This is a genomic window from Rubellimicrobium arenae, assembly GCF_017916275.1.
GTDB classification, from domain to species: Bacteria; Pseudomonadota; Alphaproteobacteria; order Rhodobacterales; family Rhodobacteraceae; genus Rubellimicrobium; species Rubellimicrobium arenae.
On record NZ_JAFMST010000001.1, the window covers coordinates 331,906 to 560,192 of the forward strand.

Below are 228,287 nucleotides of genomic sequence, written 5' to 3' on the forward strand. Positions count from 1 at the left end.
GGGGCCGACCGGATGGAGGGTGGCACGGGCAGCGACACCTACTTCGTCGACGCGGCGGGGGATACGGTCCATGAAAGCGCGGGCGCCGGGACCCGAGACACCATCTCCAGTTCGGTCGACATCGCGCTGCCGGAGAACGTGGAGAACCTTTACCTCGACCTTTCGGCCGGAGCCATCGACGGGCGTGGCAACCGGCTTGGAAACCTCGTCGTCGGGAACAACGCGGGGAATGTGCTCATGGGGGCGGGGGGTGCCGACGCCCTCTACGGCGAGAAGGGGAACGACCGCCTGATCGGGGGTGAGGGGCGCGACAGCCTGGTCGGCGGGCTGGGGGACGATGTCTTCGAGTTCCGACAGCGATCCGAAGCAGGCGACATCGTCCTCGATTTCTTCAACTCCTCCAGCGAGGACGACCGCTTCCGCATCAGCGCGGCGGGGTTCGGGGGCGGGCTGGACCCCGGGGGCGTGCTCGCCGCGTCGCAGTTCCGGGTCAGGTCCGACAACCAGGCGCAGGACAGCAACGACCGGTTCATCTTCCGTACGACGGACCGCACGCTCTGGTTCGACGGCAACGGGAGCGCGAAGGGCGGGCTGTTTCTGGTGGCCGACCTGCAGGACGCGGCCGTCGTCGGGCACCAGGACATCTTCCTGTTCTGACCGACCCCGCCAACCCGTGCGATCCTTGTGGCGGCGCCTCGGTCTCGAATGCCCTTGGCCAGCGAGGGGTAGTCAAATCGCGCGGCCGGGGGCGATATTCCGCTATGCCGAAACAGCGGCTTTCAGTATGATACGGCAATTGCAGTGAACGGCGACCAGTCGATGCCCTGACGTCGGATCGTGATATCCGGCGATCCGGAGTGTGATCGTAAGTCCTGACCGCATTCCCGGCATTTTCCTGACGCCGATTTTGGTTTCGTCATTCCGTTGTGGGAGGGAAATGCGATGCATGGGGGCTGGTTCAGGATAGGCGGCGCGATGGGGGCCCTGATCTGGCTCGGCGCCTGCGATCCGGCAGATTTCGATGTGCCCGGCCAGGACACCGCCCCCGCAGCGGCACCGGTCGAGCCGGCGGCGGTGGTGACTGATCAGGCGGCCGCAGAGCCCGCCGGAGTCGGACGAGCGGGTCCCTCCCGATCGGGCGGCGCGTCCGGAACCGGCGGCACAGGTTCGCCGTCGTCCAATCCGCCCGATTCAGGAACCGACAGCCCCTCGTCCCCCGGAACGGACAGCCCGGGCTCGGATGGCGGGGACAGGCCCTCGCGACCTGACGCGCCGGACGGGCCGTCGTCGGGCGGTGGATCGGATGGGCCGGGGGACGGGCCTTCGGACGACGGCGGCGACGATGGCGGATCGGACAGGCCTTCGCCCGGCGGTGGCGGCGGTCGTCCAAGCTCCTGGACACCCGGCTGATCAGGTTCGGAGGAGGTGCGGGCATGACAGCCACGGTTCCCGGCCTTCTCGCAGTCGCCCTCGGGGCGGCGTTGTGCCCCGGGGCGGTCCTGGCCCAGGCTACCCCCTTCGTCAGCGCACTGGTCCAGAAATCGGCCGAGATCAGGCCGCTGCGCATGGTCGACCCGTCGACGGCCGCCGCACGGCGTTATGCCATCGTCATCGGCAATTCCGACTACGAGGCCATCCCGGACCTGCCCAACACGCTGGCCGATGCCTCCGCCGTCGCCCATCTGCTCGAGCAGGAGGGTTACCTCGTCTACCATTTCGAGAATGTGACCAAGCGGGGCTTCGAAGACATCCTTCGCCGGGTTCTCTTCGACGTGGACCCGGACACCCAGGTCGTGGTGTTCTTCGCCGGGCATGGCTTCCAGGTCGGGCCCGAGAATTATCTGGTGCCGGTCGACGCCGATCTGGACAGCGTTTACGACCTGCCCTTCGAGGCGGTTTCCCTGGGGAGCCTCGTCAACATCGTCGGAACCCGGGCAAGGCTCCAGATCGTCATCCTCGACAGTTGCCGCGACAATCCCTTTGCCGGACGGGCGGCGATGGCGCAGATGGGCAATGATCTTCGGGAGATCCGCACCGGCTTCTCGTCGCAGGCGGCTCCCCTCAACTCCATGCTGATCTTCTCCACCGCCCCGGGGTCGGTGGCCTATGACGGCGGGGGCACGAACAGCCCCTTCACCGAGTCCTTCGTGCAGGTCGTGAGCGAGCGGCCGGGCGCACTGGTCAACGAAGTCGTGGAGGGCGTGCGCCGCCTCGTCTACGACCGGACGGGCGGGCGGCAGGTGCCCTGGGACAGCTCGACCCTGGTCGAGCCGGCAACTTTCGGACCGGTCGGCGCCGGGGGCGAGGCGCAACCGCCGCAGCCATCCTCGGAAGAGGCGGGCGGGCCGACCCGGGGCATGGCCCTGGTGACGACAGGCGACGGGACGAAGCCCTCCGACGCAGCCGCCCGGTCCGCCGTGTCGATCTCGGCGGACTTCGTCCCCGAGGTGGCCATCGGGCCTGCGATCCGGGACGCGCTGGCCCTTTCGCCGGGCACGGAGGTCACGATCCTGCGCGCCCCCCGGATCGGCCATGTCGTGCTGGAAGAGGAGGGCGGCGCCCGCCGGGACGCTGAAGGCGCGACACTCTCGGGTGACGAGATCGGGCGGATCCTCCTCGTGAACAGGTCCGTGCAGATCCCGGCGGCGTCCTTGCCGGACGGGGTCATCCACGACGCCCTGACGGTCGCCGTGGGCGGGCAGGAGACCGATGTCGCCATCGACCTCAGGCCCGATCCCTGCGACTTCGAGGCGGGGGATCATCTCGACCCGAACGGCATGGGCATCACCCGTTATCCCAACGAGATCCGGCCGGAGATCGCGCGGGCCGCCTGCCAGGCCTCGGTGGAGCGCGCGCCCGAGGTCGGCCGCTTCCATTTCCAGCTCGGCCGCGCCCTGGTCGCCTTGCGCCGCTACGATGAGGCCAACACCGAATTCGCCCGGGCTCGCGATCTTGGCCATGTCCGCGCCTGGAACGCGCTGGGCAGCGCGCTGCTCAACGAGGAGCGTCGGACCGGCGGGCTGGCGTCGCCGGTCGGGTCCGATGAGGTGCTGGCCCTGTTCGCGCGCGGGGTCCAGGAGGGCGATCCTTACGCCTACTACTCGCTGGGCTATCAGCTCCTCAACTTCGGCGAGACCGAGGACGTCCAGATCGAAGGCTACGACCTGATGATGCGGGCGCTCGAGCTCGGGCATACCTTCGCGATGAACGCCATGTCCGAGTTCTACCTCGACGAGGGTAGCGCCCATTACAACGCCGAGCGTGGATTGCGCTACCTGCGCGAGAGCGCCGACCGTGGCGACATCTACGGCTACAACAATCTTGGCCTGGCCTATCTTCAGGGGCGAGGGGGCCTGGCGGTCGACAAGGCCGCCGCCTTCGACCTGTTCATGAAGGCCGCCGAGGGCGGACATCCGACCGCGCCCTTCAACCTCGCCGGGATGTACCGCGACGGCGACGTGGGGGGGCGGCCCGATCTGCGCCAGGCGGTGGACTGGTTCGCGCGGGGGTTGGAGCGCGGCGACGCGCTGGCGGGGGCGCACGCCGCCTACCTCATCATGACCGAGGACGTTCCAGGCTACGACCGCTTCGACGCCGCCGTCCTTGCCGCCAAGGGCGCGGCGCTGGGCAACCTGTCGGACGCCGAGGAGGCGCGGGCCCAGCTCGTCGCCATGCCGGGGAACGTGCTCGACGGCGGTGCGCAGAAGCTGCTGCGGGAACTGGGCGGCGACATCGAGCCGGACGGAGACTTCGGACCGGCCAGCGAGGAGATCATGGCCCGCCTTCTTGACCAGTATGGGGCGGGACCCGCCCAAAGCGATCCGGTGGAGCGGATCGTGCAACTGGCCGGGCTCGTCTGGATCAGGTCGCCCTTCCGGGTCGATCTCTACTGACTCCCGCTTCGCGGGACCTGTCAGGCGAGCCGGCTCAGGCGGGTCTCGGCGTCGATCATCAGGGCCAGGACCCCGGCGAGGAGCAGGAGGGCCGCGAACAGCGCGACCGCTCCGGTGAAGCTCTGGGCCACGATCAGGGCAAGCGCCGAAGGGGCCAGAAGGCCGCCGAACCGGGCGGTGGCGCTGGCCGCCCCCATGCCGGTGGCGCGCGATTGCGTGGGGTAAAGCTCGGGCGTGAAGGCGTACAACGCGCCCCAGGTGCCCAGCAGCGCAAAGCTCATGACCAGGATCGACGCTCCGACGAGATAGGGGTCCCGGGCCAGCACGAACAGCGTGCAGGCCATCGCGCTCAGGAACAGGAACGTCACCAGCGTCGGACGACGACCCCAGGCCTCCACGCCATAGGCCGCGAGGGCGTAGCCCGGCACCTGGGCCAGGGCGACCACCACAAGGAAGCCATAACCCCGGACGAAGCCGAACCCCTCCGCAGCTAGGCGCGCCGGCATCCAGGTGAAGACTCCGTAGTAGGAGACGGAGACGAGGAACCACACGAGCAGGACCAGAAGGCTCCGCTGCCGGAGCTCTGGCGAAAAGAGGCCGCCGCCGCCGCTCGCCGGGACGGTGACGCGGGCGCCGGGGTCCAGCGGGGGCTTGCCATTGGTTCGCAGCACGCGGTCGAGCACGTCCTTGGCCTCGTCCGCCCGACCCGATCTCAGCAGGAACATCGGGGATTCTGGGACCCAGAGCCGGAGCCATATCCCGATCAGCGCTGGCAGGGCCGTGATCGCGAAGATCCAGCGCCAGGCCTCGGCGATCCCGGCCGTGCTGGCCGCCCAAGCCGCGAGGGCGATGACGATCGTCCCGACCGCCCAGAAGCCTTCGAGCATGACGAGCCAACGCCCGCGGTTCCGGGACGGAAGGAACTCGGCCATCATCGCGTAATCGACGGGCAGCGTGCCCCCGACCGCGACTCCGGTCAGGAACCGAAGCAGGAGAAGGACCCCGAAGGATGGGGCCAGCACCGACAGGAGGCCAAAGACGGCGTCGCAGGCCACCGTGATCAGCAGCACCCGACGGCGGCCGAACCGGTCGGCGGCCCGACCGAACCCGCTGGCGCCAATCAGCATCCCCAGGAAGAAGAGCGTCCCGGTCTGGAGCGCCTCCGGGACGGTCAGGCCGAAGCTGGCCGCGATGGACGGGGCGGTGAAGCCGACCGCCAGCACCTGCATGGCATCCGCGGCCCAGACGAAGCCGAAGATGGCCAGCAGCCGCCGTTGGAACGGCCCGGCGCGCGCGCGGGTGAGAACATCGTCGATCTCGGTCTGCATGATCTCCGACATAGCTTCCGCCGCGCAAATGTCTTGGCCGCGCCCAAGCTCGTGGCGGGAAGGACCAGCTTTCGCGTGCCGCCGGGCCGGTTGCCCGATCCCGCCGCATCGGAGCCCATCTCTTGGGCTGACGCGCCGGTCCGGCTGCCCAAGAGATGGGCAATCGGCGCAATCGCACCCGAACTTCAGGCATGGGGTTGACCGACGTGCCCCGGAGGTTCCAGAATTTTACCTATACTAAAACTCGGGGCCGCATGACCGAATCCGCGCACATGATCCCATCAGCCCCGGCCATCGGCGAAAGGCTGCGCCACCGACGCGTGGAGCTCGGCCTCACGCTCAAGGATGTCGCGCGGGGCGCGGGCCTGTCGACGGGGTTCATCTCCCAGGTGGAGCGGGATCTCGTGGCGCCGTCGCTTAGCTCTCTGGCCGCGATGGCGAGGATCCTGGACGTTCCGCTGGCGCAGCTGCTGCCGGATGTGCGCGGGTCGGCCCGCACGACCAGCATGCAGCGCCCGATCCACAAGGTCGGGACCGAGCCCCATCTCGGCTACGAGCGGCTGACCACGAGCTTTGCGGGAAGCGTGCTCAACGGCGTCATCATCCACGAGGAGCCGGGGCACTGGTCCGAACCCATCCGGCACGAGGGCGAGGAGATGTTCTTCGTCCTCGAGGGGGCGATCACCGTCGAGGTCGAAGGTGACCGTACGGTCCTGAACGCGGGCGACTCGCTGCACTTCTCGTCGCGCCGCCGGCACTCGACCTGGAACCACGGCACGACCGCGGCGACGATCCTGCACGTCTGCACCATGGACGTCTTCGGCGACCGCATCCCGGCCGAGACTTCGCCCGGCCATCAGGTCGGGCACCAAGATCAAGAGGAGGACACGGAATGACAACCGTGGAGGAAGCCCGCGCGGCGCTGGCGCGCGCCATTCAGGAGCCGGGCCAGCCCGAGCCGGCCTTTGCCGCCCTGGCGGCGCTGGTCGCAGCCGAGATCGGGGCCAGGCTTTTCACCGTCATGACCTATGACGACGAAAGCGGGCTCGCCCGTCGCCGCTGGTCCAACATGCCGGACGCCTATCCGCCCGGGGGCACCAAGCCCATGCTGCGCGACAAGTGGTCCGAGCAGGTCTTCGACCGGCAGGAACCCTTCGTCGCCAACGACATCGGCGCCATCGCCGAGGTGTTCCCGGATCATCCGCTGATCCAGTCGCTGGGCTGCGAAAGCTGCCTCAACCTGCCTGTCATCGTGGGCGGCGAGGTGATCGGCACGCTGAACTGCCTGGACGTGGCGGGCCACTATACGCCGGAGCGCGTGACGCGGGCGCAGGAGATGCTGGCGCTTCCCGCCGCGGCCTGCCTGCTGATCGACCGCTCGGCTGGCGACCGCATGGGAGAACGGGCATGACCGGCACGACGATCCGGGTCGCCACCGACGTGGGCGGCACCTTCACCGACCTCGTGTGCTTCGAGACCGATGAGGCGACGGGCGAAAGCCGCGTGACCACGGCCAAGTCGGACACCACGCCCCCGAACTTCGAGCAGGGCGTCTTGGACGTCCTGCGCAAGGGCGGCGTCGATCCGTCCACCATCGGTTTCATGGCGCACGGCACCACGGTCGTCATCAACGCCCTGACCGAACGCAAGGGCGTCAAGGTCGGCCTGATCACCACCGAAGGCTTCCGCGACACGCTGGAGATCGCGCGGGGCAACCGGCCCGACTTCTTCAACCTCCATTACGAGAAGCCGCAGCCCTTCGTGCCGCGCTATCTGCGTCGTGAGGTGCCGGGCCGCATGAACTACCTGGGCCAGGAGACCCGCCCGCTCGACCTGTCGCCGCTGGACGGCATCGTCGCAGACTTCAAGGCGGATGGCGTGCAGGCCGTGGCGGTCGCGCTCCTGCACTCCTACGCCAACCCGGCCCACGAGGCTGCGGTGCTGGACCGCCTGCGCGAGCTCTGGCCCGAGGTCGCGGCCGTGGGCTCGCACCAGATCAGCCGCGAGTGGCGGGAATACGAGCGGACCAACACGGCCGTCCTGTCGGCCTACGTCCAGCCGGTGGCCGAGCGGTACCTGACCCGGCTTCAGGACGGGCTCCGGCAGGAGTCCTTCGACGGAACGCTCTACGTCATGCAGTCGAACTGCGGAGTGGACAGCCTGGGGGCGGTCAGCCGCGTTCCGATCACGATGGTGGAAAGCGGCCCCGCCTCGGGCTTCTGGGGCGCGGCGGAGCTCGGCAAGCTGATCGGAGAGCCCAACGTGCTGGCGCTCGACATCGGGGGCACCACGGCCAAGTGCTCGCTGATCGAGGACGGGCAGGTCCGCATCATGACGGACTATTGGATCGAGCGGGACCGCACCTCGGCGGGCTATCCCATCATGGTGCCGGTCGTGGATCTCGTGGAGATCGGCAACGGCGGCGGGTCGATCGCCTGGGTCGACGACTTCGCCAAGCTCCATGTCGGACCCAAGTCGGCCGGCGCCGTGCCGGGCCCGGCGGCCTACGGGCGCGGCGGGACCGAGGCGACGACGACGGACGCGAACCTCTGGCTGGGCCGGATCAACCGGAACTACTTCTGCGGCGGCACCGTCATCGCCGACATGGCGGCCACCGCCGCGGCGCTGGACAAGGTCGCCGGGCGACTTGGGATCGACCGGGACGAGGCGGCGCGGGGCATCGTCCGCATCGCCAACAACAACATGGTGAACGCGCTCAAGCTGGTGTCGTTGAACCGGGGCCACGACCCGCGGGACTTCGTGCTCGTGGCGTTCGGGGGCGGCGGGGCCATGCACGCCGTCGCGCTTGCCCAGGAGCTGGGCGTGAAGAAGGTCGTGATCCCGGCCGGCGCCTCGGTCTTCTCGGCCTGGGGCATGATGATGTCCGACCTGCGCCGCGACTACTTCCTGACGGCGCTCGCGGACATGGCGCCGGGCGCTGCGACGGGGATCGAGGCCCGCTTCACGGACCTCGAGGACAAGGCCCGCGCCCAGTTCGAGGCCGAGCGCATCCCCGCCGGCAAGGTCCGCTTCCTGCGCTATGGCAAGTTCCGCTACCAGAACCAGGAGCATACGGTCGAGGTGCCCATCGAGGGGCCGGTGACGGACGACCGGCTGGCCGCCATCGCCGCCGACTTCCACGCCGCCTACGAGCGGGAATACACCTACCGCCTTCCGGCGCCGGTGGAGATGGTGGGCCTGCATCTCGTCGCCTCGGCGGAAGTGGGCAAGCTGACGCTTAAGGCGCAGCCCCTGACGGAGGAGGCGGCTTCCAGCGCCTCCAAGGGGCGGCGCAACGTCGACTACGCGCTCGACGGCATCCACGAGGCCGAGATCTACGACGGGGAGCGTCTGAAGCCCGGAATGCGCTTCGATGGGCCCGCCATCGTCGAGGACCCGGGCACCACCGTCGTCATCCATCCCGGCAACCACGTCGAGGTGGATGCCTGGGGCAACCTCCACATCCAGTTCCCGCAGACGGAAGCCGCATCATGACGCTCGATCCGATCACGGCCGAGATCATCCAGAACTCGCTCCAGGCCACCGCCGACGAGATGTTCGCGGCGATGAAGAAGACGGCCATGAGCTCGATCATCTACGAGGTGCTCGATATGGGCACCGGGATCACCGACGCCGACGGGGAGCTGGCCTCGTCGGGCGCGGGGATCCCGGCCTTCGTGGGCGTGCTCGACAAGGCGGTGAAGGTGATCCTGTCGCGGCACCGGAAGGAGGACCTCCGGCCCGGCGACGTCTTCGCCACCAACGATCCCTATTACGGCGGCGTCACGCACCTTAACGACATCATCGTGGCCATGCCCGTCTTTGCCGACGGGCAGCTCATCGCCTGGACGGCCAACATCGCCCACAACTCGGACGTGGGTGGCATGGCGCCGGGGTCGCTGACCGGGGACGCAACCGAGATCTTCCAGGAAGGCCTGCGCCTGCCGGCCATCCGGATCATCGCCGGAGGCGAGGCGATCCAGCCGGTCTTCGACATCATCAAGGTCAATTCCCGGATGCCCGACGTGCTCGAGGGGGACGTCTGGGCGGCGATCTCCTCGGTCCGGATCGGGGCGCGGCGGCTGGAGGAGCTGGCGGCCAAGTACGGGGCCGAGACCTTCCGCGCCGCCGTGGCCAAGTTCATGGACTTCGGCGAGGCGGTCACCCGCAAGTCGCTGGCCACGCTGCCCAAGGGCACCTACGAGCTGAACGAGGAGCAGGACGACGGGCGCATCTTCAACGTCAAGATCACCATCGCCGAGGACAGGTTCATCGTGGACCTGCGGGACAACCCGGACCAGTCCCCGGGCCCGGTGAACGCCTGCCGCGACGGGGTGATGATCGCGGCGCAGATGCTGCTCAAGTCGCTGACCGACCCCCGGGGCCCGGCCAACGGCGGCTCGTTCCGGCCCATCGAGCTGCTGACCCGCAAGGGGTCGGTCTTCGACGCCAAGGAGCCCGCGGCGATCGGCTTCTACTACGAGGTCGAGCTCCGCGCCTACGACCTGATGTGGCGCTGCCTTGCGCCCGTCGTGCCGGACCTGCTGGGCGCGGGGCACTTCGCCTCGGTCTGCGGGACGTTCATCGGCGGCATCCATCCCGACACCGGCCGGCAGTACACCATCATCGAGCCGCAGGTCGGCGGCTGGGGGGGCAGCGCGGGGCGCGACGGCAACAGCGCGATCTTCTCGTCCTTCCACGGCGAGACGTACAACTGCCCCGCCGAAATCAACGAGGCCCGCAACGGCGTCCTGATCGACCGGATGGAGCTGAACACCGCCCCCGGCGGCGAAGGGGAGTTCACCGGTGGGCGCGGCGTCATCATCGATTACCGCCCGCGTGCGGACAACGGCTACCTGACCGTGGGCTACACCCGTTCCCGCTTCCCGGCCTGGGGTTTGGCGGGCGGGCGCGACGGGTCGCCCAACTTCGTCCGCTTCATCCCGCAGCAGGGCGAACCGCAGGATTATGCCTTCGTGTCGGGCCTCAAGACCCGCGCGGGCGATCTGATCCGCGTCATCACCGGCAACGGCGGCGGCCTGGGCGACCCCCGGACGCGCGACCCGGACCTGGTGCGCCGCGACATCCGCGACGGCCTCATCACCCCTGAACGCGCCAAGGAGGTCTATGGTGTCGAGGCCTGATCTTTCCCGGTCCCAAGGAGGCACATCATGACCGCACGACTGACCCGCCTGCGCGACCGCATGGCCGAGACCGGGACCGATCTCCTGGCGCTGGGACCCGGAGCGCACATGCAGTGGCTCCTGGGGTTCCATCCCCATGCGGACGAGAGGCCCTGTCTCCTGCTGGTGGGGCCGAAGGGCGCCGCCTTCCTGATGCCCAAGCTCAACGCCGACTCCGCGGCCGAGTTCACCTCGCTGCCGATGCACCGCTGGTCCGACGACGAAGGCCCGAGCGCGGCGCTCGCCGCGTCGCTGGCGGCCGTCGGCGGAGAAGGCGCGCGGTCCGTCGCCCTGGACGAGACGATGCGGCTCGACTTCGGTCTCCTGCTGCTCGACCAGTTGCCGGGCGCGGCGCGGACCTTCTGCGACGACACGGTAGGCCGGCTGCGGATGTCCAAGGACGCCGAGGAATGGGCGACGCTGAAGGCCGAGGCGGCCATCGCCGACGCCGCCCTGAAGACCGCCTGGGCCGAGATGCGGCCCGGCATGACGGAGTCGCAGGTCGCCGACATCATCAAGGCGAGCTTCGCGGCCTCGGGGGCGAAGGCGCTCTTCACCATCATCGGAGCCGGGCGCAATGGCGCCTTCCCGCACCACGCGACCGGGGAGACCGTCCTGCGCGAAGGCGACGCCGTGGTCATGGACGTGGGCGGCACCAAGAGCGGGATGTCCTCGGACATCACCCGCATGGCCGTCGTGGGGCAGGCGCCCGAAGGCTACGCGGAGGTCCATGCGGTGGTCGAGGCCGCCGTGCAGGCGGCCATGGCGGCGGCGCGGCCCGGCGTGAAGGCGCATGTGGTGGACGATGCCGCCCGTGGGGTCATCACGGCGGCGGGCTACGGCGACTACTTCCTGCACCGCACCGGGCACGGTCTGGGCGTGGAGATCCACGAGCCGCCTTACCTCACTTCCGTCTCCGAAACGGTGCTGGAGGAAGGGGCCGTCTTCTCCATCGAGCCAGGCATCTACCTGCCCGACCGCTTTGGCATCCGGCTGGAGGAGATCGTCTACCTGACCAAGGATGGGCCGCAGATCCTGTCGTCGCTGCCCCGTGACGTCAGGGTGGTGGGACGCTGATGGCGGGCCGTCGCGCACCCGCCGTGTTCCGGCCCGAGCCCGCCTCTGCGGCCGGACCGGGATTGCCGGCGCGGCGCGGCACCGACGCGACGTCTCGGGGTGGGGTCCAGAGTGGTCGGCTCCGGGCCTGGCACGGCCGGGGCTCGCGTCATCCCGGCGTGGGGCGGTGCCCCGACAGCCGGGGCGAGGGCTTCTTCCCTGTCGTTGACCTGCGGCCGTCAGGGGACGGCGTGGGCAGGTTGGCGACGCAGGAAGAAGAAGGAAGGGGCGGGACCAAGGCCCCGGCAAACAACACAAGACTGAAACAGGGAACATGACGATGAGAAAGACGCTCCTCGCGACGCTTCTCGCCACGACGGCCGCCTTTGCGGCGCCGGCCATGGCCGAACGCGTGCTCCGGCTCGATGAAAGCCCGGTGGGCGAGATCGACCCCGCCAAGGGGGTCGACTACGCCGACACGGTGCTGGCCGTGAACCTCTACGAGACCCTGGTCTACCCGACCCAGGGCGGGCCCGGCGTGCAGCCGATGCTGGCGACCGAATGGACCATCGACGGGTCCACCTACACCTTCAAGCTCCGGGACGATGCCGTCTTTTCGTCGGGCAATCCCGTCACCGCGGCCGACGTGGTCTATTCCTTCGATCGCCTGATGGCGATGGGGCAGGGCTCGGCCAGCCTGTTCGTGGGGCGGGTCGCCGGGGTCGAGGCCGTCGACGACCACACCGTCAGGTTCCAGCTCTCCGAGCCCTTCGCGCCGTTCCTTGCGGCGCTGAGCCGCCTTTCGATCGTCGACAGCAAGACTCTCGCCGAACACTATGGCGAGGGCAGCTACGGCGAATTCCGCGATTATGCGGACGCCTGGCTGTCGCAGAACAGCGCCGGAAGCGGGGCCTACATGGTCCAGTCGCACGATCCGCAGACCGAGACGGTCATGGTGCGCAATCCTAACTACAAGGGGGTTGTCGATCCCGCCGCGCCCGAGACGGTGCGTTACCGCTACGGACTGGAGGCCTCGACGGTGCGCGCCCTGATGTCGCGCGGCGAGCATGACATCTCCTCCCTGTGGCTTCCCCCCGAGGTGCTCAAGGCCATGGCCGATGAAGGCACGGTGCACCTTGCGCCCGAGCCGGGCGGCACGGGCGAGTATATCAAGCTCAACACGCAGCGCGCGCCGCTCGATGACGTGCACTGCCGTCGCGCCCTGATGTACGCCTACGACTATGCCACCACGGTCCAGCTCCTGCAGGTCACGCCAGACCTCGCCCAGGGGATCCCGATGAACGGCGCCTTGCCCATGGGCCTGACGGGCCACGATCCCGCCGCGCCCGGGTTCACGCAGGACTTGGCCCGCGCCCAGTCCGAGCTGGCGGAATGCCAGTACGACCCGGCACAGTATCCCCTCGACATCGCCTGGATCGCCGAGGTGCCAGCGCGTGAACGCCTCGCCCTTCTCATGCAGGCGACCTTCAGCCAGCTCGGCTTCACGGTGAACGTCGTCCGGACCCCCTGGGCGCTCCTGACCGAGCAAGTGACCGAGCCGGCCACCGCGCCCCACGCCGTGGAAATCGCGGTGACGGCGCTGACGCCCGACCCGGACTCGCTGCTGTACAACATGTACAGCTCCAAGGTCCCGCCGACCTGGATGTCCGCCGAGCACCTGCAGGATGAGGAGGTCGACCGCCTGCTCGAGGCCGGGCGCACCGAGACCGACGAAGGCAAGCGGGCGGAGATCTACAAGCAGCTCAACGCGCGCCTGACCGAACTGGCGCCCGACATCTTCGCCTACGAGTTCACCGGCGCCTACGCGATCCGCAACGGCGTCGAGGTGCCCGCGCTCGAGGATGATTCGAAGCGGTATCCGCTCCAGAGCTTCAACATGCTGTTCAAGGACATGCGGGTCACCGAGTGATCCGCTGACCTGTTCCGCCGCGCGGGGTTCCGGCCCTGCGCGGATCATCCATCGGGGATTTCCCATGCGCATCCTCTGGGTCAATCCGGTCGGCACGCCCGACCACGACGCCGGCATCGCCGCGCTCCTGCGACAGACCAAATCGGCGGAAACCCTGGCCGAGGTCGTGTCGCTCGTGCCCGGCGTCGTGCCCGAGCACCTGGAATACGACAGCTTCGAGGCCATGGCCGTGCCGGAGGTCGTGCGCCTGTCCCGGCAGGCTTCGGCCGAGGGCTGGGACGCCATGATCATCGGCTGCTTCTATGACACGGCCGTGACGGCCGCGCGCGAGGTGTCGGGCCGCATGATCGTGCTGGGACCCTGCCTGGCCGGGTTGCAGACGGCGGCTCATCTCGCGGCGCGCTGCTCGATCATTGCCACCCGGCCGAAGGCGGCGGGGCACATTGCCCGGGTGGTGCGGGGCCATGGGGCCGATCACATGGTGGCCTCGATCCGCACGCTCGACATCCTGACCTCGGACCTTGTCCGGGACCCGGGCCTGACCGCCCGGCGCATCGAGGAGGAGGCCCGCGCCGCCGTCGAGAACGATGGAGCCGAGGCGATCCTCCTGGGTTGCACGCTGGAGCATGGGGCGCAGGACGAGATCCAGGACCGGATCGGGGTCCCCGTGATCGATGCGGTGCGCGCGCCGTTCCGCATGGCCGAGCACCTTTGCGGCCTGGCCGCTCTGGGCTGGAGCCCCGGCCGCATCGGGGCAGGGCTCGCCCCCGATGACGACGAACTCGGGATGACCGGCTGCTTTGGTGCGGCGGCCATCGGTAACCGGATCGAGGTGCGCTGATGCCGATCCTACGACTTCTCCTGCGCCGGCTCGGGGTCTCGGTCCTCGTGCTGTTCGGCGTGTCGCTTCTGATCTTCTGCGTCGCCCGCGTGGTGCCGGGCGATCCGGCGCGCATCGCCCTTGGCCCCAACGCCACCCAGGAGCAGGTGGATGCCCTTCGCGCGGAACGCCACTTGGATGAGCCGATCGCGGTCCAGTATCTCTACTTCCTGCGCGACCTCGCGCACGGCGACCTTGGGACCTCGCTCTACACCAAGAGGCCGGTGACCACCGACATCGCCTCGTATCTGCCCGCCACCCTGGAGCTCGTGCTGGTGGCCGGGTTGATGATGATCGTCCTGGGGATCCCGCTCGGCATCCTGTCGGCCCGGTTCAAGGGACGTTGGATGGACCACCTCGCCCGGCTTCTCGCGGTGACGACCGTCTGCACGCCCGCCTTTGTCTGGGCGGTCATCCTCCAGCTGCTGCTGGCCTATCTTTGGCCCGTCTTCCCGCTGGAAGGCCGCTTGCCCACCGACGTCGCGCCACCCCCTGGGATAACGGGCTTCTACCTGATCGACTCCCTTCTGGCCGGTGAGCCACGGACCTTCGCCGTGACGGCCTATCACCTCGTCCTGCCCTCGCTCGCGCTTGCGCTGTCGGGCATCGGCCAGACAGCACGGCTCACCCGGTCCTCCATGATCGAGACCTACCGCCGGCCCTACATCGAGATGTCGCGCGCCTACGGCTTCGCCGAGCGGCGGATCGCGCGCCGCTACGCCTTCCGGCCCGCGTTGATCCCGACCCTGACGATCCTGGGGCTCGACTTCGCCGCCATGCTGGCCAACGCCTTCCTGGTGGAACGGGTCTTCGGCTGGTCCGGGCTGTCGCGCTACGGCGTCGAGGTGATCCTGCGCAAGGATCTGGATGCGATCGTCGGCACCGTCATGGTGATCGCCGGGATGTTCCTTCTCACCAACCTGATCGTGGACGTGCTCGTGTCCGTCATCAATCCGCGCATTCGACTGGGCGAGGGGAGGGCCAAGGCATGAGCACGCGTCCGTCCTCCGTCGCCTGGACCGAATTCCGATCCAACCCCATCTCCCTCCTGGGTCTCGGGCTGGTCATCCTCTGCGTCGGGGCGGCCCTCCTGGCCGACTGGATCACGCCCTATCCGACGCATGTCGGACCGATCGGAGACTTCACCGCCATCAACCAGGGGCCGTCCGCCGCGCACTGGTTCGGCACCGACACCATCGGCCGGGACGTCCTGACCCGGATCGTCTTCGGCTTCCGGCTGTCGCTGGTGATGGCGGCGCTGGTGCTGGCGATCTCCATGCCCGTCGGCGTCATCCTCGGGCTCCTGGCCGGCTACATCGGCGGCTGGGTCGAGTTCCTGATCATGCGGCTGACCGACATCTTCCTGGCGATCCCGCCGCTCGTGCTGGCCATGGCGATCATGGGCTTCCTGCCCGCAACGCTGACCAACGCGATGCTGGCCGTCACCGTGATGTGGTGGCCCTGGTACACGCGGCTGGTCTACAACCTCGTGCGGAGCGAGGCGCGCGAGGGCTATGTCCTCGCCGCCGAGGTGATCGGCGCCTCGGCCCCGCACGTGATGTTCCGCGAGATCCTGCCCAACTGCGCCCCCGCGGTCCTGACCAAGCTGACGCTGGACGTGGGCTTCGTGGTGCTGATGGTGTCATCGCTGTCCTTCCTGGGCCTGGGCGTGCAGCCGCCCACGCCCGACCTCGGGTCCATGGTCGCGGACGGGGCCAAGTACATGCCGGACGCCTGGTGGCTGTCCGTCTTTCCGGCGCTCGCCATCCTCGTCCTCGTGCTCGGGTTCAACCTGCTGGGCGACGGGCTGCGCGAAGCCTTCGACGCGGAGGTCTGACGGATGCCGGACGATATCGTGCTCAGGATCGCGGACCTCCGGCTTGGGTTCCGCCGCGGTCGCCACATCGCGGAGGTGCTGCACGGCATCTCGCTCCATGTCCGCCGCGGCGAGAAGGTCGCCCTGGTGGGCGAGAGCGGGTCGGGCAAGTCGGTGACCGCGCGGCTCGCGCTCGGGCGGCTCCAGCAGGAGAAGGGAACGATCGTCTCCGGCGCCGTCGAGGTCGCCGGGATCGAGGCCACGCGCGAACCCGCCCGCATCGCGGCCGCGCGGGGCCGGCTCGTGTCGATGATCTTCCAGGACCCCACCTCAGCGCTCAATCCCGTCTTCCGGATCGGCGAGGTGTTCGAGGAGGTCCTGCGTGCCGGAGGGCAGAGGCTCACGCGGCAGGCCGCGCGGGAGCGCGCGGCGAAAGCGCTGGCCGAGGTTCACATCCCCGACCCGGAACGCTGCCTGGACAGCTATCCCTTCCAGTTGTCGGGCGGCATGAACCAGCGGGTGATGATCGCCATGGCGCTGGCGAACGAGCCGGCGCTGCTGCTGGCGGACGAGCCGGGAACCGCTCTCGACGTGACGGTCCAGGCGCAGACGCTGCGGCTCATGGACGAGATGACCGAGCGGCACGGGACCGCGGTGCTCTTCATCTCGCACAACCTGTCGGTCGTCCGCGAGTTCGCGGACCGCGTTTACGTCATCTACCGCGGCCACATCGTGGAGCATGGGCGGACTGCCCAGATCTTTGCCGAGCCCCGGCATCCCTACACGCGCGCGCTGATGCAGGCCGCGCCCAAGCTCGTGGCGGCGGGCCTTCCCGACCTGCCCGAAACCAGCCCGGCCTTTCGCGACCCTCTGGTGGTCCACGAAGGTTGCGGCGAACCCGGCGAGGTGACGGCATGAGCGAGATCCTTCTGCGAACCAGGGGACTTGGAAAGACCTTCACGGTCGGCCATCGAACCGTGGCGGCGCTCCGGGACGTGAGCATCGAGGTCGCGCGGGGCGAATGCCATGCGGTCGTCGGCGAGAGCGGCTCGGGCAAGTCCACGCTCGCGAACATCGTGCTCGGGATCCACCAGGCCACCTCGGGCGAGGTGATCTTCGACGGCAAGCCGCTTGAATATGCGGCGGACCGCACGCTCCGCCGCCGGATCCAGCTCGTCCAGCAGAACCCGCTCTCGGCGCTGAATGGGCGCCGTCGCGTCGGGGCGTCGATCCGTCTGCCGCTTGACGTCCACCGGATCGGCAGCCGGGCCGAGCGGGACGCCCGCGTCGCCTCTCTCCTGCAGGAGGTCGGGCTCGAGCCGGAGATGGCTCGCCGCACGCCGGCATCCCTTTCGGGCGGGCAGCGGCAGCGCGTGGCCATCGCGCGGGCGCTCGCCGCCGATCCGGACCTCATCGTCCTCGACGAGCCGACCTCGGCGCTCGACGTGCTGGTGCAGGCGCGGGTGCTGGCGCTGCTTGATCGGCTGCGGCGCGAGCGGGGGCTCACCTACATCTTCATCACCCACGACCTTGCCGTGGTGCGGGCGCTGGCCGACCGGATCAGCGTCTTCGCCGAAGGGCGCATGGTCGAGACCGGCCCGGCGGACCGCATCTTCCGTGAGCCGCAGGCCGACTTCACCCGTAACCTGATCGGCGCCGTTCCCGTCGCGACCGAGGAGGAGGAGCGGCTGCGCGACGCAGTGCGTCGCATGGGCCATGCGCCCGGCGCGGCCGCCTGACCGCATCCATCACGACCCATCAGAAAGGACCACCGTGGCCACACGCATTGGCGTCGACATCGGCGGCACCTTCACCGATCTCGTCTATTATGACGACGAGACCGGGGAGACCGTCGAGGCTAAAGTCCCCACAGTCCCCCATGCGCCCGAAGAGGGTGTCGTCCATGCCGTGCGCGACCATGTTCCGCGCCACGTCGTGGAGCGGGCCGCGTTCTTCCTGCACGGCACGACGGTGGGGCTGAACGCCCTCCTCGAGCGGCGGGGCGCGACCGTCGGCCTCCTGGCCACCGAGGGCTTCCGCGACGTGCTCGAGATCCGGCGCGGCGACCGGGCCGAGATGTACAACCTGTTCTGGCGCCAGCCCGAGCCGCTGGTGCCCCGCTTCCGCCGCCTGGGCGTGCCCGAACGCGTCATGGCCACCGGGGAGGTGCACCGTCCGCTGGACGAGGCCGCGGCGCGCGCCGCGATCGCCCAGCTCCTTGCGACCGAGGTGGATTCGGTCGCGGTCTGCCTGATGAACGCCTACGCCAACCCGGTTCACGAGCTTCGGCTCGAGGCTTTGCTCCGCGAGGCGGGATTCGAGGGCGGCATTTCGCTGTCGCACCGCATCTCGGGCGAGTTCCGGGAATACGAGCGCACCTCGACCACGGTGATCGATGCCTTCGTGCGCGGCCGCATGTCCAACTATCTCCAGCGGCTCGACGCCCGCCTGCGCGAGCTGGGCTTCGGCGGCACGACGCTCATCACCCGCTCGGGCTCGGGGTCCATGACCTTCGCCGAAGCCGAGGACCGCCCGTTCGAGACCATCATGTCCGGGCCCGTCGGCGGCGCGCATGGCGCGTCCGAGTTCGCCAAGGTCCTGGGCATCGACGCGCTGATCACAGCCGACGTGGGCGGCACGAGCTTCGACACGGCGCTCGTGCTCAACGGCGAGCCGCAGGTGCTCTACGAAGGCTCCATCGACGGGATGCCGGTCCAGACGCCCTGGGTGGATGTCCGGTCCATCGGGGCAGGGGGCGGATCGCTCGCCCACGTGGATCGGGGCGGCCTGATGCGCGTGGGACCGCAGAGCGCCGGAGCGGTTCCTGGCCCCGCCGCCTACGGCAAGGGGGGGACCGAGCCCGCGCTGACCGACGCCGCCGCCCATCTCGGCATGCTGGGACCGGGCGAGCTCGCGTCGGGCATCACGCTGGACCTGGCCGCAGCCGAAGGCGCGCTGGGACGCGTGGCCCAGCGGCTTGGTCAGGATGTGGAAACCGTGGCGACCGGCGTCCTTCGCATCGCCACTGCCGCCATGGCCGGGGCCATGCGGGAGGTCACGGTGGAGCAGGGGCTCGACCCGAGGTCCATGGTGCTCCTGCCCTTCGGTGGCGCCGGCCCCCTGATGGCCGTGCTCCTGGCCGAGGAGCTGGGAATGCGGCGGATCATCGTGCCGCCTTACGCTGGCAACTTCTCAGCCTGGGGTCTTCTGGGCGCGGACATGGTGCAGTCGGCGGCCCGGACCCTGGTCACTGTCCTGGACGAGGCAGGGCTCGCGTCCGCGAACGGGCTGCTGGGCGAGCTCTTCGGGACGCTGGGCCAGCGCAGCGCCCGGCCCGACGCGACGGTGGCCAGCGCGCGCCTGGATCTGCGCTACCGCGGGCAGGAGCATTCGCTCACGCTGGACGTGCCGCTGGACGGGCTGCGGATCGAGGCGGCGCCAGAGACTCTCCGCGCGTCCTTTGCCGAAGAGTACCGCAAGACCTTCGGCGGCGTCCTCGATGCGGCGGTCGAGATCGTGGCCGTGCGCGCGACCTACACGGTCCACCTCCCCCCGCGCGAGATGAAGGTTTCCGCATCTAAGGCCAGCGATGCCGCGGCCCGCTCCGTCGAGGCGCACTCCTTTGCCCATGGGCGGCGGATGCCGTTCCTCGTTCTGCCCCGGACGTCGATCGCGCGACCCGTGGATGGTCCCGCCATCGTCACGGAGGCCACGTCCACGCTTTATGTCGATGCGGGCTGGCGGGTTGCCCCTGGCGCGCATGGCGAACTCCTCCTCGAAAAGGTGAAAGGCTAGGCCATGACCATGCAGGACACCGTGCTCCACCGCGCGGGCATCTCGCGCACCAAGGCCACGGACGCCGTGGACCCGATCACCACCGAGGTCGTCCGCCATGCCCTGAACTCGGCGGCGAACCAGATGAAGCGGGCGCTGGTCCGCACGGCCTTTTCTCCGGTCATCTACGAGGTGCTGGACTTCGCGGTGGCGCTCTATGACCGGGATGTTCGGCTGCTCGCGCAGGCGCCGTCGCTGCCGATGTTCATGGGGACGCTGAACTTCTGCGTGATCGAGGCCGTAAAGGGCATCGGAGGGGAGGCCAGGCTCAACGAGGGCGACATCATCATCTACAACTGGCCCTACGGGACCGGGTCGCACCCGCAGGACCTCGCCGTGGTGATGCCGGCGTTCCACGACGGCCAGCTGGTCGGCTATGCGGCGATCAAGGGGCACTGGCTCGATATCGCCGGCAAGGACCCCTACTGCACCGATACCATCGACGTATTCCAGGAAGGCACGATCTACCCTGGCGTCAAGATCGTGAGCCGGGGCGAGCTGAACGACGAGATCTACCGCATCATCCTCGCCAACTCGCGTGTGCCCAAGATGATCGCCGGCGACCTCAACGCCGAGATCGTGGGCGTTCGGACCGGCGTCCGCGCCCTGCTGGAGGTGGTCGAGAGGTTCGGACCCGAGGTGTTCGGCCGGGCGGTGGAGGAAATGTTCGACCACGGTGAGAGGGTCGTGCGGGACTACTTCCGCCGCATCCCCGACGGCCGCTACATCGGACATGGCGTCATGGACGGCAACGGGGTCGAGCCCGGCGAGGTGCCCTTCCAGGTGGCCGTCGAGGTGCGGGGCGATGGCGTGCGCCTCGACTTCTCGGGCGTGCCGGGACAGCAGGCCGGCCCGATCAACTGCCCCGTGCCTTCGACCATCTCCACGAGCCGGGTGGCCATCTCCATGCTGGCCGGCATGGGCGAGGCCCCGAACGAAGGGCACTTCCGCGCCGTCGAGGTCGTGACGCGACCCGGGACCATGTTCCATCCCCTGCCGCCGGCGCCTTGCTTCCTTTACGGCTGGCCCGCGCTCCAGGCCATCGAGGTCATCTACCAGGCGATCAGCACGGCGGCGCCGGACCTCGTGCCCGCGATGTCGGGCGGCTGCATCTGCTCGCTGGTCCACTGGGGCACCCGCGAGGCGACGGGCGAGCCCTGGGCCGACGGCGCGCCGCACCCGACCGGGCAGGGCGCCTGGCGCGGGGGCGACGGGGGCACCATGCTCCATATCTCGGAAAGCGCGACGCGCTTCTCGCCTGTCGAGGTCTGGGAAAGCCGCAATCCCTGGCTCGTCGAGCGGATGGAGCTGGCGCAGGACAGCTGCGGGCCGGGCGAATGGCGCGGCGGCCTGGGCATCGACTTCGACTTCCGGATGCTGGAGGACACCTATGTCACCACCTCCGTGGAGCGGACCAAGAACCCGCCCTGGGGCCTGGAGGGCGGGCAAAGCGCCCGGGCCAACGACGCGCTGATCCTGCGGCAGGACGGGACCGTCGAGTCCCGGCCCAAGCACACCCGGATCGCCGTGCGGAAGGGCGACGTCCTGCGGCTCTCGACCGGCGGGGGTGGCGGCTTTGGCGATCCTGGGGGACGTTCCCCCGAGGCGGTCCGCAGGGACCTGGCCAACGGCTACATCTCGGAAGAGTTCGCACGTCGCCACCATCCGCAGGCCTTCGACTAGAGCCGGGCCGCCGATCGCATCTTCGTCGCGTCGCAGGGCGGGCGGATCGCGGGGCCGGGGGGCAGGTCGCCACCCCCGGCCCGGCGCGGTCAGCCCTCGATCATCGCGCTGATCTTGGTCGCGAGGTCCGTCATCGCGAAGGGCTTGGTGATGACCTCCATCCCGGGCTCCAGGTGGCCATTGCCGATCGCCGCGTTCTCGGCGAACCCTGTGACGAACAGGACCTTGAGCCCGGACCGGATCGTGCGGGCCGCATCGGCCACCTGCCGTCCGTTCATGCCCCCGGGCAGGCCCACATCCGTGATGAGGAGGTCGATGGGCAGGTCCGACTGAAGAATCCGAAGGCCGGACGGACCGTCCTCGGCTTCGATCGCGGAGTACCCGCACTCTTCCAGAACCTCGCGGATCAGCATCCGGACCGTCGGCTCGTCATCGATGACGAGGACGGTCTCGCCTTCACCCAGACGTTCGATGCGCAGATCGGCGACGGCATCTTCGGAGGTGAGCTCGCCGAAATGCCGTGGCAGGTAGAGGCACATGGTGGTGCCCTCTCCCGGCTCGGAGTAGACCCGGACCTGCCCGCCCGACTGCCTCACGAACCCGTGGACCATGGACAGCCCTAGGCCCGTGCCCTGTCCGATTGGCTTGGTCGTGAAGAAGGGGTCGAAGATGCGCTCGACCACGTCCTTCGGCATCCCGGTTCCCGTGTCGCTCACGCAGATGGACACATACTGTCCGGCCGGCAACTCCCGGTCATGGGCCGCGCGCTCGTCGAGCCATTTGTTCGCGGTCTCGATGGTGATGCGACCGCCCTCGGGCATGGCGTCCCGGGCGTTGATGGCCAGGTTCAGGAGCGCGCTTTCCAGCTGAGCGGCATCCACCCGCGTGAGCCATAGCCCGCCCGCGCCGACGACCTCGACCGCGATGTTCGGCCCGACCGTCCGCCGGATCAGATCCTCCATGCCGAACACGAGGCGGTTGACGTCGGTCGGCTTGGGGTCGAGCGTCTGGCGCCGGGCAAAGGCGAGCAGCCGCTGCGTCAAAGCGGCGGCCCGTTGCGCAGAGTTTTGCGCCGCGCCGATGAACCGGCCGATGTCGGCGGTGCGCCCCTGGGAGATCCGCCTTTCGATCGCCTCGAGGCTGCCGCTGATCCCGGCAAGCAGGTTGTTGAAATCGTGTGCGATGCCGCCGGTCAGCTGGCCGACCGCTTCCATCTTCTGGGCTTGGCGAAGCGCCTCATGGGCCTGCGTGAGCTCGGCCGTGCGCTCGGCCACGCGCTGCTCCAGCGTTTCGTTGGAGGTCTGGACCGCCTGGAACAGGCGCGCGTTGTCGATGGCGATGGCCGCTTGGGCGGCAAGGCCCAGCACCAGGCGTTCGTGACGCTCGGTGAACCGATCGGGCTCGGGGTGACCGAACAGCAGGCCGCCCAGCACATCGCCCGAGCGCGACACGACGGACACGGCCAGATAGCTGCGCACCGGGAGATGTCCCTCGGGCATCCCTCCATGCGGCTCGAACCGGCCGTATCGCGGATCCTGCTGGATATCGTTCGACCGGATGACGCCTTCGTTGCGGAATGTCGGCGCGAACACCTCGGTCGCCCTTGGACGGCCAAGCCGCGCGAACTGCTCCCGCTCTGCGCCCGACAGGGTGAAGAGGTGCAGCCGCTCGCCGGTCTCGTCCAGCTCGTTGTGGAAGTAGGACCCGTACTTGGCCCCGGTCAGTTCCACCCCAGCATCGGTGATGAGCTGCACCAGCGGTTCGAGATCAAGCTCTCCGGCCACGGCCGCGCCCGTCCGGTTCAGCGTCTCGAGCGTGCGGGTTTCCTCGAGCAGGGCCGCTTCGGCCGCCTTCCGATCCGTGATGTCGAGGACGAACTCGAAACCGGTGCCATCGGGCAGCAGCTTGGCCGCGAACAGGGCCCACCACCGGGTTCCATCCTTGCGGAGGTACTCCTTCTCGTAGGGCGTCGTCTCCCCGTCCGCGAGGAGCTGGGCGAAGGCCCGCCGGGAATCCTCCTGCCATTCATCGGGCGTGAGCTTCTGCCACGTCAGCTCCCGGCTCTCGAGCTCGTCGCGACTGTAGCCGCTCATCCGGAGGAAAGCGTCGTTGGCGTCGAGCAGGCGGCCGTCCAGATCGAAGTAGATCGCCCCGACCGTTTCGATCTCGAGCGCGGTTCGGAATCGTTCCTCGCTGCGGCGCAGCGAATCCTGGACCTGATGCTGTTCGGTGACGTCCGAACCTTCGCACAGCACCCCGATGATGCGGCCCTTGGCATCCCGCATGGGTTCGAACACGAGGGTGAGGTACCGCGTGTCCTCGCCGCCGTGGGTCTGTTCGAAACGGACCGGCGTCGCGTCGGCCACGAAGCGTTCGCCCGTGGCGAAGACCTCGTCGAGGTGCTCGAAAAGCCGTTCCGTTTCCACCCCCCGGAACGCCGTCCGGAGCGGCCTGCCCACCCAGTCGCCGCTTCCGAACAGCCGCCTGTGGGCGGCGTTCACGAACTCGACCACATGTGTGGGGCCGCGCATCGAGATGATGAAACCGGGCGCCTGCTCGAACAACTGCAGGAGCCGTTCCCGCTCGGCCTCGAGCCGCCGATCGGCCTGCACCCGTTCCGTGGTTTCCACGACGATGGCGATGACGCCCACCGGCCGGCCCTCCTCGTCGAGCACCGGCGAATAGTCGAGGTTCATCCAAACCTGCTCGGGGCGGCCATGGCGGTAGAGCGTGAGCTCCATGTCCTTGTAGGCCAGTGTTCCCCCCGCCAGGACCACCCGCATGACGTTGTCGTTGAAGTCGGCGACCTCCGCCCATCCCTCGCGGACCTTGGAGCCAAGCAGTTGCGGATGCCGCCCCCCGGCGAAGCCGGAATAGGCGTCATTGTAGAGCATGATCCCGTCCGGCCCCCAGAGCATCACGATGGGGACCGGCGACCTGAGGACGATCCCCAGGGCGGTTCTCAGGCTCTGGGGCCAGGTGTCGATGGTGCCCAGCGGCGTGGCCGACCAGTCGCGTCCCGCGATAAGGCGCCCGGTTTCACCACTGGCTGCGAGCCAGCCGCAATCGATCGCTTCGGTCACAAATGTCGTCAATTTACGAGGCTTGCCATCCAGACCCGGCCGAAGCTGCGGGCGGGCGGTGCATTATCGCCGGATATCATCGTCGTCCACTCGTGCCGAACTCAGTGACGCAAGGTCCCGGACCGGCGCCTGGTTCCTGCTCAGACGAGATCCACCCCGATACGAAGGGGCAGGCTTCGACCGGCCCGCCTCGGTGCCGTCTGGGGGGGAGTGTTCGGCCTGTGCCACGACCGTTCAAACCTCAAGGCAGATCTTGCCGAAATGCTGCCCCGACATCTCGTAGCGGAAGGCGTCGGCGGTCCGGTCCAGGGAGAAGGTCCGGTCGATGACCGGCCGCAGGAGGAGACCATCGAGCGCACGGACGAACTCCTGCTGATGGCGTCGGCTGCCCACGATTAGGCCCTGGAGCCGTTGGTGGCGTCGCATCAGGGTCGCGGTCGGCACATCGCCACCGATGCCGGTCAGGACGCCGATCAGCGCGATATGCCCACCGATGCGGCAGGCCTCGATCGACTGGGGCAGGGTGCCGGGACCGCCGACCTCGATGACATGATCGGCCCCCTGGCCGCCGGTCAGTTCCAGCACCCGATCGGCCCATCGCTCCGTGGTGCGGTAATTGATCACGTGGTCCGCCCCCAGAGACCTGGCGCGGTCCAGCTTCTCGTCCGAAGAGGACGTGACGATGACCTGTGCGCCCATCGCCTTGCCGATCTGGAGCGCGAAGATCGACACGCCGCCCGTGCCCAAGGCAAGAACGACGTCCCCCGCCTTGAGACCGCCATCGACCACCAGTGCCCTCCAGGCGGTCAGGCCGGCGGTGGTCAGCGTCGCGGCCTCGGCGTGGGAATAGCCCAAGGGCGCCCGCGTGAACCACGTCGCGGGCGTGACCACGGTCTCGCGCGCATAGCCGTCGAGCCCGTCCCCCGGGGTCCGAGCGAAGTTGTCCGTCCTCGGAGGCCCGTCCTGCCAGTCCGGGAAGAAGCAGGACACGACCGCATCCCCGACCGCGAACTCGGTGACGCCCGGGCCGACGGCCTCGATGATGCCAGCGCCGTCCGACATCGGAATCCGCCCGATCTCGACCGGCATGCGCCCCGACACGACGCCAAGGTCGTGAAAGTTCAGGGAACTGGCACGGATGCGGACGCGGATCTCGCCCAGGCCAGGATCTCCGGGGTCATCCATGTCGACGACGGTGAGGTCATCGAGCCCGCCCGGTCCCAGGAGCCTGAGCGCCTTCATGGGTCATCCTTTCCGCTGGCCGCATCGCCGAGGAGACATGGAGCAGCGCGGGGCGATGGAAATAGCGCCATCCATCAGGTTGAAGCGGCGACCGGATCGGAAGCGCCGGGCGTGATCCCCCTGCAACAGGGCGCGAGGCTGGTCCGCCACGGTCCACCACCGTCGGGGCAGAGCCGGGGTCTGGGCTGAACGGAAGCCGGAAGACCTCCCGGTCTGCAGACATGACAGGAGCCGCCCCGGCGGGACGGCTCCGGACGGCCGGTTATGGGCGAAGGATCAGGCGGCGGCGCGGCGGCGGCGCAGCGCGGCCAGGCCGCCGACCGCCGTGAGCAGGAGGAGACCCGTCGCGGGCACGGGGATCACGGCGGCTTCGATCGCAAAGTCGATGTCGGTCTTGCCGCCGGGCCGGACGCCGGTGTCGATCACCTGCCCGAAGGTCAGGGTCAGGTCCACGGTTTCCCCCGCGCCGACGAGCAGGGTGTTCTCGAAGCCCGAGGTCTCGTCTTCGGCAAAGGTGAACGGGCCGGCCGAGCCGAAGGTGATCGAAACGCCGCCCTGGAAGGCTGCGGAAAGCTGCTGGACCGTGCCGCCCAGAAGGGCCACCGCGGCCAGTCGGTCGGACGTGTTCTCGAAGGAGAAGACATAGGTGTCGCCGGCGTCGCCCAGGTCGAAGGCCTGCTCGAAGAAGAAGTCGTCGGACAGGAGGTCATACGACCCGCCCGGAGTCACGACGGTCGTCGCCGATGCCATGACCGGGACAGCCAGCAGCGCGGCTGCGAGCCCGAGGGTCTTGAGTTGTTGCAGCATAGTGAGCTCCTCGCCAAAACTACTGTTTCCTCCACTAAACGTGGTAGTCACAATCCTACCACAATCAGGGGGGGAGCCAACGCAAAGATGCCATAGTGCTGCCGCTTTTTCGGGTCGCTTGCTCGTTTGGCTTGCCTCTCCGCGGATGATCGTCGAAGCGCCATTCTGGTTCAGTTTCCGGAGCTTCCGCGCGGCGCCTGGTGGGTCGCGATCACGAACCCTCCCCCCGGCGTCGTGCAGAGCCGCGATCACTGTCACCAAGAAAGCACATGTTCCAAGCTGCCGCAGCGTTCGCGGCCGATGCGGTAGGCGCGCGCTCCGAGTGCTCCGGAAAGGCTGGACGGTGGATGCTCGCACCGCATCTCCAGGTGCGTCCGTCTCAACTCGACGGAAGGTCGCGGCGAGGTGCCGGCGGGGCGTGGAAAGGGGGCAGGTCGGGATGTCAGGGGATCATGATCTTGAGGCAGCACGCGCCCTGTCCACGGAGACGCGGCCAGATCCGCTTGTCTCTGGGGACCGCTTCGCCCTGGCGCTTGAGGACTGTGCGACGGGCCGGGTGCCGCCCAACATCGCCCTTCTCCGCCTGTGCATGGCCGCATGCGGACGCGACGAGGTCGAGGCTGCGCTGAAGGCCGCCCAAGCCTCAGTTCGCGACAATTCACCGGCGAAGGCGCAACGGCTTGCGGACGCGCTGGCCCTCTGGTCGGAGAACCCCCAAGCCTTCGCGACGGTCAAGGCGGTGCTCGACGGCGTCGAACACGGTGGCTCTGCCCCGTCGCCGGATCAGGGGGTTGCCCATTGGGCCGACGCCTTCGATCGCCTGGCCGAGGCATCCCCCGAAGGCGGGATCGCGCTCTATGCCTTGGGCAACCCCGATCTGCTGAGGGCTGCGACAGACGACGTCGTGCAGCGGCTGGCCGAGTGGGGCCTGCTGGCCTCGGACCGGCATGTCCTTGAGATCGGGTGTGGCATCGGTCGGTTCGTGGCGACCCTCGCCCCCCAGGTTGCGGAGGTCATCGGGCTCGACATCTCCAGCGGCATGATCCGTCACGCGGAACGGCGTTGCATTGGGCTGTCGAACGCCGTGCTTCGCGTCTCGTCAGGCCGTGACCTTGCCGGCGTGCCGGACGAGAGCATCGACCTTGTGCTGGCTGCGGACGTGTTTCCGTATCTCGTCCAGGCGGGCTCGGGCACGGCGGAACGCCATGTCGCCGAGGCGGCTCGGGTCCTGCGCACGGGGGGGCATCTGGCGATCCTGAACTTCTCGTATCGTGGGGATCCCGGTCAGGACGTTGCAGAGGTGGCGGCACTGGCCCGCCAGTTCGGCTTCGCAGTCGGACGCTCGGGCACGCAGGATTTCACGCTATGGGACGCCGCCACGTTCCTGCTGCAGAAGATCTGATATGAAAGCAGCCATCCGGAGTCTTGCGCGATCCGGTTGGGCAGGGTCAGGCGGGCCCCCGCAAGACGCGTCGGCGCATGGGGGAGGGGATGGCTCCCCAGACGCTCTTGTAGCTTTCGTGGCCGCGCAGGAAGTCGAAACGGGATAGGCCTTCCCTTGCGGCCTGCGCCATCGCCACGCCGACCAGGATGGCTGATGGGCTCAGCTTTGCATGGGCGGGATCGAAGCCTCCGTTGTAGCCGTGGTGGGCCCAAGGCCCGGCCATGACCATCAGGACCGCGATGCGCTCCCCCCCCAGTCGGACCTGATAAGGCCGCAGCAGACCCGCACGCGACAGGGCAGGCCCGGCATCGCGCAGCAGCGAGCGCAGCAAAGGGTCGGCCAGCACGCCGGCCTCGCCCCAGCGGAGGCCATTGAGCCGAAGCAGGTCCTCGACGAGGGCGTCGACCTCCTCGGGCTGGGCAAGTCCCACGGTTCCCCCAAGCCGATCCAAGTGACGAAGCGCATGACGCCAGTGGGACCGCTGGCGACCCGATGCCGCTCCCAGCCCCTGCTCTCCGTGCAGAGGGGCCACGAGGCAGGCGTCGCCATCCTCGTCCTCCTCGCTCCAGCTGGCAGGCGCCGGAGCTTTGGCGAATGGTCCGTCCGGAGCGAGTTGCTGGAGGTCGATGCGGTCGAACGGCTCCGGCGCGGCGTCGGGCAGGGCTGCCAGGATCCGACCTGCCTCGGACCGGAAGCCGGGCGCGATCAGGAGATCGCCCCGATCGCTCGGCCCGGTGCCAGCGAGGAGCAGCGCCCCTTGCCAGCAGAACACCGGGACGACGCCGACAAGCTGGTCGCCGGACCGCAGCGCGACTGCCCCGCAACGTGACGGGGCGTAGTGCCGCGCCCAAGGCAGCAGCCAGGCGGGGGACTGGAACGGCGTGGCATCGGGGCAACTGCGCCAAAGCCGGTCCCATTCGGGTTCAAGCGCCCCGAGGTCGGCTGGCCGAACAATCTCGATACGGGCCTGCCCGGAGGAGTGGGTCGGCATGGTGAAACTGATCTGCGACGTCATCGAGCCGTCGCGCCAACGCCGTGGCCCTCACGATTGCGACGGTAAGTCCGAAGGTAGTCCCCATCCTGGAGGTTCGAGGCCAGCCGGAACAGGGTCATGCAGTCTCCTTCGGCCGCTGCGTCCATTGTTCGTTAACCCTACAAACGAACGGGATCTGGGCCTGTTCCCTCGGATCAAACTGACCGCCATTGCCCTCGAGACGACGCCGTCGCAAGTGGACGTAGGGACAGGCGTGACTTGGGCGCATCCAGACCTATCCTGTGCGCAATCCGTCGGGCGGCGCGATGAGGACTTGCCCGCGAAGGAGCCGTTCATGTCTGACCGTCAGTTGACGGAATCTCAACCCCAGCCCGACCTGTCCAGTTGCGCGCGAGAGCCGATCCAGTTCCTGGCGAGCATCCAGCCCTACGGATGCCTCCTGGTCATCTCCAACGATTGGGTGATCCAGAATGCCTCGGCCAACTCGCGGGAGTTCCTGCAAGTCGGCGAGCTGGAGCTCGTGGGGCGCCGCCTGACCGAGCTGTTGCTCCCCGAGGCGATGCATACCCTGCGCGGCAAGGTTCAGACCCTCGTGGGCGAGGATGACGGCGCACGCGTGTTCGGGCTCGATCTTCTCGGGGACGGGCGTCGCTATGACGTGGCGCTTCACCGCTCGGGCCGCAGCTTCCTTCTGGAGTTCGAGCGGAAGTCCCAGCAGGTGCATCGCGACGACCTCGCCCTCGTCCAGCCGCTCCTGGCGCGGGTGCGCCGCGCCCGCTCGATCGAGGAGATGTGCCATGCCGCCGCGCGCGGGCTGTGGGTGCTGACCCAGTTCGCCCGGGTGATGGTCTACCGCTTCGAGCCGGACGGCCACGGCGTCGTGGTCGCGGAGCACCGGTCCGAGGACGTGGGCAGCTATCTGGGCCTGCACTTTCCCGAAGGCGACATCCCGCCCCAGGCGCGTGCGCTCTACAGGCGGAGCCTCCTGCGCATCATCGCCGATGTCGACGCGGCGCCCGTGCCGCTCGTGCCCGCCTTCGATCCCGAGGGACGTCCCGTGGACCTCTCGCTGGCCGTGACCCGCGCGGTCTCGCCCGTTCACCTGGAATACCTCCGGAACATGCAGGTCGGCGCCAGCATGTCCGTGTCGATCCTGCGCGACGGTGAGCTCTGGGGCCTGATGGCCTGCCACCATCCGGAGCCCCATTATGTGGACTACGAGACCCGCTCTGCCGTGGAGCTCTTCACCCAGCTCCTGTCCTACGAGCTGATCCTCCGCGAGGATCAGGCCGAGCGCGAGCAGGTGGCCCGTGCGCACGACCTCCACGAACGTCTGGTCATGCTGTTCGAGGCCGGGCTCGACTTCAGCAGCGGTCTCGGCCAGCTCATGGAGGAGATCGGGGCCGTCATCGACGTGGATGGCATCGCGCTTCACAGCGGGGAGGGCTACTGCGCCCAGGGCCTCGCGCCAGACGAAACCGAGTTCCGCCGCATCGAGCAGCATCTCGCCCGTGTTCCCGAAGGTCGGGTCTTCTTTTCCGAGAACCTGGAACAGGCCTGTCCGGGCGCCGTGTCGCCCGACCGGCATATCGGCGGCCTGATGGCCCTGCCCATCAAGCGGCATCCCCGGCAGTTCGTCATGCTCTTCCGGCGGGAGATCACCCAGGACCTCGTCTGGGCCGGGAATCCGGCCAAGTACGTCTCGGACGACCGGGGCCGGATCCACCCGCGCCGAAGCTTCGCGGCGTGGAGGGAAACGGTGCGCGGGCAGAGCGCCGCCTGGACGCCGGGCGAGCGCCGCGCGGCGGAAGTGCTGCGGGTCACGTTGCTGGAGCTCGTGCTCAAGCTCACCACCGACACCAGCATCGCCGGACAGAAGCGCAGCCAGAAGCAGGAGATCCTGATCTCCGAGCTGAACCACCGGCTGCGGAACACGTTCGGCCTTTTGAACGGAATGCTGACACAGGCAGCCCAGGAGGACGAGATCCTGGAAGCCTATGCCACGCGGCTGGGCGGGCGTATCCGGGCGCTGGCCAAGGCCAACGACCAGCTCACGCTGACCCAGCAGGCCAGCTTCTCGCTGTCGGAGCTGATCGCGGGCGAGGTCGCGGCCTATTCCGGCGACGCGCGGAGGGTTACCTTCGACGGTGGCGACATTCGCCTGCCGGCCGGGCTGCGCGCCACGCTGGCCCTCGTCGTGCACGAACTTGTCACCAACTCGGTGAAGTACGGTGCGCTGGGCAGTTCGGCCGGGCGGCTCCGGATCGTCATGGCGCCGACCGTGCATGGCGGCGCCAGCTGGATCTGGCAGGAGAGTGACGGCCCCGCCGTGGTGCAGCCCGACCGTGTCGGCTTCGGCACCACGCTGATCACTCACTCCATCCCCCATGAACTCGGCGGCGAAGCCAATGTCGAGTACCACCCCGAAGGGCTTCGGGCCTTCTTCCATCTGCCCGCGCGTCACGTCGAGAGCTTTGTTCCGACCCATCTGCCCCTTTCGCCCGCCCCGAACGGCCCGGTGCTCGACGTGGGGGCCGCCCCAACGCTGTCCGGGACGGCGCTGGTGGTCGAGGACAACTTCCTGATCGCCATGAACGCCGCCGACGCGCTGCGAAGCCTGGGCGCCGATGACGTGCTGATCGCGGGGACCACGCGGGAGGCGCTGAGGATGATCGACGCCCAACCCATCAGCCTCGCCATCCTGGACGTGGATCTGGGGGGAGAGACCTCGGCGGCCGTCGCGGACCGGCTCAGGGCCGACGGCGTCCCTTACCTGCTGGCGACCGGCTACGATCAGGTCCGCTCGGCGGATGACAGCTTCCGGAACGCCCATGTGCTGGTCAAGCCGTACAGCAACAAGGGGATCGCTGAAGCCCTGGGGCACGTCTGACCACCCCTGCGCAACGCAGCCCGCGCGGGTGCCACCGTCGCTACGTCGTTCGTATCGGACGGCAGGCTGTTCGGCGTCAGCGCCGGTCGCGGGTGACCGGCACTTCGACCAGGGCCATCGCGGGGGAGGGTCGGACCGATCTGCCGCCGGGCGGAGTGCCGTCCTCGTCGGCGGCCATGCGCATGATCGCGATCCCGAACTGCACGCCTGCGAAGACGATCCCGTTGAACACGACCAGCATCACGCCACCCAGCCATCCCGTCTTGGTCTCCAGCACCAGATGCCGCAGGCCACCGACATCGAAGACCAGCAGCAGGGCGACGAAGGTCACGGCGAGCCCGAAGCCCGCGAACACGTTGAGAATATAAAGACGGATAAGGTTCGGCATGGCGACGCTCCCTGCCACCACGATACATGACTTCGGCCCGGGCGCCAGTGCGTCGATCGGACCCGGCGACAGGGTGAGCCGGACGTTCCCGCGGCAACCGAGCCCATGACGGCTGCGGTCTGCCGCACCCCCCGCGACGTGCTCGCTTCCTTAGCATCCGTGAGGGCGAACCAAGATGTCGGTGCGCCGCGCGCCGCCTGGGTCTCTGCAATGCGCAGGCAACGTCAGGCCTTGAGGATGAGCGCCTCCCAGGGGCCGAGCGTCACATCCCCCCTCAATGGACCGGTGTCCCGTCCCGGATCGTTGCTCAGGAGCGTGCGCCAGGCCTCGGGACCTGCGGGCAGCGCGAATGGCTCGGGGTCCCGGCTGAAGTTGACGACCACCAGCAGGTGATCGCCCCCGAGCGAGCGCGAAAAGACGAACAATCGCTCGTGAGCAGGATCAAGGTCGAGGTAGTCGCCATAGACCAGCGCAGGCTCGGCGCGCCGCAGCGCGATGAGGCGCTGGTAATGCCGATAGACGGAATGCTCGTCCACGAGGGCGGCGGCAGCGTTGACTTCGGAATGGTTCGGGTGAATCGCGAACCAGGGGTTGGGACCAGTGGTGAAACCGGCATGGCGTCCGCCAGTCCACTGCATGGGGGTGCGCGCATGGTCACGGCTCGTGTGGCGCAGATGCGAGAGGAGCTCCTCCCCTTCGACCCGCCCGGTCTCCACCCAGTCCGCCCAGAGGCCTTTGACCTCGACGTCGTCGAACTGGTCGATGCTCTGGAAGGGGTAGTTCGTCATCCCGAGCTCTTCCCCCTGGTAGATGAAGGGCGTGCCGCGCTGGGCCAGCATCATCGTTGCCAGCGCCTTGGCCGACGGGACGCGGCAGGGGGCGCTGTCGTCGCCGAAGTGGCTGACCGCGCGGGGCGTGTCATGGTTGCCCAGGAACACGGTGTTCCAGCCGGTGCCCCCGACTGCGTGGTCGAGGCGGGTGTAGACGGCCTTCAGGTCCGGCAGGCTCCAGGGCGTCCTGCGCCACCCCTCCCGGTCGAGGCGGACAACATCGAAGTGGAAGACCATGTTCAGCTCGTGCCGGTCCTCGGCCACGAACAGGGAGGCCTGCCTGTCGCTAACCCCGAAGGCCTCGCCCACGGTCATGACGTCATAGCGCGAGAGCACCTCGCGGTTCATCTCCTGCAGGTAATCGTGGACCCGGGGGCCGTTCGCATAAACGTCCTGCGGCGCCCGCAGCTGCTCGGCCGTCAGGTCGGGGAACGAGGGATCCTTGGAAATGAAGGGGATGACGTCCATGCGGAAGCCCGCCACGCCCTTGTCAAGCCAGAACCGCATCAGGTCGTAGACCTCGGCCCGCACCTCGGGGTTGTCCCAGTTCAGGTCCGGCTGCTTTGCCGCGAACAGGTGAAGGTAGTAGTCGCCTGTCGGTTCGTCCTTCGTCCAGGCAGAGCCCCCGAAGAACGAGGGCCAGTTGTTCGGAACCCCGTCCGATCCATCCCGCCAGATGTAATAATCGCGCTTGGGATTCCCGCGGGAGCTGCGGCTTTCGGCGAACCACGCGTGCTCGTCGCTCGTGTGGTTCACCACGAGGTCGATGATGAGGCGGAGCCCGCGGGCGGAGCATTCGGCCAGGAGGCGATCGAAGTCCTCCATCGTGCCGAACTCGTGCATGACCTTTCGATAATCCCGGATGTCATACCCGTTGTCGGCATTCGGAGAGTCGAAATGGGGGCTGAGCCAGATCACGTCCACGCCGAGGCCTGTGATGTGATCGAGCCTGGAGATCAGGCCGGGCAGGTCGCCGATGCCGTCGCCGTCGGAGTCGGCGAACGAGCGCGGATAGACCTGATAGACCACGGCCTCCTTCCACCAACGTCGGCTCGGGACGTCAGGTGTCTCGGTCAGGGTGGAGGCGTGTTGCGGCATGGTGGGCCCCTTCGGCATGTCGATGCTAAGGCTAGCGCGATCGGCCTCGCTGTCCCGGTGCTTCGGTGGACGCCGCAAGGGCCTGCGCTGGACCGCCCGATGCCGCTGGGCGGCTGCCGATCTGGACCTCCCCGAGGATCGTTTAGGAGCGGCTTCGTCGGGCTCCCCGGCCGATCTTTTTTCCTGACATATCAATCATCCGGCGTACTCGCCCGCCGCCCGGGACACGGCGTCGCACCGCCTTGCTGCGTTGCCGCATGACGCTCATGTAAAGGCGCGACGGGGGTCCGGGCCCCTCTGGCGGCGGCTGGTTGCCCCGCGATGTCGGACCCTCTTTCGACGCCGCTCGGGGGTGGCGTCCCATCCGAGGGAGACGACGACGTGCTGGACGATCCAGTCCTCCTGGCCCGCCTTCAGTTCGCGGCCAACATCACATTCCACATCCTGTTCCCGACGATCACCATCGCGCTGGGCTGGATGCTCCTCTTCATGAAGCTCCGATTCACCTGGACGCGCGACTCTGCCTGGATGGAGCTTTACAGGTTCTGGGTGAAGGTCTTCGCGCTGACCTTCTCGCTGGGTGTCGTGTCCGGCATCGTCATGAGCTTCCAGTTCGGGACGAACTGGCCTGGCTTCATGAACACCGTCGGCAACATCGCCGGGCCCTTGCTGGCCTATGAGGTCATGACGGCCTTCTTCCTCGAAGCCGTGTTCATCGGCGTCATGCTCTTCGGCCACGGCCGCGTGGCGAACTGGGCGCATACGATCGCGACCGCGCTGGTGGCGATCGGCACCACGCTCTCGGCGTTCTGGATCATCGCCCTGTCGTCCTGGATGCATACGCCCGCCGGCTTCGAGATGCGCGATGGCGTCGCCCACGCCACGGACTGGAGCGCCATCGTCTTCAATCCTTCGATGCCCATCCGCCTTGCCCATATGCTGCTGGCCTCGGGGCTGACGGCAGCCTTTCTTGTGGCCGGAATGTCGGCCTGGCGCTGGCTGCGCGGCGACCGCGCGCCCGCCGTTCGCAACGGCCTGCGACTGGGCGTGACCGTGGCGGCGGTGCTGATCCCCGTTCAGATCTTCGTAGGCGACATGCACGGCCTGAACACCCTGGAGCATCAGCCCGCCAAGATCGCCGCGATCGAAGCCAACTGGGAGACTGGGCCCCATACCCCGCTCGTGCTCTTCGCGATCCCGGACGAGGCCGCGCGCGAGAACCGTTTCGAGATCGGCATCCCGTCGGGGGCAAGCTGGATCCTGAAGCACGATGCCGCCGGCGTGGTGCCCGGGTTGGATCAGTTCGAGGAGCGGCACCCTCCGGTGTCTCCGGTCTTCTGGTCGTTCCGCGTGATGGTGGGCACGGGCATGGCGATGCTGGCCGTCGCCTGGGTCGCCGCCTGGCGGCTCTGGCGGCGGGGCGAGCCCGGAACCCTGGTCGGGGCCGCGCTTGTCGCCATGACCTTCTCGGGGTGGGTCGCGACGATCTCGGGCTGGTATGTCACGGAGATCGGGCGGCAGCCCTGACTGGTCTACGGCGTGCTGGCCACCCACGAGGCCGCTTCGGACGTTCCGGCCGCCATGATCGCCACCACCTTCCTGGGCTACATGGGGCTCTATGCGTTCCTCCTCGCGGCCTATGTGGGCACCCTCTACTACCTCGCCGGCAAGGGCCGGCGCACCGACGTCACTGTGGAAGGGCCGGGCGCGGTGCCCGTCCCGAGCCAAGCCTGAGGAGGCCGCCATGGAACTTCTGGGATACGCGCCGGCGCTCTGGCTGCCGGCCGCCTTTGCCGGCCTGATGGGCCTTGCCATCCTGCTTTACGTGGTTCTCGACGGCTATGACCTCGGGGTGGGCCTGCTCCTCGGCGGGGCACGGGACGAGGCGGAACGAGACGCGATGATCGCCGCCATCGGACCCTTCTGGGACGCCAACGAGACGTGGCTGGTGCTGGCGACGGGGCTTCTCCTGGTGGCCTTCCCAATGGCGCACGGGGTCATCCTGGGCGCCCTGTACCTGCCGGTGGCGCTCATGCTCCTTGGGCTGATCCTCCGGGGTGTGGCGTTCAAGTTCCGCACCAAGATGGCCCCGGGCTCGAAGCTGTCGTGGGACCGGGCCTTCCTGGGCGGCTCCGCTCTGGCGGCGTTGGCGCAGGGCTGGATGCTGGGCTCCTACGTCTTGGGCTTCCAGCAGGGCTGGGCGGCGAACCTGTTCGCCGCCGTGACCGCGCTGGGGCTGGCCGCCGCCTACGCCTTCATCGGGGCCTGCTGGCTCGTCGTGAAGGCCGAGGGCGAGCTTCAGCGCCGGGCCGCGCAGTGGGCGCGGAGCACGCTGGGCTTCGCCGCGTTAGGGTTGGTGGCGGTGTCGGTGGCCACGCCGCTCATCAGCGACAGGATCTTCGCCAAATGGTTCTCCCTGCCGAACGTGCTTCTGCTTGCCCCGATCCCGTTGGCAACGGCGGCCCTGCTGGCAGGGTTATGGCTGGCGCTTGGTCGCTATCCGCGGCCCGGCGACCGATGGAACTGGGTGCCCTTTGCCGGCGCGGTTGGGATCTTCGTGCTGGCCTTCGTGGGGCTGGCCTTCTCGTTCTACCCCTATGTCGTTCCGGGAACGCTGACGATCTGGGAGGTGGCTGCCGCGCCCGAGAGCCTCGCCGTCATCCTGACAGCAAGCGTGTTCGTGCTTCCCATGATCCTTGCCTACACGGCGTTCAGCTATTGGGTCTTCCGCGGCAAGCTGGGAACCCTCCGCTACGAATGATCCGACGTCCCGGAGCCAAGGCCGGGCGCTGCTGCAGGATGGTCGCGCCGGGAGGACCTCGCAACGCGACCTCAACCGGATGACGGTTCGACCACCGCAAACCGAGGGGCAGGGGGCGTTGATCCCCTGGCTCGCCGTGGACTGTCACCAGCGTGTCCGAGGGGCGGCGTCAGTCCGTGCGGAATTCTTTCTCCCCTCTGCCACGAACGACCGCGCGAGCGTTCCGACCTGCACCGGGGCTTCGGTTTGCTGCCATGATGTTGTAAGGCGTCGCCCTCTGGACCACATGTCGGGCCGTCGGGACCACTGGCGGAAGCAATCGGACGCAATGATCGATCAATCATGATGCAGGAAAGCGGAGTCCCCATGAACCAGGTCCATCCCGGGCTGACCAACGCCGCACGCCTGTCCGTCGCACCGATGATGGACTGGACCGACCGTCATTGCCGCGCCTTGCACCGGATGCTGTCCCGTCAGACCCTGCTCTATACCGAGATGGTCACCGCTGCGGCCGTGCGCCATGGGGATCGCGTACGCCTTCTCGCCTTTGCGGAGATGGAGCAGCCGGTGGCCCTGCAACTCGGTGGATCCGATCCGGCCGAACTGGCGGAGGCGGCCCGGATCGGCAGCGCGTTCGGCTACTCCGAGGTGAACCTGAACTGCGGCTGCCCGTCCGACCGCGTCCAGTCGGGATGCTTTGGCGCCGTGCTGATGCAGCAGCCCGATCTGGTGGCCGACTGCGTCAGGGCCATGCAGGACGCCACGGCATCCGAGATCACCGTCAAGTGCCGCATCGGCGTGGACGAGCAGGACCCCGCCGTCGCTCTGCCGCGGTTCCTCGAGGCGATCTCGCGCGCCGGGGTGCGGCGCGTGACCGTGCATGCCCGAAAGGCCTGGCTCCAGGGCCTGTCCCCCAAAGAAAACCGGGACGTGCCGCCCCTCGACTACCCGCTTGTGCTTCGGATGAAGCAGGCGTTCCCCGATCTGCACATGACGATCAACGGAGGGATCACCAGCCTGGGCCAGGCTACGGACCTGCTGGCCCAGGGAATGGACGGCGTGATGATCGGGCGGGCCGCTTACCATTCTCCGTGGGATGTCCTTGGCCGAGCCGACAGCCGTCTCTGGGGGACGGCCGACCCGTTCGGGCACCCCGAAGAGGCCGTCTGCGCCATGATGCCCTATATCGATGAGCATCTCGCCGGCGGAGGACGCCTGCATCAGGTCACGCGACACATGCTCGGCCTGTTCACGGGGCGCCCCGGCGCGCGCGCCTGGCGACGCATCCTTTCGGAAGAGGCGAACAGGCCGGGAGCAGGGCTGGACGTGCTCCGCCGGGCGCTCTCGGCTGTCGAGGTCGAGCCGGCTGCCGCCTGAGACGGCCCGCTCGACCGGACGGGCGCGGGGCCGTTCAGCTGTTGCCGTCGGGCCGGAACATCGCCGCATCCTCGGCGGCCTTCCGGATGGCGTTCGACTTGTGCACGGTCTCCATGTACTCGGCCTCGGGGTCGCTGTCGTAGACCACGCCGCCACCCGCCTGGATGTGAAGCTTGTCCCCCTTGAGCACGGCGGTCCGGAGCGCGATGCACATGTCCATGTCCCCGTTCGCGCTGAAGTACCCGACGCCGCCCGCATAGACGCCGCGCTTTTCCGGCTCGAGCTCGTCGATGATCTGCATCGCGCGGACCTTGGGCGCGCCCGACACCGTGCCGGCCGGCATCCCGGCAAAGAAGGCCGACAGGGCGTCCTCGCCCTCGGCCAGTTCGCCGACCACGTTGGACACGATGTGCATGACGTGGGAATACCGTTCGATCGTGAAGGTCTCCGTCGGGCGCACGGTTCCGGGCTTGGACACCCGGCCAACGTCGTTGCGGCCCAGATCAAGCAGCATCAGGTGCTCCGCCCGCTCCTTCTGATCCGCCAGCAGCGACGCCTCGTTGTCGCGATCCTCCTCCGGCGTGGCGCCGCGGGGGCGGGTCCCGGCGATGGGACGGATCGTCACCTGCTTGCCGAAGACCCTGACCAGGATCTCGGGCGAAGCTCCGATCACCTGAAAGCCGCCGAAGTTGAAGAAGAACATGAAGGGGGACGGGTTCGTCCGCCGCAGGCTCCGGTACAAGGCGAAGGGAGGCTCGCGGAAGGTCTGCGTCCAGCGCTGCGCCGGAACCACCTGAAAGATGTCTCCGGCCCGGATGTACTCCTTGGCCTTTTCCACAGCCGACATGTAGCCAGCCTTGGTGAAGTTGGACACGGGGGGAGAAGGCTCGCAGGGTTCCCCCAGAACGCGGGCCGCCTGGGGCACGCCCCGTTCCAGCGCCCGCTGGGCGTCCATCACGCGCTCTGCAGCCTGGGCGTAGGCCGCCTTGGCCGGAAGGCCCGATCCCGTCCAGGCTGGCGCCACGAGGATCACGTCCCCCTTCACCCCGTCCAGCACGGCGACGACCGAGGGCCGCAGCAGGACCGCGTCCGGAAGGCCGAGCGGGTCCGGGCGCTGATCGGGGAGGTTCTCGATCAGCCGGATCATGTCGTAGCCCAGGTAGCCGAACAGCCCGGCCGAAGCGGCGGGCAGCCCGGCGGGAAGGTCGATCCGGCATTCCGCCAACAGGGACCTCAGCGCCTCGACCGGCGGGCCGTCCATCGACTCGAAGGCATCATCGTCGTAGCGCGCGGTTCGGTTCAGCCGGCTCGTGGCGCCGCGGCATTCCCAGACCAGATCCGGGTTCAGGCCGATGATCGAGTAGCGCCCCCGGACTTCTCCGCCCGTCACGCTTTCCAGCATGAAGGAATGCTTGGCCGCGCCGGCCAGCTTGAGCATCAGGGACACCGGCGTGTCCAGATCGGCGGCCAGGCGGGTCCAGACCACCTGGTTCCGGCCCGCGTCGTAGCCATCCCGGAAGGCGGCAAAGTCGGGGAACAGCGACATCAGTTAATCTGGCCGTTCACGGCCGCCACGGCCTGGTCGTTGATGCGGATCTCAGTGCCGGCCTGGAGTTGCCGGGCAAAGGCGTCGAAGATGTCCCGGGATATCGCGCCCGAGATCTGGGAGGCGAGGGTCGTCCGCTCGGCGACGACGGCGGGGTCGTCCTCGGGCGCCGTGGTGATGCTGTCCAGCCGAAGCACCACCGCGCCGTCGCCGACCGGCAGGGCACGGGCTTCGCCTTGGGCCAGCGAGAACGCCGTGCTCACGAAGTCGGGGGGCGTCCCCTCGACGGCTCCTCGCCGGGTGAGCGCGGGTTCGGTCTCGGGCGTCAGTCCCTGATCCTCGAATCTCGCACCAGCCGAGATCGCCTCCGCCTGGGCCTTGGCCGCGGCTAGCACGGCCTCGCGCCGGGCCTGGGCATCCCAGCCCGCGCGGACATCCGCAGCAACTTCGTCCAGGGGACGGAGCTCGGCCGGCGTCACGCCGTCGAGGCGCAGCACCATGAGACCGCCGTCCGACAGGTCGACCGGCTTCGGGAAGTCGCCCTCCCGCGCCGCGGCGGCCGCGTCGCGGAACTCCTGGTAGGCCGCAGGGCCGTCGCTCATGCCTTCCGACCAGTCGATCTGGCCGGGTTCGAGATCCGTCCGCTCGGCGAGGTCCTCGATCGTGGCGCCCCCGGCGGTCAGATCCTCGACCTGCGATCGCAGGTCGGCGATGACGGACTGGGCCTTCTCGTTGGCGATCTCGTTCCGCAAGTCCGGCGTGGCCTCCTCCAGGGTGGTCTCGTCGGCAGCGATCACGGCATTGATCCGGAACAGCGCGGGCCCAAGGCCGGTCGGCAGCGGACCGACGACCGATCCGCTCGCCGCCCCGAAGACCGCGTCCCCGGCGCCATCGAGTTCGCTGCGGGAGACGTCGCCCAGATCTATGTCCGACAGCAGGAGGCCGCGCTCCTCCACGAGCGCGTCGAAGCTGACGTCCCCTGAGTCGAGCCGCCCCTTGGCCGCCTGCGCCGCCTGCTCGTCGGGGAAGACCAGCCGCTCGACCAACCGGCGCTCTTCCTTGACGAATTCTCCGAGGCGGCTGTTGTACAGGTCCTGGATCTCCTGGTCGGACACCGACATCTGCCCCTGGATCATGTCCGGCGTCAGCCAGGCATAGCTGATCTGCCGGACCTCGGGCGCGGTGAACTCGTCGGGGTGGTCGTCATAGTAGGCCTGGAGATCCTCGTCCGTGGGCTCGGGCAGGCTGGTGACGGCCTCGGGCCCGACCGGCGCCCAGGTGACGCTCCGCTTTTCGTTGGAATAGGCGGCCAGGATCCGGCTGTAGGTCACCGGCTCCGGCACGCCGCCCAGCACGGCGGCCTGGAGGATCGTGCGGGTGGTGTCGCCCCGCAGCGAATTCTCGTAGCTGGCCTCGGTCAGGCCGGCGCGGCGAAGCTGCTCGCGGTAGAGGTCGCGGTCGAAGTTGCCATCGACTCCCTGGAAGGCCGGCGTGCCGCGAACGGCATCCGCCACCCGGATGTCCCCGACCGAAAGTCCGAGCCGCTGCGCTTCGGCGTCCAGCACCCGCTGGGTCACCACCTGCGCCAGGACGGCCCGGTCCAGGCCCATGGCCTGGATCTGCTCCATGGTCGGACGCTGGCCGGTCTGCTGCTCCATCTGCCGGATCTGGGCCTGAAGCGCATTGGCATAGGTCTGGGCCGGGAGTTCCAGTCCGCCGACCGTCCCCATGTCGGTGGAGCGCACCCGGCCACCCCCCGTGAACCAGCCCCCGAAGCCCAGGACGATGAGCCCCAGCATGAGCCAGTAAACCAGTTTGTTGCCCTTGCGCGCCGCCATGGCCGTGTCCCCCTAGCGCCCTCTCACGGGGCGGGCCCTGCATAGGCGGGCCGGGGAACACACGCAAGCATCAGGGGGTCACGACGTCGAGCCGGTCGAGCAGGGCCCCGATCCCCTCCCGGTCCACGTTGGCGAACGCGATGCGGAGGCCGCGCGCGCCCTCGGCCATGCCGTCGGGCATGAACATAGTTCCAGGCAGGAGCAGCACGCCAGCCTCGCGCACCAGCCGCTTGGCCAGCTGGTCCGACGGCTGCTCGAAGGGGTGCGTGGCATAGGCGAAGTAGGCCCCGCAGCCAAGCAGGTTCCAGCCCTTGGCCCCGAGCCGACCGAAGCCTTCGACCATCGCGGCCCGACGGTCCAGAATCTCGAGACGCTCGGCCGCGACCCAGTCGCCCAGGTGCCGCATCCCCCAGAGCGCGGCGTGCTGGCCGACCTGCGGTGGGCAGATCGCCACCGTGTCCAGGAATTTCTCGACCTCGGCCAGCCGGGTCCGGGACGACAGGATCGCCCCCACGCGGTGCCCCGTCAGTCTGTAGGCCTTGGAGAAGGAATACAGATGGATGAGGGTGTCGTCCCATTCCGGATCGCGGAACAGGTCATGCGGGGCACCCTCGCGCGAGTCGAAGTCGCGGTAGGTTTCGTCCACGATCAGGGCGATGCGACGGCTGCGGGCCAAATCGAGGAACGCTCTCAGCGCTGCGGCCGGATATTCCGCCCCTCCAGGGTTGTTCGGGGACACGAGCACGATGGCCCGGGTGCGAGGCGTGATCAGGGCGGCCGCCCGTTCGGCTTCGGGAATCAGGCCCGGGCCGCAGGGCAGGGGCACGGTCACCGCGCCCGCCATGTCGTTCCACATCCGGTGATTGAAGTAGTAGGGCACCGGAAGGATGACCTCGTCCCCTTCGCTGCAAAGCGTCGCGATCGCCGCGCAATAGGCCTGGTTGCAGCCGGAGGTGATGGCGACCTGGTCCGCTGCGATGGCGCCCCCGTAGGCCGCGCTCCAGCGAACCGCGATCTCCTCGCGCAGGGGCGACAGGCCCAGCACCGGTCCGTAAAGGTGCACGGACGGATCCGACAGCACCATCTCGGACATGGCCTCCCGCAAGGGAGCGGGGGGCGGATCCACCGGCGCGGCCTGGCTGACGTTGATGAGAGGGCGGTTCGGCGGGAACTCGACGCCGTCGAGCCAGCGCCGCGCCTCCATCACGGGCGGCGCGAAGGTCATGGCGGTGCGAGGCAGGGGCATGGGAAATCCGCAGTCGGGGTGAGGGAATGGACACCGGGTCGGGGGCGCCACCAAGCCGGGCCGCCCCTCGACCTCCTAGTCGCGTCCGCGATACGGCTCGACGTACTGGAGGGCCATGTCCCAGGGGAAGAAGATCCAGGTGTCCTGGCTCACCTCGGTGATGTAGGTGTCCACCTGGGGCTTGCCCTTCGGCTTGGCATAGACCGTGGCAAAGTGCGCCTTGGGATACATCTGCCGGACAAGCTCCAGCGTGCGGCCCGAATCCACGAGGTCGTCGACGATCAGGATCCCGGTGCCATCGCCCATGAGGGCGGAGTCCGGCGCCTTCAGGACCCGCGCCTCGCTCTGGGCCTGATGGTCATAGCTCTTGACGCTGATCGTATCGACCGTCCGGATGCCGAGTTCACGGCTCACGATCATGGCCGGCGCCATGCCGCCGCGGGTGATGGCGACCACGGCCCTCCAGGCGCCGGCGTCCGGCCCCTGGCCATCGAGCCGCCAGGCCAGGGCGCGGCTGTCGCGGTGGATCTGGTCCCAGGAAATGTGGAAGCCTTTTTCATGGGGCAGGCGGTCGGTCATGACGTCCTCTCAGGTGAGCGCGATCTCGAGTCCCAGGACCCCCAGCAGGACGCCGAAGACCCGGTCGAGCGAGGCCTTGAGCCTCAGATAGGCCGCTCGCGGAGCGGACAACGAAAGAGCCCGCGCCACCAGCAGATACCAGAGCGTCTCGTCGATGAAGATGACGGCGACAATGGCGGACTTCCAGGCGAGGGAAGTTTCGGGCGGCACGAGGCCTACGAACACCGCGCCGAAGAACACGGCGGGCTTGGGATTGGTCATGAAGGTCAGCACGCCGAAGCGCACGGCGGCCCGGGCGGACCGGGGGGCGGTCGCGCCGTCGGCCTCGACCGGCGCGCCCGCATGCTGCCACATCCGGACGGCGATCCAGATCAGGTAGGCTCCACCCAGCACCTTGAGCGCGAGGAGCACGGGCGGGACGACCTGGAACAGCAGGGCCAGTCCGGCGAGCGCCGCCGCGGCCCAGACGGCAGCCCCGATGCCGTAGCCCAGCGCCAGGGCCGCCGCGGCCCAGAAGCCTTGCGCGACCGCCGTGCGGACGCAGACGACAAAGGACGGCCCCGGGCTCATCGCGGCCAGGAGGTGCACCCCGACGACGGCCAGGAGGACGGCAGGTGTCATGCGTCCTTGGAGATGTCCGGCGCGTCCACGGCCTTCATGCCGACGATGTGGTAGCCCGCGTCGACATGCAGGACCTCGCCGGTGACCGCGCTGCCGAGCTCGGACAGGAGATAAAGGGCCGACTTGCCGACCTCCTCCTGCGAGACGGTCCGGCGCAGCGGCGAATTGTACTCGTTCCACTTGAGGATCAGGCGGAAGTCGCCGATCCCCGAGGCGGCCAGGGTCTTGATCGTGCCCGCGCTGATCGCGTTCACGCGGATGTCCTGCTTGCCCAGGTCCTCGGCGAGGTAGCGCACCGACGCCTCGAGAGCGGCCTTGGCGACGCCCATGACGTTGTAGTGCGGCATCACCTTTTCCGACCCGTAGTAGGTGAGCGTCAGGCAGGAGCCGCCCTCGGTCATCAGGGGCTCGGCCCGCTTCACCACGGCGGTGAACGAGAAGACCGAGATGTCCATCGTCATCAGGAAGTTGTCGCGGGTCGTGTCGACGTAACGGCCGCGAAGCTGGTCCTTGTCCGAAAAGCCGATCGCATGGACGATGAAGTCCAGCTTGCCCCAGCGGCGGCCCAGCTCCTCGAAGAGGGCGTCGATCGACTCCATCCGGCTGACGTCGCAGGGCAGGACGATGTCCGATCCCACCTCGGCGGCAAGTGGCGTCACGCGCTTGAGCAGGGCGTCCCCCTGGTACGAGAAGGCGAGCTCCGCCCCCGCCTCGCGGCACATCTTGGCGATGCCCCAGGCGATGGATTTGTCGTTCGCCAGCCCCATGATGAGGCCGCGCTTGCCCTTGAGCAGATCCGTCTGCATGCGGCCATCCCTTCCCCTGCGGCGTTTCGCCCGGGTGTAGGCGAACGGCCGTGCCCCATCAAGAGCCGCCGACCGGGCTTTGGAGGGGGTCCTGCCGCTGCGTCCCTCGACATGTCACAGGACACATTAGGGTTGCATCCGGTCGCCCGGCGGCGGTATCGCCGGAGCTTGAAGGGGGACGATGTGGCAGACCGGACAGGCATATTCGCTGGTGAGGACCCATTCGTTCTGGCCCGGGCCTGGATGGCCGAGGCCGAACGGAGCGAGCCCAACGACCCGAACGCGATCGCCTTGGCGACCGTGGATGCGGACGGGATGCCGAACGCCCGGATGGTCCTCCTCAAGGAGATCGAGGCCGGCGCCTTCGTCTTCTACACCAATTACGGAAGCCGGAAGGCCATGGAGATCGAGGCCGCCAGACGTGCCGCCTTCGTCATGCACTGGAAGACCTTGCGCCGCCAGGTTCGGGCCCGCGGGCTCGTCTCCCGCGTCGAGGGCCCGCAGGCCGACGACTATTATGCCTCCCGCTCGCTCCAGAGCCGTCTGGGCGCCTGGGCGTCCCGGCAGTCGCAGCCCCTCGAGTCGCGGACCGCGCTCCTGGCCGAGGTGGCCAAGGTCACGGCCCGTCATGGGACCAATCCGCCCCGGCCGCCGTTCTGGGGAGGCTTCCGGCTCGTCCCGCTCGAGATCGAGTTCTGGGCGGACGGCCCGTTTCGCCTGCATGACCGGTTCCGCTGGTCCCGCCAGGACCCTGGCTCGGCATGGGACGTGGTGCGTCTCAACCCGTGACTTTAGTTCGCCGTGGATGTTTCTGCGGTGTGAGGTAGCTCGTTCGCGTGTTAAGTTACGTTCGAAACCCTGACCTAAACTTGGCCGACGCGCCTTGCGCCGAGCGGCTAGAGAGACCTCGAGATATGTCTGAAGACCAGAGCGGACGTCCGACCGTCCGCGGTCATGTCAAATGGTTCGACCCTGGGAAAGGGTTCGGCTTCGTGGTGGCTGACGATGGCGGCCCCGACATTCTCCTTCATGCCAACGTCCTGCGCAGCTTTGGCCAGAGCACGGTGGCCGACGGTTCGGCGATCATGGTCGAGGTGGCCCGGACCGAGCGCGGCATGCAGGCCACGACCGTTCTGGCGCTCCAGCCGCCGGAGGTGCCCCCGGGGGCGGGCCTGGCCGACCTGGCCGACATGGATCCGGCGCTTCTGGCCGAGCAGCCGTTCCAGGCCGCGCGCGTGAAGTGGTTCGACAAGGGCAAGGGCTTCGGCTTTGCCAACGTCTGGGGATCGGAGGAAGACGTGTTCCTGCACATCGAGGTGCTCCGCAAGTCCGGCTTCGCGGATCTCGCGCCGGGCGAAGCCGTGGGGCTGCGTGTCATCGAAGGAAAGCGGGGCCGGCTCGCCGTCGAGGTGCTGGCCTGGGACGTGGCGGGACGGGTGGCCCGATGATCCGCGGCGCTCTCCTCCTTCTTGCGGCGCTGGTGGGAACGCAGGCTGCCCATGCCGAGTGCCGGGACGACCGGGTCACGATCCGGGGCGGCTTTGGCGAGGCGCACTTCGTTGTCCAGGTTGCCGACGATGCGGCCGAACGTGCGCAGGGCCTCATGAACGTGGAGCGGATGGACACGCTCGGCGGCATGCTGTTCGTCTACGACAAACCCCAGAGCGTGGCGTTCTGGATGGAGAACACCCTCATCCCGCTCGACATGATCTTTGCTGGGCAGGATGGCCGGATCACAGCAATTCATGAGAATGCGGTTCCCCTGGATCGGACGCCGATCCCTGGCGGGGACGCAGTCCAGTATGTCCTGGAGGTCAACGGCGGCCTGACCGAACGTCTTGGGATCGAGGTGGGCGACGCCTTGCAGCATCCCGTCATCGGCGAGGGCGCCACGCTCCCCTGCAACTGAACTCCATCCTGCGGGGGCTTGCCGGTCGGCCACTGATCCTGTCGAGCGTGGCGAGCTTTGACATCTTGGGACCTGGCGATGCAGGGCCGGGGAGCGTGACGGCCCTGATCGGATGTGTCGCTGGGCCGACCTCGGGTCGGATGGCAGAAGTCCCGGCGCCATTCGTCCTGTCCGTCCTGAATCAGCTTCGCCCCTCCCGGAAACGGCCTGCAATTCCGTCATGGCCACCCTCTTCCCGCTGAAGGGGTGCTTTGCATTCGGCTCCATCTGTCCTAAGAGGGGGCCGGTTCGGGGCGTAGCGCAGTCTGGTAGCGCATCTGCTTTGGGAGCAGAGGGTCGGGAGTTCGAATCTCTCCGCCCCGACCAATTTCAAGAAGTTCAGTGATATTAACAAGTTATATGCCGGGCAGGGCGGATTTGTGTAGCATCTATGTGGCTGCTACGCGTGGCGCTCGTGCAACATGAACCGACGGGTCGGTGTCCGACGCCGCAATGTCGACGTGGCGCGACGGCAAGGCCATGATCGTGGGCATGAGCCGGCGGATCTGCGTGGCGATCTACGAGCGCATCCGGGCGGCTCGGCCCGACTGGCACAGCGATGCCGACGAGGCGGGCGCGGTCAAGGTGGTCATGACCGGCAGCGCTAGCGATCCCCAGGCCTTCCAGCCGCACATCCGCTCCAAGGCCCGCCAGGAGGTGCTGCGCAACCGCTTCCGCGACCCGGCCGATCCCTTGCTGCTCGTCATCGTGCGGGACATGTGACTCACGGGCTTCGACGCGCCGGTCATGCACAGGCTCTACTTCGACAAGCCCATGCGCGGGCACGGGCTCATGCAGGCCATCGCGCGGGTGAACCGGGTGTTCCGCAACAAGCCCGCTGGGCTCGTGGTGGACTACATCGGGCTCGCGGCCGAGCTGAAGGCCGCGCTCGCGCACTACTCGCAGGGCGACCAGGCCCAGACCGGCATCGACGAGCGCCAAGCGATGGAGGCGTTCCTGAACGCCCTCGACGTAGCGCGGGCGCAGTTCCACGGCTTCGACTACGCGGGCGCGCTCGGCGCCGACACCGCCAAGCGCCTCCTGGTGCTGCCCGCGGCCCTCAACCAGATCCTGGACGGGGCGCGGGAGGCCGAGGACGCCGAGATCGGCACCAAGCGCTTCCTCGACGCCGTGGCGGCGCTCGTGAAGGCGTTCAAGCTCGCCTCCGGCACGCCGGAGGCCTCCGCGCACGCCGCGGAGGTGGCCTTCTTCGTGGCCGTCCGCTCGGGGCTCGAGAAGGTGGACGCGGCGGGCGGCCGGGGGCGGTCGGGGAGCCCCGACTTCGCCATCGAGCAGCTCGTGAACCGCGCCGTGGCCTCGACCGAGGTCGTCGACATTCTGGAGGCCTGCGGCTTCGACCGGCCGGACATCAGCGTGCTGTCGGACGAGTTCCTGCTCGAGATCCAAGGGATGCAGCACCGCAACCTGGCGGTCGAGGCTCTGAAGAAGCTCCTGAACGGCGAGATCGCGAGCCGGACGCGGACCAACGTCGTGCAGCAGGAGGCCTTCTCGCACCGGCTCCAGGTGGCGGTCGCGCGCTACCACAACCGCAGCCTCGACGCGCTCCAGGTCATCCAGGAGCTCATCGCTATCGCCAAGGACCTGCGCGCCCAGCCCAAGGACGACCTCACTGAGGAGGAGCGCGCCTTCTACGACGCCCTGGCGAAGAACGAGTCCGCGGTCGAGGTGATGGGCAACCAGGAGCTCCGCATCATCGCGGCCGAACTCGTCGCCACTGTGCGCCAGAACGCCGGGGTGCACTGGTGGACGCGCGACAACATCCGCAGCCGGATGCGGGTGGCCGTGAAGAAGATCCTGCGCAAACACGGCTGGCCGCCGGATCTGGAGGCCGAGGCCGTGCAGACGGTGATCCGGCAGGCCGAGGCCATCGCGCAGAACCTCGTTTAAGGTCTCGGCGACAAGAAGTGCGCAATCGAGCTCTGGGGCGAACCACAGGCGTCCGTAGACACCCGTCGCTTGGTAGGAGACCGCCTGAGGCTGCTTGACCCCTTGGTCGCCCTCCTACGCGCCGCAGCGGGCGTCCTACTGCCTGACATCACGTAGCCGGTCGTGATCGGTGATGCCGATGACCGGAGATGGGCGCCGGTGGTGAGCTGGGTCAGCGGGCGCGACACGCGGGTGAGTCGGCTGTCGCCGAGGAACTCCAGGAGCTGATCGCGGATCTCCGGCTTGCGCGTCTTCAGCAAGTAGCCCGCCCATCCCTCGGCGTCGTAGATCGGCCGATCGTCCCACTGCCGCGCCGCGCGCTTGCCTTCCCAGCGGCCGCAGGCCTTCACGAAGGCCCGCCGGACCTGGTCGATCTCGACGCCTACGGGAAGGACGACCACCCCATGGAGGTGAAGCTGCTGCGTCTCGGGACTCCAATCCCAGGCGATGAGATAGGGCAGGTCCTCCACGCCCTGGACCACGAGCTCTCGGCGCAAGCTGGAGGTCAGCATTGCGGTCGCGTCACGGGTCTGAAGCACCGTGGCGTGGAAGTCGTCTCCGAGCTTGCAGGTGATTGCGAGCCCGCCATGCGCTTCAGCGGTCCGAATGTGCGCAACGATCTTCTCCAGCGGGTCGAGCTTGCGCCAGGTGGGCGCGCTGACGGGCGACCATGCCGGAGCCGGGCTGGTGATCGAGTAGGGGCTTGGCGGGCGCTTGACCGTCTTCTCCGTCTTGTCCGAGGAGGTGCTGCTCGTTGCATGAGACTGCGGAGAGGACGAACTCGTTGAAGGGGGGAGAGAAGAGCTACTGGACAAGCTGTCAGACGCGGGCGCGCCAGGCCCATGCTGGACAGGGTTCTTGTAGCGTTCGAGCCAGGTCTCGTCCGCGCAGTTCCTGACCGTCTCGCCGGCCGGCTTCCCGATGTCTGCTGCGCACTTCATGTCCTTCGTCGCGGGCTCGATCTGGGTTTCGATCGGATCTTGGCGGTCGCAGACGTCGAAGGTCAGCTTGTCGAGCTCGGCCAGGACGTCCTCGTCCCGCACCGCCTCGCGCGGCTGCAGCACGTGCGAGTCAGCCCCGACCTGCGGCGTGTGCCTGTCGTGTGACTGAGTGGTGGGGCTTTCGGAAGTGCTCGGTGATGCGACGAAGGCGTCCTTCTTGGCGGAGTCGTCATCACCGGGGATAGGGTCATCGAAGATCAGGCCCTCGAGCTCCTTGAGGACATCGTCCTCGTCCTCGTCGGAGTCGATAGCGCTGGCCACCGTCACATGCCTCGACTGAATGTGCGCGCCGACCTTGGCCTGCACCCGGCCGGTATGCATCTTGGGGTCCGGCTCGGTGCGCTTCGTGCTCGGCCTCCTCGGGTTGGGATCGACGACCGTCGAGGTTTCGGGAGTGGCGGCGAAGGCGCCGCTGAGGTCGAGGTCCGTCAACTCCTCGTCCGTGTCCGAACACAGGAGAATGGCCGGTTTGCGCCGGCCCGTCGGTGGCGTCCGCGCCTTCTTGGGCTCGACGGTAAGATCGGGGCCGAGGTCGAGATCACGAAGGTCGTCATCTTCGTCCTGTGGGACGCTCCGGACCTCGAGGTGAGCTGTCGACCGAGGCACGGACTGCGCCGGCACCGGCATCCCGGCGCCACCCGCTTCTCCAGAGTCATCCTTCTCGGCGACGTCGGGCACGCCCGACGCGGCCCCGGTGGGCGCGTCGAAGATGATCTGGTCGAGCTGATCAAGCACGTCCTGGTCGCGGGCGCCGTTGGTCCTCTCCGAGGCGCAAGAAGGAAGTTCAGCGAGATCCTCCTTGTCAGCCCCCTCCAGGGCACCCTGTGCGGCAGGCGCAGCAGGGTGTGCAGGGGATCTGTCCTCATGAGGAGAGGTCGGCGAAAGGTGTGCGGCAGCCGCGCGCAGATAGCCGAGGAGGTCCTCGGGCAAGGCTACTTCGATACGCAAGTTCAGGTTCATGGGATATCCCAGCAGATAGAGCACATGGCACGCCCAGAGGGCGCGGGTGGAGACGAGTGGGTGCTTCTACTGCGTGCACGGGCCCTAGCGGGCTGCGGCACCCCAGGTTCTGTCCCGAGAGGGGTCCTGGGTGGCGGCGACGTAGACGGAACGAAAGGAGAACTCAAGCAGAAAAATGAGAAGACTTTGGGGCGCCCTGGATGACCTAAGGTCGGCTGCCTGGGCGGTGCAGGAAGTGGAGGAGTCCGCCCCGGGGTGCTGCCGGTGACCCGACCGATCCGGATCGAACTGACGTATTTTCCCTAGGACTTCGTCTGGCCCATCGGCGGTCTGTCGGGGTCGAGCATCGGGTCCCTATCGACGTCCACCTGCTGGACCGCCGACGAGTCCCGCCGTCAGCATCGCGCCGTTCCCTTTCCTCTCGATCTGGTCCGGGACCCGGCGCCCGCGTGGCTTCTCGCGGTGCTCCTGGCCATTCCCGGCACCCGGCAAGTAGGTAGATGCGGCCGTGCTCGCCAGGATGTGCGCCAGCACCTCTTGGAAGCTCCGTAGACGGGCTTCTCGTGCTCGTCGCGCTTCTCCTCCAAGATCTCGACGAAGCTCTTCCTGGAGCCCTCCCAGAGTCTCTGGAGCGCGCTCCAAGTCGAGGGTCTTGGTGGTCACGACTCCGGTCGCCCACATGGGGCTCGGGATCCAGAGGAATGGAGCGAGCAGGGCGTGGCGCACTCGGGCGCGCTGCGGCCCCAGCCCGTCCACACATACCTCTTCTCGATGAGACCCGCATGATCTGCGCCGTCCGGATCAGCTGATCGCACAGGACCCGACCCCACTCGGTCAGGATGTGCCTTGCTGAGCGACAGGTCATGTTGACGGTCATCGGCGTCTGCGTTGACGCACTCGGACGCGGTCTTGCCCTTGGAGCCGGCGATCAGGTTCGGGACGTGCTGCACGCAGGGCCCACCCTGACGACCGGCAGGGTGGGCTCCAAGTGGGCGATCTCCACGTCCACGTCGCGCTCCATGGACGTGCGGCTCGTCAACGAGTGGCTCCCCAGGGGCGTCGCGTGCTCAATGAACATCGCATACTCCGTCCGGGGGACACGGACGTCGACGAGCGCGTCGTGGTCCATCTACCTGTCCATCAGCGCCCGGCGGAGCGCTTGGACCGCGGCGAGCGTCGGTGGTGGATCCCGGTCACCAACGATGGCGCGCAGCATCTCGATCCGGGCGAGCTCGTTCTCGGTCGGCGGGCGGTCGTCGGGGACGCGGAAGCCCTCGATTATCTTTCTCGTGGAGCCCGGGGCGGGTTGCCGGCACCGGCTGAGGACGATGTTGGTCATGCCGGTCACCGTCCGAAGATGCCGTAGATCGCCGCGCGGGCGCGCTTCGTGAGCGCCGGGTCGGTGTGGTCGGAGGCTTCGCGAATGGCTTCGAGCCACTCGGCCTCGTTCTTCGTCACGATGGCGTTGAAGATCTCCTCGATTTCCCGTGCCGTGGTGGCGTGGCCTTCCTGGTCGAGGGCAAGAAGGTAGAGCCGGCGCGGGTCTACCTCGAGGGCGCGAGCCAGCGCGGCCACGCGGTCGAGGGCGAGCTTGGTCTGCCCGTTCTTGAGCATTGAGACCATGTTCTGGTTGGTGAAGCCCGCCTCGCGGGCGACGTCCGCCTGCGTCTTCGTGGGCGCGAGCTCCACAAGACGAGTGCGAAGGAACGTGGCGAACTTGCCGGCGCCGTGGGGCCCGAGCTTGGTCATGGTGCTATCCTGCTGATGATGAACAGCTTTCGTGCTGTCTCTTCAGTTATAGCGTTGCGTCGATGGGATGATCGTGGCGAACCCGGGAAACCTGTGCGCTGATTGTGCCTCTTGCACGGATCAGAAATCTGCAGGTCACCGTCTCGCACACGAAGTGCGCAAGGCGCTGATCGCCGGCCACGGGCCCACGTGGACGATCCACTCACGATAGATCGCGACGTCTACCAGCGTGGTCCGCCTAGGTGTTGGCCCCGTTCAGCAACATCGAGACAGCAGCGGTGATCTGGGCCAGGGCGAAGGGCTTGGACACCATCACGCTTTTCGGAACGCCCTTGACGGTCCACTCATGGCCGCTGTCACCGCTCATGTAGACCACCGGGATGGCAGGCACGAGTTCGCGCGCGCGTCGGGCGACCTCCCATCCGTCCGGTCCCGGCCCGAGTCGGATGTCGGTGAGCACACCTCGCAAGCGCCCGGCGTAAGCGTCGAGAGCCGAGAGCGCCTGACGGCCGGCCGTCGCAACCACCAGCTCGAAGCCTTTGTCTTCCAGCTCATCCTGAAGGGTCATCCGGATCAGCGGCTCGTCCTCGACCAGGAGGAGCAGGATTCTATTGGCCAAGGCTGGTGCTCCTTGGCTCAGTCAGGCGCTGGCCGGTTGCTGAGGCGCAGATCGCAGACGGTGGTGCCCTCGTCGTCGATGACATGCATCTGCCAGTCGGGATGCTGCCAGAACATCGGACCGAGATCTTTCAGCGCCTCGGCGACGGCGATGATGGCCTGGGCGCGGGCATCCCCAGGTCCGGACAAGGTGATGCCGATCTCGTCGGGGATGTCGCGGCCGTCGTGAACATGGAAAAAGTAGCGGGGCATGATGGCTCCTCGCGTGGGCGCAGCGGGAGCACAGTTGCGTCTCTCAGGCATCGGTGCCGCAGGGGTCGTGACCGACGATGGTTGCCAATGCTGCACGCGCAGCAAGGTTCCACTCACATGGGTTAAGCCCGGAGCCGAAAACCTCTGTTTCGCCTTCACGAGCGCGCGACCGGCCCAGGGGCACTTCCCCCGTTCGCCTCCCCTGCCTCCCTCAGGCTTGCTCCGAAACGAACAGGAGAAAGGCCCGCCGCAGGATCGTCCTTTTCCCGAACCAGACAACCATAAGTTATATCGGGAGGCCGCTTTCCTCGTGCAGGGCAGGTCAGGAGACCCGCTCAGGGAGGCGCACATGCTGCTGCACGATCTGCTGACTGGGAAGTCCTGTGGTGCCTTGCTCCGGGGCCGTCGGGTTCTGGTGGTGGAGGACGAGTTTCTCATCGCCGAGGACCTCTGCGAGGAGCTCCAGTCCTGCGGGGCCAAGGTGATGGGCCCGGCGGCCAGCGTGGCCGAGGCGCTGGCGCTTCTGGATCACGGACCGGCGCCGGACATGGCCGTGCTCGACATCGGGCTTGAGGACGAGAAGGTCTACCCTGTGGCCGACGCGCTGCGGGCCCGGGGCATCCCCTTCGTCTTTGCTACAGGCTACGACGCCTGGGTCATCCCCCACGCCTACACCGACGTGCCACGCGTCGAGAAGCCGGTGGGCTTGCGAGGGGTCTCGCTCGCACCTTGATCGGAGGGCGAAGCTGGCCTGCCGAACGAGCGTGTCGTGTCGAGATATGTGGGGCACCAGAAGACCACGTCAGGGCTCCAGCAAATCTCTTGCTCCCTGGAGCGGCCCACTCGCCTCTAGGTCTCGCCCGTGATGGTAAGCCGGCACACGGTGGCGCCCGTCTCGTCGATGACGTTGAGCCGCCACGCGGGCCCGCCCCAGAACCGGCCGTCGGCGTCCTGCAGCATCTCGCCCGCCAAGGTCACAGCCGCATCACGGGCCTGCTCGGGCCCCTTCAGGTCGATGCCGTCCTCGTCCACCGGGTTGGGAGCGCCGTCGACGTTGAAGAAGTAGCGCGGCATGAAGAGTCCTTCCCGCTTGCAAACAGCCCGGCCGACCCGCGTGGTCCGGCCTTGGGTCGGATGGCGCGTCGGACCGGCCCGGCCGAGACCCGGTCCTGGTCCCCTCAGGCCATGGGGTCGACCGGCTCCGGCAGGTGCAGGTAGTCGTCGCGGAAGTCGCCAAGCTCCACGAGCCCGTCCCAGTCGTGGATCGTGAGCCGCCCCTGGCCGAAGCTGATGAGACCCTGACCCCGGAGCGCCTGGAGCGTGCGGTTGACGTGGACGGGCGACAGCCCCGTCATCTCGCTCAGATCCGCTTGCGTGACCGGGAAGGGGCAGGTCCCGTCCTGCGCGAGGCCCGCCTGCTTGGACCGGACCATGATCTCGCAAAAGAGGTGCGCCATGCGGCTGGGCGCCTCGCGCTGTCCGACGTTGACCACCCACTCGCGATGGATGGAGCCGTCCACCAGGGTGGCGCGCCACAGGTCCTCGCCCAGGCGGGGGTGGGCGAGGTTGAGCCGTCGCAGGTCCGCGTGCGGCATGTAGTCCAACTGGCAGTCGGTGATCGCCCAGATGTCGCTGTCGAGGAGCTTGAGGTGGAGCGTGTGCATGTCCGGCACGTCGCCCAGGATGTGCAGCGCCATGATCTGGCGCTTGCCCCCCGCGACCACCTTGGAGGTGCAGGTCACGCCCTCCGAGAGCAGAAAGCTCCGGGACGGCTTGTCGCCCTCGCGGGAGATGATCTGGTCGGCCTTCACCTGGGCAGACTGCACGGGGACGGCGCGGATCGCGATGATCTCGTCCTCGGACAGGACCATGGCGCGGGCGAGCTTCGAGAGGAGAGGATGGTCGGCGAGCATGAGACGGCTCCACGCAAGAGAGAGGCGGGAGCGCTGTTGTGTCTCGCAGTCGCCGAAGGGCCACGAACGTGCCGGCGATGGCAGTAACATGGGATACGGAGCCGCCCAGGCAAGCGAGCCGTCGGCGCCCGACCGCCGAGCTGCCCCTTGTGCCGCATCAGTTCCAAGGATTCTGTGCGCCAATCTTGATTGGCGCAAATCCTCAGGATCGTTCCCGAGGGCGGACGCTACGGGTTCGGCGGACAGGTTGTCCATCTGGTCTCCTGCCGGGAAGGTGGACGGAAGGGTGGATCAGCGTCCTTCCCAAGCGGCTGGAAGCCAGCGAGGCAAAGATGGCCGCATCATCTCAGGTGCCGAGCCTACGGCACCACCGCTTACGCACCCGAGAAACGCACAGTCCACCTTGCTGATAGGGCGAGGTCAGCCGGCCTGCGCGTCTTTCAAGAAACACGCACAGAGGACCGCCATGCCCTTGGTTTGAGCCGCACGCGCTGCTTCATCTACTCTCTTTCCAAGACAAAGCTGTGGTAGCCTTGGCGAGAGGGGGCACGCGCATGACCTTGGAAGATCTCTACCGCCTGCTGCGCAGCGGCCATGTCCAGGCCCAGGGGATCGTCGACACCCTGGACGACCCGCTGCTGGTTCTTGACCACGACCTCGATGTGCAGGGCGTCAACCCCGCCTATCTGCGGACCTTCCGGGTCGAGCGGGACGAGGTCATGGGCCAGAACTTCCTCCGGCTCACCGAGGAGCGCTGGCGCTCGGAGGAGTTGCGGCGCCTGCTGCTGGAGATCATCCCCCATGCCAAGGCGGTGGTGGGCTACGAGGTGCGGCTCGACGTGCCCGGGCAGGGCTCACGCACCATGCTGTTGAGCGCCCGCCGTCTGGTTCACCCCGGCAACAGCAGCACCAACATCCTGCTGATGTTCGAGGACGTGACGGAGGCGCGGCACGCGGCGGCGGAGAAGGACATCCTGCTGGCCGAGACCCAGCACCGGATGAAGAACCTCTTGGCCGTCGTGCGGGCGCTCATCACCCAGACCAAGACCCAGGGCCGCTCGGCCGAGGACTACCAGCGCGCCCTGCTGGCCCGGCTCGCGGCCCTGACCGACGCGCAGGAGCTGATCCTGGCCCATGGTGGGGCGATCAGCCTCAAGACCCTGATCGACCGCTCCCTCGCGGCGTTCCCACGTCGAGCGCGGGTCCGCCCCGGTCCGGACGTGGCGCTCACGCCCGCGCAGGTGGTGCCCATGAGCTTCGTGCTTTACGAGCTGGCGGCCAACGCGGCCAAGTATGGGGCGTTCTCGGCCCCGGAGGGCGCCGTCGAGATCACCTGGACAGCGTCGGACCGAGACGGCGGACGGCTCCTGAGCCTGGACTGGGTGGAAGCGGGCGGCCCTCCGGTCACCCCGCCGGACCACCAGGGCTTCGGCTCGCGCCTGATCGCCTTCAGCGTCACCAATGATCTGGGCGGCACGGTGGAACAGCATTTCGAGCCCGAGGGTTTACGGACCAGGATCGACGTCCCGCTGACCTGAGGACATCCGTTGCAACGCGCCCCTCCTGAGCCCCTGGACGGGGAGGCCCGCCTCATCCTCGTGGTGGAGGACGAGTTCCTCATCGCCATGGAGCTGGAGGCGGTGCTGGAGGAGAGCGGGTTCCGGGTGCTGGGGCCCGCGGCCACGGTGCAGGCGGCGCTTCAGCTTCTCGATCAGCAGCGGCCCCATGCGGCCGTCCTCGACATGAACCTGCGCAACGAGACGGTCGTCCCGGTGGCTCGGGTCCTGCGCCGGATGGCGGTGCCCTTTGCCATCGCGAGCGCCTACGGCGCAGCCTCTTGGCCTCGGGACGAGGCGCTGGACGGCGCCCCAAGCCTGGGCAAGCCCACCTCGACCGCCACGCTCATTGCCGCCATGCACGAGATTCTGACGACCGACAGCGGGCCGACCACAGACTCTGGGCAGGGCCGATCCTCGACGTCCGGGTCGTGAACGGTCGTGCATTGGTCCGAGCCCTGGACCGCATGGTCTCTCTGCGAGTGTCGACCAGCTCTGCTCCCGGCTATGTCGCGCCATCCGGTCCCAGAGCAGCAAGGCTCTGGGCAAGCTCCGCAGCCCGGAACGGCTTCGTGAGCCGCGGGAAGCCGGGGGCGATGCCGTCCATCTCCGCGTAGCCCGAGACGATCAGCACCGGCAGGTCGGGCCGGCGCGAGCGCAGCTCGCGCGCCAGATCCACGCCGCTCAGGCCTGGCATGAGGTGGTCGGTGACCACGAGGTCGGGAGCCAGCCCCTCGTCCATGCGGCGCAGGGCCTCCTCGGCCGAGGTCGCCTCCACGACCTCGTAGCCCAGGTCCGTCAGCATGTCGGCGGTGCTCATGCGAACGAGGTCTTCGTCGTCCACGAGCAAGGCTATCCCCTGGGCCTTCGAGGCAGCCGGGGCGTGGCTGTCCTGCTCACCCTCAAGTGGCGCGACCGCGCTGATGGGCAGCCACAGACTGACGGTGGTGCCTTGGCCGGGGCTGCTGGTGATCGTGAGCCCGCCACCAAGCTGCGAAGCCAGCCCATGCACCATCGAGAGGCCCAGCCCCGTCCCTCGGCCGATGCCCTTGGTCGAGAAGAAGGGTTCAATGGCGCGGGCCAGCGTCGCCTCATCCATGCCCACGCCGCTGTCCTGGACCGACAGGCGGACATAGTGCCCGGGACGCAGCTTGGTGCGACGGCCTGTCTTCACTGACACTCGCTCGGCCGAGATGGTCAGCTTGCCTCCCTCCGGCATGGCGTCGCGGGCGTTCACCGCCAGATTTAGCAGAGCCATTTCGAGCTGGTTGGCGTCGGCGAGTGCCGGTGGCAGATCCGCGGGCAACTCGACCCGCACATCGATCCGCGGCCCCGTGGTGCTGGCAATGAGGTCGGCCATGCTACCAACCAGCTCCCTGACATCGACCGCCGTGGGCTGGAGTGGCTGCCGTCGCGCAAAGGCCAGGAGGCGCTGCACCAGGGTCTTGGCGCGCTCGGCCGATTGCAGCGCGCCGTCCATGAGCTGCCGCTCGCGCGGGCTGCCGACCCCGCGTGTGAGCAGCCGGTCCAGCGAGCCGATGATGGGCGTGAGAAGGTTGTTGAAGTCGTGCGCCACGCCGCCGGTGAGCTGGCCCATCGCCTCCATCTTCTGCGATTGGCGCAGTTGCTCCTGGGCGGCCTCGAGCTCGGCCTGGCGCTCCCGCTCGGGGCTGATGTCGCGGCCCACGGCAATGAAGTTAGGGCTGTCGGGCTCGGGCGCGACCGTCCACTCGATGGGCTTCCAGCCCCCATCCTTCGTGGCGATCCGGTTCTCGAAGCGGGTGGGCCTCCCTGTCTCGCCCATGCGGGCCAGGGCCTCCAAGGTCGGGCCCATGTCCTCGGGATGCATGAAGCTGGCATATGGTCGGCTCAGGAGTTCCGTTTCCGACCAGCCCAACACGTGCCCCCAGGCGGGGCTCACGGCCGTCATCATGCCCTGGTAGTTCGCCCGCGCCAGCATGTCCTGGGAGAGGTCCCAGAGCTGGTTGCGCTCGGCCGTGCGCTCCGCGACCCTGGCCTCCAGCGTCTCGTTGAGCTCGCGCAAAGCTGTTACGGCGCGGGCCCGCTCTACCGCGGTGCGGGTCCACCCCGCCACCTCCCCGATGAGGACGATGTCTTCGGGCGACCAGTCCCGAACCTGGGCCGAGTTGACGAAGAACATGGCCACCAGCCGTCCCCGCTCCATGACTGGGACGTTGATGAGCGAGCGCACGTTCCGGTCTTCGAGCGCGTTGGCCGCGTTGGCCGTCTGCTCGTCCAGACGCACGTCGGAGATGGCGATCTGCTCGCCCTGCTTCAGGCCGTCGATGAAGGTGCCATAGTCGCGGAAGTTGAGAGTGCCCGCCAAGGTCTCGATCCCGGGGGCCGTCCAGTTGCGCTCGACGTGGAGCGTTTCCGCCTCGTGGTCGATGGTGGCGTAGCCCACCCGGCTTACCCCGAGGGTCCGACCCAGGATCTCGGAGGCGGCAAAGGCGATCTCGTTGGGATCGTCGAGGTCGCGCAGCCGCTCGGCGAGCTGGACCAGCGCGTCGCGCCGGGTCTCCGACTGCCGCCGCTCGGTCACGTCCTGGCCGACCTTCACAAAGCCCGACGGAGCACCATCCTTGCCGTCCAGGGGACGCATGACCCCGTCGATGAACACACGCGAGCCATCCTTGCGCAGGTGCCAGCGCACGTTGAGAGCCTGTCCCGTCTCGCGGGCTTCCTGCCGTTCCTTCGCTGGCACGCCCTGGGCTTGGTCCTCGGGCGTGTAGGTCATCTCGGCCAGCTGACCCACCGCCTCCTCGGCGCTCCAGCCGAAGATCTCCTGCGCCCCCTTGGGCCAGGTCTCGATCCGGCCGTCCGGGTCGGTGGTGAAGATCGCATAGTCCGTCGCGGTCTCGACGATGGCGCGCAGACGCTCCTCGCTCTCGCGGAGCTCGGTCTCGGCTTGGCGCCGGTCGTGGATGTCGATTGAGGCCCCGAACCAGCGGACGATCTCGCCCGTCTCCGGGTCGCGGTAAGGCTCGGCCCGGACCAGGAACCAGCGGTAGTCGCCCGAGGCCGACCGGATGCGATGCTCGACCAGGAACGTCGTGCCGGTGCGTCGTGCCTCGTTGAAGGCTGACATGGTGGTCGCTCCGTCGTCCGGGTGGACGTGATTGGCAGCCACCTCGGCGGCCGTGGTCGGCTCGTAAGGCACGCCCGTGTAGTCGGACCACTGCTTGTTGAAGAACTCGGTCCGCCCCTCGGCATCGGTGACCCAGACGATCTGTGGCACCGCGTCGGCCATGAGCCGGAACCGCGCCTCGCTCTCGCGTAGCCGTTCCTCGGCCTCCTTGCGCTCGGAGATGTCGCGCCAGAAGACTGCAAGCCCCTCAGGGACGGGGTAGGCGCGCATGTCGAGCCAGCGCGCGGTGCCGTCCTCCCAGCTGTAGCGGTGCTCGAGGGAGACGGTCTGCTGCTCGGCCAGGGCGCGCTTGTAGAGGCGGCCGATCTCGCTGTCCTCGGACCCAGGATAGACCTCCCAGTGCGTGCGCCCGGCGATCTCCGAAAGGGGACGGGTCTCCAGCCGCAGCGCGGCCTCGTTGAAGGTCAGGATGCGGAAGTCGCGGTCCATGAGGCCGAAGGCCTCGTCCATGCCGCCCAAAACGTCTCCGAGCCGCGCCTCGCTCTGGCGAAGCCGCCGTTCGGCCAGGATACGGCCCGTCGTCTCGACGACTGGGTGGAAGATGCCCGCCACCCGGCCTGCCTCGTCGCGGATGGGCGAGAACGAAGCCGTGAAGGTGCGCTCGGTGGTGCCCTCCCCGTCAGTCCTCGGGATCTCGACCGGCTGGTCCTCGATCGTGATGGACTCGCCCGCGAACACCCGGTCGAAGATGGGCCGCAGGAAGCCCTCGTAGGCGCTGCCCCAATTAGTGGCCGCGGGCTTGCCTAGGCAGTCGGGGTGCCGGCCATCGGCGACGGCGATGTAGGCGTCATTGTAGAGCTGGATGCGCTCGGGGCCCCACAGGATGGAGACGGGACCGGGCGCATGGAGCATGATGTCCACGGCGGTCCGAAGGTGCGGCGGCCAGGTCTCGATGGACCCGAGCGGCGTGGCCGCCCAGTCGTGCTCGCGGATGCGGCGGGCCATTTCGTTCTCGTCCGCCACGAAGGCCGGGGTGCCCGTGGGCGGGCGGACTATGTCATCCATGGGCTCAGCTGTCCTTCGCTGCCGGACAGGCAACTGTCTCTTCTTGCTCGATCAGCACGCGAAGGCCAGCCCGGACCACCTCGCTCGCCGAGGCGTAGCGTCCTTCGGCCACCTGTGTGTCGACAAACTTCATCAGGGCCTCGGTCAGGGCAACGTGTCGGTGGTGCTTGGCGGCCATGGCCGGATGATAGAACGGACGATGAGGGTGTCACCCACGGCTCACCTTGGTCTCGGAGGTGGTCGGGTCACCCGAAGACGGCGTGCGGCAACCTCGATTGGCGCACGACCCGCTTCGCTCTGCGCCTCGGACATCACGGTCAGGAACTATGAAACGGATGCGTCTGGCGGCTTTCACAGTGCCCTACGACGGCGGTCCCCGCAGGCCTGACAGCCCGGCCGATGGCATCGGCTGCGCTCTTCCTTAACGGACCCTTGGACCTCAGGGGCGGTCCACCAGCCTTGTCAAATCGTCCGGCGTCACTCGCTGGCCCTGGTCGTCCTTGATGACCATATTGGCGGCCTCCCGGTTGTAAGTCGTCCACCAGCGAAGGGCATCGGTCGCGGTCTGGGCCTTTTTGCGCACGGGACCGGTTGGCCCCGTCCATGTCACTGTAAACGGCATTGCTCGCTTCTTTTTGTCAAACAGTTGGATAGGGTCCGAGCTGGCACGACACGCGCGTCAAAGGCGACGGGCGTGGAGCGGCCGCGTCATCCGCCGCGTTTTGGCCGCGGTCATTACGTCCCGTCGGGGGCGGCAAGACGGACCAGTTCGCTTAGGGCCCTCAGAATGAACAAGGGGGCGGACGGGCCACCCCCTTGCGATCTTCTGTCCCTTGTAGAGACTTATCGCCCGTTGGGGCGATTTGGCCTAGCTTACGCCAGCTGCAGGTTCTCGGCGGACTCACGGCCGTCACGGCCGGAGGTCACGTCGAAGGTGACCGCTTGGTTGTCCGAAAGGCCGGTGAGGCCCGCCCGCTCAACGGCGGAGATGTGGACGAATACGTCCTTGCGGCCGCCCTCGGGCTCGATGAAGCCGAAACCCTTGGTGGCGTTGAACCATTTCACGGTGCCATTGGCCATCGTGATGTCTCCTGTGATGCGCTGCCCACGGTATGCGGCAGCCCGGCTATGTCAGTGTCGCAACGAGAAACTGAAGCCGGTGAGGGAGACAGCGGATCGAGGGAGAACAACGTTCGCCCCGGACACATGGAGGTGCTGGGACCGCAAAGCAAGACAATTTGCCAAGGCGGAATGTCGCAGCACATTCGCGCTGACCTGCGTCGGTATTCTTTCGTGGCCGGAGTGGCACTTGGACGATTGCCGCGCGTCTCACCTCGCAATCATCGATCCAGAGCCCCATCTCTGAGATAGTCGCCGGGTATCCTCCTCGCGACCGCAGGATGGAGGATCCCTGATGAACGCCCCCACACTTCGCCAGACGTTCGACAAGCACATGTCCGTGCCCGAGCGGCCCGCCGCCCTGGGCTGGGCCGACTTCTTCCAGTGGCTGGGCCAGCAGACCGCGGCGCCGACGCCGCGCGGCGCTCGTCCCAAGCGGATCCAGGAGTGAGGGCCCTCCGATGAGAAAGGCTGGCCCAAGCGCCCCGACGATCACTTCCGTCTGGCACGAGACCACCAAGGCCCAGGCGCGCTGGGCACTCCAGAGGGCACGGAGAAGGGTCGCAAACCTCGACCGAGATCCGCTGCCGCCTAACGTGCCGGACGCCAGCCCGGTGGAGACCCCGGTGCGCCGGTTCGGCTGAATCCCATTGTCGAGCGTGTCCTTAGCCGTTCCAGGCGAGGGGCACACGTTCTGAGATGATCATATCGGGGGCTTGGGACAGGAGACTGGAGCCTGTTCCGTTCAGGATGTCGGCACCACGGAGGTGGACCCATGAACACGCGCAGCACGAGATCGACGGTGACCTTTGCCCATCCCTTCCACATCGCGGGATACGAAGATGAACTGCCGGCGGGTGCCTACGACGTCGTCGTCGACGAGGACCTCCTGCAGGGCCTCAGCTTCGAAGCCTACCGCCGCAGCGGGACCTATCTCATGATCGGCGGCCAGGCCGGGGGTCGCGGACCCGCCGAGATGCGCCCCATCGATCCAAGGGACCTCGAGGCCGCCTTGGCTCGCGACCAGGCGCAGCCCGAGCAACGCTGAACGGTGTTGGCGCGCTTTCTCGCTGGAGCACACAGCATGATGTCCGACTGGCTGCCGCCCGGGATCCCGTCTCTCGAGAGACAAACGGTCAAGTGGATGGCCCGGCGCATGGAATGCTGTGGCCTCAGAACGCTGTGACCGCGCCGCTGAATCCACTCGTCCCAGCTCAGTCTGGTCGGCTCCTTACGATCGATCACAGGACGGCCTATCGCTACCGCGCGCCGGTGCTGCTCGGGCCGCATCGGTTGATGCTGCGCCCGCGTGAGAGCCGCGATCTGAGGATCATCAGGAGCACTCTGACGGTCACGCCCGATGCGACGGTGACCTGGGCTCAGGACGTCGCGGGCAACGCGGTTGCGACCGCAACCTTCCCTTCCCAGTCGACAACGGACCGGCTTGAGGTCAACTGCTCCACAGACGTCGAGCTTACAGCACCTGCCTGGCCGGTGTTCGACATCGCGGCTTCGGCGATCTCGTTCCCGTTCCGCTACTCTGACGAGGACTGGACGGACCTCGGGGCCCTTGCCGTCATCCAGCATGCCGACCCTGACGGACGGCTGGCTGCCTGGGCGCAAGGTTTTGTCGCCGGCACCCCCACCGACACGCTCTCGCTCCTCAAGGACCTGAGCGCCGGGGTGGCAGGACACCTCGTCTACGAGACACGGGATGACGAGGGCACGCAGTCACCGACAGAAAGCCTCGAGCGCAGGGCAGGGTCGTGCCGGGACTTCGCCGTCCTGTTCGCCGAAGCCGCTCGCAGCCTTGGCTTCGGAGCCCGCCTCGTGTCCGGGTATCTCTACGAACCGGACGAGGGCGCCGTCGGCTCACAGGGGGCGGGCAGCACGCATGCCTGGGCCGAGGTCTATGTGCCGGGGGCAGGCTGGATCCCCTTTGATCCGACGAACCGGAGCCTTGGAGGCGCCAACCTCATTCCGGTCGCGGTGGTGCGCGACCTCGCCCAAGCCGCTCCCGTCGCGGGCAGCTTCGCCGGAGGCGGCGAGGCGTTCGAAGGAATGTCGGTCGAGGTGAGCGTGGCTGCGAGATAGGTCCGCAGATGCGCGATCTGCGCGTATTTCTTGGAATACGCACAGGGTTCTCGGCCTTTGTTCGTCAACGGGTTAGTCTGTGCGTATTATATATGCACAACGAGGGTCTGATCCGGTGCCCCAGATCTACGGCTACGCGAGGGTCAGAACCGACGGGCAGACCCTCGACGCCCAAGTGGCCCAGCTCAAGGCCGCGGACGCGGAGCAGGTCTTCAAGGAGACGGTCTCCGGCGCCAGGCGCGAACTTGCGCAACTCCAGAAGCTTCTCGATCGGCTTGGGCCCGAGGACGTGCTTCTCGTCACGCGGCTCGACCGACTCATGCGCTCGACGAGGGACCTGATGAACATTCTGGGCACCGTGACCGAGAATGGCGCGGCCTTCCGTTCGCTTGCCGACACCTGGGCCGACACCACGACGCCGCATAGGCGGCTGATACTGACGGTGCTGGGCGGCTTCGCGGAGTTCGAGCGCGAGCTGATCCGCACTAGGACGGGCGAGGGACGGGCGCGGGCCAAGGCGGCCGGCAAGAAGATGGGCCGCGCCTTCAAGCTGACGCCATACCAGCAGGAGGCGAAGGAGCGCCGCGAGGCGGGCGAGACCATCACAGCCATCGCGAGGAGCTACAACGTCCACCACGCGACGATCTCGCGGCTGTGCGCTTGACCACAAATGGTGGCGCACTGTCGACCGGGGGGGTTTAAGTCGGTATCAGGTGATCCAAGTCGAGGCCAGGGTAGGTAATCGCGTTGATGATCTCGACGCGTTTCTCAAGCGGGCCTTGCGGCATGATCCCATAGCGGCCCGTCATGGTAGCTTTATCGTGGCCAAGGATGAAGCCGAACTCGTGGTTGAGATACTTGGCGCGCAGCGCGTCCGTCACGCCGTGGCGGAAGCTGTAGAGCGACAGGCCGCGTCCCGCCTTCAAGCCGATAGCCGAAAGATATTTGCCAAAGTTAGTGGAGTAGCGACCCATGATCTGGCCGCGCTCGTTGCGCTCCACATCGGGGAAGAGCTGGACATTCCCGGCCTCCTGCTGGCGCCGGTGGTAGTCGAGCAAGCCTAAACGAATCAGCTCGGGGTGGATGGGCACGACACGGCGGGAGCCCTCGGTCTTGACGGACTTGTCACCCTCGCCCTCGTCAGTGATGTGCATGATCCAATAGCCATGCATTTGGCGCACGTCAGCGACTGCGAGCTGGGCGACCTCGCCATTCCGGGCGCCGCTGAAAAGCATGATGAGAGGAACCCAGTAGCGGTAGTCGCGGATTAGGTGCGAGCCGGGCTTGTGCATGTCGGCCCATTCCACGATGCCCGCACAGCCGGTGAACAATGGCGAGCGGAACAGGGTGTTGAGCTGATCGACCGTAAAGGGGACCCGTGGCGTCGTGTTCTCCTTTGCGAGCGACAAGCCGGCTACAGGGTTCTGCTCGAGGTGCTCGTTGGCTATCGCCCAAACGCAGAAGGCGCTTAGGCTGGACAGGTGACGGTTCACGGTGCGGTCGCTGATGATCGGCTTTCCGATCTTGACGTTGGCCTCCACGATCTCCCGCATGGTCATGCCGGTGAAGGTGTTGCTGTCCGTTGCCTTAACTGGAAACTGACGAAGGAGGGCCTTCCACTCGCGGACAGCGGCGCGGGTGATTGCCGACATGGGCACGTCATGCCCGACTACATCAAGGAAGAGGCTCACGTCGCGCTTGATCTGGTTGATCCTGTCGCGGCTTACGCCGCGCGGGTTGTCGGAGGCGAACAGATCGAGGACAGCCGGGATCCTCTCGGCAGGCGGAGTGACGGGCCTGCGCGGGGCAGGGGTGGGCCTGACGATTGGATCGTCGGGTTGCCCACCGAAGTCGCCACTGTCGCGCTCCTGGGCCCGCTGCAGGGCCTCGATCTCGGCGCGCATTATACGGTGCGCAAGTTCGCGCCACTCAGGTGAGTCGGGCAGGACGGCGAGGTTGTTCTCTGTGACGTAAGCCTCAACCTCGTGATCAATGAGGACCGTCTCGTCTTCGGCCAAGTGCTTTCGGAGTTCGTCCAAGTAAGTGGCGCGGGTGTCGGCAGCGAACTGCCTGTGTCCCTGCTTCACCATGTAATCGACGGCGATGCCCAGGACTGCGACAGGGTCTGCCGTGTTCATCTTGTGGACCTCGACCTCGGCCTGCCGACGGGCGGCTTCGATTTCGTCCTTCGTAGGACGCTGGCGCCGCGCTGCCTCAAGGCGGTCGAGGGCCGCAGTGTAGTGCCACCACGACGCGTGTTCCATGTCCTCGGGGGTGATCGGCTCCCGCCGGTCTGGCACAAGCGTTGGCTTGAAGATGCCGGCGCGGAGATCAGCAAACATGGCTTCCCAGGCCGACAGGACGGGCCAGAGCCGCAACTTGGCAACCCGCTTGTCGCTCGTCTCGAGGGTCTTGGTCAGCTCGCGCTTACCAATGATCTTGCGCAGGTCGTCGGGGACTCGCTTGCGGGCGAAGTAGGTCTTACCACGAAGTTGAAGGCCGCTGACGTCCGACATGCTGCTACCTGTGGAGCGGTTGTGTGTTACAGTTCTGTGTAGCAACTCCATTCCAGATAGCATATAGACAACATGAACTTACGAGATATAAGGCACTTGCATTAGGCGGAACTTCGGCTCTCTCCGCCCCGACCATGTCAATCGGTCCTGACGGACTGATCCTCGCAGGTTCCATCTGTCGCACCGCCCTGACAGCACGCAAGATCCCGACATGGCCGCAGAGAGCGGTGGCGTGGTTCGTGATCGAGGCGGCGCAGCAGGTGCTGCCACCCCCCGGCAAGAGGGCCGTCCGCCGCCGCGCCGAGGTTTCGGGAACGGGCCCGAGCAGGCGGCGCTACACGATCCGTCGGATCGCAGGCCCAGATCGTGCGGCAAGGGCGAGTTGCCGGAAAGGTTAGGTTTGACCGGTTGTTAATCAACACCATAATCTAGCCTGGAACGGGGGTGACCTTGGGCGGCCTGCTCTGCGGAAGTCCCCGTCGCAACGGTCCAACAAGGGATGTCACGATGCCGACTTTGACCGTAGGAGCCTCTCCTGCGAACATCTACGAGTTCCTCAACATTCTCGATACGCTGAAGGGCGCGAGCCTGACGCGGCCGTCCTCGACCCTGGTGACCTACAGCCTTCCGTCCGGGGCGGAGTACGAATTCATCGGCACGGACCTCCAGATCACGGACACCTCCGACGGACCCGAGATCTCGGCCGGCACCATCACCGGCATCACCGTCACCCGGAACGATGACAGGGACTTCATGATCACGGGCCTGAGCCTGGCCGCCACGGATCTCCGGGCCGCGCTCGACCAGGAGCAGGCCGGGACCGATCCGCTGGCCCTCGAGAAGATCTTCAGCCGGGCGAACTGGACCATCCGGGGCACCTCGGGCACGGACGAGGCGTTCCCCTACACCAATTCCGACAACGAGGCCCTGTCGCTGTCCGGCACCAACACCTGGCAACTGTTCGGCGGCGCCAACAGCGTGACCGGCGGGTCGGGACTGGACGTGATGTTCGGCGGCTCGGGCTCGGACACGTTCCAGGGCGCCAACGGGTCCGATCGCCTCTACGGCGGCTCCGGGGACGATGTCATTCGGGGCGGCAAGAAGGGCGACTCGCTTTACGGCTCCCGGGGCCAGGACACCATCTACGGTGACGATGGCGGCGACTTTCTGGATACAGGGACGGACGACGTCGGTGACACCGCCTATGGCGGCGCGGGCGATGACAAGCTGATCGATAAGGCTGGCGTCGGCATGCTTTACGGCGGCGCCGGGAACGACCTGATCCAGGGCGGCGACGACAACGACAGCGCCTATGGCGGGGATGGCCGCGACACCATCAAGGGCGAGGCGGGCGACGACTGGCTCTGGGGCGAGGGTAGCGCCGACCGGCTCGAGGGGGGCCATGGCGATGACACCCTGGACGGCGGCAGCGGCAACGACATCCTCGCCGGCGGCGCGGGCGACGACAGCCTCAATGGCGGCACCGGCAACGACCGCCTGGGCGGGGGCGACGGCAACGACCTCCTCAAGGGCGGCGACGGCGACGACAAGCTGACCGGCGGCCGCGGCATCGATTCGCTCATGGGTGGAGAGGGCAACGACAGCCTGGACGGGAACGGCGGCAACGATCGCCTGGACGGCGGCAACGGCAATGACGTGCTGGCCGGAGCGGCGGATTCCGACGTGCTGTACGGGAAGGCCGGCAGCGACTCGCTGATGGGCGGCACCGGCAACGACCGCCTATACGGCGGAACGGGCCGGGACAACCTCCAGGGCGAGGACGGCAACGACCGGCTCGACGGCGGCGACGACCGTGACGTGCTGGGGGGCGGGCGTGGCAACGACGTCCTTTACGGCAAGAGCGGCAACGACGGCCTCCGTGGCGGCGACGGCGTCGACCGGCTGTATGGCGGGACCGGCAACGACTACCTCCGGGCCGACAGCGGCAACGACGTCCTGCGAGGCGACGCCGGCAACGACGCCTTGTACGGCAATGCCGGGCGGGATGACCTCGCGGGCGGGGCAGGGAACGACCGGCTGTTCGGCGGCGCAGGCGCCGATCGGCTGTCGGGCGGCGACGGCGACGACACCTTCGTCTTCACCTCGCTCAAGGAGCTCGGCTCGACGGCCAGCAACCGCGACGTGATCGTGGACTTCGATTCGGCCCACGACCATGTGGACCTGACCCGACTCGACCTGACCTATGTGGGCAAGGGCGCCTTCACGGGACTGGATCAGGTCCGCTTCGACGATGCCGCGGATGTCCTGCTGTTCAACACCACGGGCGACAAGGCGGCCGACTTCCAGATCCGGTTCGAGGGCGGGGTCTCGCTGCGGACCGACGACATCCTGACCTGATCGATTCCTGACCAGCAGGGGACCTGATCGGCCCGCCCTCTTGAAGGGCGGGCCTTTTCATTTCCGATGCTGTCGTTCGGAGCTTCATAAATTCGTCCCATTGTCGCGGAAGCGCCACTCCCCTGTGGATAAGTCTGGGGGTCCTTGGGGGAGAATCGGGCCCGATCGCGAGGACTCTGACAGCCCTCGGAGTCAAACCCGAAAAACGCGTTATCCACATCAAGATTCACATTGCCGCGAGGAACGGTATCCGACAGGATGTGTTGGTGCAGTAGCCGCCCACAACATATGGTGGCTGACGACAGGCGAAGATGACCGGACAACATGCGGACCGTCGGGGTCCGTGGCGGAGCGATGACCTCGCTCCGAACGGCCTCGGCTGTCGGCGGGACAGAATTCGACCGGCATAAGGAGGCCGAGGACATGAAGATCGCACGTGCATTCACCACCGACGGGCGGGATGCTTACGAAGGCATTGCCTTCCGGACGACCGCCTCCGAAATCCGCAATCCGGATGGGACCACCGTGTTCAAGCTGGACACGCTCGAGGTGCCCGAATCCTGGTCGCAGGTCGCAGCCGACGTGATTGCCCAGAAGTACTTCCGCAAGGCGGGCGTGCCCTCGGCGGTGGCTCCGGTCGACGAGGAGGGCGTCCCCGCCTGGCTTCGCCGCTCGGTGCCCGCCAAGGGCGCGGCCTTCGAGGGCGAGACCTCGGCCAAGCAGGTCTTCGACCGCCTGGCGGGCGCCTGGGCCTACTGGGGCTGGAAGGGCGGCTACTTCACCGCCGAGTCCGACGCCCGCGCCTATTACGACGAGATGCGGCACATGCTGGCCCGCCAGATGGGCGCGCCCAACTCGCCGCAATGGTTCAACACCGGCCTGCACTGGGCCTACGGCATCGACGGGCCGGCGCAGGGCCACTACTACGTGGACTACAAGACCGGGAAGCTCACCCGCTCCAAGAGCGCCTACGAGCACCCCCAGCCCCACGCCTGCTTCATCCAGTCGGTTCAGGACGACCTGGTGAACGAGGGCGGGATCATGGACCTCTGGGTCCGCGAGGCGCGCCTCTTCAAGTACGGCTCGGGCACCGGCACCAACTTCTCGTCGCTGCGCGGCGAGGGCGAAAAGCTGTCGGGCGGCGGCCGCTCTTCGGGCCTGATGGGCTTCCTCAAGATCGGCGACCGGGCGGCGGGCGCGATCAAGTCGGGCGGCACCACGCGCCGCGCGGCCAAGATGGTCATCGTCGACGCCGACCATCCTGACATCGAAGCCTTCATCAACTGGAAGGTCATCGAGGAGCAGAAGGTGGCGAGCATCGTCGCCGGCTCCAAGATGCACGAAAAGCGCCTGAACGGCATCTTCGAGGCGCTGAAGTCCTGGGACGGCGAGGTCGCCGACGCCTACGAGCCCACGAAGAACGAGGCTCTCAAGCAGGCGATCCGCGAGGCCAAGAAGTCCGCGATCCCCGAGACCTACATCAAGCGCGTGCTCGACTACGCCAAGCAGGGCTTCGACTCGATCGAGTTCCCGACCTACGACACCGACTGGGATTCCGAGGCCTACGCCTCCGTGTCAGGCCAGAACTCGAACAACTCGATCCGCGTCACGGACGCCTTCCTGCGCGCCGTCGAGGCGGACGGGGACTGGAACCTCAAGGCCCGCCGTGACGGGAAGGTGACCAAGTCGCTCAAGGCGCGCGACCTGTGGGACCAGATCGGCCATGCCGCCTGGGCCTGCGCCGACCCCGGCATCCAGTTCCACGACACCGTCAACGCCTGGCACACCTGCCCGGCCGACGGTCCGATCCGGGGCTCGAACCCCTGCTCGGAGTACATGTTCCTTGATGACACCGCCTGCAACCTGGCCTCGCTGAACCTCCTGACCTTCTGGACGGGGGAGGAGTTCGACGCCGGCGAATACATCCATGCGGTCAAGCTCTGGACCCTGACGCTCGAGATCAGCGTCACCATGGCCCAGTTCCCGTCCAAGGAGATCGCCCAGCTGTCCTATGACTTCCGGACCTTGGGCCTGGGCTATGCGAACATCGGCGGCCTGCTGATGAACATGGGGCTTGGCTACGACTCGGACGAAGGCCGCGCGCTCTGCGGTGCACTCACGGCGATCATGACGGGCACCGCCTATGCGACCTCGGCCGAGATCGCGTCGGAGCTCGGTCCCTTTGCAGGCTTTGGCCGCAACCGCGAGGCGATGCTGCGGGTCATCCGGAACCATCGCCGGGCCGCACATGGCCAGGTCGGCGGCTTCGAAGGGCTGGCGATCAAGCCCGTGCCGCTCGATCATGGGAACTGCCCGGATCTGCGCCTGTCGGAACTGGCCATGCAGGCCTGGGACGACGCCCTGACTCTGGGCGAGGCGCACGGCTTCCGCAACGCGCAGACCACGGTCATCGCGCCCACCGGCACGATCGGCCTCGTCATGGACTGCGACACCACGGGGATCGAGCCGGACTTCGCCCTCGTGAAGTTCAAGAAGCTGGCGGGCGGCGGTTACTTCAAGATCATCAACCAGTCGGTCCCCGCCGCGCTCGACAAGCTCGGCTACACCTCGGCCGAGATCGAGGACATCATCGCCTATGCCGTGGGCCATCGTACGCTGGCCAACGCCCCCGGGATCAACCACACCGCCCTCCTGGGGCATGGCTTCGGCGCCGAGGAGCTGGAGAAGATCGAGGCCGCGCTGCCCCAGGCCTTCGACGTCCGCTTCGTCTTCAACCAGTGGACCCTGGGCGAGGAGTTCTGCACCAAGACCCTCGGCATCCCTGCCGCGCGGCTGACGGATCCCTGCTTCGACCTGCTGCGCCACCTGGGCTTCACCAAGGCGCAGATCGAGGCGGCGAACGACCACGTCTGCGGAACGATGACCCTGGAAGGGGCCCCGCACCTGCGCGAGGAGCATCTGTCGGTCTTCGACTGCGCGAACCCCTGCGGCAAGAAGGGCAAGCGGTTCCTGTCCGTCGAAAGCCACATCACGATGATGGCCGCCGCGCAGAGCTTCATCTCGGGCGCGATCTCCAAGACCATCAACATGCCCAACTCGGCCACGATCAAGGATTGCCAGGACGCCTACTTCCTGTCCTGGAGCCTGGGCGTGAAAGCCAACGCGCTCTACCGGGACGGATCCAAGCTGTCCCAGCCGCTCGCCGCCGCCCTGATCGACGGCGACGAGGACGCCGAGGAGGTGCTGACGAACGGGTCCAGCCACGACAAGGTGGCCGTCCTGGCCGAGAAGATCGTGGAAAAGATCGTGGTCCGCGAGGTCCGCACCCGGGAGCGCGACAAGCTGCCGGCCCGCCGCAAGGGTTACACCCAGAAGGCCATCATCGGGGGGCACAAGGTCTACCTGCGGACGGGCGAATACTCGGACGGCCGCCTGGGCGAGATCTTCCTCGACATGCACAAGGAAGGCGCGGGCTTCCGGGCGATGATGAACAATTTCGCCATCGCCGTGTCGGTCGGCCTCCAGTACGGCGTGCCGCTCGAGGAGTTCGTGGACGCCTTCACCTTCACCCGCTTCGAACCCGCGGGGATGGTGCAGGGCAACGACTCGATCAAGTCGGCGACCTCGATCCTCGACTACATCTTCCGGGAGCTGGCGATCTCCTACCTCGATCGCACCGATCTCGCCCATGTCGCGCCCAAGGGACCGAGCTTCGACGAGCTGGGCCACGGCGAGGCCGAGCGGAACGTGTCCCCGGTGGCCGACAGCGCCGCGTCGCGCTCGATCGCGGTGCTCAAGCAGATCAGCTCCACGGGGTACCTGCGCAAGCGTCTGCCCCAGGATCTGGCGGTTCTGAACGGCACCTTCGGCGCGGCGGTCGAGGCGGCGGCCAGCACCACCTACGAGGCGACGACCTCGGTCGCGGCGCTTTCGTCCGGCCCGATCAGCGCCCGCGACAAGGCGCGCATCCAAGGCTACGAAGGCGACCCCTGCGGCGAGTGCGGGAACTACACGCTCGTCCGCAACGGCACCTGCCTCAAGTGCAACACCTGCGGCGGAACCAGCGGTTGTAGCTGACACTGGCGGCCTATCCCCGGATGGTTCCGGGTGAAAGTCGATCCCCATCCTGGGCCCGAGCGCGACACCGCGCTCGGGCCTTGCCATTGAGCGGGGCCACCCGTCAGGTCAGACCCGGATCTCGATCCGTCCTGGGGATCATGTGGCCGACGACCCAGCACCGAACGCCGGGCCGCTCCGGTTGGACGTCGCTCAGTCGTCGTCCTTTTCCAGATCCGCGAACTCCTCCTCGCTCATTGAGGCAAAGCCTACCTCGACGGCATCAAGGTCCCGCTCGGCCTCATCCTCCGAGACTTCCGCCTCGTTGTCCTGCAGCTCGACGGTGCCCAGCGCGATGCTCTCGTTCTCGATATCCATCAGCGATTCGCTGATCTCGTCCCGTAGGTCGAGGCCCGCCTCCGAGGTGTAGAGCGTGACGGTGTAGCGGCGGCGGAAAAGCGTGGTCATGGTGTTTCCTTCCGGGATTGGCTGGCCAGCATCGGCGTCGTTCTGGACGAGGTTGGTGCTCGTCCTCGGGACGGCAAGGGAACACGCCCGATCCGACCAAGGGTCCTTCATCCTCCGCGACGGAAGGCACCGCCTGCAAAGCGGAGCATGGCTCCAAACCTGCGGTCGACCACGGCGACGAGAACGAGGGCCGGCGGTGGCCGCCTGCCAAGTGCCAAGCTCCTCGCCTTCCAGATGGCAGCCGAAATATCGTTGGCACTATCAAATTGCGACATAGGTTCGAAATCCTGCTACAACATCGATCATTGCAGCAATGGAGAGAACGGCATGACGGAGGCCCGCGAGACCCAGGACAGCCGCCCCCTGTTCGACAGCGCCGGGCCAAGGATCTGTTTCCACGCCGCCCTGAAGCTTCTGACCGGCAAGTGGAAGGCCGAGATCCTCTGGAGCCTGCGCGAGGGCAAGCTTCGCTTCGGGGAGCTGATGCGCTCCATCCCCGGCATCACGCAGCACATGCTGACCACCCAGTTGCGGGAGCTGGAGCGGCATGGCCTCGTGACCCGGACCGTCTTTCCCGAGGTGCCTCCGCGCGTGGAGTACGAGTTGACCGAGGCGGCCCGCGATCTCCGCATCGTGTTCGAGGCGATCCGCCATTGGTCCGAGAAGCACGGCGACAGCCTGAACCTGGAGGCCGACTTCGACGACGTGGAGGAGAAGCCAGCGGTCCCGTCGCGACTGGGCTGAGCCTCTGGCCGCCGAAGAACGGCGGCACTCCTTTCGGTCAGGGCGCCGCCGCGATCCCGGAACGGTGCGTCACCTGCGAGCGTGGAGCCCTCCGGCTCAGCCGAACACCCGGTCCGCAACGGCGCGGAACCGCTCAGCGGTGGCGGCAACGTCGCCCAGCTTGTCCAGCCCGAAAAGCCCGACCCGGAAGCTGCGGTAGCTGTCCGGCTCATCGACCTGCAGGGGCACCCCGGCCGCGATCTGCATGCCCTGGGCGGCGAACCGTCGACCCGACTGCAGCTCGGGATCGTCGGTGAAGCAGACGACCACGCTGGGCGCCTCCCAGCCGGGCGCCGCGACCGAGCGTTGCCCCCTGTCCGCCAGGATGCCCCGCACGGCGCGGCCCAGCTCCCACTGCGCCGCCTTGGCCCGGTCGAAGCCGAAGGCCCGGGTTTCGTTCATCGTATCGCGGAACTGGCGAAGCGAGTCGGTCGGCATCGTGGCGTGATAGGCATGGCCGCCTGCCTCGTAGGCGGCCATGATGGACGCCCATTTCCGGAGATCCATCGCGAAGCTGTTCGAGGTGGTTTCCTCCATCCGCATCCGCGCCCGTTCCGACATCATCACGAGGCCTGCCGCCGGCGTCGAGGACCAGCCTTTCTGGGGCGCGGAGATGAGCACGTCGACTCCGGTCCGCCGCATGTCGACCCAGACGCAGCCCGAGGCCACGCAGTCGAGAACCATCAGGGCACCGACCTCGTGGGCCGCGTCGGCCAGCGTGCGGATGTAGTCGTCGGTCAGGATGATCCCCGCCGACGTCTCGACATGCGGGGCGAAGACCGCGTCGGGTCGGGCCGCGCGGATCGCGGCGACGGCGTCCTCGATGGGAGCCGGGGCAAAGGGGGCGGGCGCGGCATTACCCTGCGGCCGGGCCTTGAGCACGGTCGTCTTGGCCGCAAACCCTCCTGCTTCGAAGATCTGCGTCCAACGGTAGGAGAACCAGCCATTCCGGATGATGAGCGCATGGGCGCCACCGCCGAACTGCCTTGCCACCGCCTCCATCCCGAAGGTGCCCCCGCCCGGGACGATGGCCACGGCATCGGCGCCGTAGACCTCCTTCAACCCCGCCGAGATGTCGCGCATGACCCCTTGGAACAGCTTCGACATGTGGTTCAGCGACCGGTCGGTGAAGACCACCGAGAACTCCATGAGGCCATCGGGATCAACCGGGAAGTGGCGGGGAGTTCCGTCGTCCATCGCCTCGTCTCCTTCTTGCAGGCGATCGGAAGATAGCCCGGCCCACGTCCGTCGCCAGCGTGGGCCCAGGACGCTGGCCCCAGGGGACACCCGGCGGGGTGCCCCCTGGGGGCCGGGTCCTCAGGCTTCGATGTCGATGCCCTGCGTTTCGCGCCCGATCAGCAGGGCCACGAGCGTGATGACCGCCATGGCCGACAGGTAGACGCCGACCCAGAACGGGCTTCCGGCCCCCGCGCGCCACAGGGCGACCGCGATGAACGGAGCCACCGCCGCGCCCAGGATGGACGACACGTTGTAGGCGATGCCGGACCCGGTGTAGCGGACCCGCGCCGGGAACAGTTCGGGCAGGAGCGCGCCCATCGGTCCGAAGGTCATGCCCATCAGGCTGAAGCCCAGGATCAGCCAGGCCATCACGCCCGCCGTGCCAGCGGACAGCAGCGGCACCCAGGCCAGTCCGAAGACCACGATGCCCAGGGTGACGGCGATCAGCGTCCGGCGGCGGCCCCACCGATCGGCCCAGGGCCCCGACAGCATCGTGAATACGCCGAAGAACACCACGCCGATGATCATCATGAGCACGAAGGTTCTGTAATCGTAGCCCAGTCCGGGCACGTCCGCGGTCGGCGCCGCCCGCCCGTAGCTGAGCGAGAAGGTCGTCATCAGGTAGAAGAGGACATAGGTCGCCAGCATGTAGAAGGTGCCCAGGATCATCGCCTTCCAATGCGTCCGCACCGCCGAGGCGAGCGGCAGCTTCTGGATCTGGCCTGTCCGGACGGTCCGTTCGAAGGCCGAGCTTTCGATCAGGTTGAGCCGCACCCAAAGCCCCACGACGACCATGACGGCCGAGAACAGGAACGGGATGCGCCAGCCCCATTCGAGGAAGGCCTGCGACGGCTGGGACGGATCGCCCGAAGGCAGGGCCGCCGCGATGATCAGGAACAATCCGTTCGCGAGGATGAAGCCGACCGGAGCGCCGAGTTGCGGGAAGGTCCCATAGACGGCCCGCTGGCCGGGAGGAGCGTTCTCGGTCGCGACGAGCGCGGCGCCGCTCCATTCACCTCCCAGCGCGAATCCTTGGGCCAGCCGCAGCAGCACGAGCAGCGCCGGCGCGAGCCAACCGGCCGTGGGGTAGGTGGGCAGGAGGCCGATGAGGAACGTCGCGATCCCCATGGTGAGCAGTGCGCCAACCAGGGTGATCTTGCGCCCGCGCCGGTCGCCCAGATGGCCGAAGAAGATCGCGCCAAGCGGGCGCGCGACCATGGCCGCTCCGAATACCGCGAACGAGGCGAGGAGGGCGGTGGTTTCATTCCCGGCCGGGAAGAACAGGTGCGGAAACACCAGGACCGCTGCGGTCGCATAGACGTAGAAGTCGTAGAACTCGATGGTGGTGCCGATCAGGCTGGCCAGGATCACCCGCGACCGCGAGTTCGCGGGCGAGCCCTCGACGGGCCGGGCCGAAGCCAAGGTTGACATGGGACTACTCCTCGTAGGGCGGGTCAGGCCGCGCAACGGCCCGGACCACGGCCGGGCGGGCGCTCTGCGGAAATATTGTTGCGTTAACAGCATAAAATTTGTATTGCAATGCAAAGTATATCGGATGGAGGAGCCTGGATGCGCGATGTCCCCGCCCGGGAACGGTTCGGCTTCCAGTTCTCGGTTCTGGCTCGGCAGTGGCGCCGGACGGTCGAACGGCAGCTCGCCCAGGTGGGGCTGAGCGATGCGAGCTGGAGGCCGCTGATCCATCTGGCGGAATCGGGCGACGGCATCACGCAAAAGGATCTTGCGATCCGCGTGGGCGTGGACGACTCGAGCCTCGTCCGTCTTCTCGACATCCTTGAGCGCAAGGGCCTTCTCGTGCGTCAGGTCGGTCAGGGCGACCGCCGCGTCCGGCTCATCCTGCTGACCGAGGCGGGGCGGGAGGAAGTGGCCCGCATCCGCCGGCTGCTGGCCGTCGCCGAAGCGGAGCTGCTGTCCGGCCTGTCGGATCAGGAGATCGAGTCGATGCTTGGCGGCTTCGACAGGATCAGGCAGCGGCTTCGGGACCTTGAGGCCGCGCAGGATGGCACCTGACCTCCCGTGGGCCCGCTCCGAAGATCCTGATCCCCGCTGGAGCCTCCAAGCCGGGAAGGTGCCCATCGCGATACGGACCCGCAGGACCTCCCACTCGACCGGCCGCACCGCAAAAACCCTTGATCTGCACGATGTTCGAGGCAGATATTGATCCAGGGCCCGCGCCCCGGGCCACGAGGGGGACCGTCATGGCCACGCTCAAGGAGTTCGAGGAAGCGCTTCGCGCGCAGGGAATGCGCCAGGCTCTGGCGATCCTGGAAAAACTGCGCGAACGGGACCGCAAGACGCGGCAGGTCGCCCGGGCACGCCGTGTCGTGGGACGCAAGATGACCCCCGACCTCGCTCGACGCATCCTCGAGTTGCATGAAAGCACCAAGATGACGCAACAGGAGATCGCCTTCGAGTTGGGCGTGAACCAGGGCCGGGTCAACGAGGTGATCAAGCGCGGCAAATGGCTCGACGACGACCCGTCCGCGCCCGAAGCCGTCGCCCGCGACCGGGCGATGGCCCGGATCCGGCAGGAGCGGCCTAAGGCCAAGGCCCCTGCCAAGCCGCGTCGCAAATCGGCTCCGCAGCTGTCGCTGTTCTGACGTCCTGTCGCCAGGGCAACAGGTTCTCGGCGTCAGGCCGCCTGGACCGCCTTGGCGTCCTGGGGCACGGCAAACGACCGGAACGTGGCCGCGATCAGGACGGCGGCGAGCCCGAGCCCGAAGCTCGCGATGTAGAGCGTCCCATAACCTCCGGTCGTGTCAAAGATCCAGCCGCCCAGAACCGGCCCGGTGGCCATCCCCAGGCTGCCCGCCATGCTGGTGCCGCCGATGATCGTTCCCATCATCTTCATGGGGAAGTTCTCGCGGACCAGCACGGCGTAGAGCGGCATGATTCCGGCGTAGATGAAGCCGAACGCCGCGGCCACCACGTAGAACTGCAGGAGATCGCGGGCGAAGTAGTAGCTCAGCGCACCGACGGCCTGGGCCAGGAGACCGCCCACCAGCACGCGCTTGGCCCCCAGCCGGTCTCCCAGGATGCCGAAGCCGATCCGTCCGCCCATGCCGGCGATCCCTTCGACCGAGTAGATCGACACGGCGGCCAGCGCCGAGATCCCGCAGATCTCCGCATAGCTGACCGTATGGAAGATCGGCCCCGAATGGGTCGCGCAGCAGAAGAAGTTGGTGAGGACCAGCACGATGAAGGGCAGGGAGGTCACCGCCTGCCGGACGCTCATGCCCGCATCGGGCGCGTCCGGGGTGCTCGACGCGCCGTCCTGAACTTCCGGGGGGCGACGCAGCAGCAGCGCGGCTGGTATGGTCACGACGGCGACCAGCACCGCCATGATGGACAGCACCGTGCGCCAGTCATGGGCCGCCACCAGCCGCGCAGCCAGGGGCGACATGGTGACCGGCGCGAGCCCCATCCCCGCCGAGACGAGCGAGACCGCCAGCCCACGCTGGGTCGTGAACCATCCCGTCACCGTGGCCATCATCGGGGCGAAGAACGCCGCCACCGCTCCGCCCACCATGACACCGAAGGTCAGCTGAAAGGCTAGCAGCGACGGTGCCTGGCCCGCGAGCCAAAGGCTGAGCGAGAACAGGCCTGCCCCCGCCAGCACCACGGGCCGCGCGCCGAACCGGTCCGACAGGGCGCCCCAGATCATCGAGGTCACGGCCATGGCGAGGAAGCCGATCGTCATTGCCGCCGAGATGCCGGTGCGCGACCAGTCGGTCGCCTCGGTCATCGGGGTCAGGAGCACCGGCAGCGAAAACATCGCCCCCATGGCCACGCAACCCATCAGGCCGCCTGCGGCCACCACCACCCAACGATAGGACGAGTCTGCCATCATGCCTCCCCCGCGGCCGCGCGGTGCGGGTGACCCAGCCCGGCGGACCTTGTGCTGTTCTTGATATGTTGATATCAACCTAACATGTCCGACCCGATGCTGTCCATCGCCACGGTCCAGGAGATCCGCGACCAGTGCCTGTGTCTGGCGGCGCAGAGGGCCGCCCGTCGGCTGGCGCGGCGGTTCGACCGCGTGTTTGCGCCCCTCGGCCTGACCAACGGCCAGTTCTCGATGCTGGTCGCCCTAAGCGGCACATGGCATCCGCGGCTGAGCGAGCTGGCCGCCTTCCTCGGCATGGATTCGACAACAGTCACGGCTGCGATGAAGACCCTTGAGCGGCGCGGCCTTGTGGAGCTGCAGCCGGACCCGGACGACGCACGGGCGCGACGTCCCAGGCTCACGGGTTCTGGGCGCGACCTCGTGGGCAGGGCCGTGCCACTCTGGCGCGAGGAACATGCGAGGGTTCAGGCCGACCTCCGCGGGGCGGAGGCTGCGGCTCTGGCCAGGACCCTGGCTGATCTGGGCTGAGTCCGCTCCCGAAGGCAGCAGGAACATCCCGCGTCAGGCGATGTCGCCGTCCGTCGTCTTGGCCGCCGTCGACGTCCGCAGGCTTGGCGCAAGCGCGGCCATGACAAGGGACAGGATGGCAAGAACGAGAAAGGCTCCGCGAAGGGAGGTGCCCTCGGCAATGAACCCGATCAGGGGCGGACCGATCAGCATCCCGCCGTAGTTCAGCGTCGCCACGCTCGCGATGGCCTGCCCCGGCGGCATGTCGGGGTCCGCTGCCGCGCGGGAGAACGTCAGTGGCGCCACGACGGCATAGCCGATGCCCAGCAGGGTGAAGCCGAGCAGGGCCACGGCGAACTGCTGGGCTAGCAGGACCGTGGCGACCCCGGTGGCCGCCAGAAGGCCGCTCAGGCGCGCGCTGGCCACCGAGCCCAGACGCCCGATGACCCGATCCCCCGCGAGCCGCATGACGACCATCGCCGCCGAGAAGGCAGCATAGCCAAGGGCGGCCTGCGCTTCGGTCATCGCCATGACCGAGGACAGGAACACGGCGCTCCAGTCCGCCACGGCGCCCTCACCGACCGAGGCGCAGAAGGCGAGCAGCCCGACCAGGACCAGGGAGCCCTTCGGCAGCGCGAAGGCCTCCCCGCCCGACGCAGAGCGCCGCGAGGTCCAGCGGATGGCGCCCATGACCTGCGCCAGGAGGCCAATCGCGCCGCCCGCCAGCAGGAAATGCGCCGGGACGCTCAGGCCCGTTCGGACGGCCAGGTAGCCGGACGCCGCCCCGAGCCCCGCCCCCAGGCTGAACATCGCGTGGAACGACGACATCATCGGGCGGCCGTGATGCTGCTCCACTTCGGCGCCCCAGGCGTTCATCGCCACATCGAGCGAGCCCAGGCCCGCGCCGAACAGCGCCAGGCAAAGGCCCAGCATCCAGACCTCGGGGACGAAGGCGAGCGTCCAGAAGGCCAGCACATACAGCGCGCCGACCCGCCGGCAGAGGCCGCCGGCGCCCAGGCGGTCCGACAGCTTCCCGGCGAGGGGGAACGACACGATGGCCCCCAGCGCGACGCAAAGCAGCAGGAGCCCGAGCTTGGTCTCGGACAGCTGGAATCGGTCCACGAAGGCCGGGATGCGCGAGGCCCAGACCCCGAACAGGCCCCCAGCCAGCAGGAACATCGCGCCGACGGCCAGGCGGGGAGAGCGCAGTTGCAACGGGTTCACCTTCATGCTTCGGGCCTAGCTGGCGGGGACAGGCAACATCCCTGCTTTCCCGGCCGTTCGGACCGGTGGCGGCGGGCCAGGCCCGCCGCGGCCCGGGACCTAGTCGTTGACGAAGAGCATCTCGCTCGCAAGCCAGAACGGCGGCAGAGCCAGCTGGATGTTCGACAGCGGCAGGAGGCTCTCCCTGAGCGTCACGCCCAGGCTGTCGCGCAGGAAGGCGCGCCGCGCCTCGATCCGGGCCCAGACCTCGGGGTGACGGGCGGCAAGGTCGGCCCGCAGATCGACATCGGCGATCGCCACCGCATCCTCGCAGTTCAGGGCGGCCCCGTCCGGCATCGGCGTCGGGATCACGTCCACCTGGAACACCATGCCCGACCGGAGCACGTCCGTGGAGCCGGGCCGCACCGGGGAGTGGCTCCATTCGTCGTAGCTGACAAGATGGCCGGGGTTCAGCGCGGGCGTCAGGCCGCCCTCGGCCAGCTTGGCGATCACCGCGTCGTGCAGAGCCCCCCCGGTCACGCCGATATCGGCGGTGTCGTACCAGCGCACCAGCCCGTCGAAATAGGCGGCGGCGATTCCGGCGAAGGTGTCGTTCCGGTCGTCGAGCAGCCCGGCGCGGGAGGACAGGCCCCCCCAGTATCCCACCGCCGTCGTGACCCCGTCCCCCTTGGACAGGATCCGCCCGCCCGGGCTGTTGAGCCCGTGGATCCGGGTGTGGCGGTCCCCCGAGGCGAACATGACATGCGCGCTGAGAGGCTCGCCCGCATAGGACAGGTTCGCGGCGGCTTCGATCTCGCGCTGGCCGGGGCGCGTCCGGGTCAGGACGTTCCAGACCGAGGCGGAGGATCGGGCCGACGCCCATTCGAAGGCGGCGATCTGGTCGGCGTCCACGATGGACCTCAGCCCGTCGCGCGGGTTCATGAGGAGGGCGGTCGCGTCCGACAGCCCTTCGCTGCCACCGATCACGCGGGACAGGATCACGATCATGGAATGCGGCACCAGGAAGCCCGGCCGCTCGTCGTCCCATTCCTCGGGGCCTAGATACTTCCACCCCACGACCCCGACCGTGTCGCCGCGTGTCAGGCCCGCGTCCCGCAGGACCGCCTCAAGGCTCGGCTTGCGGGTCCGGTCCTGGGCCATCAAACTCATGGACTGGCAGAGCAGGGTGCGCAGGTTCGGCAGCGGCGAGATGGCGGTGAAGCTCTCGGATTCGTTGCCGGTGATGACGATGCGCTGCCCGCCGGGGCCGAGAAGCAGCGCGGCTTCCTCGAAGCGAGGGTCGAACCCGCTGAGGAACAGGATGTTCGCGTTGTGCTCCCGGTCCGCATAGACGAAGACCCAGGTCGTGCCTGCCTGGGCATAGAGCGCGTCGCACCGCGCGGCCAGCGTCGCGGCGGGGATGGCCGGACGAGCCAGCGGCACGCCGAAATCGGGGATGGTGACGGGCTGAAGCTTGGTCATGTTCTTCTCTTCGGCAGGGTGGGCTGAGCGGCGCCCAGGCTGGACAGGATGTGGTCGGCGCTGCGAAAGGCCAGCGCCATGATGGTCAGGACAGGATTGAACGCGCCGTTCGTGGGATGCAGCGAGCCATCGGCCACGAACAGGTTGTCATGGCCCCAGACCCGTCCGAACGGGTCCGTCACCGAGAGGGACGGGTCGGTGCCCATGCGGCAGGTCCCGGCCTGATGCTGGTAGGCAGACAGGCGCGGCGCGGGCGCGCTGCCCCAGACCCGAAGGGCGCCCGACGCCCGCAGCCAGTCCTTGGCCCGTTCGAGGATGAAGCCCGCGGCCTTCTGGGTCTCGGGGTGGACGACGCCGGACAGGCGCGCGACCGGCTCCCCCCGCTTGTCGCGGACGCGGGGATCGAGCTGGACCCGGCAGTCGGGACTGGGGATCTCGTGCACGGGCCCCTTGACCTGCGACACGCGCCGATAGTTCGCCCGCATGAAGTCGTGGGCCTCCTGTCCCCAGCGCCGAAGGCCGGGGGGCAAGGCCTGGGCCCAGAACGCCACCGGGGGCACCACGAAGTCGTCCGCGATCATCGCGCCCCCCACGATCCCGGGATTGCCATGGGCGTAGGCCGTCGTGGCGATCGTTACGCCAGGCCCGCGCGACGCATGGACCGGTTCGTCGAACAGGCCCAGCGCGGTCGGATAGGTGTGCCCCTGCAGGTGCCGCCCCACCTGGTCCGCGTTGTTGCCCAGCCCGCACGGCTCCTTCGCGGTGGCCGACAGGAGCAGCAGCCGAGCGGTCTCGATGGCGCCGGCCGACAGGACGACGATCCGGGAGCGCACCGAGACAGGTCCCTCCGCGCCCTGCGGGGCCGTCCGCGTCAGGCTCACGCCCGTCACGCGTCCGGCGCTGTCGGTCTCGATCCTCCGGGCCAGGATGTCCGTGGCCAGGGTCAGGTTGCCACTGGCCAGCGCCTTGGGCAGCAGCGTGTTCTGTGTGCCGTTCTTGGCGTCCGTCGGGCAGGGAAAGCCGATGCAGCTCCCGCATTCGATGCAGGCCGCCCGACCGTCGAAGGGCACCGAGTTCACGAGCAGCGGGGGCGTCACCGTTTCGAGGCCCAAGGCCGCAGCGCCCCGCCGCAGCACCCGCGCCGTGTCGTAGCCCGGCATCCGCGGCATGGGCAGCGGTGCGCTGCGCCAGGGCTCGTGCGAAAGCCGGCCCGGGTCGCCGGCCACCCCGATCTCCGTCTCCGCCATGGCATACCATGGCTCCAGATCGTCGTAGCCGAAGGGCCAATCCACCAGCGACGATCCGTCCGGCACGCCATAGCGGCTGGCCATGCGGAAGTCGTCCGGGTGGAACCGCCAGGCCTGCGCGCCGTAGACCACCGTCCCGCTGCCGACGCAGGAGGCGTTGTGGCCGTAGGCGATCGTGTGCGGCTCGACCAGCGTCTCGATACCATCCGGCGTGACCAGCACGCGCGGCCCGTCGTCGGGGTCCGGTCCGGTGTTGTGGCCGTGCACGGGATTGCGGTGGTTGCGCAGGTGGTCGCGATGGCCGCCATTCGCGTAATCGAGCCAGGACCCCCGCTCCACGAGCAGGACCCGCTGCCCCGCCAAGGCAAGCTGGCTCGCCACGATGCCGCCGCCTGCTCCGCTGCCGACCACGATCGCGTCGTAGTCGTCACGCAGGGCGGGCAGGGGCGCCGGGGGGCGCCGCGGGGCCGGGGGCGGGCCGTCCGGTCCATCCGGAAGGCCATGGCGGTAGCCCACCTCGCGCCAGGACAGCGCGCCGGGGTTTCCGCCATTGGCGGGGTTGGCGTAGATGGCCTCGGCGACCCAGCCGGCCAGCTCCGCGAACCACGGCTGGCCGTCGATCTCGGCGATCAGGGCCGCGAGGTCTCCGTCGGCCAGCGCCGCGATCCCCACGCCGTGCCGCCCAAGCGCGGCCCCGTCCAGGAGCGCCAGCCCGTGATGGATGGGTTCGCCCCAGCGCCGTCCCTCGGCCCCGAGCCGACGGGCGACGTAAGCCGGCACGCCCATGGCCTCGCAGCCCAGGACCGGGTCGGGGGCCATGACCTCCAGCACGCGCCGGAGTCCGGGGTCCTCGATCAGCTTCATCGGATCACGCCAGAACCTGGTCGGACGCGGGGTCGAGCAGATGGACCTTGCCCATGTCCACGGCCAGGACCAGCGTTGTGTTCGGGCGAAGGGCGGGATCGGGCGACAGCCGCGCCACGGCCGGCTCTCCGGTCAGGGCGAAATGCACCAGCGTTTCCATGCCCAGCGGCTCGACCAGGCCGGACGTGATCCGGAGCGCCGGAACTCCGGCGGCTGCCATGCTGAAATGCTCGGGCCGGATCCCCAGGAGCATGGGCCGTCCGGCATGCGGCGCGAACTGCCCCGCCCGCTCGGGCGGCACGGCCAGCGCCTGCCCATCGGCCAGGCGGACGACCGGCCCGGTCTCCCCCCGCTCGATCGTGGCCGCGAAAAAGTTCATCCCGGGCGAGCCGATGAACTCGGCCACGAAGCGGGTGGCGGGGCGGCGGTAAAGCTCCTCGGGAGGGGCGATCTGCTCGATCCGGCCCTTGTTCATCACCACGACACGGTCCGCGAGCGTCATGGCCTCGACCTGGTCATGCGTCACGTAAAGGGTCGTGGTGGGAATGCGCGCATGGAGCTGCTTGATCTCGGTCCGCATCTGCACCCGCAGCTTGGCGTCCAGGTTCGACAGCGGCTCGTCGAACAGGAACACGGCCGGATTGCGGATCAGGGCGCGGCCCATCGCGACGCGCTGCCTTTGCCCGCCCGAAAGCTGGCGCGGCTTGCGTTCCAGGAGTTGCCCCAGGCCCAGGACCTCGGCCGTCCGGGCCAGGCGCTCGCGGATCTCGGCCTTGGGGACCTTCCGCAGCCTGAGCCCGAAGACGATGTTCTCGGCCACGCTCAGGTGCGGGTAAAGCGCGTAGTTCTGGAACACCATCGCGATGTCCCGCTCGCCGGGATCGAGCTCATTCACCCGGCGGCCGTCGATCCGGATCTCGCCCCCGGTGATCGTCTCAAGCCCCGCCACCATGCGAAGCGTCGTGGACTTGCCGCAGCCCGAGGGCCCCACGAGCACGATGAACTCGCCGTCCCCGATCTCGAGGTCGATGCCGTGCACCGTCCTGACGCCGTCATAGGCCTTCTCGACCTTGTCGATCGTTACGACTGCCATGGCGATCCCCCTGTTGCTGTTGTCCGGCGCCTCGCGCCACGGCCGTCCTCAGTTCTCGTCCCCATAGACGCGCCCCTCCGGCGTCCAGTCGAATCCCTTGTCCAGGGGCCAGGTCGGACGCGGCAGGCGGCTCCATTCGAGGCGGGTCATGTCGAGCTGCGAGGTCCCGTCGCTGAGCAGCAGGATATGCCGCGCCGCGATGTCCTCGAGCTGGGGGTGAAGGTAGCCCAGCTTCACGACGTAGACCTGATGCCCGAGCGGATCGATGCCCATGGCCCGGAAATGGCCCGGGGTGGTGATACCGATGGCCTGGGCGTGGAAGGTCGCGACGACATGGCCGATGCGGACTTTCGCCCAGGCGCTCTCGCGCGATCGGTAGGGCTGGAAGCCGCCCAGCTCCAGCCACTCGCCGCAGTCCTCGACCCGCGCCGTGACCCGCTGCGCCGTCCTGGGGCGTGACAGGTGCTCGTCCCCCAGCACGATCTCGACCTCCTGGCCCTTGCCGGCGGCCAGGAGCCGCGCGACCGTCTCGGGCGCGGTGATGCCCGCGATGACGATGTCCTCTCCGGCGGGCTGCCGCAGCGCCGCCTGGAGCACCAGCGTCAGGTCGCCCGCTGCGCCCGCGGTGGTGTTGTCGCCGGAATCGGACAGGTAGACGGGCCGCGTCTCGCTCGACCTCGCGCGCGCCAGCCCCTCCTCGACTTCGGCCGTTTCCATGCGGAGGATGAACTCCTCATGCGCGTCCCAGATCTCGCGGGCGAGCCGCGCGGCCTGTTCCCGCGCCAGGGCGGCATCGTTCTCGCTGACGGCCAGGGCGGTGACGGCGGTCCAGGGCCGGTCGTTCCACGCGAACCCGACAAGGATGTTGGCCTCCATCATCCCCGGCACGTCGTCATAGGCGCGCAGGCCGCCGTAAAGGCGGTCGGCCGGGGGCAGGGCGGTCACCGCCGTCTCGCCGGGCACCAGGATCGGGATGCTGACGGCGGCCTTCTTCGGCGTCAGTCCCTTCCGAAGCACCGCGATCAGCTGGTCCGCCGCCCGGTAGCCCGTCTGCCGGTCATCCCGGTGCGGCGCGGTCCGAAGGACCGAAAAGACCGTCCCGGCTTCCAGCAGCGCCGGAGTCATGTCGCCGTGCAGGTCCAGGGACACGCCGATCGGCATCGCCGGGCCGACCTGCTCCCGGATGGCGCAGACAAAGTCGGTGTCGGCGTCGGCGTCCAGCCCCTCGACCTCCAGCGCCCCATGATTGACGACCAGAACCCCGTCCAGGCGACCCGCGCCCCTCAACTGCTCCAGCGTCTGCCGCTTGACCCGGTCGTAGGCCGCGCCTGTCATGGCCCCGCCCGGAAGCGCCGTCACCCAGCAGAGCGGGACGGCCTCGATGTCCGGCTCCTCGGCGATCCGCGCGAGCATCCCGCGCACCATCCAGAGATCGCCGTCGCGCATCTGTTCGGCCGAATACTCCTGAAGCGCCGAGTCGCCGGTCGGGACCGGAGAGGACAGCATGATCTCGATGGACAGCCCGACGATGGCTATTCGCATGATGCAACCTTCTGATGAAATCGTGGGCTCCCGGACATCACGGGAGCACATGGGAGCCGTCGAGGCCGGTGACCCCATCCAGGGCCAGAGCCACGCCCCCCAGCCTGGGGCGACCCGAGCCGTCGCCGGCGAACCTGACCGTGCAGCGGGAGTTCATCGCCGGATGGGCCAGCCGCTGCAGCGACCGTTCCAGCGACGGAGCCACGTAGCGTTCGCCCAGCGCCAGGTCCCCGCCCAGGAGCACGACCGGCGGGTTGAAGATGTTGATGAGGCTCGACACCGCCGAGCCGAGGACGTCGCCCGCGTGATCCAGCACGTTCAGGACCGCAGCGTCCCCGTTGTCCGCCCGCGCAAGGAGGTCCCGGAACGACTCCGGCCGGGAGCCGCTGAGCCGCTCCACTTCCTCCAGCAGCGCCGATTCGGAGAGGTAGGCCGACAGGCAGCCCGCCGCCCCGCAGGTGCAGAACCGACCCTGCGGCACGATCTTGATGTGGCCGAGCTCCCCCGCGAGGCCCGCCGCCCCCTTGTGCACCGTTCCATCCAGGAACAGCGCCCCGCCCACCCCGGACCCCGAGAACAGGTAGATGAAGTTGTCGAGCCCGATGCAGGCCCCGAACATGTGCTCGGCGATGGCGGCGGCCTTGCCGTCGTTGCCGACGAAGACGGGGGCCGGGCAGACGCGGCCCAGGCGCTCCACGATATCGACGTCGCGCCAGCCCAGGACGGGCACATGCACCAGGATGCCTTCGTTGTTGACGAGCCCGGGCAACGACACGCCGATCCCCAGGATCGGCGCCGTCGCGCCCGCTTCGGCGACCAGATCCGAAAGGCCGGACAGGATGAAGTCCTCGAGCCCCCGCAAGTCGCCGCTGAACGCCTTCACCCGGGACGCGAGGGGGGACCCATCAAGACGGCAGAGCACGAACTCCATCTCGGAGGCTTCGACCTGCACCCCGACCAGGACACCCGAGCCGGGCGAGATCATCAGCCCTTCTGAAGGGCGGCCCCGGCGGGCTTCGCCCGTCTTGACCTTCCGCTCGATCAGTCCGCGTTCCGCGAACTCGTTGACGACCGAGGACACGGTGGATTTGTCGAAGCCGGTCCGGTCGGCGATCTCCCGCTGCGAGATATTGGGCTCGACCCGGATGCAATGGAAGATGGCGTTCGCATGGAACCGCCGGAGGTAGAACCTGTCCACATCTGGGCCTATTTAATCTTGATGGAAGAAAAACTAGGCAACCATCGGATGTTGTGTCAAGCGTCAAGCTGCAGCGATCGCCCCGCGTCTCCGCGCGACTAGGCCGTTTGCAGTAAAATTAGCCAAGAAAAAGCGTACTTCTGGCGCGCGGCGCGGGATGCCCTCGTTCCCGGCCAGACCTCGAGGAGAAATTGTTGACTTCGTCCTCGCTCTTGCGCCAACATTTTTCTTGCCGACAGATTATATCGGTTCATCCGGAACAAGAAGCGTCGGCCTGAAGGAGGTTGGAAGATGAAGGCATCTCGCTGGCTCGCCGGCATGGCTGCGCTTGCATGGAGCGGCACGGCTGCGTTGGCCCAGGACACGTACGAAATCTGGCACTACTACGCCGCCGGTTCCGAGCTGGCCGGCATGAACGCCCTGATCGAGGCGGGCAACGCCGCGAGCCCCGACACCCAGTTCACCGGGGTCATCATCCCGGGCAACGTCGTCGAGCTGCGCCGCCAGCTCCAGACCGCGTTCCTGAGCGGCCAGCCCCCCGCCCTTTACCAGAGCTCGATGGCCTACGAGCTCAAGACCTTCGTCGACGGCGGGCGCCTGCATCCGCTGACCGACGTCTGGAGCCGGATCAAGGGCGACGAGATCTTCCCCGAGGGCGTCCAGCGCGTAGTCAAGGTGGACGGCGTGCCCTACGGCGTGCCCTTCGACCTGTCTCTGATCAACAATGTCTTCTACAACAAGGCTGCCTTCGAGAAGCTGGGCCTCCAGCCGCCCACCGACTGGGACAGCTTCACCGCCGCCTGCACGGCGCTGCGCGAGGCGGGCTACCAGCCGCTGGGCAACGCCGGCGGCCCGTTCTGGAGCCTGTACAACTTCTACGCCGCCCTGGTGTCCGTGGTGGGCGAGGACGGCTACTACAAGATCGCGCGCGGCGAGCTCGGCTTCGACAGCCCCGAGTTCCGCGAAGCCCTGGACCTTTACCGCGACCGCATGGTCTCCTGCTACGCCGAGAACTGGAGCGGCAAGACCTGGACGCAGACCGCCGACGACGTGATCAACGGCGATACCGCCATGTTCATGATGGGCATCTGGGTCGCGGCCTATTTCGAGCAGGCCAACTTCCTCGCCGGTGAGGGCTTCGACATGTTCCAGGCGCCCGGCACGGCAGGCAAGTCCATCTTCCAGATGGACGTGCTGGCCGTCCCCGAGGGCACCGAAGGCAGCATCGCCGCGGCCGAGCAGTTCATCGAGGCCGCTGCCTCGACCGAGGGGCAGGCCGCCTTCGCGGTGCCCAAGGGCTCGCTCGCGCCGAACGTGAACGTCGATCCGTCGGTCTACGGCTATGCCGGTTCGACCTTCTCGCGGCAGTTCGCCGAAGCGTCGCAGGCCAATGCCGTCCTGCCGAACCTGTTCTTCCTGCTGCCGACCTCGGTCGGCACCGAGCTTGGCGTCCAGATCGAGCGGTTTGCCATCGACCCCTCCGACACCGTCAAGGAAGAGCTGGTGACGACCCTCGAAGGGCTGCGTCAGCAGGCGCTGACCGACAACGCCTTCATCCAGTGGTGACATCCTGAGGACGGCGCCCCGGCGCCGTCCCCGCGACCAAAGGGAGAGGACCATGGCCATTCAGCCGACCCGACGCTTCTCGCGAACCGACTGGACCCATCTGGGCTTCCTGGCCCTCCCGACGCTGCTGTTCGCCGTCTTCTACATCTATCCCGTGATCTCCAGCATCCGGCTGTCGCTGCACAGCTGGGACGGCTTCGCCCCCACCATGCGGTATGTCGGCTTTCAGAATTACCTGAGCCTCGCCCAGGACACCCGCTTCCTGGGGGCCGTCCGCAACAACGTCATCTGGGTGGCGTTCATGCTCGTGGTGCCGTCGGGGCTCGGCCTGCTGCTGGCCGCGATCCTTGACCGCGGCATCCGCGGCGAGCGCGCCTTCCGCATCATCTTCTTCCTGCCGTTCACGATCCCGGCGGTCGCCGTCGCGGCGATCTGGCGCTGGATGTACGAACCCGACAACGGGCTCCTGACCACGGTCCTCGACCTCGTGGGCCTGGGGGGCCTCGCGCAGAACTGGCTCGGCGATCCCGGCGTCGTCAACTACGCGCTGATGGGGGCCGTGGCCTGGTGGACGACCGGCTTCGCGTTCCTCGTGTTCTTCGCGGGCCTCCGCAACGTGCCCGTCGAATGCATCGAGGCCGCGCGGATCGAGGGGGCGACCCCCTGGCAGGTGTTCTGGAAGGTCAGCTTCCCGCTGCTCTGGCCTTCGACGATCATCGTGCTCGGCATGTCGGCCATCGATGCGATGCGGCTGTTCGACGTCGTCTGGGCAACCACCCGGGGCGGTCCCGCTTATTCCAGCGACGTCCTGGCCACGCTGACCTATGACCTCGCCTTCGGCCGGCTCGAGATGGGCCGGGCGACGGCCGTGGCCGTCTACCTGATGGCGATCGCGGCGGTCATCATCATGCCCTACATCATCTACATGTCCCGCCGCGTGCAGGACAGCGAGGCCGAATGATGAGCACCACCCTCCGGCAGCGGCAGACGGTCCTCACGCGCACGGTCCTTTACGGGATGGCGATCCTGTTCCTGGCGCCGCTGGTGGTCGCGGTGATCACCTCGATCAAGTCGCCGGTCGAGATCACGCGTGTCCTGGCCCTCCCCACCGAATTCTACTGGCAGAACTACGCGGCCGCGATCAGCCGGATGGGGCGGAGCTTCCTCAACTCCATCGCCATCACGGTGCCGGCCGTGGCCTTCTCCATCCTGGTCGGGGCTCTGGCGGGCTATCCGCTGGCCTACATGCGCGGGTCGAGCGGCAAGGTGGTCTACTTCCTCCTCCTCACCGGGATGCTGGTGCCGTTCCAGATCGTGCAGATCCCGCTCTTCTTCCTTGTCCAGCGCATGGGGCTGCACGACACCATCCCGGGGATGTGGATGGTGCACACCGCCTACGCCGTGCCCTTCTGCACGTTCTTCATGCGGAACTTCTTCGCCTCGGTGCCCCGCTCGATGTACGAGGCGGCGTTGATCGACGGATGCGGCCCCTTCCTCTATTTCTGGAAGCTGCTGCTGCCCGCCTCGGCGTCGGGCCTCGCAGCCCTGGCGATCATCCAAAGCCGGGCGATCTGGAACGACCTGCTTTTCGCCATCACCCTGACGGCCAGCGACAAGGCGCGGCCCGTGACGGTGCAGATCGCCGGCTTCGCGAGCAGCCTGCAGGTGGAATACGGACCGCTGATGGCGGCGACCGTCATCTCGGTGGTGCCGGTGATGGCCGCCTATCTCCTGTTCCAGAAATCCTTCGTGCGGGGACTCCTGGGCGGCGCGGGCAAGTAGCCCACGGCCAGGCCCGATCAAACGGCGGCAAGCACCCGCCGGAACTCGGCCACCACGCCCGCGTCGGTGCGCCGGCGGGTGGCCTCGGCAAAGCCCAGCCGGATCGCCGCCGGCCCCTCGACCGGATGGGCCACGCTGCACGAGCTGTGAACCTCGTCCACCGCCACGGCCCGGAGAAGCGCCTCCACATTGGCCGGCGTGACCCCCGATCCCGCCATGACCTTGAGCCGGCCCCGCGCCGTCCCGTGGATGCGGCGCAGCCCTTCGATCCCGTCGGGGGCCGTCCGCTGCCCGCCCGAACTCAGCACCCGTTCAAAGCCGAGCCGGACAGCCGTGTCCGTTGCAGCCCCAAGGTCCGGAGCAAGGTCGATGGCGCGGTGCAAGGTGCGGCCCAGCGGCCCCGCCGCCTCGGACAGGTCTGCCAGGGCTTTTTCGTCCAGCGACCCGTCCGGCCGCGACGCGCCGATCACCACCCCCGCGAGGCCCAGCCTCCGGACCTCTGCGATGTCCGCCCGCATGGCCGCAATGTCCGCCGGTCCATAGACGAAGTCGCCGCTCCGTGACCGTACGAGGCAGTAGACCGGCACCGGGGCCTCCGCCGCGCGCCGCATGAGCCCCGGCGAGGGCGTCAGCCCGCCCAGTTCCAGCGCCGAGCAGAGCTCGATCCGTTGCGCCCCTCCGGCGACGGCCGCCTCCAGGCTTTCCGGGTCCGCGACGCAGACCTCGAGCAGGGGCGCGCTCATTCCGAACCCTCCGACAGGGCGAGCAGCGCCGCCCCGACCAGCCCGGCCTCGACCTCGATCTCGCCCGGGACGACGATGGGCCGGTCGGTCCTCCGCAGGATGCGGGCCCGGACCTCGGCATCCAGCCGGCTCACGAAGGGGCGCACCCGGCCCAGGCCGCCGCCGACCGGCACGATGTCGGCCCCGATCACATTGAGCACGAGCGCCAGCGGGCTTGCGAGCAGGTCGATCTGCACCTCGATTGTGCGCGCGGCGGCGGCATCCCCGGCCAGCCAGGCCTCCACGATCGAGGTGCTGGGCAGCGCGATCCCGTGCAGGTGCCGGTGCAGCCGCTCCATTCCGCGCGCGCCCCCGACCGTGTCCACGCAGCCCGACAGGCCGCAGCCGCAGGGCAGGTGGGGGAGGTCCACCGGGGGATGCCCGGCCCGCATGGCCGCGACCGGGGCATGGCCCCACTCCCCGGCAAAGCCCCCGGCCCCCGTCACGATGCGGCCGTCGATCACCAGCCCGCCACCCACGCCGGTCCCGAGGATTGCCCCAAAGACGATCCGGTGCCCGCGACCCGCCCCGGCGCCGGCTTCGGCCAGGGCAAAGCAGTCCGCGTCGTTGGCGATCAGGACGGGGCGGCCAAGCCGCTCCTCCAGGTCGGGCCGGAGGCGGCGGCCGTCGATGCAGGGGATGTTGGCGGCGGTGATCAGGTCGGTCTCCGGATCGACGACCCCGGTGATCGACATGGCGACTGGACCTTCCGACGCTCCGGCCATCCCGGCGATGGCGACGACGAAGGCGTCGAAGTCGTGGGCCGGCGTCGCGACCCGCCCCAGCGGGACGACCGCCGACGCCTCGGTCGCGGTGCCGCCCTTTATTGCCGACCCCCCGATGTCAAAGCAGACAATGGGCTGGCGGGCGCGGCGCGGGGGCGGCATCTGTGTCATCGCAGGCAGGCCGATTCAGCAAAGGTGGGGAAAGCAGGATGGCAGGATCTCCGGAACATCGTCTGCCCGCGCCGACCATCGACGACGTGGCCCGTTTGGCTGGCGTGTCGCGGGCGACGGCCTCGCGGGCGCTGTTCTCGGAAAAGCGACCCGTCTCCGCGCTCAACCGGGAACGTGTCCTCGCCGCCGCCGACCAGCTCGGCTACCGCATCAACCCCATGGCCCGAAGCCTGACCACCAAGACGGTGGATCTCGTGGCGGTGCTGGTGAATCACATCCATGACCTGTCGGACCTCGACCTGTTCGACCTCCTGATCGCCGAGACGCAGGCCGTGGGCAAGCAGGTGATCCTGATCCGCATCGGGTCGGGCGACCGGGTCGAGGAGTTCCTGCGCCGCGGCATCGCCTACCATGTGGACGCCGCGCTGGTGTTCTCGGACTTCGCCGACGCGGGCACCGTGCGGCGGCTGTTCCATTCCGATCATGTGCTGATGCTGAACGGGCGGCATGACCGGCTTTCGCCCGCGATCATGCCGGACGAAGCGACGGGGATCGGAGCCGCCGCCGCCGATGCGGCCGCCAAGGGCGTGCGGACGGCCGCGCTCGTCACCGGACGCGCCTCCTCCCTGGTCGAGCAGGCGCGCATCGACCTTTACCATCAAGCCCTCGCACGGTGCGGGATCGAGCTCAGGCGGACCATCCGGGGCGACTACTCCTATGCCAGCGGCCGGGACGCCGGGAACCTGATGGCCGGACCCGACGCGCCGGACGCGGTGTTCTGCACCTCGGACGCGACGGCCATGGGCATCCTCGACGCCCGGCGGGAGGACTTTCCCGAAGGGCAGCCCAGACGCTTCCGCCTTTACGGCTTCGACAACATCTCGCTCCTGGAGTTCGGCGCCTATCCGATCTCGTCCATCGGCTACGACAAGGCCGCCTATCTGGGCGAGATGATGCGCTTCCTCCGCGATCCCGAGGGGTTCGCACCGGCCGGGTCGCCGGTGCTGGTGCCGACGCGGTTCGTGGCCCGCGCGACAGGGTAGGGGCCGGGCCGCCGCGGCCGCCCGGCCCGGGCGCTCACCAGAGCGGCGTCAGCGCCGGCGGGTTCGCGGTTTCGCCCCACCACTTCTTGTAGTTGGCCTCATAGGCCCCGGACTGGATGTAGTCCGACACGAACATGTCCAGCCAGCGGACGAACTCGGGATCGCCCTTCGCGACCGCGATGCCGATCGGGTCGTTCGAGTAGAGCCCCTCCAGGGTCACCAGCGACGGGTTCTGCGTCGCGAGGTAGTCGAGCAGCGAGGAATCCTCGATGGCGGCGTCCACGCGCCCCTGCTGGAGCTGCAGCACGCCGTCGGGCGCGAACTGGTCCACGTAGACGAGCTCGGCCTCCGGGACCGCTTCCTTGATGAAGGCTTCGCCCGTGGTGCCGCGCCCGACCACGACCGACTTGCCCGCGAGATCCTCGAGGCTCTGGATGCCCGAGTCCGCCTGCACGATCACCCGCAGGCCCGCGCGGTTGTAGGGGATGCTGAAGTCCACCGTCTTGGCCCGCTCGAGGGTGGCCGAGGTGTTCGCGACCACGATGTCGAGCTGCCCCGACACGAGCATGGAGATGCGCGCGTCGCCCGAAACGTCCGTGAACTCGACCGGGACGCCCAGCTTCTCGGCGAGCATGGTGGCGACGTCGACGTCATAGCCCACCGGGTTGTTCTGCGCGTCGCGGAAGCCGATCGGCTCCCCGCCCAGCGACACGCCGATGCGGACGACTCCGGCGGCGCGGATGTCGTCGAGCTTGTCGGCCATGGCCGGCGCGGCCGCGCCGGCCGCCAGCGCCATGGCGGCAAAGGTTGACAGAATGCGGTTCATCAGGGGGTTCCTCTCTGTTGGCTCATGCAGTCTGCGCTGCCCTGAGTTCGGGTTCCGGCATCGAATCCTCCCACAGCCAGTAGCGGATCTCGCCCTCGCAGCGGAAATTGGTGACCTGGTGCTGGCCATGGGCATCGACGGCGTGGATCACCACGCCCCCCAGGAACCCCTCACGGAGTTCCCTGAGCTCCTCGACGGCCAGCGCGACCGCGTCCCGGAGCGTGTGCCCGAGCTTCATGGCCAGGACGATCGTCCGCGCGGTGGCGCAGCGCATCGTCATCTCGCCGGTATGGGTGCAGGCCGCCGCGCCATAGCGGCTGTCGGCATAGAAGCCCGCGCCCGGGATCGGGCTGTCGCCCAGCCGGCCGGGATACTTCCAGGCCCAGCCCGAGGTGGAGGTGGCGGCATGGATGCCGCGGCGGGGGTCGGCGGTCAGGTAGACCGTGGTGTCGCGCACCCGCTCCGGGTCGGTGATCGCCTTGAGAAGGGGGGCGAGCGGGACGTCGGGGAACCGGCCCAGCGCCTCGGGCGGCAGCTCCTGCTCCAGCCTCTCCCACCAGACCCGCCGGCTGTCGGGCAGCAGCACGTCCTCCTGGGGCAGGCCGATCTCCGAGGCGAAGCGGCGCGCGCCCGCGCCGGTCAGCATCACATGGGGCAGCCGCTTCATCACCTCATGCGCGAGCCGGGCCACATGCAGCGTATGCGGGACCGCGCCGACTGCGCCCACCGCGCGGGTGGTGCCGTCCATGACGCCGGCGTCGAACTCCATCTCGCCCAGCATGTTGGGCCAGCCGCCGCGCCCCACGCTCCGCACCTTGGTCTCGGCCTCGACCTCGCCGATGCCGGCGACCATGGCGGCCAGGCTGTCGGCCCCCGACCTCAGCAGGTCGACCGTGGTCGGGATGCCGGGCCAGCCTTCCGCATTCGCGATCAGCAACATGACGTGTCAGTCTTTCCGCATCTTGGAGAGGAATTGCGCGACCCGTGGCTGCGCCAGCCCACCCCCGGCCGCAAAGAAGTCCCGCGTGGGGAGGTCCACCAGCAGCACCCCCTTCTCGAGGAACACGACCCGGTCCGAGATCTGGCGCGCGAACTCGATCTCGTGGGTCACGAACAGCATGGTCGTCCCGCCCGAGGCGAGCTTCGCCAAGATATCGAGCACCTCGGAGGTCATCTCGGGGTCCAGCGCGCTCGTCACCTCGTCCAGGAGCAGGTAGCGCGGCCTCATGGCCAGCGCCCGGCAGATGCCGACGCGCTGCCTCTGGCCGCCCGACAGCTGCGCCGGATAGGCCTCCGCCCGGTCCCCGAGCCCGACCGACGCCAGCAGCGCGCGCCCCTCGTCCTCGGCCTCGGCGCGCGACCGCTTCAGCACCTCGATCGGGGCGAGCGTGATGTTCTGCAGCGCCGTCATGTGGGGGTACAGGTTGAACAGCTGGAACACCGTTCCGGACCGCTTGCGCGCCTCGGCCAGCTCGCGCGGCTTGGACACGTCGAAGTCGTCCACCGTGATGCGCCCGCCGTCCAGCCGCTCCAGCCCGTTGATGCAGCGGATCAGCGTGGACTTGCCCGACCCCGATGAGCCCAGGATCGACACGACCTCGCCCGGCTTCACCGCAAGGTTCACGCCGTCCAGGACGGTCACGGTCCCGAAGGTCTTCCTGACCTGCTCGACGTTCAGCATTCAAAGCCCCCGAAAGGCGGTATGCGCCCGCAGGCGTCGTTCGATCCGCGCGCCCAGCGTCGCAACCAGCTTGGCGGCAAGGTAGTAAAGCAGGCCGACCACGCTCCAGACCACGAAGGGCTTCAGCGTCCGCAGGTTCAGCGTGGCCCCGATCTTGGACAGGTCCATGACCCCGATCACCGAGATCAGCGACGTCACCTGCAACTGGTTCACCAGCAGCGCGGTCAGCGGTCCGATGGAGAAGGCCGCCGCCTGCGGCGCGATGACATGGCGCAGCACCTGCCAGCGGCTGAGGCCGAAGACCCGCGCCGCTTCGATCTGGTCGCGGCCGATCGACTCGATGGCGGACACGGCGATCACGTAGACGAAGGCCGCGGTGTTGGCCGACAGCGTGATGACCGCCGCCCCGACCGGTCCCAGGTCGAGGTGGAAGAAGGCAGGAAACCCGAAGAACACCAGGAACAGCTGCACCAAGACGGGCGAGTTCTTCAGAAGCTCGGCCACGAAGGTGATGATCTGCGTCAGCCCCGGCACGCGGTAGTAGCGGACGATCCCCCAGAGCGTGCCGACCGCCAGCCCGATCAGCGACGTCCCCAGGAACAGCGCGACCGTCACGCCCAGCCCCTGGGCCAGCAGCACGAGGTCGTAGGGCGTGAACTCGGTGTAGCGCATCAGCCGACCGGCTCCGACAGGTCCCGGTTCAGCCGCCGGTGCAGCAGCGCGATGCCGAGCGACACGAGGTAGGTCAGGGCGGCATAGACCACGAGCAGCACGAAATAGACCTCGAACGGCCGGAAGGTGTCCGAGGCCACGATCTTGGCCTGCCCGGTGAGCTCGTTCAGCGTGATCGTCGACAGGACCGACGAGGTGAGGATCATGTTGATCAGCACCGACCCCAGCGGACGGACCGAGGTGCGGAGCGCGATGGGCAGGACGATCCGGCGGAAGATGGTGCGCCGCGACAGGCCGCTCACCTCGGCGGCCTCCAGGATGCCGGTGTCGATGGCGAGGATGCCGGCCCGGATCGCGTCCGAGGCATAGGCCCCGCCGGCGATCGACAGGGCGACGACGCCGGTGGTGAAGGCGTCGATGAAGATCCCGATCTCGGGCAGGCCGTAGTAGAAGAAGAACAGCTGCACGATGAAGGGGATGTTCCGGAACAGGTCCACATAGGCCGCCGCGATCCGGTTGACGACGCGGTTCGAGGAGGTGCGGGCGATGGCCACGACCATGCCCAGGATCACGCCGCCGACCAGCGCCAGCCCGCAGACCAGGGCGGTCAGCAGCGCCCCCTCGGCCAGAAAGCCCAGATGGGGCACGAGGACGGTGAGGTCGAACCGCACGGGCCACCCGCCTTGTGAAACCGGTTTCAGATTCACCGGTTCGGTCGTGCCTGTCAAGGAAACGCGTGCGGTCAGGAGGGGGGCCGGTCTGGGCGCCCTTCAAAGGCAGGTCGAGGTCGCGGCGACCGGGATCAGGGTCCAGAGCGTGGCGACCAGCGCCACGACCGACAGCCCGACGCTTGTCGCCCGGACGAATCCCGACGGCGAGGCGAAGCGACCCGACCGGAGCGCCAGCAGCAGGGCGACCTGCGCGGCGACTGCCAGCAGCCCGGCCAGTCCCAGCACCCCGCGTCCCGCCGCCAGGCCCAGCGCGGCCTCATCCCAGCGTGGGGAGCACAGGACGCCGTGCAGCCCGTAGAGCGCGCTGAACGCCGCCAGCCAGACCGTGAGCGGAAGGGAAAGGCGAAGGATGTCGTTCACGTCAGAGCCCCCGGAAGACCCGCGGCCGCCAGTCCCAGCACGGTCGCCGCCGCCCCGTAATCTGCCCAGAGCCGCAGGATGCGCAGCTCTCCATAACGGAGGGGCGACAGGAACCCGGCCCAGGCCCGCGCGCCCAGCACGCCGACCATGAGCGCCAGCAGGACGGCGTGGAACAGGACATAGCCCCCCAGCACCCAGACCGTCGCGTCATAGGCATGGGCCTGCGGATCGGCCGCACCCCGAATCGCCAGCCCCGCCGCCACGGCCGCTCCGACGGCCCCGGCCAGCGTCAGCCCAAGCCCCGCGCCGGCCTGCCCGGACCGCCGCAGCCCCCGCTCGGCCACGCGTGGACCCAGCACGGCCAGCAGGGCGCCCGCTCCGGCCAGCGCGGGCATGAGCGCGCCCGGCTCCAGGTAGGCGGGCGGCGGCCAGTTCGGCGCGACCGTCCAAAGGAACGCGTAGCCGAACAGCAGCGACCCAAAGAGCGTGGCATCCGCGATCAGCAGGAACAGGGTGCCCCACCAGCCGGGCGGGTCCTCGACCTCCGGGGCCGCGGGCAGGGCCAGGCCACGCCCGACATCCTGCGGACCCAGGTCCGTGCGGCTCCCCAGGGTCCAGACCCACCGGATCGCCAGGATGATGACGCCAAGGGCGGCCAGCGGCACCAGCCAGTAGAGCTTGAGCAGCATTCCGACGAACGCGCCGCCCGTCACCAGGGCCATGACGATCGGCAGCGCCGTATTGCCCGGCAGGACGACATGGTGGGCCGCCCGTCCGCTGGCCACGTCCACCGTCAGCGTCTCGCGGAGGTTGCCGCGCGGCGTCCCGAGGAAGCCCTCGCCCCGCGCGATCCGCACCGGCAGGTCGGGATCGTCGTAGAGCGGATCGCGGCCCCGCACCTCGGGGAGGCTCGCGAAGTTGTAGGCTGGGGGCGGCGTCGGCATGGCCCATTCCAGCGTGCCCGCGCCCCAGGGGTCGCGCGACCCCCGGATCGCCACCGCCGCGTTCACCACGACATCCACCAGCACCAGCCCGAAGCCGATCGCCGTGACGAACCCGCCGATCGACGACACGAGGTTGATGATCTCCCAGCCCTGGCCCGGCTCATAGGTCTCGGTCCGCCGCCTCTGGCCCAGGAGCCCGACCCAGTGCACCGCCAGGAACGTGACGTGGAAGCCCACGACGATCAGCCAGAAGGCCGTCTCTCCCAGCCGAAAGAACCTGCGCCGTCCGGTCATGTGCGGCAGCCAGTAGTAGATCGCCGCCAGCATCGGAAAGACGAAGCCGCCGACCAGGACGTAATGGAGGTGGGCCACCACGAAATGCGTGTCGTGCACCTGCCAGTCGAACGGCACGACCGCGACCATGACCCCCGTCAGCCCGCCGATCACGAAGGTCGCGAAGAAGGCCAGGATCCAGAGCATCGGCAGCCGGAGCTGCGGGCGGCCCGTCCAGAGCGTGCCGATCCAGGCGAAGATCTGCACCGCCGTCGGCACCGCCACCAGCGTCGAGGCCGCCGAGAAGAAGGCCAGCCCCATGTGCGGGATCCCCGTGGTGAACATATGGTGCACCCAGAGACCGAAGCTCAGCACCCCCAGCGACACCGCCGCCCCGACGATCCAGCCGTAGCCCATCAGCGTCCGCCGGGCCATCACCGGCAGGATGGTCGAGACGACCCCCGCCGCGGGCAGGAAGATGATGTACACCTCCGGGTGGCCGAACAGCCAGAACAGGTGCTGCCAGAGCAGGCTGTCGCCCCCTTCGGCCACCTGGAAGAACGGCATTCCGAAGGCGCGCTCCAGCTCCAGCAGGATCGACCCTAGGATCATCGGCGGAAAGCCCGTCAGGATCATCACCGCGACGACCAGCATGTACCAGGCGAAGATCGGCATCCGGTCCAGCGACATGCCCGGCGCGCGGTAGCGCAGGATCGTCACGACGACCTCGACCGCCGCGCTGATGGCCGAGATCTCGACGAAGGTGATCCCGATCAGCCAAACGTCCGAGTTGATCCCGGGCGACCCCAGCGAGGACGACAGGGGCGGGTACATGAACCACCCGCTGTCCGGCGCCACCCCTGCCAGCAGAGACAGGACCAGCATCGACCCGCCGAAGACGTAGCACCAGAATCCATAGGCGCCGAGCCGCGGAAAGGCGAGGTCGCGCGTCCCCAGCATCTTGGGCAGGAGATAGACGGTCAGGCCCTCGAACAGCGGGATCGCGAACAGGAACATCATGATGGTCCCGTGCATCGTGAAGACCTGGTTGTAGACCTCCGGGCCCATGAAGGCCGACCGGGGGCTGGCCAGTTGGGCGCGGATCAGCATGGCCAGGAGGCCGCCGATCCCGAAGAAGGTCGCCGCCGCGACCAGGAACATCCGCCCCAGGTCGTTGTGGTTGACGGTGGTCAGCCAGCCCGTCCAGCCGGGCTCCGAGGCCCAGATCCGCGTCAGGGCGCGGTGCCGCTGCAGGGCGTTCATGGCGTGCCGCCCGCCAGGAAGGCGCTCCATCCCTCGGCATCATGGGCCCGGACCGTGAAGACGTGCTCCCGGTAGCCGGGCCCGCTGTATTCCGAACTCACGCCTGCATACTCCCCCGGCGCCCAGGCCTCGATGCGCAGCCGGTTCACGTGCCCCGGAATGGCGTCCAGCTTCCCGGCCAGGCGCGGCACCCAGAAGCTGTGGATCACGTCAACGGTCGTGATCTCCACGTCGACTGGGCGACCGGCCGGGATATGGAGAACGCCCTCGGTCACCCGGTCGGGCGCGTCGGCGTAGGAAAAGGACCAGGCCCACTGCCGTCCCTCGGCCCGCACGGTCACGAGGTCGGGCGCTTCGCGGGGCAACAGCCGCTCCCCGACGACCAGCCCATAGGCCAGCAGGCTCCCCAGGACGGCCAGCGGGAACACGAGCCCCAGCCCCACGATCCAGACCCTGTCCCCGCCCGTGCTCTCGCGCGGGCGGAAGGCCAGCGCCAAAAGCCCCATCACCAGCCCGAAGATCGCCACCGCCCCGGCCAGCAGGACCCACCACAGGGTCGCGATGGTGGCCGCCGCCGGACCCGCCGGATGCACAACGGACAACCTGTCCTCGCAACCCGCCAGCGCGGCGAGCGTTACGACCCCGACCCCCTGCAGGAGACGCGGATGTCCGACACCCAGATCCAGACCCGGGACGAGACCCTGATCGACCCGATCAGCGCCCACCCGGGCTTCGAGGAAACCGAGTCCCGCATCGCCATCTGGGGCCACCCGATCCACGCGATGACCGTGGCCTTTCCGGTCGCGCTCACCTTCTGCACCTTCGGGGCGGACGCGCTCTACTGGTGGACGGGCGACGTCTTCTGGGCGCGGGCGGGGGTCTGGGCGGCGGGGACGGCCTTCCTGTTCGGCCTCACCGCCGGGGCCTCGGGCACCATGGAGCTGCTGCTCGTGCCCGGGATCCGCGCCCGCGCCGCCGCCTGGACGCATTTCGTCATCGCCGTGCTCCTGCTCGCGCTCCTGGGGGCGAACTGGGGCTTCCGTCTCCAGGGCTACGAAAGCGCGGTGCTGCCCTACGGCATCCTCCTGTCGGCCTTCAACGTGCTGGTGGTGGGGGCGACCGGCTGGCATGGCGGCAAGCTCGTGTTCGACTATCGCCTGGGGACGTCGAAGGGGAGCTGAGCGCCCCGCGGCTCCCGCAGCCAGCCCGGCACCGGGATCTCGCCCAGTTCGGGCTTGGCCAGGACCAGCAGCAGGATCGCCAGCACCGGCGCCAGCAGGATCAGCGTCGGTCCCAGAGGCGCCGGCGTCTGGTGCGCGCCCTCGGTCTCGGCCACGGTGACGAGCGTGTGCCCCACCCAGCCGTGAAAGGCGACCAGCAGCGCCACGACGACGAGCTTGGCGAACATCCAGGCCACGAAGACGTCCCGCAGGAAGATCAGCAGCGTCCCCGAAGCGATGGCGATCACGGCCGAGGGCGTCACCAGCAGCGTGTAGCCGTAATGCGTGGCCTGCCGGATGCGGGCATAATCCGCCTGCCCGATGGCCGGGTCGTGCCGCGCCAGCATGAGCGGCAGCGCGAACAGCCCTCCGCACCACAGGGCCAGGGCCGCGATATGCAGCACCTTCAGATGGGGGATGATGCCGTCCAGCCAAGGGATCATGCCGGGCGTCCCTCGAGGCCTTGCCAGCCGCGCCGCGCGATCCAGGCGCCCCAGGCCACGAAGGGCAAGCCCGCCGGGACCCACATCAGCAGCCCGCCCAGTTGCTGGTCGGCCAGGGGCGTGAACCCCCAGTCCAGCGGGGCCACCGCATGGATCGCATACAGGGCCTCGGGCGCGAAGGTGAGCAGCGCCCCCAGAAGGGCCATCTGCATGTAGCCGCCCAGGATCAGCACCAGCGCCGACCCTGCCGCGCGGCGCGGGTCCAGCGCGGCCCGCCAGAACGCCGTGGCCGAGACCAGCAGCGTTCCCTGCATCGCCCAGTACGCGGCGACGTTCGACAGCGCGAGGTCATAGGCCGCCGGAAGGTGCCAGGCCCACAGGATCGCGGACGATGCCAGAAATCCGGCCATGCCGGACCCGGTGCTCCGCCGCGCGGGCCAGGCCATCGCGATCAGCGGCGCGGCGACCGCGACCAGAAGGACATGATGGACGACCCGCGCCGAGAACAGCGCCGCCGAGAGGGCGCAAAGGGGCGACACGAAGGCGACCGCCAGCACGGCCACGGCCAGGGCGCCGGGACGGCTCCGCCCAAGGACCAGGGCCAGCCCTGCTAGGCCGACCAGGAGCACCGGGTCGAGGTTCCAGCGCAGCCAGATCTCCGCCGGGTCGGGCGCGGGCCCGCAGTAGGTCCGGTTCAGCGTCTCGAGATCCAGCGGCCTCTCCCCGTCGTCAGGCGGTCCGCCGGGCGGCGGATGGTCCAGCGAACCGGGCCTGGCCGGTCCTGCGGGGCAACGTCACCGTCGCCGCGCGGTTCCCCGGCTTGCCTCGTGGCTCGGCTCCGGGCTGGGGCGGTCGCAACGCACGGTGGCGCAAGGATTCGCTAACGCTGGTCTGGGATCCTGCCCGCATCAGCCACCCCAACGGCCGGGACGGGTGGCAGGCTGGCGCGGACGCTCCCTTGCGGCAAGGGGGCGGGCCGGCCAGCCGCCCTCCCCGGTGATCGGAGACCCATGACCCCATCGCGCGGCCATCAGGCCCGTGCACGATCCGGCCTTGGAAAAGGCCCACATACCGGGCCCCGCGCCCTCCTTAGACTCAAGCCCGCGCCGTGAACCCGGACGGACTGGACCGCCCCGCCATCCCCGCACGCCGGGAGGCCCGGGCCACCCAGAGGCCCCGCGGGATCGAATTCTTTTCCGGCGGGCGCGTCTTCAGCTCCGGCGGGGGCGTGCTCAGCGGACTTCGTGGTCGCTCAGGCCCGTCTTGACCAGAAGCCGCCGGTTCCGGGCCTCGTAGTAGTAGCCCTTCTTGTACCATTCGTAGGCCCGCCGCTGGTTGCCGTTGGCCACGATATAGGCGCCCCGCAGATAGGCTCCGGCCCAGCGCAGGTTGGTCGCGGGATCGAGAAGCCCCGAATCCGGTCCCTCATACCCCATCGTCCGCGCCGTCTGCGGCGTGATCTGCATGAGCCCGAAATAGGGGCCATTCCGGGCCCCGGCGTTGTAGCCGCTCTCGACGCGGACCACATGGTCCAGAAGCTCGGGCGGGATCTCCAGGAAGGAGGCGTACCGCTCGATCATCGACTGCATCTGCGGCGTGTTGCCCGCATGGGCCGGCGCCTCCTCCACCCGACCGCGCGGCGTGCCGCAGGCGGCCAGCGATGCGAGAAGCAGCACGGCAAGGCCGCGCCGGGCAAGCAGGGCAGGGAACGAGGGCATCAGGTCGGGCTCCGTCAGGGTTGCTCCGGATTCCCTAGCGGAACCATCGCAGGACGCAACGGCTCACCTGCGGCGTCCGACCCCCAGGGCGTCGAGCTCGGCCTCGATCCGCGACAGGCCGTCGTCGAAATGCCCGGCCTTGATCGCGTCGAACCGAACGCGGAGCGCGGCCTTCTCCTCGCCCTTGCAGGCGTTCCATGGCCGGTCCTGCAAGGCCATGACCAGGACGTAGTAGCCGATGAAGTGCGGCCGCTCGCCGGCCTCGAGCAGCTTGGCATAGGCCGCGTCGGCCCCCAGCTGCCGCAGTTCCTCGGCCGTCCGGATCCCGGCCCGAACGAAGGCCGCCTCCGTGGCGGGTCCCAGATTCCGGATCGAGGAGATGGCCGTCATCGTGCCGCTGCCATGCAGGTCGAGGAGGAGGTGGCGCGGGAGCGGATCGGGGACCCTGTCCCTGCGCCTTGGTGATCCGAGTGCCGGAACGTCGGCGGCCGCGACCTCCCGCGCCGCCGAGGCCGTTCTCAGATGCTGGCGAAGTCGCGGAACAGGGTCGCCTGGCCCGCCGTCTCCTGCGCGGTGGTCTTGGGCGTCGCGGGCTGCGAGGCGTCCATCTGCGGGCGCCGCGTCGAAGGCGCGCCGGGCTGCTCGGTCCCCTGCGAGGACCCGGTCTGCTGAAGTGTCATTCGCTGTCGTCCTTTGCTCCACGACCGGGAACGATGTCCCGGCTCGGCATATGGTCTGAGACCCCGGTCTGGGGCGCTTGGAGGTCCATTTTGCCACGACTCGGCCCGCCCGCGCATGGCCACGTTGCCGTGAGCTCGCGCCCGCGTGACCTCCTCGCCACAGGCCCGAGGGGCGTTGCATCCCCCCGGGAAGCCTGCGACACAGTTCCGTGAACACTTCATGGGGGGATGGGCTTGGGACGGCTCAGCGGCAAGCGGGCCCTGGCGACGGCGGCCGGGCAGGGGATCGGACGGGCCTCGGTCCTGGCGATGGCGCTCGAGGGGGCCGATGTCATCGCCACCGACATCAGCGACTCCGCGCTCGAGGCGCTTGCGGCGGAATGGGACCGGCTGCGGGGCGATGCGGCCTCGGACGGCGGCGCGGCCGGGTCGCTCGGCTCGCTGACCACCCGCCGGCTCGACGTGCTGGACAAGGCCAGCATCGACGCCGTGGCCGAGGCAGTCGGCCCGATCCAGGTTCTCTTCAACTGCGCGGGCCATGTCGCCCATGGCACCATCCTCGACTGCGACGAGGAGCAGTGGGACTTCTCGGTCCGCCTGAACATGACGGCGATGTACCGCATGTGCCGCGCCTTCCTGCCGGCGATGATCGCGAATGGCGGCGGGTCCATCATCAACATCGCCTCGGTGGCCTCCTCGGTCATCGCGGCGCCCAACCGGTTCGTCTACGGCGCGACCAAGGCGGGCGTGATCGGGCTCACCAAGGCCATCGCCTGCGACTTCATCGGCCAGGGCATCCGCTGCAACGCGATCTGCCCCGGCACCGTCGAAAGTCCCAGCCTCGAAGGCCGGATGAAGTCGGGCGGCGACTACGAGGCCGCGCGCAAGGCCTTCATCGCGCGCCAGCCCATGGGCCGGATCGGCCGACCCGAGGAGATCGCCGCCCTGGTGGTCTATCTCGCCTCCGACGAAAGCAGCTACACGACCGGCCAGGCCCACGTCATCGACGGCGGCTGGGCGAACATCTGAGAGGACAAGAGCATGAAGCTTCTGCGCCATGGGGATCGGGGGTCCGAGAAGCCGGGCCTCCTGCACAGCGACGGGACCATCCGCGATCTCTCGGGCGTGGTGCCCGACATCGCCGGGTCCGTCCTGTCCGACGAAGGACAGGCCCGCCTGCGCGCGGTGGATCCCTCGACCCTGCCGGTCGTCGATCCCGCCACCCGGCTGGGCGCCTGCGTCGGCGGCACCGGCAAGTTCATCTGCATCGGCCTGAACTACGCCGACCACGCCGCCGAATCGAACCTCCCCGTCCCGCCCGAGCCCGTGATCTTCATGAAGGCCACCTCGGCGATCTGCGGGCCGAACGATCCCATCATCATCCCCCGCAAGAGCGAGAAGACCGACTGGGAGGTCGAGCTCGCCGTCATCATCGGGACGCACGCCAAGTACGTCTCCGAGGCGGACGCCCTGAACCATGTCGCAGGTTACGCGGTCGCCAACGACGTCTCCGAACGCCACTTCCAGCAGGAGCGGGCCGGCCAGTGGACCAAGGGCAAGAGCTGCGACAACTTCGGCCAGCTCGGCCCCTGGCTCGTCACCCGTGACGAGGTTCCCGATCCCCAGGATCTCGCCATGTACTGCCGGGTCAACGGCCAGACCATGCAGGACGGCTCCTCGCGCACGATGGTCTACGGCGTGGCCCATCTGATCAGCTATCTCAGCCAGTTCATGTCCCTGCATCCGGGCGACGTGATCTCGACCGGGACCCCGCCGGGCGTCGGGATGGGACAGAAGCCGCCGCGTTACCTGCGGGCGGGCGACGTGGTGGAGCTTGGCATCCAGGGCCTCGGCGATCAGCGCCAGGACTGCGTGGACGACAACTGACCCGGGCCGGAGGAGGCGCGCGATGGACCTGATCGACACCCACCTCCACCTGATCCAGCGCGACGTCACCGGCCATGCCTGGACCCGGAACGAGCCGGCCTTGGCCGGCCGTGACTTCACGCTGGACGACGCGCGCCGGCTGTATGGCGGGCGCGTCCGGGGCTCGATCTTCATGGAAGTCGACGCCGACGACTTCCAGGCGGAATCGCGGTGGATCGCCGGCCTCGTCCGCCAGGGAGAGCTGCTGGGACAGATCGCCAACTGCCGCCCGGAAACCGACGACGGCTTCGAGCCCTGGCTGGACGAATGCGCCGACCTGGGCGTGGTCGGGATGCGCCGGATCCTTCATACGGTGGCCGACGACGTTTCCACCACCGAGACGTTCCGGGCCAATGTCCGGCGCATCGGAGGCCGTGGGTTGCCCTTCGACATGAACTTCCTAGGGCGCACGCTTCCGATCGCCTACGATCTCGCCGCCGCCTGCCCGGACATGACGTTCGTGCTGGATCATTGCGGCACGCCCGACATCGCCGGGGGCGACATGGACCCCTGGCGCGAAGGCATGGCACGGCTGGCCTCGCTGCCGCATGTCAACGTCAAGCTGTCGGGCATCTCGGCCTATGCCCCTCCGGGCGAAGGGGACCCGGTCACCCTCCGCCCGTGGATTGACCATCTGTTCGAGACCTTCGGCCCCGAACGCATCGTCTGGGGATCCGACTGGCCGGTCGTGAACCTGGGCCGCGGCCTTCCGGCCTGGCTCGACGTGACCGAAGCGGTGCTCCGGGACCTGTCGGCCGACGAACGCGCAGCCGTCGGCTGGAAGAACGCCGAGCGGATCTACAAGGTCAACACCGGCCTGACCTGACCCCGAGGGCGGGGGCCGCAGCCCCGGCCCTTACTCCGCCGCTTCGGCATAGGCCTCGACGGGCGGGCAGGTGCAGACGAGGTTCCGGTCGCCATAGGCGTTGTCGACCCGCCCGACGGGCGGCCAGTACTTGTCGACCCGGAACGCGCCCGGAGGAAAGCAGGCCTGTTCGCGCGAATAGGGCCGGGTCCACTCGGCCACGAGATCCTCGACCGTATGCGGGGCATGGCGCAGCGGGCTGTCCTCGGCCCTGATCTCGCCACGCTCGATCGCGGCAATCTCCCCTCGGATCGAAAGGAGCGCCGTCAGGAAGCGGTCGATCTCGCCCTTGGTCTCGCTCTCGGTCGGCTCGACCATCAGGGTGCCGGCCACGGGCCAGCTCATGGTCGGCGCATGGAAGCCGTTGTCGATGAGCCGCTTGGCGAGGTCGTCCACCGTGACGCCGTGGGCCGCGAAGGGGCGGACGTCCAGGATGCATTCGTGCGCGACGCGGCCATGGTGACCCGTGAAGAGGATGTTGAAGTCCGGATTCAGCCGTGCCGCGATGTAGTTGGCGTTGAGGATGGCCACCTTGGTCGCCTGCGTCAGCCCGGTCCCGCCCATCAGCAGGCAATAGGCCCAGGAGATGAGCAGGATCGACGCCGATCCGTAGGGCGCCGCGGACACGGCCCCCTCGGTCCCCAGTTCCGGATGGCCGGGCAGGTGCGGGGCGAGATGCGCCTTCACGCCGATCGGCCCCATCCCCGGGCCCCCGCCGCCGTGCGGAATGGCAAAGGTCTTGTGAAGGTTCAGGTGGCTCACATCCGCGCCGACCTCCCCGGGACGGACAAGGCCCACGAGGGCGTTCATGTTCGCCCCGTCCAGATAGACCTGCCCGCCGTGATCGTGGGTGATCCGGCACACCTCGCGCAGCGTGTCCTCGAACACGCCGTGCGTGGATGGGTAGGTGATCATGCAGGCGGCCAGGCGCGACCCCGCCGCATCGGCCTTGGCCCGGAAGTCGGCAAGGTCGATGTCCCCGTTCGGCGCCGTCCGGACCACGACGACCTCCATGCCGGCCATCTGTGCCGAAGCGGGGTTCGTCCCATGGGCCGAGACCGGAATCAGGCACACCGTCCGGTCAGCGTCCCCGCGCGCCTGGTGGTAAGCCTGGATCGTCAGGAGGCCCGCATATTCGCCCTGCGCCCCGCTGTTGGGCTGCATCGAGAAGGCGTCGTATCCGGTGATCTCGCACAGCTTGCGCGACAGGTCCTCGATCGCCTCGGCGTAGCCTTGGGCCTGGTCCCGTGGGGCGAAGGGGTGGAGGCCGCCGAACTCCGGCCAGGTGAGGGGCATCATCTCGGCCGCGGCGTTCAGCTTCATCGTGCAGGAGCCGAGCGGAATCATGGCCCGGTCGAGAGCGAGGTCCCTGTCCGACAGACGCCGCATGTAGCGCATCATCTCGGATTCGGCGCGGTTCATGTGGAAGACCGGATGGGTCAGGTAATCCGAGCTGCGAAGCAGCGGCTCCGGGATGGCGGGGCCCACCTCCGCATCCGGCATCTCGTCGATCCCGAAGGCCCGCAGCACGCGGCGGAGCACGCCCTCGTCCGTGGTCTCGTCCAGGGCGATCCCGACCCGGTCGGTCCCGATCTTGCGGAAATTCAGGCCCTCGGCTCGGGCCGCAGCCAGGATGCCGGCCTGTCCGACGCCGACCTCGACGGTGATGGTATCGAAGAAGGTCTCGGGGGAGACGACGGCACCGGCGGCCCTCAGAGCCAGGGCCAGACGATGAGTGCCAAGGTGCACCCGCTCGGCAATGGCGCGTAGTCCCTTGGGGCCATGGAACACCGCATAGAAGCTTGCCATCACGGCCAGGAGAGCTTGGGCGGTGCAGACGTTCGATGTCGCCTTTTCCCGCCGGATGTGCTGCTCGCGCGTTTGCAGGGACAGGCGGTAGGCCCGGTTCCCGCGTGCATCCACCGAGACGCCGACGATCCGTCCCGGCATGGACCGCTTGAGAGCGTCGCGGCACGACAGGAAGGCGGCATGGGGGCCGCCATAGCCCATCGGCACTCCGAACCGTTGGGCGGAGCCGACGGCGATGTCGGCCCCCATGGCCCCCGGCTCCTTGAGGAGCGTAAGGGCGAGCAGGTCCGTCGCCACGATCCCGATCGCCCCGGCCGCATGGAGTCGCGCCATGTCCTCGGACAGGTCGCGCAGGTGGCCGAAGGTTCCGGGATACTGGAAGATCGCCCCGAACACCCTTGCGGGATCAAGGGAATCCGGAGATCCGACCAGAACCTCAATGCCGAGGGGGCGGGCCCGCGTATGTATGACGTCGATGGTCTGCGGGTGAAGGTCGTCCGCCACGAAGAACGCGCGCGCCTTCGATTTTGCGCTGCGTTCGGCCATGGTCATGGCCTCGGCGGCGGCGGTGGCCTCGTCCAGGAGGGACGCATTGGCCACCGGCAGCCCGGTCAGGTCTGCGACCAACGTCTGAAAGTTCAGCAGGGCTTCCAGGCGGCCTTGGGCGATCTCGGGCTGATAGGGGGTATAGGCCGTGTACCAGGCCGGGTTCTCCAGTATGTTCCGCTGGATCGCGGGCGGAGTGAAGGTGCCGTGATAGCCCTGGCCGATCAGCGACGTCATGACCTTGTTCTTTGCCGCGACCTCGCGCATGCGCGCCAGCAGTCCGGCTTCGGTCAGCGGGGCCCAGGAGAGTGGATCCCGCTGGCGCAGCGACGCTGGAATGGTCTCGTCGATGAGGGCGTCGAGGGACGCGGCCCCGATCGTCCGCAGCATCTCCTCCATTTCGGCCGGGGATGGGCCGATGTGGCGGCGGTTCGCGAAATCATCGGGGTCGTAGCCGCTCGTCGCCCAGGCCGTCATGAGATCATGTCCTGATATTCGTCTTCGTCCATGAAGTCGTCGAGGACAGCAAGGTCGTCGACGCGGATCTTCAGGAACCAGCCGGCGCCCAGAGGGTCGGCGTTCACGAGGCCCGGGTTCTCGGTAAGCTTGCTGTTCACCTCGACGATCTCGCCGTCGATGGGGGCAAGGATATCGGAAGCGGCCTTGACGCTCTCGATCACGACCACTTCGTCGCCATGGGCCACCATGGCCTCGATCTCCGGCAACTCGACGAAGACGATGTCACCCAGTTCCTTGGCCGCATGTTCCGTGATGCCGACGACGACGAGGTCGTCGCCTTCCGCGCGGAGCCATTCGTGATCTTCGGTGAACTTCATGCAGTATCCTCAACGCTGGAAGGAATGGGGGACGAAGGGGAGCGGAGCCACGACCACGGGGAGGTCCTGGCCCCGAACCTTGCCGAGGAGCGGGGTCCCGGGCGCCGAGAGTGCTACATCGACGTAGCCCATGGCAACCGGCGCCTGAACCGAAGGACCGAAGCCACCGGACGTGATCCGCCCCACATGTCCCTGAGCGGCAAGGATCTCCGTGCCGGCCCGCATCGGAGCACGTCCTTCCGGGCGGAGTCCCACGCGCACGCGGCGCGGGCCCCGTTCGAGCTGCCGCAGGATGCGATCCGCCCCGGGGAAGCCTCCCGCGCGGACACCGCCAACGCGACGCGCCTTGCCGATCGACCAGCCCAGGCCTGCTTCGACGGGACTGGTCGTGCGGTCTATGTCCTGGGAGTAGAGACAAAGCCCGGCTTCCAGCCGAAGGGAGTCGCGTGCGCCCAGGCCAGCCAACCTGACATCCGGGTGGGAGAGAATCGCGGCAGCGAAGGCCTCGGCCGCGCGTCGCGGGACCGAGATCTCGAACCCGTCTTCCCCGGTGTAGCCCGACCGTGAAATCCAGAGTTCCGCGTCCGCCCAGGGAACGGTCCGGGCCTCCATGAAGCGCAGGCGCCCGATGCCTTCGGTCACCCCCTCCAGCGCGGCCGCCGCCCCCGGCCCCTGAAGCGCGAGGAGCGCCCGGTCAGCGACTTCCTCGACCTGGCTGTCGCCCAGGCCATCACGCAGATGGGCTAGGTCGGCCTCGCGCATCGAGGCGTTGACCACGAGAAGCAGGTGATCGCCCCGATGGGTCACCATGATGTCGTCACGGATCCCGCCGCTGTCGTCGGTGAGAAGGGCATAGCGTTGCCGACCCTCGGGCAGGGACGCGATGTCAGCCGGGACCAGAGCTTCAAGGCCCAGAGTCAGATGGTCCAACCCGTTCCGCGGCCGAAGAAGGACTTGGCCCATATGGCTCACATCGAAGAGGCTGGCGGCGGTGCGGGTATGAAGATGCTCGGCCATGACGCCGCCGTCATACTGGACCGGCATCTCCCAACCGGCGAATGGCACCATGCGGGCACCCCGCGCGACGTGAAGGTCGTGCAAGGGCAGCCGTCGCAGTTGATCCGAACGATGATCGTCCATGCGCCTCCCCTGTTTCCCGGCGCTTTCGCCTAAGGGGTAGCGCCCCGGACGCGCCGCTGGCAAGTGGGCTGCTGTATCCCAAGCGAGTCATTAAGCCGGAGCCGGGTCGAAAAATCTTCGGTCAGGCAGGATGGTAGCAGCAGAGGCTGCGGCCGATCCGCTCTCAGGCTGCGGAATCTTGCAAAAGAGGGGATCGAGGGCTGTCACTTTGCGATCCACTTCGGCCCTTCGGTCCATATGTTTCCCTGCGTCACGGAACACATCGCGGAGCGGCAGGAACATGCGGGTCATCATCCTGGGTGCAGGGGTCATCGGGGTTACCTCGGCCTGGTACCTGTCGCAGGCCGGCCACGAGGTGGTCGTGATCGACCGGCAGCCCGCTCCCGCCCTCGAGACCAGCTTCGCCAACGCCGGCGAGGTCAGCCCCGGCTACTCGGCCCCCTGGGCCGCGCCGGGTATCCCCCTGAAGGCGCTCAAATGGATGTTCCAGAAGCACGCTCCGCTGATCGTCCAGCCTCGGTCCGACCTTGCCAAGCTGTCCTGGCTGGCGCGGATGCTGTCGAATTGCACGCCCGAGGCCTATAAGGTCAACAAGGCGCGGATGGTGCGCCTCGCCGAATACTCCCGCGATTGCCTGCAGGCGCTGCGCGACGAGACCGGGATCCGCTATGACGAACGCATGCAGGGCACGCTCCAGCTGTTCCGCAAGGAAGCGCAGCTTGAAGCTGCGGGGAAGGACATCGCCGTGCTGCGGGACGGCGGCGTGGCCTTCGAGGTCCTGGACGTCGATGGATGCCTACAGGCCGAGCCGGGCCTGGCCGCCGCGCGGGACAAGATCGTCGGCGGGCTGCGCCTTCCGGGCGACGAGACCGGGGATTGCCTGAAGTTCACGACCAGCCTTGCCGAGAAGGCCGCGGCGGCAGGCGTGGAGTTCCGGTACAACACCAGCATCGAGCGGCTTCTGGTCGAACGTGGTCGGGTGCGCGGCGCCGTGACCTCCGGCGGTCACGTGACGGGCGATGCGGTGGTGGTCGCGCTGGGCAGCCACTCGCCCGCCTTGCTCGGCCCCCTGGGCCTGCGCCTGCCGGTCTATCCCGTGAAGGGCTACTCCTTGACCTTCCCCGTCCGCCATGACGAAGCGGCTCCGGTTTCCACTGTCATGGACGAGACCTACAAGGTGGCGATCACCCGGCTAGGCGATCGCATCCGGGTCGGCGGACTGGCGGAAATAGCTGGCTTCGACCTGTCCCTGCCAGCGTCGCGCCGGGCGACGCTCGCCCATTCGGTCGAGGGTCTGTTCCCGGGGGCCGGTGACGTCAGCGAAGCGAGCTTCTGGTGCGGGCTGCGTCCGATGACGCCCGACGGAACGCCTGTCATCGGGCGGACTCCGGTCGCGGGGCTGTTCCTCAACACCGGGCACGGCACTCTGGGCTGGACGATGGCGGCGGGGTCGGGCCGTGTCCTGGCGGACATCGTCTCGGGTCGGCGCGCCGAGATCGAGACCGCGGACCTGGGACTCGCCCGTTACCTGCGCGAGGGTCGACGGGGCGGCCGCGATCTGGTGCCGGTCGACGCCTGAGTCAGAGCAGGTCCCACAGGAAGCGGGCCGACACGAAGAGCAGGAAAAGCCCGAAGGCCGTCTCGAGCGCCCGCCGTGACAATCGGTGGGCCAGCGCGACACCAAGGCGGGTGGTCAGCAGCGTGGTCGGAACGGTCGCGGCAAAGGTGAGCCAGGACACGTAACCGGTCGCGTCCATTGGAAGGCCCGGCTTGCCCCAGCCCGCGAAGACGTAGCCCAGCGTCGCGGGCAGGGCGATCAGCACGCCCATCCCGGCGCCGGTGGACACCGCCCGGTGGATCGAGACGCCGTGGAGCGTCAGGATGAGGTTGGTGATCGCCCCCCCTCCGATGCCCATCAACGAGGAAAGCAGGCCGGTGATCAGCCCATAGATCCGAAGCGGGCCGGGTCCCGGCAGGCCATCCCGGATACGCCAGCCTTCGCCGCCGGCCAGCAGCTTGACGGCGTTCAGGCCGGCGACGCCGACGAAGACGGTCTTGAAGATCCAAGGCTCTGCATAACGGGCGACGAGTGCGCCGGCCAGCACGCCGCCGATGACGGGCGCGGCCCAGAGCCGCAGGAGATCCATGTCCACCGTTCCGCGTCGGAAATGCGCCCGGGCCGACATGAGGGAGGTCGGGATGATGACGGCGAGCGAGGTCCCGACAGCCAGCGGCATCCTGACCTCGTCGCTAATATGGATGACGTAGAAGAGCTGATAGAAGACCGGAACCGATATGGCCCCCCCGCCGATCCCGAAAAGCCCCGCCAGGAACCCGATCAGCGTGCCAGCCACGAGCAGCGCGATGAGCAGCGGCAGCACGTCGAAGAAGATGTCAACGAGGGGTTCAGATCCAGGCATCAGGGGCTCCGGCGAAAGACGGGGTCTGGTAAGGGGATTCGGGGCAAGGCGAAAGGGATGTCGGCCTCTGCGGGGCCAAGGCGAAGTGCCGGTCGGGGACCTGCGCTCCCTCTTGTGACGCGGTGTCCCGGTGACGGCGAGGCTCGGGCGGGGTAAGGCTGCCCCAAAGCCCTGGGATGGAACGCAGATGCTCAGCTCGGACATGATACTGGACGCCACCCTGATCCCGGCGATGCTGGTCGCTCTCGTGGCCGGCCTCCTGTCGTTCCTGAGCCCCTGCGTGCTGCCGATCGTGCCGCCCTACCTGGCCTACATGGGCGGCGTCTCGGTGGGCGAGATGGCCGAGGCCCGGTCGGCCCGGCGTCGCGCCCTGCTGTCGGCGGCCTTCTTCGTGCTGGGCCTCTCGACGGTGTTCCTCCTGCTCGGGGCGGCGGCCTCTGCGGCGGGACGGGCCTTCCTGCAGTTCCAGGGGTGGTTCGTCATGATCGCCGGTGTGGTGATCATGGTGTTCGGAGCCCACTTCCTCGGCGTGATCCGCATCCCGTTCCTCGCGCGAGAGGCGCGGCTGGACGCGGGCGACCGCGGCGGTTCGGCGCTGGGCGCCTACGTGCTGGGCCTCGCCTTCGCCTTTGGCTGGACGCCGTGCCTGGGGCCGATCCTCGGGGCGATCCTGGGGCTCGCCGCGACCGAGGCCGATATCGGGCGTGGGACCGCGCTGCTGGCGACCTATGCCTTTGGGCTGGGGATCCCGTTCCTTCTGGTCGCAGCCTTCTTTCCCAGCCTTCAAGGTGTCATGGGAGGCATGCGGCGGCACATGGCGTGGATCGAGAGGACGTCGGGCCTGCTGCTTTGGACCGTGGGTCTGCTGATGCTGACCGGGCAGTTCACGGCCTTCTCCTACTGGTTGCTCCAGAACTTCCCGGCGCTGGCGACCATCGGCTGACCTAGCGGCGCGTGCGGACGGGCACCGGGACGGGCTGGGCGCTCCAGGGGCGGACCCGGAAGGTGGCCAGGCGCCGCGGGCCGACCAGCGCCAGGCCGCGTTGCTCGATCAGCCAGATCGCGAACCATCCGCCCAAAGCCGCCCCGGCCGTGTCCATGACAATGTCGAGGATCGTGTCGGGCCAGGTCAGGGGCAGATAGGTGTACTCGATGACTTCCCAGACGATGCCGATCAGGAGGCCCAATCCCGCGGCCCACAGCACGAAGCGGCCCTTACGCGGCGCATAGGCCAGGAACCCGGCCTTCCAGAACATGAACATGGATCCTGCCATGATCGCGAAGGGGTTCAGAGTGTGCAGGGCGATGTCGAACCACCAGAAGAGCGAATACCAGTCCCAGGCCCATCCGGCACCGCTGATCAGGAAGCAGCCCGCTATGACGGCGACCAGCAGCGCGGGGAGGCCATGAGGGACGAGCATTACGGCGACCATCGGCACATAGAATGCCGCCGCCATCTGCAACTCGTCCCAGCGCCCCAGCGCCATCAGTGTCACGAGGGCGGCGGTGAAGACGAGGACGCCCACCCAGGCCATGGTGAGCCAGCCTCTCGAGTCGATGAGGGACCCTGGAAGGGGCGTGACGAGGGCGGCGCGCGGAATCGCTGTCATGAGGGGCTCCTTGCCCCTCTCGAACGGCTAAGGCCCCTTTAGCGTTCCCGCAGCGCCCGTTCGAGCACATAGACGCGGATCGCCGAGGCGAGCCCGACATCGCCCCGCGACTCGTCGATCCGTTCGGCCAGCGCATTCAGGGCGAGGCCGTCCGATAGGGCGAGGCGCCGGAACTCCTGCCAGAAGGCCTCCTCGAGGGAGACGCTCGTGCGGTGGCCGTGAAGGGTCAGCGACCGCTTGACGGGGCGGCCGCTCACTCCTCGAACTTGGCCTGGTCAAGGGCGCGCTTGGCCTTTTCGGCACGCGCTGCCTCCAGAAGCCGTTCGGCCTTGGTCCGACCATGCTTGACGGCATTGGCATCGGCCTGCGCCTTTTCGGTGGCGCGGTCCCGTGCCTTGCGGGCCTTGTTCAGGTTGACGACGCTTCCCGTCATGAAGGCGCGATCATCTCCTCGGGGCGGACGACACGATCGAAGGTTTCGGCGTCCACATAGCCGAGGTTGATCGCCTCTTCCCTCAGGGTGGTTCCGTTCTTGTGCGCGGTCTTGGCGACGGTGGTCGCCTTGTCATAGCCGATGGTGGGTGCGAGGGCCGTGACCAGCATGAGCGATTCCCGCATGAGCCTGTCGATGCGCTGCCGGTCGGCCTCGATCCCCACGACGCAGTTGTCCGTGAAGGCGACCGCCGCATCGCCCAGAAGCTGCATCGACTGCAGCACGTTGTAGGCGATCATCGGCTTCATGACGTTGAGCTCGAAATGCCCTTGCGATCCGGCGAACCCGACCGCGGCATCGTTCCCCATGACATGGGCGCAGACCATGGTGATCGCCTCGACCTGGGTCGGGTTCACCTTGCCCGGCATGATCGAGGAGCCCGGCTCGTTCTCGGGCAGCCTGAGTTCGCCCAACCCGCAGCGCGGCCCCGATCCCAGCATCCGGATGTCGTGGGCAAGCTTGTAGATGCCCGCAGCCGCGGTCTTGAGCGACCCCGAAAGCTCCACGAGCGCGTCATGGGCGGCCAGCGCCTCGAACTTGTTGGGCGCGGACACGAAGGGCAGGCCAGTGAGACGCGCGAGGTTTGCCGCGATCGTTTCGCCCCAGCCGACCGGGCTGTTCAGGCCGGTGCCGACCGCGGTTCCCCCCTGGGCCAACTCGTACACGTCCGGCAGCGCCCGTTCGACGCGTTCGATGGACTTCGCGACCTGATGCGCGTAGCCGCCGAACTCCTGCCCGAGCGTCAGGGGCGTCGCGTCCATGGTATGCGTGCGGCCGATCTTGATAATGTCGGCGAACTCCTCGGACTTCTGCACGAGCGCCCTATGGAGGTGCCGCAGGCCGGGGAGGAGGACATCGCGCGCGGTCATCGCGGCGGCGACATGCATGGCGGTGGGGTAGGTGTCGTTCGAGGACTGCCCCATGTTCACGTGATCGTTCGGGTGGATGGGCTTCTTGGAGCCCAGCACACCGCCCAGCATTTCGATCGCGCGGTTCGAGATGACCTCGTTCGCGTTCATGTTCGTCTGGGTGCCCGAGCCTGTCTGCCAGACGACCAGCGGGAAGTGAGCGTCGAGCCGGCCCGACGCGACCTCGGCGGCCGCCGCAATGATGGCATCGGCCAGTTCGGGTGCGATGGCGCCGCGGGCTTTGTTCGCCTCGGCGCAGGCCTGCTTGATGAAGCCCAGCGCCCGCACGACGGCGACGGGTTGCCGTTCCCAGCCGATCGGGAAGTTCTGGATCGAGCGCTGCGTCTGCGCGCCCCAGTAGCGGTCAGCCGGAACCTCGATGGGACCGAAGCTGTCGGTCTCGGTGCGCGTCGCGGTCATTCATGCCCCCTCGGTATACCGTCGCATACGCTCTAGCGCGGCCCGAGCGGGCGGGCAACGGTCCTACTTGCGAAACTTGTCCAGGCTGACCACCTGGCCGGCTCCGCGTCCGCCGCCGTCAGGCCCTTCATCACCGTCCCTGGTGGGCTTGCCGGGAGGCGGAGTCTCGGGCTCGGTGGGCTGAGCCGGCGCACCCTGGGTCTCGAACCGCAGGCCGAACTCGACCGAAGGGTCCACGAAGGTCTTGATGGCGTCCCAGGGGATGAACAGCGGCTCGGGGTTGTCGCCGAAGTTGAGCGTGACCGAAAAGCCTTCCTCGCTGGTCTCCAGGTCCGCAAACCAGTGCTGGATGACGATGGTCATCTCGCCCGGGTAACGGTCGGAAAGCCAGTCGGCGATCTCGACGTCCGGATGCTGGGTGTCGAAGGTGATGAAGAAGTGGTGCTTGCCGGGAAGGCCGTTGGCGGCCACATCCTCGAGCACCTCGTGGATCAGGCCACGCATGTGGCGATGCATGAGGTGTCCGTAGTCGATGGTACGCGTCACAGGCCGTTCCCCCTTAGTCTCACGGGTTGGAGCATAGGGAAATCCTCGCCGGGCGGAAGAGGGGGCATCAGACCGCTCCGGCAAGGTGGAGCAGGCCCGCCAGTGCGGTCACGATCGCCAGGGTGGCCAGCATCGACAGGTGCCTGCCCAGGAGGAGCCAGGCCGCGACAAGGGACAGCGCCGCCGCGACAGGCTGGACCGACGTCCAGACCGGAACGAGCATCCGGATCGGCCCCGCCTCGACGGTCCCGACCTCGGCAAAGAGGACATGGAGCGCGAACCAGACCGACAGGTTGAGAATCACGCCGACGACGGCGGCGGTGATGGCCGAAAGGGCTGCGCGCAGGCGCGGCTGGCCTTCCAGCCAGTCGACCAGCGGCGCGCCCGCGAAGATCCAAAGAAAGCAGGGAACGAATGTGACCCAGATGGCCATCAGGCCGCCAGCGACGGCGAGTGCGACGCTTCCCTGGTTGAGGCCCGCCACGATGGCCACGAACGCCGTCACGAGGATCAGCGGCCCTGGCGTTGTCTCGGCCAGCCCCAGCGCATCCATGAGTTGCTCGGTGGAAACCCAGCGGTAGGCCGACACCACCTCCTGCGCCATATAGCTGAGGACAGCATAGGCTCCGCCGAAGGTCACCACCGCCAGCTTGGAAAAGAAGAGGCCGAGGTCGGTCAGGAAGCCCTGTCCGGCCAAGGCCACGAGCGCGACTGGCGCCCACCAGAGCCCGAATCCGACCGCCAGGGTCGCGGCCAGGCGTCCCGGATGCAGCCGCGGTGGAGCAAGGTCCCGGGGCGTGTCCCCGGCGGACAGGGCGCCCCAGAGTCCGGCCGCCAGGACCACCAAAGGAAATGGGACTCCGAAGGCGAACAGGGCGAGGAACGCGAGGCCGGCCAGCACCCAGTGCCCGCGGGACTTGAGCGCCCGCCGGGCCACCCGGTGGATCGCCTCGATGACGATGATGACCACGGTGGCCTTCACGCCCAGGAACAGGGCCTGGACCAGGGCCATGTCGATGAAGACGCCGTAAGCCAGCGCCAATCCGAAGATGATTGCCGCTCCGGGAGCGACGAAAAGGGTGCCCGCGATCAGGCCGCCGACCAGGCCGTGGAGCCGCCATCCGGCAAAGGTGGCAAGCTGCATGGCCTCGGGGCCGGGAAGCAGCATGCAGAAGCTGAGCGCCCGCAGAAATTCCGGCTCGTTCAGCCAGTCGCGCTCCTCGACCAGCTCGCGGTGCATGAGCGCGATCTGCGCGGCCGGACCGCCGAAGCTGAGAAGACCGATTCGGAGAAATACCCGGGTCAGTTCGCCGAGACTTGGCTTTTGTGCGGTCATCTGGGCTCCCGGATCGTCAGGAGGTGGATGGTGCAGGCCCTGGTCCAGGTCAAGCGAAGGTATCATGACGGTCCTGACCTGCGTCACCCGACCGGCGGGTTCAGCTCCCGGCGGAGCTTGAGGCGCAGCGCCCGTGCATAGTCGCGATGACCTTCAGCCCCGACGACGAACCCGTCGCGGGTGATGAGCTCATGCCGAAAGAAGAACGCCACCGCGTTGCCGGTGATCTCGATGGCGATGGCGTTGACGGTGACCGCATCCGCCTCGGCAGCGGCGCGGGCTACGGTCGTCGTCATCCCCATGTTCCGCTGGCCGTCTCCGGATACGTCGATCACATGCCGCCGGCAATCCGGCACCTCGGCCAGCAGGCCGAGCGCCCGCTGCACGGCGTCCCCCGGGGCAGTTCCCGACCCGATGAAGGCGCGGGGCAGGGTGCCCGCCTCTTCGGCCAGCAAGGTGACATCGGCGGGGGTCGTCATGCGCCGCCACGGAATCGAGACATGCTGGTTAGTGGTTCCCGACCACTGCATCACGGTGAGGGCGACCTGTCCATCCACAAGGGCTTCCTTGATGAAAGGGTCCGCCAGGGCCTCGGCCAGGCCGTCGATCTGAAGACGGTATTCCTCGTCGTCGACCGAGTTCGAGACATCGATGGCGAGCACGAGGGCCGTATCGCAGGAACCATCGGCAACCCCGGCGACGGCAGGGATCGCAAGGCAGGCCGCAAGGACGCTAAGACAGGCGTGCAGCATGCGCGCATGGTGCGACGGCAGGCCGGTTCCGATCAAGCGATAGTGCCGCGAGAATGCGGGGGCGCACCCGAGCCCCGCCAAGGGACTTCGCGGGATCATGGACCTTGGGGCCGACCTTCCGCGCGCACGGCCGCGTGCCGGGTCCATGACGGCCTTCGGTCCGCAGCATCCGGTCTCATTGAGCTTAGGGTAAGGGTAAGGTGCAGGCTTCTGTTGCCAGGTGCCTGCGGACCCCGCCTAGAGGGGCTAACCCCTAGGACTTAGGTTCGGCAAACCCGGACTGCTTACGCAGCCAGAGCCATCGCCGGAGCACGGTTGTCGTTGGCAACTGTACTGATTGGACCGATAACGGTGGTACCTCACCGGGACAAAGCAAACACCTTTACACGTTCGTCGATCCTGTTTCGGCCCCATTCGCCCCCCAACGAGGGGATGTCTGGTGGAGCCGCCGGGTACCGCCCCCGGGTCCGATCCGTTTATTCCGTGCGCGTTTATGCCCATAGTCCCGAAGGACAAGACGGAAGATAGGACGCTTCCATGCCGGATTCAACGGGTCGATCAGGCCTTCTCGGCCACAACAGGCCAGCCGTGTCCTGGATGCATCTGGACGTCGAAACAACCCGGAGACGCAGGGGGCCACTGGCCCCCCGGCACCAGGCGTCAGCGCGGAAGGGCCGCGGCCTCGGCGGCGAGCTTGGAAATGCCCGCCCAGTCGCCGGCACGGACCATGGCAGCCGGGGCCACCCAGCTTCCGCCGACGCAGATCACGTTCGACAGCGCGAGGTAGGTGAGGGCGTTCGACAGCGACACCCCGCCCGTCGGACAGAACTGCACCTGCGGAATCGGTGCGCCCCAAGCCTTGAGCGTGGGCACGCCGCCGTTTGCCTCGGCGGGGAAGAACTTCTGGACGGTGTAGCCGCGCTCCAGGAGCGCCATCGCCTCGGACGGGGTGGCGGCGCCCGGAAGCAGCGGCAGGTCGTTGGCCTCGCAGGCGTCCATGAGGCGGCGGGTCGCGCCCGGCGACACGCCAAAGGTCGCGCCGGCTTCCTTGGCGGCTTCGACATCCTTTTCGGTCAGCAGCGTGCCGGCCCCGACCACGCCGCCCGGCACCTTGGCCATCTCGCGGATGGCCTCGAGCGCGGCCGGGGTCCGCAGCGTCACCTCAAGGGCGGGAAGGCCGCCTGCAACCAGGGCTTGGGCCAGGCTCGCCGCATGGGCGGCGTCATCGATGACCAGCACAGGCACCACGGGCGCAAGGGCGCAGACGCGGGCGGTCAGCTCTGAGGCGTGGTCGGGGGTCATCTCGGGATCCTTTGCAGTGGACCCGGCGAAGGTCGGCGCCTTCGGCGGGCGAATGGACGACTATGGGGCCGGGGTCGCTAGAGGACGACCGCCGCGCCTTCCGTAGCGGGGCCGACGTTCCGACGGAAGACGGCAAACAGATCGCGGCCCAGCCCGTCCTCGTTGTCGGACAGGTCCACAGGGTCGGCGGTGCGACCGGCCAGATCGGTCAGGCACTCCAGCCGGCCCGACGTGGCGTCGAGCCGCAGAAGGTCGCCGTCCCGGAGCAGCGACAGCGGGCCGCCGTCCGCCGCCTCGGGGGAGACATGGATCGCGGCCGGCACCTTGCCCGAAGCTCCGGACATGCGGCCGTCGGTCACCAGCGCCACGCGATAGCCCCGGTCCTGGAGAACGGCCAGCACTGGGGTCAGCGCATGAAGCTCGGGCATGCCGTTGGCCTTGGGACCCTGGTAGCGGACCACGACGATGGTATCGCCCGTGAACTCCCCGGCCTTGAAGGCGGCCTTGACGGCGTCCTGGCTCTGGAAAACCCGGGCTGGAGCCTCGATGACCTGGCGCTCCGGCGCGACGGCGGACACCTTGATGACCGCGCGCCCCAGGTTGCCCGCCAGCTGCACGAGCCCGCCGCTGGGCTGGAACGGGTCCTTGGCCGGCCGGAGGATCCTGTCGTTCTCGCTCGCGCCCGGACCTTCGGCCCAGGTGAGCCGGCCATCCACGAGGCGTGGCTCCTTGGTATAAAGATGGAGGCCGTCGCCGGCCACGGTCACCACATCCTCGTGGAGGAGCCCCGCGTCCAGGAGTTCCCCGATCATGAACTGGAGACCTCCGGCGGCGTGGAAATGGTTCACGTCCGCGAGCCCGTTCGGATAGACCTTGGCCATCAGCGGCACCCGCGCCGAGATATCCGAGAAATCCTGCAGGTCGAGAAGGATGCCGGCCGCCCGCGCCATCGCGGGCAGGTGGAGCACGAGGTTCGTCGAGCCGCCGGTCGCCATGAGACCGACGATCCCGTTCACGAACGTCTTTTCGTCCAGGATATCGGCGATCGGGCGATACTCGTTGCCAAGCGACGTGATCGAGACCGAGCGTTCCGCGGCCGCCACGGTCAACGCGTCGCGCAGGGGGGTGTCGGGGTTGACGAAGCTGGCGCCCGGAAGATGCAGGCCCATGAACTCCATGAGCATCTGGTTCGTGTTCGCGGTGCCGTAGAAGGTGCAGGTGCCCGGGCCGTGGTAGGAGGCCATCTCGGCGGCCATCAGCTCCGCGCGCGTGGCCTCTCCGGTGGCGAAGCGCTGGCGGACCTTGGCCTTTTCGTCGTTCGGGATGCCCGAGGTCATGGGGCCGGCCGGGATGAAGATGCCCGGCACATGCCCGAAGCTGGCCGCCGCCATGACGAGGCCGGGGACGATCTTGTCGCAGATGCCGAGATACAGCGCAGAGTCGAAGGTGTTGTGCGACAGCGCCACCCCGGCAGCCAGCGCGATGACGTCGCGGGAGAAGAGCGACAGCTCCATGCCCGTCTGCCCCTGCGTGACGCCGTCGCACATGGCCGGAACGCCGCCCGCCACCTGCGCCGTGCCCCCGGCGCGGTTGATCGCCGCCTTGAGGATCGGCGGGTAACCCTCGTAGGGCTGGTGAGCCGAGAGCATGTCATTGTAGGCGGTCACGATGCCGACGTTCGGGACCCGTCCCTCGACGAGGGCCTCCTTCTGAGGGCCCATCGCGGCGTAGGCATGGGCCTGGTTGCCGCAGGCGAGGTGGGCCCGGCGGGTCCCCGCCTCCTGCGCGCGGGCGATCTTGTCCCGGTAGCGCGCCCGAGCTTGGGTCGAGCGTTCACGGATCCGGTCGGTGACGGCGGCGATGGCGGAGTCGAGGGGCATGGGAGTCCTCCTGGAGGCGACAAGAGGGATGTAGCATCGACTGTTAGCGCTAACAATGCCTGGAAGGCGGGTTCAGCTGCGGTTCATCCGCGCAGGTCGGCTCATTGGGGGCGCCCGGCGGCCTCTTCCTCCGGCGGGTCCGGCGCTATATGGGGACCGCATGACCGTGCCCCATTTCTTCGAGCCACCCTATCCCGTCGTCCGCCTGAGCCCCAAGGCCGAGGCGCGTGCCATCCGGCATGGCTTTCCGTGGATCTATGCGGGCGAGATGGTAATGGATCGCCGGACGAGTTCGCTGCTGCCCGGTGCGCTCGCCGTGCTGGAGGACAGCGAACGGCGTCCCATGGGGATCGTGACGGTCAACCCGCAGAGCAAGATCGTCGCCCGGATGCTGGACCAGGATCCTGCGGCCGTCATCGATGAGGACTGGCTCGCAAGGCGGCTGAACCGGGCCCTGGCCCATCGCGAGGCGCTGTACGACCAGCCGTTCTATCGTCTCGTCCATGCGGAGGCGGATGGGCTGCCGGGGGTGGTGATCGACCGCATGGGCGACCTCGCGGTCGTGCAGCCCAACGCGGCCTGGTCCGAGGCACTGATCGGTCCGTTGGTCTCCGCCCTGGCGCGGGTGACGGGCGTCACCCGGGTCGTCAAGAACGGCTCGGGCCGCGCCCGGTCGCTCGAGGGCCTGCCCGAGGAGATCGTCATGGCTCTGGGCGCCCCGCCCGAGGGGCCGATCCCGGTGCCGATGAACGGGGCGACCTATTTCGCCGACGTGCTGGGCGGGCAGAAGACGGGGCTCTTCTACGACCAGCGGCCGAACCATGCCTTCGCGGCAAGGCTGGCCCGGGGCGGGCGGGTGCTCGACGTCTTCAGCCATGTCGGCGGGTTCGGCCTCGCGGCTCTGGCGGGCGGCGCGGAATTCGCGCTCTGCGTGGATGCCTCGGACGCCGCCCTGACCCTCGCGCGGACCGGAGCCGAAGCCATGGGCGTTGGGGAGCGCTTCGACCGCCGGAAGGGCGATGCCTTCGAGGAAATGGAACGGCTCGCGGCCGAAGGGCAACGGTTCGACGTCGTGGTCTGCGATCCTCCCGCCTTCGCGCCGTCCAAGAACGCCCTTGATGCCGGGCTCCGGGCCTACGAACGGGTCGCCCGTCTGGCGGCTCCGCTGGTGCGGGATGGCGGCTACCTGGGGCTCTGCTCCTGCTCGCACGCGGCGGACCTGGCCAAGTTCCGGGCCGCGTCGGCCCGCGGGATCGGGCGCGCGGGCCGGCGGGGCCAGATCATCTGGACCGGCTTTGCCGGGCCCGACCATCCGACCCTGCCGCACCTTGCGGAATCGGGCTACCTCAAGACGCTGTTCTTCCGGCTTTGACCCGGCTGCGCGTCCTTCTGGACGCCTGCGTCCTGTATCCGACCGTCCTGCGGGAAATCCTGCTGGGCGCCGCCGGTGCGGGCCTCTTCACGCCACTCTGGTCCGCCCGCCTGCTGGAGGAATGGGCGAGGGCCGCCGCGCGCCTTGGGTCGGAGGGGGAGGCCGTCGCCCGAAGCGAGGTCGCCGCGATGCTGGTCGGCTGGCCGGACGCGATGGTGTCCGGGGCCGAAGGGCTGGAGCGGCGGCTCTGGCTGCCCGACCCGGATGACGTGCATGTGCTCGCGGCGGCCGTGGCTGCCTCGGCGGATGCGATCCTGACCTTCAACGCCAAGGACTTCCCGCGCGGCGTCCTGGCCGAGGAAGGGCTGCTCCGGCTTGATCCCGATCAGTTCCTGTCCGAATTGGCCGAGAGGCATCCCGAGGTGCTGCGGCAGGTCGTGCAAGCCTCGGTCGACCGGGCGACACGCCTTTCGGGAGAGGCATGGACCGCGAAGACCTTGCTGAAGAAGGCGCGGCTGAACAGGCTGGCCAAGACGCTTGCGCGGCTCAGCGGGTGAGCTTCAACTCGCCGTTGACGATCTCGATGCGGGAGAACCGCTGAAGGTAGCTCATCCCCAGCAGCGAGGATTCGAGGTCGCCATCGGTCACGACAGCGTGGACGTCATCATCCACGATCCCCTCCAGCGACACCTCGTCCAGCGTGACGCGGGCCGTGCGCACCTGGCCGTTCGCCGTCCCCGCGAGGCCCAGATAGGGAAGGCTCTCCGGATCGATCCCGGCGGCGCGCGCGTCGGTGCGGGACAGGACCATGTCGGTGGCGCCAGTATCCACGGTGAACACCACGGGCGCGCCATTCACCTGCAGCGTGAGGTAGTAGTGGCCATTCATCGCGCGGGGGACGGTGACGGACTGGCCTTCGGGCGTGACGACCGCCTGCTGCGACGGGAGAACCGCCGACTTGATCTCGGGCCAAAGCCCGAAGACGGCGATGGCACCCAGAAAGATCAGGACCCAGATGGCCGCCTGCGTCAGCACCTGCCCCATGCGGCCCCGGGACGCGACCAGATAGGCCCCCGCCACGAGCAGAAAGAGAAGACCGAGGTAGAGAAGGCTGGCGGTGTCGTCGGCGGACATGGGACAGATATGGGTGAGGGTGGCCCGAGGTGGAAGGGCCCTCGCCACGCGGTGAACCGGGGAGCCGGAAAAGAATTCGATCCCGCGGGGCCTCTGGGTGGCCCGGGCCTCCCGGCGTGCGGGGATGGCGGGGCGGTCCAGTCCGTCCGGGTTCACGGCGCGGGCTTGAGTCTAAGGAGGGCGCGGGGCCCGGTATGTGGGCGGCTCAGAGTTGCGCGCCTATGGGCCTCGGCGCAAGCGCCGGGGCTGATGCCTGCTCATGGTTCCTGTTCCCCGGGCTGGGCCGGATGCTAAGTTGTGCTGGCAGCATCCTGGATTGGCGTGGTTAACCAACCGTGACCGCAACGCACGCCCGCCCCGGATCCCTGCAACGCCCAGGAGCCGGCCCGGGCGCCGCGCGGTGGTCCCGCGTCAGGCGGCTTCGGCCTGGTCCAGCTTTTCCTGGGCGGCCATCCACAGCTCCTCGGCGCGGTGGAGGCCGTCCATGATCTCGGCGTATTTCTTGTTCCAGGTTTCCAGCTCGCCCTTGCGGGCATCCTCATAGAGCTCGGGATCGGCGAGCTTCTTGGCGAGCCTGTCCCGCATCTCCTCGATCTTCTTGAGGCGTTCCTCGCATTTGCGGACCTCGGACCGCAGCGCCAGGATCGCCTCGCGCGAGGGACGCGGGGTCTTGGGCTTTTCCACCACCTTCTCGGCGGGCTTGTCGCCGGCCAGGAGCATGGCCCGGTAGGCTTCGAGATCGTCCTCGTAGGGCCGCACCCGGCCATCCTTGACCAGCCAAAGCCGGTCCGCGACCATCGACAGCAGGTGCATGTCGTGGCTGACCAGGATCACGGCGCCGCTGTAGGCCGAAAGCGCCTCGACCAGGGCTTCGCGGCTCTCGATGTCGAGGTGGTTGGTCGGTTCGTCGAGGATGAGGAGGTGCGGCGCGTCCAGGGTCGCGAGAAGGAGCGACAGGCGCGCCTTCTGACCCCCGGACAGGCGGCCCACCTCGGTCTCGGCCTGCGCGGCCAAAAGTCCGAATCCCGCCAGCCGGGCGCGGAGCCTGGACTGGTGCTCCTCGGGCCGGAGCCGCTGGATGTGCTGGAGCGGCGTCTCGTCGACGTGAAGCTCGTCCACCTGGTGCTGGGCGAAGAAGCCGATGCGGAGCTTGTTGGAGCGCGTCATGCGCCCTCGGGCCACGGCGAGCCGGTCGGACAGCATCTTGGCCAGCGTCGATTTCCCCTCGCCGTTGCGGCCCAGGAGCGCGATGCGGTCGTCCTGGTCGATGCGCAGGTTCAGGGAATGGAGCACGACGTGGTTGCCGTAGCCCACCGCCGCATCCTCGGTCGTGATGATCGGGGGCGACAGCTCCTCGGGCTCGGGGAAGGTGAAGATGGTGCGGGCGTCATCCTCGGGCAGCCGGATCGTTTCCATCCGGGCCAGCATCTTCACGCGGCTCTGCGCCTGCTTGGCCTTGGACGCCTTGGCCTTGAAGCGGTCCACGAAGGCCTGGAGGTGGGCGCGGCGCTCCTCCTGCTTCTTGGACTGCGCGATCAGGTTCGCCCGCTGCTCGGCCCGCTGGCGGGCGAACTGGTCGTAAGGCCCGTTCCAGTAGGTCAGCTTGCGTTCGCTGAGGTGCAGGATGCCGGTCACGGACCGGTTCAGCAGCTCGCGGTCGTGCGAGACGATGAGGACGGTGTGGGGATACTTGACGAGGTAGCTTTCGAGCCAGAGCGCGCCTTCGAGGTCGAGGTAGTTGGTCGGCTCGTCGAGCAGGAGGAGGTCGGGCTGCGAGAAGAGCACGGCGGCCAAGGCCACGCGCATCCGCCACCCCCCCGAGAAGGCGGAGCAGGGCATCCGCGTTTCCTCGTCCGTGAAGCCCAGGCCCTTGAGGATCGAGGTGGCCCGCGCCTCGCCGGACCAGGCGTCGATGTCGGCCAGCCGCATCTGGATCTCGGCGATGCGGTGGGGGTCCGTGGCCGTGTGGGATTCGTCCAGCAGCGCCGCGCGTTCGGTGTCCGCCGCGAGAACCGTGTCGAGAAGCGAGACCTCGTTGCCGGGGACCTCCTGCGCGACGCCTCCGATGCGGGCGCCCCGGGGCACCTCGATCGAGCCGGTGTCGAGCGTGAGCTCTCCCCGGATCAGGCGGAAGAGCGTGGTCTTGCCGGTGCCGTTGCGGCCCACGAGCCCGACCTTGTGGCCGGTGGGGATGGTGGCCGAGGCATGCTCGATCAGCGGGCGGCCTTCGACCGAATAGGAGATGTCGTCGAGGCGGAGCATGGAGCGAACCTTCGGGATGGGACGGGCGGGCGACCTGTGCCGCAACTGGGGGCGGGGCGTCAACCGGACTGACCGGGAACCCGCCGCATGACGGGGGGTTTTGCCTTCGACGCAGGTCGCCGCGCGAGGAAGATGGCGATGGAGGTCCCCCGGATCAAGCGCGCCGCCCCATGGGCCGAGGACGGATCGCAGCCGGCCGAGCCGGAGGTGGACCCCGGACCGCGGGGTATCCTGGTGCCCGAGGCGATGATGACCGAAGCGCCGCCGGGGATCCTGCCCGACGAGGGCCTGCCGGAGGGCTTCGATCCCGAGGACCAGCCGCAGGAGGCGGCCGAGGACCGCCTGAGGGCGGGCGGGTGCCTCTGCGGGGCGGTCCGCTACACCCTGCGGGGAGAGCCGACGGTCGTGGGCCTGTGCCATTGCGCGGATTGCCGGAAGGAGTCGGGCGGCGTGGCGGTGCATTTCGGGGACTGGCCGGCCTCGGCGGTGCGGATCACGGGGCGGCTGGCGACGCATCGTGGGCGGAGCTTCTGCCCCGCCTGCGGGTCGCGCATCGTCCACCTGTCCCCGGACACGGCCGAGATCATGCTGGGGACGCTCGATGACCCGCCCAGCGACCTGCGGCCGGGGATCGAGATCTGGACGATCCGGCGCGAGCCGTGGCTGGCCCCCGTGCCCGGCGCGAAGCAGTTCGACCGCGACCCGCCCTGAGGGGGTTCCCGGGCCCGGGCGGCCATGCTAGGGGCGCGCCCGGAACGCCTGGGCACGGGGCCCGGGCCTGCAAGGACGACACCATGGCCACCGAGCGCACCCTTTCGATCATCAAGCCCGACGCGACCCGCCGCAACCTGACGGGCAAGATCAACGCCAAGTTCGAGGACGCGGGCCTGCGCATCGTCGCGCAGAAGCGCATCCAGCTGACCAAGGCCCAGGCCGAGAAGTTCTACGCCGTCCACTCCGCCCGCCCGTTCTTCGGCGAGCTGACCGAGTTCATGGCGTCGGGCCCGGTGGTGGTCCAGGTCCTCGAGGGCGAGGGCGCGGTGCTCAAGAACCGCGAAGTGATGGGCGCCACCAACCCGAAGGACGCCGCCCCGGGCACCATCCGCGCCGAGTTCGCGGAATCGGTCGGCGAGAACTCGGTCCACGGCTCTGATGCGCCCGAGACGGCCGCCGAGGAGATCGCGTTCTTCTTCTCGGGCCTCGAACTGGTCGGCTGACGCCCGCCCTATGACGCTGGAAGGCCCGCGCCGGTCGGTTGCGGGCCTTTTTCTTTGCCCGAGCCTCGGGCAGGGTCGCGCCACACTGTCCAGGGGAGTCTCATGAGGACCTTTTTCAGCGAGGATCACCGCCTGCATTTCCCGCAGGCCGAGCTGTCGGGGGGCGAGTTCGTCACGCCCTATGAGCGGCCCTCGCGGATCGAATACGTGCTGGCGCGCCTGAAGGAGCGCAGGCTGGGCGAGATCGTTGCGCCGGATGCGGTCGACATGGAGCCGGTCCGCAAGCTCCTGGATCCCGGGTTCCTCGCTTTCCTGGAAACGGCCTATGACGACTGGAAGGCGGCCGGGCAGGGCGGCGAGGTGATCGCGGCCGGGATGCCGACGCGCCGCCAGCGGCACGACCGCATCCCGCGCAACATCGACGGCAAGGTCGAGTACTATTGCCACGCCAGCGAGACGGCGATCACCGGGGGCACCTGGCGCGCGGCCCAGGCGTCCATGGCCTGCGCGCAATCCGCTCAGCGCGAGGTCGCCAACGGAGCACGGGCGGCCTTCGCGCTCTGCCGGCCGCCGGGGCACCACGCCACCTACGACCAGTACGGCGGCTACTGCTTTCTGAACAACGCGGCGGTGGTGGCGGACATGTTCCGCACGAACGGCGCGGGCCGGGTCGCGATCCTCGACATCGACTTCCATTCGGGGAATGGGACTCAGGACATCTTCTACCGGTGCGGCGACGTGATGTTCGCCTCGATCCACGGCGATCCCCTGGACACCTACCCCTACTTCGCGGGCTTTGCCGACGAGACCGGCGAGGGCGAGGGCGAGGGCACGACGATCAACGTCCCCTTCGGCCCCGGCACCCCTTATGGCCCCTGGGCCGAGGCGCTGGACGGCATGATCGCCCGCATCAAGGACTGGGGCGCCGAAGCTCTGGTCGTGTCGCTGGGCGTGGATGCCTACAAGGACGATCCGATCAGCTTCTTCAAGCTCGACAGCCCGGACTTCCTGGACGCAGGCCGGCGGATCGGGCGCATGGGCCTGCCCACGGTCTTCTGCATGGAAGGCGGCTATGCGATCGAGCAGGTCGGCATCAACACGGTGAACGTCCTTGAAGGCTTTGAGGATGCGTGAGCTGACAGTCGCCGCGCCGCAGTTCGCCGCCTCCGAGGAGCCGTCGGAAAACCTCGACAAGGCCGAGGCCGTCGTCCGCGCGGCGGCGGCCGGGGGCGCAAGGCTCATCCTGCTGCAGGAGCTGTTCGAGACCCGCTACTTCTGCATCACCGAGGAGCCGCGCCACCTTGGGCTGGCCCAGCCGTTCGAGGGCAACCCGCTCATCGCGCGGTTCGCGGACCTGGCGCGGGAGCTGGGCGTCGTGCTGCCGGTGCCGTTCTTCGAGAAGGCGGGGCAGGCGCATTTCAACTCGGTCGCCGTCGTGGACGCGGATGGTCGGGTGCTAGGCGTCTACCGCAAGAGCCATATCCCGCAGAACCCGGGCTATGAGGAGAAGTTCTACTTCTCCCCCGGCGATACGGGGTTCCGGGTCTGGGAGACGGCGGTCGGCCGGATCGGCGTCGGGATTTGCTGGGACCAGTGGTTCCCCGAGGCGGCGCGCGCCATGGCCCTGATGGGGGCGGAGATCCTGCTCTATCCCAGCGCCATCGGCTCCGAGCCCGAGCTGCCCGGCTATGACAGCCAGCCCCATTGGGAAACCGTGATGCGCGGGCACGCGGCGGCGAACCTCATGCCGCTCGTCGCCTCCAACCGCATCGGAGACGAGCCGCAGGGCGGGCGCGAGGTGATGTTCTACGGGTCGTCCTTCATCGCCGGACCGGCCGGGGAGATCCTCGCCAAGGGGTCGCGCGACCGGGAGGAGATCGTCACTGCGACCATCGACCTCGAGGCCTGCGCCCAGATGCGGGCGGGCTGGGGGCTGTTCCGCGATCGCAGGCCGGACCTGTACGGACGGCTGAACGCACTCTGAGGCGGGCGGGGGCCTTCTCCGGCCCCCGCCATGGCGTCAGCTCTGAAGCTCGGTCCAGATGCGCGAGTAGAGCTCCACCGCCGAGGACGGGCAGGTGGGCAGGAATACGCCGGCGGCCTTCGACTCCTCGGGGATGACGATCTCGGGCGCGTCGCGCATCTCGGGGTCCATGAACTCCTCGGACCCGGCGATGCCGTTGGCGTAGCGGGCGTAGTTCGAGATCAGGGCCGCGTTCTCGGGCGCCATGATGAAGTTCAGGAACTCATAGGCCTCGTCGACGTGCTGCGCGTCCGAAAGCAGCGCCACCGAGTCCATCCAGAGCGGATAGCCCTCCTTCGGGTAGCCGTAGGCCACGGGCGGGTTGTTCAGGCGCGCGCGCATGGAGGGGCCGTTCCAGGTGGCCGCCGCCATGATGTCGTTGGCCGACAGCTTGGCCTCGGAGTCGTAGTCCATCGACAGCCAGAACGGCTTGGCGTTCATCAGCTTGTCCCGGACCTGCCGGAGGATGTCGAGATCCTCGGTGCAGGGCTCGCCCCCGACGTTCATGATGGCGAGCGACACGATGTCGTTCATCTCGGGCACGACGTTGATCTTGCCGCGCAGCTCCTCGGGCGGGTCGAGGAAGATGTTCGAGGTGTTGATGTCCCCGGAATAGACCGAGGTGTTCACCGCCACGCCGGTCGTGCCCCATTGCCACGGGATCGTGAAGCGGCGGCCGGGGTCCCAATCCACGTCGACCCATTCGGGCGCGATGTTCTTGAAGTTCGGAAGGCGGGACTGGTCGAGCTTCTGGATCAGGCCCTGCTCGACCCAGATAGGGACGTAGTTCGCGGACGGCACCACGAGGTCGAAGCCGTGACCCCCCGCCTGCACCTTCGCAAGGGCCGTGTCGTTCGAATCGTAGTCGGTGATCGTGACGTCGATCCCGGTCTCCTGCTCGAACTTCTGGATCAGCTCGGGCGAGGTGTAGTCGCCCCAGTTGTAGAGCTGGAGCTGCCGGTCCTGGGCGGCGGCCCCGGTGGCCAGGGCGGCCAGCCCGGCGGTGAGGAGGAGGGTTCTCATTCTGTCTCCCTTGGTTGGATCGGGTCTCAGGCCCGTTTGCGCGTGATGAGGAAGAAGCCGGTCAGCAGCACCAGCGTGAGCGCGAGGAGCGCGGTCGAGATCGCGTTCACCTCGGGCGTCAGGGTGCGGCGGAACTGGCCGAGCATGTAGGTGGCCAGGGTGTCCTGCCCGGCGGACTTGACGAACTCGGTGATCACGACGTCGTCGAGCGAGATCACGAAGGCCAGCATCGCCCCGGCGGCGATGCCCGGCATGAGCAGCGGCAGCGTGATGCGCCGGAATGCCTGGAGCGGCGTCGCATAAAGATCGGCCGCCGCCAGTTCGAGCGTGCGGTCCATCCCCTCGAGCCGGGCCCGGATCGGCAGGTAGGCGAAGGGCACGCAGAAGGCCGAATGCGCCAGCATGAGGTAGCCCAGGCCCTGGTAGCCGGTCGCCTGCCGGATCGCCCCGAACACGATCAGCAACGAGACCGCGGTGACGATCTCGGGCACCATGAGGGGCTGGTTGATCAGGGCGTAGATCGCCGTCCGGCCCCGGAACCTCCCCTGGCGGGTGGTGCCAAGCGCGGCCAGCGTGGCCACGACGGTCGAGACCAGGGCCGCGACCGTGGCGATCAGCAGGGAGCGGATCGTCGCCTCCTGCACGGTGTCGTTGGCCCAGGCCTCGCGGTACCAGTGAAGGGAGAAGCCGCCCCACTGGGACATGGAGCTGAGCGCGTTGAACGAGAACACGACGATCGTGATGATCGGCAGGTAGAGCGCCACGAAAGCCGTGATGGCAATGGCAGTGAATCCGGGCAGCCGGGTGACCGAGAAGGGGCGCGGCTCAGCCATCGCGGCCCTCCCGCGCGGAGGCGCGCACATAGACGAGGAGCGCCACCATCACGATGATGAGCAGCGCCATGGACAGCGAGGCCCCCAGGGGCCAGTTCCGGGCCTGGCCGAACTGCAGCTCGATGAAGTTGCCGACCATCATGTTGGTGCCTCCGCCCAGCACGCGCGGGGTCACGTAGGCGCCCAGCGACGGGATGAAGACCAGGATGCAGCCCGCCACGATGCCGGGGCGGACGATGGGCAGGATGACGCGCCGCAGGAGCCGCCAGCGGCTCGCGTAGAGGTCGTAGCCGGCCTCGAGAAGCCGCATGTCGAAGCGATCGATGGCGGCATAGAGCGGCAGGACCATGAGCGGCAGGTAGACATAGGCCATCCCGATCAGCGTCGCCCAGTCGGTGAACAGGATCTGGAGCGGCTGGTCGATGGCGCCCATTGCGATCAGGGTGGTGTTGAGCAGCCCTTCGTTCCGGATGACCTCCATGATGGCGAAGGTGCGGATCAGCAGGTTCGTCCAGAACGGGATGGTGATGAGGAAAAGCCAGAGCGCCCTCTGGCGCTCGGGCCGGGTGGCGATGAACCAGGCGGTCGGGAGCCCCAGGACGAAGGTGATGAGGGTCGTCGCCAGCGACAGCCAGACCGACCGCCAGAAGATGGCAAGGTGCGCCTTGGCCGGGCTGATCGTGCCATCGAAGATGTCGCGCTGGAAGAAGATCTCGAACCAGGCCTGCCCGGAGACGGGGAGGGCCACGCCGCCATACTCGCCCTTGCTGAGGAGCGAGAAGGCCAGCACCACGAGCAGCGGGCCCGCCGCCCCCAGGAGCAGCAGCACCAGGGCGGGGGTCGAGAGAAGCCAGCCCGAGCGACCTCTGCGGCGGGCGGCGGCGGTCTCGGCGGAGGAGGACATCGCCATCAGTCGGCCAGGACCTGGACGGCGCCGGGCGCGACGCGGAGCCCGACCTGCGTGCCGGCCGGCAGGGCCAGGTCGCCGGAGGGCTGCGAGGGAACCCGCGCCACCAGCCGGCTTCCGTCCACGAGGCGAAGCTGGACGTGACTGTCGGTGCCCAGATAGGTCGAGCCCTCGACTGTCGCCGGGATGGCGCCGCCGTCGCCGGGCAGCGCGAGATGCAGCTGCTCCGGGCGGATCGCGACGGTGACGCGGCCCTGACCCTGGCCCTGGCCCACGACCTCGCCCGAGGTGAGCCGGACCTGCCCATCCTCGACCAGGGCGGGAAGGAAGTTGGTCTCGCCGATGAAATCCGCCACGAAGCGGTTCACCGGGCGGTTGTAGATCTCGCGCGGGGGGCCGACCTGGAGGAGCTTGCCCGCCGACATCACGCCGATGCGGTCGGACATGGTCAGCGCCTCCTCCTGGTCGTGGGTCACGAAGACGAAGGTGATCCCCGTCTCGTGCTGGAGGCGCTTGAGCTCGGACTGCATCTCCTTGCGGAGCTTGAGGTCCAGGGCGGAAAGCGGCTCGTCCAAGAGCAGGACCTCGGGCTGGGTGGCCAGCGCCCGAGCCAGCGCCACGCGCTGCTGTTGCCCGCCCGAGAGCGCGTCGGGCCGGCGGGCGGCGAAGGCGTCGAGCCGCACGAGCGACAGCATCCGGTCCACGGTGCGGGACACTTCGGCCCTGGGCTTGCCCAGCATCTCGAGCCCGAACGCGACGTTCTGGGCCACGGTCAGATGCGGGAAGAGCGCGTAGGACTGGAACACCGTATTGACCCGGCGCCGGTTCGGCGGCTCCCGCGTGATGTCGCGGCCCGACAGCAGGATCCGGCCCGAGGTCGGAGTCTCGAAGCCGGCGATGCAGCGCAGGAGCGTGGTCTTGCCGCACCCGGACGGGCCGAGCAGCGTGAAGAACTCGCCCTTGGCGATGGTGACGGACACGTCGTCGAGGGCGCGCACGACCGAGTCGCCGTCGCCGAAGCGCTTGATGACATGGTCGGCGGCGATGGCCTGGTCGGCGGGGCTGGGCTGGTCCATGGCCGTCATGCTGCAACGGCCCGCACGGCGCTGTCCAGCGGCGGACGGCGATGGAACCAGGGCTTGGCGGCCTCGACCTCCCGGCAAAGGGCGATCAGCCGTTCGTCGTCGCCGAACGCGGCCGCAAGCTGCACCCCGACGGGCAGGCCGTCGTCCGTCCAATGCAGCGGCAGGGAGGCGGCGGGTTGCCCGCTTGCGTTGAAGGCGGTGCAGAAGGGCGAATACGGCCAGATCCCGTGCTCGCCCAGCCGGTAGTCGAGGTAATCCTCGGTCCGGTGGGCAAATCGACCGACGAGGGCCGGCGGCTCGGCCATGACGGGGGACAGGAGAATATCGATGCCGTCGAACGCCGCGGCCATCCTGCGGCCATAGGCGTGGATGCGGCTGATCGCGGCCAGGTAGTCCTCTCCCGAAAGGGTGGCGGCATGGGCCATGGCGCCGCGGGACACGGGCTCGACCCATTCCAAGGGGGAGCGGTCGCCCAGCGCCTGCCGGATGCCCAGGGCGGTCCCGCAGGCCACGATGTCCACCCAGGCGCGGATCATGCCATCATGGTCGGCCTCGGGCCGGAAGGGGCTGACATGGTGGCCGAGGTCCTCGAGGAGCCGCGCCGCGTCCTGGACGGCCCGGGCGCAGTCGGGATGAACGGGGCGGCCGGTGAAGGTGGTGTCGCAGACGCCGATGCGGAGCCGTTCCGGCGGGCGGGCGATGGCCGCCACATACCCCTTGGCCAGGGGCGGCGCGGCGTAGGGCGCGCCTGGGTCGGACCCTTCGGTCGCGTCCATCAGGGCAGCGGAGTCGCGGACCGAGCGGGTCAGGAAGCCGTCGATGGCCATGCCGCCCCAGCCCTCGCCCGCGTAGGGCCCGTCGGGAAAGCGGGCGCGGGTGGCCTTGAAGCCGAACAGCCCGCAGTTCGACGCGGGAATCCGAACCGATCCGCCCCCGTCCGATCCATGCGCGGCGGGAACGATCCCGGCCGCGACCGCCGCGCCCGCGCCGCCCGAGGATCCGCCCGGCGTGCGGTCGAGGTTCCAGGGGTTGCGGGTCGGGCCACCATAGACCACCGACTCGGTCACCGGGCCGATCCCTCCCTCGGGCGAGGTGGTGCGGCCAAAGATCACGAGCCCCGAGGCCCGCAGCCGGGCCACGATCGCCGCGTCCTCCGGAACGGTGGAGTTGGCGAACAGCCGTGAGCCCGAGTGGCTTGGAAAACCCACCGCTTCGGCGCCGAGGTCCTTGAGGAGGAAGGGAACGCCCCTGAACGGCCCGCGCGGAAGGCCCGCGCGGATGGCCGCGCGCGCCTGCTCCTCCTGCAGGAGGACGACGGCATTGAGGCTGGGGTTCAGTGTGTCGACCCGTGCCAGGGCCTCGTCCAGCAGCTCGTCGGGGGTGGTCTCGCCGCTGGCGACCAGCTCGGCGAGGCCGGTCGCGTCGTGATCCTCGTAGGTCATTCCGTGCCTGCCATTGTTCCTGCGCCAAGCCTAGTCGCGGGCCCCGTCGCCCGGAACCCCCGTGAGCGACAGGCGGAGGTCAGGGACCGAAATCGCACGACCGCATGGAACATCGCGCCTCCTGTCCGGTTCGGGGGGCCGATCCATCCAACGGACAGGAGGCCGGAATGGCGAATCAGGATACGACCAGCTCCCCGCCGCGGGGCTTTGCGGCCATGGACCCGGAAAAGCAGCGGGCCATCGCGAGCAAGGGCGGCAAGGCGTCGGGGGGCAACTTCCGCAACGATCCGGCGCGGGCGGCCGTTGCGGGCCGCAAGGGCGGCGAAGCATCGGGTGGCAACTTCGCCAACGACCGGGCGCGCGCCGCCGAGGCCGGGCGCAAGGGCGGCCAGGCCTGACCCAGGCGGACAAGCGAGAAGGGCGGCCCGGCTGGGGGCCGCCCTTTTCTGTTTCCGCTTGCGTCTTCCCACGCCGAGGCGTAGCGCCGCCTGCGGCGGTCATGAGGCGGAGCAGGCCATGACGACGACAGCACCAGGCGTAAGCGGAGTTTTCACGGGCGCGGCCCGGAGCACGGTCTGGCCCGTGCTCGGGGGCGTGGCGCTGTGCCATTGCATCAACGACATCATGCAATCGCTGGTGTCGGCGATCTACCCGCTGCTCCATGACGAATTCGCGCTGGATTACTGGCAGATCGGGCTGCTCACCTTCGCCTTCACCGTGACGGCCTCGGTGCTCCAGCCGTTCGTGGGCGTGATCACGGACCGGCATCCGATGCCCCTGGGCCTGCCGCTTGGCATGGTGTCCACCCTGTGCGGGATCGTCGTGCTCGCCGTCGCGCCCAGCTATCCGGTGCTGGTGCTCGGGGCGATGCTGATCGGGCTCGGCTCCTCGATCTTCCACCCCGAAGCGTCGCGCGTGGCGCGGGCGGCCTCGGGCGGGCGGTTCGGCACGGCGCAGAGCGTCTTCCAGGTCGGCGGCAACCTCGGCCATGCGGCGGGGCCCCTGCTGGCCGCCTTCATCGTGGCGCCCTTCGGGCGGGGCAGCCTGCTCTGGTTCACGACGATCACCCTGCTGGGCATCGTGGTGCTTTGGCGGGTGGCGAACTGGTACAGCCGCCGGCCGCCGGCGCCCCCCCGTCCGGCGCGCACGACGACCGGGGCTACGCTGTCGCGGGGCAGGGTGCTCGGGGCGCTGACGGTGCTGGGCATCCTCGTGTTCACCAAGAACGCGTACACGTCGTCGCTGTCGTCCTTCTACACCTTCTACGTGATCGAGCGGTTCGGCCTCACGGCGCAGCAGTCGCAACTGATGCTCTTCGTCTTCCTCGGGGCCATGGCCCTGGGGGTCATGCTGGGCGGCCCGATCGGCGACCGCATCGGCGCGCTGGCCGTGATCTGGGTGTCGATCCTGGGCGTGCTGCCGTTCACGCTGCTGCTGCCCTACGCCAACCTGTGGCAGTCGGTGGTCCTGACCTTCATCATCGGCGTGGTGATCGCCTCGGCCTTCCCGGCGATCGTGGTCTTCGCGCAGGAACTGGTGCCAGGGCGCGTGGGCCTCATCAACGGCATCTTCTTCGGGCTGGCCTTCGGCATGGGCGGGATCGCGGCAGCGGGCCTGGGCGCGCTCGCGGACGCGAAGGGGATCGAGTATGTCTACCAGGTCTGCGCCTGGCTGCCGGCATTCGGGCTTCTCACCGTCCTGCTGCCGCGCGGCGTGCTCCACGGCCGCCACGGCTGATCAAAGGGACCGGGCCTAGGCCGCCCGTGCGACAAGCGCGCCGTTCGGTCCGAGCCTGATCCGTCCGGCGGACCAGTCCGCATCCTGGGCCAGCAGGGGTCGGCCGTTTCCGGCGAACTCGAGGGTCGCCGGATCCGGGGACAGGTTGAAGACGCAGGTCACGTCCGCACGCTGGAAGGCAAGGATCGGCTCGGGCGCGTCGATGAATTCGATCGGCCCGGTGCGGAGCCCGGCCTCCCGACGGCGAAGCGCCAGCATCGCCTTGTAGGTCGCCCGGACGGAGGCAGGGTCGCCGAGCTGCCTGTCGGCGGCATGGACACGTTGCGGCGCCTTGATGGGGAGCCATGGCAGCCCGTCCGTGAAGCCGCCCTGCGGATGCGCCTCCTCCCAGACCATCGGTGTCCGGCAGCCGTCACGGCCCTTGTCCTCGGGCCAGAAGGCCTTGCCCTGCGGATCGATGATCTCGTCCAGGGAAAGGTCGGTCTGCGTCTGCCCCAGTTCCTCGCCCTGGTAGAGGCAGATCGATCCCGGAAGGCTGAGCAGCAGCATGGCGCAAAGCCTGGCGAAGCGTCCGGGGTCGGCGGCGTGCCGGGCCCAGCGGGTCGCGTGGCGCGGCACGTCATGGTTCGAAAAGGCCCAGCACGGCCAGCCCTGCGGGGCAAGGCGCTGGAACTCTGACAGCGTGCGGCGGAAGAAGTCGGCCGAGAACCGATCCTCCATCATCTCGAAGGAATACGCCATGTGGAGCCGGTTGGCCGAGGTGTATTCGCCCATCATCTCGATCGGGTGATGCGATTCGCCGACCTCTCCGACCGTGACGGTCGCGCCGTAGCTGTCCATCAGCGACCGGACACGCTGGAGAAAGACGAGGTTCTCGGGCTGGTTCTTCGAGAACAGGTGATACTGCATGTCATAGGTCTTGAAGGCCGGGCGGGCCTTCACCCGGAAATCGGCGGCATCGTCGCGCAGCATCCGGTCGTGGAAGTAGAAGTTGACGGTGTCGAAGCGGAACCCGTCCACCCCGCGATCGAGCCAGAACCTCAACGTGTCGAGCGCCCAGTCCTGCACCTCGGGATGGTGGAAGTTCAGGTCCGGCTGCGCGACCATGAAGTTATGCAGGTAGTACTGGAACCGGCGCGCGTCCCATTCCCAGGCCGGGCCGCCGAAGACGGACTGCCAATTGTTGGGCGGGGTCCCGTCCGGACGCGGGTCCGCCCAGACGAACCAGTCGGCCTTCGGGTTGTCGCGGCTGCTCCGGCTTTCCTGGAACAGGGGATGGGCCGAGGAGGTGTGGTTCAGGACCTGGTCGAGGATCACCCGCAACCCGAGCCGATGCGCCTCGGACAGCATGGCGTCAAAGTCGGCCAGCGTGCCGAAGACGGGATCGATGTCGCGGTGATCCGACACGTCGTAGCCCATATCGACCATGGGAGAGCGGAAGATCGGCGACAGCCAGACCGCATCGACGCCGAGATCCGCAATCAGCGGCAGGCGGCGGGTGATGCCGGGCAGGTCGCCGATGCCGTCGCCATTCGCGTCCTGAAAGCTGCGCGGATAGATCTGGTAGGTCACCGAACCCCGCCACCATTCGTCCCGCATGACGCCCTCCGCTGCCTACCTCGTCAGCCTTGTCCGAAACGTTTCGGTTTGGCAATATGCCGAGGGGAGGACGAGATGACCACGCTTCGCGACCTGAGTCGCCACCTGGGCCTGTCCGTCACGCAGGTCAGCCGGGCCTTGAACAACCATGCCGATGTCTCGGCCGAGACGCGGGAACGGGTCCGGCTGGCGGCGCGGGAACTCGGCTACCAGCCCAACGTCTCGGCGCGGCGGCTTGTTACTGGCCGGTCGGGGATGCTGGGGCTCGTGCTGCCAGGCATCCCGCCCGAGAGCGAGAACGCGATGTTCGTTCAGATCGTAGGCACCCTGTCGCAGCATCTGTCACGACTGGGGCGGCCTTTCGTCCTGCATATCGCCGACCCGCAGGACGACATCGTCGAGGTCTATCGGCGGTTGACCAGCGGGGGGGCGATCGACGGCTTCGTGCTCCTCGATCCGGAGCTCAGGGATCGACGGGTCGCCTTTCTCCGGCAGGCCGGGGTGTCCTTCGTGATCCACGGCCGCATCGAGGAGCCGGAGGACTACCCTTATTTCGACATCGACAACCGAGGCGTCGCCGAAACGCTGACCGGATTGCTGATTGCCGCCGGCCACCCTCGCATCGCCTTTCTCAATGGACCGCGCGGACGGACCTATGCGGCCTCGCGCCGCCGCGGTTACCGGGCTGCCCTGGCGGCGGCGGGGCTGGAGGAGGAGGCGCGCCTTCACCGGTTCAGTCCCATGACCGAGGCCGAGGGATTGCTGGCCGGGGTGGCGCTTTGGGGCGACGGCGGGCCGAAGCCGTCGGCCGTGGTCTGCGGAAACCTTCGCCTTGCGTTCGGCTTGTCTCAAGCCTTCAGGGCGCTGGGATTGCGCGTGCCCGACGACGTATCGGTGGTCGCCCATGACGACGACCTGCCGGGCCTCCGGGCGCAGGCCTTCGACCCGCCGCTGACGACCACGTGGTCGCCTCTCGCGCTGGGCTGGCCGCACCTGGCGCGCATCCTGGCCAGCGCCGTCGATGGCGCGCCCATGGCCCAGCTGCAACTACTGGGCGAAGTGGCGCTGATCCAGCGCGAGTCGGTGGCCAATCTGCCGTGACGTTTCCACCGCACCGTTTCGTTGACGGACGAATGTTGCGACGTACTTAATGGGCCAGGGACGGAGACGAAACAGTTGACGCGCGCGGCGACCGCTCGTTAACGTCCAAAACGTTTCGGGCGTGTCCGAGGCCTAACAAAAGGCGGGGAGCCGCCGAGATTCGGGAGGACCTAATGAACCACAAGCTCAAGGCGATCGCGCTGCGGTCGTCCGCCCTGGCCACCCTGGCCGCGCTGGCCGCCTCCGGAGCGCTCGCGCAGGGCGTGCAGGTCACCGTGGTGTCCGGCGCCGTGGGCGCGGCGGTGGCGAACTTCGATGCGCTCGTGAAGCCTTGGGAGGATCGGACCGGCAATGACGCTGTCCTCGTGCCGATGCCGGCCTCGACCACCGACCAGTTCGGGCAGTACCGGCTCTGGCTCGCGGCGCAGAACAGCGACATCGACCTGTACCAGACGGACGTGATCTGGGCGCCGCAACTGGCCGAGCATTTCGTGGACATGACCGAAGCCGCCACGCAGGCCGGCCTGATCGAGCAGAACTTCCCCTCGATCATCGAATCGCAGACGGTCGAGGGCAAGCTGGTGGCGATCCCGATCTTCACGGATGCGCCGGCTCTGTATTACCGCACCGACCTCCTGGAGAAGCATGGCGCCGAGGTCCCGACCACCTGGGCGGAGCTGACCGAGACGGCCCAGAAGATCCAGGACGCCGAGCGGGCCGAGGGAAATTCCGAGATCTGGGGCTTTGTCTGGCAGGGCAACGCCTACGAGGGCCTGACCTGCGACGCGCTGGAGTGGATCAAGTCCAACGGCGGCGGCCAGATCGTCGAGCCGGACGGCACGATCTCGGTCAACAACGAGCAGGCCGCCGCAGCCCTGGAGATGGCGCGCGGCTGGGTGGGCACGATCTCGCCCGAGGGGGTGCTGGCCTACCAGGAGGAAGAGGCGCGCGGGCTCTGGCAGACCGGGAACGCGGTCTTCATGCGCAACTGGCCCTATGCCTACCTGCTGGGCAACGGCGACGACTCGGCCGTGAAGGGCAAGTTCGACGTCGCGCCGCTGCCCATGGGCTCGGGCGAGGGGGCGCAGTCGGCCGCTACCCTGGGCGGCTGGAACATGGCCGTCTCCAAGTACAGCCAGCACCAGGAAGCGGCCATGGACCTCGCGCTGTACCTGGGCTCGGCCGAGGCGCAGAAGCAGCGGTCGCTGAACGAGGGCAACCTCCCGACGCTGCCCGCCCTTTACGAGGACCCAGAGGTGCTGGAGGCGAACCCCTATTTCGCGCGCTGGCCCGAGGTGTTCCAGCAGGCCGTGCCCCGTCCGTCCGCGCCCACCCAGGGCGACTACAACGAGACGTCCACGCTGTTCTTCACGGCCGTCCATAGCGTGATCTCGGGCGAGGAGGACGCCGCGGACGCGCTCGACGACCTTGAGGCCGATCTCGAGGATCTGCTCGAGGACTGAGGCCCTGGATGAAAGGGTCCGGGCGGGCAGGCCCCGCCCGGGCCGCTTCGGGCGACGGGCCGCCCCGGGTCGCGGGTGGCCGCCCGACACCGAGCGGGAGGACTCGGCCCCATGACCACCACCATCACCGCATCCGCAGAACGGGCAGCGCACCGGGAAACGGGGCTCCAGCAGCAGAGGGCGCGCGCTGCCTTCTGGTTCCTGGCCCCGATGCTCCTCATGCTGTTCTTCGTCGCAGCCTGGCCGCTGTTCCGGTCGATCATGTATTCGTTCACCGACGCCACGTCGGACACGATCTTCAATGGTCAGTCGGAATGGGTGGGCTTTGAGAATTACCTGACCTGGCGCGTGCGCGACAACGGCGAGATCCGATGGCGCGGCGTCCTGGCCGACGCGGATTGGTGGAACGCGGTCTGGAACACGGTCCGGTTCTCCTTCATCTCCGTCGCTCTCGAGACCGTGCTGGGCCTCCTGGTCGCGCTGGTGCTCAACTCCGAGTTCCGGGGCCGTGGCCTCGTGCGGGCGGCCATCCTGATCCCCTGGGCGATCCCGACCATCGTGTCGGCGCGGATGTGGGGCTGGATGCTCAACGACCAGTTCGGCATCATCAACAGCATGCTCCTGTCGGTCGGCCTCATCGATGCGCCGATCGCCTGGACCGCGCGCCCGGATACGGCGATGATCGCGGTGCTGATCGTGGACGTCTGGAAGACGACGCCCTTCATGGCCCTCCTCATGCTCGCGGGGCTGCAGATGATCCCGCGCGACATGTACGAGAGCGCCCGGATCGACGGCATCCACCCGTTGAAGGTGTTCTTCCGGGTGACGCTGCCGCTGCTCCGGCCGGCGCTGATGGTGGCGGTGATCTTCCGCCTGCTCGACGCGCTCCGGATCTTCGACCTGATCTATGTCCTCACGCCTCGGTCCGAGGGCACGGTCACCATGTCGGTGCTGAGCTACCTCAACCTCCAGCAGTTCGGCGACTACGGCGAGGGCTCGGCGCAGTCGACGTTGCTGTTCGCGATCATCGCGATCTTTGTGGCCCTTTACATCTGGTTGGGCCGCGTCGACCTGAGCGGGGAGCGCAGCTGATGGCCGGATCGTCGATCTTCTGGAACGTCATGTTCTACGTCGGGGTCGTGCTGATCGTCCTGATCGCCGTCTTTCCATTCTACTACGCCCTACTCTCGAGCTTCGAGACCGGGACGCAGCTCTTCATCCCCAACTTCCTGCCCCAAAGCTTCGACACCGCCAACTACACCAGCGTGCTGTCCGGGCGAGCCTTCGGGCGCAGCATCCTGAATTCGGTGTTCGTGGCCTCGGTCACGGTGGTCGCGGCGCTGTTCCTGGCGGTCACGGCCTCCTATGCCCTGGCGCGGGTGCGCTTCCGGGGGCGCGGGCTCCTGCTCATGACGATCCTCGGGGTGTCGATGTTCCCGCAGATCGCCGTGCTGTCGGGACTCTTCGAGCTCATCAACTGGCTGGGGCTCTACAATACGCCCTGGTCGCTGATCCTGAGCTACACGATCTTCACGCTGCCCTTCACGGTCTGGGTGCTGACCACCTTCATGAGGGACCTGCCCGTCGAGATCGAGGAAGCCGCCATCGTGGACGGGGCGACCCCCTGGATCATCATCAGCCGGGTCTTCCTGCCGCTGCTCTGGCCCGCGCTGGTCACGACGGGGCTGCTCGCGTTCATCGGGGCGTGGAACGAGTTCCTGTTCGCGCTCACCTTCACGGTGGACGAGACGCGGCGCACGGTGCCGGTGGCCATCGCGCTCCTGTCCGGGGCCTCCGCGCAGGAGATCCCCTGGGGTCCGATCATGGCGGCCTCGGTGATCGTGACCGTGCCGCTGATCGTCCTTGTCCTTATATTCCAGCGTAAAATCGTGGCGGGCCTGACCGCCGGCGGCGTCAAGGGGTAAGCCATGGCCAACATCCAGCTTCGCAACGTCACCAAGACCTACGGCGCGGTGAACGTCATCAAGGGCATCGACCTGGAGATCCGGCGCGGCGAGTTCATGGTCTTCGTCGGCCCGTCGGGCTGCGGGAAATCCACCCTGCTGCGCCTGATCTCGGGCCTTGAGAGCATCAGCACGGGCGACCTCTTCTTCGATGGCGAGAAGATGAACAACGTGATCCCGTCCAAGCGCGGGATCGCGATGGTCTTCCAGAGCTACGCGCTTTACCCGCACATGACCGTCTACGACAACATGGCCTTCGGCATGAAGCTCGGCGGGTCGAGCAAGCAGGACATGGAGGCGCGGGTCCGGCGGGCGGCCCAGATGCTCCAGATCGACCACCTGCTGGACCGGCTGCCCAAGCAGCTGTCGGGCGGGCAACGGCAGCGCGTGGCGATCGGCCGCGCCATCGTCCGCGACCCCCGCGTGTTCCTGTTCGACGAGCCGTTGTCGAACCTCGACGCCGCGCTGAGGGTGCAGACCCGGCTCGAGATCGCGAAGCTGCACCACGACATGCGCGACGTCACCATGATCTACGTGACGCACGACCAGGTCGAGGCCATGACGCTCGCTGACCGGATCTGCGTGCTGCGCGACGGCCGGGTCGAGCAGGTCGGCACCCCGACGGAGCTGTACGACCATCCGAACTCGGTCTTCGTGGCGGGGTTCATCGGCAGCCCCAAGATGAACTTCCTGACCGGGCCGTTCGCGGCGGCGCATGGCTGCGCCACGCTGGGAATCCGGTCCGAGCACATCGACATCGTGCCGCAGGGGCAGGGGATGTGGACCGGGCAGGTCGTCCATGCGGAGGACCTGGGGAGCGACAACTATCTGTTCGTGGACGTGGGATCGGGCGAGCCCATCATCGTGCGCCAACCCGGAAAGGTCGCGGTCGCGGACGGAGCGACCATTTCGCTGATGCCGCGTCCGGGCACGCTGCACCGCTTCGACGAAAGCGGCCGCCCGGTCCAGGCGCCCCTGGCCGCGGAATAGCCCGACGCCCCCTGGGGCCCACAATCGCGGACGGCCCCGGGTCACCTCTGCGCGTGGTGGCCCCATGTGGCCTTGAACCGGAGCGAGCCCCGGCCCTACCTCTGGGATGCGGTGGACGGCGCCGCTTCTCATGGCGGCGAGGATGGCCAAGGACATTGCGGATCTCGGGTCGGTGGACCCCCTGGCAAAGCCCGACTGGGCCATGTCGCGGCGCGAGCGCGCGGCGGCCGAGCGTGCACGCCTAGGCCACCCCGTCCGGCGCCGCTGGCCCGCCGTGCTGGTGGTGGCCCTTCTGGCGGTCGTGGGCGCGGCGGCCTGGTGGTGGCGGTCGCCCGAAGCCGCGCCCTCCGTGCCGACGACGGAAGCGACGCAGCCCGCCGTCATGCAGATCAACCGCGACGAGTGGACCACGCTGGAGCCTGCGACGCTCCGGCGGACCGTCGAGGTGCTGGGCAGCCTGCGGCCCTGGCAACGGGCCGACCTGTCGGCCGAGACCGGCGGACGCGTGGATGAGGTCGCGGTTCGGCCCGGGGACGCGGTCGAGCCCGGCGCGACGCTGGTGCAGGTGGATGTCCAGCGGCTGACGCTGGACATGACGCTCGCCCGGAGCAACGCCGAGGCCACGCGGGCGCAGCTTGGTCTCGCGCAGCGGCAGCTTGAACGGCAACAGGCGCTGGTCGGACGGGGAGTCGCGGCCGAGGCGTCGCTGGAGGACCTCCAGGCCAGCATCGCCGCCCAGCAGGCGACGCTGGCGGCGCAGGAGGATCAGATTCGCGCGGCGGAGATCGCGCTCGCGGGCGCGACGGTGCGTGCCCCCTTTGCCGGGGTCGTGGCGTCCCGCTCGGTGGAGCCCGGGACCGTCGTGGCGGCGGGGACGCCGCTCCTGACGATCGTGGATCCGACCCGGATGGAGATGGTGGCGTCCGCCCCCGTCGCGGCCGGCGCGCAGCTTCGGCCTGGGCAGAGGGTGGATCTGGAGGTGGATGGCGTCGAGGGTCGCACCTTCGCCGGCGTCGTGGAGCGGATCGCCCCCGTGGCCGAGGAGGGGACGCGAACCCTGACCGCCTTTGTCGCGGTGGACAACGCCGACGGAGCCCTCGTGGGCGGAATGTTCGGCACCGGCGCGATCGTGGTGGCCGAGGCCACCGACGCTCTTGCCGTGCCGCGCACCGCCCTGCGCGAGGACGACTCCGGGACCCATGTCCTTGCCATCGTCGGCGACGCCCTTGCGCGGCGCGACGTGAGCGTGGGCGAAAGCTGGCAGGGCGATCTGGTCCAGGTCCAGGGCCTCACGGCCGGCGAGCGGATCGTGACCGCTGCGCTGCCGGATCTGGAGGCCGGCCAGCCGGTCGAATTGGTGGACTTCTGACGTGTTCCTGACCCGGATCAGCGTGGCGCAGCCGGTCTTTGCGACCATGGTGATGCTGGCCATCACGATCTTCGGATTCGTGTCGTACCAGCGGCTGGCGATCGACCAGCTGCCCAACGTGGATGTGCCGGTGGTGGCCATCGTCGTGTCCTTTCCGGGCGCGAGCCCCGAAGCCGTCGAGGAGGAGATCGTCGACCCGCTGGAGGAGCAGATGGCGACGATCGCCGGGATCGACGAGATCCGCTCCACCTCACGGACGGGGGCGGCGCAGGTCATCCTCAGCTTCGACCTGGGCGTCCGTTCCGCGGACGCCGCGCAGGACGTGCGGGACAAGCTGGCGCAGGTCGAGGCCGCCTTCCCGGACGGGGCCGAGGACGCGCGCGTCCTTCGTTTCGACCCGTCCTCCCAGCCTGTGATGTCGCTCGCGGTCAGCGCGCCGGGCCTGTCCACCCGCGACCTGACCGCGCTGGCCGAGGATGTCGTCGCGCGGCGCCTTCTCGCGATCCAGGGGGTGGGAAGCGCGTCGGTGGTGGGCGGCACGACCCGGCAGGTCGACATCCTGGTGGATCCGAACCGCATGTACGCCTTCGGCCTTGGGGTCGAGCAGATCACCGCCGCGCTCGCCCGCGAGAACCAGGACCGCCCGGCGGGCAGCCTGAAGTCGCGGACCGACGTGCAGACCGTGACCGTGGAGGGGCGGATCCGCGACGCCCAGGACTTTCTAGGCATCACCGTGGGCAGCCAGAACGGGCAGCCCGTGCGACTGCGGGACGTGGCGACCGTGGCCCAGGGGGAGTCCGAGCCGACCTCGCTCGCCCTGCTGGACGGCGAGCGGGCGCTGGCCATCGACATCATCAAGCAGCAGGGCGCCAACACCGTCGAGGTCGCGCAGGAGGTCCGAGCCGCCATCGCCGAGCTGCTGGATGGTGCCCTGCCCGAAGGCGCGAGCATCGATGTGGTGCGCGACAACGCGGTCGAGGTGGAGGACAGCTTCGAAAGCGTCCAGTCCATGCTGATCGAGGGCGCGGCCCTGGCCACCGTCATCGTGTTCCTGTTCCTGAACTCCTGGCGGTCCACCCTGATCACCGGCCTGACGCTGCCCATCTCGGTGATCGGCACGATGACGGTGCTCTGGATGCTGGGCTTCACGCTCAACATCATGACGCTGCTGGCGCTGAGCCTCGCCATCGGCCTGCTGATCGACGACGCCATCGTGGTGCGCGAGAACATCGTCCGCCATCTCAACATGGGGAAGTCCCACCGTCGCGCCGCGCTCGAGGGGACCGACGAGATCGGGCTCGCCGTGCTCGCCACGACGTTCTCGATCGTGGCGGTCTTCCTGCCGGTCGCCTTCATGGAAGGCATCATCGGACGGTTCTTCCTCCAGTTCGGGGTCACGGTGTCCGTGGCGGTCCTGATCTCCCTGTTCGTCGCCTTCACGCTCGACCCGATGATGTCGTCGGTGTGGTACGATCCGGCCGTGGACCCGCGCAGCCGCAAGGGGCCGATCTGGCGCGCCGTCCACCAGTTCGACCGGGCCTTCGAGGCGCTGGCCCGCGGCTACGGGCGGCTGGTCCGCATCGTGCTCCGGCATCGGTACACGACGCTACTGGCCGCGTTCCTCGCTCTCGGGGCGAGCCTGATGCTGGTGCCGCGGATCGGGGTGGAGTTCCAGCCCACCGTGGATACGGGCGAGTTCCGCGTCCGGTTCGAGACTCCGGCGGGATCGTCCCTCGACTACACCGCCGCCAAGGTCCGGCAGGTGGATGCGATCATCACCTCCTTCCCCGAGGTGGAGCGGACCTATGCCACCATCAATTCGGGCATGAACGCAGGCGGATCGACGCGGGCGACGGTGAACGTGACGCTCGTGCCCGCCGAGGACCGCGACCGGACGCCCCAGCAGATGACGCGGGCCGTGCGCGAGGCGCTCCGGGTCGTGCCGGGCATCGACGTGAATCTGGGGGCGGCGAACGGGTTCGGGGCCATCGCCTCGCCACTGGAACTGACGATCGGGGGCGACAGCTTCGTCGCGCTGGAGCGGCTGGCCGAGGAGCTGATGGCGCGGCTGCGGGCCATCGACGGCATCACCGACGTGACCTCGAGCCTGGAGGACGTGCAGCCGACCCTGGCCGTGCGGCTTGACCGGGCGGCGGCGGAGGACTTTGGGGTGAACCTCGAGACGGTCGCCGGGACGCTGTCCACCCTCCTGGGCGGCCAGCGGGTCGGCGACTGGACCTCGCCCGAGGGGCTGAGCCATGAGATCAACGTGCAACTGCCCGAGGCGCTGAGGAACGACGCCCTTGCCTTGGGGGCCCTGCCGATCGCGACGGGGGATGGCGGCGGGTTCATCCGGCTCGACCAGGTGGTGCGGCTGGTGCCCTCGACGGGGGCCACCCAGATCAGCCGGTCCGATGGCCTCCGAAACATCACCATCGATGCCAACATCTCCGACCGCGCGTTGGGCGACGTGCGCGCCGAGGTGTCCCGCGCCGTTGCGGCCGTCGACCTGCCTCTGGGCTACCGGATCACCGAAGGCGGCGAAGGCGAGCAGCTGGAGGAAGGAGGACAGTCGGCGCAGACGGCGCTCGTCCTTGCGGTCGTGTTCATCTACCTGGTGCTGGCGTCGCAGTTCGGCAGCTTCCTCCAGCCGCTGGCGATCATGATGTCGCTGCCGTTCTCGATCAGCGGCGTGCTGATCGGGCTCCTGGTCGGAGGCTCGACGCTGAACATGTTCTCGGTCATCGGCGTGGTGATGCTGATGGGACTGGTCGTGAAGAATGCGATCCTGCTGGTGGACAACGCGAACCAGAGGGTCCGGGATGGAGCGAACCTGTATGACGCTCTGGTCGAGGCGGGCCAGACCCGGTTCCGGCCGATCGTCATGACCACGCTTGCCATGATCTTCGGGATGCTGCCGCTCGCTCTCAACCTGCATGGCGGGAGCGGACAGAACGCGCCCATGGCCCACGCGGTCATCGGGGGCCTGATATCCTCGACCTTGCTGACCCTGGTGGTGGTGCCGGTCGCGCTGACCTTCATGGACAGCCTTGGGCGGTGGGCGTCGGGGCTGTTTCCGGCGCCGCCGGATCACGGCGCCCCGGCCGAGTAGGCCGCCCTTCCGGTCGCGGCCGCAGCCTGACAATCTGGCCCGAGACAGGGAGGACTGACATGGACGACGCGACTCTGGCCTTGCCGGCCGAGGGAATTTTCGTGGGGCGGATCTGGCGCGCGGGCCGGGGACCGGCCGTGGTGGCCCTGCGCGGCGGACGGCTTCTGGACATCACCTCGGCCGAGGTGCCGACCATGAGCGCGCTGCTCGACCGCAACGACCTCCTGGACTTCGTGGCGGGCGCGACTGGTGACGACGTCGGGTCGGTCGAGGAGATCGCGGCGGCGAGCCTCGGGGCGGCGCGGTCCGGCGACCCGGACGCGACCAGGCTGCTCGCGCCCGCAGATCTTCAGGCGATTAAGGCCTGCGGCGTGACCTTTGCCCGGTCCATGATCGAACGGGTGATCGAGGAGCGTGCCGGGGGCGATCCCACCCGTGCCGAAGCGATCCGGGGCCGGGTCAGCGCCGTCGTGGGCGAACGGCTCCGCGATCTCGTGCCCGGGTCCGAGGAGGCGGAGGAGGTCAAGCGCCTGCTGCAACAGGAAGGGCTGTGGTCGCAGTACCTGGAGGTCGGGATCGGCCCCGACGCCGAGGTGTTTACCAAGTGCCAGCCTCTGGCGGCCGTCGGCTGGGGAGCGGATGTCGGGCTGCATCCGGTGTCCCGCTGGAACAACCCGGAGCCCGAGGTCGTGCTGGCGGTGGATTCGCGCGGGCGCGTCCGCGGGGCGACGCTGGGCAACGACGTGAACCTGCGGGATGTCGAAGGCCGGTCGGCGCTTCTGCTCGGCAAGGCCAAGGACAACAACGCTTCGGCCTCGATCGGGCCGTTCATCCGGCTTCTGGACGACGGCTTCGGCATGGAGGAGGTCCGCCGCCTGGAGCTGTCGCTGCAAGTCGAGGGGGAGGACGGCCACATCCTGCAAGGGCGCTCCAGCATGTCCGAGATCAGCCGCGACCCGCTGGACCTGGTGGCCCAGACAAGGGGGCGTCACCACCAGTATCCGGACGGGTTCATGCTCTACCTCGGCACGCTCTTCGCGCCGACCGAGGATCGGGACGCGCCGGGGCAGGGCTTCACGCACCATCCGGGCGATGTCGTCACCATCGCCGCGCCGCCGCTGGGCCGCCTTGTGAACACCGTTCGGCTGGCCACCGAGGCCCCCGAATGGACCTTTGGGGCGGGCGCTCTGATGCGGAACCTGGCGGGACGCGGCCTCCTGTAGGCCCTTGGGCCGTCTTTGCGGGCGGCCTAGTCTTTGAAAGGCAAGACCGACAAGGAGACACCGTGCCATGACTCTCGGCGAGATTCTCTCCGCGCAACTCACGGACCCGTTCCGACTGGGGCTGCTCGTGGCGCTGGTCGTCACGATGCTGCGGACCGAGGCTGTGACGGGCCGCTGGACGCCTTTGGGCTTTGGCGTCCTGTTCGTGGCCTTCATCATCCCCATGACCACCGGCCGCGAGGAGGGGCTGCCGCTCTGGCAGTTGGTGGCCGTGGGGATCCTGGCCAACCTGCTGCTGCTCGCGCTGGTGATGGCGATCCGGCATGTCGTTCTGCGGATGATGCCCTGAACGCGAACCGCCCCCGGAGTGGGCTCCGGGGGCGGCGGCTGGACCGGAGGTCCGGCGTCAGTGGTGGAGCTTGTGCTCCGGATCGTCGGTGAACATGGACTTGTTCTGCGTGCCGCCGGGCACGAAGATCGCCCCGATCACCACCGTCATCGCCGCGACGATGATGGCGTACCACAGGCCCGAGTAGATGTTGCCGGTCTGTGCCGAGATCGCGAAGGCGGTCGCGGGCAGCAGGCCCCCGAACCAGCCGTTGCCGATGTGGTACGGCAGCGACATGCCCGAGTAGCGGATCCGGGTCGGGAACAGCTCGCAGAGCATGGCGGCGATGGGACCGTAGACCATGGTGACGAGCAGGATCAGGTAGGTGAGGATCGCCACGATGGCGAGCTTCTGGCCGGTGAAGATGTCGAAGAAGTTCGACGCCACCGCGACGGAGGTGTTGTCGGCCGCCACGAGCGGGTAGCCCACGCCTTTCAGCGCGTCGTTGACCGAAGTTTCGAAGGCGGTCTTGGCGGCCTTGGCCTCATCGCCCGTCACTGCCGCCGCATCGTAGGAGTTGATGACGGCGTCGCCGATCTGGATCGTCGCCGTGGTGGCGTTCGGGTCCTCGACGGTGGTGTAGTTGACGGAGGTGCGGGCGAGCTGCGCCTTGGCGATGTCGCAGGACGAGGTGAACTTGGCCGTTCCCGTCGGGTTGAACTGGAACGAACAATCCTCGGGGTTGGCCGTCACGGTGACCGGGGTCTGCTGCGCCGCATGGAGCGCGGGGTTCGCGATCCGGGTCAGCGCCTCGAACACCGGGAAGTAGGTGAGGGCGGCGATCAGGCAGCCGGCCAGGATGATCGGCTTGCGGCCGATGCGGTCCGACAGGGAGCCGAAGAACAGAAAGCCGCCGGTGCCCAGGATCAGCGACCAGGCCACGAAGACGTTGGCCGAGAAGCTGTCCACCTTGACGACGTTCTGGATGAAGAACAGCGCGTAGAACTGGCCCGAGTACCAGACCACGGCTTGCCCGGCGGTGAGGCCGAAGAGCGCGATCAGGGCGAACTTGCCGTTCTTCCAGTTGCCGAAGGCTTCCTTGAGGGGGGCCTTGGAGGCGGTGCCCTCTTCCTTCATCTTCTTGAAGGCGGGCGATTCATGCATCTGTAGGCGGATGTAGAGCGACACCAGCAGCAGGATGACCGACCCGAGGAACGGAATCCGCCAGCCCCAGGCGTTGAACGCCTTCTGCATCATCGGCGTGCCATCGGCGTTCATCATTGCCGCGCCGGCCGCGTCCAGCACCGGCTGGTCGGCATAGTTGCCGTTCACGTAGCCCTGCACCGAGATGATGACGATGAGCGAGAGCAGGAGCCCCAGCGTCGCCGTCGTCTGGATGAAGGCGGTGTAGTAGCCGCGGCGCCCGATGGGGGCGTGTTCGGCCACGTACACGGCCGCGCCGCCATATTCTCCGCCCAGCGCGAGGCCCTGCAGCATCCGCAGCGCGATCAGGATGACCGGCGCCGCCACGCCCCACTGGTAGTAGTTGGGCAGCAGGCCCACCAGGAAGGTCGAGGCCCCCATGATGAGGATGGTCATCAGGAACGTGTACTTGCGGCCCACGAGGTCGCCCAGCGCCCCGAACACCAGCGCGCCGAAGGGACGCACGATGAAGCCCGCCGCGAAGGCCAGGAGCGCGAAGACGTTGCGCGTGGCCTCGGGGAAGGGCGTGAAGAACTGCGCGCCGATGATCGCGGCGAGCGAGCCGTACAGATAGAAGTCGTACCATTCGAAGATGGTGCCCGCGGAGGAGGCCATGATGACCTTCTTCTCCTCCCGGGTCATGGGACGGGTCCGGTTGATGTCCGTCCCCATATCGATCGATGCCATAACTTCCTCCTCTTGGGGCCGTTCGTTGCCGGCGATGTCGTTCCGCGGCGTTTGGCAAGGCTCCGCCATCCCCTCCTCTTGGGAAGGTGTCGCCCCGTCGCGGTCCGTCCTTGGGGGTGTCCGGCCCGGTTCCCCCCGGGCCGGAGTCGTCTGTCAGTCCTTGGCGCGGTTCATGCGGTTGTTGATCAACTCGTCCACGACCGTCGGATCGGCCAGGGTCGAGGTGTCGCCAAGCGCGCCGAAGTCGTTCTCGGCGATCTTGCGAAGGATGCGGCGCATGATCTTGCCCGACCGGGTCTTGGGAAGTCCCGGAGCCCATTGGATGAGATCGGGCTTGGCAATCGGACCGATCTCCTGCCGGACCCAGTTGCCGAGATCCAGGCGAAGCTGCTCGGTCGGCTCGACGCCCCGCATCAGGGTGACATAGGCGTAGATGCCCTGGCCCTTGATGTCGTGCGGGTAGCCGACGACCGCAGCCTCGGCCACGCATTCATGGGCGACGAGCGCGCTCTCGATCTCGGCGGTGCCCATCCGGTGGCCGGACACGTTGAGCACGTCGTCCACGCGCCCGGTGATCCAGTAGTAGCCGTCCTCGTCGCGACGGCAGCCGTCCCCGGTGAAGTAATAGCCCGGATACTGGGAGAAGTAGGTTTCCTCGAACCGCTTGTGGTCGCCCCAGACGGTCCGCATCTGCCCGGGCCAGGAGTCCGCGATGCAGAGCACGCCCTCGGTCTTGGTGTCCTCCTGAACCTGGCCGGAGGATGCATCGACCACGACCGGCTTGATGCCCCAGAACGGCGTCGTGGCCGAGCCCGGCTTCAGCGGCGTCGCCTTGGGATGCGGGCAGATCAGGTGGCCGCCGGTCTCGGTCTGCCAGTAGGCGTCGATGATGGGCAGCTTTCCCTTGCCGACGTGCTGATGGTACCAGTTCCAGGCCTCGGGATTGATGGGCTCGCCCACCGTGCCCAGAAGCCGGAGCGACGACAGGTCGTGCTTGTCCACCCATTCCGGACCCTGCGCCATCAGCGAGCGGATCGCGGTGGGCGCGCTGTGGAAGTGCGTGACCTTGTGCTTGTCGACGATGTCCCAGAACCGGCCGGCGTCGGGCCAGGTGGGGATCCCTTCGAACATCAGGACGGTCGCGCCGTTCGCCAGCGGGCCGTAGACGATGTAGCTGTGGCCGGTGACCCAGCCCACGTCCGCCGTGCACCACCAGATGTCGCCCGGCTGGTAGTCGAAGCAGACCTCGTGCGTCAGGGACGTGTAGGTGAGGTATCCGCCCGAGGTATGCACCGCGCCCTTCGGCTTTCCGGTCGAGCCGGAGGTATAAAGGATGAAGAGCGGGTCCTCGGCTCCCATCTCGGCGTAGGGGCAGTAGGGCGAGGCCTGCAGCATGGCCTCGGTCAGGTTGATGTCCCGCCCGTTCGTCCAATGCGTCTGTCCGCCGGTCCGCTTGACCACGAGGCACTTCACGTCGTCCCGGCAGTGCAGGAGGGCAGCGTCCGTGTTGCTCTTGAGCGGGGTCGTCTTGCCGCCGCGCGGGGCGAAGTCCGCCGTAATGACGACCTTGGCGCCCGAATCGTTGATCCGGTTCGCCAGCGCGTCGGGCGAGAAGCCCCCGAACACCACCGAATGGACGGCACCGATGCGCGCGCAGGCCAGCATGGCGAACGCAGCCTCGGGGATCATGGGCAGATAGATGACGACCCGGTCGCCCTTGTTCACGCCCTGGTCCTTGAGCACGTTCGCGAGCCGACAGGTTTCCTCGAGCAACTCCCGGTAGGTGATGCGGCGAACGTCGGCCTTGGGGTTGTCCGGCTCCCAGATGATCGCCACGCGATCCCCATCGCGTGCGACATGCCGGTCGATGCAGTTCGCCGACACGTTCAGGGTGCCGTCCTCGAACCACTTGATCGAGACGTTGCCCGGCGCAAAGGACGTGTTCTTGATCTTGGTCGGGCGCTTGATCCAGTCGATCCGTCTGGCCTGCTCGGCCCAGAACCTGTCGGGCTCTGACAGCGATTCCGCGTAGTTGCGGCTGTAGCTCTCGGCCACCGATTGCGCGGACGCGCCCGCGTCCCCAGAAGCCCCACGGCCGTCCCGTAGCTCATGGTCGAGCATCCGTTCCTCCTCCTCGTGCCGGGGCCGTCTGGCGCTCCGGCTCTCCTCTCCGGGCGATGCTGCCCGGCGCTCCATCCCACCCAACCAATACGGGAAGTGCAACCGCCCGTCCTGCAAAGGTTCCGGTGCGCCACACTTTTGTCATGAACTTTACGGAATTGCTGTAACGGCTGTAAACTTCCGTGCTCGGGATGTCGGATTTCACGGCGCTGCGGGCCCTTGCTGATTTACATCCGCGAAACGTAACGACAGGACCCCCCATCGATGTCTGTCTCAACGCCCGTCTCTGGGCGCATGTCGGAAATGTCGCGCCCGGAGTGGACATCCGGGACGACGGGGGCCAGATTGCGCGCCGCAAGACGGAGGTTATCATCATGGCGGACGGCGGAACCATGGGGCCGGCCCAAGGCCGGCACCTGATCGCGGGGGAGTGGGTCGCGGGCGAGGGGACGTTCCGGTCCTCTCCCTGGACAGGCGAAGGACGCGAGTTCTCGGCGGGCAGTCCCGCGCTGGTGGACCGCGCCGTGCAGGCGGCCGAGGAGGCCTTTCCGGCCTATTCCGCGCTGAGCCGCGAGGCACGCGCCCAGTTCCTCGAGCGCATCGCGGACGAGATCGAGGCGCGCGGCGCCGCGATCACCGAGATCGGCCACCTGGAAACCGGCCTGCCCCGGGCGCGGCTCGAGGGCGAGCGGGGCCGCACCATGGGGCAGCTTCGGCTGTTCGCGTCGCACATCCGCGAAGGTGGGTATCTTGATCGCCGGCACGACCGCGCGCTGCCTGATCGCGCGCCGCTGCCCCGCCCGGACCTGCGGCTGATCCAGCGGCCGATCGGTCCGGTTGCGGTGTTCGGCGCCTCCAACTTCCCGCTGGCCTTCTCGGTGGCCGGGGGTGACACGGCCTCGGCGCTGGCGGCGGGCTGCCCGGTGGTGGTCAAGGGCCACTCCGCGCACCCGGGCACGGGCGAGATCGTCGCCGAGGCGGTGCTCGCCGCCATCGAGGCGCTCGACCTGCCGCGCGGCGTCTTCGCCCTGATTCAGGGCGGCGACCGCAAGACGGGCGAGGCGCTGGTGCAGCACCCGTTGATCCGGGCCGTGGGCTTCACCGGCTCGCTGACCGGGGGCCGCGCCTTGTTCGACCTGTGCGCCCGCCGTCCCGAGCCGATCCCCTTCTTCGGCGAGCTGGGCTCCGTCAACCCGATGTTCGTGCTGCCCGAGGCGCTGTCGGCGCGCGGGGGGCAGATCGCGGCGGGCTGGGCGGGTTCGCTCACCATGGGGGCAGGGCAGTTCTGCACCAACCCGGGTATCGCCGTGCTGCTTGATGGGCCGCAGGTCGAGAGCTTTGCTCAGGCCACCGTCACGGCCTTGGCGGCGGTGCAGGCGCAGACCATGCTCACCGACGGCATCGCCTCGGCCTACCGCGAGGGCCGGGCGCGCATCGCCGGCGGGCAGGGCGTGCGCGCGCTGCACGAAACCGAGTCGTCGGGCCGCAACGCCACCCCGTTCCTGTACGAGGTCTCGGGCGAGCACTTCCTGAGCCAGCCTCATCTCGCCCATGAGGTGTTCGGGCCACTGGGCCTCGTGGTGCGCGCGCGAGACCAGGACGAGATCTTGGCTGTGGCCGAAGCCATGGAGGGCCAGCTCACCGTCACGCTCCAGCTCGACGCGGGCGACACGGCGCTGGCGCAGCAGCTCACGCCCGTGCTGGAGCGCAAGGCCGGCCGCCTTCTGGCGAACGGCTTCCCGACCGGGGTCGAGGTGGCCGACGCCATGGTCCACGGCGGACCCTACCCGGCGTCCACCAACTTCGGGGCGACCTCGGTGGGCACGCTGTCCATTCGTCGCTGGCTTCGGCCCGTCTGCTTCCAGAACTGGCCCGAAGAACTCCTGCCCGAAGACCTGAAGGGCCTGTGAGGCCCGTCCGGGGCGCGCGGTCACTCGATCAGTGACCGCGCGCCGGCGCGGGATCGCCGCAAGAGACGCTCCAGCACGGCCACGGCCACAAGGGCGGCCGTGGCATAGGCCGCCAGCCCCAGCGTCGAGAACAGGCCCGCGACCGGCAGGGCGGCGGCGAGCGCGATCAGTCCGATCAGGTGCGAGACCGGCCAGCGGTGGCTGGTCGCGTCCTTGAACAGAAAGTTGCCGGCCAGGAACACCGCAGGCCCGCCCAGGAGCACGAGGGTCGAAGCAAGGCCCGGCGTGTCCTCCGGATGAGCGAGCAGCAGCTTGTCCCCGACGGCCGACAGCACGATGCCCGCCACGATGGGAAGGTGGACATAGGTATAGGCGAAGCGGGCCAGGCGACCGGGGTCGGCCGACCGTTCGATCGCTTCGGTCCCGCGCTTTGCCCCTTCGTCGAAGTAGATCCACCACATCACCAGCGATCCGGCCAGCGCGACGGCGAAGGCCGTCATCGTCACCGCATCCCACTCGAGGGTGGCCATCCTTTGCCCCGTCACGAGCAGGGATTCCCCAAGTCCGATGATGATGAACAACGCGCAGCGTTCAGCGAGGTGCTCTCCCTCGATGTCCCACTCGCTCGCGGGGGAACGTCCATGCCCGGGAACCCAGAAACCCATCCAGGGCACGCCGATGTCAAGCATCAGCGCGACGGTCCAGAGCGCGGATCGCAGGTCGCCGTCCAGAAAGCCGCCGGTGATCCAAAGCACGCCCGAGATCACGAACCAGATCGAGACCCTTTCGAAGGTGGCCCGCTGGCCGTCGTCTTCGTCCTTCAGCGCCCAGACCATGAACACCGAACGGCCAAGCTGCATGGCCACGTAGGTGACGGCGAACAGCAGGCCCAGCCCCTCGTAGGCCAGGGGAATGGAGATGGCGAACGGCAGGCCGACGACCATCAGGGCGAAGATCAGCATCCGAACGAGCGATCGGTCCGGGTCGAGGCGGTTCGTGGCCCAGGACGTGGTGATCCAGAGCCACCAGGTGGCCATGAACAGCACCGATCCCCGGAACACCCCTTCGGCTTCGAGATGGTTCAACAGGTATTGCGATAACTGCGTGACCGCGAACACGAAGACCAGATCGAAGAAGAGTTCGGCGAAGCTGACCCGGGCCGAGTCCTCGTCCTGACGGTCGCGCAGGTAGCTACGATGGCGCTGGGCGGTGTGCTCGGCCATGGATCCCGTTCCGACAAACGCGCTGGTGCGGCGCGTCAGCACATAGCGGGCCTCAGGCAGGCTGGTAGTACCGGATCGTCGGAGGATCACAGGCTGCGCTTCGGTCCCTCTCAAGCGGCATCGTGGCACCTTCCGTGGCCGCCGGACGGCGACCGCGAACCGTGCACGGATCAGCACTTGGCCACGTGCCTGAGGCCCAAGAGATCAAGGTCCTGACCGTCTTACAGAAGCCTCCGTTCGAAAGGTGATTGTCGCAAGACGCGATTGCTGGAACTGCGGCGGGCTCCGGCCTGTCCCGGACGCGGCGGCGATCCTCCACGGTTCTGGACCCGCTCGGGAGAGCGACCAAGGGCGCACCCTCGGCAAGTCATCTGCTTGCTTCGAACGATCGCTGGATCGCGTCGTTGGCGGGACCGGCCTGTGCATCGCGCCGCCGTTGCTGTCCTGTTCGTGGGCCCAAGCTGGGCCTGGCGATTTCCTCAGGCTGGCCAGAAAGTCAGGATCCTTGGAGCCTCTGGGATCAGTAGACTGGAGGCGCAACGACCCAGAGCGCCACAGCTGCTACGGACGAGTCGTTGCGCCAAGCATAATCCTGTCCCGCGAATTGGAAGCTGTCTCCAGCGTCCAGCATGAACTCCCGCTCGCCGACCCTCAGATGGAGGCGTCCCTCGATCAGCACGCCGCCATGTTCCGCCCCTCGGGGCGAAACCGGACCGTCGCTGCTGGCGCCCGGCGCGAACACGGTCCGGATCATCTCGAACCCCCCGTTGAGGTTCGGCGAGAGCAACTCCTCGACCAGCCCGCTTTCCGTCGTGCCGATGGGCATCCGGTCGGCGGCGCGCTGGATCAGCCCCCGCTCGGCTTCGTCCCGGCCGGCAGAGCGGAAGAAGAAGCTGATGCTGATCCCGAACTGCTCGGCCAGGAGACCCAGGTCGCGGACCGACGGGGTGCTCTGACCGCGCTCGATCTGGCTGAGCCAGCCGACCGACCGCCCGACCGCCGCAGCCACCTCGCGAAGCGTCAGATCGCGGGCCTGCCGAAGTGCGCGAAGGTCGTGCCCGATCTGTCGTGACATGACTGTTCTGTCCCTCCGATCTCATTATAGCGGCCTGTTCAGGAATCAGAAGCATCAAGCTCTCCCAGCGTGAAGCATTCAGATAGTCATCCGTCTAGGTGAAAATCATGGTTGATTTTTCACGAGGGTCCATTGATGCTGCCTGCCAGTCTGCCACCTGATCACAGAGGATCCGTCATGGTTACGCTGCCGCGAGCCGCCCGCGTCGTCATCGTCGGAGGCGGCATCTCGGGCTGCTCGGTGGCGTATCACCTGGCCAAACTCGGCTGGACGGACATCGTTCTCCTGGAGCGCAAGAAGCTCACGTCAGGGACGACCTGGCACGCGGCGGGCCTGATCGGACAGCTGCGCGCCAGCCAGAACATGACGCGGCTCGCGAAGTACTCGGCGGACCTTTACACGCGGTTGGAGGCCGAGACGGGGCTCGCCACCGGCTTTCGGCAATGCGGGTCGATCACCACGGCCCTGACCCGGGAGCGCCGGGAGGAGATCTTCCGGCAGGCCAGCATGGCGCGGGCCTTTGGCGTGGAGGTGCGCGAACTGTCGCCCTCCGAAGTCGGCGACCTTTACCCGCATCTCAACCTCGACGGCGTCGTCGCGGGTGTCCACCTGCCCGGGGACGGTCAGGCCGACCCCGCCAACATCGCTCTCGCGCTCGCCAAGGGCGCGCGTGCGGGCGGGGCGTTGATCGCCGAGGGCGTGAAGGTCACGGCCGTGAGGCAGGCCGGCGGGCGCGTGACCGGCGTCGATTGGGAGCGGGGCGAGGAGACGGGCCACATCGCCGCCGATCTCGTGGTGAACTGCGGTGGCATGTGGGGCCGCGACCTGGCCGCCCGGAACGGGGTGACCCTGCCTCTCCACGCCTGCGAGCACTTCTACATCGTCACCGAGGCGATCGAGGGGCTGACGGAGCTGCCCGTGCTGCGCGTTCCCGACGAATGCGCCTACTACAAGACCGACGCGGGCAAGATGCTGCTGGGCGCGTTCGAGCCAGTGGCCAAGCCCTGGGGAATGGAGGGCATCCCCGAAAGCTTCGAGTTCGACCAGCTCCCCGAGGATGTCGACCACTTCGAGCCGATCCTCGAGATGGGGATCCATCGCATGCCGATGCTGTCCAAGGCGGGAATCCACACCTTCTTCAACGGCCCCGAGAGCTTCACGCCCGATGACCGCTATTACCTGGGGGAGGCGCCCGAGCTGCGCGGCTACTGGGTCGCGGCGGGCTACAACTCGATCGGCATCGTGTCCTCCGGCGGCGCGGGCATGGCGCTGGCCCAATGGATGCATGACGGGGAGCCGCCCTTCGACCTTTGGGAGGTGGATATCCGCCGCGCCCAGCCGTTCCAGAAGAACCGCCGCTATCTGCGGGAACGGGTGACCGAGACTCTCGGGCTGCTCTACGCCGATCACTTCCCATACCGCCAGCCGGCGACTGCCCGCGGCGTGCGCCGCTCGCCCCTGCACGAGCATCTGAAGATGCGGGGGGCCGTCTTCGGTGAAACCGCCGGATGGGAGCGGGCCAACTGGTTCGCCCGTCCGGGGCAGGAACGTGAGTACCGCTACAGCTGGAGCCGCCAAAACTGGTTCGACAACCAACGCGAAGAGCACATGGCGCTGCGGACCGGCGTCGGTCTTCTCGACATGTCCTCCTTCGGCAAGATCCGCGTGGACGGGCCTGACGCCCTCGGCTTCCTGCAGCGGCTCTGCGCCAACTGGATGGACGTGGATGCCGGGCGGCTCGTCTACACGCAGATGCTGAACGAGCGGGGCGGCATCGAGAGCGATCTGACCGTCACCCGGTTGTCGGAGACATCTTTCTTCCTCGTGGTCCCCGGGGCCACGCTGCAACGAGACCTCGCCTGGCTGCGCCGGCACGTCGGTGATGATGTGGTGACGATCCTCGACGTCACCGCTGGAGAAGCCGTGCTGCCGCTCATGGGCCCGAAGGCGCGCGAGGTTCTGGCCCTCGTGTCGCCCAACGACTTCTCGAACGAGGCCTTCCCCTTCGGGACCGCGCAGGAGATCGAGATCGGAATGGGCCTCGCCCGCGCGCACCGCGTGACCTATGTGGGCGAGCTCGGCTGGGAACTCTATGTCTCGGCCGATCAGGCGGCTCATGTGTGGGAGGCGCTGATCGAGGCGGGCGAGCCCCTGGGTCTAAGGCTCTGCGGCCTGCACGCGATGGATTCGTGCCGCATCGAGAAGGCCTACCGGCATTGGGGCCATGACATCACCGACGAGGACCACGTGCTTGAGGCGGGCCTGGGGTTCACGGTCAAGACCGCGAAAGGCGACTTCCTGGGGCGCGAGGCGGTCCTGCGCAAGCGCGAGGCAGGCCTGGCGCGCCGCCTCATGCAGTTTCGCCTCAAGGACCCGGAGCCGCTCCTCTTCCATAACGAGCCGATCCTGCGCGACAACCGCATCGTGGGCCAGCTGTCCTCGGGCAACTACGGGCACGCGCTGGGCGCAGCCGTTGGCTTGGGCTACGTTCCCTGTCGTGCGCAAGGCGAAGCTGCGGATGAGATGCTGTCGTCCAGCTACGCCATCGAGGTCGCCGGGCGGGTCTACGACGCCGAGGCCAGCCTTTCCCCGATGTACGACCCGACCTCCCAGCGGGTGAAGGCATGACCGAAGTGGCCGCTCGCACGATAGGCTGCAGGACCCCCGCAGCCTCGTCCTACTCGCAAGTCGGCCTAGCGGCGCGTCCACGGTCGGGGTGATCGACGGCCCAGCGTTCCTGAACTCTGGAGGGCCGGCTAAGCCCCAAGAAGAGTGGAGGGTCCGCTGCAAAGCTTCTGCGATCAAGGAGTTGCAGGGAAGCTCCGATCCCTTCTCTGCTCGCAAGGCGGGTCTTGCAGACGGGCGGACGCACACGAGAAAGGAATGCCATCCCTGGAAAGCGCGATGCACGCCACTGGATTGCCAGAGCCTGGGTCCAAGCTGAAGCGCGAGGCTCGCGCTATGCCGCAGCGGGTGCGATAATTCACGCACAATGCCGGGTCCGTCATGCAAGTCAGAGGCATAAGAATGACGGATCCTTGCGTTGGGCATGGCCAGTGCCCAGGCAACAGGTTTTCTGTCGACCGATTTCTGGTCGACGTCGCACCAATGCGCCTTTCGAGGCGGCAGAATGAACGTTCCCTTGTTGGGCGCGAGACGTAAAGATGATTTAAGTCAGTCGCTGCACCGCCGACTGGTTGTTCGTCATGCAATCGACGCGTGAATTTCCAAGGTGATCTTCGGAATTGCGCCGATGTGCTACATGGCTTGCACCCATTCTACCCGTACTCTCTGCTGCGCACATGTCCAAGGCACAGATGTGAACGGACGTTTTCCTCACAGCAGGATAAGGGCTCTCTGGCCTGACTTGGAAGCGAGGCACAACTGTATAGGGGACCGCCGAAAAGGACAGGCACCCCGAAGCCACTGAAGGTCGGGTCCGCTCCTGCTACGCTCTGCGCCTGTAGGGCACCGAAGGATGGACCTTGATCCCGACCTGCGATGAGATGTTCGGTTGCGGAGGCCAACCGCGGATCGGCGCCTCCTCGGGTCATGAAACCGCCAGCAGCCAAGGTAACAGCCCTGCCAGAACGGGGCTGATGCACGCCAGGATCAGTTCATGATCGCCCCTTTCTCTGGTCAGCGAGGTCGAACCAGAGGCCGCAGCGGCGGACCCATGCGAAGCTACGTGCCGCGGCCGGCAATCTCGACAGCAGCCTAGAAGTAATAAAGAGATCCCCTAAGGTCATCGAGATTCTTCACGCCGGCCACGGTGAGAACGTCGCCGTCTCCGAAATCGAACAGCGCGTTCCCGGACACGATCTTGGCATGGTCGAGCAGTTCTTCCTCGGTCAGTGCTCTTTCATCATAGACTGCGTCTTCGAACACGATCTGATCCTGCCCGACCTTGAAATCGGCCGCCCGGTCGTGTCCGCCGTTGTAGATGAAGGCATCCGAGTCACCACCACCGTAAAGGACGTCGTCCCCCAGCCAGCCGTAAAGTTCGTCCATTCCTTCGCCGCCTCGCAAGGTGTTGTCCGAGGCGTTTCCTTCGATATAGTTGTTCAGGCGGTTCCCCGTCCCTGAGATCGCGCCGGCGCCGTCCGCCAGGAACAATTCCTCGACATTGGCGGGCAGGGCGAAGGTGACGCGGGTCACGACGAAGTCGTAGCCCCCCACCAAATCCTCGATCACGCGATCTCCGTGGTTGTCCACCATGAAAAGATCGTCGCCCACGCCGCCTTCCATTCGGTCGGCCCCCCGGCCGCCATCTAGGGTGTCATTGCCGGCGTTGCCCTCAAGTCGATCCGCGCCACCAAGCCCGAACAGATTGTTGGCCTTGTTGGTGCCCACCAGCCGGTTCGCGTCCTCGTTGCCGGTGCCGTCCAGGGCGGATGCCGAGCGCAGGACCAGTTCCTCGAGGTTGTCGGGCAAGACGTAGCTGACGACGGAGTCGATCCGGTCCCAGCCGTCGCCCGGCTGCTCCTTGACCCGGTCACCTGCTGAGTTGACCTTGAACACGTCATCGCCGTCGCCGCCCGACATCAGATCGTCGCCAACGCCACCGTCGAGCCAGTCGTTGCCAGTGCCGCCGTGCAGGACATCTCGGCCGTCGTCGCCCTCAAGGCGATCATGGCCGGCGCGTCCCGCCAAGGTGTTGTCCAGCTTGTTGCCGAGAAGTTCGTTGTCCGCTTCATTGCCGGTCCCTTCCACCGCCTTGGGACCCACGAGGACGAGCGTCTCCACGTTCTTGGCGAGTCGCAGGTTGACGGTGGAATGAACTTCGTCGTGTCCGCTCCGAGCGTTCTCGATGATCGTGTCAAGCCCATCGGTGTAGTAGATATCCGCCCCCGTCCCGCCTTCGAGGCGATCGACTCCCTCTCCTCCCCACAGATAATCCGCCCTGGCGCCTCCCAGAAGAGTATCGTCGCCGCGTCCGCCATAAAGGCTATCGTCCCCACCCCGTCCATCCAGGGTGTCGTTCCCGTTTTCGCCGTACTCGGTGTCGTACCAGCCGGACCCGGTGATCACATTGGCTCGATGATTGCCATGGCCCACCTTATTTAGGATCGCTCCCTTGAGGATAATGTTCTCAAGGTTGCTGAGTCCTCGGAGATCGACATTTGCTGCCGTGACGGTATCAATTCCGCCGCCGGCCTTCTCACGAATGTTAGCCCCAGCCTTGAACTGCCAATTGGTAAAGTAATAGGTGTCGTTGCCCGAGCCACCGTTCATCGACGTTCGGCTCAGGCCGGACAGGTGGTCGTCTCCGTCTCCCCCGTACAGTTTGCCTTCGGTGCTATACAGTACGTCGTTCCCGAGACCTCCGTATGCCGTGGGGCCAATCAGCCGGTCGTTGCCAGCGCCCCCTTGGAGAATCGAGCCCTGCCCGGATACGAGCGTGTCGTCGCCCTCGCCCCCGACCAGGGTTGCCGTGCCCTGAACCACGACATTGTCGTTTCCCTGACCGGCGTCGACGAAGCCGGCTTGGCCGCTGTCCTGCGTCTCGGGCATATACGTGCGGACGATGTCTGCGCCATCGCCGCAGACGATATGGGTCCTCTTTCCTTGAGTGTCTCCCATGATCACGTCCCCGCCGTCCATTCCCAAGATGCTGGCGGACATGGGAAAGCCGATGGACATGCTCACGGTCGCAGTGGCGGTTGTTCCGTCGGGCGACGTCACGGTGAACGAAAACGAATCCAGTCCAACATAGCCAAACTGCCAGCGATACTTGAAATATCCGGACGGTCCGATCGACAGGAGGCCATGTTCGACCGTGCCGCCCGGTGTCTTGGAAAATATACCGCCAGAGCCAGCCAGATGGCCCTCAACCGACCAGCCGGAAAACTGGGGACCCAGGATCACCAGTCCAGGTACGGCAACCGGCACGACCGCGTCCTGTGTTGTTGCGATCATGATGACGTTCTCCCGGCTGGCAGTTCCCACGGCCTTGGGGAACCGGGCCAGCAGATCACGGGGACGTGAGCAATGCCACTCGTTGCGCGAGCTTTGGCTGGAGACATTACCGCAGGCCTGTTCGGGCCCAGGAGACAATCGCTGCTCGAAAGGGCCAGAGCCATCCGTCAGCCCTGTAAGACCCGACCAGGGTCAATTCGCGTGCCAGCCTACCAGGGCTTCCTTCCAGCCAGACGAGGGATGGCTGGGGCCCGATTCAATGCGTTGGGCCCGGACCGGACGGGGTTCGTGGCTGGGCGGAGCGTCGGCTCCGACTGCTGGCCGTTCCTCGCCAGGTTCGGCGGCATGTTGGTCGACAGGAGGGAATCAGGGAACTCTGCAGCGAGGTCCATCGGGCAACGTGGCCCTGAGTTGGATGACGCTATCGCCGCACGCATCCGGGCCGGCAGGCTCACTTGCTGACCGGCCAAGTGAGATCGGCCGTCAAATTTTGGCGTCGGGCCGCCAAGCCATGAGGATCGTCGGAACGCGCCCCGACCACCGCATGGCATGGCTCTCCATAGCGTGGGTCCGAGCGGCCGACGGTGGCGCGACGGATCCGTGTTCTTCGGTGTGCGCCCGTGGACCAGCGACGGTGCCGGTGGAGTCCGGGACGACAGGATCGGCCACGCGTCCCCTGAAAGCAGACAAGGCGAGGCACGGAGACGACCGGATCAGTTGGCCGGGCCCACGATGCTTGACGCGATCTTGGTGCCCCGGACCCGTCGCGAGCGCGCCGGGCGTGGCGACAGGACTATCCGACACCGATCGATTGAGCTTCGGTCGCCTCGATTGTCATGCGACTGGTTTCCGCGGCCCGAACGTCCTCGCCTTGTTCGGCACAAACGTCGATTAACATCCGGGGGCGGCCCTGCCCGGTAAGTCTTGGGTGCTTCTCCTGCCAGGGCCTGATTCCCAGGACAGCGGAAGACGGGATCGAGCCGGCGTCGAGCCATGCCAGCCCGCTGATGGACCGAAGCGAGCCCGCTGTTACGGATGCCTAGCTCAGGCGATCCTTGGTTGCCGATGAGAATGGCGGCTCGACATCTCCGCATGACTGTCCAGCCGTCTCCCGCACGGAGGAGCCCGGCGAGGTGGTAGGCCGGGAGGGACTCGAACCCCCAACCAAAGCGTTATGAGCGCTCGGCTCTAACCATTGAGCTACCGGCCCGCCTGTTTCTCCCGTCGCAGAGGGGGCGCGTCCCGTCAAGCACCTCTGGCCCCTTGCTCACGCTTGGGCTAACGGGTGCACGTCGCAGAAGGGGGAACGGGCATGAGCGGGCTGACCTACGCGCAGGCGGGCGTGGACATCGATGCGGGCAACGCGCTCGTGGAGCGGATCAAGCCGTTCGCCCGCCGGACCGAAAGGCCGGGAACGATGGCCGGCCTCGGCGGGTTCGGCGCGCTGTTCGACCTCAAGGCGGCAGGCTACTCGGACCCGATCCTGGTCGCCGCCACGGACGGCGTCGGCACCAAGCTGCGGATCGCCATCGAGACGGGGCATCTGGACGGCGTGGGCATCGACCTCGTGGCGATGTGCGTGAACGATCTCGTCTGCCAGGGCGCCGAGCCTCTTCTGTTCCTGGACTACTTCGCGACCGGCAAGCTCGAGGTGGCGGAGGCCGCAAGGGTCATCGCCGGGATCGCCGCCGGTTGCGAGCAGAGCGGCTGCGCGCTTGTCGGCGGCGAAACGGCCGAGATGCCGGGCATGTATCACGGGGGGGACTTCGACCTCGCCGGCTTTGCCGTTGGCGCCATGGAGCGCGGGACCGACCTGCCGCAAGGCGTCGTGGCGGGGGACGTCCTGCTGGGCCTGGCCTCGGACGGGGTCCATTCCAACGGGTTCTCGCTCGTGCGGCGGGTGGCCGAGGTGGCGGGACTGTCCTGGAGTGATCGCGCCCCCTTTGCGGACGGTTCATTGGGCGAGGCGCTGCTTACGCCGACACGGCTTTACGTGAAGCCTGTCCTGTCGGCGATCCGCGCTGGCGGGGTCCATGCCCTGGCTCACATCACCGGCGGGGGCCTGACCGAAAACCTGCCGCGCGTGCTGCCAGAGGGACTTGGCGCCGAGATCGACCTGGGCGCCTGGACGCTGCCGCCCGTCTTCGCCTGGATGCGCCAGGCGGGTGGCATCGCCGAAGCCGAGATGCTCAAGACCTTCAACTCGGGCATCGGGATGGTGGCCGTGGTCGCAGCGGACCGGGCCGAAGCCCTGGCTGCGCAACTTCGCGAGGCGGGGGAGACGGTGACCCGTCTGGGCGCCGTGACCGAAGGGCAGGGCGTGTCCTATCGGGGCAATCTCGCGTGACGCATCGCCGGGTCGCCATCCTTATCTCGGGCGGCGGCTCGAACATGGTGGCGCTCCTGCGCTCCATGCACGGCGACCATCCGGCGACGCCCGTGCTTGTCCTGTCCAACGATCCGGGCGCGGGCGGCCTTGTCCGTGCGCGTGAACTCGGCGTGGCTACTGCCGTCGTCGACCATCGGCCTTTTGCCGGTGATCGGGCGGCGTTCGAAGATTCGCTCCAGGCGGCCCTGGCGCCCCATGCGCCCGACCTGATCTGCCTGGCCGGGTTCATGCGGATCCTGACGCCCGGGTTCGTCGGACGCTGGAAAGGACGGATGCTGAACATCCACCCCTCGCTCCTCCCGCTCTATCCTGGCCTCCACACCCATGCCCGCGCCCTCGCCAATGGCGACCGGGAACATGGCTGCACCGTCCACGAGGTGACGGACGAACTGGACCACGGCCCCATTCTCGGGCAGGCGCGCGTGCCCATCGAGCCGGGCGACACGCCCGACATCCTGGCGGCGCGGGTGCTGGTCAAGGAGCATCTGCTCTACCCTGCGGTGCTGCGGCGCTACGCCATGGGGGACCGGACACCCGTCCTCTTGCCCTGACGGGCTTTTCAACGCTGCGTCAATCAGCTAAGTCGCAAGTCCATGCAGATCATCACCACGACCGAGGCTTTGGCCGCCTTCTGCGAACGCGCGGCCCAGCATCCCTTCGTTACCGTCGACACCGAGTTCCTGCGCGAGCGGACCTATTACTCCAAGCTGTGCCTGCTCCAGATCGCTTATCCCGGCGACTCCGAGGACGCGGCCGCCATCGTCGACCCCCTCGCGGGAGGGGAGCTGAGCCTCGCTCCTCTGTACGACCTGTTCCGGAACCCCGACGTGGTGAAGGTCTTCCACGCGGCGCGGCAGGACCTCGAGATCTTCTTCGTCGATGCCGGGGTCATTCCCGCGCCGCTCTTCGACACGCAGGTCGCGGCCATGGTCTGCGGCTTTGGCGACCAGGTGAGCTACGAGACCTTGGTCCGCAAGATCGCCAAGGCCGAGGTGGACAAGTCCTCCCGCTTCACCGACTGGTCGCACCGGCCCCTGTCCGAGGCGCAGCTCCGCTACGCCCTGGCCGACGTCACCTATCTCCGGACCGTGTATGTGCATCTGTCGGAACGGCTGAAGCGCACCGGCCGGGAGCATTGGGTCGGTGAGGAGATGGCAGTCCTCATGGATCCGGCCACCTACCGGACCGACCCGGCCAAGGCTTGGGAGCGGGTCAAGACCCGCCCGGGGTCGAGCAAGATGATGGCCGCCCTTGTCGAGTTGGCGCGCTTCCGCGAGGAGTATGCGCAGGGCAAGGACGTGCCGCGCAGCCGCGTTTTCAAGGACGACGCCTTGATCGAGCTCGCCACGACGCGTCCGCTGAGCGAGGCCGACCTGTCCAAGTCCCGTCTTCTTCTCCGCGAAGGGCGGAGGGGGGACATCGCCGAAGGGATCCTCGCGTCCGTGAAGCGGGCGGCGGCCTACAGGCCCGAGGACGTTCCGCGCCTGAACGATTCGCGTGAACAGCTCCAGGTCAACCCGGCCCTGGCGGACCTGCTGCGCGTGCTGCTCAAGGCCAAGTCCGAAGGCGAGGGTGTGGCGGCACGGTTGATCGCCTCCTCGGCGGACCTGGACGCCATCGCGGCGGGCGAGCGGGATCTGCCCGCGCTCAAGGGCTGGCGGCGCGAAGTCTTCGGAGAGGAGGCGATCCGCCTCTGTGAGGGCAAGGTGGCCCTGGCGGCGAAGGGCCAGAACGTCGTGACCGTGCGCCTCTAGACTCCGGCGGAAGGGCACCTTACCTCCCCGTCGACAGCAGGAGACGCCCATGGCCACCCCCGCCTTCGAAGACATCGCGGAGACGTTCGAGTTCCTGGGCGACTGGGAGGATCGCTACCGCGAGGTGATCGACCTGGGGAAGGCCATGGCGCCGATGCCCGAGGCGCTCAAGGTGCCCGCCACCAAGGTCAGTGGCTGCGCCTCGCAGGTCTGGATCCACCCGGAAATGTCCGGCGGCCGGTTCGACTTCCAGGGCGACAGCGACGCGACGATCGTCCGGGGTCTGATCGCGATCCTCAAGGCCCTCTACTCCGGCCTTCCCCTGGCCGAGGTCGGGAAGGTCGATGCCCAGGCCGAACTGGCGCGGCTGGGGCTGGACAGCCACCTGTCGGCGCAGCGATCCAATGGCCTCCGCGCCATGATCCGCCGGATCCAGGACGCCGCACGCGAGGCGGCCTGACCAGGCTGGCCGGGCGACCGGCACGTCGGGCGGTCTAAAGCCGTCCGAGAGCCGTCGCGAGGTCCCCGTAGCCGGTGAAGCGCCGTTCGAACGCGAGCCCGAGCCGATCCGCGCAGTGGCGGGCCTTCGCGGTCAGGTCCGGGTTGTCCGTCTGGGCCTGGTACACCAGCGTCTCGTAGTTGCCGAAGTACATGTCCCGCAGTTCTGGATGCCGGTCGAGGCCAAGGGGCCGCCAGACGAAGGCATCGAACTGCCGCACGAGGAAGTCGGTCAGGTAGAAGGCCGTGAACTCGTCCCGAGCCGCGAAGGTCTCGTTCCCCTCGAAGAAGCTGTAGCAGTGCGGGCCTTCGACCATCGACACGCCCAAACGATCGCAGGCGGCGCGGAGCAGTCCGCCGGTCCCGCAGTCGGCATAGACCACAAAGATACTGTCGTAGCTCCCCCGCGCCTGGGTCACCGCAGCCTCAATGGCGGGCACGATCCGGTCAGGGGAGTTGTGCAGGATCGCGGGAAGGCACTGGAGGTCGAGATGGCTCCAGCCGTTCGCCTCCCTCAGCGCAAGGATCTCGCGGGCCAGTGCCCCGCAGGCGATGAGCAGGACGCGGCCACGCCCCTCCGGGGCGAGGCCTTCGTCCGTCAGTCCCGCATCAGTGGGCGGGAGCTTGGTTGTGCTTGCGTCCGACAAGAGTCTTCGCGGTCTCCACGGCGACGGCCGCATCGCGGCAATAAGCATCGGCCCCGATGGCACGACCGAACTCCTCGTTCAGGGGTGCGCCGCCGACCAGGACGATATAGTCATCCCGGATGCCTTTTTCCTTCATCGTGTCGATCACGACCTTCATGTAGGGCATGGTCGTGGTCAGCAGGGCCGACATGCCGAGGATGTCCGGCTTCTCGGCCTCCAGCGCGTCGAGGTACTTCTCGACGGCATTGTTGATGCCGAGGTCCACGACCTCGAAGCCCGCGCCTTCCATCATCATCGACACGAGGTTCTTGCCGATGTCGTGGATGTCGCCCTTCACCGTGCCGATCACCATCTTGCCCACGCGCGGCGCACCCGTCTCGGCGAGAAGGGGCTTCAGGATCGCCATGCCGCCCTTCATGGCGTTGGCGGCGAGCAGCACCTCGGGAACGAAGAGGATGCCGTCCCGGAAGTCGGCGCCGACGATGGTCATGCCGCCCACGAGGGCCTTGGTCAGGATGTCGTAGGGCGTCCAACCGCGTTCGAGGAGGATGTTCACGCCTTCCTCGATCTCGTCCTTGAGACCGTCGTACAGGTCGTCGAACATCTGCGCGACGAGTTCCTCGTCGTCGAGTTCGGACAGGATGATCTCGTCGTCGGCCATGTCGGCTCCTCGTCTAATCTGTTGCGGACTGTGTGCGCCCGGGGCGTTCGCCGGTCGCAGCGGATTCCGACACCGCCTGCCCCGCAACCGACCAAAGGGCAAGAGCTTATCCGCGACTCGGCTTGCCATGTTCCCCTTATGTTCTAGACTTGCCTCCATGCCCGACGATGCGCCCTCCGTCCCAGCCCACCAGCGCCCCGGCCGCGCCGCCGCCAGCAATGCCTCGGGGAGGTTCGAACCTCATGAGCGCGTGAAGTTCGATGACGGCTGGCCCGTGGAGGAGGAGCTTCCGCCCTTTCGAACACAGGTCACCGAGGAGCGGCCGCGCAAGGTCATCAGCGCCAACACGTCCCCCGACATCCCGTTCGAGCGGTCGCTGAACCCTTACCGGGGTTGCGAACATGGCTGCATCTACTGCTTTGCACGCCCGACCCACGCCTATCTTGGATTGTCGCCGGGTCTGGACTTCGAGACGAACCTCATCGCCAAGCCCCTTGCGCCGGCGGTCCTGGCGCGGGAGCTGCGGGGCAGGGGCTATGTGCCCAAGGTTCTTGCCCTCGGCACCAGCACCGATCCATATCAGCCGATCGAGCGGGATCGCCGGATCACCCGCGGCCTGATCGAGGTGCTGGCCGAGCATGGCCATCCCGTCACCATCACAACGAAGGGCACGCTGATCGAACGTGACATCGACCTTCTTGCCCCCATGGCAGCCCGTGGTCTGGCGACGGTGGGGATGTCGGTGACGACTCTGGATCCAGCGGTTGCGCGCGCGATGGAGCCACGCTGCCCATCACCCGCCCGGCGCCTGGCCACCATCCGGCGGTTGTCCGAGGCCGGGATCCCGGTGCGCGTGCAGGTCTCGCCGGTCGTGCCTGCCCTGACCGACCATGAGCTGGAGTCGATCCTTGCACAGGCCGCGCAGGCCGGAGCGCGGGCGGCCAGCATGATCGCCCTGCGTCTCCCGCGTGAGGTGGCCGGGCTGTTCCGGGAATGGCTGGCGGAACGCTTCCCCGACCGCGCCGCGCGGGTCATGAACCGGGTCCGGGACCTGCATGGCGGTCAGGACTACGATCCGGAGTGGGGCACGCGCATGACCGGGCAGGGGGAATGGGCACGGCTTCTGTCCGCCCGTTTCGAACTGGCCTGTCGCAGGCTGGGCTACGGTCCGCTCCCGCCCCTGCGGACCGATCTCTTCCGGGTGCCCCAAGGGCCCGGCGCTCAGCTTTCGCTGTTCTGAGGACGCGTGACCGCGAGCCGCACCAGATCCGGCAACGCCTCGACGGGGAGAACGAAGCAGACGTCCGACCAGCCCTTGGACACGGGAATGGAGGATTCGAACAGAAGCTCGGTTCCGTCGTCGCTCAGGCGCGTGGTGACGTTGGCTTCCACCTTGCCATAACGGCGGCGAGTGTGGCCCTTGCGGAGGACCCGTTGGCCTTCCAACTGCATCTTGCAACTCCTTGTCTGGAACAAGAAGTAGATGGGGATCGGAGAGGCAAAATGTAAGTCCCGCCAGCAGTTTGGCGGGACTTTCTATGGCGTCGCTTAAGGATTGGTCCGTGACCTCGCCGGCGGATCAGCCGCGGCTCCGACGACTCCCCCGACGGGCCGTCGGCTCGTCCTCGCCCGTCCCGTCGGAGGCCGACGAGAAGCCCCCAAGCCGGTCGGCGATCACGTCCAGGGTGGGGCGGTCCCCACGCGGACGGGTTTCCAGCGCGTCGCGCATCTGACGCAAGTGATCGGGGCGGGTGCCGCAGCAGCCGCCGATGATCGTCGCGCCGGCGTCGCGGGCCAGGACCGCGTATTCGGCCATCAGCTCGGGCGTGCCGTCGTAATGGATGTGGCCCTCGTGGTACCGCGGGATCCCGGCGTTGCCCTTCGCGATGATCGGGCGCTCCGGTCCGGCGGCGGAAAAGCCGAGCACCGTCCGCAGGAGGTCGGACGCGCCGACGCCGCAGTTCGCGCCGAAGGCGATCGGCGGATTCGGCAGCTTGGCGACCATCTTGACCATTTCGGCCGAGGTCAGGCCCATCATCGTCCGGCCTGCGGTGTCGAAGCTCATCGTGCCGCACCAAGGCATCCCCGCCAGGGCAAACCCCTCGGCGGCGGCCTTGAACTCCTCGGCGGCGCTGATCGTTTCGACCCAGAGGACATCGACGCCCCCATCCTTCAGACCTTCGGCCTGTTCGTGGAACATGGCCACGGCGGATTCATGGGTGAGCGTGCCCATGGGCGCCATGATCTCTCCGGTCGGGCCGACCGAACCCGCGACCACGACGGGCCTGCCGGCCGCATCGGCCACCTCGCGGCCGATCTCGGCGGCGACACGGTTCAACTCCCGCACACGCCCTTCGGCCCCGTGCAGCTTGAGCCGAGATGCGTTGCCGCCGAAGCTGTTGGTGAGGAACAGGTCGCTTCCCGCGTCGACCCAGCCCTGGTAGAGGCGCTTGATGCGGTCGGGATGCTCCAGGTTCCACATCTCGGGCGCGTCCCCGGCGGTCAGGCCCATGTTGAACAGGTTGGTTCCCGTGGCGCCATCGGTCAGAAGCCAATCGCGGGTTTCAAGCAGGCGGGACAGAGCATCAGTCATTCGTCAGTCTTTCCAGAATGCGGGCCGCGTTGCGTAGGCCGGGCATTGCACGGGCCGGACCTCGGTTCAAACCCAAATCGGTCGATGCCATCCCGCGGTTCCCAAGGGCCGCGCGCGGACCCTCGGCGGGGCCGCGCTGCTGCCCGGGACCTGCGGGCCGGCGGTCAGCCGACCTCGTTCATGATCTGCGCCTTGGCCTCGGCCAGAAGGCTGCGCATCTGCGCCCGGATCGTGGTGTCGTCGGCGTGGCTGCCCAGGTCCGCGCGGATCTTGCGGAAGACGTCCTCCTCGCCGGATTCCTGGAAGTCGGACTTGATGACCTCGCGGGCGTAGGCATCCGCATCCGCCCCGGACTTGCCGAGCAGTCCGGCGGCCCAGAGTCCGAGAAGCTTGTTCCGGCGAGCCTCGGCCCGGAACTGCATCTCGGCGTCGTGGGCGAACTTGGCCTCGAAGGCGTGCTCGCGGTCATCGAAGGTCGTCATCGGCGTTCCCCTGTTTCGGGCGGGCGCCGCGCCCGCCTGTGCCATGGGATCGATATGACCGTGGGGTGACTTGCCCGCAAGGGGGCCTTGCCGTATGAGGCCCCCAACCTCACACGAGCGGGTCCCCCGGGCCCGGGGAGCCCCTATGGCACGTCGCAAGAAGATCTACGAAGGCAAGGCGAAGATCCTCTACGAAGGGCCGGAGCCGGGCACCATCGTACAGTACTTCAAGGATGACGCCACGGCCGGCAACGGCGCCAAGAAGGAAGTCTTCGAGGGCAAGGGCGTCCTGAACAACCGCCTGTCCGAATTCTTCATGACGGGCCTTCAGCAGATCGGCGTGCCCACCCACTTCATCCGCCGCCTCAACATGCGCGAGCAGCTTGTCCGGCAGGTCGAGATCATCCCGCTCGAGGTCATCGTCCGGAACTTCGCCGCTGGCTCCATGGCCAAGCGCCTGGGCCTCGACGAGGGGGCCCAGCTGCCCCGGCCGATCGTCGAGTTCTGCTACAAGGACGACCGCCTGGGCGACCCTCTCGTGCCCGAGGAGTACGTCATCGCGTTCGGCTGGGCGTCCCAGCAGGATCTGGACGACATCGTGGCGCTGGCGCTGCGGGTGAACGACTTCCTGTCGGGCGTCATGCACGGTGTCGGCATCAAGCTCGTCGACTTCAAGATCGAGATCGGCCGCATCTGGGACGGCGACTACCCCCGACTGGTCGTCGCCGACGAGATCAGCCCCGATTCCTGCCGGTTGTGGGATATCGAGACCGGTCGCAAGCTGGACAAGGACGTGTTCCGCAGGGACCTCGGTTCGCTGACCGACGCCTATACCGAGGTGGCGCGGCGCCTGGGCGTGCTGCCCTCGAACGTGACCCACCGTCCCAAGCCTACGCTCATCAACTGAAAGCGCTCGACATGAAGGCCACCGTCACCGTGATGCTCAAGAACGGCGTGCTCGATCCCCAGGGCGAGGCTGTGCGCCGGGCGCTCGGCTCTCTGGGCTTCGAGGGTGTCGAGGGCGTTCGCCAGGGCAAGGTGATCGAACTCGACCTGTCGAGCCTGGATCGTGCCGCTGCGGAAACCGAGGTGCGGGCGATGTGCGAAAAGCTCCTCGCCAACACCGTCATCGAAAGCTACCGGATCGAGATCGCCTGATCCGGCCAGCAGCCTCCCTGGCGAAGGCCCGGGGAGGCGGCCGATGGTTGAGCGGGGCTCGCCGGGCCGCGTGGGTTGCGCGGGTGGTGACGCCACGCGGCACGCAGCCGCAGTCGAAGCGCATCCGCTGGCTTCAAGGGCCGACGCGGAACGCGATGGAGTGCGGCCAGCCTTGCTCAGGGTTGACGCGCCCCCGTGCGCGGGTGTTAAGGGCCACGCCAGCCCTGAGAAGGAGTCGCCATGAAAGCCGCAGTTGTCGTCTTTCCGGGTTCGAACTGCGACCGTGATCTTGCCGTCGCCCTGCGTAACGCCGGCGCGGACGTCACCATGGCCTGGCACAAGGACGCGGCGTTGCCGGCTGGCACGGATCTCGTTGCCGTGCCGGGCGGGTTCTCCTTCGGGGATTATCTCCGCTGCGGCGCCATCGCGGCCCAGTCCCCGATCGGGGCGGCCGTCCAGGCCCATGCCCGTCGCGGCGGCTACGTGCTCGGTGTGTGCAACGGCTTCCAGGTGCTGACCGAGATGGGGCTGCTGCCTGGGGCACTGATGCGGAACGCCGGCCTCAAGTTCATCTGCCGGACCGCGGCGCTGCGCGTCGCCACCTCCGACAGCGCCTTCACCGGCAGCTTCGAACAGGGTCAGCTGGTCCGCTTTCCCGTGGCGCACCACGACGGCAACTACTTCGCCGACCCCGAGACGCTCGCCCGCCTTCGCGGCGAGGATCGTATCGCGTTCACCTATGCCGATCCCCTCAACGGCTCGGTCGAGGATATCGCGGGGGTGCTGTCGTCGAACCGGCGTGTCCTAGGCCTTATGCCGCATCCCGAGCGGGCGGCGGATCCCGGCCATGGCGGGACCGACGGGCAGGCGCTTTTCCGCGGGGTTGTGGAGCAGTTCGCGGTCGTCTGACCGCGGTTCCTTGAGGGCGGTCCTCACCCGGCGTAAGCCACCGCCATGAGCATCGCCCGCGATATACCCGTGTCCCGATCCACCCGGTCCTGGTGGCCGCGCATCGCGCTGGCCCTGTTCTGCCTGGCTGCGATCGCGATCATCTGGATCACCAACCAGGTCCTCACCCAGCGTTTCACCGAAACGACGCGCAACCGCGCGGAGGTGCGGTACACGCTCTACGTGGGTCAGCTCGTCTCCGAGCTGCAGCGGAACTCGATCGTGCCGCAGCTTCTGGGGCGGGATCCCGAGCTGATCAACGCGCTCCAGATGCAGGATTTCTCGCGCACCACGCAGCGGCTCCTGAGCCTTGTGGACGAGATCGGCGCGGCGTCGATCATGCTTTACGACCGGGACGGGCGGGTGGTCGCGGCCACCGAACGGACGCGCCTTGGCGAGAACCATCGGACGGCTCCCTACTTCACCAACGCACTCCGCTCCAGGTCCACCGTGTTCACGGCGCTTGAGGGACCGACCGGAGCCTATGCCTTCCTCTATTCGCGGGCCGTGGACGACGGCGGGGATCCTCTGGGCGTCATTTCGGTCGAGGTGGACCTTGCCCGGCTCGAACAGAACTGGGCAGGCACGCAGGATGCCGTCATGGTCGTGGACAGCACCGGCCGGGTGATCCTCGCCACCGAGCGGCGCTGGCGCGGGCTGAGCGAGACCGACGCGCTGGAGCTCACGTCGGCGCCCACATCCATCGAACGGGCGCTCCGGGCGACTCAGGATTGGACCACGCTGCCCGTCGACGCCTACGTGAGCGGAGAGGCGGTGATGCGGCGCGAGCTCCGCATCCCGTTCCAGGGCTGGCGGCTCGTCGGCTTCACCGCCTACGCCAGCGTCCGGGAGCGCGTGAACGGCGTCCTCGCCCTGGAGATCATGGGGTTCGCGATCCTGCTGGCCCTGGCGTTCTGGCTGTCGTCCCGCAAGACGGCCTCGCGCCTCGTGTCGACGCAGCGCGAGTCCGCCGAGCTCCGTCTCCTCAACGCGCGCCTGAGCCGGGAGATCGCCGAGCGCGAGCGGATGGAGAAGACGCTCCAGGTCGCGGAGCAGACGCTCGCCCAGTCGTCCAAGCTGGCCGTGCTGGGCGAGATGTCGGCCGCCGTCAGCCATGAGCTGAACCAGCCTCTGGCCGCGATGAAGACCTATTTGGCGGGCGCGCGGCTCCTGATCCAGCGCAAGCGCCCCGAGGAGGCGCTGGCCTCGTTCCAGCGGATCGACGATCTGATCGACCGGATGGGCGCGATCACGCGCCAGCTCAAATCCTACGCGCGAAAGGGCTCGGACGCCTTCGAGCCGTTCGACGTCCGCGACGCCGTCTCCTCGGCGCTGGCCATGATGGAGCCGCAGCTCAAATCCCGGCGCATCGCGATCACCCGGACCATGCCGGACGGACCGGCCCGCGTGATGGGCGACCGGCTGAGGCTGGAGCAGGTCATCATCAACCTTCTTCGCAACGCACTCGACGCCACACGGGGGGCAAAAGACCCTGCGGTCGACCTCCTTTTGGCCGCTGGACAGACCGTAAGTTTAACAGTCCGCGACAATGGGCCTGGAATCGAAGATCTAGACGCGCTCTTCGAGCCTTTCTATACGACTAAACAGCCTGGCGACGGGGTTGGCCTGGGGCTCGCCATTTCGTCCGGCATCGTGAACGACCTGGGCGGGCGGCTGACCGCACGGAATGGGGCCGATGGGGGCGCGGTGTTCGAGGTGGTCCTCCCCGCGCTGGACACGACGGCGGCCGCCGCTGAATAGGAAGGACGGGGAATGTCCAAGGCCATGAAGATCGCCATCATTGATGACGAGAAGGATATGCGTCAGTCGATCAGCCAGTGGCTGGCGCTTTCAGGATTCGACACCGAGACCTACGCCTCTGCCGAAGATGCCCTCAAGGGTCTGTCCGCCGACTATCCTGGGATCGTTGTCAGCGATGTCAAGATGCCGGGCATGGATGGAATGCAACTTTTGCGAAAGTTGAAGAGCATCGACTCCACTTTGCCCGTGATCATGATCACCGGGCACGGGGATGTCCCCATGGCGGTCGAGGCCATGCGGGTCGGAGCCTTCGACTTTCTTGAAAAGCCGTTCAATCCTGACCGGATGACCGAGCTGGCCAAGAAGGCGACGCAGGTCCGTCGGCTCGCGCTCGATTCCCGCGCGCTGCGGCGGGAGCTGTCGGACCGCGACGCCCTGATGCGAAAGCTGATCGGCGCCTCGCCGGCGATGGAACGGCTCAAGGAGGACATCCTCGACCTGGGCCAGGCCGAAGGGCACATTCTGATCGAGGGCGAGACCGGGACCGGCAAGACCCTGGTCGCGCACGCCCTTCACGCCGTGAGCGCGCGGTCCTCCCGCAAGTTCGTTCTGCTGTCGTGCTCGGCCTTCGACGACGAGACGCTGACCCGCCGCCTCTTCGGCCCACCCCAGCAGGACGAGCCCATGCCCGCGATGGAGGAGGCGCGGGGCGGGACCCTGGTGCTCGAGGATGTCGAGGCGCTGTCCCCCGGGCTGCAGGCGCGCCTGCTGACCGCCATCAACGACCAGGGCACCCCGGCCGAAACGCGCATCATTGCCATCTGCAACCTGCAGGACGAGGGCAAGACCTGCGAATCGGTTCTGCGGCCGGATCTGTTCTACCGTCTCGCGGCGCTCCGGATCACCGTTCCGCCGCTGCGCCAGCGTGGGGAGGATATCCTGACGCTCTTCACGCGGCTGTCCGAACAGTTCGCCGAGGAGTATGGCTGCGAGACGCCCGAGGTGAGTGCGCAGGAAGCCGCTCAGCTTCTCCAGGCCCCCTGGCCGGGCAACGTGCGCCAGCTCATCAACGTGGCCGAGCGTGCGGTGCTGCAGAATCGCCGCGGGACAGGGACGATCGCGTCCCTCCTGATGGCCGACAGCGACGAGACCGCCAAGCCCGCGATGACGACGGAAGGCAAGCCGCTCAAGGAGTTCGTGGAAGCCTTCGAGCGGATGCTGATCGACAACACGATGCGCCGGCACAAGGGATCCATCGTCGCGGTGATGGAGGAGCTGTGCCTTCCGCGGCGGACGCTCAACGAGAAGATGGCCAAGTACAACCTGAGCCGGTCGGACTACCTCTGACCGGGCTTGCGGTTGCCCATTGTGCATCCGCGCCTGCGTTGGCTATGAAGGGAGGAACGGGTTCGCACATGCTGTGCGCCCCGCCGATGAATTTCCGCCCGACCGGACTGCGGCCATCGACCGCTACGGCCGGTGCGGACTGGACTGGGTCGTTTTGGCCCTAACGTATCCCCGGCCGCGTCGCTCTCGGTGGCGCCAAGGGGAATTGAACGGGCGTCGTGAACTTCCGCGACGTCGGAGAAGAACCCGCGATGCTGCTCGCGCATGATGTTGGAAGTCAGGGACCGGTCCAAGGCGACCGTGGCCCCGCTTCCGCGCGCGCCGTCGCTCTTATTGGACACGCCCGGCACGGTGGAGCCCTTCAGGGGGCCCCGCCGGGCTGCGCGTGCAGGATCACATGGCCAAGAAAATGCTCATCGACGCCACGCACGCGGAAGAGACCCGCGTCGTCGTGGTGGACGGCAACAAGGTCGAGGATTTCGACTTTGAATCCGCGTCCAAGCGTCAGCTTGCCGGAAACATCTACCTCGCAAAGGTCACTCGCGTAGAGCCTTCGCTCCAGGCCGCCTTTGTCGACTACGGCGGCAACCGGCATGGCTTCCTCGCCTTTGCGGAGATCCACCCGGACTATTACCAGATCCCCGTCGCCGACCGTCAGGCCATCCTCGCCGAGGAGCGGGCTTTGGCCGAGCAGCAGGACGAGGACGAACCCTCCGAGGACGAGCGCGACGAGCCCCGTGCCGAAGAGCAGGGCGAACGCCGCCGCGACGGCCGGCGGACCCGTGTCCGCGGCCGGGGCCGGTCCCGTCCCCTGAACCGTGAAGGGGAAGGCGACGCCGTCGCCACCCGCGATCCCGCGGCCGAACCCGCGGGCATGGAGACCATCGACCTCGAGGACGAGGGCGGGACGGATGCGGCCGAGCTCGAAGGCCTGTCCCCGATGACGACGGTCGCGGAAACCCCCATCGAAACGCCCGAGATCGTCGATCCGACCGACAGCGGCGACGCCGAGGACGGCGCCTCCGACGAAGGATCGGACGAAGGCGTGGAGGTCGTCGAAAAGGACGAAACGATCGAGGTCGTCGCCGAGGAGGACGACCACCTCGACATGCGCCCGGCGCGCAAGCCGTCGCGCGCGCGCCGCTACAAGATCCAGGAGGTCGTCAAGGTCCGGCAGATCATGCTGGTCCAGGTCGTCAAGGAGGAGCGCGGCAACAAGGGCGCGGCGCTGACCACTTACCTGTCCCTCGCGGGCCGCTACTGCGTCCTGATGCCCAACACCGCGCGCGGTGGCGGCATCTCCCGCAAGATCACCAACGCCGCCGACCGCAAGAAGCTCAAGGAGATCGCATCCGAGATGGATGTGCCGGAGGGGGCGGGGCTCATCATCCGCACCGCCGGAAGCCAGCGCACCAAACCCGAGATCAAGCGGGACTACGAATACCTGCAGCGCCTTTGGGAGCAGATCCGCGAGCTGACGCTCAAGTCGATCGCACCCGCCAAGATCTACGAGGAAGGCGACATCATCAAGCGGTCCATCCGCGACCTGTACTCCAAGGAGATCGACGAGGTGATCGTCGAAGGGTCCGAGGGGTACCGGAACGCCCGCGACTTCATGAAGATGATCATGCCGGCGCATGTGCAGAACGTGGTGCACTACCACGAGCCGCTGCCGCTCTTCGCCCGCTATCAGGTCGAGAGCTATCTCGCCTCGATGTTCAACCCGGTCGTGCAGCTTCCCTCGGGCGGCTACATCGTCATCGGCGTGACCGAGGCGCTCGTCGCCATCGACGTGAACTCGGGCCGGGCCACCAAGGAAGGCTCGATCGAGCAGACGGCGCTCAAGACCAACCTTGAGGCCGCCGACGAGGTGTCGCGCCAGCTCCGGCTCCGCGACCTTGCAGGCCTGATCGTGATCGACTTCATCGACATGGAGGAGCGCAAGAACAACGCCGCCGTCGAGAAGCGCTTCAAGGACAAGCTGAAGACCGACCGCGCCCGCATTCAGGTAGGCCGCATCTCGGGCTTCGGCCTCCTGGAGATGTCGCGCCAGCGGCTCCGTCCGGGGATGCTTGAATCCACGACGCAGCCTTGCCCGCACTGCCATGGCACCGGGCATCTCCGCTCGGACGACAGCGTTGCGCTCGCGATCCTGCGGCAGCTGGACGAAGAGGGTGTGCGCGGCCGGACCAAGGAGGTTCTGGTCCGCGTCCCCGTGGGCATCGCCAACTACCTGATGAACCACAAGCGCGAGCATATCGCCGGGATCGAGCAGCGCTATGCGATGGCCGTGCGGGTCGAAGCCGACACGCGGCTGATCTCGCCGGACTTCAACATCGAGAAGTTCAAGACCGCGACCCGCGCCGTGCCCGAGCCTCAGGCCATTGTCATGGCCGGCCAGCCCACGCTGATGCCGGATGAGGACGAGTTCGTCGAGGACGTCGCCGAGGAGGAGGTCGAAGCCGAGGCCGAGGCGGCTCCCGAAGCCGAGTCGGAGGAAGCGTCGGTCCAGGGCAACGGCGAGGATGACCGTCCCCGCAAGAAGCGCCGTCGTCGTCGTCGTCGCCGGAACGGTGAGCGCGGCGATCAGGTTCTGGCGGACGGCTCGCCCGAGGCGGATGACGACTCGGATGAGGGGGCCGAAGACGACGCGTTCGAAGCTTCGGACGCCGTCGAGACGGGCGACCCGGTCGATGCGGGCGAAGTTTCCGAGGAGCCCGCGCCGTCCGTCCCGGAGCCTGCCGACGAGCCCCTCACGGCCGAGGTGGTTGCTCCGGCCGCGCCGGAGCCGGTCATCGCCGTCGAGGCCGAGCCTGCTCCGGTGGCCGAAGCGGCTGCTCCCGTGGTGGAGGTGGCCGCCGAGCCCGCGCCCAAGAAGCGGAGCCGTGCGCGGAAGGCCGCACCGGAAGCCCCTGCGGAGGCTGCCGTTCCCGAAACGGCCGAGCCCGCGCCCAAGAAGCGCAACCGCACCCGGAAGGCCGATGCCGCTCCGGTCGCCGAAGCCGCCGAGGAGGCGAAGCCGGCCAAGCCCACCCGCAGCCGTCGGTCGCGCTCTGGCGCGGCGGTCGCGGGCGAGGCCGAGGTGCCGCTGCCCGTTCCGGCCAACCCGGACGACGAGGTCGAGGCCGCTCTGGCGCTCGATGACGAGCCGGCCATCGACGTTGCCGCCCCCCCGGGAGACGCACCCGCGACACCCGAGGCGGCCCGCGAGGAGGCCGAGCAACTCTTCGAACCGGCGGCTCCTGCCGCATCGGAGGAACCGACCCCGGCCAACGCCTCCGCAGAGCCCGAACCGGATCGGCCCAAGCGTCGAGGCTGGTGGTCGCGCTAGGACTCCAGAAGGCCCCGCCCGAACGGCGGGGCCTTCAGCTTTTCAGGGCCTCGCCGCGCCGGATCAGGTGAACCTGCGCGCCGTCCTCCATGTGCAGGGCCAGGTGCTCGTGCCCGGCCTCGATGCAGAAATGCGGCAGGTCGATCGCGGCCATCGCATCATCGGCCAGCAGGCGAAGGATCTGGCCGGGCTTCATGTCCATGAGGATCTTTCGGGCTCGCAGCACCGGAAGGGGGCAAATCAGGCCCCTCGCATCGACTTCGCGATCCGGTGTCACGGCCGCCTCGGGATGTCGAACGACGGCTCGGCCAGTTCGAAGCCCTCGAACCGGAAGCCGGGACTGACCGTGCAGCCCACCAGCGTCCAGTCCCCCAGGCTCTGGGCGGCCTGCCAGCAGCCGTCGGGCACGACAATCTGGGGCGATTGCCCTCGCAGGAGGTCGGGGCCGAGGACGTGCTCGTCCGCCGGTCCCGCATCGGTCGAGGACAGTCGCAACGTGAGCGGAGCGCCCGCGTAGAAGTGCCAGATCTCGGTCGCGTCGACGCGGTGCCAGTGGCTCCGCTCTCCCTGCCGGAGAAGGAAATGGATGCACGTCCCGGCGGGCCGCTCTCCGGGAACCGCTGCGGCCTGCCATGTCTGCCGATACCATCCTCCTTCCGGGTGCGGCTCGAGCTTCAGCCGGTCGATGATCTCCTGGGCCGTCATGTCTCGTCGTCCTTGTTCATCTCGAGGTGCAGTGCATGGAGCATTCGTTGCACGAAGGGGTAGACGATCACGCTGAGCAACGCCGTCCAGGCCAGTCCCGCGCACAGGGCATAGATGCTCGCGAAGATTTTGGCGCGATCGGTCGGCATCGCGTTCGCCGGGCCCATGCCGCTCAGGATCATGGAAGCGTTGAACACGGAGTCGACCCAACTCAGCCCCGCGATGTCATGATAACCCCAGGTCCCGAGGGCCAGGGCGAGCCCGATCCCGCCCAACCCGAAGGCGGTGAAGCCCGCCACCCGTGCCGCGAACTGGCCGGGCGTGAGGAGCGGCGGGCTGGGTCGACGCATGCGGCGGGTGTTGGGCATCAAGCCTCCGGCGGTGGTCTGACGCATGTATTCCAACGCGTCGCCCTCAAGGACAAGGCCGTCCAGCGCCGTTGCCGGCCCGGCATGCCGATCCAGCGCCCAGGCCGGTCACCTGTTCTGTTCGGCGCCTCGCAGGCTGTCGGATGACGATTCTCGCGACTATCGTGATCGTCTCTCGCGACTATCGTGATCGTCGTGGCAAGAGCCCCCTGGGAACGGCTCAGCGTTCGACCTTGGCGGGACCAGGAAGGGGGCGACAGGTCTGACGGGGCCGGGGCGCTTCGGCCCGCCCTGGCCCCCGTCGGGCGCGACACTTGCGACGCGGGATGCAGTCCTCTCAGCCCTCCGGCCGGATTGGACCCGGCAGGGCCGCCACGAGCAGCGGCGACCCCATTGGTGGCCGGGTTCAGCGCAGGATGCTGCGGCCCGCGTATTCGGCCACGTCGCCCAGCATCTCTTCGATGCGGATGAGCTGGTTGTACTTGGCAAGCCGGTCCGACCTCGACAGCGAACCAGTCTTGATCTGCCCGCAGTTCGTCGCCACCGCGAGGTCGGCGATCGTCGCATCCTCGGTTTCGCCCGAACGGTGCGACATGACGCAGGTGTACCGGGCGCGGTGGGCCATATCGACGGCCCGGAGCGTCTCGCTCAGCGTGCCGATCTGGTTCACCTTCACGAGGAGCGAGTTCGCCACGCCCTGCGTGATGCCGTCGCGCAGCCGCTGCGGGTTGGTCACGAACAGGTCGTCGCCCACCAGTTGCACCTTGCCGCCCAGCGTCTGGGTGAGCATCGACCAGCCCTCCCAGTCATCCTCGCCCATGCCGTCCTCGATGGAGATGAGCGGGTAGTCGGCGACCAGCCCTTCCAGGAAGCGGACGTTTTCCTCGGAGGAGAGCGACTTGCCTTCGCCTTCCATCGCGTATTGGCCGCCCTTGTAGTACTCGGTCGCGGCGCAATCGAGCGCGAGGTAGATGTCCTGCCCGGGCTGATAGCCCGCTTTCTCGATGGAACGCAGGATCACGTCCAGAGCCTCGCGGGCCGACCGGAGGTTGGGCGCAAAGCCGCCCTCGTCGCCGACGCCGGTCGCGAGTCCCTGATCGTGCAGTTCCTTCTTGAGCGTGTGGAACACCTCCGACCCCATGCGGACGGCATCGCGGACGTTCTCCGCGGCGACCGGCATGATCATGAACTCCTGGATGTCGATCGGGTTGTCCGCATGCTGGCCGCCGTTGATGATGTTCATCATCGGGACGGGCAGGATGCGGGCGGCGGTGCCGCCAACGTAACGGTAAAGCGGCTGCGAGGTGTAGTCCGCGGCGGCCTTGGCCACGGCCAGCGACACGCCCAGGATGGCGTTGGCGCCCAGCCGGCCCTTGTTCGGCGTGCCGTCCAGCTCGATCATGAGGGCGTCGATGCCCGCCTGCTCGGTCGCGTCCATGCCCAGGACGGCCTCGGCGATCTCGCCATTCACGGCGGCCACGGCCTCCAGCACGCCCTTGCCCTTGTAGCGGCCCTTGTCGCCGTCGCGCTTCTCGACGGCCTCATGCGCGCCGGTGGACGCCCCCGAGGGAACGGCGGCCCGGCCCATGGTCCCGTCCTCGAGCGTGACGTCGACCTCGACGGTCGGGTTGCCGCGGCTGTCGAGGATCTCGCGGGCGTGGATGTCGATGATCGTGCTCATGGGGGTCCTCTTGCAGCCGGGGCACAGGCTCCGGAGTGGTTGACGTGGTGGTTCCCTAACGCGCAGGCGTGACGGGGGAAAGACTCTCGCGAAGGGCGCGGGCGCGTTGCCGCTCCCGCACGAGGCTGTAAAGGCCCGATCCCACGATCAGCGCCGCCCCGAGCAGCGTCCACAGGTCCGGACGCTCGGCAAAGATCGTGACCCCGATCAGCAGGGCAAAGAGAAGGCGGGAGTAGCGGAACGGCGTGATCACCGAGATCTCGCCGGCCCGGGTCGCCTCGGTCAGGGCCCAGTAGCCGGCCGCGCCGCACAGCAGGGCGCCCAGCAGCCAGGCCAGTTCGACGGCGGACGGCATCAGCGCATCCCCGGTGACGGCAAGCTCCGCGACCCCGACAAGCCCCACCGAGGCGAAGCCCCAGGCGGCCAGCAGCATCGAATCGATCCGCGGCGGGATGCGGCGGGTGAACAGGTCGCGGGCGCTGAGGCCCACGACGGCCAGGAGGGCAAGCAGCGAGGCCGGAACGAAGGCGGCCGAGCCCGGACGGACAACCAGCATCACCCCGGCGAAGCCGACGACGATCGCCGTCCATCGCCGCCATCCGACCTTCTCGCCCAGGAAGAGGGCCGCCCCCAGCGTGACGGCCAGCGGGGTCGCCTGGAAGATCGCGGTGGTCGTCGTCAGCGGGGACAGGGCGATCGCCAGCACATAGCCGAAGGTGCCCATCATCTCGCCCAGGTTCCGCCCGATGACCTGCCGGTGCAGCAGGCCCGCGGACCAGAAGCGCAACCCCCGCTGCCGCGCCGCCACCGCGAAGAGCATCGCTCCGGCCAGGCCGATGACCATCAGGATCTCGCCAGTGGGAAGCCTCCGCGCCAGGAGCTTGATGAACATGTCCTCGAGCGCGAAGCCGGCCATGCCGGCCACCATCAGGACAATGCCGCGCTGGTTGGCGGTCAGGCGCGCGGGCGCCGTCATCCCCGGGGCTTTCGGCCGATGGGCGTGCCGTACAGCTCCAGCCGGTGGCCGACGAGGCGGTAGCCCAGCTTCTGCGCGATGCGCTCCTGCAGCTGCTCGATCTCGGGGTCGACGAACTCGATGACCTCTCCCGTGGAAAGGTCGATGAGGTGGTCGTGATGATCGCGGTCGGCGGTCTCGTAGCGGGCGCGCCCGTCCCGGAACTCGTGCCGTTCCAGGATGCCCGCCTCCTCGAACAGCTTGACCGTGCGATAGACGGTCGCGATCGAGATGCGGGGGTCCTCCCGCGAGGCGCGGGCGTGCAGCTCCTCGACATCGGGGTGATCCTCGGACTCCTGCAGGACGCGGGCAATCACGCGGCGCTGCTCGGTCAGGCGAAGCCCTTGGGCCTCGCAGCGTTCCAGGATCGAACCGGTCATGAAGGGGGTCCTGCCTCAGGATGTCACCGGGGCCGATTAACCCCTCCGGCGGAGGGACGCCAGACGGCGCGGGACCGGGAGCCGCAGCCAGCTGCCCCCCAGAGCACGCACCTGCGCCCCAGCCCCGATCTTGAACCGCGCCAGGCCCGGGTTCCCTTCGGTGTCGAGCGTCCCGAGGTCGAGCCGCTGGAGCCCCATCCCGGCGAACCGCCGCGCGGCCTCCATGAGGAGGAGATGGTGGGCCGAGCTTTGCCGCCCGCGTTCGCCGGTCCAGCCGATCTGGTAGGTCACGACCGGCGCGTGAAGCAGGAACAGCATCCCGGCGACGGGTCCGTCCGCGTCGCTGGCCGTCAGGATCAGGGCGGCATCGGTCGCTACGCGGGCATAGCTGGAGGCAAAAGCCTGGGGTAGGGCGTGATACCGCCGGTCCCGCCTTTGGCGCGCCTCTCGGATCAAGAGCCAGTGACGAGGATCGCCGTCGAAGGTCGTCCAGTTCAGCGACATCCGCGCGCGCTGGGCCTGCCGGAGGTGCCCCCGCCATTTCGGGGCAAGTCGCCTGACGCGCTCCTCGGTTGGAACGCGCAGGTCGAGCTCGGCCGCATGAGCCGGAGTCATGACCTGCCGGAAGCCTGCGTCGTGGAGCACGGGGCAGGGCGCATCGGCCTCGATCAGCCAGACCCCCGCGCGACACAACCTTTCGACCGCCTCGGCCCGGGCGCACCTGTCGGATGTCGCCCAGATCGGCCCGCGCGGGACATAGGCCACCTCGCCCAAGATGGGATACCGACGCCGCACCAGGACTGCCCGACCCGCGCAGCCCAGGTCCAGAACCTCGGCCGTTCGCCCCATCGCGCAAAGGGCGTCGGCAAACCGGGGATGCTGCTGAAGGGGAACGGGGTCCATTGCCCCGTTAAGCCATTAGAAACCTAACGCGTGCTTAACGGGGTCATGCAGCAAACCAATCCGGTCATGGGTGTCCACGCCCCCAGCCCCCGGCTCACGCCCCTTGGGGCGCTCCTCATCGCCATGCTCACCAGCCTGCCGGTGGGGGCCATCCTGTCGCTGGCGGCCTGGCTCTGGGGCTGATCGGGCGGGGCGCCGGTTCAACCCGGTCCCCGGCCCTGACCGGTCACCCGATCCGCACGAGGGCGTGCCGCTTCTTTCCGGCGGTGAGCTTCAGCCCGCCCTGCACCTCGTCCAGCGTGAGGAGCCGCGCCTCGGTCACGATCTGGTCGTTGATCCGCGCACCGCCCTCGGCGAAGAGCCGCTTGGCCTCCTTGCCCGATGAGGCGAGCCCGGCCTGCACGAACAGCGCCGTGTTGGCGAGGCCCGCCTCCACCTGCGCCGTGGTCACGATGACGGTGGGCAGGTCGTCCCCCACGCCACCAGCCTCGAAGACCTCGCGCGCGGTGCGCTCGGCGGCCTGCGCGGCATCCTGGCCGTGCAGCAGGGCGGTGACCTCGTTGGCCAGGACGATCTTGGCGTGGTTGATCTCGGCGCCGCCCAGGTTGCCCAGCCGCTCGCACTCCCGCACCGGCAACTCGGTGTAGAGCTTGAGGAACCGCTCCACGTCCGCGTCGGTGGTGTTGCGCCAGAACTGCCAGAACTCGTACGGGCTCAGCATGTCCCCGTTCAGCCACACGGCCCCGCCCTGGGACTTGCCCATCTTGCGCCCGTCCGAGGTGGTGAGCAGCGGCGTCGTCAGGCCGTAGATCTCGGTCCCGTCCACGCGGCGGGTGAGGTCGATGCCGTTGACGATGTTGCCCCACTGGTCCGACCCGCCCATCTGCAGCAGGCAGCCATAGCGCCGATTCAGCTCCAGGAAGTCGTAGGCCTGGAGGATCATGTAGTTGAACTCCAGGAACGACAGCGACTGCTCGCGGTCCAGCCGGCTCTTGACGCTCTCGAAGGACAGCATCCGGTTGACGCTGAAGTGCCGCCCGATGTCCCGCAGGAAGTCGAGGTAGTTCAGGCTGTCCAGCCACTCGGCGTTGTTGAGCATGATGGCGTCGCTCGGCCCGTCGCCATAGGCGATGAGCTTGCCGAACACGTTCTTGAACCCTTCGATGTTGCGGTCGATCTGCTCGGAGGTGAGCAGCGGCCGTTCCTCGGACCGGAAGGACGGATCGCCCACCTTGGTCGTGCCGCCGCCCATCAGCGTGATCGGCTTGCCCCCGGTCTTCTGCAGCCAGCGCAGCACCATGATGTTCATCAGGTGCCCGACATGGAGCGACGGCGCCGTCGCGTCATAGCCGATGTAGGCCGGCACGACCCCGGCCATCAGCGCGGCATCGAGCGCCTCCAGATCCGTGCAGTCGGCGTAATACCCACGCTCGATCAGCACGTGGAGAAAGTCGGACTTGGGCTGATGAGTCATGGCCTTGTTCCCTGTCAAAGGTCGCGGCAGTCTATAGGCTCTGCGGCAGCCGAGGAAAAGCGATGTCGGGCGACAAGACGGTCCTGGGGACGATGTCCGGCACCTCGTTGGATGGCGTGGACGCGGCGGTGCTCGTGACCGACGGCGAACGGATCCGGTCCTTCGGTCCGACGGCCTACCGCCCCTACACCTCGGACGAACGCGCCACGCTGCGCCGGGCCCTGGGGCGATGGGACGGTCCCGAGGTGGAGGCCGCCGCCCGGATCGTCGAGGCCGCCCATGCCGAGGTTCTGGGCGGCTTCTCCGGCGTGGACCTGATCGGCTTCCACGGCCAGACGCTGGCCCATGATCCGCGCGGCCGCGGGACCCTGCAGGTGGGCGATGGCGCAGGGCTCGCGCAGAGGATGGGCGTTCCCGTGGCGTGGGACTTCCGAACCGAGGACGTGCGCCAGGGTGGGGAGGGCGCTCCCCTCGCGCCCTTCTACCACTTTGCCCTGGCTCAATGGATCGGAGCGACCGCGCCGCTGGCCGTCCTGAACCTCGGCGGGGTGGGCAACCTCACCTGGATCGACCCCGGCCAAGGCGCGCCCGAGGCCGAAGGGGCGCTTCTGGCCTTCGACACGGGCCCCGCCAACGCGCCGGTTGACGACCTGCTTCACCGCCGCCGGGGGCAGGCCCGGGACGAGGACGGACGGCTCGCCGCGCAGGGTCGCGTGTCCGAACCGGTCATCGAGCGGTTCCTGGCGCATGCCTTCGTCCTGCGCCCCCCGCCCAAGTCGCTCGACCGCGATGCCTTTGCCGGACTGGCGGCCGAGGTCGAGCCCTTGTCCGACGCCGATGCGGCGGCCACCCTGACCGCCTGCTCGGCGGCCGCGGTCGGGCGTGCGCTCGCGCTCTGCCCCAAGCCGCCCGCGCGTCTTCTCGTGACGGGAGGGGGGCGTCGCAATCCGACGCTGATGGCCATGATCGCCGGGCACGCGAACTGCCCCGTCGAGCCGGTCGAAGCCGTGGGCCTCGACGGCGACATGCTGGAGGCACAGGCCTTTGCGTTTCTCGCGATGCGGGTGGCGCGCGGCCTGCCGATCTCCGCGCCCATGACGACAGGGGCGCCTCGGCCGATCAGGGGCGGCAGGCTCAGCCAGGGCTGACCGACCAGCGGCCCACCCGATCGGTGCAGGCGCCGCGTCCCGGCGCGCCGGACCGCCGCCCGAGCCTCTGGCCTGGCCGTCCGGCAGGACCGGTCCAGCGCCGCGGCTCACGTTGCCCCTCTGGATGTGCTGTGGCGGGCGATGGACAGGAATGTGTCCATATTGCCACAAACAGGTCAGGGATACCTCACCTTGATTGAAGGGGTCGTTCTCGAACATAGCTATGGAGCGGTCAAGGATCCCGCCCTGCCGGGCCCGGATCGCCTATTGGATAAGGAAGGTAGACCAAAATGATTCATCGCGTCTCACTGATTTCCGCGGCTGCGCTTCTCGTCGCGGCGCCGGCCATGGCGGGCGGCTTCACCCCGACGATCGAAGCCACGCCCCCGGCCGCCCCTGTGGTCGTGACCGCCACGCCGCCGGCCGCTCCCAGCTGGACCGGCTTCTATGTCGGTGGCGACCTGTCCTATGGCTCGATCGACTCGGACGACTTCGACTCGGACGCTGACGGCGCCCTGTTCGGTCTGCACGTCGGCTACCAGCGCGACTTCGGCCGCTTCGTCCTCGGCGCCGAGCTCGAGCACGACTGGAGCAACATCTCCGTCGACGACGCCGGCCTGGCGGCCGACGTCGACCTCGACCGCGTCGCCCGGGCCAAGCTGAAGGCCGGCTATGATGCGGGCCGCTTCATGCCCTACGTGACTGGTGGCTGGGCTCAGGCCTACCTGTCGTCCGACGCGTTCAGCGACGACGAAGAGGCGGACGGCACCTTCTACGGCGTCGGCGTGAGCTACCAGCTCAACGACCGCTTCGACGTGGGCGCCGAAGTGCTCCGTCACAACTTCGACGAGATCGCTGACTCGGACATTGAAGCCGACGTGACCACCATCGGCCTGCGCGGCTCGATCCGGTTCTAAGGTTTCGAAGATCTCGGCCGGCACTCCTGCAAGGGTGCCGGCCGAATTGTATCTTCAGCCCAGTTCCGCCGGGAAATGCGCGGCCCCTTGGGCCCGCCCGGCCACCAGCCGCCCGGCCAGGTCCAGCAGCCGCCGAAGCGCGTCCTCGTAGGCTGCATCGTCCACCGTCATCGCGACCCGCACATGGCCCGCCGAGGCCGTGCCGAAGCTTTCGCCCGGCAGGACGGCGATCCGTTCCTCGTCGAGGAGCCGGACGGCAAAGCCCTCGCCGGACAGGCCGGTCGCCCTCACGTCCAGCATCGCATACATCGCGCCGCGCTGCGGGGCCGCCCGCACGACGTTCTGCGCGCCCAGCAGCCGCTGGGTGATCTCCCGCCGCCGCCGGAACGGGGCCGCGATCCCCGCCTCGTACTGCGGCCCTTGCGCCAGGGCGAAGACGCCCGCCTCCTGGATGAAGCCCGGGATGCCGTAGTTCGACACCGTGGACAGGTCCCAGAGCAGATCCATCGCGTCGGCCGGTCCGACGACCCAGCCCAGGCGGCTGCCGGTCATCGCATGGCTCTTGGACAGCGATCCGACGACGAGCGTCCGGTCCGCCATGCCCGGGATGGCCCGCGCGGAGATGTGCCGCCCGTCCCAGACCTGGCTGTCGTAGACCTCGTCCGAGATGACCCAAAGATCATGCGCGTCGGCGACGCGGGCCAGTCCCTGCAGGGTCCGCTCGGAGTAGATCACGCCGGTCGGATTGTTGGGCGAGTTCACGAGGATGGACCGTGCCCCGGGCGCGGCGGCCATCAGGTCGTCCTCGACGGGCTCGAACCCGGCCTCGGCGCGCGCGACCACCGTCGACGGCACGAGGCCCGCCGCCCGGATGGTGCCGGGATAGGTCGGATAGTAGGGGTCGATGTGAAGCGCCCGATCTCCGGGGTCCGCCACGAGCTGGTGCGCCGAGAACAGCGCCGCCTGCCCGCCGGGGGTGATGATGACGTTCTCGGGCGCGGTCGGAACTCCGGTCAGGCGCTGGGTCCGCTCGGCGACGGCGGCGCGAAGCTCCGGGATTCCGGGGATCGAGGCGTAGCCGGTGTTCCCCTGCCGCGCCGCGCCGTACATGGCGTCGAGGATCGCGGGGTCGGTCTTGACGTCATGCTCGCCGATGGTGAGCTCGGTGACCTGGATCCCCTGACGGATCAGGTCCTTGGCGCGATAGAACAGGTCCCATCCGTCCGAGCCGTCGCCGGTGATGCGCCTGATGCGGTGCGAAGGTGTAGCCATGATGGGCTTCGGATGCGGGACCGGCGGGGCCAAGTCAACAGGCTTCGGAATCGGTGGACGCCGGGGCAGGGGGCTGCTATGTGGGCGGCCATGACGATCCGTGGCATCATCCTCTGCCTCATTCCCTGCTGACTCACGTCACGCGGGCCGCATCGTCACACTCTCCAGTGAGATCGAGAAGAGCCCGCGGGCCAACCCGCGCGAGCCGCCATGACGACGATCCGCCTGACGAACTCCAGAACCCGCCGCAAGGAGGTTCTTGAGCCGATCGATCCCCGGAACCTCCGCATGTATGTCTGCGGGCCCACGGTCTACGACCGCGCGCACCTAGGCAACGCCCGCCCGGTGGTGGTCTTCGACGTGCTCTTCCGGCTGTTGCGGCACGTCTACGGGACCGAACACGTCACCTATGTCCGCAACTTCACGGACGTGGACGACAAGATCAACGCCCGCGCCGCCGAGACGGGCCGTCCGATCCGCGCCATCACCGACGAGACGATCGGCTGGTACCACGACGACATGGATGCGCTGGGCGCCCTGCGGCCCTCGCAGGAGCCGCGCGCGACCGAGTGGATCGGCGCCATGATCGCGATGATCGAGCAGCTGATCGCGGGCGGCCACGCCTATGCCGCCGAGGGTCACGTGCTGTTCCGGGTCCGCAGTTACGCGGCCTATGGCCAGCTTTCGGGACGTTCGGTCGACGACATGATCGCCGGCGCCCGGGTCGAGGTCGCCCCCTTCAAGGAGGACCCGCTCGACTTCGTCCTCTGGAAGCCCTCGGACGAGGCCACCCCCGGCTGGGACTCGCCCTGGGGCCGTGGCAGGCCCGGTTGGCACATCGAGTGCTCGGCCATGGCCTATGAGCTGCTGGGGGCGAGCTTCGACATCCACGGCGGCGGCCTCGACCTCCAGTTTCCGCACCACGAGAACGAGATCGCCCAAAGCTGCTGCGCTCATCCCGAGGGCGGCTTCGCCCGGGTCTGGCTCCACAACGAGATGCTGCAGGTCGAGGGGCGGAAGATGTCCAAGTCGCTGGGCAACTTCTTCACTGTGCGCGACCTGCTCGATCAGGGAATCCCGGGCGAGGTCATCCGCTTCGTCCTCCTCGGCACGCATTACGGCAAGCCCATGGATTGGACCGACCGCAAGCGCCAGGAGGGCGAGGCCACGCTGCGCCGGTGGCGGGAACGGACCCGGGACGTGCAGCCGGGCGCGATCCCGCCCGCCGTCATCGAGGCGCTGGCCGACGACCTGAACACGCCCCAGGCGATGGCCGAGCTTCATGCCCTGGCCGGCGCGGGCGACCTTTCCGCGCTCCTGGCCGGGGCGCGACTAATCGGCCTGCTCACCGACGATCTCGGCGGCTGGGACGAGGACGGCCTCGCGCCCGCCGACCTTTCCCGCCTCGAGGCGCTTCAGGCAAGGCTCGTGGCCGCGCGCGACGAGGCCAAGCAGTCGAAGGACTTCGCGGAGGTGGACCGGCTCAAGACGGCGCTGGCCGGAGCCGGCGTCGAGGTCCGGATGTCCCGCGACGCCATCGAGCTGAAGCCAGGGCCGGCTTACGACCGCGACCGGGTGCAGGCGATCCCGCTCGATCGCGTGGCAGGCCAGCGATGATGCCGGCCCGTTCCCCGTCGAACGACCTGTCATCGGCCTTTGGGGCGTCGTGCCTCGGGACGCATGGCCGATTCCTCATCCGAGATGCCTCCGAACGGCACAAAGGACGCTGCCGATGACCTCCCGCCTTTACCTCTACGACACGACGCTGCGCGACGGGCAGCAGACGCAGGGCGTGCAGTTCTCGACCGCCGAGAAGATCCGCATCGGGCAGATGCTCGACGCGCTTGGCGTCGATTACATCGAGGGGGGGTGGCCCGGGGCGAACCCCACGGATTCGGACTTCTTCGACGCCGCGCCACGGACCCGCGCGACCATGACCGCCTTTGGCATGACCAAGAGGTCGGGCCGCTCGGCGGAGAACGACGACGTGCTGGCCGCCGTGCTCAACGCCCGGACGCCCGCCGTCTGCCTCGTCGGCAAGAGCCACGAATTCCACGTCCGCACCGCCCTGGGCATCCCGCTCGACGAGAACGTCGAGAACATCCGCGCTTCCTTCGCCCATATCCGTGGCCAGGGCCGCGAGGCGCTGTTCGACGCCGAGCATTTCTTCGATGGCTACCGCGCCGACCCCGCCTATGCGCTGGCCTGCCTCCACGCCGCCCACTCGGAGGGCGCGCGCTGGGTCATCCTGTGCGACACCAACGGCGGCACCCTGCCGGACGAGATCCGCTCGACCGTCGAGGCCGTGATCGCCTCCGGCATCCCCGGCGACCACCTGGGCATCCATACGCACGACGACACTGGCCATGCGGTCGCCAACAGCCTGGCTGCCGTCGAGGCCGGCGCGCGCCAGATCCAGGGCACGCTCAACGGCCTGGGCGAGCGTTGCGGCAACGCCAACCTCACCACGATCATCCCCACGCTCCTCCTCAAGGAGCCCTTCGCGGCCCGGTTCGAAACCGGCGTCACCGAGGACGCGCTCAGGGGGCTGCTGCGCGCGTCCCGCATGCTCGACGACATCCTGAACCGGGTTCCCGCCCGGCAGGCCCCCTATGTCGGCGGCTCGGCCTTCGCGCACAAGGCGGGGCTCCACGCCAGCGCCATCGCCAAGGACCCCTCGACCTACGAGCACATCGACCCGGCCCGCGTCGGGAACGAACGCATCGTCCCCATGTCCAACCAGGCGGGCCAGTCCAACCTGCGCCAGCGCCTGCGCGAGGCGGGCCTCGATGTTCCGGCGGGCGACCCGCGCCTCGCCCGCATCCTCGAGATCGTCAAAGACCGCGAGGCCAGGGGCTACGCCTACGACACCGCCCAGGCGAGCTTCGAGCTGCTCGCCCGGCAGGAGCTGGGCCTGCTCCCCGGCTACTTCGACGTCGAACGCTACCGCGTGATCTCCGAACGCCGCCGCAACGCCAAGGGGCAGATCGTCACCGTGTCCGAGGCCGTGGTGACCATCCAGATCGGCGCCCGCCGGATCACCAGCTTCCACGAGAACCACCATACCCCCGAAGAGGGCGACACCGGACCGGTCCACGCGCTGTCCCGCGCCCTCGCCGCCGACCTGGGGGTGCTGCAGGACTACATCGACGACCTTCGCCTCGCCGACTTCGCCGTCCGTATCGTCGGCAGCGGCACCGAGGCCGTGACCCGCGTTGTCATCGACAGCGAGGATGGGCAGGGCCGGCAATGGACCACGGTCGGCGTGTCGGGCAACATCATCGATGCCAGCTTCGACGCCCTCGTGGACGCGATCACCTGGAAGCTCGTCCGCGACGGCGCCCCGGTGCCGGCATGAGCCTCGAGGCCTGTGCCGCCCTGGTGGAGCGGGGCGACCCGGACCGGTTCCGGGCGGCCATGGCCGCGCCGCCGCCCGCGCGTGCGCTGCTGTTCCCGCTCTACGCCTTCAACCTCGAGGTGGCTCGCGCGCCCTGGGTCACGCGTGAGCCGATGCTGGCCGAGATGCGCCTTCAATGGTGGCGCGACGTGGTCGAGAACGCCGCCGCCGGCCAGCCGTCGCCCGCCCACGAGATCGCGGGCCCGTTCGGCGACCTCGTGCGCGCAGGGCGTCTTGACCCCGCACCTCTCGACGCCCTGATCGAAGCCCGTCGCCGTGACATCGTGGCCGAGCCATTCACGGCCGCCGAGCTTCGACCGTACCTGGAGGGCACGGCGGGCAACCTGCTCTGGGCCTCCTGCGCCGGGCTGGGGGCGCCCATGCCCACGCGCGAGGCGGTGTTCCAGGCGGGCTTCGCGGGCGGGCTTGCCTCCTGGCTCCAGGCCTTGCCCGACCTGTCCAGCCATAATCGCGGTCTGGCCGATCCGTCGCCGGCGGTCATCCGCGGCCTGGCCGAGGAGGGGCTCGCCACCCTGGCCGAGGCGCGTCGGGCCCGGTTCGGCCCCGCCGTGCCCGCTCTCCGCGCCGTGACCCTGGCCGGCCCCGTCCTGGCCGCAGCCGCCCGTAACCCCGACGCCGCGCTCCAAGGCCAACTCGCCCCGCCCGAGGGGATGAAGCGCCTGCGGCTCCTGTGGGCCGCGCTCCGCAACGGCTGGTAGGTCAGCGCACCGGCCGGGGCCGCATCGACAGCCAGATCAGCGCCGCACCGGCCAACACCAGGAACGGGGCCATCGCCAGGTTGACGAGGTGCCACCCCTCCACCGCGCTTCCGCCCGCGCAATTCATGAGCCCCCCGGAGGCCAGCGAGGCCAGCGTCACGCAGCCCATGACGATCGAGTCGTTCATGCCCTGAACGCGTCCGCGCTCGGCCGGCGAATGAGCGGCCGTCAGCATCGAGGTCGCGCCGATGAACCCGAAGTTCCATCCCAGCCCCAGGAGCATCAGGGTGCCGAAGAAGTGCGACAGCTCCACCCCCGACAGCGCCACGCCTCCGGCCAGAGCCAGCAGGACGAGGCCCGCCATCACGACCCTTTGCGCTCCGAACCGCGTCACGAGATGGCCGGTGAAGAAGGACGGCACGAACATGGCCAGCACATGCGCCGAGATGACGTCCGCCGCATTCCCGGCCGTGTAGCCGCAGCCCACGATCGCCAGCGGGGTCGAGGTCATCACGAGGTTCATGAGGGCGTAGGACACCATCGCGCAGACCACGGCGACCAGGATGGGCGGCCGCGACAGCAGCTCCCCCCAGGACGGTCCCCCCGCGGGCCGCGCCTCGCCCCGTGGCGGGGCGGGAACATCCAGGAGCAGGAACAGCGGCGCGCCCACCACGCTGATGATCATGGCGGCGAGGTAGGTGCCCAGGAACGGCACCGCGAACATGTCGGTGGTGACCTTGACGAGCTGCGGCCCGGTCAGCGCCGAGATCAGGCCCCCGGCCATGACCCAGGAAATCGCCTTGGGCTTGAAGCTGTCCGAGGCGGTGTCGGTGGCGGCGAAGCGGTAGAAGCCCTGCGCCGCCATGTAGGTCCCCGTCAGGAAGCTGCCGGCCAGGAAGGTCGGGAAGCTGGACGTCGAGAGCCCCCAGGCCGCGAGCGCCGATCCCAGCGCCCCCCCGGCCACCCCAAGGAAGAACCCGGCCCTGCGCCCGTGCCTCTGCATGAAGCCCGACAGCCACGGCGCGGTCAGCATTGCCCCGAACACGATCATCGAGATGGGGAGCGTGGCGAGGCAGTGGATCGGCGCCAGCATGTTCCCGGCCAGCCCGCCGACCACGAACACCATCGTGACCTGGCTGCCCAGGATCGCCTGCGCGGCCACGAGCACGCCCACGTTGCGGCGGGCGCGGCGGTCGTCGGGGAGCGGTGTGCTGACGGCGGCGATCTCGGTCATGATCCGACCGTTAGTCGGGGCGTGGCGACCTGTCCATCCACACGGTCGATCAGATGGGCGAAACTTCCTGAGACCCGGCCCCGGCGCAGGCCCATGGGCGGAAGCTGCGTGCCTTCGGCATCCCGGGCCCGGAACAGTGGCGGACCCTCGGCCCGGACGGTCGTGGCGTAATGGAACTCGTGCGCGGTCCAGCGTCCCGGGAACGGACCTCCCAAGGCGTCCACCTCCCGGTAGCCCAAGTGCAGCCGCCGTGTCGCGAAGGAGGTCTCGAGCGACAGGAGGCCCGCCATGCCATGGGTGACCCCCTCGGCATCCACGAGGCTGTCCCCCAGCACCATGTATCCCCCGCACTCCCCATATATGTCAGAGGCTTGCGACGGAGACCTGAGGGATTGCATGAACACGGACGCCCCCGCGATGCGACCGGCGTGCAGCTCGGGGTAGCCGCCGGGGAGGATGACGAGATCGACCTCGGGAACCGCTTCGTCGGCGAGGGGTGAAAAGAAGGCCAGCTCCGCCCCCTGCGCCCGCCAGTCCGACAGCAGGTGCGGATAGGCAAAGGCAAAGGCCTCGTCCCGCGCGATCGCGATGCGCTGGGCGGGCGGCGCGACGCTGGGACATCGAGGTCCCGGCCCGAGCCGGGTGCCAGCCCCTAGCGCCACCAGGGCATCGAGGTCCAGTCCTGCCTCGATCCGGTCCGCCGCCGCGTCCAGGAAGGCGTCGAGGTCCGGCCGCTCCCCCGCCTGCACGAGCCCGAGGTGCCGGGACGGGTGGGCAAGGTCGCCGCTCCGGCCAAGAAGTCCCAGCACCGGCAGGCCGACGGCTTCGACCGCGCGGCGCAGCATCCGCGCATGACGCTCGGAGCCGACCTTGTTCAGGATCACCCCGGCCACCTTCACGCGGGGATCGTGCCGCGCGAACCCGGCAACGAGGGGGCCGATCGACTGCGCCATCCGGCTCGCATCGACGACAAGGACGACGGGCAGGTCCAGCAGCCGCGCCAGATCCGCGGTCGCGCCGCGTCCGTCGGGGGGCGCCCCGTCGAACAGGCCCATTGCCCCCTCGATGACCAGGAGCCCGCCCCCCGCGGCCAGGGACCGCAGCCGATCCTCGCTCATGGCCCAGGCGTCGAGGTTCACGCAGGGTTGCCCGCAGGCCGCCTCGTGGAACCGTGGATCGATGTAGTCGGGCCCGGACTTCGCGGCGCGAACCGGCACTCCCTTCCGTGACAGCGCCCGCAGCAGGCCCAGCGTCACCGTGGTCTTGCCCGACCCCGAGGAGGGCGCCGCGACGATCAGCCCGCCCATCCGGTCAGGCGCTTTCCGGACGCGCCCGGGTGCCCAGGGGGTCCGTCCGGCCCGGCCCGGCCTGCCAGTCGAGCGCGTGCCGCAGCAGGACGTTGCGCCCGATGCAGATGATCGCCGGCGGCTCCACCCGCTGGGCGTCCTCGGGCAACCGGCCCAGCGTGGTCTCAAGCACCGCCTGCCGGGGCGTGGTCGCGTCCGTGACGATGGCCACGGGCTCCGACCCAAGGCGGCCCGCGGCGATCAGTTCGCCCGTGATCTGCGCCGCGTGCTTCAGGCCCATATAGATGACGATGACCTCGGACGCCCGGGCGATCGCCCCCCAGTCCAGCGCCGAAGGCGCCTGTCCCGTCTGGTCATGTCCGGTCACGAAGATGACCGACTGGTTCACGTCCCGATGCGTCACGGGGATCCCGGCATAGGCCAGGCCCCCGATCCCCGCCGAGATGCCCGGCACCACCCGGATCGGGACGCCATGCTCGACCAGCGTCTGTCCTTCCTCGCCGCCGCGCCCGAAGACGAAAGGGTCCCCGCCCTTCAGCCGCAGGACGCGCTTGCCCTGCCGCGCCAGATCGACGAGCCGCAGCGAGATGTCCCGCTGGAGCGGCGACGGCTTGCCGCCCCGCTTTCCGGCGTAGATCCGTTCCGCGCGCGGCGCCCAGTCCAGGATGCGCGGCTCCACGAGAGCGTCATAGACAACCACGTCCGCCTCTCGCAGCGCATGGAGCGCATGAAGGGTCAGGAGGCCGGGGTCGCCGGGCCCCGCGCCGCACAGCCAGACCCAGCCGGGCAGGAACACGGGCCATTCGAAAGGAGGAAGGTCGGACATGCGCCCTCATAGGCGCGAAGACGCCGCCCGGAAAGACGGAACCCGACACCCTCCGGACCGCGCGCGACCCGGCCCGGTCCCAGCCGCGTCGGCCGGCATCCCCTTGCGGCCCGGCTTGTCCGGCCCCATCATGTCGGACCGTGACCACCTTGCCCCCTCCCGACGCGCCGCCCCTTCGGCGGGGCTGGACCACCGGCGCCTGCGCGACGGCGGCCACCAAGGCCGCGCTCCTGCGGCTCTGGGGGGGCGACTGGCCGGACACCGTCCAGCTCACGCTGCCTCGAGGCGAGACGCCCAGCTTCGCGGTCGCGCATCGCAACGAGGGCGAGGGCTGGGCCGAAGCGGGGATCGTCAAGGACGCCGGCGACGATCCCGACGTGACCCATGGGGCCATGATCCTGGCGCGCGTGACCCGTGGGACGTCCGGCGTGACCTTCCGCGCCGGCCCCGGGGTCGGCACCGTGACCCGTCCGGGCCTGCCCATCCCCCCCGGCGAGCCTGCCATCAATCCGGTGCCGCGCTCCATGATGGACGAGGTGGTCGCCACCCTGGCATCCGAGTTCGGCCAGCCCCCCGACATCGAGATCACGGTCTCGGTCCCCGGGGGCGAGGAGATCGCGGCCAGGACCTGGAATCCTCGGCTCGGCATCGTCGGCGGTCTCTCGATCCTCGGGACGACCGGGATCGTGCGCCCCTTCTCCTGCGCCGCCTGGATCGCCTCGATCCACCGGGGCATCGACGTCGCGCGCGCCTCGGGGCTCGGCCATGTGGCGGGCTGCACCGGCGCCACGAGCGAAGCCGCCGTCCGCGCGCTCCATGGCCTCCCCGAGATCGCCATGATCGACATGGGGGATTTCGCGGGCGGGATGCTGAAGTACCTGCGCCGCCACCCGGTCCCGCGCGTCACCCTGGGCGGCGGCTTCGGCAAGATCGCCAAGTTCGCCCAGGGCGCGCAGGACCTGCATTCGGGCCGAAGCCAGCTAGACATGGCCCGCCTGGCCGACTGGGCCGGGGACCCCCGTATCGCCGAGGCTCCGACCGGGCTCGCCGCGCTGACCCAGAGTGGGCCCCTCCTGGCCGAGCGGGTCGCTCGCGAGGCGCGGCTGCGGCTCGACGCGATGCTGGAAGGGGCCGGGATCGCCGCCGATGTGGTGATCGTGGACCGGGCCGGGGCCGTGATCGCCCAGGCCGGGCCGTGACGCTCCTGCTGCTGTCGGGGACCTCGGAGGCGCGCCGCCTGGCCGAACGGCTCGCGGCGGCGAAGGTCCCGGCCTGGGCCTCGCTGGCCGGGGCGACGCGGACGCCGGCGCCGCTCCCGATCCCGACCCGGCAGGGCGGCTTCGGCGGCGACGAGGGGTTCGCCCGGTTCGTCACGTCCCACGGCATCGGCGCGGTGATCGACGCCACCCACCCTTTCGCGGCCCGCATCACCGCCCGGACGCACCGGATCTGCAGCGAACTCGGCATTCCCCTCCTGCGGCTTGAACGGCCCGGATGGCAACCCGGGCCGGCGGATCGCTGGACCTTCGTCGCCGACGAGTCCGAGGCCAAGCGCCGGCTCCCCCCGGAGGCGGTGGTGTTCCTCGCCACCGGCCGCCAGTCGCTGCCGGCCTGGAGCGGGCTGGCGGTGCGCCGCGTCCATCTCAGGGTCATCGACCCGCCCGCCGGGCCGTTCCCGTTTCCGGGCGGCTTCGTCCAGGCCCGCGCACCCTTTGACCTGGCCAGCGAGATCGACCAGTTCCGCCGGCTCGGCGTGACGCATCTGGTCGCCAAGGATTCCGGCGCCGGCGACGCCCGCCCCAAGCTGGACGCCGCCCGCGCCCTTGGCCTCGAGGTCATGCTGCTGCGCCGCCCTCCGGTCCCGCCCGGGCTCCATGTGGTGCCGACGGTCGACGAGGCCCTGGCCTGGATCGACCGGTTGCCGTTTTGTTCTGGCGCGTCTATCTCGGGGGCATGAGGATCATCCAGTCCAACGACTGCATCGAGGAAGGCGCCGCCTGGCTCGGCGCGCGCGAGCCGCGGTTCGCCACCGCCTATGCCATGGCCGCGCCGCTGCCGCTCCGCCGTTATCCGGACGGCTTCGACCGGCTCCTGTCCGCCATCGTGAGCCAGCAGGTCTCGACGGCGGCGGCGACGTCGATCTGGAACCGGATGGTCGAGCAGGGGCTCACCAGCCCCGAGGCCGTCCTGGCCGCGCCCGAGGAGCAGCTCCGCGCTGTCGGACTGTCGCGGCAGAAGGTCCGCTACGCCAAGGCCCTGGCCGCCGAAGGGATCGACTACGACTCGCTCCGCGGCCTCCCGACCGAGGAGGTGATCGCCCGGCTGATCCACGTCCCGGGCATCGGCCGCTGGACCGCCGAGATGTATGCGATGTTCGCGCTGGGCCATGCCGATGTCTTCGCCCCCGCCGACCTCGCCCTCCAGGAAGGCGTGCGGCTGCTCTTCGACCTGCCCGACCGCCCGAGGGAAGCCGCCCTGCGCCAGATGGCCGAGGCGTGGTCGCCCTGGCGGGCCGTGGCCGCCCGCATCCTCTGGGGCTACTACCACCTGGTGAAGTCCCGCGAGGGCGTCCGCTGACACTGGCTTGGCCCGGTGCCCCGCGCTATCTCCGCGCGGCCACGTCACGGAAGGATGGAACATGGACAAGCCCACGCGCGCGCTTCGGGCCGAACGGGTCGAACCCCTCTCGGGCGAGACCCGCTCCTGCGTCGTGTTCCTCCACGGCTACGGCGCGAACGGCAAGGACCTGATCGGGCTGGCCGAGCCGCTGGGCGAGCATATGCCCGACACGCTCTTCCTGTCGCCCGACGCCCCCGAGGCCTGCATCGGCGCGCCCTTCGGGCTCCAGTGGTTCCCGATCCCCTGGATCGACGGCTCCTCCGAGGAGATGGCCCGGAACGGCGTCCTCCGCGCGGCCGAGGACCTCCAGGCCTTCCTCGACGGCGTCATGGTGGACGAGGATCTCCTGCCCGAGCAGGTGATGCTGTTCGGCTTCTCGCAGGGCACCATGATGGCGCTGCACGTCGCGCCCCGCCGCGAGGATCCGGTCGCGGGCGTCGTTGCCTTCTCGGGCCGCCTGCTCGAACCCGAGCTCCTGGCCGACGAGGCGCAGTGCCGCCCGCCCGTCCTGCTGGTCCACGGCGACCTCGACGACGTTGTGCCGATCCAGGCCCTCCCCGAGGCCGCCCGCGCGCTCGAGGATGCCGGCTGGACCGAAGTCTATGCCCATATCATGAAAGGCACCCCCCACGGGATCGCGCCCGACGGGCTGTCCGTCGCCCTGGCCTTCATGAGGGAACGGCTCGGCGTGGTCTGAGTGTCACGGTGCCGTCACCTTCCCGCGATACCTTGCGTCGAGATGGAGCGAGGCTTGCCGCGTGTTTGGCCCGATATATAGTGGGTTACACGGACATGCGGAGACGGGGAGTCGGGCAAGCATGACGGCACTGGCGACGGACGAAGAGTTTCGGACCAGCTTCGTGCGGGATCCCGCATCACTTCGCCATCATCCCGCACTTGTCCTGAACGCCGATTACCGTCCCTTGTCCTACTACCCGCTATCGCTCTGGCCCTGGCAGGAGGCCGTGAAGGCCGCCTTCCTCGACCGCGTGCAGATCGTGGCGACCTACGAAGAATGCGTCCATTCGCCGACGACGACGATCAGGATCCCCTCGGTCGTCGTGCTCAAGGACTACGTCAGGCCGCAGAAGCAGGTGGCCTTCACGCGGTTCAACCTGTTCCTGCGCGACGAGTTCTGCTGCCAGTACTGCGGCGCTAGGGGCGACCTGACCTTCGACCACGTGGTGCCCCGCTCCAAGGGCGGCCTCACGAGCTGGGAGAACGTGGTCGCGGCCTGCTCGTCCTGCAACCTCCACAAGGGGTCCAAGTCGCTCCGGCAGGCGGGGCTGTCCCTGCGGCGTCCGCCCCGCCAGCCGGGGTCCGAGGATCTGCGGAACATCGGGCGCAAGTTCCCGCCCAACTACCTCCACGACTCCTGGACCGACTACCTCTACTGGGACGCCGAACTGGAGGCGTGACCCCTCACTTGTTGGTCCGGCCCCTTTGGTTCGGGTCGACCCCGCCCTGGGGCGTGGTGTCGCTCAGGACGTCGCCTTCGAAGGTGTTGTCGCCATCCACGACGTCCTCATCGTCCTGGCCCGTGGTGCCGGCCGAGCTTCCGATGCCCGGATTGCCCTTGAGGTCGGCGTCGCTGGGATCGTGGGTCTTGGGATGCTTGCTGGAGCTCATCGCGTCCGTTCCCTTTCTGGGGCTTGGTGCCAAAGGAACGCCCGGCAGCCGCCGCGGTTTCGTCAGGCTGCGCGCGGGGCGAGCCCGCGACGGGCGAACGGCCGCGCAACGCCGCGGCATCCGGCCGTGCCGGACCGGCGTCAGGGGTCGCAGGGATGGAGCCGCGCTTGACATCGGCGCGACCCAGACCGGAGAAGGGGCGGCGCGGATGGCCGCTGCGCCGGGCCCGGCCGGACCCCGAACCGGTCGGCGCGGGTTCGGGCCTTGGCTGGACGCGGCGCCGGGATAGGGGTAAGTCGACCGCTGTTAGCGCTAACGGTCCTGGAAGGAGCCATAGGCATGGTCTCGCGCGTCATCCCGGTCGAACCCTTCGACCTCGTGATCTTCGGCGGCACGGGCGACCTCGCGCGGCGCAAGATCCTTCCCGGGCTGTTCCGCCGCTTCCGCGCGGGCCAGATGCCGCCCGACGCCCGGGTCATCGGCGCCGCCCGGACCGAGATGGACGCCTCCGCCTACCGCGACATGATCCGCGACGGCATCCTCAAGTTCGGGGGCGAGGAGTCGCGCGACAGCGAGAGCCTCGAGGCCTTCCTGCAGCGGCTCGACTACGTGGCCATCGACGCCACGGGAGAGGGGGGATGGCAGCATTTGGCCGGCATCATGCGCCCGGGCGTCGTGCGGGCCTTCTACTTTTCGGTCGCGCCCAGCCTGTTCGGCCCGCTGGCCGAACGCCTCCACCAGCACGGCATCGCCGACCAGGAGGCGCGCATCGTCGTCGAGAAGCCCTTCGGCCGCGACCTCGAATCGGCCCGCGCCCTGAACCAGACGCTGGCCGCCCACTTCCGCGAGGAGCAGATCTACCGGATCGACCACTACCTCGGAAAGGAAACGGTCCAGAACCTCATGGCCGTCCGCTTCGGCAACGTCCTGTTCGAGCCCTTGTGGAACAACCATTACGTCGACCACATCCAGATCACCGTGGCCGAGACGGTGGGCGTCGAGGGGCGCGGCGGCTATTACGACAAGTCCGGCGCCATGCGGGACATGGTGCAGAACCACCTCATGCAACTCCTGTGCCTGATCGCCATGGAGCCGCCCTTCCGGTTCGAGGCCGCCGCCGTCCGCGACGAAAAGCTCAAGGTCATCCACGCGCTCAAGCCCGTCCTCGCCCACCACATCGTGCGCGGGCAGTACGACGCCGACGGCGACGGCCCCAGCTACCGCGAGGAGGCGGGCAACCCCCGTAGCTTCACCGAATCCTTCATCGCCATCCGGGCCGAGATCGCCAACTGGCGCTGGGCGGGCGTGCCCTTCTACCTGCGCACCGGCAAGAAGCTCCGCGCCCGGCACAGCGAGATCGCGGTCGTGTTCAAGGATCTGCCGCACACGATCTTCGAGGGCGACCAGGCGCGCCACCGCAACATCCTGTCCATCCGCCTCCAGCCGAACGAGGGCATCGACCTCTTCGTCACCATCAAGGAGCCCGGCCCGGGCGGGATGCGGCTGATCGACCGTCCGCTCGACATGACCTTCGCCACCGCCTTGGGCGAGGATGGCAAGGACGTGCCCGACGCCTATGAACGGCTCATCATGGACGTGATCCGGGGCAACCAGACCCTGTTCATGCGCGGCGACGAGGTCGAGGCCGCCTGGGCCTGGACCGACCCGATCATCGCGGGCTGGGAACGGCGCAACGACGTGCCCAAGCTTTACGACCCGGGATCGTCCGGCCCGGACGACGCCCTGATGCTCCTCCACCGCGAGGGGCGGCGCTGGCGCGACATCAGGGGCTAGGCGGCGGCCCAAGGCTGCCTATGCTCTCCCCGGTCGCTTGAGGAATCCCATGGAACTCGTCACCTACCCCGACTCCGAGATGATGATGATCGAGCTTGCCCAGCGCCTCGCGGGCGAGCTTCGGCAGGCCCTCCAATCCAGCGAGGCGGCCTCCCTGGCCGTCCCGGGGGGCACGACGCCGGGCCCGATCTTCGATTCGCTCTGCGCCGCCGACCTCGACTGGGACCGCGTCTCGGTCATGCTGACCGACGAACGCTGGGTGCCCGAGGAGTCGCCACGCTCGAACACGCGGCTGCTGCGCCAGCGGCTGCTGGTCGGCAAGGCCGCCGCGGCGCGCTACCTTCCCCTCCACGCGCCGACCGCGACGCCCGAGGAGGGCATCCCCGCCCTGGCCGAGGCGATCTCCGAGGTGTTGCCCCTCACCGTCTGCCTATTGGGCATGGGGGCGGACATGCACACCGCATCGCTCTTTCCCGGCGCGGACCGGCTGGATGAGGCCCTGACGGGCGAGGTGATCCTTGTGCCGATGCGGGCCCCGGGCGCGCCGGAACCGCGCGTGACCCTGTCCGCCGCCGTCCTGAGCCGCGCCATCTCGCGTCACATCGTCATCACCGGGGCCGAAAAGCGCGACGCGCTCGAGCGGGCCCGGTCCCTTCCGCCCGAGGAGGCGCCCGTCGCGGCCGTCCTCAAGGGCGCCACTGTTCACTGGGCGGAGAGCTGAGCCATGTGGGATTCCCTGCGCGCGCACCATGACGCGGTCAAGGACCGCCCCATCCTGTCCCTCTTCGACGGCACCGACCGCGCCGAGGACTTCTCGGTCCGCGTCGGCGACATGCTGTTCGACTACAGCAAGACCAACATCGACGAAGAAGGGCGCCGGCTCCTGATCGGGCTGCTCGATGCGGCGGGCGTCGCCCAGAAGCGCGACGCGATGTTCCGGGGCGACAAGATCAACGAGACCGAGGGCCGGGCCGTCCTCCACACCGCGCTGCGCAACCTCGACGGCGGCCCGGTGATGGTGGACGGACAGGACGTCATGCCCGGCGTGCTCGACACCCTGGCGCGCATGGAGGCCTTCGCGGCCGCCGTCCGCGACGGGCGCGAGAAAGGGCAGGGCGGCCGCTACACCGACGTCGTGAACATCGGCATCGGCGGGTCGGACCTCGGGCCCAAGATGGGGGCCATCGCGCTCGCCCCCTATCATAACGGCCCGCGCACGCATTTCGTCTCCAACGTGGACCCCGCCGACATCGCCGACGTGCTGCGGGCCTGCGACCCGGCCACGACGCTGGTGATCGTCGCCTCCAAGACCTTCACCACTCAGGAAACCATGGCCAACGCCCGCACGGCCAAGGCCTGGATGTCGCAGACCGTGCCGGACGCCGCGGCCCAGTTCGCGGCGCTCTCGACCGCCGGCGACAAGACCGCCGCCTTCGGCATCGACCCGTCCCGCGTCTTCGGCTTCGAGGACTGGGTCGGCGGGCGCTACTCCATGTGGGGGCCGATCGGCCTATCGCTGATGATCGCCATCGGGCCCGAGGCGTTCCGCGCCTTCCTGCGCGGCGGGCAGGCCATGGACCGCCACTTCCAGGCCGCCGCATGGCACGAGAACATGCCCGCGCTCCTCGCGCTCGTGGGGGTCTGGCACAACCAGGTCTGCGATTACGCCACCCGCGCCGTGCTGCCCTACGACAACCGCCTGATGCGGCTCCCCGCCTACCTCCAGCAGCTCGAGATGGAGTCGAACGGCAAGCGGGTCAGCATGGACGGCACGCCGCTCGACGTGCCCTCGGGTCCTGTGGTCTGGGGCGAGCCCGGCACCAACGGCCAGCACGCCTTCTACCAGCTCATCCACCAGGGCACCCGCGTCATCCCCTGCGAGTTCCTGGTCGCCGCGCGGGGGCACGAGGAGGACCTGCACCACCAGCACCAGCTCCTGATCGCCAACTGCCTGGCGCAGAGCGAGGCGCTCATGCGTGGACGCTCCATGGACGAGGCGCGGGGAATCATGTCGCAGCGCGGCCTGACCGGCGAGGAGCTGGAGCGTCAGGCCAGCCACCGCGTCTTCCCCGGCAACCGCCCCTCGACGACGCTGGCCTATCCGCAGCTCGACCCGTTCACCCTGGGCCAGATCATCGCGCTCTACGAGCACCGGGTCTTCGTCGAGGGCGCCATCCTCGGCATCAACTCCTACGACCAGTGGGGCGTGGAGTTGGGCAAGGAGCTGGCGAACACGCTCGCCCCGATGGTCTCGGGGGAACAGGACACCACCGGCAAGGACGCCTCGACCGCCGGCCTGGTCCGGTTCCTGCGAACGAACGGGGCGTGATCCGCTGACCTGCGACGGTGCGGCGGCCCCGGCTTCGGTGGCCGTCCAGCGCCACCGATGGCCGACCGCCCGCGAGAGCGACCATCTCATCGGTTGCGCGATTCGGGCCCGCACCGCGCGGTGGCGTAGGGTCTCGTTAACCTGTTCCTGCCAGTCTGCATCGCACCAGACCCCATTTCGGCCGGGCCGTCCGCCCGGGGATCGGAGAGCATGAGCAGGCTTGGCGCCCCGTCGTGGGCGCCCCATCGGCGCGCCACGTTGAGCCGCCTTCATACCGGGCCGGGGAGATCCTCCCCCGCGCCCCCATAGACTCAAGCCCGTCCGATGGGACGGCCTGGCCAGGTCCGCAACGTCCCCGCGTCGGGGTCCCGCGGGCAACCCAGGGGCCCCGCGGGATCTTTTCATGTCTGCCAACCGCCTCGCGGGCCTGATCGGCCGAGCGAAAGCCGGTTTCGCGTCAGGCCGCCGCCGTGACGATGATCTCGACCTTGTAGTCAGGGGTGGCGAGCTTGGCCTCGCCCGTCCAGCGGGCCGGAGGATTGTCCCGGTCCACCCACTCGTCCCAGACGGCGTTCATCTCGCCGAAGGTGCCGATATCCGAGAGCCAGATCTGCGTGGTGAGGATACGCGCCTTGCTCGTGCCTGCCTCGGCCAGCAGGCGGTCCACCTCGGCCAGCACGCCGCGCGTCTGCTCGGTCACGGTCGCGCCCTCGGCGATCTGCCCGGCCAGGTAAACGATGCCGTTGAACACCACGGCCTCGCTCATGCGCGGGCCCGGGCCGATGCGGCGGATGTCGGTCATGTGACTCTCCCTTGTCGTGGTCGCGGATCGCTTACGTCGATCCGGCCGGAAAGGCCACCCGATCCGGGGAACCGGCCTGTCCGTCGCGTCGAGGAGGGAGGTTTGGAGCGGGTAACGGGAATCGAACCCGTAACTGAAGCTTGGGAAGCTTTCGTGATACCTTTTCACCATACCCGCGGTGATGCGCCCGGAGGTAAATGGTCCTCCGGGCGGCGTCAAGGCGTCACCGGCCCCGGCGACGGCGTCCTTCGCCTCCGCCCGCGTTGAAGGCCACGTGGGGCAGCGTGACCTCGGCGAGCAGGTTCGGGAAAGGGTCCGTGGCGTGCGGGATCGCGTTCGCCGCCACGAAATGCTCCTGGAAGCGCGGCTCGATCGCGGTCTCGATCTTGGTGATCCGGGACACGAGCTGCTCCACCTCCCGCCGTGCCGCCACGGAGCAGAGCGCGATCCGCGCTCCGGTCCCGGCCGCATTGCCCGCGCTTTGCACCTTGTCGATCGGAACGTCGGGGATCATGCCCAGCACCATGGCGTGCTTGGGGCTGATATGCGCCCCGAAGGCCCCCGCCAGCGTCACCCGGTCCACATGGTCCACGCCCATCTCGTCCATGAGAAGCCGCGCGCCTGCATAGAGCGCCGACTTGGCGAGCTGGATCGCCCGGATGTCGCCTTGCGTGACGCTGATGCGCGGCCCGCCCTGCGCCGTCCCGTCCCACAGCAGGTAGCTGTTCGTCCGCCCCTGCGGCTCGCAGCGGGGGGTGCCCGTCTGCTCCGCCGAGCCGATCAGCCCGCCGGCGTCCAGGAGCCCGGCAAGCCGCATCTCCGCCACGACCTCGATGATGCCCGACCCGCAGATCCCGGTGACGCCCGTGCCCGGAATCGATTCCGCGAATCCGGCTTCATCCGACCAGAGCGGCGAGCCGATGACGCGGAACCGGGGTTCCTTGGTCGCCGGGTCGATCTCGACCCGCTCGATCGCGCCCGGCGCGGCACGCTGGCCCGAGCTGATCTGCGCCCCCTCGAAGGCCGGCCCGGTGGGCGACGAACAGGCGAGCACGCGGCTCCGGTCCCCGAGCAGGATCTCGGCGTTCGTGCCCACGTCCACGGTGAGCACGAGGTCCTCGGACTGGTCCGGACGCTCGGACAGGGCCACCGCCGCCGCATCCGCCCCGACATGCCCCGCGATCAGCGGCAGGACGTAGACCTGCGCCGCCTCGTTCACCTGCCCCAGCCCGAGGTCCCGCGCCTCCAGCGACATGGACGCCGAGGTCGCGAGGGCGAAGGGCGCCTGTCCCAGCTCGACCGGGTCGATGCCAAGCAGGAGGTGATGCATCACCGGGTTGCAGACGAACACGATCTCCAGGATGTCGCGGGCCGCGATCCCGGCCTCCGCCGCGAGGCCCTGCGCCAGCCCGTCGATGGCGGTCCGCACGGCTGCCGTCATCTCGCGGTCGCCGCCCGGGTTCATCATGGCATAGGAGACCCGGCTCATCAGGTCCTCGCCAAAGCGGATCTGGGGGTTCATGACCCCCGCGCTGGCCTTGACCGTGCCGTTCCGCAGGTCCGTCAGGTGCGCCGCGATGGTGGTGGAGCCGAGGTCGATGGCCAGCCCGTAGATGCGCCCCTCATGGAAGCCCGGCCAGATGTCGAGGACCTTGGCCGGCCCCTCGTCGCCCCGCCAGAGGGCGACCGTCGCCTGCCACTCCCCCTTGCGGAGCGCCTGCTGGAGCTTGGCGAGGACCGGCAGCGGCGCCGTCACCCGCTCCACGCCCCACTGCTCCTTCAGCGCGTCGGCCAGACGCTCGAGGTCGCCGCGCGGCTCGTGCATGTCGGGCTCGGCCACCTCGACGACATGGAGGTGCGTCGCGGGGTCCATGACGATCTCGCGCTCGCTCGCCGCCTTGCGGACGACCTGCCGGTGGACCTGGCTTTCGGGGGGCACGTCGATGACGATGTCGCCCTCGATCCTGGCCTGGCAGCCCAGCCGCCGCCCTTCGGGCAGCCCCCGGATGCGGTCGTACCGCTCCTCGACGGCGTTCCAGGGCGACAGGGCGTCGGCAGAGACGCTTACGCCGTGCTTCGGGAACTCGCCGAACTGCGGGGTCACCTGGCACTTGGAGCAGATGCCGCGGCCGCCGCAGACCGAATCGAGGTCCACGCCAAGCTGCCGCGCCGCCGTCAGCACGGGCGTCCCGATCGGAAAGCGGCCACGCTTGCCGGAGGGGGTGAAGATGACAAGCGCGTCGCCGGTCGCGCCCACGGGGGGGGAAAGGGGCCTGATCTCGGTCAAAGCGATGCTCCATCGGAAGGCGGGCTTTGGTTTACAACGCGCATGGGTCCCCGCATGGACCGGCAACGGCAGCCCGAAGGCGGTTTGCGTCAGCCGACGTTCCGTGACAAGAGGCGCCATTCCAGCCGAAGCCCAGGAGGTTGCATCCATGCAGATTCGCGAAGCTCTTACCTTCGACGATGTCCTACTGGTGCCTGCCGCCTCGTCGGTCCTGCCTTCGACGGCCGACACCCGCACCCGCGTGACTCGGGGCATCTCGATGAACATCCCGCTCCTGTCCTCGGCGATGGACACCGTGACCGAGGGCCGGATGGCCATCGCGATGGCGCAGGCGGGCGGGATTGGCGTCATCCACCGGAACCTCGACGTCGAGGCTCAGGCGGCCGAGGTGCGGGCGGTCAAGCGTTTCGTGTCGGGGATCGTGGATTCGCCCATCACCCTTCGCCCGGACCAGACGCTGGCGGACGCCAAGGCGCTCATGGCGCGGCACGGCGTCACCGGCTTTCCGGTGGTGGATGACCGGAACCGTGTCGTCGGGATCGTGACGAACCGCGACATGCGCTTCGCCTCGGACGACCGCACCCCCGTCAGCGTCATGATGACCGGCGACAACCTCGCCGTCCTGACCGAGCCCGCGGACCTCGACGCCGCGCGGAGCCTCATGAAGGCCCGCCGGATCGAGAAGCTGCTGATCACGGACGGGCAGGGCAAGCTGACCGGCCTCCTGACTCTCAAGGACAGCGAACAAGCGGTCCTGAACCCGGTGGCCTGCAAGGACGCCCTGGGTCGCCTGCGCGTCGCCGCCGCCTCGACCGTGGGCGAGGCGGGCCATGAACGGAGCCAGGCCCTGATCGAGGCGGGCGTGGACATCGTCGTGATCGACACCGCGCACGGCCACTCCGAAGGCGTCGGCAAGGCGGTGAGCCGCCTCAAGGCGCTGTCCAACGAGGTCCAGGTGATCGCGGGCAACGTGGCGACCGCCGAAGGAACGCGGGCGCTGATCGACGCCGGCGCGGACGGGGTGAAGGTCGGCATCGGCCCGGGCTCCATCTGCACCACGCGGATGGTGGCGGGCGTGGGCGTGCCGCAGTTGACCGCCGTCATGGATTCGGCCCAGGCCGCGGGCGACGTCCCGGTGATCGCCGATGGCGGCATCAAGTATTCGGGCGACTTCGCCAAGGCCATCGCCGCCGGGGCGTCCTGCGCGATGGTGGGCAGCATGATCGCCGGAACGGACGAAAGCCCTGGCGAGGTCATCCTGTACCAGGGCCGGTCCTTCAAATCCTACCGCGGCATGGGATCGCTGGGCGCCATGGCGAGGGGGTCAGCCGACCGCTACTTCCAGAAGGACGCGGCCTCGGACAAGCTGGTCCCGGAGGGCATCGAAGGTCAGGTGCCCTACAAGGGCTCGGCCCATGCGGTGATCCACCAGCTGGTCGGCGGCCTGCGGGCGGCCATGGGCTACACCGGCAACGCTACCGTCGAGGAGATGCGCCGGAACTGCCATTTCGTGAAGATCACGAGCGCCGGCCTGCGCGAAAGCCACGTCCACGACGTGCAGATCACCCGCGAAAGCCCGAATTACCGGGTCGGCTGACGCATGACGCCAGGGGCCCGCATAGCGGCCGCGGCCGATCTCCTCGATGAGGTGCTGGCCGGCACCCCAGCCGAGCGGGCGCTCACCAACTGGGCGCGCGCCTCGCGCTTTGCCGGGAGCAAGGATCGCGCGGCAGTCCGGGACCTCGTCTACGATGCGCTGCGCCGACGTCGCTCGCTGGCCTGGGTCGGCGGGTCCGAGACCGGGCGCGGGCTCATGCTCGGGCGCCTGCGTTTTGCGGGGGTCGATCCGGCGTCGATGATGACCGGCGAGGGGCACGCCCTGGCTCCGCCGACGGAGGGCGACGGTGGTCTCGACCTGTCGGATGCGCCGCTCGCGGTGCGGCTGGATGTGCCGGACTGGCTTTTGCCGCGGCTGCAGGCCTCTCTGGGCCCCGAAGTCGAGCAGGTCTGCCTCGCCTTGACGGCCCGCGCGCCTGTTCACCTGAGGGTCAACCTCCGCAAGGCCACCCCAGAGGAGGCGCGATCCCTCCTCGCGGCGGAGGGCATCTCGACCGAGCCCAGCGCGCAGGTTCGGACCGCGCTCCGGGTCACCGAGGGGGCGGCCAGGGTCGGAGGTTCCAAGGCCTACCTGGGCGGCCTCGTCGAGCTTCAGGACGCCTCGTCCCAGGCCGCCGTCCTCCGGCTGCCTGTGGCACCCGGTGCGAGGGTCCTGGACTATTGCGCGGGCGGCGGCGGCAAGACTCTGGCCATGGGCGCCCTGGCGGAGATGAGCCTCCATGCTCATGACATCGACGCCCGGAGGATGATCGACCTCCCGCCCCGGGCGGACCGGGCCGGGCTCCACGTCACGACAGTTCAGGACCCGGTCGCCTCTGCCCCCTACGATCTGGTTCTCGTGGACGCCCCATGCTCGGGCAGCGGCACTTGGCGGCGAACCCCCGATGCCAAATGGCGCCTGACGCCGGACCGTCTGGACGAGCTTTGCGCCATTCAGGATCAGATTCTGACCAAGGCCGCGCCGCTGGTCCGGACCGGCGGACACCTCGCCTACGCGACCTGTTCCGTCCTTTTGGACGAATGCGAACATCGTGTCGACGCATTCCTGGGCCACCATCCCGGATGGGTGGTGGTGGACCGGATGCGGCTGTCCCCGGGCGAGGAGGGGGACGGCTTCTTCCAAACGGTTCTCCGGCGAACGTCCTGAGACGCGGACCCGCTGGCGCATCTTAACCGGAAGTTAAGCATTCTGTGGTCTGTCTCGAACGCTTGAGCGGGCAGGAGGTCAGGTGACCGAAGCGGATCGCAAACGTGCCGGGGCGGACGGGGCATCGGCCCTTCCCGATCATGGGAGCGGCCGTCGCAGACGCGCTCCTCCTGGCCAGGACTCGACCTCGCACCGACGTCGCGGGTCGCTGGCGTCGGGCGTCCTGCTGGCAGCCGTCCTCATCACGGCCGGGTCGGCTCTGCCTGTCTCGGATTGGCTCCGGATGACGGCTCGGTTCGCCGGCGCGATCCTGTTCGGCGTCGCAATCGTCGTGGTCGCCGCCATGCTTTGGCGCTCCGCCATGCGACAGGCCCAGATCCAGGCCTTCATGGCCTTTGCCGAGCATGATCCCTCAGAGGGCTTCCTCGTCGATGAGGCGGGCAGGATCCTGCGTCATGGCGAAAGCCTCCCGTCGCAGGACACCTTGGCCGAGGTGTTGCGGCCGCTTGTCGCCGATGCCGAGGCGACCATGGATCGTCTGCTTGCCCGAGCGCGAGAAAGCGGCTTTGCGAACGAAGCGCTGGCGTCGCCGGATCGCAAGGTCCGGCTCTCGGTTCACCGCGTCGCACCGGATCTCGCCATCTGGCGCATGGAACGCGACGGTGCGGAACGAACGGAGATCGCCTCGGTTCAGGCCGACGCCGAGGGGGCTATCCTTTCGGGAAATGCGGCCTTCCGGGCGCTGGGGGGGATCCTGCCACAGCACATCGATGAGCTTGCGGCGGATGCTCCGTTGCGGCTGGGTCGGGTGCAGTTCGTGTCCTGCTTCGGCGACCGTCGCCTGCAACTCGTGGCGGAGGCGACCCGGTTGCCCGGCGGGAACCGGACGATCCTCCTGCTGCCGCCGCCGGAGATACAGCCGGGTCTGGGCGAATGGGCGGCCGTCGAGGATCTCCCGGTCCCGCTCCTGAAGATCGGTCCGTCGGGGGTCATCCTGGCGGCCAACCGACACGCCCGGACGCTACTGCCCATGCCTTTGGGACCGGACGTCCGGCTGTCCGACATCCTGGAAGGCCTGGGTCGCCCGATCATCGAGTGGGTGTCGGATGTGATGGATGGGCGGCCCAACGCGGGGCCGCAGGTCCTGCGGGGCTCGGGGGCGTATCAGGACACCGTGGTCCGGGTCTCGCTCAGTCCTGCGGGTCCGGCCGACACCCCGCAGTTGATCGCCGTCTTGGACGACGTCAGCGAGCTGAAGGCCCTGGAGGCGCAGTTCACCCAAAGCCAGAAGATGCAGGCCCTGGGTCAGTTGGCCGGCGGGGTCGCCCATGACTTCAACAACCTGCTGACCGCGATCTCGGGACATTGCGACCTGTTGCTGTTGCGGCACGACGAGGGCGACCTGGAATACGCGGACCTGATCCAGATCCGACATAACGTGAACCGCGCGGCCAGTTTGGTGGGACAGCTTCTGGCATTCTCGCGGAAGCAGAACATGATGCCGGAAACGCTGGACCTGCGGGATGCCCTGTCGGACCTGACGCATCTGCTCAACCGCCTCGTGGGCGAAAAGGTCAGTCTGGCGCTTCATCACGACCCTGCCTTGCTGCACGTCCGGGCTGACCGGCGCCAACTGGAACAGGTCATCATGAATCTCGTGGTGAACGCGCGGGATGCCATGCCGACCGGCGGGACGATCCGCATCGAGACGACCAACCGGCATCTGGACCTTCCCCAGACCATCGGCCGCGCCAACGTCCCGGCCGGGCGGTATGTGCTCGTGCAGGTCACGGACGAGGGGGTCGGCATTCCACCTGACCGCCTGTCGAAGATCTTCGAGCCCTTCTACACCACCAAGAAGCCGGGTGAGGGGACTGGGCTGGGGCTTTCCACGGTCTACGGCATCGTCAAGCAGTCCGGCGGCTTCATCTTCGTGGAAAGCGAGGTCGGCCGGGGCTCGACGTTCACGCTCTGGCTGCCTGCGCATGATCGCCCCAAGGACGAAGCTCCGCGACCTGTGAGCCAGCGTCCGGTCCTTCGCCCGACGACGGCCACCATCCTGCTCGTGGAGGATGAAGACCCGGTCCGGGCCTTTGCGGCGCGGGCGCTCCGCCTGCGCGGGCACAACGTCCGTGAGGCCGCAACCGCGGCGGCGGCCCTCGATGTCCTGTCGGATCCCGACCTGCAACTGGACCTGATCCTGACCGACGTCGTGCTCCCGGACATGGACGGCCCGAGCTGGGTGCAGGCCGCTCTGGCCACGCGGCCAGGTCTCAAGGTCATCTTCGCCTCCGGCTACGCCGAGGAGACGTTCACGGAACGGAAGGCACAGGTGCCGGGCTCGGTGTTCCTGCCGAAACCCTTCTCTCTCACTGAACTCACCGCGCTGGTCGAGCGTCAGCTCTCCACGGACTAGCGTGTTCCGATCTCGCGATGACCGGCGCCGTGTCCCCGCCGCGCGGTCCGGCCGGTTCTGCACGTTGTGATATGATTCCGCGCTTGCCGGCTTGGACTCAGGGGGCGGTCAATCCTCAGACGAGCAGGGCAGGCCTGAGGTCACCTGCACCCTGCTCAGATGAGACGTCGCTGCAGGATCCCGGCGATGTGCGCCGCGGACCCCGTCAGGGCCGCGTTGTCGTCCTCGATGATCCCGACCCCGAAGCTCCTCATGAACTCCGAGAAGCGCCCCTTGTCGCGGAAGGCTTCGGCGAACCCGAACTCTGCCAGATAAGGGCCAAAGGCCCGTGCGAGCCCGCCGACGAGCCAGATACCCCCAAAAGGCAAGGTCGTCAGTGCCAGATCCCCAGCCACGGCTCCGAGCATCTGCACGAAGACGCGACCGGCCCGGCCGGCCCGGCTGTCGGCCTCGCGGGACATCTCGTCCATGATCTCGGACGAGGTCGCGCGCCGGTCGTCGCCCTCCTCCTGGCCGAGCCAGTCGAAGACCTGCACGATGCCCCGGCCGGACAGAACCTCCTCGACCGAACCGAACCCATGCGTCTGCCCGACGAACCGGGCCAGACGAAGGTCACGTTCGGAGCGGACGGGCAGGGTGACATGCCCGGCCTCGGCCGCTGGCACGAGACGCCCCGCCTCGGTGTCGAACACCTGGGCGATGTTGAAGCCCGTGCCCAGGTTGATCACCAGCTTGGGCGCATGGGGGATGATCTCGGTGGCGGGGATGACAGAGATGGTCCGGGCCGGGTCGACGAAGCCGATCGCATGACCCTGCGCCTGAAGATCGTTGAGGATCGCGGCGGTCGGGGCCCCTGTCGCCCGGCTCAGGGTCGCGTTGTCGATGGCCCAGTCGCGATTGGTCAGGGTCCCGCGTCCATCCTTGACCGGACCCGCCACGGCGACGCAGGCCGCCGCCAGTCCGCTGACCGCTTCGTCGGAGATGAAGCGACGCAGCGCATCCTCCAGGGTCGGGTAATCGGCATTCGCGTAACGCCGGATGGTCGAGGTCACCACCTCCGACCCTTGTGCGATCGCAACGCGCGTATTGGTCCCGCCGACGTCGGCAACCAAGGTCAGCATGGAGGACGGAACGGGCATGGGGAACCTCGTGGCAGGGGCTTCGATGCTCATAGGCTCCTTCGGCACCGGGCATCAAGGTTGCGCGACGCAGGCCGAACTTGCCAGGAGGCTGCCCCCGGAACATCTGTGCGGCTCTGGGGGGACTCTGGACGTCGACTCCGGGGTCTGCCAACACCACCTCTGCCCGTTCAACGAGGACAACGATGCTGTCAACCAGCGAGACCGGACCTGATTACCTCCCCGGAGTGACGCCTCTTCCCTTGGATCCGGAATGGTGGCGTGGGGCGGTCATCTACCAGATCTATCCCCGGAGCTACCAGGACTCGGACGGGGACGGGATCGGAGACCTTGCCGGCATCGCCGACCGCCTGCCGCACATCGCCCGCCTCGGGGCCGAGGCGATCTGGATCAGCCCCTTCTTCACCTCGCCGATGAAGGACTTCGGCTACGACGTTTCGGACTACTGCGACGTCGATCCGATGTTCGGGACGCTGGCGGACTTCGACCGCGTCGTTGCGACCGCCCACGATCTCGGACTGAGGGTCATGATCGACCTGGTCCTGTCGCACACGTCCGACCGGCATCCCTGGTTCATGGAAAGCAAGCAGTCGCGCGACAACCCGCGGGCCAACTGGTATGTCTGGGCCGAACCCAAGGCCGACGGGTCGCCGCCGAACAACTGGCTGTCCGTGTTCGGCGGCTCGGCGTGGCAATGGCATCCCGGGCGCGAGCAGTATTACCTGCACAATTTCCTGACCTCCCAGCCGGACCTCAACCTCCACGACCCCGAGGTGCAGGACGCGCTTCTCGACGTGGTGCGGTTCTGGCTGAAGCGCGGGGTCGACGGGTTCCGGCTGGACACCATCAACTTCTACTTTGCCGACAGATATCTGCGGGACAACCCTCCACTTCCGAAGGAGATGCGGAACGACTCCATCGCGCCGTCGGTCAACCCCTACAACCACCAGCTCCACCTGTTCTCGAAGAACCAACCCGAGAACCTTGAATTCCTGCGGAGATTTCGGTCCGAGCTGGTGCCCTACGGTGCGGCGGCGGTGGGCGAGGTGGGCGACGCGCAGCGTGGCCTCGAGATCATGGCCGAATACACGAGCGGCGGGGACAAGGTGCAGATGTGCTACCCCTTCGAGCTGCTCCAGCCGAGCCGTGCCACGGCCCCCTTCATCGCGACCGCCTTCGACCGCCTGTCGCGGGCGGCGCCTGATGCCTGGCCGTGCTGGTCCTATTCGAACCACGACACCGTTCGCCATTTCACGCGCTGGAACCTGTCGGACGAGGCCGCAAGGGCTTACACCACGCTGCTGATGTGCCTGCGCGGCTCGGTCTGCCTGTACCAGGGCGAAGAACTTGGCTTTCCCGAGGCCGACGTGGCGTTCGAGGACCTGCAGGATCCCTACGGCATCGCTTTCTGGCCCGAGTTCAAGGGGCGGGACGGAGCCCGCACGCCGATGGTCTGGGAGCCATCGAACCAGGCTGGCGGCTTCTCGACAGGGCGCCCCTGGCTTCCGGTCTCGCCAACGCATCTGCCGCTCTCGGTCGCGTCCCAGGATGAGGACGAGTCCTCCATGCTCTCGCACTACCGTCGGGCGGTTGCCTTCCGAAAGGCCCACCAGGCGCTGCGCACCGGCGCGCAGTCCCCGATGCTGGCGGCCGGCAACGTGGTGGAGTTCGTTCGGATCGGCGGGGGCGAGCAGGTCTTTGTCGCCGTGAACCTGGGCGGCACGGCGAGCACGATCGCAGTCCCCCCGGGGGAGTGGACGGTGGCGGATCCCGTCCTGTCCGTTCCCGTGGCCGACGGGGCAGCCGAGGTGACGCTCGGCCCGTGGCAGGTTTGCCTCATGCTGAAGGCGGGCTGACGGTCGCGCGGGCGGATCGGATCAGAGGGCATCCTCGAGCACGCCGTCCGCGCTCATCTGCGCGTAAAGCAGCCCCTCGCGCAGGCCCCGGTCCGCTACCGAAAGTCGGTCCGTGGGCCAGAGCCGCATCAGGGCCTGCAGGATCGCCGCGCCCGACATGATGAGCTCGTGCCGGTCCTTGCCGATTCGAGGGTCGGCCCTGCGTCCGTCCGGACCTAGCATCAGGTAATCCCGGACCACCGCGTCGATCTGGTCCGAGGTCATCCTGAGCCCGTCGACCTTGGCGCGGTCGTACCGCTTGAGGCCAAGATGGCTCGCCGCCACTGTGGTCACGGTGCCGGAGGTGCCGATGATCTGGAACCCTTCGCGCGACTGCGGCGTGGCCGAGGGGGCAAAGGCTGCGAGGTTCTCCTCGAAGTACCAGCTCATCAGGGCAAAGCGGGCCGCGTCGTCCTCGACGTCCTCGAACTGGTCGCGGAGAGTCGCGACGCCCAGCGGCACGCTGATCCAGTCGACGACCTTGGCCACCGGAAACGGGGCAGGCGCCTGCCGGAACCCCGCGTGGAGCCGCATGATGGCGCGCGGCCGCTCCCGCCGGGGAACGCTGGTGAGATCGATCCAGACGAGCTCGGTGGAGCCGCCGCCGATGTCGACGACCAGAAGCTGCTCGGTCCGGGTCGAAACGAGCGGCGCGCAGGAGATGACGGCGAGCCGGGCCTCCTCCTCGGGCTGGATGATCTCGAGCGCGAGGCCCGTCTCGCGGCGGACCTGCTGGAGGAACTGGGCGCCGTTCCGGGCGCGGCGGCAGGCTTCGGTCGCAACAAGCCGCATCCGGCCGACGTTGTGCCGGGCCAGCTTCTGCTTGCAGATCCGGATGGCCCCGATGGTCCGGGCCATGGCCGTTCGCGACAGACGTCCCGTCGCCTCCAGCCCCTGACCGAGCTGGACGGACTTCGAGAAGCTGTCGACCACATGGAACCCGCTGCCCTTCGGCTGCGCGATCAGCATGCGGCAACTGTTAGTGCCCAGGTCCAGCGCCGCATAAAGCGTCGCCGGATCGGGAATTGCTGGCGCGGGCGACTCGACCGCGATTGGGAATGCGCCCGCGCTCTCGGGACGCCTGGGCGCCATGGACGCGCCCTCCAATCTGAACTTGCTTCGACTGTAGCGGCAGGAGCGCGGTCGGCGCAAGTCTCACGCAGTCGCATGGAACGCGGGACATGTCGAAAACCGGCATTGCGAATGTCGTGTCCTGGCATAGAAGCAGGCCAGGAACTGCGAGGACCCCATGCCTGACGTCACGATCGTTTACTGGCGCGACATCCCGGCCCAGATCATCGTCGGGTCGGGCCGCCGTGGAACCAAGATCCAGCTGAGCGAACGGTTCGAGCAGGCGATCGACCGTGCCGCCATGAAGGCCGGCGCGCGCGATACCGACTCCTACCTCGCTGAATGGCGCAAGGCCCCGGCCTACCCGGTCGAGGGAGAGCCCGCCGAGGTCGCGCGCGCCGAAGCCGATCGGATCGAGGCCGAATACGACACCGCGCGTCTCAGGACGCTGATCGACAACGACGGCCGGGCGTGACGTCCCTGCGCCTTCCGGAGGTTCTCATGTCGCTTCTCCCCTTCATGCGCCGCAAGGCCGAGGCTCCTGCCACGCCCGGCATCGGCACCGCACAATTCCTCAAGGGCTGGTCCATCGAGGTCATGCCCCGCACCGCCGAGAAGGTGGAGGACTTCCGTGCGATCCTGCCACCCGGCACGCGCGTCTACATCGCCCATATCGATGGCACCGCCATCGAGGACATGGTCGCGACCGCCAAGCGGATCGCGGGGCAGGGCTTCGACGTCATGCCGCACTTCCCGGCCCGCTCGATCGCCGACCGCGCCACGCTCGCGGACTGGATCGCCCGTTACCAGGGCGAGGCCGGCATCACCGAGGGCCTGATCCTCGCCGGTGGGCGCAAGGACCCGGCGGGCGACTTCGCCTCCTCCATGGACCTGCTGGAGACCGGGCTCTTCGACCATCACGGGTTCAAGCGCCTGCACCTGGCCGGCCACCCGGAAGGCAACAAGGACATCGATCCGGACGGGTCCGACCGCATGGTGATGGAGGCCCTGCGCTGGAAGCAGGCCTTCGCGCAGCGGACCGGAGCCAAGCTGGCGCTCGCCACCCAGTTCTGCTTCGACGCCCAGCCCGTGATCGCCTGGGTGGACCGCCTGAAGGCCGAGGGGATCGACCTGCCGGTCCATATCGGCATCGCGGGTCCCGCCAAGCTCCAGACCCTGATCAAGTTCGCCATCGCCTGTGGCGTGGGTCCCTCGCTTCAGGTGCTGCAGAAGCGCGCGCTGGACGTGACCAAGCTTCTCCTGCCTTATGAGCCCGACGATGTCGTGGACCAGCTGGCCGCGCACAAGGCCGCGCACCCGGCCTTCGGGATCGAGCAGGTCCACATCTTCCCGCTGGGCGGCATCTCGACCGCCGCCAGCTGGGCCAACACCCGCACCGGGCAATCGCCCGCCCTCGCAGCCAACGGATAGAGAATGACCCGTACCATCGTCGAATCGCAGACGAAAACCGCGATCATCGGCTTCGACCAGCCCTTCTGCGTGATCGGCGAGCGCATCAACCCGACGGGGCGCAAGAAGCTCGCGGCCGAGCTGGAGGCGGGGGACTTCTCGACCGTCGAGGCGGACGCCATCGCCCAGGTCGCCTGCGGGGCCACCGTTCTCGATATCAACGCCGGGGTGGTCTACAACTCCAACCCCAACCCGAACGAGACCGAGCCGCCGCTGATGCGCAAGATCATCGAGCTCGTGCAGGGGCTGGTGGACGTGCCGCTCTGCATCGACTCCTCGGTTCCGGCCGCGCTCGAGGCCGGTCTGCAGGTGTGCAAGGGCCGCCCGCTCCTCAACTCGGTCACGGGCGAGGAGGAGCGGCTCGAATTCGTGCTGCCGCTCGTCAAGAAGTACAACGTGCCGGTCGTGGCGATCTCGAACGACGACACCGGCATCAGCGAGGACCCCGACGTCCGCTTTGCCGTCGCCAAGAAGATCGTGCAGCGCGCGGCCGACTTCGGCATCCCGGCCCATGACATCGTCGTGGACCCGCTGGTGATGCCGGTGGGCGCGATGGCGACCGCCGGGCTGCAGGTGTTCACGCTCGTCCGCCGCCTGCGCGAGGAACTGGGCGTCAACACGACCTGCGGGGCGTCCAACATCTCGTTCGGGCTCCCGAACCGGCACGGCATCAACAACGCCTTCCTGCCGATGGCCATGGGCGCGGGCATGACCAGCGCCATCATGAACCCGGTGGCGCTGCCGATCACGCAGAAGGCCATCGCCGAAAAGAAGGCCGAGGTCGCTGCCGCGGGCGTCGTCCTTCCCGAAGGCATGGACGATGAGACCTTCGTGCAGCTGTTCGGCCTGGGGTCGACCAAGGCCCGCCCCGGCAAGGAAATGGAAGCCATCCGCGCCGCCAACTTCCTGACCAACAACGATCCCTCGGGCGGTGACTGGATCAAGTTCAATCGCCCGCCCGCGGCCGAGGGCGAGGGTCGTCAGCGCCGGGCCGGGGGTCGCCGTCGCGCCTGACGTCCCGGATCCTTCCGCCCGTGGTGGCAACTTCCTGAACGAAGGCCTATCTGGCGGAAGGAATCTGACGAACGGTGTTGCCATGCCCAAGCCCCCGACCGGAAAGCCGACCTCTGGACGGGGGCAGCGCGACCTGACCGTCAAGGTGAAGACGGCCAAGGGGCGCAAGCTGTCCTCCAAGCTCTGGCTCGAGCGGCAGCTGAACGATCCCTATGTGAGGCGCGCCAAGGCCGAGGGGTATCGGGGCCGCGCCGCCTACAAGCTGATCGAGCTGGACGACAAGTTCCATTTTCTCGTGCCGGGCGCACGGATCGTGGACCTCGGCTCGGCCCCCGGAGGCTGGGCGCAGGTGGCGGTGCCCCGGGTCAACGCCCTGGGCGAGAAGTCGGGCAAGCCTCAGGGCCGCGTTCTCGGGCTCGACCTGCAGGAGGTGGATCCCGTCGCGGGCGCCGAGATCCACCAGCTCGACTTCCTCAGCGACGGGGCCGACGAGAAGGTCAAGGAATGGCTGGGCGGGCAGGCGGACGTCGTCATGTCGGACATGGCTGCCTCTGCCTCGGGCCACAAGCAGACCGATCACCTTCGTATCATCGCGCTCTGCGAGGCGGCGGCCGAACTGGCCTTCGACGTGCTCGCCCCGGGCGGGGTGTTCGTGGCCAAGGTCCTGGCGGGCGGCGCGGAAGGAGAGCTGCAGAAACGGCTCAAGCTGGCCTTCCGGAAGGTCGAGAACGTGAAGCCCCCGGCCTCGCGCTCGGATTCGTCGGAGAAGTTCGTCGTGGCGACCGGCTTTCGCGGCCGGCCCTCCTCGGACGCCGACTTGTCCGACCCGGACCGCGACGTGGAACCGTCCGGGATCACCTGAGCGGAGCTTGACCGGTCCGGGCCAAGCCCGCGCCCGACACTCGTGGTTCGCATCGGAACCTGGGTTGTCGAGGCGGACGTTGGCGGGCCGGCGCGGCCATGCTAGGCCCTTGATCCACATCCCGTTCCGCTGGCCCCCGACCATGACCCCGAGCCTCGTGATCTTCGACTGCGATGGTGTTCTCATCGACAGCGAGGTCATCTCGGCCCGCGTGCTGGTCGAGCTCGCCCGCGAGGCCGGTGTGATGTTCGACGAAGCCTACGTTCGCCGGAACTTCCTTGGGCGGAGCTTTCCGACCGTCGCCCGGCATATTCGCGAGGTGCTGGGCGCGGCCTTGCCGGCCGACTTCGAGGCGGCTTACCGCCGCAGGCTTCTCGAACGCTTCGAGGTGGATCTGCGGCCGACGACCGGCGTCCTCGACGTCCTGGCTCGCCTGGCCGTTCGCGCCTGCGTCGCGACGTCCTCCTCGCCCGAGAGGGCGGCGCGGAGCCTCGCCATCGCGGGGCTGGACCGCTTCTTCCCCCGGGTCTTCACGGCGAGCGAGGTGCCGCGTGGCAAGCCCGCCCCCGACCTGTTCCTCCATGCGGCGCAGCAGATGGGCGTCGCGCCGCAGGCCTGCCTAGTCATCGAGGACAGCGCCCCTGGCCTGGAGGCCGCGCAGGCCGCAGGAATGCAGGTCGCGTTCTTCGCGGGGGCCAGCCATCTCGCCTCCCTGCGGGACGGGGACATTGCCCAGCCATTTGACAGCGAGAGCCGGTTGACGCCATTCTGGTCGTGGACGGACCTCGTGGCGGTCTATCCGACCCTTGTCGAGGCTCGGCCAGAATCGGAGCTTCGAAGTTGACGACCCAACGTTTCTCATCTCCTCCCACCCGGCTGGACGAGGCCGCCCGTGCGGGCTGGCTGTATTACGTCGCCGGGAACACCCAGGACGAGATCGCCCAGAAGATGGGCGTGTCGCGGCAGACGGCGCAGCGGCTCGTCGCGATGGCCATGGCGGAACGGCTGGTGAAGGTCCGGCTCGATCACCCGATCGGCCGGTGCATGGATCTGGCTGCGGCGCTGACCGACCGCTATGGCCTTCGGCTGGCCGAGGTGGTGCCCTCGGACCCTGCCGCGCCTGACCTCCTGGCCGGAGTGGCCAGTGCCGCTGCCGGGCTGCTGGAAAAGACGCTCCGGAGCCCCGACCCCAAGATCATCGCGCTTGGCACCGGCCGCGCGCTCAAGGCCACGGTCGAGGCGCTGTCCCGGATGGATTGCCCGCAGCATCGGATCGTGTCCTTGCTCGGCAACATGATGTCGGACGGGCAGGCCACCGCCTACAACGCCGTCATCCGGATGGCCGACCGGGTCGGTGCGCCGCACTATCCATTCCCTCTGCCGGTTCTGGCCGAGGACGAGGCCGAACTGGCCGTGCTCCATGGGCAGAAATCCGTGCGCCACACCCTGGCGCTCTGCGCAAAGGCTGACCTGACCCTCGTGGGGGTGGGACCGATCGGGCCGAAGGCCCCGCTCGTCGTCGATGGCTTCATGACCCTCGATGAAATGAAGGAGCTGGTCCGGGCCGGAGCCGCGGGCGAGATCACGTCCTGGGTCTACGATGCCGATGGGCAGGTGATGGACAGCCCGTTCACCCGTCGCGTCGCCTCTGCGCCTCTTCCCCGGGCAGACGAGCGGATGGTCGTCGCCGTCGCCGTCGGCGAGGGCAAGGTTCCCGCCATCCGCGCGGCTCTGAGGGGACAGCTGGTCAGCGGTCTGGTCACCAACGAGGCCACGGCCGAATGGTTGCTCCGATGAAGCGGCAAGCTACTGTCCTAGTTCGGTTTATGCCGCATCGCGGCGTGGAACCTGTCTTGACAGGCGGGCCGTAGGTCAAGAATATTTGCTCACCGAGTAAGCATTTGCCCGAACGGGCAAAGGGGAGGAACAATGACAATGACGACCCGGGCCCTTCTGGGGGCAACGGCGCTTTGCGCCATCGGCTTGGCCGCGTCGGCCCAGGAAACGACGCTGACCATCGCCACCGTGAACAACGGCGACATGGTCCGGATGCAGGGCCTGACCGACGACTTCACCGCCCAGCATCCCGACATCGCCCTGGAATGGGTGACCCTCGAAGAGAACGTGCTGCGCCAGAACGTGACGACGGACATCGCCACGAACGGCGGCCAGTATGACGTGATCACCATCGGCACCTACGAGGTTCCGATCTGGGGCAAGCAGGGCTGGCTCGTGCCGCTGAACGACCTGCCGGCCGAATACGACGTCAACGACATCCTGCCGCCGATCCGCGCCGGCCTGTCGGTGGACGACAACCTTTATGCCGTGCCCTTCTATGGCGAATCCTCGTTCATCATGTACCGCAAGGACCTGTTCGAGGCCGCCGGGCTGACCATGCCCGACGCCCCGACCTGGGACTTCGTC

201 protein-coding genes, 3 tRNA genes, 1 other RNA gene and 2 pseudogenes (2 of these 207 only partly in view) are annotated in these 228,287 nt (G+C 68.4%); 105 read left to right on the forward strand and 102 right to left on the reverse strand.

The window, feature by feature from the left end; genetic code table 11:
* Positions 1–657: the 3' end of a calcium-binding protein gene (locus J3P31_RS01655; RefSeq protein WP_210526649.1), read on the forward strand. 3,294 nt of this gene lie to the left of the window's left edge; the window shows 657 of its 3,951 coding nt (coding positions 3,295–3,951); its start codon lies beyond the left edge, outside the window; it ends in the stop codon at positions 655–657.
* A gap of 776 nt (positions 658–1,433) precedes the next feature.
* Positions 1,434–3,893 carry a caspase family protein gene (locus tag J3P31_RS01660; RefSeq protein WP_210526650.1) on the forward strand — a complete coding sequence of 820 codons (2,460 nt, stop codon included), beginning with the start codon at positions 1,434–1,436 and terminating at the stop codon, positions 3,891–3,893.
* A gap of 20 nt (positions 3,894–3,913) precedes the next feature.
* Here the strand turns inward: J3P31_RS01660 and J3P31_RS01665 are convergent, their stop codons facing one another.
* A complete protein-coding gene (locus tag J3P31_RS01665) occupies positions 3,914–5,233 on the reverse strand; it encodes an MFS transporter (RefSeq protein ID WP_246849198.1) in 1,320 nt (439 codons plus the stop codon).
* 260 nt (positions 5,234–5,493) lie between these two features.
* Here J3P31_RS01665 and J3P31_RS01670 point away from each other — a divergent pair, with 260 nt between their 5' ends.
* The 13 genes from J3P31_RS01670 (at position 5,494) to J3P31_RS01730 (ending at position 21,603) form a co-directional block, all read left to right on the forward strand.
* Positions 5,494–6,117 carry a helix-turn-helix domain-containing protein gene (locus J3P31_RS01670; protein ID WP_210526651.1) on the forward strand — a complete coding sequence of 208 codons (624 nt, stop codon included), beginning with the start codon at positions 5,494–5,496 and terminating at the stop codon, positions 6,115–6,117.
* Positions 6,114–6,632, forward strand: a complete 519-nt coding sequence (locus tag J3P31_RS01675; RefSeq protein ID WP_210526652.1) for a GAF domain-containing protein — start codon at positions 6,114–6,116, stop codon at positions 6,630–6,632. Before J3P31_RS01670 ends, J3P31_RS01675 begins: the two co-directional genes overlap by 4 nt.
* A complete protein-coding gene (locus tag J3P31_RS01680) occupies positions 6,629–8,716 on the forward strand; it encodes a hydantoinase/oxoprolinase family protein (RefSeq protein ID WP_210526653.1) in 2,088 nt (695 codons plus the stop codon). The genes J3P31_RS01675 and J3P31_RS01680 overlap by 4 nt, the downstream gene beginning before the upstream one ends.
* On the forward strand, positions 8,713–10,365 hold the full coding sequence (locus J3P31_RS01685; RefSeq protein ID WP_210526654.1) for a hydantoinase B/oxoprolinase family protein: 1,653 nt from the start codon (positions 8,713–8,715) through the stop codon (positions 10,363–10,365). Before J3P31_RS01680 ends, J3P31_RS01685 begins: the two co-directional genes overlap by 4 nt.
* Before the next feature lie 27 nt (positions 10,366–10,392).
* Positions 10,393–11,481, forward strand: coding sequence for a M24 family metallopeptidase (locus J3P31_RS01690; RefSeq protein WP_210526655.1), 1,089 nt, complete (start codon positions 10,393–10,395; stop codon positions 11,479–11,481).
* 319 nt (positions 11,482–11,800) lie between these two features.
* Entirely contained in the window at positions 11,801–13,390 is a 1,590-nt protein-coding gene (locus tag J3P31_RS01695) for an ABC transporter substrate-binding protein (RefSeq protein ID WP_246849197.1), read from the forward strand.
* A gap of 64 nt (positions 13,391–13,454) precedes the next feature.
* Positions 13,455–14,231 carry an aspartate/glutamate racemase family protein gene (locus J3P31_RS01700; protein WP_210526657.1) on the forward strand — a complete coding sequence of 259 codons (777 nt, stop codon included), beginning with the start codon at positions 13,455–13,457 and terminating at the stop codon, positions 14,229–14,231.
* Entirely contained in the window at positions 14,231–15,262 is a 1,032-nt protein-coding gene (locus tag J3P31_RS01705) for an ABC transporter permease (protein WP_210526658.1), read from the forward strand. The genes J3P31_RS01700 and J3P31_RS01705 overlap by 1 nt, the downstream gene beginning before the upstream one ends.
* Positions 15,259–16,107, forward strand: a complete 849-nt coding sequence (locus J3P31_RS01710) for an ABC transporter permease (protein ID WP_210526659.1) — start codon at positions 15,259–15,261, stop codon at positions 16,105–16,107. Before J3P31_RS01705 ends, J3P31_RS01710 begins: the two co-directional genes overlap by 4 nt.
* A 3-nt stretch (positions 16,108–16,110) precedes the next feature.
* Positions 16,111–17,004, forward strand: a complete 894-nt coding sequence (locus J3P31_RS01715) for an ABC transporter ATP-binding protein (RefSeq protein WP_210526660.1) — start codon at positions 16,111–16,113, stop codon at positions 17,002–17,004.
* On the forward strand, positions 17,001–17,825 hold the full coding sequence (locus J3P31_RS01720) for an ABC transporter ATP-binding protein (protein ID WP_210526661.1): 825 nt from the start codon (positions 17,001–17,003) through the stop codon (positions 17,823–17,825). The genes J3P31_RS01715 and J3P31_RS01720 overlap by 4 nt, the downstream gene beginning before the upstream one ends.
* Positions 17,826–17,859: 34 nt before the next feature.
* On the forward strand, positions 17,860–19,881 hold the full coding sequence (locus J3P31_RS01725) for a hydantoinase/oxoprolinase family protein (RefSeq protein WP_210526662.1): 2,022 nt from the start codon (positions 17,860–17,862) through the stop codon (positions 19,879–19,881).
* Between the two features lie 3 nt (positions 19,882–19,884).
* Positions 19,885–21,603, forward strand: coding sequence for a hydantoinase B/oxoprolinase family protein (locus J3P31_RS01730; RefSeq protein ID WP_210526663.1), 1,719 nt, complete (start codon positions 19,885–19,887; stop codon positions 21,601–21,603).
* A gap of 89 nt (positions 21,604–21,692) precedes the next feature.
* On the opposite strand, the gene J3P31_RS01735 is transcribed toward J3P31_RS01730, so the two are convergent.
* From J3P31_RS01735 to J3P31_RS01745, 3 genes are all read right to left on the reverse strand, one after another.
* A complete protein-coding gene (locus tag J3P31_RS01735) occupies positions 21,693–24,686 on the reverse strand; it encodes a PAS domain-containing hybrid sensor histidine kinase/response regulator (protein WP_210526664.1) in 2,994 nt (997 codons plus the stop codon).
* 234 nt (positions 24,687–24,920) lie between these two features.
* Positions 24,921–25,928, reverse strand: a complete 1,008-nt coding sequence (locus tag J3P31_RS01740; RefSeq protein ID WP_210526665.1) for a zinc-dependent alcohol dehydrogenase family protein — start codon at positions 25,926–25,928, stop codon at positions 24,921–24,923.
* A gap of 276 nt (positions 25,929–26,204) precedes the next feature.
* Positions 26,205–26,735 (reverse strand): VPLPA-CTERM sorting domain-containing protein, encoded by a 531-nt coding sequence (locus J3P31_RS01745; RefSeq protein ID WP_210526666.1) that lies wholly within the window; start codon positions 26,733–26,735, stop codon positions 26,205–26,207.
* A 439-nt stretch (positions 26,736–27,174) separates the two neighbouring features.
* On the opposite strand from J3P31_RS01745, the gene J3P31_RS01750 reads away from it, so the two are divergent.
* Positions 27,175–28,137: a class I SAM-dependent methyltransferase gene (locus J3P31_RS01750; RefSeq protein WP_210526667.1), complete on the forward strand. Its 963-nt coding sequence runs from the start codon at positions 27,175–27,177 to the stop codon at positions 28,135–28,137.
* A gap of 46 nt (positions 28,138–28,183) precedes the next feature.
* Here the strand turns inward: J3P31_RS01750 and J3P31_RS01755 are convergent, their stop codons facing one another.
* The gene (locus J3P31_RS01755) at positions 28,184–29,194 is read right to left on the reverse strand and encodes a GNAT family N-acetyltransferase (RefSeq protein WP_210526668.1); all 1,011 of its coding nucleotides are present in this window, start codon (positions 29,192–29,194) and stop codon (positions 28,184–28,186) included.
* Between the two features lie 313 nt (positions 29,195–29,507).
* On the opposite strand from J3P31_RS01755, the gene J3P31_RS01760 reads away from it, so the two are divergent.
* Positions 29,508–32,063: an HWE histidine kinase domain-containing protein gene (locus J3P31_RS01760; RefSeq protein WP_210526669.1), complete on the forward strand. Its 2,556-nt coding sequence runs from the start codon at positions 29,508–29,510 to the stop codon at positions 32,061–32,063.
* A 76-nt stretch (positions 32,064–32,139) separates the two neighbouring features.
* Here the strand turns inward: J3P31_RS01760 and J3P31_RS01765 are convergent, their stop codons facing one another.
* A complete protein-coding gene (locus tag J3P31_RS01765; protein WP_210526670.1) occupies positions 32,140–32,451 on the reverse strand; it encodes a hypothetical protein in 312 nt (103 codons plus the stop codon).
* Between the two features lie 224 nt (positions 32,452–32,675).
* Positions 32,676–34,379, reverse strand: a complete 1,704-nt coding sequence (locus J3P31_RS01770; RefSeq protein ID WP_210526671.1) for an alpha-glucosidase — start codon at positions 34,377–34,379, stop codon at positions 32,676–32,678.
* Positions 34,380–34,760: 381 nt separating this feature from the next.
* Here J3P31_RS01770 and J3P31_RS01775 point away from each other — a divergent pair.
* From J3P31_RS01775 to dusA, 3 genes and pseudogenes are all read left to right on the forward strand, one after another.
* Positions 34,761–36,113 (forward strand): annotated as a pseudogene (locus tag J3P31_RS01775) (cytochrome ubiquinol oxidase subunit I).
* 10 nt (positions 36,114–36,123) lie between these two features.
* Entirely contained in the window at positions 36,124–37,140 is a 1,017-nt protein-coding gene (locus tag J3P31_RS01780; protein WP_210526672.1) for a cytochrome d ubiquinol oxidase subunit II, read from the forward strand.
* A 366-nt stretch (positions 37,141–37,506) separates the two neighbouring features.
* Entirely contained in the window at positions 37,507–38,517 is a 1,011-nt protein-coding gene (gene dusA, locus J3P31_RS01785; RefSeq protein WP_246849195.1) for a tRNA dihydrouridine(20/20a) synthase DusA, read from the forward strand.
* A gap of 34 nt (positions 38,518–38,551) precedes the next feature.
* Here the strand turns inward: dusA and trpE are convergent, their stop codons facing one another.
* From trpE to fabI, 6 genes are all read right to left on the reverse strand, one after another.
* Complete coding sequence (gene trpE, locus J3P31_RS01790; RefSeq protein ID WP_210526673.1) at positions 38,552–40,063, reverse strand: anthranilate synthase component I; 1,512 nt, start codon at positions 40,061–40,063, stop codon at positions 38,552–38,554.
* Positions 40,063–41,901, reverse strand: a complete 1,839-nt coding sequence (locus tag J3P31_RS01795; protein WP_210526674.1) for a peptidyl-prolyl cis-trans isomerase — start codon at positions 41,899–41,901, stop codon at positions 40,063–40,065. Before J3P31_RS01795 ends, trpE begins: the two co-directional genes overlap by 1 nt.
* 70 nt (positions 41,902–41,971) lie before the next feature.
* Complete coding sequence (locus J3P31_RS01800; protein WP_210526675.1) at positions 41,972–43,147, reverse strand: aminotransferase; 1,176 nt, start codon at positions 43,145–43,147, stop codon at positions 41,972–41,974.
* A gap of 75 nt (positions 43,148–43,222) precedes the next feature.
* A complete protein-coding gene (gpt, locus tag J3P31_RS01805; RefSeq protein WP_210526676.1) occupies positions 43,223–43,726 on the reverse strand; it encodes a xanthine phosphoribosyltransferase in 504 nt (167 codons plus the stop codon).
* Between the two features lie 9 nt (positions 43,727–43,735).
* A complete protein-coding gene (locus J3P31_RS01810) occupies positions 43,736–44,347 on the reverse strand; it encodes a LysE family translocator (protein ID WP_210526677.1) in 612 nt (203 codons plus the stop codon).
* Entirely contained in the window at positions 44,344–45,153 is an 810-nt protein-coding gene (gene fabI / locus J3P31_RS01815) for an enoyl-ACP reductase FabI (protein ID WP_210526678.1), read from the reverse strand. Before fabI ends, J3P31_RS01810 begins: the two co-directional genes overlap by 4 nt.
* 183 nt (positions 45,154–45,336) lie before the next feature.
* Between fabI and pdxH the strand changes: the two genes are divergently transcribed.
* The 7 genes and pseudogenes from pdxH to J3P31_RS01840 all read left to right on the forward strand — a co-directional run bounded on the left by pdxH (position 45,337) and on the right by J3P31_RS01840 (position 49,009).
* A complete protein-coding gene (gene pdxH / locus J3P31_RS01820) occupies positions 45,337–45,942 on the forward strand; it encodes a pyridoxamine 5'-phosphate oxidase (protein ID WP_368372997.1) in 606 nt (201 codons plus the stop codon).
* A gap of 125 nt (positions 45,943–46,067) precedes the next feature.
* Entirely contained in the window at positions 46,068–46,601 is a 534-nt protein-coding gene (locus tag J3P31_RS01825; protein ID WP_210526680.1) for a cold-shock protein, read from the forward strand.
* Positions 46,598–47,062, forward strand: coding sequence for a DUF192 domain-containing protein (locus J3P31_RS01830; protein ID WP_210526681.1), 465 nt, complete (start codon positions 46,598–46,600; stop codon positions 47,060–47,062). Before J3P31_RS01825 ends, J3P31_RS01830 begins: the two co-directional genes overlap by 4 nt.
* A gap of 289 nt (positions 47,063–47,351) precedes the next feature.
* Positions 47,352–47,428: transfer RNA gene (locus J3P31_RS01835), tRNA-Pro, on the forward strand.
* Between the two features lie 126 nt (positions 47,429–47,554).
* Entirely contained in the window at positions 47,555–47,824 is a 270-nt protein-coding gene (locus J3P31_RS21195) for a hypothetical protein (protein ID WP_246849193.1), read from the forward strand.
* A 12-nt stretch (positions 47,825–47,836) separates the two neighbouring features.
* Positions 47,837–47,947 (forward strand): annotated as a pseudogene (locus tag J3P31_RS21910) (type I restriction enzyme subunit R domain-containing protein); the annotation flags it as partial.
* A gap of 3 nt (positions 47,948–47,950) precedes the next feature.
* Positions 47,951–49,009: a DUF3387 domain-containing protein gene (locus J3P31_RS01840; protein WP_438270259.1), complete on the forward strand. Its 1,059-nt coding sequence runs from the start codon at positions 47,951–47,953 to the stop codon at positions 49,007–49,009.
* Here J3P31_RS01840 and J3P31_RS01845 read toward each other — a convergent pair.
* From J3P31_RS01845 to J3P31_RS01870, 6 genes are all read right to left on the reverse strand, one after another.
* The gene (locus J3P31_RS01845) at positions 49,006–51,009 is read right to left on the reverse strand and encodes a hypothetical protein (RefSeq protein ID WP_210526682.1); all 2,004 of its coding nucleotides are present in this window, start codon (positions 51,007–51,009) and stop codon (positions 49,006–49,008) included. The two genes, J3P31_RS01840 and J3P31_RS01845, sit on opposite strands and share 4 nt — an antisense overlap.
* A 928-nt stretch (positions 51,010–51,937) precedes the next feature.
* A complete protein-coding gene (locus J3P31_RS01850) occupies positions 51,938–52,138 on the reverse strand; it encodes a hypothetical protein (RefSeq protein ID WP_210526683.1) in 201 nt (66 codons plus the stop codon).
* A complete protein-coding gene (locus tag J3P31_RS01855; protein WP_210526874.1) occupies positions 52,139–52,348 on the reverse strand; it encodes a hypothetical protein in 210 nt (69 codons plus the stop codon).
* 5 nt (positions 52,349–52,353) lie between these two features.
* Positions 52,354–52,758: a helix-turn-helix domain-containing protein gene (locus J3P31_RS01860; RefSeq protein WP_210526684.1), complete on the reverse strand. Its 405-nt coding sequence runs from the start codon at positions 52,756–52,758 to the stop codon at positions 52,354–52,356.
* 238 nt (positions 52,759–52,996) lie between these two features.
* Entirely contained in the window at positions 52,997–53,377 is a 381-nt protein-coding gene (locus tag J3P31_RS01865; protein ID WP_246849191.1) for a response regulator, read from the reverse strand.
* A gap of 17 nt (positions 53,378–53,394) precedes the next feature.
* Positions 53,395–53,628, reverse strand: coding sequence for a DUF6894 family protein (locus J3P31_RS01870; protein WP_210526685.1), 234 nt, complete (start codon positions 53,626–53,628; stop codon positions 53,395–53,397).
* Positions 53,629–53,977: 349 nt separating this feature from the next.
* On the opposite strand from J3P31_RS01870, the gene J3P31_RS01875 reads away from it, so the two are divergent.
* Positions 53,978–54,361 (forward strand): response regulator, encoded by a 384-nt coding sequence (locus tag J3P31_RS01875; protein ID WP_210526686.1) that lies wholly within the window; start codon positions 53,978–53,980, stop codon positions 54,359–54,361.
* Between the two features lie 116 nt (positions 54,362–54,477).
* On the opposite strand, the gene J3P31_RS01880 is transcribed toward J3P31_RS01875, so the two are convergent.
* Together J3P31_RS01880 and J3P31_RS01885 are read right to left on the reverse strand one after the other, a co-directional pair.
* The gene (locus tag J3P31_RS01880; RefSeq protein ID WP_210526687.1) at positions 54,478–54,702 is read right to left on the reverse strand and encodes a DUF6894 family protein; all 225 of its coding nucleotides are present in this window, start codon (positions 54,700–54,702) and stop codon (positions 54,478–54,480) included.
* A gap of 104 nt (positions 54,703–54,806) precedes the next feature.
* Positions 54,807–55,541, reverse strand: a complete 735-nt coding sequence (locus J3P31_RS01885; protein WP_210526688.1) for a Crp/Fnr family transcriptional regulator — start codon at positions 55,539–55,541, stop codon at positions 54,807–54,809.
* A 554-nt stretch (positions 55,542–56,095) separates the two neighbouring features.
* Here J3P31_RS01885 and J3P31_RS01890 point away from each other — a divergent pair.
* Together J3P31_RS01890 and J3P31_RS01895 are read left to right on the forward strand one after the other, a co-directional pair.
* The gene (locus J3P31_RS01890) at positions 56,096–57,079 is read left to right on the forward strand and encodes an HWE histidine kinase domain-containing protein (RefSeq protein WP_210526689.1); all 984 of its coding nucleotides are present in this window, start codon (positions 56,096–56,098) and stop codon (positions 57,077–57,079) included.
* A gap of 9 nt (positions 57,080–57,088) precedes the next feature.
* The gene (locus J3P31_RS01895) at positions 57,089–57,532 is read left to right on the forward strand and encodes a response regulator (protein WP_210526690.1); all 444 of its coding nucleotides are present in this window, start codon (positions 57,089–57,091) and stop codon (positions 57,530–57,532) included.
* Between the two features lie 70 nt (positions 57,533–57,602).
* Here the strand turns inward: J3P31_RS01895 and J3P31_RS01900 are convergent, their stop codons facing one another.
* The 4 genes from J3P31_RS01900 to J3P31_RS01915 all read right to left on the reverse strand — a co-directional run bounded on the left by J3P31_RS01900 (position 57,603) and on the right by J3P31_RS01915 (position 62,351).
* Complete coding sequence (locus J3P31_RS01900; protein WP_210526691.1) at positions 57,603–61,271, reverse strand: PAS domain S-box protein; 3,669 nt, start codon at positions 61,269–61,271, stop codon at positions 57,603–57,605.
* Between the two features lie 4 nt (positions 61,272–61,275).
* Positions 61,276–61,449, reverse strand: a complete 174-nt coding sequence (locus J3P31_RS01905; RefSeq protein WP_210526692.1) for a type II toxin-antitoxin system ParD family antitoxin — start codon at positions 61,447–61,449, stop codon at positions 61,276–61,278.
* A gap of 261 nt (positions 61,450–61,710) precedes the next feature.
* Positions 61,711–61,893 (reverse strand): hypothetical protein, encoded by a 183-nt coding sequence (locus J3P31_RS01910; protein ID WP_210526693.1) that lies wholly within the window; start codon positions 61,891–61,893, stop codon positions 61,711–61,713.
* A 251-nt stretch (positions 61,894–62,144) separates the two neighbouring features.
* Positions 62,145–62,351, reverse strand: coding sequence for a cold-shock protein (locus tag J3P31_RS01915; protein WP_210526694.1), 207 nt, complete (start codon positions 62,349–62,351; stop codon positions 62,145–62,147).
* Between the two features lie 334 nt (positions 62,352–62,685).
* Between J3P31_RS01915 and J3P31_RS01920 the strand changes: the two genes are divergently transcribed.
* The 4 genes from J3P31_RS01920 (at position 62,686) to J3P31_RS01935 (ending at position 65,148) form a co-directional block, all read left to right on the forward strand.
* Positions 62,686–62,841 (forward strand): hypothetical protein, encoded by a 156-nt coding sequence (locus J3P31_RS01920; protein WP_210526695.1) that lies wholly within the window; start codon positions 62,686–62,688, stop codon positions 62,839–62,841.
* 324 nt (positions 62,842–63,165) lie between these two features.
* The gene (locus J3P31_RS01925) at positions 63,166–63,438 is read left to right on the forward strand and encodes a hypothetical protein (protein WP_210526696.1); all 273 of its coding nucleotides are present in this window, start codon (positions 63,166–63,168) and stop codon (positions 63,436–63,438) included.
* Between the two features lie 134 nt (positions 63,439–63,572).
* Complete coding sequence (locus tag J3P31_RS01930; protein WP_368373003.1) at positions 63,573–64,484, forward strand: transglutaminase family protein; 912 nt, start codon at positions 63,573–63,575, stop codon at positions 64,482–64,484.
* Positions 64,485–64,599: 115 nt separating this feature from the next.
* The gene (locus J3P31_RS01935) at positions 64,600–65,148 is read left to right on the forward strand and encodes a recombinase family protein (protein ID WP_210526698.1); all 549 of its coding nucleotides are present in this window, start codon (positions 64,600–64,602) and stop codon (positions 65,146–65,148) included.
* 34 nt (positions 65,149–65,182) lie between these two features.
* Here J3P31_RS01935 and J3P31_RS01940 read toward each other — a convergent pair whose 3' ends face one another.
* Entirely contained in the window at positions 65,183–67,000 is a 1,818-nt protein-coding gene (locus J3P31_RS01940; RefSeq protein WP_210526699.1) for a DUF6538 domain-containing protein, read from the reverse strand.
* Between the two features lie 507 nt (positions 67,001–67,507).
* Here J3P31_RS01940 and J3P31_RS01945 point away from each other — a divergent pair.
* Together J3P31_RS01945 and J3P31_RS01950 are read left to right on the forward strand one after the other, a co-directional pair.
* On the forward strand, positions 67,508–69,358 hold the full coding sequence (locus J3P31_RS01945; RefSeq protein ID WP_210526700.1) for a calcium-binding protein: 1,851 nt from the start codon (positions 67,508–67,510) through the stop codon (positions 69,356–69,358).
* 423 nt (positions 69,359–69,781) lie between these two features.
* The gene (locus tag J3P31_RS01950) at positions 69,782–73,396 is read left to right on the forward strand and encodes a vitamin B12-dependent ribonucleotide reductase (RefSeq protein WP_210526701.1); all 3,615 of its coding nucleotides are present in this window, start codon (positions 69,782–69,784) and stop codon (positions 73,394–73,396) included.
* A gap of 192 nt (positions 73,397–73,588) precedes the next feature.
* On the opposite strand, the gene J3P31_RS01955 is transcribed toward J3P31_RS01950, so the two are convergent.
* On the reverse strand, positions 73,589–73,843 hold the full coding sequence (locus J3P31_RS01955) for a hypothetical protein (protein ID WP_210526702.1): 255 nt from the start codon (positions 73,841–73,843) through the stop codon (positions 73,589–73,591).
* 327 nt (positions 73,844–74,170) lie between these two features.
* Between J3P31_RS01955 and J3P31_RS01960 the strand changes: the two genes are divergently transcribed.
* Positions 74,171–74,587: a winged helix-turn-helix transcriptional regulator gene (locus tag J3P31_RS01960; RefSeq protein ID WP_210526703.1), complete on the forward strand. Its 417-nt coding sequence runs from the start codon at positions 74,171–74,173 to the stop codon at positions 74,585–74,587.
* 96 nt (positions 74,588–74,683) lie between these two features.
* On the opposite strand, the gene J3P31_RS01965 is transcribed toward J3P31_RS01960, so the two are convergent.
* Entirely contained in the window at positions 74,684–75,823 is a 1,140-nt protein-coding gene (locus tag J3P31_RS01965) for an aminotransferase class V-fold PLP-dependent enzyme (protein ID WP_210526704.1), read from the reverse strand.
* A 120-nt stretch (positions 75,824–75,943) separates the two neighbouring features.
* On the reverse strand, positions 75,944–77,296 hold the full coding sequence (locus tag J3P31_RS01970; RefSeq protein WP_210526705.1) for an MFS transporter: 1,353 nt from the start codon (positions 77,294–77,296) through the stop codon (positions 75,944–75,946).
* Positions 77,297–77,434: 138 nt separating this feature from the next.
* On the opposite strand from J3P31_RS01970, the gene J3P31_RS01975 reads away from it, so the two are divergent.
* The gene (locus J3P31_RS01975; RefSeq protein WP_210526706.1) at positions 77,435–77,893 is read left to right on the forward strand and encodes a MarR family winged helix-turn-helix transcriptional regulator; all 459 of its coding nucleotides are present in this window, start codon (positions 77,435–77,437) and stop codon (positions 77,891–77,893) included.
* Positions 77,894–78,081: 188 nt separating this feature from the next.
* Complete coding sequence (locus tag J3P31_RS01980) at positions 78,082–78,483, forward strand: hypothetical protein (protein ID WP_210526707.1); 402 nt, start codon at positions 78,082–78,084, stop codon at positions 78,481–78,483.
* 32 nt (positions 78,484–78,515) lie between these two features.
* Here the strand turns inward: J3P31_RS01980 and J3P31_RS01985 are convergent, their stop codons facing one another.
* A complete protein-coding gene (locus J3P31_RS01985) occupies positions 78,516–79,730 on the reverse strand; it encodes an MFS transporter (protein WP_210526708.1) in 1,215 nt (404 codons plus the stop codon).
* A gap of 84 nt (positions 79,731–79,814) precedes the next feature.
* Between J3P31_RS01985 and J3P31_RS01990 the strand changes: the two genes are divergently transcribed.
* Entirely contained in the window at positions 79,815–80,258 is a 444-nt protein-coding gene (locus tag J3P31_RS01990) for a MarR family winged helix-turn-helix transcriptional regulator (protein WP_210526709.1), read from the forward strand.
* A 33-nt stretch (positions 80,259–80,291) separates the two neighbouring features.
* Here J3P31_RS01990 and J3P31_RS01995 read toward each other — a convergent pair whose 3' ends face one another.
* The 6 genes from J3P31_RS01995 to J3P31_RS02020 all read right to left on the reverse strand — a co-directional run bounded on the left by J3P31_RS01995 (position 80,292) and on the right by J3P31_RS02020 (position 88,866).
* Positions 80,292–81,467, reverse strand: a complete 1,176-nt coding sequence (locus J3P31_RS01995) for an MFS transporter (RefSeq protein ID WP_246849190.1) — start codon at positions 81,465–81,467, stop codon at positions 80,292–80,294.
* A gap of 93 nt (positions 81,468–81,560) precedes the next feature.
* Positions 81,561–82,922 carry a M24 family metallopeptidase gene (locus J3P31_RS02000; protein WP_210526710.1) on the reverse strand — a complete coding sequence of 454 codons (1,362 nt, stop codon included), beginning with the start codon at positions 82,920–82,922 and terminating at the stop codon, positions 81,561–81,563.
* A complete protein-coding gene (locus tag J3P31_RS02005) occupies positions 82,919–85,033 on the reverse strand; it encodes a GMC family oxidoreductase (RefSeq protein WP_210526711.1) in 2,115 nt (704 codons plus the stop codon). Before J3P31_RS02005 ends, J3P31_RS02000 begins: the two co-directional genes overlap by 4 nt.
* A 4-nt stretch (positions 85,034–85,037) precedes the next feature.
* On the reverse strand, positions 85,038–86,126 hold the full coding sequence (locus J3P31_RS02010; protein ID WP_210526712.1) for an ABC transporter ATP-binding protein: 1,089 nt from the start codon (positions 86,124–86,126) through the stop codon (positions 85,038–85,040).
* Between the two features lie 48 nt (positions 86,127–86,174).
* Positions 86,175–87,668 carry a M81 family metallopeptidase gene (locus J3P31_RS02015; RefSeq protein WP_210526713.1) on the reverse strand — a complete coding sequence of 498 codons (1,494 nt, stop codon included), beginning with the start codon at positions 87,666–87,668 and terminating at the stop codon, positions 86,175–86,177.
* Positions 87,669–87,705: 37 nt separating this feature from the next.
* Positions 87,706–88,866 (reverse strand): ROK family protein, encoded by a 1,161-nt coding sequence (locus J3P31_RS02020; protein WP_210526714.1) that lies wholly within the window; start codon positions 88,864–88,866, stop codon positions 87,706–87,708.
* A 291-nt stretch (positions 88,867–89,157) separates the two neighbouring features.
* Here J3P31_RS02020 and J3P31_RS02025 point away from each other — a divergent pair, with 291 nt between their 5' ends.
* The 3 genes from J3P31_RS02025 to J3P31_RS02035 are packed head-to-tail and all read left to right on the forward strand — an operon-like array spanning position 89,158 to position 92,214.
* A complete protein-coding gene (locus J3P31_RS02025; RefSeq protein WP_210526715.1) occupies positions 89,158–90,432 on the forward strand; it encodes an ABC transporter substrate-binding protein in 1,275 nt (424 codons plus the stop codon).
* A gap of 52 nt (positions 90,433–90,484) precedes the next feature.
* Positions 90,485–91,393 (forward strand): carbohydrate ABC transporter permease, encoded by a 909-nt coding sequence (locus J3P31_RS02030; RefSeq protein ID WP_210526716.1) that lies wholly within the window; start codon positions 90,485–90,487, stop codon positions 91,391–91,393.
* The gene (locus J3P31_RS02035; RefSeq protein ID WP_210526717.1) at positions 91,390–92,214 is read left to right on the forward strand and encodes a carbohydrate ABC transporter permease; all 825 of its coding nucleotides are present in this window, start codon (positions 91,390–91,392) and stop codon (positions 92,212–92,214) included. The genes J3P31_RS02030 and J3P31_RS02035 overlap by 4 nt, the downstream gene beginning before the upstream one ends.
* 17 nt (positions 92,215–92,231) lie before the next feature.
* On the opposite strand, the gene J3P31_RS02040 is transcribed toward J3P31_RS02035, so the two are convergent.
* Positions 92,232–92,957, reverse strand: a complete 726-nt coding sequence (locus J3P31_RS02040; protein ID WP_210526718.1) for a copper homeostasis protein CutC — start codon at positions 92,955–92,957, stop codon at positions 92,232–92,234.
* Positions 92,954–93,883 (reverse strand): ROK family protein, encoded by a 930-nt coding sequence (locus J3P31_RS02045; protein WP_210526719.1) that lies wholly within the window; start codon positions 93,881–93,883, stop codon positions 92,954–92,956. The genes J3P31_RS02040 and J3P31_RS02045 overlap by 4 nt, the downstream gene beginning before the upstream one ends.
* A gap of 47 nt (positions 93,884–93,930) precedes the next feature.
* Between J3P31_RS02045 and J3P31_RS02050 the strand changes: the two genes are divergently transcribed.
* On the forward strand, positions 93,931–94,935 hold the full coding sequence (locus tag J3P31_RS02050; protein WP_210526720.1) for a LacI family DNA-binding transcriptional regulator: 1,005 nt from the start codon (positions 93,931–93,933) through the stop codon (positions 94,933–94,935).
* A 34-nt stretch (positions 94,936–94,969) separates the two neighbouring features.
* Here the strand turns inward: J3P31_RS02050 and J3P31_RS02055 are convergent, their stop codons facing one another.
* The 8 genes from J3P31_RS02055 to J3P31_RS02090 form a co-directional block, all read right to left on the reverse strand.
* Complete coding sequence (locus J3P31_RS02055; protein ID WP_210526721.1) at positions 94,970–95,761, reverse strand: transporter substrate-binding domain-containing protein; 792 nt, start codon at positions 95,759–95,761, stop codon at positions 94,970–94,972.
* A gap of 22 nt (positions 95,762–95,783) precedes the next feature.
* Positions 95,784–96,701 carry an isoaspartyl peptidase/L-asparaginase gene (locus J3P31_RS02060; protein WP_210526722.1) on the reverse strand — a complete coding sequence of 306 codons (918 nt, stop codon included), beginning with the start codon at positions 96,699–96,701 and terminating at the stop codon, positions 95,784–95,786.
* A gap of 6 nt (positions 96,702–96,707) precedes the next feature.
* Positions 96,708–97,442, reverse strand: coding sequence for an amino acid ABC transporter ATP-binding protein (locus J3P31_RS02065; protein WP_210526723.1), 735 nt, complete (start codon positions 97,440–97,442; stop codon positions 96,708–96,710).
* A complete protein-coding gene (locus tag J3P31_RS02070; RefSeq protein ID WP_210526724.1) occupies positions 97,443–98,114 on the reverse strand; it encodes an amino acid ABC transporter permease in 672 nt (223 codons plus the stop codon).
* Positions 98,114–98,785, reverse strand: coding sequence for an amino acid ABC transporter permease (locus J3P31_RS02075; RefSeq protein ID WP_210526725.1), 672 nt, complete (start codon positions 98,783–98,785; stop codon positions 98,114–98,116). Before J3P31_RS02075 ends, J3P31_RS02070 begins: the two co-directional genes overlap by 1 nt.
* 99 nt (positions 98,786–98,884) lie before the next feature.
* Complete coding sequence (locus tag J3P31_RS02080; protein WP_210526726.1) at positions 98,885–99,205, reverse strand: hypothetical protein; 321 nt, start codon at positions 99,203–99,205, stop codon at positions 98,885–98,887.
* On the reverse strand, positions 99,202–101,685 hold the full coding sequence (gene ctaD, locus J3P31_RS02085; RefSeq protein WP_210526864.1) for a cytochrome c oxidase subunit I: 2,484 nt from the start codon (positions 101,683–101,685) through the stop codon (positions 99,202–99,204). Before ctaD ends, J3P31_RS02080 begins: the two co-directional genes overlap by 4 nt.
* The gene (locus J3P31_RS02090) at positions 101,682–102,278 is read right to left on the reverse strand and encodes a cytochrome c oxidase subunit II (protein ID WP_368373004.1); all 597 of its coding nucleotides are present in this window, start codon (positions 102,276–102,278) and stop codon (positions 101,682–101,684) included. The genes ctaD and J3P31_RS02090 overlap by 4 nt, the downstream gene beginning before the upstream one ends.
* Before the next feature lie 72 nt (positions 102,279–102,350).
* On the opposite strand from J3P31_RS02090, the gene J3P31_RS02095 reads away from it, so the two are divergent.
* On the forward strand, positions 102,351–102,866 hold the full coding sequence (locus J3P31_RS02095; protein WP_210526728.1) for a DUF2231 domain-containing protein: 516 nt from the start codon (positions 102,351–102,353) through the stop codon (positions 102,864–102,866).
* Here the strand turns inward: J3P31_RS02095 and J3P31_RS02100 are convergent.
* The 5 genes from J3P31_RS02100 to J3P31_RS02120 all read right to left on the reverse strand — a co-directional run bounded on the left by J3P31_RS02100 (position 102,836) and on the right by J3P31_RS02120 (position 105,746).
* Entirely contained in the window at positions 102,836–103,348 is a 513-nt protein-coding gene (locus J3P31_RS02100) for a CopD family protein (protein ID WP_210526729.1), read from the reverse strand. The two genes, J3P31_RS02095 and J3P31_RS02100, sit on opposite strands and share 31 nt — an antisense overlap.
* On the reverse strand, positions 103,345–103,977 hold the full coding sequence (locus tag J3P31_RS02105; protein WP_368372999.1) for a cytochrome c oxidase assembly protein: 633 nt from the start codon (positions 103,975–103,977) through the stop codon (positions 103,345–103,347). The genes J3P31_RS02100 and J3P31_RS02105 overlap by 4 nt, the downstream gene beginning before the upstream one ends.
* A 603-nt stretch (positions 103,978–104,580) precedes the next feature.
* Positions 104,581–105,066 (reverse strand): lytic transglycosylase domain-containing protein, encoded by a 486-nt coding sequence (locus J3P31_RS02110; RefSeq protein ID WP_210526730.1) that lies wholly within the window; start codon positions 105,064–105,066, stop codon positions 104,581–104,583.
* Positions 105,067–105,129: 63 nt separating this feature from the next.
* Positions 105,130–105,456 carry a TfoX/Sxy family DNA transformation protein gene (locus J3P31_RS02115; RefSeq protein ID WP_210526731.1) on the reverse strand — a complete coding sequence of 109 codons (327 nt, stop codon included), beginning with the start codon at positions 105,454–105,456 and terminating at the stop codon, positions 105,130–105,132.
* 128 nt (positions 105,457–105,584) lie between these two features.
* Complete coding sequence (locus J3P31_RS02120) at positions 105,585–105,746, reverse strand: hypothetical protein (protein WP_210526732.1); 162 nt, start codon at positions 105,744–105,746, stop codon at positions 105,585–105,587.
* A 228-nt stretch (positions 105,747–105,974) separates the two neighbouring features.
* Here J3P31_RS02120 and J3P31_RS02125 point away from each other — a divergent pair, with 228 nt between their 5' ends.
* From J3P31_RS02125 to J3P31_RS02135, 3 genes are read left to right on the forward strand one after another with little or no spacing between them, the layout of a single operon-like run.
* Complete coding sequence (locus J3P31_RS02125; RefSeq protein ID WP_210526733.1) at positions 105,975–106,775, forward strand: SDR family oxidoreductase; 801 nt, start codon at positions 105,975–105,977, stop codon at positions 106,773–106,775.
* A gap of 12 nt (positions 106,776–106,787) precedes the next feature.
* Positions 106,788–107,633 carry a fumarylacetoacetate hydrolase family protein gene (locus J3P31_RS02130; RefSeq protein ID WP_210526734.1) on the forward strand — a complete coding sequence of 282 codons (846 nt, stop codon included), beginning with the start codon at positions 106,788–106,790 and terminating at the stop codon, positions 107,631–107,633.
* Between the two features lie 22 nt (positions 107,634–107,655).
* A complete protein-coding gene (locus J3P31_RS02135; protein WP_210526735.1) occupies positions 107,656–108,498 on the forward strand; it encodes an amidohydrolase family protein in 843 nt (280 codons plus the stop codon).
* Positions 108,499–108,528: 30 nt separating this feature from the next.
* Here J3P31_RS02135 and gcvP read toward each other — a convergent pair whose 3' ends face one another.
* The 3 genes from gcvP to gcvT are packed head-to-tail and all read right to left on the reverse strand — an operon-like array spanning position 108,529 to position 112,868.
* Positions 108,529–111,369, reverse strand: a complete 2,841-nt coding sequence (gene gcvP, locus J3P31_RS02140) for an aminomethyl-transferring glycine dehydrogenase (protein ID WP_210526736.1) — start codon at positions 111,367–111,369, stop codon at positions 108,529–108,531.
* Positions 111,366–111,728, reverse strand: a complete 363-nt coding sequence (gene gcvH / locus J3P31_RS02145; protein WP_210526737.1) for a glycine cleavage system protein GcvH — start codon at positions 111,726–111,728, stop codon at positions 111,366–111,368. The genes gcvP and gcvH overlap by 4 nt, the downstream gene beginning before the upstream one ends.
* A gap of 9 nt (positions 111,729–111,737) precedes the next feature.
* Positions 111,738–112,868, reverse strand: a complete 1,131-nt coding sequence (gcvT, locus tag J3P31_RS02150; RefSeq protein WP_210526738.1) for a glycine cleavage system aminomethyltransferase GcvT — start codon at positions 112,866–112,868, stop codon at positions 111,738–111,740.
* Positions 112,869–113,148: 280 nt separating this feature from the next.
* On the opposite strand from gcvT, the gene J3P31_RS02155 reads away from it, so the two are divergent.
* Entirely contained in the window at positions 113,149–114,447 is a 1,299-nt protein-coding gene (locus tag J3P31_RS02155; RefSeq protein WP_210526739.1) for a D-amino acid dehydrogenase, read from the forward strand.
* Position 114,448: 1 nt separating this feature from the next.
* Here the strand turns inward: J3P31_RS02155 and J3P31_RS02160 are convergent, their stop codons facing one another.
* The gene (locus J3P31_RS02160) at positions 114,449–115,288 is read right to left on the reverse strand and encodes a sulfite exporter TauE/SafE family protein (protein WP_210526740.1); all 840 of its coding nucleotides are present in this window, start codon (positions 115,286–115,288) and stop codon (positions 114,449–114,451) included.
* A gap of 187 nt (positions 115,289–115,475) precedes the next feature.
* Here J3P31_RS02160 and J3P31_RS02165 point away from each other — a divergent pair, with 187 nt between their 5' ends.
* Complete coding sequence (locus J3P31_RS02165) at positions 115,476–116,231, forward strand: cytochrome c biogenesis CcdA family protein (protein WP_210526741.1); 756 nt, start codon at positions 115,476–115,478, stop codon at positions 116,229–116,231.
* A gap of 1 nt (position 116,232) precedes the next feature.
* Here the strand turns inward: J3P31_RS02165 and J3P31_RS02170 are convergent, their stop codons facing one another.
* The 10 genes from J3P31_RS02170 to edd form a co-directional block, all read right to left on the reverse strand.
* Entirely contained in the window at positions 116,233–116,898 is a 666-nt protein-coding gene (locus J3P31_RS02170; RefSeq protein ID WP_210526742.1) for a hypothetical protein, read from the reverse strand.
* 38 nt (positions 116,899–116,936) lie between these two features.
* Complete coding sequence (locus J3P31_RS02175; RefSeq protein WP_210526743.1) at positions 116,937–117,155, reverse strand: ribbon-helix-helix domain-containing protein; 219 nt, start codon at positions 117,153–117,155, stop codon at positions 116,937–116,939.
* Positions 117,152–117,331 carry a DUF4169 family protein gene (locus J3P31_RS02180; RefSeq protein ID WP_210526744.1) on the reverse strand — a complete coding sequence of 60 codons (180 nt, stop codon included), beginning with the start codon at positions 117,329–117,331 and terminating at the stop codon, positions 117,152–117,154. Before J3P31_RS02180 ends, J3P31_RS02175 begins: the two co-directional genes overlap by 4 nt.
* Positions 117,328–118,719 (reverse strand): class II fumarate hydratase, encoded by a 1,392-nt coding sequence (fumC, locus tag J3P31_RS02185; protein ID WP_210526745.1) that lies wholly within the window; start codon positions 118,717–118,719, stop codon positions 117,328–117,330. Before fumC ends, J3P31_RS02180 begins: the two co-directional genes overlap by 4 nt.
* 63 nt (positions 118,720–118,782) lie before the next feature.
* Positions 118,783–119,265 carry an SspB family protein gene (locus J3P31_RS02190; protein ID WP_210526746.1) on the reverse strand — a complete coding sequence of 161 codons (483 nt, stop codon included), beginning with the start codon at positions 119,263–119,265 and terminating at the stop codon, positions 118,783–118,785.
* 67 nt (positions 119,266–119,332) lie between these two features.
* Complete coding sequence (gene chrA / locus J3P31_RS02195) at positions 119,333–120,601, reverse strand: chromate efflux transporter (protein ID WP_210526747.1); 1,269 nt, start codon at positions 120,599–120,601, stop codon at positions 119,333–119,335.
* Positions 120,602–120,684: 83 nt separating this feature from the next.
* Positions 120,685–121,353 carry a DUF1194 domain-containing protein gene (locus tag J3P31_RS02200; protein WP_210526748.1) on the reverse strand — a complete coding sequence of 223 codons (669 nt, stop codon included), beginning with the start codon at positions 121,351–121,353 and terminating at the stop codon, positions 120,685–120,687.
* A gap of 199 nt (positions 121,354–121,552) precedes the next feature.
* Positions 121,553–121,907: a transfer-messenger RNA gene (gene ssrA, locus J3P31_RS02205) on the reverse strand.
* A 106-nt stretch (positions 121,908–122,013) separates the two neighbouring features.
* Positions 122,014–122,655, reverse strand: a complete 642-nt coding sequence (gene eda / locus J3P31_RS02210) for a bifunctional 4-hydroxy-2-oxoglutarate aldolase/2-dehydro-3-deoxy-phosphogluconate aldolase (protein WP_210526749.1) — start codon at positions 122,653–122,655, stop codon at positions 122,014–122,016.
* Between the two features lie 77 nt (positions 122,656–122,732).
* Positions 122,733–124,535: a phosphogluconate dehydratase gene (gene edd / locus J3P31_RS02215; protein WP_210526750.1), complete on the reverse strand. Its 1,803-nt coding sequence runs from the start codon at positions 124,533–124,535 to the stop codon at positions 122,733–122,735.
* 160 nt (positions 124,536–124,695) lie between these two features.
* Here edd and J3P31_RS02220 point away from each other — a divergent pair, with 160 nt between their 5' ends.
* Together J3P31_RS02220 and J3P31_RS02225 are read left to right on the forward strand one after the other, a co-directional pair.
* Positions 124,696–125,907, forward strand: a complete 1,212-nt coding sequence (locus J3P31_RS02220) for an RSP_2647 family RNA methyltransferase (protein WP_210526751.1) — start codon at positions 124,696–124,698, stop codon at positions 125,905–125,907.
* Between the two features lie 5 nt (positions 125,908–125,912).
* Entirely contained in the window at positions 125,913–126,464 is a 552-nt protein-coding gene (locus J3P31_RS02225) for an RSP_2648 family PIN domain-containing protein (protein ID WP_210526866.1), read from the forward strand.
* On the opposite strand, the gene J3P31_RS02230 is transcribed toward J3P31_RS02225, so the two are convergent.
* Together J3P31_RS02230 and J3P31_RS02235 are read right to left on the reverse strand one after the other, a co-directional pair.
* Complete coding sequence (locus J3P31_RS02230) at positions 126,454–127,041, reverse strand: retropepsin-like aspartic protease family protein (protein ID WP_210526752.1); 588 nt, start codon at positions 127,039–127,041, stop codon at positions 126,454–126,456. The two genes, J3P31_RS02225 and J3P31_RS02230, sit on opposite strands and share 11 nt — an antisense overlap.
* A gap of 411 nt (positions 127,042–127,452) precedes the next feature.
* A complete protein-coding gene (locus tag J3P31_RS02235) occupies positions 127,453–129,303 on the reverse strand; it encodes an ABC-F family ATP-binding cassette domain-containing protein (RefSeq protein WP_210526753.1) in 1,851 nt (616 codons plus the stop codon).
* 87 nt (positions 129,304–129,390) lie between these two features.
* Here J3P31_RS02235 and J3P31_RS02240 point away from each other — a divergent pair, with 87 nt between their 5' ends.
* The 4 genes from J3P31_RS02240 (at position 129,391) to aguB (ending at position 132,504) form a co-directional block, all read left to right on the forward strand.
* The gene (locus J3P31_RS02240) at positions 129,391–130,014 is read left to right on the forward strand and encodes a GFA family protein (RefSeq protein ID WP_246849187.1); all 624 of its coding nucleotides are present in this window, start codon (positions 129,391–129,393) and stop codon (positions 130,012–130,014) included.
* 83 nt (positions 130,015–130,097) lie between these two features.
* Positions 130,098–130,520 carry a nucleoside-diphosphate kinase gene (gene ndk, locus J3P31_RS02245; protein WP_210526754.1) on the forward strand — a complete coding sequence of 141 codons (423 nt, stop codon included), beginning with the start codon at positions 130,098–130,100 and terminating at the stop codon, positions 130,518–130,520.
* Between the two features lie 102 nt (positions 130,521–130,622).
* Positions 130,623–131,654 (forward strand): histone deacetylase family protein, encoded by a 1,032-nt coding sequence (locus J3P31_RS02250; protein ID WP_210526755.1) that lies wholly within the window; start codon positions 130,623–130,625, stop codon positions 131,652–131,654.
* Positions 131,647–132,504, forward strand: a complete 858-nt coding sequence (gene aguB, locus J3P31_RS02255; protein WP_210526756.1) for an N-carbamoylputrescine amidase — start codon at positions 131,647–131,649, stop codon at positions 132,502–132,504. Before J3P31_RS02250 ends, aguB begins: the two co-directional genes overlap by 8 nt.
* Before the next feature lie 36 nt (positions 132,505–132,540).
* On the opposite strand, the gene J3P31_RS02260 is transcribed toward aguB, so the two are convergent.
* From J3P31_RS02260 to J3P31_RS02280, 5 genes are read right to left on the reverse strand one after another with little or no spacing between them, the layout of a single operon-like run.
* The gene (locus J3P31_RS02260) at positions 132,541–133,566 is read right to left on the reverse strand and encodes an ABC transporter substrate-binding protein (protein ID WP_210526757.1); all 1,026 of its coding nucleotides are present in this window, start codon (positions 133,564–133,566) and stop codon (positions 132,541–132,543) included.
* A gap of 26 nt (positions 133,567–133,592) precedes the next feature.
* Positions 133,593–134,399 (reverse strand): ABC transporter permease, encoded by an 807-nt coding sequence (locus tag J3P31_RS02265; RefSeq protein ID WP_210526758.1) that lies wholly within the window; start codon positions 134,397–134,399, stop codon positions 133,593–133,595.
* Positions 134,392–135,309: an ABC transporter permease gene (locus J3P31_RS02270; protein WP_438270255.1), complete on the reverse strand. Its 918-nt coding sequence runs from the start codon at positions 135,307–135,309 to the stop codon at positions 134,392–134,394. The genes J3P31_RS02265 and J3P31_RS02270 overlap by 8 nt, the downstream gene beginning before the upstream one ends.
* Positions 135,309–136,391 (reverse strand): ABC transporter ATP-binding protein, encoded by a 1,083-nt coding sequence (locus J3P31_RS02275; RefSeq protein WP_210526759.1) that lies wholly within the window; start codon positions 136,389–136,391, stop codon positions 135,309–135,311. Before J3P31_RS02275 ends, J3P31_RS02270 begins: the two co-directional genes overlap by 1 nt.
* On the reverse strand, positions 136,388–137,833 hold the full coding sequence (locus J3P31_RS02280; RefSeq protein WP_210526760.1) for an amidase: 1,446 nt from the start codon (positions 137,831–137,833) through the stop codon (positions 136,388–136,390). Before J3P31_RS02280 ends, J3P31_RS02275 begins: the two co-directional genes overlap by 4 nt.
* 167 nt (positions 137,834–138,000) lie before the next feature.
* Between J3P31_RS02280 and J3P31_RS21800 the strand changes: the two genes are divergently transcribed.
* Together J3P31_RS21800 and J3P31_RS02290 are read left to right on the forward strand one after the other, a co-directional pair.
* On the forward strand, positions 138,001–138,231 hold the full coding sequence (locus tag J3P31_RS21800) for a con-10 family general stress protein (RefSeq protein ID WP_368373000.1): 231 nt from the start codon (positions 138,001–138,003) through the stop codon (positions 138,229–138,231).
* 118 nt (positions 138,232–138,349) lie between these two features.
* Positions 138,350–139,570: an MFS transporter gene (locus J3P31_RS02290; RefSeq protein WP_210526761.1), complete on the forward strand. Its 1,221-nt coding sequence runs from the start codon at positions 138,350–138,352 to the stop codon at positions 139,568–139,570.
* A 15-nt stretch (positions 139,571–139,585) separates the two neighbouring features.
* On the opposite strand, the gene J3P31_RS02295 is transcribed toward J3P31_RS02290, so the two are convergent.
* Entirely contained in the window at positions 139,586–141,169 is a 1,584-nt protein-coding gene (locus J3P31_RS02295) for an alpha-amylase family glycosyl hydrolase (protein ID WP_210526762.1), read from the reverse strand.
* Positions 141,170–141,244: 75 nt separating this feature from the next.
* Between J3P31_RS02295 and J3P31_RS02300 the strand changes: the two genes are divergently transcribed.
* The 9 genes from J3P31_RS02300 (at position 141,245) to J3P31_RS02340 (ending at position 152,740) form a co-directional block, all read left to right on the forward strand.
* Positions 141,245–142,270 carry a LacI family DNA-binding transcriptional regulator gene (locus J3P31_RS02300; RefSeq protein ID WP_210526763.1) on the forward strand — a complete coding sequence of 342 codons (1,026 nt, stop codon included), beginning with the start codon at positions 141,245–141,247 and terminating at the stop codon, positions 142,268–142,270.
* A gap of 173 nt (positions 142,271–142,443) precedes the next feature.
* On the forward strand, positions 142,444–143,733 hold the full coding sequence (locus J3P31_RS02305) for an ABC transporter substrate-binding protein (RefSeq protein ID WP_210526764.1): 1,290 nt from the start codon (positions 142,444–142,446) through the stop codon (positions 143,731–143,733).
* Between the two features lie 111 nt (positions 143,734–143,844).
* The gene (locus tag J3P31_RS02310) at positions 143,845–144,825 is read left to right on the forward strand and encodes a carbohydrate ABC transporter permease (RefSeq protein ID WP_210526765.1); all 981 of its coding nucleotides are present in this window, start codon (positions 143,845–143,847) and stop codon (positions 144,823–144,825) included.
* On the forward strand, positions 144,825–145,658 hold the full coding sequence (locus J3P31_RS02315) for a carbohydrate ABC transporter permease (protein ID WP_210526766.1): 834 nt from the start codon (positions 144,825–144,827) through the stop codon (positions 145,656–145,658). Before J3P31_RS02310 ends, J3P31_RS02315 begins: the two co-directional genes overlap by 1 nt.
* 3 nt (positions 145,659–145,661) lie before the next feature.
* Positions 145,662–146,687: an ABC transporter ATP-binding protein gene (locus J3P31_RS02320; protein WP_210526767.1), complete on the forward strand. Its 1,026-nt coding sequence runs from the start codon at positions 145,662–145,664 to the stop codon at positions 146,685–146,687.
* 142 nt (positions 146,688–146,829) lie between these two features.
* Positions 146,830–148,056 (forward strand): efflux RND transporter periplasmic adaptor subunit, encoded by a 1,227-nt coding sequence (locus J3P31_RS02325; RefSeq protein WP_210526768.1) that lies wholly within the window; start codon positions 146,830–146,832, stop codon positions 148,054–148,056.
* 1 nt (position 148,057) lies between these two features.
* Positions 148,058–151,168: an efflux RND transporter permease subunit gene (locus J3P31_RS02330; RefSeq protein WP_210526769.1), complete on the forward strand. Its 3,111-nt coding sequence runs from the start codon at positions 148,058–148,060 to the stop codon at positions 151,166–151,168.
* Positions 151,169–151,227: 59 nt separating this feature from the next.
* On the forward strand, positions 151,228–152,391 hold the full coding sequence (locus J3P31_RS02335) for a fumarylacetoacetate hydrolase family protein (RefSeq protein ID WP_210526770.1): 1,164 nt from the start codon (positions 151,228–151,230) through the stop codon (positions 152,389–152,391).
* A gap of 67 nt (positions 152,392–152,458) precedes the next feature.
* Positions 152,459–152,740 (forward strand): hypothetical protein, encoded by a 282-nt coding sequence (locus J3P31_RS02340; protein WP_210526771.1) that lies wholly within the window; start codon positions 152,459–152,461, stop codon positions 152,738–152,740.
* Between the two features lie 57 nt (positions 152,741–152,797).
* Here J3P31_RS02340 and J3P31_RS02345 read toward each other — a convergent pair whose 3' ends face one another.
* Positions 152,798–154,609, reverse strand: a complete 1,812-nt coding sequence (locus J3P31_RS02345) for an MFS transporter (protein ID WP_246849185.1) — start codon at positions 154,607–154,609, stop codon at positions 152,798–152,800.
* A 153-nt stretch (positions 154,610–154,762) separates the two neighbouring features.
* On the reverse strand, positions 154,763–156,730 hold the full coding sequence (acs, locus tag J3P31_RS02350; protein WP_210526772.1) for an acetate--CoA ligase: 1,968 nt from the start codon (positions 156,728–156,730) through the stop codon (positions 154,763–154,765).
* Between the two features lie 374 nt (positions 156,731–157,104).
* Between acs and J3P31_RS02355 the strand changes: the two genes are divergently transcribed.
* On the forward strand, positions 157,105–158,640 hold the full coding sequence (locus J3P31_RS02355; protein ID WP_210526773.1) for an aldehyde dehydrogenase (NADP(+)): 1,536 nt from the start codon (positions 157,105–157,107) through the stop codon (positions 158,638–158,640).
* Positions 158,641–158,660: 20 nt separating this feature from the next.
* Here the strand turns inward: J3P31_RS02355 and J3P31_RS02360 are convergent, their stop codons facing one another.
* Positions 158,661–159,863 (reverse strand): low temperature requirement protein A, encoded by a 1,203-nt coding sequence (locus J3P31_RS02360; protein WP_210526774.1) that lies wholly within the window; start codon positions 159,861–159,863, stop codon positions 158,661–158,663.
* Positions 159,864–160,383: 520 nt separating this feature from the next.
* Positions 160,384–160,938 carry a helix-turn-helix domain-containing protein gene (locus J3P31_RS02365; protein WP_210526775.1) on the reverse strand — a complete coding sequence of 185 codons (555 nt, stop codon included), beginning with the start codon at positions 160,936–160,938 and terminating at the stop codon, positions 160,384–160,386.
* A gap of 177 nt (positions 160,939–161,115) precedes the next feature.
* On the opposite strand from J3P31_RS02365, the gene J3P31_RS02370 reads away from it, so the two are divergent.
* Positions 161,116–163,566, forward strand: a complete 2,451-nt coding sequence (locus J3P31_RS02370) for a GcvT family protein (protein ID WP_210526776.1) — start codon at positions 161,116–161,118, stop codon at positions 163,564–163,566.
* A 1,089-nt stretch (positions 163,567–164,655) separates the two neighbouring features.
* Here the strand turns inward: J3P31_RS02370 and J3P31_RS02375 are convergent.
* Entirely contained in the window at positions 164,656–166,857 is a 2,202-nt protein-coding gene (locus J3P31_RS02375; RefSeq protein ID WP_210526777.1) for a calcium-binding protein, read from the reverse strand.
* Between the two features lie 1,134 nt (positions 166,858–167,991).
* Positions 167,992–168,067: transfer RNA gene (locus J3P31_RS02380), tRNA-Ile, on the reverse strand.
* Positions 168,068–168,169: 102 nt separating this feature from the next.
* On the opposite strand from J3P31_RS02380, the gene purM reads away from it, so the two are divergent.
* From purM to J3P31_RS02400, 4 genes are read left to right on the forward strand one after another with little or no spacing between them, the layout of a single operon-like run.
* Complete coding sequence (gene purM / locus J3P31_RS02385; RefSeq protein ID WP_210526778.1) at positions 168,170–169,204, forward strand: phosphoribosylformylglycinamidine cyclo-ligase; 1,035 nt, start codon at positions 168,170–168,172, stop codon at positions 169,202–169,204.
* Positions 169,201–169,797, forward strand: coding sequence for a phosphoribosylglycinamide formyltransferase (gene purN, locus J3P31_RS02390; protein WP_210526779.1), 597 nt, complete (start codon positions 169,201–169,203; stop codon positions 169,795–169,797). The genes purM and purN overlap by 4 nt, the downstream gene beginning before the upstream one ends.
* Before the next feature lie 42 nt (positions 169,798–169,839).
* Positions 169,840–171,000, forward strand: a complete 1,161-nt coding sequence (rnd, locus tag J3P31_RS02395) for a ribonuclease D (RefSeq protein ID WP_210526780.1) — start codon at positions 169,840–169,842, stop codon at positions 170,998–171,000.
* 49 nt (positions 171,001–171,049) lie between these two features.
* The gene (locus tag J3P31_RS02400; RefSeq protein ID WP_210526781.1) at positions 171,050–171,460 is read left to right on the forward strand and encodes a SufE family protein; all 411 of its coding nucleotides are present in this window, start codon (positions 171,050–171,052) and stop codon (positions 171,458–171,460) included.
* Positions 171,461–171,494: 34 nt separating this feature from the next.
* On the opposite strand, the gene J3P31_RS02405 is transcribed toward J3P31_RS02400, so the two are convergent.
* Together J3P31_RS02405 and J3P31_RS02410 are read right to left on the reverse strand one after the other, a co-directional pair.
* Positions 171,495–172,145, reverse strand: a complete 651-nt coding sequence (locus J3P31_RS02405) for a DUF1638 domain-containing protein (RefSeq protein WP_246849184.1) — start codon at positions 172,143–172,145, stop codon at positions 171,495–171,497.
* Positions 172,108–172,806 (reverse strand): corrinoid protein, encoded by a 699-nt coding sequence (locus J3P31_RS02410; RefSeq protein ID WP_210526783.1) that lies wholly within the window; start codon positions 172,804–172,806, stop codon positions 172,108–172,110. The genes J3P31_RS02405 and J3P31_RS02410 overlap by 38 nt, the downstream gene beginning before the upstream one ends.
* A 157-nt stretch (positions 172,807–172,963) precedes the next feature.
* Between J3P31_RS02410 and J3P31_RS02415 the strand changes: the two genes are divergently transcribed.
* Positions 172,964–174,046 carry a PA0069 family radical SAM protein gene (locus tag J3P31_RS02415; protein ID WP_246849183.1) on the forward strand — a complete coding sequence of 361 codons (1,083 nt, stop codon included), beginning with the start codon at positions 172,964–172,966 and terminating at the stop codon, positions 174,044–174,046.
* On the opposite strand, the gene J3P31_RS02420 is transcribed toward J3P31_RS02415, so the two are convergent.
* The 3 genes from J3P31_RS02420 to J3P31_RS02430 form a co-directional block, all read right to left on the reverse strand.
* Positions 174,028–174,258, reverse strand: a complete 231-nt coding sequence (locus J3P31_RS02420; RefSeq protein WP_210526785.1) for a hypothetical protein — start codon at positions 174,256–174,258, stop codon at positions 174,028–174,030. The genes J3P31_RS02415 and J3P31_RS02420 overlap by 19 nt on opposite strands.
* A 127-nt stretch (positions 174,259–174,385) precedes the next feature.
* Entirely contained in the window at positions 174,386–175,399 is a 1,014-nt protein-coding gene (bmt, locus tag J3P31_RS02425) for a betaine--homocysteine S-methyltransferase (RefSeq protein WP_210526786.1), read from the reverse strand.
* A 164-nt stretch (positions 175,400–175,563) separates the two neighbouring features.
* Complete coding sequence (locus J3P31_RS02430; protein ID WP_210526787.1) at positions 175,564–175,881, reverse strand: DUF1476 domain-containing protein; 318 nt, start codon at positions 175,879–175,881, stop codon at positions 175,564–175,566.
* Positions 175,882–176,026: 145 nt separating this feature from the next.
* On the opposite strand from J3P31_RS02430, the gene purC reads away from it, so the two are divergent.
* From purC to J3P31_RS02460, 6 genes are all read left to right on the forward strand, one after another.
* Positions 176,027–176,788, forward strand: coding sequence for a phosphoribosylaminoimidazolesuccinocarboxamide synthase (gene purC, locus J3P31_RS02435; protein ID WP_210526788.1), 762 nt, complete (start codon positions 176,027–176,029; stop codon positions 176,786–176,788).
* Between the two features lie 11 nt (positions 176,789–176,799).
* A complete protein-coding gene (gene purS / locus J3P31_RS02440; protein WP_210526789.1) occupies positions 176,800–177,039 on the forward strand; it encodes a phosphoribosylformylglycinamidine synthase subunit PurS in 240 nt (79 codons plus the stop codon).
* 240 nt (positions 177,040–177,279) lie between these two features.
* On the forward strand, positions 177,280–177,948 hold the full coding sequence (gene purQ / locus J3P31_RS02445; RefSeq protein ID WP_210526790.1) for a phosphoribosylformylglycinamidine synthase subunit PurQ: 669 nt from the start codon (positions 177,280–177,282) through the stop codon (positions 177,946–177,948).
* Between the two features lie 45 nt (positions 177,949–177,993).
* Positions 177,994–179,748 carry a sensor histidine kinase gene (locus tag J3P31_RS02450; RefSeq protein ID WP_210526791.1) on the forward strand — a complete coding sequence of 585 codons (1,755 nt, stop codon included), beginning with the start codon at positions 177,994–177,996 and terminating at the stop codon, positions 179,746–179,748.
* Between the two features lie 12 nt (positions 179,749–179,760).
* On the forward strand, positions 179,761–181,095 hold the full coding sequence (locus tag J3P31_RS02455; RefSeq protein ID WP_210526792.1) for a sigma-54-dependent transcriptional regulator: 1,335 nt from the start codon (positions 179,761–179,763) through the stop codon (positions 181,093–181,095).
* A 397-nt stretch (positions 181,096–181,492) separates the two neighbouring features.
* Complete coding sequence (locus tag J3P31_RS02460) at positions 181,493–184,426, forward strand: ribonuclease E/G (RefSeq protein ID WP_210526793.1); 2,934 nt, start codon at positions 181,493–181,495, stop codon at positions 184,424–184,426.
* 34 nt (positions 184,427–184,460) lie between these two features.
* On the opposite strand, the gene J3P31_RS02465 is transcribed toward J3P31_RS02460, so the two are convergent.
* The 7 genes from J3P31_RS02465 to J3P31_RS02495 all read right to left on the reverse strand — a co-directional run bounded on the left by J3P31_RS02465 (position 184,461) and on the right by J3P31_RS02495 (position 189,478).
* Positions 184,461–184,703, reverse strand: a complete 243-nt coding sequence (locus tag J3P31_RS02465; protein WP_210526794.1) for a sulfurtransferase TusA family protein — start codon at positions 184,701–184,703, stop codon at positions 184,461–184,463.
* On the reverse strand, positions 184,700–185,131 hold the full coding sequence (locus tag J3P31_RS02470; RefSeq protein WP_210526795.1) for a cupin domain-containing protein: 432 nt from the start codon (positions 185,129–185,131) through the stop codon (positions 184,700–184,702). The genes J3P31_RS02465 and J3P31_RS02470 overlap by 4 nt, the downstream gene beginning before the upstream one ends.
* On the reverse strand, positions 185,128–185,499 hold the full coding sequence (locus J3P31_RS02475) for a hypothetical protein (RefSeq protein ID WP_210526796.1): 372 nt from the start codon (positions 185,497–185,499) through the stop codon (positions 185,128–185,130). Before J3P31_RS02475 ends, J3P31_RS02470 begins: the two co-directional genes overlap by 4 nt.
* 406 nt (positions 185,500–185,905) lie before the next feature.
* The gene (gene eno / locus J3P31_RS02480; RefSeq protein ID WP_210526797.1) at positions 185,906–187,180 is read right to left on the reverse strand and encodes a phosphopyruvate hydratase; all 1,275 of its coding nucleotides are present in this window, start codon (positions 187,178–187,180) and stop codon (positions 185,906–185,908) included.
* Positions 187,181–187,235: 55 nt separating this feature from the next.
* The gene (locus tag J3P31_RS02485) at positions 187,236–188,156 is read right to left on the reverse strand and encodes a DMT family transporter (RefSeq protein ID WP_210526798.1); all 921 of its coding nucleotides are present in this window, start codon (positions 188,154–188,156) and stop codon (positions 187,236–187,238) included.
* The gene (locus tag J3P31_RS02490) at positions 188,153–188,575 is read right to left on the reverse strand and encodes a Fur family transcriptional regulator (protein ID WP_210526799.1); all 423 of its coding nucleotides are present in this window, start codon (positions 188,573–188,575) and stop codon (positions 188,153–188,155) included. Before J3P31_RS02490 ends, J3P31_RS02485 begins: the two co-directional genes overlap by 4 nt.
* A 36-nt stretch (positions 188,576–188,611) precedes the next feature.
* Positions 188,612–189,478: a GNAT family N-acetyltransferase gene (locus J3P31_RS02495; protein WP_210526800.1), complete on the reverse strand. Its 867-nt coding sequence runs from the start codon at positions 189,476–189,478 to the stop codon at positions 188,612–188,614.
* Positions 189,479–189,523: 45 nt separating this feature from the next.
* On the opposite strand from J3P31_RS02495, the gene J3P31_RS02500 reads away from it, so the two are divergent.
* Positions 189,524–189,661: a hypothetical protein gene (locus J3P31_RS02500; protein ID WP_210526875.1), complete on the forward strand. Its 138-nt coding sequence runs from the start codon at positions 189,524–189,526 to the stop codon at positions 189,659–189,661.
* Positions 189,662–189,704: 43 nt separating this feature from the next.
* Here the strand turns inward: J3P31_RS02500 and tyrS are convergent, their stop codons facing one another.
* Entirely contained in the window at positions 189,705–190,952 is a 1,248-nt protein-coding gene (tyrS, locus tag J3P31_RS02505) for a tyrosine--tRNA ligase (RefSeq protein ID WP_210526801.1), read from the reverse strand.
* Positions 190,953–191,014: 62 nt separating this feature from the next.
* Here tyrS and J3P31_RS02510 point away from each other — a divergent pair, with 62 nt between their 5' ends.
* Together J3P31_RS02510 and J3P31_RS02515 are read left to right on the forward strand one after the other, a co-directional pair.
* Positions 191,015–192,100: an anhydro-N-acetylmuramic acid kinase gene (locus J3P31_RS02510; protein ID WP_210526802.1), complete on the forward strand. Its 1,086-nt coding sequence runs from the start codon at positions 191,015–191,017 to the stop codon at positions 192,098–192,100.
* Between the two features lie 290 nt (positions 192,101–192,390).
* Positions 192,391–193,017 carry an outer membrane protein gene (locus J3P31_RS02515; protein ID WP_210526803.1) on the forward strand — a complete coding sequence of 209 codons (627 nt, stop codon included), beginning with the start codon at positions 192,391–192,393 and terminating at the stop codon, positions 193,015–193,017.
* Positions 193,018–193,071: 54 nt separating this feature from the next.
* On the opposite strand, the gene J3P31_RS02520 is transcribed toward J3P31_RS02515, so the two are convergent.
* The gene (locus J3P31_RS02520; RefSeq protein WP_210526804.1) at positions 193,072–194,289 is read right to left on the reverse strand and encodes a pyridoxal phosphate-dependent aminotransferase; all 1,218 of its coding nucleotides are present in this window, start codon (positions 194,287–194,289) and stop codon (positions 193,072–193,074) included.
* A 210-nt stretch (positions 194,290–194,499) separates the two neighbouring features.
* Here J3P31_RS02520 and cysS point away from each other — a divergent pair, with 210 nt between their 5' ends.
* From cysS to J3P31_RS02535, 3 genes are all read left to right on the forward strand, one after another.
* Positions 194,500–195,906 carry a cysteine--tRNA ligase gene (gene cysS / locus J3P31_RS02525; protein ID WP_210526805.1) on the forward strand — a complete coding sequence of 469 codons (1,407 nt, stop codon included), beginning with the start codon at positions 194,500–194,502 and terminating at the stop codon, positions 195,904–195,906.
* Positions 195,907–196,021: 115 nt separating this feature from the next.
* Positions 196,022–197,647 (forward strand): citramalate synthase, encoded by a 1,626-nt coding sequence (cimA, locus tag J3P31_RS02530; protein WP_210526806.1) that lies wholly within the window; start codon positions 196,022–196,024, stop codon positions 197,645–197,647.
* Positions 197,644–198,405, forward strand: coding sequence for a squalene/phytoene synthase family protein (locus J3P31_RS02535; RefSeq protein WP_210526807.1), 762 nt, complete (start codon positions 197,644–197,646; stop codon positions 198,403–198,405). Before cimA ends, J3P31_RS02535 begins: the two co-directional genes overlap by 4 nt.
* Before the next feature lies 1 nt (position 198,406).
* Here the strand turns inward: J3P31_RS02535 and J3P31_RS02540 are convergent, their stop codons facing one another.
* From J3P31_RS02540 to cobA, 3 genes are read right to left on the reverse strand one after another with little or no spacing between them, the layout of a single operon-like run.
* Complete coding sequence (locus tag J3P31_RS02540; protein WP_210526808.1) at positions 198,407–199,639, reverse strand: MFS transporter; 1,233 nt, start codon at positions 199,637–199,639, stop codon at positions 198,407–198,409.
* Positions 199,636–200,946, reverse strand: coding sequence for a cobyrinic acid a,c-diamide synthase CobB (locus tag J3P31_RS02545; protein WP_210526809.1), 1,311 nt, complete (start codon positions 200,944–200,946; stop codon positions 199,636–199,638). The genes J3P31_RS02540 and J3P31_RS02545 overlap by 4 nt, the downstream gene beginning before the upstream one ends.
* 4 nt (positions 200,947–200,950) lie before the next feature.
* Complete coding sequence (gene cobA, locus J3P31_RS02550; protein ID WP_210526810.1) at positions 200,951–201,772, reverse strand: uroporphyrinogen-III C-methyltransferase; 822 nt, start codon at positions 201,770–201,772, stop codon at positions 200,951–200,953.
* Positions 201,773–201,912: 140 nt separating this feature from the next.
* Here cobA and J3P31_RS02555 point away from each other — a divergent pair, with 140 nt between their 5' ends.
* The 5 genes from J3P31_RS02555 (at position 201,913) to J3P31_RS02575 (ending at position 205,809) form a co-directional block, all read left to right on the forward strand.
* A complete protein-coding gene (locus tag J3P31_RS02555) occupies positions 201,913–202,971 on the forward strand; it encodes a cobalt-precorrin-5B (C(1))-methyltransferase (protein ID WP_368373001.1) in 1,059 nt (352 codons plus the stop codon).
* Positions 202,968–203,729 (forward strand): cobalt-precorrin-6A reductase, encoded by a 762-nt coding sequence (locus J3P31_RS02560; protein ID WP_210526811.1) that lies wholly within the window; start codon positions 202,968–202,970, stop codon positions 203,727–203,729. Before J3P31_RS02555 ends, J3P31_RS02560 begins: the two co-directional genes overlap by 4 nt.
* Positions 203,726–204,349, forward strand: coding sequence for a DNA-3-methyladenine glycosylase family protein (locus J3P31_RS02565; protein WP_210526812.1), 624 nt, complete (start codon positions 203,726–203,728; stop codon positions 204,347–204,349). The genes J3P31_RS02560 and J3P31_RS02565 overlap by 4 nt, the downstream gene beginning before the upstream one ends.
* A gap of 61 nt (positions 204,350–204,410) precedes the next feature.
* Positions 204,411–205,088 (forward strand): alpha/beta hydrolase, encoded by a 678-nt coding sequence (locus J3P31_RS02570; protein WP_210526813.1) that lies wholly within the window; start codon positions 204,411–204,413, stop codon positions 205,086–205,088.
* 121 nt (positions 205,089–205,209) lie between these two features.
* Positions 205,210–205,809: an HNH endonuclease gene (locus J3P31_RS02575; RefSeq protein ID WP_210526814.1), complete on the forward strand. Its 600-nt coding sequence runs from the start codon at positions 205,210–205,212 to the stop codon at positions 205,807–205,809.
* A gap of 4 nt (positions 205,810–205,813) precedes the next feature.
* Here the strand turns inward: J3P31_RS02575 and J3P31_RS02580 are convergent, their stop codons facing one another.
* Entirely contained in the window at positions 205,814–206,020 is a 207-nt protein-coding gene (locus tag J3P31_RS02580; RefSeq protein ID WP_210526815.1) for a hypothetical protein, read from the reverse strand.
* Between the two features lie 339 nt (positions 206,021–206,359).
* Between J3P31_RS02580 and zwf the strand changes: the two genes are divergently transcribed.
* Genes zwf through pgi form a run of 3 tightly spaced genes read left to right on the forward strand, consistent with a single transcriptional unit; the run spans position 206,360 to position 210,143 of the window.
* Positions 206,360–207,814, forward strand: a complete 1,455-nt coding sequence (zwf, locus tag J3P31_RS02585) for a glucose-6-phosphate dehydrogenase (RefSeq protein WP_210526816.1) — start codon at positions 206,360–206,362, stop codon at positions 207,812–207,814.
* Positions 207,815–207,863: 49 nt separating this feature from the next.
* Positions 207,864–208,535 carry a 6-phosphogluconolactonase gene (gene pgl / locus J3P31_RS02590; protein WP_210526817.1) on the forward strand — a complete coding sequence of 224 codons (672 nt, stop codon included), beginning with the start codon at positions 207,864–207,866 and terminating at the stop codon, positions 208,533–208,535.
* A gap of 3 nt (positions 208,536–208,538) precedes the next feature.
* Positions 208,539–210,143 carry a glucose-6-phosphate isomerase gene (gene pgi / locus J3P31_RS02595; RefSeq protein ID WP_210526818.1) on the forward strand — a complete coding sequence of 535 codons (1,605 nt, stop codon included), beginning with the start codon at positions 208,539–208,541 and terminating at the stop codon, positions 210,141–210,143.
* A gap of 457 nt (positions 210,144–210,600) precedes the next feature.
* Here the strand turns inward: pgi and J3P31_RS02600 are convergent, their stop codons facing one another.
* The 3 genes from J3P31_RS02600 to J3P31_RS02610 form a co-directional block, all read right to left on the reverse strand.
* On the reverse strand, positions 210,601–210,945 hold the full coding sequence (locus J3P31_RS02600) for a RidA family protein (protein ID WP_210526819.1): 345 nt from the start codon (positions 210,943–210,945) through the stop codon (positions 210,601–210,603).
* Positions 210,946–211,048: 103 nt separating this feature from the next.
* A tRNA-Gly gene (locus tag J3P31_RS02605) sits at positions 211,049–211,122 on the reverse strand.
* A gap of 46 nt (positions 211,123–211,168) precedes the next feature.
* Positions 211,169–213,232, reverse strand: a complete 2,064-nt coding sequence (locus J3P31_RS02610; RefSeq protein ID WP_246849182.1) for an ASKHA domain-containing protein — start codon at positions 213,230–213,232, stop codon at positions 211,169–211,171.
* A 148-nt stretch (positions 213,233–213,380) separates the two neighbouring features.
* Between J3P31_RS02610 and guaB the strand changes: the two genes are divergently transcribed.
* The 3 genes from guaB (at position 213,381) to J3P31_RS02625 (ending at position 218,412) form a co-directional block, all read left to right on the forward strand.
* On the forward strand, positions 213,381–214,829 hold the full coding sequence (guaB, locus tag J3P31_RS02615; protein WP_210526821.1) for an IMP dehydrogenase: 1,449 nt from the start codon (positions 213,381–213,383) through the stop codon (positions 214,827–214,829).
* Between the two features lie 3 nt (positions 214,830–214,832).
* Entirely contained in the window at positions 214,833–215,996 is a 1,164-nt protein-coding gene (locus tag J3P31_RS02620) for an RsmB/NOP family class I SAM-dependent RNA methyltransferase (RefSeq protein ID WP_210526822.1), read from the forward strand.
* Positions 215,997–216,279: 283 nt separating this feature from the next.
* On the forward strand, positions 216,280–218,412 hold the full coding sequence (locus J3P31_RS02625) for a hybrid sensor histidine kinase/response regulator (RefSeq protein ID WP_210526823.1): 2,133 nt from the start codon (positions 216,280–216,282) through the stop codon (positions 218,410–218,412).
* Positions 218,413–218,567: 155 nt separating this feature from the next.
* On the opposite strand, the gene J3P31_RS02630 is transcribed toward J3P31_RS02625, so the two are convergent.
* Positions 218,568–219,551 (reverse strand): glucokinase, encoded by a 984-nt coding sequence (locus tag J3P31_RS02630; protein WP_210526824.1) that lies wholly within the window; start codon positions 219,549–219,551, stop codon positions 218,568–218,570.
* A gap of 185 nt (positions 219,552–219,736) precedes the next feature.
* Between J3P31_RS02630 and J3P31_RS02635 the strand changes: the two genes are divergently transcribed.
* The gene (locus J3P31_RS02635) at positions 219,737–221,407 is read left to right on the forward strand and encodes an alpha-amylase family glycosyl hydrolase (protein WP_210526825.1); all 1,671 of its coding nucleotides are present in this window, start codon (positions 219,737–219,739) and stop codon (positions 221,405–221,407) included.
* A gap of 21 nt (positions 221,408–221,428) precedes the next feature.
* Here J3P31_RS02635 and J3P31_RS02640 read toward each other — a convergent pair whose 3' ends face one another.
* A complete protein-coding gene (locus tag J3P31_RS02640) occupies positions 221,429–222,538 on the reverse strand; it encodes a Ppx/GppA phosphatase family protein (RefSeq protein WP_210526826.1) in 1,110 nt (369 codons plus the stop codon).
* A gap of 157 nt (positions 222,539–222,695) precedes the next feature.
* Between J3P31_RS02640 and J3P31_RS02645 the strand changes: the two genes are divergently transcribed.
* From J3P31_RS02645 to J3P31_RS02675, 7 genes are all read left to right on the forward strand, one after another.
* Positions 222,696–222,992 (forward strand): virulence factor, encoded by a 297-nt coding sequence (locus tag J3P31_RS02645; RefSeq protein WP_210526827.1) that lies wholly within the window; start codon positions 222,696–222,698, stop codon positions 222,990–222,992.
* Between the two features lie 26 nt (positions 222,993–223,018).
* Complete coding sequence (locus J3P31_RS02650; protein ID WP_210526828.1) at positions 223,019–223,948, forward strand: methylenetetrahydrofolate reductase; 930 nt, start codon at positions 223,019–223,021, stop codon at positions 223,946–223,948.
* Positions 223,949–223,951: 3 nt separating this feature from the next.
* Positions 223,952–225,001 carry a methyltetrahydrofolate cobalamin methyltransferase gene (locus J3P31_RS02655; protein ID WP_210526829.1) on the forward strand — a complete coding sequence of 350 codons (1,050 nt, stop codon included), beginning with the start codon at positions 223,952–223,954 and terminating at the stop codon, positions 224,999–225,001.
* Positions 225,002–225,083: 82 nt separating this feature from the next.
* On the forward strand, positions 225,084–225,863 hold the full coding sequence (locus tag J3P31_RS02660) for an RlmE family RNA methyltransferase (protein WP_210526830.1): 780 nt from the start codon (positions 225,084–225,086) through the stop codon (positions 225,861–225,863).
* A gap of 142 nt (positions 225,864–226,005) precedes the next feature.
* Positions 226,006–226,707, forward strand: a complete 702-nt coding sequence (locus tag J3P31_RS02665; protein ID WP_210526831.1) for an HAD family hydrolase — start codon at positions 226,006–226,008, stop codon at positions 226,705–226,707.
* The gene (locus J3P31_RS02670) at positions 226,704–227,660 is read left to right on the forward strand and encodes a sugar-binding transcriptional regulator (protein WP_246849181.1); all 957 of its coding nucleotides are present in this window, start codon (positions 226,704–226,706) and stop codon (positions 227,658–227,660) included. Before J3P31_RS02665 ends, J3P31_RS02670 begins: the two co-directional genes overlap by 4 nt.
* 132 nt (positions 227,661–227,792) lie before the next feature.
* On the forward strand, positions 227,793–228,287 hold the 5' end (the start) of the coding sequence (locus J3P31_RS02675) for an ABC transporter substrate-binding protein (RefSeq protein WP_210526832.1). The gene runs 825 nt beyond the window's last position; 495 of the gene's 1,320 nt are visible here — the first part of the coding sequence; its start codon is at positions 227,793–227,795; its stop codon lies beyond the right edge, outside the window.

Coding starts and splice junctions, on each gene's coding strand:
- J3P31_RS02655 (WP_210526829.1), top strand. CDS start 223,952: ATGACCCGTACCATCGTCGAATCGCAGACGAAAACCGCGATCATCGGC.
- J3P31_RS02325 (WP_210526768.1), top strand. CDS start 146,830: ATGGCCAAGGACATTGCGGATCTCGGGTCGGTGGACCCCCTGGCAAAG.
- J3P31_RS01915 (WP_210526694.1), bottom strand. CDS start 62,351: ATGGCCAATGGCACCGTGAAATGGTTCAACGCCACCAAGGGTTTCGGC.
- J3P31_RS01745 (WP_210526666.1), bottom strand. CDS start 26,735: ATGCTGCAACAACTCAAGACCCTCGGGCTCGCAGCCGCGCTGCTGGCT.
- J3P31_RS02475 (WP_210526796.1), bottom strand. CDS start 185,499: ATGCCCAACACCCGCCGCATGCGTCGACCCAGCCCGCCGCTCCTCACG.
- J3P31_RS01855 (WP_210526874.1), bottom strand. CDS start 52,348: ATGACCAACATCGTCCTCAGCCGGTGCCGGCAACCCGCCCCGGGCTCC.
- J3P31_RS02660 (WP_210526830.1), top strand. CDS start 225,084: ATGCCCAAGCCCCCGACCGGAAAGCCGACCTCTGGACGGGGGCAGCGC.
- J3P31_RS01890 (WP_210526689.1), top strand. CDS start 56,096: ATGACCTTGGAAGATCTCTACCGCCTGCTGCGCAGCGGCCATGTCCAG.
- J3P31_RS01880 (WP_210526687.1), bottom strand. CDS start 54,702: ATGCCGCGCTACTTCTTCAACGTCGACGGCGCTCCCAACCCGGTGGAC.
- J3P31_RS02270 (WP_438270255.1), bottom strand. CDS start 135,309: ATGGCGATGTCCTCCTCCGCCGAGACCGCCGCCGCCCGCCGCAGAGGT.
- J3P31_RS02180 (WP_210526744.1), bottom strand. CDS start 117,331: ATGACGGGAAGCGTCGTCAACCTGAACAAGGCCCGCAAGGCACGGGAC.
- J3P31_RS02135 (WP_210526735.1), top strand. CDS start 107,656: ATGGACCTGATCGACACCCACCTCCACCTGATCCAGCGCGACGTCACC.
- J3P31_RS02430 (WP_210526787.1), bottom strand. CDS start 175,881: ATGACGACCTTCGATGACCGCGAGCACGCCTTCGAGGCCAAGTTCGCC.
- J3P31_RS02015 (WP_210526713.1), bottom strand. CDS start 87,668: ATGCGAATAGCCATCGTCGGGCTGTCCATCGAGATCATGCTGTCCTCT.
- J3P31_RS02375 (WP_210526777.1), bottom strand. CDS start 166,857: ATGATCGCAACAACACAGGACGCGGTCGTGCCGGTTGCCGTACCTGGA.
- J3P31_RS01795 (WP_210526674.1), bottom strand. CDS start 41,901: ATGGCGGCGCGCAAGGGCAACAAACTGGTTTACTGGCTCATGCTGGGG.
- J3P31_RS01995 (WP_246849190.1), bottom strand. CDS start 81,467: ATGAAGGTGAACCCGTTGCAACTGCGCTCTCCCCGCCTGGCCGTCGGC.
- J3P31_RS01910 (WP_210526693.1), bottom strand. CDS start 61,893: ATGCCGTTTACAGTGACATGGACGGGGCCAACCGGTCCCGTGCGCAAA.
- J3P31_RS02345 (WP_246849185.1), bottom strand. CDS start 154,609: ATGGCATCGATCGATATGGGGACGGACATCAACCGGACCCGTCCCATG.
- J3P31_RS02260 (WP_210526757.1), bottom strand. CDS start 133,566: ATGAGAACCCTCCTCCTCACCGCCGGGCTGGCCGCCCTGGCCACCGGG.
- J3P31_RS02420 (WP_210526785.1), bottom strand. CDS start 174,258: ATGCAGTTGGAAGGCCAACGGGTCCTCCGCAAGGGCCACACTCGCCGC.
- J3P31_RS01710 (WP_210526659.1), top strand. CDS start 15,259: ATGAGCACGCGTCCGTCCTCCGTCGCCTGGACCGAATTCCGATCCAAC.
- J3P31_RS02415 (WP_246849183.1), top strand. CDS start 172,964: ATGCCCGACGATGCGCCCTCCGTCCCAGCCCACCAGCGCCCCGGCCGC.
- J3P31_RS01825 (WP_210526680.1), top strand. CDS start 46,068: ATGTCTGAAGACCAGAGCGGACGTCCGACCGTCCGCGGTCATGTCAAA.
- J3P31_RS02250 (WP_210526755.1), top strand. CDS start 130,623: ATGAGGACCTTTTTCAGCGAGGATCACCGCCTGCATTTCCCGCAGGCC.
- acs (WP_210526772.1), bottom strand. CDS start 156,730: ATGCTCGACCATGAGCTACGGGACGGCCGTGGGGCTTCTGGGGACGCG.
- J3P31_RS01960 (WP_210526703.1), top strand. CDS start 74,171: ATGACGGAGGCCCGCGAGACCCAGGACAGCCGCCCCCTGTTCGACAGC.
- J3P31_RS01990 (WP_210526709.1), top strand. CDS start 79,815: ATGTCCGACCCGATGCTGTCCATCGCCACGGTCCAGGAGATCCGCGAC.
- J3P31_RS02355 (WP_210526773.1), top strand. CDS start 157,105: ATGGCGGACGGCGGAACCATGGGGCCGGCCCAAGGCCGGCACCTGATC.
- J3P31_RS21800 (WP_368373000.1), top strand. CDS start 138,001: ATGGCGAATCAGGATACGACCAGCTCCCCGCCGCGGGGCTTTGCGGCC.
- J3P31_RS02065 (WP_210526723.1), bottom strand. CDS start 97,442: ATGCTGAACGTCGAGCAGGTCAGGAAGACCTTCGGGACCGTGACCGTC.
- J3P31_RS02200 (WP_210526748.1), bottom strand. CDS start 121,353: ATGCTGCACGCCTGTCTTAGCGTCCTTGCGGCCTGCCTTGCGATCCCT.
- fumC (WP_210526745.1), bottom strand. CDS start 118,719: ATGACCGCGACGCGCACCGAGACCGACAGCTTCGGTCCCATCGAGGTT.
- J3P31_RS01860 (WP_210526684.1), bottom strand. CDS start 52,758: ATGACCAAGCTCGGGCCCCACGGCGCCGGCAAGTTCGCCACGTTCCTT.
- chrA (WP_210526747.1), bottom strand. CDS start 120,601: ATGACCGCACAAAAGCCAAGTCTCGGCGAACTGACCCGGGTATTTCTC.
- J3P31_RS01770 (WP_210526671.1), bottom strand. CDS start 34,379: ATGCCGCAACACGCCTCCACCCTGACCGAGACACCTGACGTCCCGAGC.
- cysS (WP_210526805.1), top strand. CDS start 194,500: ATGACGACGATCCGCCTGACGAACTCCAGAACCCGCCGCAAGGAGGTT.
- J3P31_RS01685 (WP_210526654.1), top strand. CDS start 8,713: ATGACGCTCGATCCGATCACGGCCGAGATCATCCAGAACTCGCTCCAG.
- J3P31_RS02000 (WP_210526710.1), bottom strand. CDS start 82,922: ATGACCAAGCTTCAGCCCGTCACCATCCCCGATTTCGGCGTGCCGCTG.
- J3P31_RS02060 (WP_210526722.1), bottom strand. CDS start 96,701: ATGTTGCTGATCGCGAATGCGGAAGGCTGGCCCGGCATCCCGACCACG.
- J3P31_RS02295 (WP_210526762.1), bottom strand. CDS start 141,169: ATGCGGGACGAATGGTGGCGGGGTTCGGTGACCTACCAGATCTATCCG.
- J3P31_RS02030 (WP_210526716.1), top strand. CDS start 90,485: ATGGCCATTCAGCCGACCCGACGCTTCTCGCGAACCGACTGGACCCAT.
- J3P31_RS01670 (WP_210526651.1), top strand. CDS start 5,494: ATGATCCCATCAGCCCCGGCCATCGGCGAAAGGCTGCGCCACCGACGC.
- J3P31_RS01730 (WP_210526663.1), top strand. CDS start 19,885: ATGACCATGCAGGACACCGTGCTCCACCGCGCGGGCATCTCGCGCACC.
- J3P31_RS21195 (WP_246849193.1), top strand. CDS start 47,555: ATGTCGACGTGGCGCGACGGCAAGGCCATGATCGTGGGCATGAGCCGG.
- J3P31_RS01975 (WP_210526706.1), top strand. CDS start 77,435: ATGCGCGATGTCCCCGCCCGGGAACGGTTCGGCTTCCAGTTCTCGGTT.
- J3P31_RS02640 (WP_210526826.1), bottom strand. CDS start 222,538: ATGGCGCCCAGGCGTCCCGAGAGCGCGGGCGCATTCCCAATCGCGGTC.
- cobA (WP_210526810.1), bottom strand. CDS start 201,772: ATGTCCGACCTTCCTCCTTTCGAATGGCCCGTGTTCCTGCCCGGCTGG.
- J3P31_RS02025 (WP_210526715.1), top strand. CDS start 89,158: ATGAAGGCATCTCGCTGGCTCGCCGGCATGGCTGCGCTTGCATGGAGC.
- guaB (WP_210526821.1), top strand. CDS start 213,381: ATGCAGATTCGCGAAGCTCTTACCTTCGACGATGTCCTACTGGTGCCT.
- J3P31_RS02365 (WP_210526775.1), bottom strand. CDS start 160,938: ATGTCACGACAGATCGGGCACGACCTTCGCGCACTTCGGCAGGCCCGC.
- J3P31_RS02540 (WP_210526808.1), bottom strand. CDS start 199,639: ATGACCGAGATCGCCGCCGTCAGCACACCGCTCCCCGACGACCGCCGC.
- J3P31_RS02320 (WP_210526767.1), top strand. CDS start 145,662: ATGGCCAACATCCAGCTTCGCAACGTCACCAAGACCTACGGCGCGGTG.
- J3P31_RS02165 (WP_210526741.1), top strand. CDS start 115,476: ATGCTCAGCTCGGACATGATACTGGACGCCACCCTGATCCCGGCGATG.
- zwf (WP_210526816.1), top strand. CDS start 206,360: ATGGTCTCGCGCGTCATCCCGGTCGAACCCTTCGACCTCGTGATCTTC.
- J3P31_RS02095 (WP_210526728.1), top strand. CDS start 102,351: ATGTCCGACACCCAGATCCAGACCCGGGACGAGACCCTGATCGACCCG.
- J3P31_RS02055 (WP_210526721.1), bottom strand. CDS start 95,761: ATGAACCGCATTCTGTCAACCTTTGCCGCCATGGCGCTGGCGGCCGGC.
- J3P31_RS01985 (WP_210526708.1), bottom strand. CDS start 79,730: ATGGCAGACTCGTCCTATCGTTGGGTGGTGGTGGCCGCAGGCGGCCTG.
- J3P31_RS02335 (WP_210526770.1), top strand. CDS start 151,228: ATGGACGACGCGACTCTGGCCTTGCCGGCCGAGGGAATTTTCGTGGGG.
- J3P31_RS01680 (WP_210526653.1), top strand. CDS start 6,629: ATGACCGGCACGACGATCCGGGTCGCCACCGACGTGGGCGGCACCTTC.
- J3P31_RS02115 (WP_210526731.1), bottom strand. CDS start 105,456: ATGACGGCCATCTCCTCGATCCGGAATCTGGGACCCGCCACGGAGGCG.
- J3P31_RS01675 (WP_210526652.1), top strand. CDS start 6,114: ATGACAACCGTGGAGGAAGCCCGCGCGGCGCTGGCGCGCGCCATTCAG.
- J3P31_RS02630 (WP_210526824.1), bottom strand. CDS start 219,551: ATGCCCGTTCCGTCCTCCATGCTGACCTTGGTTGCCGACGTCGGCGGG.
- tyrS (WP_210526801.1), bottom strand. CDS start 190,952: ATGACTCATCAGCCCAAGTCCGACTTTCTCCACGTGCTGATCGAGCGT.
- pgi (WP_210526818.1), top strand. CDS start 208,539: ATGTGGGATTCCCTGCGCGCGCACCATGACGCGGTCAAGGACCGCCCC.
- J3P31_RS02275 (WP_210526759.1), bottom strand. CDS start 136,391: ATGACGGCCATGGACCAGCCCAGCCCCGCCGACCAGGCCATCGCCGCC.
- J3P31_RS02510 (WP_210526802.1), top strand. CDS start 191,015: ATGTCGGGCGACAAGACGGTCCTGGGGACGATGTCCGGCACCTCGTTG.
- J3P31_RS01720 (WP_210526661.1), top strand. CDS start 17,001: ATGAGCGAGATCCTTCTGCGAACCAGGGGACTTGGAAAGACCTTCACG.
- J3P31_RS01885 (WP_210526688.1), bottom strand. CDS start 55,541: ATGCTCGCCGACCATCCTCTCCTCTCGAAGCTCGCCCGCGCCATGGTC.
- J3P31_RS02455 (WP_210526792.1), top strand. CDS start 179,761: ATGTCCAAGGCCATGAAGATCGCCATCATTGATGACGAGAAGGATATG.
- gcvH (WP_210526737.1), bottom strand. CDS start 111,728: ATGAAGTTCACCGAAGATCACGAATGGCTCCGCGCGGAAGGCGACGAC.
- trpE (WP_210526673.1), bottom strand. CDS start 40,063: ATGTCGCTGTTCCCCGACTTTGCCGCCTTCCGGGATGGCTACGACGCG.
- J3P31_RS01715 (WP_210526660.1), top strand. CDS start 16,111: ATGCCGGACGATATCGTGCTCAGGATCGCGGACCTCCGGCTTGGGTTC.
- J3P31_RS02580 (WP_210526815.1), bottom strand. CDS start 206,020: ATGAGCTCCAGCAAGCATCCCAAGACCCACGATCCCAGCGACGCCGAC.
- J3P31_RS01830 (WP_210526681.1), top strand. CDS start 46,598: ATGATCCGCGGCGCTCTCCTCCTTCTTGCGGCGCTGGTGGGAACGCAG.
- J3P31_RS01695 (WP_246849197.1), top strand. CDS start 11,801: ATGAGAAAGACGCTCCTCGCGACGCTTCTCGCCACGACGGCCGCCTTT.
- J3P31_RS02360 (WP_210526774.1), bottom strand. CDS start 159,863: ATGGCCGAGCACACCGCCCAGCGCCATCGTAGCTACCTGCGCGACCGT.
- J3P31_RS01925 (WP_210526696.1), top strand. CDS start 63,166: ATGAACACGCGCAGCACGAGATCGACGGTGACCTTTGCCCATCCCTTC.
- J3P31_RS02460 (WP_210526793.1), top strand. CDS start 181,493: ATGGCCAAGAAAATGCTCATCGACGCCACGCACGCGGAAGAGACCCGC.
- rnd (WP_210526780.1), top strand. CDS start 169,840: ATGCAGATCATCACCACGACCGAGGCTTTGGCCGCCTTCTGCGAACGC.
- gpt (WP_210526676.1), bottom strand. CDS start 43,726: ATGACCGACCGCCTGCCCCATGAAAAAGGCTTCCACATTTCCTGGGAC.
- J3P31_RS02160 (WP_210526740.1), bottom strand. CDS start 115,288: ATGCCTGGATCTGAACCCCTCGTTGACATCTTCTTCGACGTGCTGCCG.
- J3P31_RS02035 (WP_210526717.1), top strand. CDS start 91,390: ATGATGAGCACCACCCTCCGGCAGCGGCAGACGGTCCTCACGCGCACG.
- purQ (WP_210526790.1), top strand. CDS start 177,280: ATGAAAGCCGCAGTTGTCGTCTTTCCGGGTTCGAACTGCGACCGTGAT.
- J3P31_RS02600 (WP_210526819.1), bottom strand. CDS start 210,945: ATGACCGACATCCGCCGCATCGGCCCGGGCCCGCGCATGAGCGAGGCC.
- ctaD (WP_210526864.1), bottom strand. CDS start 101,685: ATGAACGCCCTGCAGCGGCACCGCGCCCTGACGCGGATCTGGGCCTCG.
- purS (WP_210526789.1), top strand. CDS start 176,800: ATGAAGGCCACCGTCACCGTGATGCTCAAGAACGGCGTGCTCGATCCC.
- J3P31_RS02010 (WP_210526712.1), bottom strand. CDS start 86,126: ATGGCAGTCGTAACGATCGACAAGGTCGAGAAGGCCTATGACGGCGTC.
- gcvT (WP_210526738.1), bottom strand. CDS start 112,868: ATGGACGATCATCGTTCGGATCAACTGCGACGGCTGCCCTTGCACGAC.
- purM (WP_210526778.1), top strand. CDS start 168,170: ATGAGCGGGCTGACCTACGCGCAGGCGGGCGTGGACATCGATGCGGGC.
- J3P31_RS01900 (WP_210526691.1), bottom strand. CDS start 61,271: ATGGATGACATAGTCCGCCCGCCCACGGGCACCCCGGCCTTCGTGGCG.
- J3P31_RS02130 (WP_210526734.1), top strand. CDS start 106,788: ATGAAGCTTCTGCGCCATGGGGATCGGGGGTCCGAGAAGCCGGGCCTC.
- J3P31_RS02340 (WP_210526771.1), top strand. CDS start 152,459: ATGACTCTCGGCGAGATTCTCTCCGCGCAACTCACGGACCCGTTCCGA.
- J3P31_RS01970 (WP_210526705.1), bottom strand. CDS start 77,296: ATGTCAACCTTGGCTTCGGCCCGGCCCGTCGAGGGCTCGCCCGCGAAC.
- J3P31_RS01755 (WP_210526668.1), bottom strand. CDS start 29,194: ATGACGTCGCAGATCAGTTTCACCATGCCGACCCACTCCTCCGGGCAG.
- J3P31_RS01850 (WP_210526683.1), bottom strand. CDS start 52,138: ATGGACCACGACGCGCTCGTCGACGTCCGTGTCCCCCGGACGGAGTAT.
- J3P31_RS02045 (WP_210526719.1), bottom strand. CDS start 93,883: ATGCCGCCCCCGCGCCGCGCCCGCCAGCCCATTGTCTGCTTTGACATC.
- J3P31_RS02290 (WP_210526761.1), top strand. CDS start 138,350: ATGACGACGACAGCACCAGGCGTAAGCGGAGTTTTCACGGGCGCGGCC.
- J3P31_RS01965 (WP_210526704.1), bottom strand. CDS start 75,823: ATGGACGACGGAACTCCCCGCCACTTCCCGGTTGATCCCGATGGCCTC.
- J3P31_RS01905 (WP_210526692.1), bottom strand. CDS start 61,449: ATGGCCGCCAAGCACCACCGACACGTTGCCCTGACCGAGGCCCTGATG.
- J3P31_RS01940 (WP_210526699.1), bottom strand. CDS start 67,000: ATGTCGGACGTCAGCGGCCTTCAACTTCGTGGTAAGACCTACTTCGCC.
- J3P31_RS01875 (WP_210526686.1), top strand. CDS start 53,978: ATGCTGCTGCACGATCTGCTGACTGGGAAGTCCTGTGGTGCCTTGCTC.
- J3P31_RS02410 (WP_210526783.1), bottom strand. CDS start 172,806: ATGGCCGACGACGAGATCATCCTGTCCGAACTCGACGACGAGGAACTC.
- eno (WP_210526797.1), bottom strand. CDS start 187,180: ATGAGCACGATCATCGACATCCACGCCCGCGAGATCCTCGACAGCCGC.
- J3P31_RS01765 (WP_210526670.1), bottom strand. CDS start 32,451: ATGCCGAACCTTATCCGTCTTTATATTCTCAACGTGTTCGCGGGCTTC.
- J3P31_RS02515 (WP_210526803.1), top strand. CDS start 192,391: ATGATTCATCGCGTCTCACTGATTTCCGCGGCTGCGCTTCTCGTCGCG.
- J3P31_RS01750 (WP_210526667.1), top strand. CDS start 27,175: ATGTCAGGGGATCATGATCTTGAGGCAGCACGCGCCCTGTCCACGGAG.
- eda (WP_210526749.1), bottom strand. CDS start 122,655: ATGACCCCCGACCACGCCTCAGAGCTGACCGCCCGCGTCTGCGCCCTT.
- J3P31_RS01945 (WP_210526700.1), top strand. CDS start 67,508: ATGCCGACTTTGACCGTAGGAGCCTCTCCTGCGAACATCTACGAGTTC.
- dusA (WP_246849195.1), top strand. CDS start 37,507: ATGAACCAGGTCCATCCCGGGCTGACCAACGCCGCACGCCTGTCCGTC.
- J3P31_RS01980 (WP_210526707.1), top strand. CDS start 78,082: ATGGCCACGCTCAAGGAGTTCGAGGAAGCGCTTCGCGCGCAGGGAATG.
- J3P31_RS02645 (WP_210526827.1), top strand. CDS start 222,696: ATGCCTGACGTCACGATCGTTTACTGGCGCGACATCCCGGCCCAGATC.
- J3P31_RS02235 (WP_210526753.1), bottom strand. CDS start 129,303: ATGCTCCGCCTCGACGACATCTCCTATTCGGTCGAAGGCCGCCCGCTG.
- J3P31_RS01780 (WP_210526672.1), top strand. CDS start 36,124: ATGGAACTTCTGGGATACGCGCCGGCGCTCTGGCTGCCGGCCGCCTTT.
- J3P31_RS02110 (WP_210526730.1), bottom strand. CDS start 105,066: ATGCCCTCGTTCCCTGCCCTGCTTGCCCGGCGCGGCCTTGCCGTGCTG.
- J3P31_RS01800 (WP_210526675.1), bottom strand. CDS start 43,147: ATGCCCCTGCCTCGCACCGCCATGACCTTCGCGCCGCCCGTGATGGAG.
- J3P31_RS02490 (WP_210526799.1), bottom strand. CDS start 188,575: ATGACCGGTTCGATCCTGGAACGCTGCGAGGCCCAAGGGCTTCGCCTG.
- J3P31_RS02575 (WP_210526814.1), top strand. CDS start 205,210: ATGACGGCACTGGCGACGGACGAAGAGTTTCGGACCAGCTTCGTGCGG.
- fabI (WP_210526678.1), bottom strand. CDS start 45,153: ATGCAGACGGATCTGCTCAAGGGCAAGCGCGGCCTCATCATGGGGCTG.
- J3P31_RS01690 (WP_210526655.1), top strand. CDS start 10,393: ATGACCGCACGACTGACCCGCCTGCGCGACCGCATGGCCGAGACCGGG.
- aguB (WP_210526756.1), top strand. CDS start 131,647: ATGCGTGAGCTGACAGTCGCCGCGCCGCAGTTCGCCGCCTCCGAGGAG.
- J3P31_RS02305 (WP_210526764.1), top strand. CDS start 142,444: ATGAACCACAAGCTCAAGGCGATCGCGCTGCGGTCGTCCGCCCTGGCC.
- J3P31_RS02485 (WP_210526798.1), bottom strand. CDS start 188,156: ATGACGGCGCCCGCGCGCCTGACCGCCAACCAGCGCGGCATTGTCCTG.
- J3P31_RS02520 (WP_210526804.1), bottom strand. CDS start 194,289: ATGGCTACACCTTCGCACCGCATCAGGCGCATCACCGGCGACGGCTCG.
- edd (WP_210526750.1), bottom strand. CDS start 124,535: ATGCCCCTCGACTCCGCCATCGCCGCCGTCACCGACCGGATCCGTGAA.
- J3P31_RS02450 (WP_210526791.1), top strand. CDS start 177,994: ATGAGCATCGCCCGCGATATACCCGTGTCCCGATCCACCCGGTCCTGG.
- J3P31_RS02500 (WP_210526875.1), top strand. CDS start 189,524: ATGCAGCAAACCAATCCGGTCATGGGTGTCCACGCCCCCAGCCCCCGG.
- ndk (WP_210526754.1), top strand. CDS start 130,098: ATGGCCACCGAGCGCACCCTTTCGATCATCAAGCCCGACGCGACCCGC.
- J3P31_RS02155 (WP_210526739.1), top strand. CDS start 113,149: ATGCGGGTCATCATCCTGGGTGCAGGGGTCATCGGGGTTACCTCGGCC.
- J3P31_RS02300 (WP_210526763.1), top strand. CDS start 141,245: ATGACCACGCTTCGCGACCTGAGTCGCCACCTGGGCCTGTCCGTCACG.
- J3P31_RS02535 (WP_210526807.1), top strand. CDS start 197,644: ATGAGCCTCGAGGCCTGTGCCGCCCTGGTGGAGCGGGGCGACCCGGAC.
- J3P31_RS01810 (WP_210526677.1), bottom strand. CDS start 44,347: ATGACACCTGCCGTCCTCCTGGCCGTCGTCGGGGTGCACCTCCTGGCC.
- J3P31_RS02495 (WP_210526800.1), bottom strand. CDS start 189,478: ATGGACCCCGTTCCCCTTCAGCAGCATCCCCGGTTTGCCGACGCCCTT.
- pgl (WP_210526817.1), top strand. CDS start 207,864: ATGGAACTCGTCACCTACCCCGACTCCGAGATGATGATGATCGAGCTT.
- J3P31_RS02070 (WP_210526724.1), bottom strand. CDS start 98,114: ATGCGCTACACCGAGTTCACGCCCTACGACCTCGTGCTGCTGGCCCAG.
- J3P31_RS02370 (WP_210526776.1), top strand. CDS start 161,116: ATGGTTACGCTGCCGCGAGCCGCCCGCGTCGTCATCGTCGGAGGCGGC.
- J3P31_RS02665 (WP_210526831.1), top strand. CDS start 226,006: ATGACCCCGAGCCTCGTGATCTTCGACTGCGATGGTGTTCTCATCGAC.
- J3P31_RS02240 (WP_246849187.1), top strand. CDS start 129,391: ATGACGGGGGGTTTTGCCTTCGACGCAGGTCGCCGCGCGAGGAAGATG.
- J3P31_RS02005 (WP_210526711.1), bottom strand. CDS start 85,033: ATGAAGCTGATCGAGGACCCCGGACTCCGGCGCGTGCTGGAGGTCATG.
- J3P31_RS02625 (WP_210526823.1), top strand. CDS start 216,280: ATGACGGCTCGGTTCGCCGGCGCGATCCTGTTCGGCGTCGCAATCGTC.
- J3P31_RS02650 (WP_210526828.1), top strand. CDS start 223,019: ATGTCGCTTCTCCCCTTCATGCGCCGCAAGGCCGAGGCTCCTGCCACG.
- J3P31_RS02125 (WP_210526733.1), top strand. CDS start 105,975: ATGGGCTTGGGACGGCTCAGCGGCAAGCGGGCCCTGGCGACGGCGGCC.
- bmt (WP_210526786.1), bottom strand. CDS start 175,399: ATGACTGATGCTCTGTCCCGCCTGCTTGAAACCCGCGATTGGCTTCTG.
- J3P31_RS02120 (WP_210526732.1), bottom strand. CDS start 105,746: ATGACACTTCAGCAGACCGGGTCCTCGCAGGGGACCGAGCAGCCCGGC.
- gcvP (WP_210526736.1), bottom strand. CDS start 111,369: ATGACGGCCTGGGCGACGAGCGGCTACGACCCCGATGATTTCGCGAAC.
- J3P31_RS02470 (WP_210526795.1), bottom strand. CDS start 185,131: ATGACGGCCCAGGAGATCATCGACCGGCTGAAGCTCGAGCCGCACCCG.
- J3P31_RS02570 (WP_210526813.1), top strand. CDS start 204,411: ATGGACAAGCCCACGCGCGCGCTTCGGGCCGAACGGGTCGAACCCCTC.
- J3P31_RS02170 (WP_210526742.1), bottom strand. CDS start 116,898: ATGACAGCGATTCCGCGCGCCGCCCTCGTCACGCCCCTTCCAGGGTCC.
- J3P31_RS02315 (WP_210526766.1), top strand. CDS start 144,825: ATGGCCGGATCGTCGATCTTCTGGAACGTCATGTTCTACGTCGGGGTC.
- J3P31_RS02265 (WP_210526758.1), bottom strand. CDS start 134,399: ATGGCTGAGCCGCGCCCCTTCTCGGTCACCCGGCTGCCCGGATTCACT.
- J3P31_RS01870 (WP_210526685.1), bottom strand. CDS start 53,628: ATGCCCCGCTACTTTTTCCATGTTCACGACGGCCGCGACATCCCCGAC.
- J3P31_RS02310 (WP_210526765.1), top strand. CDS start 143,845: ATGACCACCACCATCACCGCATCCGCAGAACGGGCAGCGCACCGGGAA.
- J3P31_RS02635 (WP_210526825.1), top strand. CDS start 219,737: ATGCTGTCAACCAGCGAGACCGGACCTGATTACCTCCCCGGAGTGACG.
- J3P31_RS02565 (WP_210526812.1), top strand. CDS start 203,726: ATGAGGATCATCCAGTCCAACGACTGCATCGAGGAAGGCGCCGCCTGG.
- J3P31_RS01700 (WP_210526657.1), top strand. CDS start 13,455: ATGCGCATCCTCTGGGTCAATCCGGTCGGCACGCCCGACCACGACGCC.
- J3P31_RS01660 (WP_210526650.1), top strand. CDS start 1,434: ATGACAGCCACGGTTCCCGGCCTTCTCGCAGTCGCCCTCGGGGCGGCG.
- J3P31_RS02050 (WP_210526720.1), top strand. CDS start 93,931: ATGGCAGGATCTCCGGAACATCGTCTGCCCGCGCCGACCATCGACGAC.
- J3P31_RS02400 (WP_210526781.1), top strand. CDS start 171,050: ATGGCCACCCCCGCCTTCGAAGACATCGCGGAGACGTTCGAGTTCCTG.
- J3P31_RS02100 (WP_210526729.1), bottom strand. CDS start 103,348: ATGATCCCTTGGCTGGACGGCATCATCCCCCATCTGAAGGTGCTGCAT.
- J3P31_RS02620 (WP_210526822.1), top strand. CDS start 214,833: ATGACGCCAGGGGCCCGCATAGCGGCCGCGGCCGATCTCCTCGATGAG.
- J3P31_RS02545 (WP_210526809.1), bottom strand. CDS start 200,946: ATGGGCGGGCTGATCGTCGCGGCGCCCTCCTCGGGGTCGGGCAAGACC.
- J3P31_RS02220 (WP_210526751.1), top strand. CDS start 124,696: ATGACCGTGCCCCATTTCTTCGAGCCACCCTATCCCGTCGTCCGCCTG.
- J3P31_RS02230 (WP_210526752.1), bottom strand. CDS start 127,041: ATGTCCGCCGACGACACCGCCAGCCTTCTCTACCTCGGTCTTCTCTTT.
- J3P31_RS01950 (WP_210526701.1), top strand. CDS start 69,782: ATGAAGATCGCACGTGCATTCACCACCGACGGGCGGGATGCTTACGAA.
- cimA (WP_210526806.1), top strand. CDS start 196,022: ATGACCTCCCGCCTTTACCTCTACGACACGACGCTGCGCGACGGGCAG.
- purC (WP_210526788.1), top strand. CDS start 176,027: ATGGCACGTCGCAAGAAGATCTACGAAGGCAAGGCGAAGATCCTCTAC.
- J3P31_RS01955 (WP_210526702.1), bottom strand. CDS start 73,843: ATGACCACGCTTTTCCGCCGCCGCTACACCGTCACGCTCTACACCTCG.
- J3P31_RS02040 (WP_210526718.1), bottom strand. CDS start 92,957: ATGAGCGCGCCCCTGCTCGAGGTCTGCGTCGCGGACCCGGAAAGCCTG.
- J3P31_RS01920 (WP_210526695.1), top strand. CDS start 62,686: ATGAACGCCCCCACACTTCGCCAGACGTTCGACAAGCACATGTCCGTG.
- J3P31_RS01740 (WP_210526665.1), bottom strand. CDS start 25,928: ATGAAGGCGCTCAGGCTCCTGGGACCGGGCGGGCTCGATGACCTCACC.
- J3P31_RS02280 (WP_210526760.1), bottom strand. CDS start 137,833: ATGACCTACGAGGATCACGACGCGACCGGCCTCGCCGAGCTGGTCGCC.
- J3P31_RS01760 (WP_210526669.1), top strand. CDS start 29,508: ATGTCTGACCGTCAGTTGACGGAATCTCAACCCCAGCCCGACCTGTCC.
- J3P31_RS01665 (WP_246849198.1), bottom strand. CDS start 5,233: ATGTCGGAGATCATGCAGACCGAGATCGACGATGTTCTCACCCGCGCG.
- J3P31_RS01705 (WP_210526658.1), top strand. CDS start 14,231: ATGCCGATCCTACGACTTCTCCTGCGCCGGCTCGGGGTCTCGGTCCTC.
- J3P31_RS01845 (WP_210526682.1), bottom strand. CDS start 51,009: ATGAACCTGAACTTGCGTATCGAAGTAGCCTTGCCCGAGGACCTCCTC.